The 229407-nt window shown below is 57.6% G+C and carries 214 protein-coding genes and 1 tRNA gene (2 of these 215 only partly in view); 111 read left to right on the top strand and 104 right to left on the bottom strand.

What is annotated here, in order from left to right:
* The 3 genes in view from G411_RS0109550 to G411_RS0109560 are tightly spaced (at most 44 nt apart) and all read left to right on the top strand, a layout consistent with a single transcriptional unit that may run on beyond the window.
* On the top strand, nt 1–1287 hold the 3' portion of the coding sequence (locus G411_RS0109550) for a sigma-54 interaction domain-containing protein (protein WP_022958975.1). Its footprint begins 30 nt before the window's first position; only the last 1287 of its 1317 coding nucleotides appear in the window; the start codon falls outside the window, past its left edge; it ends in the stop codon at nt 1285–1287.
* A gap of 44 nt (nt 1288–1331) precedes the next feature.
* Nucleotides 1332–1760 (top strand): hypothetical protein, encoded by a 429-nt coding sequence (locus tag G411_RS0109555; protein ID WP_022958976.1) that lies wholly within the window; start codon nt 1332–1334, stop codon nt 1758–1760.
* Complete coding sequence (locus G411_RS0109560; protein ID WP_157581199.1) at nt 1757–2098, top strand: hypothetical protein; 342 nt, start codon at nt 1757–1759, stop codon at nt 2096–2098. Before G411_RS0109555 ends, G411_RS0109560 begins: the two co-directional genes overlap by 4 nt.
* Before the next feature lie 8 nt (nt 2099–2106).
* Here the strand turns inward: G411_RS0109560 and G411_RS0109565 are convergent, their stop codons facing one another.
* The 3 genes from G411_RS0109565 to G411_RS0109575 all read right to left on the bottom strand — a co-directional run bounded on the left by G411_RS0109565 (nt 2107) and on the right by G411_RS0109575 (nt 5636).
* Nucleotides 2107–3396 carry a dicarboxylate/amino acid:cation symporter gene (locus G411_RS0109565; RefSeq protein ID WP_022958978.1) on the bottom strand — a complete coding sequence of 430 codons (1290 nt, stop codon included), beginning with the start codon at nt 3394–3396 and terminating at the stop codon, nt 2107–2109.
* Between the two features lie 108 nt (nt 3397–3504).
* A complete protein-coding gene (locus G411_RS0109570) occupies nt 3505–4134 on the bottom strand; it encodes a class I SAM-dependent methyltransferase (RefSeq protein ID WP_022958979.1) in 630 nt (209 codons plus the stop codon).
* 125 nt (nt 4135–4259) lie between these two features.
* The gene (locus tag G411_RS0109575) at nt 4260–5636 is read right to left on the bottom strand and encodes an FAD-dependent oxidoreductase (RefSeq protein ID WP_022958980.1); all 1377 of its coding nucleotides are present in this window, start codon (nt 5634–5636) and stop codon (nt 4260–4262) included.
* A 125-nt stretch (nt 5637–5761) separates the two neighbouring features.
* On the opposite strand from G411_RS0109575, the gene G411_RS19985 reads away from it, so the two are divergent.
* The 3 genes from G411_RS19985 to G411_RS0109590 are packed head-to-tail and all read left to right on the top strand — an operon-like array spanning nt 5762 to nt 8490.
* Nucleotides 5762–6403, top strand: coding sequence for a chorismate--pyruvate lyase family protein (locus tag G411_RS19985; RefSeq protein ID WP_084495400.1), 642 nt, complete (start codon nt 5762–5764; stop codon nt 6401–6403).
* A gap of 39 nt (nt 6404–6442) precedes the next feature.
* Nucleotides 6443–7336: a 4-hydroxybenzoate octaprenyltransferase gene (gene ubiA / locus G411_RS0109585; protein WP_022958982.1), complete on the top strand. Its 894-nt coding sequence runs from the start codon at nt 6443–6445 to the stop codon at nt 7334–7336.
* The gene (locus tag G411_RS0109590; RefSeq protein ID WP_022958983.1) at nt 7333–8490 is read left to right on the top strand and encodes a GNAT family N-acetyltransferase; all 1158 of its coding nucleotides are present in this window, start codon (nt 7333–7335) and stop codon (nt 8488–8490) included. Before ubiA ends, G411_RS0109590 begins: the two co-directional genes overlap by 4 nt.
* Before the next feature lie 6 nt (nt 8491–8496).
* Here G411_RS0109590 and G411_RS0109595 read toward each other — a convergent pair whose 3' ends face one another.
* Nucleotides 8497–8880: a hypothetical protein gene (locus G411_RS0109595; protein WP_022958984.1), complete on the bottom strand. Its 384-nt coding sequence runs from the start codon at nt 8878–8880 to the stop codon at nt 8497–8499.
* Between the two features lie 34 nt (nt 8881–8914).
* On the bottom strand, nt 8915–10237 hold the full coding sequence (trhP, locus tag G411_RS0109600) for a prephenate-dependent tRNA uridine(34) hydroxylase TrhP (RefSeq protein WP_022958985.1): 1323 nt from the start codon (nt 10235–10237) through the stop codon (nt 8915–8917).
* A gap of 204 nt (nt 10238–10441) precedes the next feature.
* Between trhP and G411_RS22335 the strand changes: the two genes are divergently transcribed.
* Complete coding sequence (locus G411_RS22335; protein WP_022958986.1) at nt 10442–11947, top strand: OmpA family protein; 1506 nt, start codon at nt 10442–10444, stop codon at nt 11945–11947.
* A 72-nt stretch (nt 11948–12019) separates the two neighbouring features.
* Here the strand turns inward: G411_RS22335 and G411_RS0109610 are convergent, their stop codons facing one another.
* On the bottom strand, nt 12020–12610 hold the full coding sequence (locus tag G411_RS0109610) for a DUF938 domain-containing protein (RefSeq protein ID WP_022958987.1): 591 nt from the start codon (nt 12608–12610) through the stop codon (nt 12020–12022).
* Nucleotides 12611–12707: 97 nt separating this feature from the next.
* Between G411_RS0109610 and G411_RS0109615 the strand changes: the two genes are divergently transcribed.
* Complete coding sequence (locus tag G411_RS0109615; RefSeq protein ID WP_022958988.1) at nt 12708–13166, top strand: EVE domain-containing protein; 459 nt, start codon at nt 12708–12710, stop codon at nt 13164–13166.
* Nucleotides 13167–13169: 3 nt separating this feature from the next.
* On the opposite strand, the gene yaaA is transcribed toward G411_RS0109615, so the two are convergent.
* Both yaaA and G411_RS0109625 read right to left on the bottom strand, forming a co-directional pair.
* Nucleotides 13170–13943, bottom strand: coding sequence for a peroxide stress protein YaaA (gene yaaA, locus G411_RS0109620; protein ID WP_022958989.1), 774 nt, complete (start codon nt 13941–13943; stop codon nt 13170–13172).
* 31 nt (nt 13944–13974) lie between these two features.
* Entirely contained in the window at nt 13975–14472 is a 498-nt protein-coding gene (locus G411_RS0109625) for a DUF4265 domain-containing protein (protein ID WP_022958990.1), read from the bottom strand.
* 126 nt (nt 14473–14598) lie between these two features.
* Between G411_RS0109625 and G411_RS0109630 the strand changes: the two genes are divergently transcribed.
* The 4 genes from G411_RS0109630 (at nt 14599) to G411_RS0109645 (ending at nt 17831) form a co-directional block, all read left to right on the top strand.
* Entirely contained in the window at nt 14599–15114 is a 516-nt protein-coding gene (locus tag G411_RS0109630) for a TRAP transporter small permease subunit (RefSeq protein WP_022958991.1), read from the top strand.
* Entirely contained in the window at nt 15104–16474 is a 1371-nt protein-coding gene (locus G411_RS0109635; RefSeq protein ID WP_022958992.1) for a TRAP transporter large permease, read from the top strand. Before G411_RS0109630 ends, G411_RS0109635 begins: the two co-directional genes overlap by 11 nt.
* Nucleotides 16475–16552: 78 nt before the next feature.
* Nucleotides 16553–16942: an acyl-CoA thioesterase gene (locus tag G411_RS0109640; RefSeq protein WP_028968315.1), complete on the top strand. Its 390-nt coding sequence runs from the start codon at nt 16553–16555 to the stop codon at nt 16940–16942.
* Nucleotides 16943–16979: 37 nt separating this feature from the next.
* Nucleotides 16980–17831, top strand: a complete 852-nt coding sequence (locus G411_RS0109645) for an SDR family oxidoreductase (protein WP_022958994.1) — start codon at nt 16980–16982, stop codon at nt 17829–17831.
* A gap of 7 nt (nt 17832–17838) precedes the next feature.
* Here the strand turns inward: G411_RS0109645 and G411_RS0109650 are convergent, their stop codons facing one another.
* Genes G411_RS0109650 through G411_RS19995 form a run of 3 tightly spaced genes read right to left on the bottom strand, consistent with a single transcriptional unit; the run spans nt 17839 to nt 20561 of the window.
* Nucleotides 17839–19038, bottom strand: a complete 1200-nt coding sequence (locus G411_RS0109650; RefSeq protein ID WP_022958995.1) for a CaiB/BaiF CoA transferase family protein — start codon at nt 19036–19038, stop codon at nt 17839–17841.
* A gap of 33 nt (nt 19039–19071) precedes the next feature.
* A complete protein-coding gene (locus G411_RS0109655; RefSeq protein WP_022958996.1) occupies nt 19072–19833 on the bottom strand; it encodes an SDR family oxidoreductase in 762 nt (253 codons plus the stop codon).
* Nucleotides 19830–20561, bottom strand: a complete 732-nt coding sequence (locus G411_RS19995) for a glutathione S-transferase N-terminal domain-containing protein (protein ID WP_022958997.1) — start codon at nt 20559–20561, stop codon at nt 19830–19832. The genes G411_RS0109655 and G411_RS19995 overlap by 4 nt, the downstream gene beginning before the upstream one ends.
* 260 nt (nt 20562–20821) lie before the next feature.
* On the opposite strand from G411_RS19995, the gene G411_RS20000 reads away from it, so the two are divergent.
* Both G411_RS20000 and G411_RS0109670 read left to right on the top strand, forming a co-directional pair.
* Complete coding sequence (locus G411_RS20000; protein ID WP_169530659.1) at nt 20822–23155, top strand: TonB-dependent receptor; 2334 nt, start codon at nt 20822–20824, stop codon at nt 23153–23155.
* Between the two features lie 82 nt (nt 23156–23237).
* Complete coding sequence (locus tag G411_RS0109670; protein ID WP_022958999.1) at nt 23238–24377, top strand: zinc-binding dehydrogenase; 1140 nt, start codon at nt 23238–23240, stop codon at nt 24375–24377.
* 52 nt (nt 24378–24429) lie between these two features.
* Here G411_RS0109670 and G411_RS0109675 read toward each other — a convergent pair whose 3' ends face one another.
* The gene (locus G411_RS0109675; RefSeq protein WP_022959000.1) at nt 24430–25602 is read right to left on the bottom strand and encodes an alpha/beta fold hydrolase; all 1173 of its coding nucleotides are present in this window, start codon (nt 25600–25602) and stop codon (nt 24430–24432) included.
* A gap of 134 nt (nt 25603–25736) precedes the next feature.
* Here G411_RS0109675 and G411_RS0109680 point away from each other — a divergent pair, with 134 nt between their 5' ends.
* Together G411_RS0109680 and G411_RS0109685 are read left to right on the top strand one after the other, a co-directional pair.
* Entirely contained in the window at nt 25737–26195 is a 459-nt protein-coding gene (locus tag G411_RS0109680; RefSeq protein ID WP_022959001.1) for a MarR family winged helix-turn-helix transcriptional regulator, read from the top strand.
* Nucleotides 26196–26240: 45 nt separating this feature from the next.
* On the top strand, nt 26241–26816 hold the full coding sequence (locus G411_RS0109685) for a flavodoxin family protein (protein WP_022959002.1): 576 nt from the start codon (nt 26241–26243) through the stop codon (nt 26814–26816).
* A gap of 20 nt (nt 26817–26836) precedes the next feature.
* Here the strand turns inward: G411_RS0109685 and G411_RS20005 are convergent, their stop codons facing one another.
* Complete coding sequence (locus G411_RS20005) at nt 26837–27406, bottom strand: VOC family protein (RefSeq protein ID WP_037508463.1); 570 nt, start codon at nt 27404–27406, stop codon at nt 26837–26839.
* 133 nt (nt 27407–27539) lie between these two features.
* Here G411_RS20005 and G411_RS0109695 point away from each other — a divergent pair, with 133 nt between their 5' ends.
* From G411_RS0109695 to G411_RS0109715, 5 genes are read left to right on the top strand one after another with little or no spacing between them, the layout of a single operon-like run.
* Nucleotides 27540–28739 (top strand): acyl-CoA dehydrogenase family protein, encoded by a 1200-nt coding sequence (locus G411_RS0109695; protein ID WP_022959003.1) that lies wholly within the window; start codon nt 27540–27542, stop codon nt 28737–28739.
* A complete protein-coding gene (locus G411_RS0109700; RefSeq protein WP_022959004.1) occupies nt 28736–29716 on the top strand; it encodes a phosphotransferase family protein in 981 nt (326 codons plus the stop codon). The genes G411_RS0109695 and G411_RS0109700 overlap by 4 nt, the downstream gene beginning before the upstream one ends.
* Complete coding sequence (locus tag G411_RS21440; protein ID WP_022959005.1) at nt 29713–30105, top strand: DUF6285 domain-containing protein; 393 nt, start codon at nt 29713–29715, stop codon at nt 30103–30105. Before G411_RS0109700 ends, G411_RS21440 begins: the two co-directional genes overlap by 4 nt.
* A gap of 21 nt (nt 30106–30126) precedes the next feature.
* On the top strand, nt 30127–31689 hold the full coding sequence (locus tag G411_RS20015; RefSeq protein ID WP_022959006.1) for a long-chain-fatty-acid--CoA ligase: 1563 nt from the start codon (nt 30127–30129) through the stop codon (nt 31687–31689).
* 14 nt (nt 31690–31703) lie between these two features.
* The gene (locus G411_RS0109715) at nt 31704–33071 is read left to right on the top strand and encodes a cytochrome P450 (RefSeq protein WP_022959007.1); all 1368 of its coding nucleotides are present in this window, start codon (nt 31704–31706) and stop codon (nt 33069–33071) included.
* 18 nt (nt 33072–33089) lie between these two features.
* Here G411_RS0109715 and G411_RS0109720 read toward each other — a convergent pair whose 3' ends face one another.
* Entirely contained in the window at nt 33090–33650 is a 561-nt protein-coding gene (locus G411_RS0109720; RefSeq protein WP_022959008.1) for a TetR/AcrR family transcriptional regulator, read from the bottom strand.
* Nucleotides 33651–33760: 110 nt separating this feature from the next.
* On the opposite strand from G411_RS0109720, the gene G411_RS0109725 reads away from it, so the two are divergent.
* Genes G411_RS0109725 through G411_RS0109735 form a run of 3 tightly spaced genes read left to right on the top strand, consistent with a single transcriptional unit; the run spans nt 33761 to nt 36888 of the window.
* Entirely contained in the window at nt 33761–34297 is a 537-nt protein-coding gene (locus tag G411_RS0109725; protein WP_022959009.1) for a hypothetical protein, read from the top strand.
* A gap of 20 nt (nt 34298–34317) precedes the next feature.
* Entirely contained in the window at nt 34318–34563 is a 246-nt protein-coding gene (locus tag G411_RS0109730; protein ID WP_022959010.1) for a hypothetical protein, read from the top strand.
* A gap of 42 nt (nt 34564–34605) precedes the next feature.
* Nucleotides 34606–36888 carry a TonB-dependent receptor gene (locus tag G411_RS0109735; protein WP_022959011.1) on the top strand — a complete coding sequence of 761 codons (2283 nt, stop codon included), beginning with the start codon at nt 34606–34608 and terminating at the stop codon, nt 36886–36888.
* Nucleotides 36889–36892: 4 nt separating this feature from the next.
* Here G411_RS0109735 and G411_RS0109740 read toward each other — a convergent pair whose 3' ends face one another.
* The 3 genes from G411_RS0109740 to G411_RS0109750 form a co-directional block, all read right to left on the bottom strand.
* Complete coding sequence (locus G411_RS0109740; RefSeq protein WP_084495480.1) at nt 36893–37966, bottom strand: TRAP transporter substrate-binding protein; 1074 nt, start codon at nt 37964–37966, stop codon at nt 36893–36895.
* A gap of 111 nt (nt 37967–38077) precedes the next feature.
* Nucleotides 38078–40243 (bottom strand): DNA helicase II, encoded by a 2166-nt coding sequence (gene uvrD / locus G411_RS0109745; protein WP_022959013.1) that lies wholly within the window; start codon nt 40241–40243, stop codon nt 38078–38080.
* Nucleotides 40244–40295: 52 nt separating this feature from the next.
* Nucleotides 40296–42467: a molybdopterin-containing oxidoreductase family protein gene (locus tag G411_RS0109750; protein WP_022959014.1), complete on the bottom strand. Its 2172-nt coding sequence runs from the start codon at nt 42465–42467 to the stop codon at nt 40296–40298.
* A gap of 193 nt (nt 42468–42660) precedes the next feature.
* Here G411_RS0109750 and G411_RS0109755 point away from each other — a divergent pair, with 193 nt between their 5' ends.
* On the top strand, nt 42661–43515 hold the full coding sequence (locus G411_RS0109755; protein WP_022959015.1) for an SIS domain-containing protein: 855 nt from the start codon (nt 42661–42663) through the stop codon (nt 43513–43515).
* 44 nt (nt 43516–43559) lie between these two features.
* On the opposite strand, the gene rsgA is transcribed toward G411_RS0109755, so the two are convergent.
* The 4 genes from rsgA to G411_RS0109775 all read right to left on the bottom strand — a co-directional run bounded on the left by rsgA (nt 43560) and on the right by G411_RS0109775 (nt 49649).
* On the bottom strand, nt 43560–44615 hold the full coding sequence (gene rsgA / locus G411_RS0109760) for a ribosome small subunit-dependent GTPase A (protein ID WP_022959016.1): 1056 nt from the start codon (nt 44613–44615) through the stop codon (nt 43560–43562).
* Between the two features lie 113 nt (nt 44616–44728).
* Nucleotides 44729–45817: a PepSY-associated TM helix domain-containing protein gene (locus tag G411_RS0109765; RefSeq protein WP_037508466.1), complete on the bottom strand. Its 1089-nt coding sequence runs from the start codon at nt 45815–45817 to the stop codon at nt 44729–44731.
* 21 nt (nt 45818–45838) lie between these two features.
* Nucleotides 45839–47890, bottom strand: a complete 2052-nt coding sequence (locus G411_RS0109770) for a TonB-dependent receptor (protein WP_425423263.1) — start codon at nt 47888–47890, stop codon at nt 45839–45841.
* A gap of 148 nt (nt 47891–48038) precedes the next feature.
* The gene (locus G411_RS0109775) at nt 48039–49649 is read right to left on the bottom strand and encodes an ABC-F family ATP-binding cassette domain-containing protein (RefSeq protein ID WP_022959019.1); all 1611 of its coding nucleotides are present in this window, start codon (nt 49647–49649) and stop codon (nt 48039–48041) included.
* A gap of 250 nt (nt 49650–49899) precedes the next feature.
* On the opposite strand from G411_RS0109775, the gene G411_RS0109780 reads away from it, so the two are divergent.
* From G411_RS0109780 to G411_RS0109800, 5 genes are all read left to right on the top strand, one after another.
* Nucleotides 49900–50364, top strand: a complete 465-nt coding sequence (locus G411_RS0109780) for a TlpA family protein disulfide reductase (RefSeq protein ID WP_022959020.1) — start codon at nt 49900–49902, stop codon at nt 50362–50364.
* Between the two features lie 33 nt (nt 50365–50397).
* Nucleotides 50398–50613, top strand: coding sequence for a DUF4266 domain-containing protein (locus G411_RS0109785; RefSeq protein ID WP_022959021.1), 216 nt, complete (start codon nt 50398–50400; stop codon nt 50611–50613).
* Between the two features lie 19 nt (nt 50614–50632).
* On the top strand, nt 50633–51940 hold the full coding sequence (locus tag G411_RS0109790; protein WP_022959022.1) for a DUF3570 domain-containing protein: 1308 nt from the start codon (nt 50633–50635) through the stop codon (nt 51938–51940).
* Between the two features lie 119 nt (nt 51941–52059).
* Nucleotides 52060–53862 (top strand): protein-disulfide reductase DsbD family protein, encoded by a 1803-nt coding sequence (locus G411_RS0109795; protein ID WP_037508469.1) that lies wholly within the window; start codon nt 52060–52062, stop codon nt 53860–53862.
* Between the two features lie 41 nt (nt 53863–53903).
* Nucleotides 53904–54788: an FAD:protein FMN transferase gene (locus tag G411_RS0109800; RefSeq protein ID WP_037508471.1), complete on the top strand. Its 885-nt coding sequence runs from the start codon at nt 53904–53906 to the stop codon at nt 54786–54788.
* Between the two features lie 8 nt (nt 54789–54796).
* On the opposite strand, the gene G411_RS0109805 is transcribed toward G411_RS0109800, so the two are convergent.
* From G411_RS0109805 to G411_RS0109820, 4 genes are read right to left on the bottom strand one after another with little or no spacing between them, the layout of a single operon-like run.
* Nucleotides 54797–55093, bottom strand: coding sequence for a DUF3240 family protein (locus tag G411_RS0109805; RefSeq protein WP_022959025.1), 297 nt, complete (start codon nt 55091–55093; stop codon nt 54797–54799).
* Nucleotides 55094–55104: 11 nt separating this feature from the next.
* The gene (locus G411_RS0109810; protein WP_022959026.1) at nt 55105–58206 is read right to left on the bottom strand and encodes an efflux RND transporter permease subunit; all 3102 of its coding nucleotides are present in this window, start codon (nt 58204–58206) and stop codon (nt 55105–55107) included.
* Nucleotides 58206–59315 carry an efflux RND transporter periplasmic adaptor subunit gene (locus G411_RS0109815; RefSeq protein WP_022959027.1) on the bottom strand — a complete coding sequence of 370 codons (1110 nt, stop codon included), beginning with the start codon at nt 59313–59315 and terminating at the stop codon, nt 58206–58208. Before G411_RS0109815 ends, G411_RS0109810 begins: the two co-directional genes overlap by 1 nt.
* Nucleotides 59312–60595 carry a TolC family protein gene (locus G411_RS0109820; protein WP_022959028.1) on the bottom strand — a complete coding sequence of 428 codons (1284 nt, stop codon included), beginning with the start codon at nt 60593–60595 and terminating at the stop codon, nt 59312–59314. The genes G411_RS0109815 and G411_RS0109820 overlap by 4 nt, the downstream gene beginning before the upstream one ends.
* Nucleotides 60596–60730: 135 nt before the next feature.
* On the opposite strand from G411_RS0109820, the gene G411_RS0109825 reads away from it, so the two are divergent.
* Both G411_RS0109825 and G411_RS0109830 read left to right on the top strand, forming a co-directional pair.
* Nucleotides 60731–61453 carry a response regulator transcription factor gene (locus G411_RS0109825; RefSeq protein ID WP_425423262.1) on the top strand — a complete coding sequence of 241 codons (723 nt, stop codon included), beginning with the start codon at nt 60731–60733 and terminating at the stop codon, nt 61451–61453.
* Nucleotides 61450–62706 (top strand): sensor histidine kinase, encoded by a 1257-nt coding sequence (locus G411_RS0109830; RefSeq protein WP_022959030.1) that lies wholly within the window; start codon nt 61450–61452, stop codon nt 62704–62706. Before G411_RS0109825 ends, G411_RS0109830 begins: the two co-directional genes overlap by 4 nt.
* A 28-nt stretch (nt 62707–62734) precedes the next feature.
* Here G411_RS0109830 and G411_RS0109835 read toward each other — a convergent pair whose 3' ends face one another.
* The 7 genes from G411_RS0109835 to G411_RS0109865 all read right to left on the bottom strand — a co-directional run bounded on the left by G411_RS0109835 (nt 62735) and on the right by G411_RS0109865 (nt 68273).
* Nucleotides 62735–63169 carry a hypothetical protein gene (locus tag G411_RS0109835; protein ID WP_157581202.1) on the bottom strand — a complete coding sequence of 145 codons (435 nt, stop codon included), beginning with the start codon at nt 63167–63169 and terminating at the stop codon, nt 62735–62737.
* Nucleotides 63170–63291: 122 nt separating this feature from the next.
* A complete protein-coding gene (locus G411_RS0109840) occupies nt 63292–64158 on the bottom strand; it encodes an AraC family transcriptional regulator (RefSeq protein ID WP_022959032.1) in 867 nt (288 codons plus the stop codon).
* A 90-nt stretch (nt 64159–64248) separates the two neighbouring features.
* Nucleotides 64249–64533: a hypothetical protein gene (locus tag G411_RS0109845; RefSeq protein WP_022959033.1), complete on the bottom strand. Its 285-nt coding sequence runs from the start codon at nt 64531–64533 to the stop codon at nt 64249–64251.
* 70 nt (nt 64534–64603) lie between these two features.
* Nucleotides 64604–65311, bottom strand: a complete 708-nt coding sequence (locus tag G411_RS0109850; protein WP_022959034.1) for a response regulator transcription factor — start codon at nt 65309–65311, stop codon at nt 64604–64606.
* Nucleotides 65304–66875, bottom strand: a complete 1572-nt coding sequence (locus G411_RS0109855) for a sensor histidine kinase (RefSeq protein ID WP_022959035.1) — start codon at nt 66873–66875, stop codon at nt 65304–65306. Before G411_RS0109855 ends, G411_RS0109850 begins: the two co-directional genes overlap by 8 nt.
* 80 nt (nt 66876–66955) lie before the next feature.
* Nucleotides 66956–67678: a hypothetical protein gene (locus G411_RS0109860; protein ID WP_022959036.1), complete on the bottom strand. Its 723-nt coding sequence runs from the start codon at nt 67676–67678 to the stop codon at nt 66956–66958.
* 73 nt (nt 67679–67751) lie between these two features.
* On the bottom strand, nt 67752–68273 hold the full coding sequence (locus G411_RS0109865) for a hypothetical protein (RefSeq protein ID WP_022959037.1): 522 nt from the start codon (nt 68271–68273) through the stop codon (nt 67752–67754).
* 198 nt (nt 68274–68471) lie between these two features.
* On the opposite strand from G411_RS0109865, the gene G411_RS21445 reads away from it, so the two are divergent.
* The 10 genes from G411_RS21445 to G411_RS0109915 are packed head-to-tail and all read left to right on the top strand — an operon-like array spanning nt 68472 to nt 76620.
* Complete coding sequence (locus G411_RS21445) at nt 68472–69158, top strand: thermostable hemolysin (protein ID WP_022959038.1); 687 nt, start codon at nt 68472–68474, stop codon at nt 69156–69158.
* On the top strand, nt 69155–70699 hold the full coding sequence (locus G411_RS20025; protein WP_022959039.1) for an AMP-binding protein: 1545 nt from the start codon (nt 69155–69157) through the stop codon (nt 70697–70699). The genes G411_RS21445 and G411_RS20025 overlap by 4 nt, the downstream gene beginning before the upstream one ends.
* A complete protein-coding gene (locus G411_RS0109880; RefSeq protein WP_022959040.1) occupies nt 70686–71357 on the top strand; it encodes an iron-containing redox enzyme family protein in 672 nt (223 codons plus the stop codon). Before G411_RS20025 ends, G411_RS0109880 begins: the two co-directional genes overlap by 14 nt.
* A 13-nt stretch (nt 71358–71370) precedes the next feature.
* Complete coding sequence (locus tag G411_RS0109885; protein WP_022959041.1) at nt 71371–72174, top strand: SDR family oxidoreductase; 804 nt, start codon at nt 71371–71373, stop codon at nt 72172–72174.
* Nucleotides 72174–72791, top strand: a complete 618-nt coding sequence (locus G411_RS0109890; protein ID WP_022959042.1) for a tetratricopeptide repeat protein — start codon at nt 72174–72176, stop codon at nt 72789–72791. Before G411_RS0109885 ends, G411_RS0109890 begins: the two co-directional genes overlap by 1 nt.
* Nucleotides 72792–72823: 32 nt before the next feature.
* Nucleotides 72824–73486: a response regulator gene (locus G411_RS0109895; RefSeq protein ID WP_022959043.1), complete on the top strand. Its 663-nt coding sequence runs from the start codon at nt 72824–72826 to the stop codon at nt 73484–73486.
* Nucleotides 73483–74820, top strand: coding sequence for an ATP-binding protein (locus G411_RS20030; protein WP_022959044.1), 1338 nt, complete (start codon nt 73483–73485; stop codon nt 74818–74820). The genes G411_RS0109895 and G411_RS20030 overlap by 4 nt, the downstream gene beginning before the upstream one ends.
* Nucleotides 74801–75127, top strand: coding sequence for a cupredoxin domain-containing protein (locus G411_RS0109905; protein WP_022959045.1), 327 nt, complete (start codon nt 74801–74803; stop codon nt 75125–75127). Before G411_RS20030 ends, G411_RS0109905 begins: the two co-directional genes overlap by 20 nt.
* A gap of 18 nt (nt 75128–75145) precedes the next feature.
* A complete protein-coding gene (locus G411_RS0109910) occupies nt 75146–75919 on the top strand; it encodes an FTR1 family protein (RefSeq protein ID WP_022959046.1) in 774 nt (257 codons plus the stop codon).
* A complete protein-coding gene (locus G411_RS0109915) occupies nt 75916–76620 on the top strand; it encodes a hypothetical protein (RefSeq protein WP_022959047.1) in 705 nt (234 codons plus the stop codon). The genes G411_RS0109910 and G411_RS0109915 overlap by 4 nt, the downstream gene beginning before the upstream one ends.
* Before the next feature lie 16 nt (nt 76621–76636).
* On the opposite strand, the gene recG is transcribed toward G411_RS0109915, so the two are convergent.
* The 3 genes from recG to G411_RS20035 form a co-directional block, all read right to left on the bottom strand.
* The gene (recG, locus tag G411_RS0109920) at nt 76637–78712 is read right to left on the bottom strand and encodes an ATP-dependent DNA helicase RecG (RefSeq protein ID WP_022959048.1); all 2076 of its coding nucleotides are present in this window, start codon (nt 78710–78712) and stop codon (nt 76637–76639) included.
* The gene (locus G411_RS0109925) at nt 78712–79641 is read right to left on the bottom strand and encodes a hydrogen peroxide-inducible genes activator (RefSeq protein ID WP_022959049.1); all 930 of its coding nucleotides are present in this window, start codon (nt 79639–79641) and stop codon (nt 78712–78714) included. Before G411_RS0109925 ends, recG begins: the two co-directional genes overlap by 1 nt.
* A gap of 78 nt (nt 79642–79719) precedes the next feature.
* Nucleotides 79720–80709: an NAD(P)H-quinone oxidoreductase gene (locus G411_RS20035; protein ID WP_022959050.1), complete on the bottom strand. Its 990-nt coding sequence runs from the start codon at nt 80707–80709 to the stop codon at nt 79720–79722.
* 93 nt (nt 80710–80802) lie between these two features.
* On the opposite strand from G411_RS20035, the gene G411_RS0109935 reads away from it, so the two are divergent.
* Nucleotides 80803–81672, top strand: a complete 870-nt coding sequence (locus G411_RS0109935; RefSeq protein WP_022959051.1) for an SDR family oxidoreductase — start codon at nt 80803–80805, stop codon at nt 81670–81672.
* Here the strand turns inward: G411_RS0109935 and G411_RS0109940 are convergent.
* The 4 genes from G411_RS0109940 to gmk all read right to left on the bottom strand — a co-directional run bounded on the left by G411_RS0109940 (nt 81667) and on the right by gmk (nt 85249).
* Nucleotides 81667–82047, bottom strand: coding sequence for a RidA family protein (locus G411_RS0109940; RefSeq protein ID WP_022959052.1), 381 nt, complete (start codon nt 82045–82047; stop codon nt 81667–81669). The genes G411_RS0109935 and G411_RS0109940 overlap by 6 nt on opposite strands.
* A gap of 37 nt (nt 82048–82084) precedes the next feature.
* Nucleotides 82085–84271 carry a bifunctional GTP diphosphokinase/guanosine-3',5'-bis pyrophosphate 3'-pyrophosphohydrolase gene (gene spoT / locus G411_RS0109945; RefSeq protein WP_022959053.1) on the bottom strand — a complete coding sequence of 729 codons (2187 nt, stop codon included), beginning with the start codon at nt 84269–84271 and terminating at the stop codon, nt 82085–82087.
* A 23-nt stretch (nt 84272–84294) separates the two neighbouring features.
* Nucleotides 84295–84558: a DNA-directed RNA polymerase subunit omega gene (rpoZ, locus tag G411_RS0109950; RefSeq protein ID WP_022959054.1), complete on the bottom strand. Its 264-nt coding sequence runs from the start codon at nt 84556–84558 to the stop codon at nt 84295–84297.
* A gap of 79 nt (nt 84559–84637) precedes the next feature.
* Nucleotides 84638–85249, bottom strand: coding sequence for a guanylate kinase (gene gmk, locus G411_RS0109955; RefSeq protein WP_022959055.1), 612 nt, complete (start codon nt 85247–85249; stop codon nt 84638–84640).
* Between the two features lie 169 nt (nt 85250–85418).
* Here gmk and G411_RS0109960 point away from each other — a divergent pair, with 169 nt between their 5' ends.
* On the top strand, nt 85419–87461 hold the full coding sequence (locus G411_RS0109960; protein ID WP_022959056.1) for a BCCT family transporter: 2043 nt from the start codon (nt 85419–85421) through the stop codon (nt 87459–87461).
* 3 nt (nt 87462–87464) lie between these two features.
* Here the strand turns inward: G411_RS0109960 and G411_RS0109965 are convergent, their stop codons facing one another.
* The 4 genes from G411_RS0109965 to G411_RS0109980 all read right to left on the bottom strand — a co-directional run bounded on the left by G411_RS0109965 (nt 87465) and on the right by G411_RS0109980 (nt 90551).
* Nucleotides 87465–88376, bottom strand: a complete 912-nt coding sequence (locus G411_RS0109965; protein ID WP_022959057.1) for a DMT family transporter — start codon at nt 88374–88376, stop codon at nt 87465–87467.
* A 153-nt stretch (nt 88377–88529) separates the two neighbouring features.
* Nucleotides 88530–88949: an MAPEG family protein gene (locus G411_RS0109970; protein WP_022959058.1), complete on the bottom strand. Its 420-nt coding sequence runs from the start codon at nt 88947–88949 to the stop codon at nt 88530–88532.
* Nucleotides 88950–88995: 46 nt separating this feature from the next.
* A complete protein-coding gene (locus G411_RS0109975) occupies nt 88996–89565 on the bottom strand; it encodes a TetR/AcrR family transcriptional regulator (RefSeq protein ID WP_022959059.1) in 570 nt (189 codons plus the stop codon).
* A gap of 92 nt (nt 89566–89657) precedes the next feature.
* Nucleotides 89658–90551, bottom strand: coding sequence for a YicC/YloC family endoribonuclease (locus G411_RS0109980; protein WP_022959060.1), 894 nt, complete (start codon nt 90549–90551; stop codon nt 89658–89660).
* Nucleotides 90552–90632: 81 nt separating this feature from the next.
* Here G411_RS0109980 and rph point away from each other — a divergent pair, with 81 nt between their 5' ends.
* Nucleotides 90633–91364: a ribonuclease PH gene (gene rph / locus G411_RS0109985; protein ID WP_028968323.1), complete on the top strand. Its 732-nt coding sequence runs from the start codon at nt 90633–90635 to the stop codon at nt 91362–91364.
* Nucleotides 91365–91383: 19 nt separating this feature from the next.
* On the opposite strand, the gene G411_RS0109990 is transcribed toward rph, so the two are convergent.
* Nucleotides 91384–92166 carry an exodeoxyribonuclease III gene (locus G411_RS0109990; RefSeq protein ID WP_022959062.1) on the bottom strand — a complete coding sequence of 261 codons (783 nt, stop codon included), beginning with the start codon at nt 92164–92166 and terminating at the stop codon, nt 91384–91386.
* 360 nt (nt 92167–92526) lie between these two features.
* Here G411_RS0109990 and pyrE point away from each other — a divergent pair, with 360 nt between their 5' ends.
* Both pyrE and G411_RS0110000 read left to right on the top strand, forming a co-directional pair.
* A complete protein-coding gene (gene pyrE / locus G411_RS0109995) occupies nt 92527–93180 on the top strand; it encodes an orotate phosphoribosyltransferase (protein WP_022959063.1) in 654 nt (217 codons plus the stop codon).
* Nucleotides 93181–93219: 39 nt separating this feature from the next.
* Complete coding sequence (locus G411_RS0110000) at nt 93220–93882, top strand: hypothetical protein (protein WP_157581205.1); 663 nt, start codon at nt 93220–93222, stop codon at nt 93880–93882.
* Nucleotides 93883–93886: 4 nt separating this feature from the next.
* On the opposite strand, the gene slmA is transcribed toward G411_RS0110000, so the two are convergent.
* From slmA to coaBC, 4 genes are all read right to left on the bottom strand, one after another.
* The gene (gene slmA, locus G411_RS0110005; RefSeq protein WP_022959065.1) at nt 93887–94471 is read right to left on the bottom strand and encodes a nucleoid occlusion factor SlmA; all 585 of its coding nucleotides are present in this window, start codon (nt 94469–94471) and stop codon (nt 93887–93889) included.
* A gap of 9 nt (nt 94472–94480) precedes the next feature.
* Complete coding sequence (argB, locus tag G411_RS0110010) at nt 94481–95398, bottom strand: acetylglutamate kinase (RefSeq protein ID WP_022959066.1); 918 nt, start codon at nt 95396–95398, stop codon at nt 94481–94483.
* A gap of 41 nt (nt 95399–95439) precedes the next feature.
* Complete coding sequence (locus G411_RS20040) at nt 95440–97923, bottom strand: phosphomannomutase/phosphoglucomutase (protein WP_022959067.1); 2484 nt, start codon at nt 97921–97923, stop codon at nt 95440–95442.
* An 81-nt stretch (nt 97924–98004) separates the two neighbouring features.
* Nucleotides 98005–99210, bottom strand: coding sequence for a bifunctional phosphopantothenoylcysteine decarboxylase/phosphopantothenate--cysteine ligase CoaBC (gene coaBC / locus G411_RS0110020; protein WP_022959068.1), 1206 nt, complete (start codon nt 99208–99210; stop codon nt 98005–98007).
* A 102-nt stretch (nt 99211–99312) separates the two neighbouring features.
* Between coaBC and radC the strand changes: the two genes are divergently transcribed.
* Nucleotides 99313–99987 carry a RadC family protein gene (radC, locus tag G411_RS0110025; protein WP_022959069.1) on the top strand — a complete coding sequence of 225 codons (675 nt, stop codon included), beginning with the start codon at nt 99313–99315 and terminating at the stop codon, nt 99985–99987.
* A gap of 32 nt (nt 99988–100019) precedes the next feature.
* On the opposite strand, the gene G411_RS0110030 is transcribed toward radC, so the two are convergent.
* Nucleotides 100020–101135: an NADH:flavin oxidoreductase gene (locus G411_RS0110030; protein ID WP_022959070.1), complete on the bottom strand. Its 1116-nt coding sequence runs from the start codon at nt 101133–101135 to the stop codon at nt 100020–100022.
* Nucleotides 101136–101431: 296 nt separating this feature from the next.
* Between G411_RS0110030 and rpmB the strand changes: the two genes are divergently transcribed.
* The 6 genes from rpmB to G411_RS0110060 all read left to right on the top strand — a co-directional run bounded on the left by rpmB (nt 101432) and on the right by G411_RS0110060 (nt 109370).
* Nucleotides 101432–101668: a 50S ribosomal protein L28 gene (gene rpmB, locus G411_RS0110035; RefSeq protein ID WP_022959071.1), complete on the top strand. Its 237-nt coding sequence runs from the start codon at nt 101432–101434 to the stop codon at nt 101666–101668.
* Nucleotides 101669–101679: 11 nt separating this feature from the next.
* A complete protein-coding gene (gene rpmG / locus G411_RS0110040) occupies nt 101680–101850 on the top strand; it encodes a 50S ribosomal protein L33 (RefSeq protein WP_022959072.1) in 171 nt (56 codons plus the stop codon).
* 136 nt (nt 101851–101986) lie between these two features.
* The gene (locus G411_RS0110045; protein ID WP_022959073.1) at nt 101987–104632 is read left to right on the top strand and encodes a PD-(D/E)XK nuclease family protein; all 2646 of its coding nucleotides are present in this window, start codon (nt 101987–101989) and stop codon (nt 104630–104632) included.
* Entirely contained in the window at nt 104629–107952 is a 3324-nt protein-coding gene (locus G411_RS0110050) for a UvrD-helicase domain-containing protein (protein ID WP_022959074.1), read from the top strand. The genes G411_RS0110045 and G411_RS0110050 overlap by 4 nt, the downstream gene beginning before the upstream one ends.
* Nucleotides 107945–108559: a hypothetical protein gene (locus G411_RS0110055; protein WP_022959075.1), complete on the top strand. Its 615-nt coding sequence runs from the start codon at nt 107945–107947 to the stop codon at nt 108557–108559. Before G411_RS0110050 ends, G411_RS0110055 begins: the two co-directional genes overlap by 8 nt.
* A gap of 85 nt (nt 108560–108644) precedes the next feature.
* Nucleotides 108645–109370, top strand: coding sequence for a YebC/PmpR family DNA-binding transcriptional regulator (locus G411_RS0110060; RefSeq protein WP_022959076.1), 726 nt, complete (start codon nt 108645–108647; stop codon nt 109368–109370).
* On the opposite strand, the gene G411_RS0110065 is transcribed toward G411_RS0110060, so the two are convergent.
* Nucleotides 109371–109793, bottom strand: a complete 423-nt coding sequence (locus tag G411_RS0110065) for an Rrf2 family transcriptional regulator (RefSeq protein ID WP_022959077.1) — start codon at nt 109791–109793, stop codon at nt 109371–109373.
* 91 nt (nt 109794–109884) lie between these two features.
* On the opposite strand from G411_RS0110065, the gene G411_RS0110070 reads away from it, so the two are divergent.
* A complete protein-coding gene (locus G411_RS0110070) occupies nt 109885–110241 on the top strand; it encodes a group I truncated hemoglobin (RefSeq protein WP_022959078.1) in 357 nt (118 codons plus the stop codon).
* A 2-nt stretch (nt 110242–110243) separates the two neighbouring features.
* On the opposite strand, the gene G411_RS0110075 is transcribed toward G411_RS0110070, so the two are convergent.
* Nucleotides 110244–110987 (bottom strand): pteridine reductase, encoded by a 744-nt coding sequence (locus tag G411_RS0110075; protein ID WP_022959079.1) that lies wholly within the window; start codon nt 110985–110987, stop codon nt 110244–110246.
* A 139-nt stretch (nt 110988–111126) separates the two neighbouring features.
* Here G411_RS0110075 and ybaK point away from each other — a divergent pair, with 139 nt between their 5' ends.
* On the top strand, nt 111127–111597 hold the full coding sequence (ybaK, locus tag G411_RS0110080) for a Cys-tRNA(Pro) deacylase (protein WP_022959080.1): 471 nt from the start codon (nt 111127–111129) through the stop codon (nt 111595–111597).
* Between the two features lie 7 nt (nt 111598–111604).
* Here ybaK and argE read toward each other — a convergent pair whose 3' ends face one another.
* From argE to G411_RS0110105, 3 genes are all read right to left on the bottom strand, one after another.
* A complete protein-coding gene (gene argE, locus G411_RS20045; protein ID WP_022959081.1) occupies nt 111605–112759 on the bottom strand; it encodes an acetylornithine deacetylase in 1155 nt (384 codons plus the stop codon).
* A 112-nt stretch (nt 112760–112871) separates the two neighbouring features.
* Nucleotides 112872–114137 carry an inorganic phosphate transporter gene (locus G411_RS0110100; RefSeq protein WP_022959082.1) on the bottom strand — a complete coding sequence of 422 codons (1266 nt, stop codon included), beginning with the start codon at nt 114135–114137 and terminating at the stop codon, nt 112872–112874.
* Nucleotides 114138–114170: 33 nt separating this feature from the next.
* Nucleotides 114171–114848: a TIGR00153 family protein gene (locus tag G411_RS0110105; protein WP_022959083.1), complete on the bottom strand. Its 678-nt coding sequence runs from the start codon at nt 114846–114848 to the stop codon at nt 114171–114173.
* A gap of 158 nt (nt 114849–115006) precedes the next feature.
* Here G411_RS0110105 and tfpB point away from each other — a divergent pair, with 158 nt between their 5' ends.
* The 3 genes from tfpB to G411_RS0110120 are packed head-to-tail and all read left to right on the top strand — an operon-like array spanning nt 115007 to nt 120682.
* A complete protein-coding gene (gene tfpB, locus G411_RS0110110; protein WP_022959084.1) occupies nt 115007–116794 on the top strand; it encodes a type IV pilus assembly ATPase TfpB in 1788 nt (595 codons plus the stop codon).
* Between the two features lie 23 nt (nt 116795–116817).
* Nucleotides 116818–119730 carry a bifunctional [glutamate--ammonia ligase]-adenylyl-L-tyrosine phosphorylase/[glutamate--ammonia-ligase] adenylyltransferase gene (gene glnE, locus G411_RS0110115; protein ID WP_022959085.1) on the top strand — a complete coding sequence of 971 codons (2913 nt, stop codon included), beginning with the start codon at nt 116818–116820 and terminating at the stop codon, nt 119728–119730.
* Between the two features lie 25 nt (nt 119731–119755).
* Complete coding sequence (locus tag G411_RS0110120) at nt 119756–120682, top strand: branched-chain amino acid transaminase (RefSeq protein WP_022959086.1); 927 nt, start codon at nt 119756–119758, stop codon at nt 120680–120682.
* Nucleotides 120683–120812: 130 nt separating this feature from the next.
* Here G411_RS0110120 and G411_RS0110125 read toward each other — a convergent pair whose 3' ends face one another.
* Entirely contained in the window at nt 120813–121259 is a 447-nt protein-coding gene (locus tag G411_RS0110125) for a hypothetical protein (RefSeq protein ID WP_157581208.1), read from the bottom strand.
* A gap of 208 nt (nt 121260–121467) precedes the next feature.
* On the opposite strand from G411_RS0110125, the gene G411_RS0110130 reads away from it, so the two are divergent.
* From G411_RS0110130 to ggt, 6 genes are all read left to right on the top strand, one after another.
* Nucleotides 121468–122787, top strand: coding sequence for a glycosyltransferase family 4 protein (locus G411_RS0110130; protein WP_022959088.1), 1320 nt, complete (start codon nt 121468–121470; stop codon nt 122785–122787).
* Nucleotides 122774–123487: a class I SAM-dependent methyltransferase gene (locus G411_RS0110135; RefSeq protein ID WP_022959089.1), complete on the top strand. Its 714-nt coding sequence runs from the start codon at nt 122774–122776 to the stop codon at nt 123485–123487. The genes G411_RS0110130 and G411_RS0110135 overlap by 14 nt, the downstream gene beginning before the upstream one ends.
* Nucleotides 123484–124575, top strand: coding sequence for a prenyltransferase/squalene oxidase repeat-containing protein (locus G411_RS0110140; protein WP_022959090.1), 1092 nt, complete (start codon nt 123484–123486; stop codon nt 124573–124575). Before G411_RS0110135 ends, G411_RS0110140 begins: the two co-directional genes overlap by 4 nt.
* A gap of 116 nt (nt 124576–124691) precedes the next feature.
* On the top strand, nt 124692–125174 hold the full coding sequence (coaD, locus tag G411_RS0110145; protein ID WP_022959091.1) for a pantetheine-phosphate adenylyltransferase: 483 nt from the start codon (nt 124692–124694) through the stop codon (nt 125172–125174).
* Between the two features lie 5 nt (nt 125175–125179).
* Nucleotides 125180–125431 carry a YfhL family 4Fe-4S dicluster ferredoxin gene (locus G411_RS0110150; protein ID WP_022959092.1) on the top strand — a complete coding sequence of 84 codons (252 nt, stop codon included), beginning with the start codon at nt 125180–125182 and terminating at the stop codon, nt 125429–125431.
* A 188-nt stretch (nt 125432–125619) separates the two neighbouring features.
* Complete coding sequence (gene ggt, locus G411_RS0110155; protein ID WP_022959093.1) at nt 125620–127353, top strand: gamma-glutamyltransferase; 1734 nt, start codon at nt 125620–125622, stop codon at nt 127351–127353.
* Between the two features lie 162 nt (nt 127354–127515).
* Here the strand turns inward: ggt and mutM are convergent, their stop codons facing one another.
* The 4 genes from mutM to G411_RS20050 form a co-directional block, all read right to left on the bottom strand.
* Nucleotides 127516–128331 (bottom strand): bifunctional DNA-formamidopyrimidine glycosylase/DNA-(apurinic or apyrimidinic site) lyase, encoded by an 816-nt coding sequence (mutM, locus tag G411_RS0110160; protein WP_022959094.1) that lies wholly within the window; start codon nt 128329–128331, stop codon nt 127516–127518.
* A gap of 115 nt (nt 128332–128446) precedes the next feature.
* Nucleotides 128447–130705, bottom strand: coding sequence for a polysaccharide biosynthesis tyrosine autokinase (locus G411_RS0110165; RefSeq protein ID WP_022959095.1), 2259 nt, complete (start codon nt 130703–130705; stop codon nt 128447–128449).
* A 71-nt stretch (nt 130706–130776) separates the two neighbouring features.
* The gene (locus G411_RS0110170; protein ID WP_037508473.1) at nt 130777–131913 is read right to left on the bottom strand and encodes a polysaccharide export protein; all 1137 of its coding nucleotides are present in this window, start codon (nt 131911–131913) and stop codon (nt 130777–130779) included.
* Nucleotides 131914–131970: 57 nt separating this feature from the next.
* Nucleotides 131971–133461, bottom strand: a complete 1491-nt coding sequence (locus tag G411_RS20050) for a capsule assembly Wzi family protein (RefSeq protein WP_022959097.1) — start codon at nt 133459–133461, stop codon at nt 131971–131973.
* 893 nt (nt 133462–134354) lie between these two features.
* Here G411_RS20050 and G411_RS0110180 point away from each other — a divergent pair.
* The 15 genes from G411_RS0110180 to galE all read left to right on the top strand — a co-directional run bounded on the left by G411_RS0110180 (nt 134355) and on the right by galE (nt 152348).
* Nucleotides 134355–135806 carry an undecaprenyl-phosphate glucose phosphotransferase gene (locus G411_RS0110180; RefSeq protein ID WP_051151269.1) on the top strand — a complete coding sequence of 484 codons (1452 nt, stop codon included), beginning with the start codon at nt 134355–134357 and terminating at the stop codon, nt 135804–135806.
* A 155-nt stretch (nt 135807–135961) separates the two neighbouring features.
* A complete protein-coding gene (locus G411_RS0110185; RefSeq protein WP_022959099.1) occupies nt 135962–137107 on the top strand; it encodes a glycosyltransferase family 4 protein in 1146 nt (381 codons plus the stop codon).
* Nucleotides 137097–138371, top strand: a complete 1275-nt coding sequence (locus G411_RS0110190; RefSeq protein WP_084495406.1) for a polysaccharide pyruvyl transferase family protein — start codon at nt 137097–137099, stop codon at nt 138369–138371. The genes G411_RS0110185 and G411_RS0110190 overlap by 11 nt, the downstream gene beginning before the upstream one ends.
* A 7-nt stretch (nt 138372–138378) precedes the next feature.
* Nucleotides 138379–139479 (top strand): glycosyltransferase, encoded by a 1101-nt coding sequence (locus G411_RS0110195; RefSeq protein ID WP_022959101.1) that lies wholly within the window; start codon nt 138379–138381, stop codon nt 139477–139479.
* On the top strand, nt 139480–140514 hold the full coding sequence (locus G411_RS0110200; RefSeq protein WP_022959102.1) for a glycosyltransferase family 4 protein: 1035 nt from the start codon (nt 139480–139482) through the stop codon (nt 140512–140514).
* A 2-nt stretch (nt 140515–140516) separates the two neighbouring features.
* Complete coding sequence (locus G411_RS0110205; protein WP_022959103.1) at nt 140517–141338, top strand: sulfotransferase family protein; 822 nt, start codon at nt 140517–140519, stop codon at nt 141336–141338.
* Nucleotides 141339–141403: 65 nt separating this feature from the next.
* Nucleotides 141404–142102, top strand: coding sequence for a WecB/TagA/CpsF family glycosyltransferase (locus G411_RS20055; RefSeq protein ID WP_084495410.1), 699 nt, complete (start codon nt 141404–141406; stop codon nt 142100–142102).
* On the top strand, nt 142102–142671 hold the full coding sequence (locus tag G411_RS0110215; protein ID WP_157581211.1) for a sulfotransferase family protein: 570 nt from the start codon (nt 142102–142104) through the stop codon (nt 142669–142671). The genes G411_RS20055 and G411_RS0110215 overlap by 1 nt, the downstream gene beginning before the upstream one ends.
* 72 nt (nt 142672–142743) lie before the next feature.
* Entirely contained in the window at nt 142744–143559 is an 816-nt protein-coding gene (locus tag G411_RS0110220; RefSeq protein ID WP_022959106.1) for a hypothetical protein, read from the top strand.
* A 6-nt stretch (nt 143560–143565) separates the two neighbouring features.
* The gene (locus tag G411_RS0110225; protein ID WP_022959107.1) at nt 143566–144642 is read left to right on the top strand and encodes a hypothetical protein; all 1077 of its coding nucleotides are present in this window, start codon (nt 143566–143568) and stop codon (nt 144640–144642) included.
* A 49-nt stretch (nt 144643–144691) separates the two neighbouring features.
* Entirely contained in the window at nt 144692–145861 is a 1170-nt protein-coding gene (locus G411_RS0110230) for a hypothetical protein (protein ID WP_022959108.1), read from the top strand.
* A complete protein-coding gene (locus G411_RS20060) occupies nt 145821–147854 on the top strand; it encodes an acyltransferase family protein (protein ID WP_022959109.1) in 2034 nt (677 codons plus the stop codon). The genes G411_RS0110230 and G411_RS20060 overlap by 41 nt, the downstream gene beginning before the upstream one ends.
* Nucleotides 147855–147885: 31 nt before the next feature.
* Nucleotides 147886–149232 carry a UDP-glucose dehydrogenase family protein gene (locus G411_RS0110240; RefSeq protein WP_022959110.1) on the top strand — a complete coding sequence of 449 codons (1347 nt, stop codon included), beginning with the start codon at nt 147886–147888 and terminating at the stop codon, nt 149230–149232.
* A gap of 342 nt (nt 149233–149574) precedes the next feature.
* Nucleotides 149575–150996: a mannose-1-phosphate guanylyltransferase/mannose-6-phosphate isomerase gene (locus G411_RS0110245; protein ID WP_022959111.1), complete on the top strand. Its 1422-nt coding sequence runs from the start codon at nt 149575–149577 to the stop codon at nt 150994–150996.
* A 317-nt stretch (nt 150997–151313) separates the two neighbouring features.
* Entirely contained in the window at nt 151314–152348 is a 1035-nt protein-coding gene (gene galE / locus G411_RS0110250) for a UDP-glucose 4-epimerase GalE (RefSeq protein WP_022959112.1), read from the top strand.
* 354 nt (nt 152349–152702) lie between these two features.
* On the opposite strand, the gene G411_RS0110255 is transcribed toward galE, so the two are convergent.
* The 3 genes from G411_RS0110255 to G411_RS0110265 all read right to left on the bottom strand — a co-directional run bounded on the left by G411_RS0110255 (nt 152703) and on the right by G411_RS0110265 (nt 156247).
* Complete coding sequence (locus tag G411_RS0110255) at nt 152703–153770, bottom strand: NAD(P)H-dependent amine dehydrogenase family protein (RefSeq protein WP_022959113.1); 1068 nt, start codon at nt 153768–153770, stop codon at nt 152703–152705.
* A 411-nt stretch (nt 153771–154181) separates the two neighbouring features.
* Nucleotides 154182–154520 carry a HopJ type III effector protein gene (locus tag G411_RS0110260; protein WP_022959114.1) on the bottom strand — a complete coding sequence of 113 codons (339 nt, stop codon included), beginning with the start codon at nt 154518–154520 and terminating at the stop codon, nt 154182–154184.
* A gap of 80 nt (nt 154521–154600) precedes the next feature.
* Nucleotides 154601–156247, bottom strand: coding sequence for a TIGR03545 family protein (locus tag G411_RS0110265; protein ID WP_022959115.1), 1647 nt, complete (start codon nt 156245–156247; stop codon nt 154601–154603).
* 388 nt (nt 156248–156635) lie between these two features.
* Between G411_RS0110265 and G411_RS22340 the strand changes: the two genes are divergently transcribed.
* Nucleotides 156636–159683 carry a hypothetical protein gene (locus G411_RS22340; protein WP_022959116.1) on the top strand — a complete coding sequence of 1016 codons (3048 nt, stop codon included), beginning with the start codon at nt 156636–156638 and terminating at the stop codon, nt 159681–159683.
* 140 nt (nt 159684–159823) lie between these two features.
* Here the strand turns inward: G411_RS22340 and rdgB are convergent, their stop codons facing one another.
* From rdgB to G411_RS0110310, 8 genes are all read right to left on the bottom strand, one after another.
* On the bottom strand, nt 159824–160417 hold the full coding sequence (gene rdgB / locus G411_RS0110275) for an RdgB/HAM1 family non-canonical purine NTP pyrophosphatase (protein WP_022959117.1): 594 nt from the start codon (nt 160415–160417) through the stop codon (nt 159824–159826).
* Nucleotide 160418: 1 nt separating this feature from the next.
* Nucleotides 160419–160892 carry a DUF4426 domain-containing protein gene (locus G411_RS0110280; RefSeq protein WP_022959118.1) on the bottom strand — a complete coding sequence of 158 codons (474 nt, stop codon included), beginning with the start codon at nt 160890–160892 and terminating at the stop codon, nt 160419–160421.
* A 26-nt stretch (nt 160893–160918) separates the two neighbouring features.
* Nucleotides 160919–161509 carry a methionine biosynthesis protein MetW gene (metW, locus tag G411_RS0110285; RefSeq protein ID WP_022959119.1) on the bottom strand — a complete coding sequence of 197 codons (591 nt, stop codon included), beginning with the start codon at nt 161507–161509 and terminating at the stop codon, nt 160919–160921.
* The gene (metX, locus tag G411_RS0110290) at nt 161509–162663 is read right to left on the bottom strand and encodes a homoserine O-succinyltransferase MetX (RefSeq protein ID WP_022959120.1); all 1155 of its coding nucleotides are present in this window, start codon (nt 162661–162663) and stop codon (nt 161509–161511) included. The genes metW and metX overlap by 1 nt, the downstream gene beginning before the upstream one ends.
* 9 nt (nt 162664–162672) lie before the next feature.
* On the bottom strand, nt 162673–162981 hold the full coding sequence (locus G411_RS0110295) for a DUF167 domain-containing protein (RefSeq protein WP_022959121.1): 309 nt from the start codon (nt 162979–162981) through the stop codon (nt 162673–162675).
* 6 nt (nt 162982–162987) lie between these two features.
* A complete protein-coding gene (locus G411_RS0110300; protein ID WP_022959122.1) occupies nt 162988–163575 on the bottom strand; it encodes a YggT family protein in 588 nt (195 codons plus the stop codon).
* A gap of 7 nt (nt 163576–163582) precedes the next feature.
* Nucleotides 163583–164410: a pyrroline-5-carboxylate reductase gene (gene proC / locus G411_RS0110305; RefSeq protein WP_022959123.1), complete on the bottom strand. Its 828-nt coding sequence runs from the start codon at nt 164408–164410 to the stop codon at nt 163583–163585.
* A gap of 112 nt (nt 164411–164522) precedes the next feature.
* A complete protein-coding gene (locus G411_RS0110310) occupies nt 164523–165233 on the bottom strand; it encodes a YggS family pyridoxal phosphate-dependent enzyme (protein WP_022959124.1) in 711 nt (236 codons plus the stop codon).
* A gap of 99 nt (nt 165234–165332) precedes the next feature.
* Between G411_RS0110310 and G411_RS0110315 the strand changes: the two genes are divergently transcribed.
* Complete coding sequence (locus G411_RS0110315) at nt 165333–166367, top strand: type IV pilus twitching motility protein PilT (RefSeq protein ID WP_022959125.1); 1035 nt, start codon at nt 165333–165335, stop codon at nt 166365–166367.
* Between the two features lie 26 nt (nt 166368–166393).
* Nucleotides 166394–167554: a PilT/PilU family type 4a pilus ATPase gene (locus G411_RS20070; RefSeq protein WP_022959126.1), complete on the top strand. Its 1161-nt coding sequence runs from the start codon at nt 166394–166396 to the stop codon at nt 167552–167554.
* 2 nt (nt 167555–167556) lie between these two features.
* Here the strand turns inward: G411_RS20070 and ruvX are convergent, their stop codons facing one another.
* The 4 genes from ruvX to gshB form a co-directional block, all read right to left on the bottom strand.
* Complete coding sequence (gene ruvX / locus G411_RS0110325; protein ID WP_022959127.1) at nt 167557–167976, bottom strand: Holliday junction resolvase RuvX; 420 nt, start codon at nt 167974–167976, stop codon at nt 167557–167559.
* Nucleotides 167977–168025: 49 nt separating this feature from the next.
* Nucleotides 168026–168595 (bottom strand): YqgE/AlgH family protein, encoded by a 570-nt coding sequence (locus G411_RS0110330; protein WP_022959128.1) that lies wholly within the window; start codon nt 168593–168595, stop codon nt 168026–168028.
* A gap of 81 nt (nt 168596–168676) precedes the next feature.
* Nucleotides 168677–169558, bottom strand: a complete 882-nt coding sequence (locus G411_RS0110335) for an energy transducer TonB (RefSeq protein WP_022959129.1) — start codon at nt 169556–169558, stop codon at nt 168677–168679.
* A complete protein-coding gene (gshB, locus tag G411_RS0110340) occupies nt 169555–170520 on the bottom strand; it encodes a glutathione synthase (protein WP_028968335.1) in 966 nt (321 codons plus the stop codon). Before gshB ends, G411_RS0110335 begins: the two co-directional genes overlap by 4 nt.
* Before the next feature lie 324 nt (nt 170521–170844).
* Between gshB and pilG the strand changes: the two genes are divergently transcribed.
* From pilG to G411_RS21455, 6 genes are all read left to right on the top strand, one after another.
* Entirely contained in the window at nt 170845–171234 is a 390-nt protein-coding gene (pilG, locus tag G411_RS0110345; RefSeq protein WP_022959131.1) for a twitching motility response regulator PilG, read from the top strand.
* An 88-nt stretch (nt 171235–171322) separates the two neighbouring features.
* Nucleotides 171323–171685 (top strand): twitching motility response regulator PilH, encoded by a 363-nt coding sequence (pilH, locus tag G411_RS0110350; RefSeq protein ID WP_022959132.1) that lies wholly within the window; start codon nt 171323–171325, stop codon nt 171683–171685.
* A 16-nt stretch (nt 171686–171701) separates the two neighbouring features.
* Nucleotides 171702–172241, top strand: a complete 540-nt coding sequence (locus tag G411_RS0110355) for a chemotaxis protein CheW (RefSeq protein WP_022959133.1) — start codon at nt 171702–171704, stop codon at nt 172239–172241.
* 50 nt (nt 172242–172291) lie between these two features.
* Entirely contained in the window at nt 172292–174313 is a 2022-nt protein-coding gene (locus G411_RS0110360) for a methyl-accepting chemotaxis protein (RefSeq protein ID WP_022959134.1), read from the top strand.
* Nucleotides 174314–174379: 66 nt separating this feature from the next.
* Nucleotides 174380–179647, top strand: coding sequence for a hybrid sensor histidine kinase/response regulator (locus tag G411_RS20075; RefSeq protein WP_022959135.1), 5268 nt, complete (start codon nt 174380–174382; stop codon nt 179645–179647).
* Entirely contained in the window at nt 179644–180135 is a 492-nt protein-coding gene (locus G411_RS21455) for a chemotaxis protein CheW (RefSeq protein WP_022959136.1), read from the top strand. Before G411_RS20075 ends, G411_RS21455 begins: the two co-directional genes overlap by 4 nt.
* Here G411_RS21455 and G411_RS0110375 read toward each other — a convergent pair.
* On the bottom strand, nt 180132–180860 hold the full coding sequence (locus G411_RS0110375; protein ID WP_022959137.1) for a 16S rRNA (uracil(1498)-N(3))-methyltransferase: 729 nt from the start codon (nt 180858–180860) through the stop codon (nt 180132–180134). The two genes, G411_RS21455 and G411_RS0110375, sit on opposite strands and share 4 nt — an antisense overlap.
* Nucleotides 180861–180877: 17 nt before the next feature.
* The gene (gene argA / locus G411_RS0110380; protein WP_028968336.1) at nt 180878–182188 is read right to left on the bottom strand and encodes an amino-acid N-acetyltransferase; all 1311 of its coding nucleotides are present in this window, start codon (nt 182186–182188) and stop codon (nt 180878–180880) included.
* Nucleotides 182189–182277: 89 nt separating this feature from the next.
* Between argA and G411_RS0110385 the strand changes: the two genes are divergently transcribed.
* Both G411_RS0110385 and G411_RS0110390 read left to right on the top strand, forming a co-directional pair.
* Complete coding sequence (locus G411_RS0110385; protein WP_157581214.1) at nt 182278–183153, top strand: hypothetical protein; 876 nt, start codon at nt 182278–182280, stop codon at nt 183151–183153.
* Nucleotides 183154–183211: 58 nt separating this feature from the next.
* Complete coding sequence (locus tag G411_RS0110390; protein WP_022959140.1) at nt 183212–183868, top strand: 2OG-Fe(II) oxygenase; 657 nt, start codon at nt 183212–183214, stop codon at nt 183866–183868.
* On the opposite strand, the gene G411_RS0110395 is transcribed toward G411_RS0110390, so the two are convergent.
* Nucleotides 183865–184491: a class I SAM-dependent methyltransferase gene (locus tag G411_RS0110395; RefSeq protein WP_022959141.1), complete on the bottom strand. Its 627-nt coding sequence runs from the start codon at nt 184489–184491 to the stop codon at nt 183865–183867. The genes G411_RS0110390 and G411_RS0110395 overlap by 4 nt on opposite strands.
* Before the next feature lie 152 nt (nt 184492–184643).
* On the opposite strand from G411_RS0110395, the gene G411_RS0110400 reads away from it, so the two are divergent.
* Nucleotides 184644–185300 (top strand): glutathione S-transferase family protein, encoded by a 657-nt coding sequence (locus G411_RS0110400; protein ID WP_022959142.1) that lies wholly within the window; start codon nt 184644–184646, stop codon nt 185298–185300.
* A gap of 17 nt (nt 185301–185317) precedes the next feature.
* On the opposite strand, the gene G411_RS0110405 is transcribed toward G411_RS0110400, so the two are convergent.
* Entirely contained in the window at nt 185318–187216 is a 1899-nt protein-coding gene (locus G411_RS0110405) for an ATP-binding cassette domain-containing protein (protein WP_022959143.1), read from the bottom strand.
* 27 nt (nt 187217–187243) lie between these two features.
* Here G411_RS0110405 and G411_RS20085 point away from each other — a divergent pair, with 27 nt between their 5' ends.
* Entirely contained in the window at nt 187244–187729 is a 486-nt protein-coding gene (locus G411_RS20085) for a TIGR02444 family protein (RefSeq protein ID WP_022959144.1), read from the top strand.
* Nucleotides 187730–187736: 7 nt separating this feature from the next.
* On the opposite strand, the gene G411_RS0110415 is transcribed toward G411_RS20085, so the two are convergent.
* A complete protein-coding gene (locus G411_RS0110415) occupies nt 187737–188570 on the bottom strand; it encodes a hypothetical protein (RefSeq protein WP_022959145.1) in 834 nt (277 codons plus the stop codon).
* A 157-nt stretch (nt 188571–188727) separates the two neighbouring features.
* Between G411_RS0110415 and bamJ the strand changes: the two genes are divergently transcribed.
* Nucleotides 188728–189441 (top strand): BamJ family beta-barrel-assembly machinery protein, encoded by a 714-nt coding sequence (gene bamJ / locus G411_RS0110420; RefSeq protein WP_028968338.1) that lies wholly within the window; start codon nt 188728–188730, stop codon nt 189439–189441.
* Nucleotides 189442–189720: 279 nt separating this feature from the next.
* Here bamJ and G411_RS0110425 read toward each other — a convergent pair whose 3' ends face one another.
* The 7 genes from G411_RS0110425 to G411_RS0110455 form a co-directional block, all read right to left on the bottom strand.
* The gene (locus G411_RS0110425) at nt 189721–190644 is read right to left on the bottom strand and encodes a TIGR01777 family oxidoreductase (RefSeq protein WP_022959147.1); all 924 of its coding nucleotides are present in this window, start codon (nt 190642–190644) and stop codon (nt 189721–189723) included.
* 11 nt (nt 190645–190655) lie between these two features.
* Nucleotides 190656–192104 (bottom strand): SDR family NAD(P)-dependent oxidoreductase, encoded by a 1449-nt coding sequence (locus G411_RS0110430; protein ID WP_022959148.1) that lies wholly within the window; start codon nt 192102–192104, stop codon nt 190656–190658.
* Between the two features lie 444 nt (nt 192105–192548).
* Complete coding sequence (locus G411_RS0110435) at nt 192549–193238, bottom strand: DUF6498-containing protein (RefSeq protein WP_157581217.1); 690 nt, start codon at nt 193236–193238, stop codon at nt 192549–192551.
* Nucleotides 193235–193921, bottom strand: a complete 687-nt coding sequence (locus tag G411_RS0110440) for a hypothetical protein (protein WP_157581220.1) — start codon at nt 193919–193921, stop codon at nt 193235–193237. Before G411_RS0110440 ends, G411_RS0110435 begins: the two co-directional genes overlap by 4 nt.
* Nucleotides 193918–194415: a hypothetical protein gene (locus G411_RS0110445; RefSeq protein ID WP_028968339.1), complete on the bottom strand. Its 498-nt coding sequence runs from the start codon at nt 194413–194415 to the stop codon at nt 193918–193920. Before G411_RS0110445 ends, G411_RS0110440 begins: the two co-directional genes overlap by 4 nt.
* Before the next feature lie 31 nt (nt 194416–194446).
* Nucleotides 194447–195901, bottom strand: coding sequence for a hypothetical protein (locus G411_RS0110450; RefSeq protein ID WP_022959152.1), 1455 nt, complete (start codon nt 195899–195901; stop codon nt 194447–194449).
* 310 nt (nt 195902–196211) lie between these two features.
* Nucleotides 196212–196288 (bottom strand) — tRNA-Arg (locus G411_RS0110455).
* Nucleotides 196289–196502: 214 nt separating this feature from the next.
* Here G411_RS0110455 and G411_RS0110460 point away from each other — a divergent pair.
* Nucleotides 196503–196934 carry a c-type cytochrome gene (locus G411_RS0110460; RefSeq protein WP_335986309.1) on the top strand — a complete coding sequence of 144 codons (432 nt, stop codon included), beginning with the start codon at nt 196503–196505 and terminating at the stop codon, nt 196932–196934.
* A 154-nt stretch (nt 196935–197088) separates the two neighbouring features.
* Entirely contained in the window at nt 197089–198003 is a 915-nt protein-coding gene (locus tag G411_RS20090) for a S1 family peptidase (RefSeq protein ID WP_084495413.1), read from the top strand.
* 23 nt (nt 198004–198026) lie between these two features.
* Here G411_RS20090 and rep read toward each other — a convergent pair whose 3' ends face one another.
* From rep to G411_RS0110500, 7 genes are all read right to left on the bottom strand, one after another.
* Nucleotides 198027–200033, bottom strand: a complete 2007-nt coding sequence (gene rep / locus G411_RS0110470) for a DNA helicase Rep (protein WP_022959155.1) — start codon at nt 200031–200033, stop codon at nt 198027–198029.
* 139 nt (nt 200034–200172) lie between these two features.
* On the bottom strand, nt 200173–200844 hold the full coding sequence (locus G411_RS0110475) for a hypothetical protein (protein WP_022959156.1): 672 nt from the start codon (nt 200842–200844) through the stop codon (nt 200173–200175).
* A gap of 70 nt (nt 200845–200914) precedes the next feature.
* The gene (locus G411_RS22425) at nt 200915–202684 is read right to left on the bottom strand and encodes a thrombospondin type 3 repeat-containing protein (RefSeq protein WP_084495415.1); all 1770 of its coding nucleotides are present in this window, start codon (nt 202682–202684) and stop codon (nt 200915–200917) included.
* Nucleotides 202685–202813: 129 nt separating this feature from the next.
* Entirely contained in the window at nt 202814–203635 is an 822-nt protein-coding gene (locus tag G411_RS20095; RefSeq protein ID WP_022959158.1) for an alpha/beta fold hydrolase, read from the bottom strand.
* Entirely contained in the window at nt 203635–204456 is an 822-nt protein-coding gene (locus tag G411_RS20100; RefSeq protein WP_022959159.1) for an SDR family NAD(P)-dependent oxidoreductase, read from the bottom strand. The genes G411_RS20095 and G411_RS20100 overlap by 1 nt, the downstream gene beginning before the upstream one ends.
* A gap of 32 nt (nt 204457–204488) precedes the next feature.
* Complete coding sequence (locus G411_RS0110495; protein ID WP_022959160.1) at nt 204489–205475, bottom strand: NAD-dependent epimerase/dehydratase family protein; 987 nt, start codon at nt 205473–205475, stop codon at nt 204489–204491.
* Complete coding sequence (locus tag G411_RS0110500; RefSeq protein ID WP_022959161.1) at nt 205472–205990, bottom strand: 2,4'-dihydroxyacetophenone dioxygenase family protein; 519 nt, start codon at nt 205988–205990, stop codon at nt 205472–205474. The genes G411_RS0110495 and G411_RS0110500 overlap by 4 nt, the downstream gene beginning before the upstream one ends.
* Nucleotides 205991–206103: 113 nt before the next feature.
* Here G411_RS0110500 and G411_RS0110505 point away from each other — a divergent pair, with 113 nt between their 5' ends.
* A complete protein-coding gene (locus tag G411_RS0110505) occupies nt 206104–207108 on the top strand; it encodes an AraC family transcriptional regulator (RefSeq protein ID WP_022959162.1) in 1005 nt (334 codons plus the stop codon).
* Here G411_RS0110505 and G411_RS0110510 read toward each other — a convergent pair.
* Both G411_RS0110510 and G411_RS22430 read right to left on the bottom strand, forming a co-directional pair.
* Nucleotides 207105–208589, bottom strand: coding sequence for a YifB family Mg chelatase-like AAA ATPase (locus G411_RS0110510; RefSeq protein WP_022959163.1), 1485 nt, complete (start codon nt 208587–208589; stop codon nt 207105–207107). The two genes, G411_RS0110505 and G411_RS0110510, sit on opposite strands and share 4 nt — an antisense overlap.
* Nucleotides 208590–208640: 51 nt before the next feature.
* Nucleotides 208641–209261, bottom strand: coding sequence for an accessory factor UbiK family protein (locus tag G411_RS22430; protein WP_245542377.1), 621 nt, complete (start codon nt 209259–209261; stop codon nt 208641–208643).
* A 70-nt stretch (nt 209262–209331) separates the two neighbouring features.
* Here G411_RS22430 and G411_RS0110520 point away from each other — a divergent pair, with 70 nt between their 5' ends.
* The 5 genes from G411_RS0110520 to G411_RS0110540 all read left to right on the top strand — a co-directional run bounded on the left by G411_RS0110520 (nt 209332) and on the right by G411_RS0110540 (nt 212648).
* The gene (locus G411_RS0110520; protein WP_022959165.1) at nt 209332–210045 is read left to right on the top strand and encodes a TorF family putative porin; all 714 of its coding nucleotides are present in this window, start codon (nt 209332–209334) and stop codon (nt 210043–210045) included.
* A 57-nt stretch (nt 210046–210102) separates the two neighbouring features.
* A complete protein-coding gene (gene glnK, locus G411_RS0110525) occupies nt 210103–210441 on the top strand; it encodes a P-II family nitrogen regulator (protein WP_022959166.1) in 339 nt (112 codons plus the stop codon).
* Between the two features lie 75 nt (nt 210442–210516).
* Nucleotides 210517–211764 carry an ammonium transporter gene (locus tag G411_RS0110530; protein ID WP_022959167.1) on the top strand — a complete coding sequence of 416 codons (1248 nt, stop codon included), beginning with the start codon at nt 210517–210519 and terminating at the stop codon, nt 211762–211764.
* A gap of 142 nt (nt 211765–211906) precedes the next feature.
* Nucleotides 211907–212245, top strand: coding sequence for a P-II family nitrogen regulator (gene glnK, locus G411_RS0110535; protein WP_022959168.1), 339 nt, complete (start codon nt 211907–211909; stop codon nt 212243–212245).
* A 202-nt stretch (nt 212246–212447) separates the two neighbouring features.
* On the top strand, nt 212448–212648 hold the full coding sequence (locus G411_RS0110540) for a hypothetical protein (RefSeq protein WP_022959169.1): 201 nt from the start codon (nt 212448–212450) through the stop codon (nt 212646–212648).
* On the opposite strand, the gene G411_RS20105 is transcribed toward G411_RS0110540, so the two are convergent.
* Entirely contained in the window at nt 212649–213356 is a 708-nt protein-coding gene (locus G411_RS20105) for an HAD-IA family hydrolase (protein ID WP_022959170.1), read from the bottom strand.
* 2 nt (nt 213357–213358) lie between these two features.
* The gene (gene xerC, locus G411_RS0110550) at nt 213359–214255 is read right to left on the bottom strand and encodes a tyrosine recombinase XerC (protein WP_022959171.1); all 897 of its coding nucleotides are present in this window, start codon (nt 214253–214255) and stop codon (nt 213359–213361) included.
* Nucleotides 214256–214415: 160 nt separating this feature from the next.
* On the opposite strand from xerC, the gene G411_RS20110 reads away from it, so the two are divergent.
* Nucleotides 214416–215624 (top strand): alpha/beta hydrolase family protein, encoded by a 1209-nt coding sequence (locus tag G411_RS20110; protein ID WP_157581226.1) that lies wholly within the window; start codon nt 214416–214418, stop codon nt 215622–215624.
* 1 nt (nt 215625) lies between these two features.
* Here G411_RS20110 and G411_RS0110560 read toward each other — a convergent pair whose 3' ends face one another.
* From G411_RS0110560 to G411_RS0110575, 4 genes are all read right to left on the bottom strand, one after another.
* Entirely contained in the window at nt 215626–216735 is a 1110-nt protein-coding gene (locus tag G411_RS0110560; protein ID WP_022959173.1) for a succinylglutamate desuccinylase/aspartoacylase family protein, read from the bottom strand.
* Between the two features lie 54 nt (nt 216736–216789).
* Nucleotides 216790–217695, bottom strand: coding sequence for a 30S ribosomal protein S6--L-glutamate ligase (gene rimK / locus G411_RS0110565; RefSeq protein ID WP_022959174.1), 906 nt, complete (start codon nt 217693–217695; stop codon nt 216790–216792).
* Between the two features lie 44 nt (nt 217696–217739).
* Nucleotides 217740–218186, bottom strand: a complete 447-nt coding sequence (locus tag G411_RS0110570) for an ATP-dependent zinc protease family protein (RefSeq protein WP_211218303.1) — start codon at nt 218184–218186, stop codon at nt 217740–217742.
* 142 nt (nt 218187–218328) lie between these two features.
* Nucleotides 218329–219777 carry a coniferyl aldehyde dehydrogenase gene (locus tag G411_RS0110575; RefSeq protein WP_022959176.1) on the bottom strand — a complete coding sequence of 483 codons (1449 nt, stop codon included), beginning with the start codon at nt 219775–219777 and terminating at the stop codon, nt 218329–218331.
* A gap of 136 nt (nt 219778–219913) precedes the next feature.
* On the opposite strand from G411_RS0110575, the gene G411_RS0110580 reads away from it, so the two are divergent.
* A complete protein-coding gene (locus tag G411_RS0110580) occupies nt 219914–220609 on the top strand; it encodes an SIMPL domain-containing protein (RefSeq protein ID WP_022959177.1) in 696 nt (231 codons plus the stop codon).
* Between the two features lie 179 nt (nt 220610–220788).
* Here G411_RS0110580 and G411_RS21460 read toward each other — a convergent pair whose 3' ends face one another.
* The gene (locus G411_RS21460; protein ID WP_022959178.1) at nt 220789–221568 is read right to left on the bottom strand and encodes a DUF2889 domain-containing protein; all 780 of its coding nucleotides are present in this window, start codon (nt 221566–221568) and stop codon (nt 220789–220791) included.
* Between the two features lie 121 nt (nt 221569–221689).
* Here G411_RS21460 and G411_RS0110590 point away from each other — a divergent pair, with 121 nt between their 5' ends.
* The 4 genes from G411_RS0110590 to G411_RS0110605 all read left to right on the top strand — a co-directional run bounded on the left by G411_RS0110590 (nt 221690) and on the right by G411_RS0110605 (nt 225515).
* Complete coding sequence (locus tag G411_RS0110590; protein ID WP_022959179.1) at nt 221690–222076, top strand: DUF4345 family protein; 387 nt, start codon at nt 221690–221692, stop codon at nt 222074–222076.
* A gap of 1 nt (nt 222077) precedes the next feature.
* Nucleotides 222078–222830: a DUF4126 family protein gene (locus G411_RS0110595; protein WP_022959180.1), complete on the top strand. Its 753-nt coding sequence runs from the start codon at nt 222078–222080 to the stop codon at nt 222828–222830.
* 118 nt (nt 222831–222948) lie between these two features.
* Nucleotides 222949–223836, top strand: a complete 888-nt coding sequence (locus tag G411_RS21465) for an OmpA family protein (RefSeq protein WP_169530663.1) — start codon at nt 222949–222951, stop codon at nt 223834–223836.
* A 44-nt stretch (nt 223837–223880) separates the two neighbouring features.
* Nucleotides 223881–225515, top strand: a complete 1635-nt coding sequence (locus G411_RS0110605; protein ID WP_022959182.1) for a ShlB/FhaC/HecB family protein — start codon at nt 223881–223883, stop codon at nt 225513–225515.
* A 3-nt stretch (nt 225516–225518) separates the two neighbouring features.
* Here the strand turns inward: G411_RS0110605 and G411_RS20125 are convergent, their stop codons facing one another.
* Nucleotides 225519–226010 carry a MarR family winged helix-turn-helix transcriptional regulator gene (locus G411_RS20125; RefSeq protein WP_022959183.1) on the bottom strand — a complete coding sequence of 164 codons (492 nt, stop codon included), beginning with the start codon at nt 226008–226010 and terminating at the stop codon, nt 225519–225521.
* Between the two features lie 97 nt (nt 226011–226107).
* On the opposite strand from G411_RS20125, the gene G411_RS20130 reads away from it, so the two are divergent.
* Nucleotides 226108–227319 (top strand): multidrug effflux MFS transporter, encoded by a 1212-nt coding sequence (locus G411_RS20130; protein ID WP_022959184.1) that lies wholly within the window; start codon nt 226108–226110, stop codon nt 227317–227319.
* A 3-nt stretch (nt 227320–227322) separates the two neighbouring features.
* On the opposite strand, the gene G411_RS0110620 is transcribed toward G411_RS20130, so the two are convergent.
* Nucleotides 227323–228201 (bottom strand): LysR family transcriptional regulator, encoded by an 879-nt coding sequence (locus tag G411_RS0110620; protein WP_028968343.1) that lies wholly within the window; start codon nt 228199–228201, stop codon nt 227323–227325.
* Between the two features lie 134 nt (nt 228202–228335).
* Between G411_RS0110620 and G411_RS0110625 the strand changes: the two genes are divergently transcribed.
* Both G411_RS0110625 and G411_RS20135 read left to right on the top strand, forming a co-directional pair.
* Nucleotides 228336–229109, top strand: a complete 774-nt coding sequence (locus G411_RS0110625; protein WP_022959186.1) for a ferredoxin--NADP reductase — start codon at nt 228336–228338, stop codon at nt 229107–229109.
* A 138-nt stretch (nt 229110–229247) separates the two neighbouring features.
* Nucleotides 229248–229407 carry the 5' end (the start) of an alpha/beta hydrolase family protein gene (locus G411_RS20135; protein WP_022959187.1) on the top strand. 989 nt of this gene lie beyond the right edge of the window, so the window shows 160 of its 1149 coding nt (coding positions 1–160); the start codon lies at nt 229248–229250; its stop codon lies beyond the right edge, outside the window.

Raw genomic sequence — 229407 nt, forward strand, 5'->3', positions numbered from 1 at the left:
GATTTCAGCTCTCTGCTCGACAGCCTGGATTATCCCGCCATACTGCTGTCGCCGGAGTACCGGATACTCGCCAGCAACAAGCGCTATGTCGACAGCTTCGGTGACGTTCCCCAGGGCGACTACTGCTACCGCGTGTCACACGGCTACGACCGTCCCTGCGATCAGGCCGGTGAGAGTTGCCCTCTGCAGGCCTGCACCCGCAGTGGTCAACGCGAGCGCGTACTGCATATCCACAACACCCCACGTGGCCGCGAGCATATCGACGTGGAAATGCTGCCGCTGACAGATCGTCACGGCAAACTGCGCTACTTCATTGAGGTCCTCAAGCCGGTCAAAAGCGCCAGCGCCGAAATCAGCAGCAGCCAGATGGTCGGGCGAAGTGCCGCCTTTAACACCATGCTGGAGCTGATCAACCTGGTCGCGCCCCACGAAACCTCGGTACTGTTGCTGGGCGAGTCCGGTGCCGGTAAGGAGCTGGCGGCGCAGGCCATTCACGGCACCAGCCGTCGCGCCGACAGCGCCATGGTGACGGTGGAATGCGCCGGGCTGACCGAGACGCTGTTTGAAAGCGAGTTATTCGGTCACGTCAAAGGCGCTTTTACCGGCGCGGTCAGCAACAAGCCGGGCCTGCTGGAATCGGCGCGAGGCGGCACCCTGTTTCTGGACGAAATCGGCGATGTGCCACTGGGCATGCAGGTAAAGCTGCTGCGCCTGCTGGAAACCGGCAGCTACCGGGCCGTGGGCAGCACCCAGCCCAAGCTTGCCGACTTCCGGCTGGTCTCTGCCACCAACAAAGACCTGCCGGGGATGATTGCGCGGGGCGAATTCCGTGAAGATCTCTACTACCGGATCAATGCCTTCCCCATCCATCTTCCGCCGCTTAGAGAGCGTCGGGAAGACATTGCCCTGCTGTCGCGCTCCATCCTCAAAAAACTCAGCCCCAATGGCGGCTACCGGCTGACCGACTCCGCCGTTAAACGACTCCAGCAGCGCGAATTTCCCGGCAACATCCGCGAGCTGCGTAATCTGCTCGAACGCGCCACCATCTTTGCGCATTCCAGCATCATCGATGTGCCGGTACTGGAACGCTGCTTCAGCCAGGAAGTCGACACGGCGACCCATCGCTCGATGCCGTCTGAGGGACGTGACGGCCCCTGGCTGGATCTGAAAAATCAGGAACGCTACTACCTGAAAAAACTGCTGGAACACTGCAAGGGTGACAAGGACCGTGCCGCCGAAATTGCCGGGATCAGTTTGCGATCGCTGTATCGGCGGCTGGAAGGGTAGACGACTTTTAGCACGGAGCAGGCTAGTTGCCACAAGGAGGGTTCATGGCGAAACGAATGACGAAGGCAGAGATGCAGGGATGGGCGATTTTCATATGTCTTGCTATTCCCGTTTATATCTTATTAAACGTGGTAGAGAGAGTAGGCTGGTTCCCACTGATTGTTATTGTTGGCGCAGCGATTAGTGCGATTATCTGGCTACAGATAGTTAATAGAAAGCGTCGCAGGGAAGCGTTAATGCTGAAGTACCATGATGAGAAAATCGTTAATGCTTTAATGGACAAGTCATTCTGGCAAGGACAAACAGCAGAGCAGTTAATGGACTCCCTGGGTAAACCGCAAGATATTGACCAGAAAGTCCTCAAGACAAAGAAAAAAGAGATTTGGAAGTACAATCATCGTGGCAGTAATCGATATGGACTTCGTATAACACTGGATAACGACATCGTTGTCGGATGGGATCAAAAAAAATGACTAGGTTTTTAAGGCGCGGCATTTTATCGATGCTGTGCTTCTGTTCACCGTTAGTCCTCGCTGAAGACTATTCCTACCACGCTATCAGTAAGCGCTATCCCGCTGCGCGGCTGGATGCGGTAACGGTGCGCGATGCAAAAATGCAGGGAGAGTGTCTGGTGGGCTTGAAGCAGCTCAATTTCAAGCGTCGGGATACCTTTGATCCGGTCGCTGAGTGGACAAGTTATCGCTCGTTGTCGCTGCTGGAACAATTTCCACCGTGTCAGGTACTGGTGATGATGGAAGTGGCTCGCGGCTTGATTATCAAGCTTGAGCCACTTCCCACTGCAGTAAAATAACGTTTGGCCTAAGCTTTCCTGCCGGGACTGTCGATGGCGATCAGAGTTTGTTCTCCCTCGCTGCGAGCAATGACGACTGCGGCGCAGGAATCGCTGAAGACGTTCACGGCAGTGCGCATCATATCCAGTATCCGGTCTGTTACCAGCAGCAGGCCGATGCCTTCCAGTGGCAGGCCAATGGCGCCGAGAATCACCGAGATGGCGACGAGACTGGCAGCGGGAATGCCGGCGACGCCAATGGATGTGAGCAGAGCGATCATGACCACGGTGAACTGCTGGGCAAAGCTCAGTTCCAGTCCGTAGACCTGTGCGATAAACATGGCGGCGACGCATTCATAAAGCGCGGTACCGTCCATATTCACCGTTGCACCCAGAGGCAATACAAAACCGCTGGTGCGTTTGGATACGCCGGATTTGTCCTGCACACATTCCATGGTGAGTGGCAGGGTGGCGGAGCTGGAGGCTGTGGAGAAGGCGGTCAGCATGGCGGGTGCCATGGCCTGAAAATGCTTTTTCGGCTGGACGCGGCCGAGGTAGCGCAGTATCAGCGGCATGGCCACGAAGGCATGCAGCAACAGCGCGAGACTGGCCGCGAAGAAAAATTTGAGCATGGGGGTAAAGGCATCAAAGCCGGTGGTGGCCACCGTTTTGGCGACCAGGCCGAAGACGCCGATGGGCGCAAATTTCATCACCCACATGGTCATCGCGGTCATGATATCCATCAGGCCCTGCCAGAAATTGATTTGTACTTCGGCGTGGGCGGATTCGCTGCGCGCGAGGAAGAAGCCGTAAAGCAGGCTGAAGAAGATCAGGCCCAGCATTTGGCCTTCGGCGGCCGCGGCAATCACATTGGTGGGAATCATCCGCTCAAACACCTGCACCACATCGGCGGCACTGCGTCCTTCGACTTTGGCAAGCGTATCGCTGAGTGCGGGATCATCGCTGCTGAGGCTGGCGGCCAGCGCCTGCGTATCACCCGTGCCGGGAGCGATGATATTGACGACCGTAAGGCCGATCAGAATCGCGATGAGGCTCGATGAGGCGTAGAACAGCAGCGTTTTCCCGCCGAGGCGTTCAAGGTTGTGACCGCCGATACCGGCCATGCCGCTGATGATTGAGGCACTGACCAGTGGGACGATCAGCATTTTCAGTGCATTGAGGAACAGGGTGCCGAAGAAGGCGTAAACGGCGACAAGTTTGACGCCGCCAACCGCGGCGGTGTCTCCGCTGAGCAGACCCGCCAGTACGGCGAGGGTGATAGCGATGGCAATTTGCCAGTGCAGGGCCAGTTTTCGCATGAGCGGTATCCGTATTGCTGGGCTTGTGCGTGGGCGCGCATGGTGTCGCGCCGGGGCTGACTTTGCACTCTACCTTGCGACCGGCCGTCGAGCCAGCGCAAGAGGGGATCAGGCCGCTGCTTTGCGGGCCCTGCCACTGAATACGTAGCCGGCAATGCGCGGGGCACCGGATATATAGCGCTGTGTGATTTCGGTGATGTCGAAGCCGCCCTCGGTCAGCAGTTCGTTGATGGGCCGATTGAGGTGGCAGCCGCCAGCGAGGCATTTCCACATTGGCGTGATGCGGTTCTGCCAGCGTGCCACTCCGGCATCGGGCGACAGGCCGTGTTCACAGAACAGCAGCTCACCATCGTCTTTCAGTACCCGGTGCATTTGCGCCAGTGCGGCACGCCAGTCGGGGATGGTGCACAGCGTGAAGGTGAGCAGCACGGTATCCACACTGTTGTCGGGGAGGGGAATCTGCTCGCCGGGTAAGTCCAGCCAGCGCACTTCCACGGGGCTGTTCTTGAGGTGTTTTTTCTCGGCTTTGCGGCGCATGCCCTCTGAGGGCTCCAGCCCCCAGACCCAGTCGACCTTGTCGGCTTCGTAGAGTGACAGATTGATGCCACTGCCCATGCCGACTTCCAGTACCTGACCCCGGCACTGGGGGACCACCTCGGCACGCAATTGCATTACCTCGGGCATGGAGCAGGCGCGGTCGATCACGCTGGGCAGCAGGTATTTTTCGTAGAGCGACATGGCGGTGTGCTTATCTGTTATTGGTTTTCTGCATTGCAGCGAAGCGCACAGGTAAATGCAATGGGCAAAACGGACAGGCACAAAAAACCCCGCCGCAGCGGGGTTAGTGTCAGTGCCGTTCAGGCTCAGGGCATGATGGCCGGCAGTTGTTTCTGCAGGGCCATTTTCTGTTTGGCACCTTCGCCGGTCAGGGCGAAGCCCAGCAGATCGCCGGTCGCGGGATCGACGAATTTGGCGACCACGTTATTGCCGTCTTCTTCGATTTGCCACTCGCCTTTGGCATCGCGCGGCGGCGGTGCCACACATACGGGGCAGGCCGGTGTTTTAATGGTGACAGGCATTGCCGGGTAGCTGACTTCAGTCGGCTCGCCGCTCAGGGTTTTGGCCAGTGCGCGGGCCTGCGCCATCAGTGGCGCTACGTAGACCAGCACGTGACCGGAGACTTCGGCGCAGTCCCCCATGGCGTAGACATTGGGCGCATTGGTTTCCATCAGGCGGTTGGTGACCACACCGCGGTTCACCTCAATTCCTGCTGACTTGGCCAGTTCCACCTGCGGGCGAACACCTACCGCAGACAGCACCAGATCGCAGTCAATGGTGTTGCCGTTGTTCAGGGTCACGGTCACGCCGTCGGCCGCCTTGTTCACTTCGGTGACCAGCGGGCCAAAGTGGAAGGTGGCGCCTTTTTCTTCCAGTGCACGTTGCACGGCTTTGCCCGCGGGCTCTGGCAGCAGCGTAGGCAGGCAGTAGCCCAGCGGATCAACGGTTTCCACCTGCAGACCGCCATTGATCAGGTCATTGGTGAACTCACAGCCGATCAGGCCACCACCGATAATGCAGACTTTCTTAACATCGTTGTTGGCGACAGCTTTGCGGAAGTCGTCGTAGTCCAGCAGGTCGTTGACGGAGTAAACGTGGTCCAGAGCGTCGCCGGCAATCGGCGGACGAATGACTTCGGCGCCCAGTGCCAGTACCAGCTTCTTGTAGTGAACCTGAGTGGCGGTGTCGCCGCCGGTGGTCAAGGTCTGGGCTGCGGTATCGATGCCGGTGACCTTGGTCATGGTCCACACGCTGGCGTTCAGGTCTTCACCCATGCCACCTGCATCTTTCTGTGCGAGGGCATCGGCATCCTGATTCTTGGTGAAGCCGGTAGACAGCATCGGCTTGGAGTAGGAGCGGCCATCGTCAGAGGTGATCATTACGATCGGGGTGTCTTTGTCGAACTTGCGCAGCTCGCGAACCAGACCGTAGCCCGCCAGGCCGGTACCAATCACGACGATGGGAGCCTCGCTGCCTGCGCTCGCGGGTTCCTCATGATGGGGGAGATTGCTGGGCTCAGACTGTTCGATCATTTCAAAATCTTCCTTGCCCACACCGCAGTCGGGGCAGAGCCAGTCTTCGGGGACGTCTTCCCAGCGAGTACCCGGTTTAATACCGGATTCCGGATCGCCGGTTTCCTCGTCGTACACCCATCCACAAACAATACATTCCCACTTACTCATACACGTTCCTGCTCGAATTATTTCTACGTTTTATTACGCGGCTGCCACGGTGTGTAACTGTTGACTCGTTATGGCTGCTGGCTTGCAAGTCGTCGTCGATTCACGCATTCTGCCGCACTCAGCGAATGGACTGCCAACAGCCGGTGCTCTTTCTCCCGGCGTTCCGGCAGCCACTATTCAGTGATCAAACCACTGGAAACCCAACATTGTACGCCCTTCAATTAAACCGATGCTACCGCGAAGCGCCCCGCTGGCTGCCAGCTAATCAATTTGTGGGAGGTAATCGACCTCTCACTGCGGCTTCGTGGCTGTTGGACACCGGTTCCCTGACTGCGCATCTCCGGCGCGAAAGCCGGGGTGAATTTCACGTGCGGATTCTGCGGCAATACTGGGGTGTGCCGCAATTGTCAGAGCGTCGCCTGCTGGGCCTGGGCGATCGCGATTGGGCGATGATTCGCGAAGTGCTGCTGTGCTGTCACCAGCAGCCCTGGGTTTACGCCCGCAGTATTCTGCCGCTGAGCAGCATGACCGGCCATCTGCGTCGTTTGCGCGGGCTGGACAGTCGCCCGCTGGGCCATCTGCTGTTTGCCGACCGCAGCATGCGCCGCGAGCCCTTCGAACTCTGCCGGGTTCGAGCCTCTGCCCTGCCACTAGCTGAACTGAGTGAGGATTCCACCGAACTGTGGGGCCGCCGCTCCTGCTTTGTCCATGGCGATCGCCGTATTCTGGTGGGCGAGATCTTCCTGCCCGCCTTCCAGCCCTGGTGATCCCCTCGGTATACTGCCCGGCAGCAACGAGGAGATAGGATGAACGCGACGCTACAGCATATTCGTCAGCAGCTGCCCCATTATTTTGCGCTGATGCGCATCGACCGACCGATCGGCACCTATCTGGTTCTGTGGCCGACCCTGTGGGCGCTGTGGCTGGCGGCCGAGGGGCTGCCGCCGCTGCACCTGCTGTTTATCTTCGTGGCGGGCACCTATCTGATGCGCGCCGCCGGCTGTGTGATCAATGACTTTGCTGACCGCAAGATCGACGCCCATGTGAAGCGCACGGCCAACCGTCCCTTCGCGACGGGCAGCGTGACGGAGAAAGAGGCACTGCTGTTATTTGCGACACTGTGCCTGCTGGCCTTTGTGCTGGTGCTGTTTACCAACACCCTCACGATTCTGTTGTCGTTTGCCGCGGTGGCACTGGCGGCCTGTTACCCGTTTATGAAGCGCTATACCCATTTGCCACAGGTGGTGCTGGGGGCCGCGTTTTCCTGGGGGATGCCAATGGCGTTTGCAGCGGTGCGCAATGAGGTGCCGCTGGAAATCTGGCTGATATACATCGCTGGGCTGATGTGGACGGTGGCCTACGATACCTTTTATGCGATGGTTGACCGCGACGACGATCTGAAGATCGGCGTGAAATCCACCGCCATTTTATTCGGTGACGACGACCGGGCCATTACCGGCATGCTGCAGGCCTCGGCGATCGTGATTCTGGCGATTGCCGGGCCGAAATTCGAGATGAGCTTTATCTACTATGCCGGGCTGATGGTGGCGTCGGGCTTGTTTATCTACCAGCAGAAGCTGATTCGCCATCGCGAGCGTGAGGCCTGCTTCAAGGCCTTTTTGAATAACAACTATGTGGGCATGGCGATATTTATCGGCATTGCACTGCATTACGTCTTCGCTGAGTTAGGTATTGGATGAGCGTGGCGCCCGTGCTTGAGCTGAGTTTTATTGCCAGTATCCGCGAGGTGGAGGCGGCCGACTGGGATGCACTGGCGGGCAGCGATTATCCCTTTCTCCGCCACAGTTTTCTGCAGGCACTGGAAGACAGCGGTGCTGCCTGTGCCGAGTCCGGCTGGCAGCCCCAGCACTTGCTGCTGCATGAGGCCGGGCAGCTCTGCGGCTTGATGCCGCTGTATATCAAATCTCACAGCTACGGCGAGTACGTGTTTGACTGGTCATGGGCCAACGCTTACGAGCGCTACGGTCACGATTACTACCCCAAATTGCTGACTGCTATTCCCTTCACCCCGGCCACCGGGCCGCGCTTGGTTCTGCGTGACGATCTTGATCGCGACAAAGTAATGCTTGCGGTGGTGTCGCAACTGCAGGCGCGGGCGCAGCAGCTCAATGCCTCCTCGCTACATATCCTCTTCCCCGACCTCGACGAAACGTCGGCCTGGCAGCAGGCGGGGCTGATGCGCCGAAGCGGGCCGCAATACCACTGGTTTAATCGCGATTATCAGTGCTTTGAGGATTTTCTGGCCGACTTCAGCTCGCGCAAACGCAAAAACCTGCGCAAGGAGCGGCGGGTGGTGGCCGAGCAGGGCCTGCGTCTTGAGCGCTTGCGCGGCGATGCCGTGAGCGAGGCACAATGGCGCTTCTTCTTCCACTGCTATCAACTCACCTACGCCAAGCGCAGCGGCCACGGTGGCTATTTGTCGGAAGCTTTTTTTCAGGCGATCGCCCACGCCATGCCGGAGCAGCTACTGCTGGTGCTGGCGTATCATGAGGATAAGCCGGTGGCGGCGGCGCTGAACTTTGAGGGCCGCGACACCCTGTACGGGCGCTACTGGGGCTGCGTGCGGGAATGCGATTTTCTGCACTTTGAAGCCTGCTACTACCAGGGTATCGAACACTGCATTGAGCGAGGCTTGTCGCGTTTTGATCCCGGTGCTCAGGGCGAGCACAAAATTCAGCGGGGTTTTACGCCGATCCGCACCTACTCTAACCACTGGCTAGCCGACCCCGCTTTCGCCGATGCCGTGCAGCGTTTCCTCGTTGAGGAAGACGCGCACATCGATGCTTATTTACAGGAAGCCGCCGAGCTGTTGCCGTTCAAGCAGAACGATTAGCGCGGCTCATTGCTGGGCTTTTTTCAGGCCGCGCTCCACCACTAGCAGACAACCGATGGGCAGCACATAGCTGGTGAGGATCTGGGTGAGCATCAGGATTTCGGTGCTGCTCCACTGGGCGTCACTGCCGTACCAAAAAATGGCGAGCGGCAGCAGCACAAAGGCCAGTGTGGGCAGAATGCGCCAGAGGTTGTAGGCAAAGCTGCCCGCGTCCTCGCGATCGGCGCGGCGGTAGCAGTAAAAGGTCAGGCCGACACCGACCAGCCCCAGTGCGATGGCATAGCCATTGCCGACCAGGCTGGCCAGAAGTTGCAGGGCGGCGGCGAAGATCAGACTCAGCAAACTGACATTGATCAGGCCGCGCATCAGGCGCAATTTGCGTCGCTCCATACAGCAATCTCCAAGTCAATCATTGGGCTACAGCCTAGCAGCCTGTGCTGTGAATATCCTTTACCAGCAGCCCAAAACGCAAGGCTTGCTCATCCAGCGCTTCACCCATGGGCAGTCGCACCCGATGGCCGGATCCCGGCGCCACCTCGATGGCCTTGCCGTTTTTATCCAGCAGGCTGCCCAACTGGAAGCGGCGATTGCCCGAGGGGCTCATCAGCAGGAGCTCGTCGCCCAAGGCGAAGCGATTCTTCACGTCCAGCACCAGATCATCACCGGCAACATCGACCACTTCCGCCACAAACTGCTGGCGCTGTGCGGGATTGCTGCCCTGCTCGTAGCTCTGGTATTCCTTGGGTGGATGACGGCGGTAAAACCCCTCGGTGTAACCGCGGTTGGCCAGGGTTTCCAGCTCGTCCATCAGGCCCATGTCGAAGGGCTTGCCGGCAACCGCGTCGTCGATCGCGCGACGGTAGACCTGTGCGGTGCGCGCCACGTAGTAATGCGATTTGGTGCGCCCTTCGATTTTCAGTGAGTGAATGCCCATTTCCTGCAGGCGCTGTACATGTTGTACGGCGCGCAGGTCTTTTGAGTTCATGATGTAGGTGCCGTGCTCGTCTTCATAGGCGGGCATGTACTCGCCCGGTCGCTGCGCCTGTTGCAGCAGCACGGGGCCCGGCTCGGCGGCGGGTTCCGGTTCGAAGCTCTGCACGGCGATCAGGTCGCCGGTATCATCCTCTTTGGCCTCGTGGGCCTGGTACTCCCAGCGGCAGGCATTGGTGCAGGCGCCCTGGTTGGGGTCGCGGTGATTCATGTAGCCCGACAGCAGGCAGCGGCCGGAATAAGCTATACACAGTGCGCCGTGAACGAAGACTTCCAGTTCCATCTCCGGGACCCGCTGGCGGATTTCTTCAATCTCGTCCAGTGACAGTTCCCGAGACAGGATGACCCGGCGTATGCCGTTCTGATACCAGAACTTTACCGTCGCCCAGTTGACCGCGTTGGCCTGCACAGAAAGATGAATTGGCAGATCGGGCCAGCGCTCGCGCACCAGCATCATCAGGCCGGGATCGGCCATAATCAGGGCGTCGGGGCCGAGTTCAACAACGGGCTCAAGGTCGCGAATGTAGCTGCGCACCTTGTTATTGTGCGGCGACACATTCGAGGCCAGATAAAACTGTTTGCCCAGTGCATGGGCTTCGTTGATGCCCGTGGCCAGGATTTCCAGGTCTTTGAACTCGTTGTTGCGCACCCGCAGGCTGTAGCGGGGCTGGCCTGCGTAGACCGCGTCGGCGCCATAGGCAAAGGCGTAACGCATATTGCGCAGGCTGCCAGCGGGGGAAAGCAATTCGCTTGGCATGGTGGGTAGCCCTCCGATAAAACAGGGCGCTATGGTAACGCAGTGCCCCTGCCTGCGGCCTGAATTTTGTGGTGCTGGCACAAAAGTTGTTGGATATTTACTAAGCTAGTGACTCTTATCGCTAAAATTGCGCCGTAATATCGGTTAGTATCGAGTGCATTCAGATATTGTCTGGAATAAATAACTCAGAACTGGGGGATTGCTATGAGCAAGCAATGGATGAAGTCTGCTCTGGCGGCGGGCGTGCTGGTCGCGTCTACTGTTGGTGCAGCGAATGCTGAAGAAGAAAGTGGCTTCTACATTGGCGGCCACACTAAATATACCGACGTTTTTGACGCTGACGGTACCCTGAGAACCGATGCACCAACACCAAGTGCTTTCGAGCAATTTCTGATTGATCTGGGTCTGATGGCTCAGCCGGTCGGCACGTCCACCGAACTCGATACCGAGTACGATCGCGACTTCGGCTACGGCGCCAGCTTCGGTTACAAGTTCTCTAACCCGCTGCGTCTTGAGCTGGAATACCACGTTGGCGAAAACGACATCAAAGGCAGCAACTCCTCGCTGGAAGTTGAGTCGCTGATGGGTAACCTGTGGTATGACTTCCGTGCCGGTGAGCGCCTGCGCCCCTACGTGGGTGGCGGTCTGGGTATGGCGACCATGGATCTGGACGGCGTTGAAGATGACGTGATGATCGGCCAGCTGGGTGCGGGTGTGAACTACAACCTGACGCCGCGTCTGGTACTGGATGCCGGTTACCGTTACGCCGTATCAGAAGACCCCACTTTTGATGCGGGCAGTTCCACCCTGGAAACCGAATACGAGTCACAGAGCCTGTTGCTGGGTCTGCGCTACAACTTCTTCGACGCGAAATACGGCGTTCAGGATGCAGATGGCGACGGTGTTGCCGATGAAGCGGATCAGTGCCCCGGCACACCCCGCGGTGTACAGGTGGACAGCGTAGGTTGCCCGCTGGACGGTGACAAAGACGGCGTTGCTGATTACCTCGACAAGTGCCCCAACACCCCTGCTGGCGAAGAAGTTGACGCACAGGGCTGTTCACTGGATGGCGATGGCGACGGCGTAGTTGATGCCGACGACATGTGTCCTGACACACCGGCTGGCACCGAGGTCATGTCTAACGGCTGTGGCGGTGAGCAATCTGTCGTACTGCGCGGCGTTAACTTCGAGCTGAATAGCGCACAACTGACCGTGAATGCGGAAACCATTCTCGACGGTGTTGCGGCGACGCTGAGCAGCTCACCGGGCTTCAATGTTGAGCTGCAAGGCCACACTGACAGCATGGGTAGCGACAGCTACAACATGAACCTGTCGCAGAACCGCGCCAAGTCAGTGAAAAACTACCTGGTTAATCAGGGCGTTGAAAGTGGTCGCCTGACCGCACGTGGCTACGGTGAAGAGCAGCCTATCGCCAGCAACGACACCGCTGAAGGCCGTGCGGAAAATCGCCGCGTTGAGCTGAAAGTGCTGGGCGAGCAGGACGTGATGGTGGATGAGGTTTACATGCCCGCCACTGAAGAGCCGATGGAAGAAGAGTCTTCTGTAGTCGATGCGCAGGTTGAAGACTATGAGCCTGCTGCTGACCTTGAAGAAGAGGAAAGCGTAGAAGAGAGCTACGAGTACGATTACGATCCCGCTGCTGAGATCGAGGAAGAAGAGTACGAGTACGACTACGAATACGAGCCCTGATCGGCATCGTTCAGTAGGAAAGTAGCTAAAACCGCGGCCCAGTGCCGCGGTTTTTTTTGCCTGCTGATTGCGTCAGCGCTGCCAGATTAACAGGCGGTTGTTGGCGGGCAGTGCGTGGTCGTGTTGCAGTGTGAAACCTGCCGCCGAGGCCAGGGCATCGACGGCTTCGATATCGCGGATGCCGCTGAGCGGGTCGCGCTGTTTCAGAAAGGCGTCGAACTCGGCGTTACTCGGCGAGGTAAAGGCGCCGTTGTAATTGAACGGACCATAGATACACAGCCACTCCAGCGAGGGCTGCTCATCGCGGAGGCGTGCAAAGAAACGCTCCACCGATGTCCAGCTCATAATATGCAGCGTGTTGGCTGAGTACAGCGCTTTGAACTGACCCTCGGGCCAGGGCAGGGCGTTGACCTCAAAGGGCAGAGGCGCGGGCAGATTGTCCAGTGAAGCCTCGTCAATCCATAGCCGCGCGCCGGGCAGATATTCCGGCTGGTCGCAACTCTGCCAGCGCAGCCAGGGCATGTGCTCGGCAAAAAATACGGCGTGTTGACCGGTGCCGCAGCCGACTTCCAGTACGCTGTCCACCTGCTTCATCACGGGTAGCAGTCCGTCCAGAATGGGACGCTTGTTGTTTTCACAGGCTTGGGAAAACGGTTTTTCCATGGGGTATCCTCGTTTATGCCATGAGGCTTTTCGTAGACGCTGCTCGCGGCGGCCCGATACACTTTTGCGGGCACAGTGTCGGTAAGGGGAGAACAGGATGCAATACTGGTTGATGAAGTCTGAGCCGGATACCTTCGGTATTGACGATCTGGCAGCGCGACCCAAGGCCACGGAGCACTGGGACGGTGTGCGCAATTATCAGGCGCGCAATATGATGCGTGACCAGATGAAGGTGGGCGATCAGGTGCTGTTCTATCATTCCGCCTGCAAAACGCCGGGAGTGGCGGGGATTGCCGAGGTGGTGCGTGAGGGCTATCCGGATTTCACTGCTCGTGATCCCGAATCGAAGTACTACGATCCCAAGGCCAGCGAGGACAACCCCCGCTGGTATATGGTGGACGTGCGTTTTGTGCGCAAGCTCGAGCGGCTGATCCCGCTCAGCGAATTGAAAGCCAATCCGCAGTTGGAGGATATGCCGCTGCTGAAGCGCGGCAACCGCCTGTCGATCATGCCGGTCGACCCGCAGCACTGGCAGCAGATCCTGGCGATGGAATAAGCCTCAGGCGGGCTCGTCGCGCAGGAAGACCCACTCGCTGTCGCTGGACTCTTCAGGGCTGAAGTAATAACCGTCCACGTCGAAGGTTTTGAGCTGTTCGGCGTCGGTAATACGGTTTTTGATGATGTAAGCGCTCATCAGTCCCCGCGCTTTTTTGGCGTAAAAACTGATGATTTTGTATTTGCCGTTTTTAAAGTCTTTGAATACCGGGGTGACCATCTCGGCATTCAGCGCCTTTGGCTTCACGGCGCCAAAGTACTCGTTGGAGGCCAGGTTCACCACCAGCGGCCCGGCTTCTTTAAGCTGGGCATTGATCGCCTCGGTAATGTCATTGCCCCAGAATTCGTAGAGGTTTTTGCCGCGGGCATTGGCAAACTTGGTACCCATTTCCAAGCGGTAGGGCTGAATCAGGTCGAGGGGGCGCAACAGGCCATACAGACCGGACAGAATACGCAGATGCTGCTGGGCAAAGGCCAGGTCATCGTCGCTCATGCTGTCGGCGTCGAGGCCGGTATACACATCACCGCGAAAGGCCAGTACCGCCTGCTTGGCGTTGTCGGGAGCGAAGGGCGTCTGCCAGTCGGCAAAGCGCTGGTAATTCAGCGTGCCGAGTTTGTCGCTGATTTTCATCAGCGCCGAAATATCCTGCGGGGCAAGTGCGCGCAGTTCTTTGATGAGCACCTTGGATTCGTCCAGAAAATCCGGCTGGCTGTACTGCGCGGTGTGCGCGGGGGTGTCGAAATCCAGCGTTTTCGCCGGTGAAATCAGCATCAGCATTGCATCGTGTCCTGTGTAATCGTCGCGCGGTTCAGGCGTTGACCATGTCCTGCCACCAGTTCAGTGGTTCACCCTGATCGTCGTAAACATTGCCGTATAGCCACTTGGCTTCGCCGCGAGCAATCAGTTTGTCGAACAGTTTTTCCACGGTCAGAAACCCTACGCCGAAATACAGGCTGTAGACCAGTGCGCGCTCATTGCTGACATCCAGGCTGCCGCCTAGCTTTTCCACTTCGGCGGTGAGCTGTTCTTCCAGTGCGCTGTTGGCTTCGCGCAGAAAGACGCGCAGACAGAGGTTGCCGCTGCGCTCCACTACTTGAAAGCGCCCTCTTGCATCCGGGTTCAGGGCAATGCGGTCCAGTGCGGCCACGCCGCGCACAAACAGCGGCGACTTCAGCAGACGGTACTCGCCTTCTTTGTCACAGGGCGTCGCCAGGCACTGCTCGAAGACGGGCTGTTGATTGGCCGGGTGAATGCCGGCGAACAGTTCGAGTCGGGTTTCTTTGTCGGCGAAGGTCGCGTCAGTCATACGAGGGGGAATCCGGCCATAAAAGCGCCTAATGATACCGTGTTTAGCGGTGTGACGCATGGCGACGGCCCGCTTGCTGCGACTATAATGGAGCGCTTTGACGTCGACCCGAGCACGCCAACAATAATGAAAGTGACACTACAACTGATCGACGCCTTTACCGAGGCACTGGGCCGCGCACTGGCCTGGTGTGTGCCATTGATGGTGCTGATTACCGCTGCCGTTGTGGTAATGCGTTATGGCTTCGGCCAGGGCCTGACCGCCTTGCAGGAATCGGTAAGCTACTTCCACGGTACGGTATTTATGCTCGGCGCGGCCTACGCACTGAAACACGGTGCCCATGTGCGCGTGGATATCTTTTATCAGCGATTTTCGTCCCGCCAGCGGGCCTGGGTCGACAGCTTGGGAACACTGCTGTTTCTGCTCCCGCTCTGTGGGTTGATTCTGATCACCAGCTGGGAATTCAGCGCCAAGGCTTGGGAGATTCGCGAAAGCTCGGTGGAGCCGGGCGGCATCCCGGCGGTGTTTCTACTGAAGAGCCTGATTCCACTGATGGCCATAAACCTGGCTTTACAAGGCGTCGCCGAACTGCTGCGCAATGCGCTGGTGCTGATCAACGGGGAGGCCGATCATGCCCGTTGAGCTGTTGCCACTGCTGATGTTCGTGGTGATTTGTCTGGTGTTGATGCTGGGCTATCCGGTGGCTTTCAGTCTGGCCGGGGTGGCGATGATTTTCGCCGGTATCGGTATCAGCATCGGCCACTTTGATCCGAGTTTTCTTGCCGCCTTACCCAATCGCCTGTTTGGCACCATTAACAATATTACTCTGCTGGCGGTGCCGCTGTTTGTGATGATGGGCGTGCTGTTGGAGAAAAGCCGTCTCGCTGAAGAATTGCTGGACAGCATGGCGTCGCTGTTTGGACGCCTGCGCGGGGGCCTGGGAATTTCCGTGGTGGTGGTGGGCATGTTGCTGGCGGCCAGCACCGGCATTGTCGGGGCCACGGTGGTCACCATGGGCCTGCTGTCGCTGCCGTCCATGCTGAAGCGCGGCTACGATCCGGCGCTGGCGACCGGCACGATCTGCGCAACGGGCACCCTCGGCCAGATCATCCCGCCGTCGATTGCCCTGGTGCTGTTGGGCGATACGCTGTCCAGCGCTTACCAGCAGGCGCAGTTGGAGATGGGAGTGTTCAGCCCCAAAACGCTGTCGGTTGGCGACCTGTTTATCGGCGCGCTGGTTCCGGGGCTGTTGCTGGTGGGTTTGTATATGGCCTATGTCTTGGGCGTCGCGCTGTTGCAGCCGCACCGTGCGCCCCCGGCGGACGATCTGAAGGCACCCTCGCTGGGCCATTTACTGCACGGCCTGCTGCCGCCGGTGATGCTGATCGCCGCAGTGCTGGGTTCAATTTTACTCGGGGCCGCGACGCCCACCGAGGCGGCCGGTGTCGGGGCGCTGGGCGCGGCGCTGCTGGCGTTTCTGCGCGGCCGTCTTAGCCTGAGTCTGCTCGGTGACGTGTCCCGTGAGACGATGAAAGTCACCTGCATGGTGTTCATGATTCTGATCGGTGCGGCGGTATTCTCATTGGTTTTCAGGGGGTTTGGCGGTGACGAGCTGATCCACGAAGCCTTCCACGGTATGCCCGGTGGCGTGGTGGCGGCGACAGCCGTGGTCATGCTGGTGATCTTCCTGCTCGGTTTTATTCTCGACTTTATCGAAATCACCTTTGTGGTGGTGCCGATCGTCGGGCCGATTCTGTTGATGATGGGTGTCGACCCCATCTGGCTGGGTATTATGATTGCCATCAATCTGCAGACCTCATTTCTGACGCCGCCGTTTGGTTTTTCTCTGTTCTATTTGCGGGGGGTTGCCCCGGCGTCGGTGGCGACCAGCGATATCTATCGCGGGGTTGCCCCCTTTGTTGTCATGCAGCTGTTTGTGCTGGCCTTGCTGGCGATGTGGCCCGAGTTGGCGACGTGGTTGCCAGCCTGGATACGCAGCTGAGAAATTAGATTGACATTACTAGGGCGCATCCGTTAACTGGGCCCTCAATAATGACCATTAATGCAGGAAGAAGCTTTTATGCGTGACATTGATGACGTGCCGGCCCCCAATGGCGACCTGGCGCTGCAAGTCATAGCGATGCCCGCCGATACCAATGCTGACGGTGATATCTACGGCGGCTGGCTGATGTCGCAGATGGATCTGGCTGGTGGGATTACCGCTGGTCGCCGCGCCGGTGGCCGTATTGCCACGGTGGCCGTTGCCGGAATGGCGTTTCTGACGCCGGTCAATGTTGGCGCGGTTGTCAGTTGTTATACCGAAATTCTGGAAGTCGGCCGCAGCTCCATTCGCGTAAACGTTGAGGTGTGGACCACAGAATACGACGACGAAGAGCCGGTAAAAGTTACCGAAGGCGAATTCGTGTTTGTTGCCATTGATGATAACGGGCGGACTCGCGCAGTTGATTAAGCGTTAGCCCCGACCCGTTGTAAACGGGAGAATAATAATGATGCAGGGCAAAGTGTGTTTGATTACCGGCGCGACCAACGGCATTGGTCGCGCTACGGCGAAAGCGTTGGTAGAACAGGGCGCCGAACTGTTTATCGTCTGTCGCAACCGCGACAAAGGCGAGGCGCTGCTGGCCGAGCTGCGAGCCCTTCGCGCCGATGCGGCACTGACGCTGTTAATTGCTGATCTGGGAAAGATGGCGGATATTCGCCGTGCGGCCCAGGAGTTTCTGGATACCGGGAAACCGCTGCACTTGCTGCTGAACAATGCCGGTGTGGTCAACACCGAGCGCAAGCTCAGCGCCGACGGCATTGAAGAAACCTTTGCGGTCAATCACCTGGCCTACTTCCTGATGACTGAACTGCTGCGCCAGCGGCTGATTGACAGCGCGCCGTCACGCATTGTCTCGGTGGCGTCCGAGGCCCACGCCTTCGCCAAGGGGGTGCAGTTCGACGACCCGGAGTTCGCCAACCACCCCTATAAAACCTTCAAGGTCTACGGGCACTCCAAGCTCTGCAATATTCTGTGGACCCGCGAGCTGGCCAAACAACTGGCGGGTACCGGGGTCACCGTAAACTGTGTGCATCCCGGCGCGGTGAGCACCGGCCTCGGTCAGCAGGATGGCGGGTTGATGGCCAGAACGGTGTCGCTGATTCTCAAGCCCTTCTTTCGCTCTCCTGACAAAGGTGCCAGTACCTCGATCTATGTGGCGACGTCGCCCGGTCTGGAAGGCGTGACCGGCGAGTATTTTGCCGACTGCAAGCCCAAGCGCATCAAGCCCTGGGGTAAGGATGACGCCGCCGCTGAAAAGCTCTGGCAGCTCAGCGAAGACTATGTGCGCCGTGCCTGACGGCTAACTACACAATCACGCCCGCCGTTCGCAGGCGGGCCACTTCCTGTTCATCCAACCTCAGAACCTCCGTCAGCACGGCATCACTGTCCTGTCCCAGCACGGGGGCGGGGTGGTAGTGCTCGGGGCGGCTGCGCGACAGTTTAATGGGGCAGCCCGGCCCTTCGACGCTGTCGCCGGAGGGGTGTTGCAGTGGCACCACCATTTGTCGATGGCGAAGTTGGCGATCGTTTAATGCATCGGAGAAACGGTTCACCGGCGCCGAGGGAATACGGTATTTCTCCAACTCGGCCAGCCAGTGGGCGCGGGTATTGCTCTTGAAGATATTGGCGAGCGTTGCGTCGATAAAGGCCTTGTCGGCCAGACGCCCCGGTTGGGTATCGTATTCCGGTTTGTCGAGGGCGGGGCAGTTGAGCATCGCTTTGAGGTTCTGCCAGAAGCCGTCGGTCAGCACGCACAGCACGATGTGGCCGTCGCTGACGGGATAGCTGTTGTAGGGCACATGTACAAAGTGGCTGTTACCGATGGGCTCGGGGTCTTCGCCCGACATGCTGTACATGGTCGCCATGTAGTTGAGCAGCGACACCTGTGCATCGAGCATGGAAATATCCACATGCTGGCCGACCCCGGAGCGCTGTCGTTCGATCACCGCAGACAGAATCCCCATGACCGCGAACATGCCGCCGCCCAGGTCGCCGATGGGAATCCCGGCGCGCATCGGCTGGCTGGCATCGGTGCCGGTAATCGACATGCCGCCGCCGTAGGCCTGGGCCACCTGATCGAAGGCAGGGCGATTGGCGCCGGGGCCATCTTCGCCAAAGCCGGTGACGGAACAGGTAATAATGCGGGGGTTGATCTCGCTCAGGTGGGGGTAATCGATCTTCAGCTTGGCGGGCACCCCGGCAGCAAAATTGTTCACCACAATATCGGCCTCTTTCACCAGCGAATAGAACAGCGCCAGACCGTCCTCGCTTTTCAGGTCGATGGCGACGCTCTTCTTGTTGCGGTTGAGGGTAATGAAATACGCCCCCATGCCGTGTAGCGAGTGCTTGGGGTCGGTGGCCAGCAGCTTGCGGGTGCCCTCACCTTGAAGGGGCTCAATCTTGATCGTCTCGGCGCCCAGGTCGGCCAGCGTCATCGTGCAGAACGGGCCGGAGAGCATGTGGGTCAGGTCGAGGACGCGAAGTCCTGTCAGCGCGCCAGTCATGGCTGTCTTCCTCTATCAAATACGGTTGCGGTGCTAGCGGCTGGCCAGTATGCCGCCATCCAGTGCCAGAGTGCGTCCTGTCATATAGTCCGAAGCCGTCGAGGCCAAATAAATCGCCGTACCGGCAATATCTTCGAGCCTGCCCATGCGCCCGGCGGGAATCTCCGCCACCATCGCCTGTTCATCCAGCGGCGCGGTCATGGCGCTGGGAAAATAGCCGGGAGCAATGGCGTTCACTTTGATGTGGTCGGCCTGCAAGTCTGCGGCGAGCTGGCGGGTTAACGCGATGACAGCCGCTTTACTGGCGGAGTACGAGTAGGTGTTCAGCGGCGAGTGCATCAGTGCGTAGACGGAGGAAATATTGATGATGCTGGCGTAGGCCTCGGGCCGGGCAGCGCGACGCAGTAACGGCAGCAACTGCTGGCTGAGAAAGAACAGGGATTTGAGATTCAGGTTCATCACCTTGTCCCAGCCAGACTCCGGGAACTGATCCAGTGGCGCTCCCCAGCTCGCTCCGGCATTGTTGATCAGCACGTCCAGTGTGTCGGTGTGCTGGGTCACGGCGTCGACCAGCGCCTGTACGCCTGCGGTGGTAGACATGTCCGCAATCAGGCTGCGACAGTCGCCCAGTTTCGCGAGCCGTGCGCGGCACTCCTCCAGCTCGCGGGCCTTGCGGGCGCTGATAAATACCGTCGCGCCGCTGCGCACAAAGCCTTCCGCCAGCATCGCACCGATGCCCCGCGAACCGCCGGTGATCAATACGGTTTTGCCGGCCACAGAAAACAGTGATTTCATGACTGCGCCTCCCGACGGTCGCGATACTGTTCCTCTCCGAAGGAATAGGACCAGGTGGTTTCGTCGAGCTCCATAAAGAAATTCGGCGGCAGTTCGTAGACCCAGCCATTGATCACATCCTTGCCGCGCTCAAAGGCGGGGCGTGCAGCAAGCTGCGCAAACCAGCGGGCGAGATGAGGAAAGCGCGGGGCCAGTTCAATGCCGATCAGCGGCAGTGCGCGCAACCAGGGCCACAGGGCAATGTCCGCAATGGAAAATGCCCCGGCGATGTATTCCTGCTCGGCCAGTTGTGTATCCAGTACCCGGCATTGGCGCAGGGTTTCCTGCAGATAGCGCTGTTGCGCATAGTCCTGTTTTACCCTTGCGTAGCGCACGTAGTGATGGGCCTGTCCCTGCAATGGACCGACGGCCGACATCTGGAACATCAGCCACTGCAATTGTGCATAGCGTTCGGGGCCGCTGGCGGCCAGCAGTCGGCCGGTTTTTTCGGCGAGGTAAATCAGGATGGCGCCGGTTTCAAAGACGGTGATTGGCTCATTACCGCTCGCGGGCTGCGGATCACGCAGTACTGGCAGTTTATTGTTGGGGTTGAGCGCCAGCAGTTCAGGACTGAATTGCTCCCCCTTGCTGATATCGTATTCGATAATACGATAGGGCAGCGCCAGTTCTTCCAGCGCAATCGAAATTTTGTGACCGTTGGGGGTTGGCACAGTATGCAGTTCCAGCACCTTGGCATCCTCTTGTTATTTGTCAACAATATTGACAGTAATGGCGTTAGACTGTCCAGCATCCGTGCCACGAATTTATTTTTGCGGGCAGTTGACCCGCTTTGATAAAGCCGTTAATAATGTAAATAAAGTTGACATAATATCCGGTCCGTCACGGCCTTGCCGACGGGCTGCCACATAATAAAAACAGATGGATGCTTATGTTCAAAAGTGGTGGGTTTGGGTGGCGCGCCGCAGCGCCGCTGACAGCAGTTTTGTCCGTGGGATTGGCATCGTCGCCGCTGAATGCGGCGGACGCCGCGATGCCGCGCATGATTGAAGAGGTGCTGGTCAGTGCCCAGAAAGTTAAGCAGTCCTCGCAGGATGTGCCGATCTCGCTGACGGCGGTCAGCGGTGAATTCATGAAGTCGGTAGGTGCCGTCAAGTTGCAGGATCTGGCGCCTTATATTCCCAATGTGCGCTTTTCTTCCGACACCGATCCGGCGCTCACCCAGATTAATATTCGTGGCTTTGGCTCCAACCCCCTAAACGCGGCCTTTGAAAGTTCAGTCGGCTTTGTGCAGGACGAGGTGTTCTACAATCGCCCTTCCTATTTCAGTGAGGCCATGTTTGATATCGCCCGCGTCGAGGTGCTGCGCGGCCCGCAGGGCACGCTGTTCGGCAAGAATACCGTGGCTGGGGTGTTCAATGTGAGTACCGTTGACCCCGGCCGCGAGCTGGACGGCAAGCTCTCCTATCAGCGCTTTGATACCGATGAGCAGCAGTTAGAGGCGGCGGCGACGGTGCCGATGGGGGAGCGCTTGAGTATGCGTCTGGCGCTGATGGAGCGCGATCGCGACGGTGAGTTGTATAACCAGTTCCTCAACCGTCAAGACGACGAGCACCGTCAGAGTGCCCAGCGTATCAAACTGTTTTTCGACCCCTCTGATCGCCTGCATCTGGCGCTGACCGCATTTCGCTCAGATACCGAGGCGAATTACTGGGGCTTGCAGATTCATCAGCTCGACGAAGATACGCGCACTTTCTTGAGCAATTATGATCCTGAAGTCGAAGATGACCCCTATAACTTTCGTAGTTCGTATAATACCCCTGGCTATGTGAACAAGGATTCGGATGGCGTATCGCTGTTGGCGGAGTGGTCGCTGGGTGAACTGGCCGGGCTGCGCGACACCGTGGTGACCGGTATTGCCGCTACCAGCACGCTGCTGATCGACAGCCTGACCGATCTCGATGCCTCCCCGGCTGACCTCGCCAATCTCGGCGTGGGCTCTGACTACAAACAGGATTCGCTGGAGCTGCGCTTTACGGCGTCTGCCGACAGCCTTTTTGGTTTGGGCGACGACGTCAATCTGGTGGCCGGGCTGTATTACCTCGACTCGCGGTTTGATCAGACCACTCAAATTCGCGCCGGGCGGGATCTGCTTTCCTACCTCACGACCGATGATGCACTGCAGCTAATCAGCGGCAATACTTCAGTGGGCTCCGGCGGTTTATTGGGTGGGTTGAATCTGGCGGGGCTGGGCCTGCTCTCCGGGCTGGGGTCGGCGATTATCGGTGACGACCGCTATATCCTGGACTATGGCCTGGATACCACTGCCTATGCGGCTTTTGCGCAATTCAGTTGGTCGCTCGGCGAGCATTGGGTCATTACCCCGGGCCTGCGTTACAGCCGCGAGCGCAAAACGGCGCTGGCCACCGGCGAGGCAAGCTGCCGCACCGCCGCACTGGGTCTCTGTATTATGGCGACGGCGCTCAGTGCTGAAGACTACCAGGCCGACGATCTGAATCGCCGCGAGAGCGATCTGTCGCCGAAACTGTCGGTGCAGTATTACCTCAATGAACAGAGCAATCTGTTTGCCAGTATTGCCCGTGGCTACAAGAGCGGTGGCTTCAACGCCTCCTCCTTCGGCGGTGAAGACCTCAACTTTGAGCCCGAGGAAGCGCGCACGGTGGAAGCGGGTTTCAAAGGCACCTTCTTTAGCAGCAGTCTGCAAGTAAATGCGACGGTGTACCGGACGGAATTCGAAAACCTGCAGGTGCTGGCCTTTAACGGCGCGTTCTTCGATGTGAAAAACGCCGCCACCGCGATTTCCGACGGCGTGGAAATGGACTTCACCTGGCTGACGCCGCTCCCCATCCTGCGGATTAATGGTTCGCTGGGCCTGCTTGATGCCCGCTATGACAGCTATCCGGCTGCGCCAGCACCGATCAACAATGGCGTGGATGCCCAGCAGGATCTCAGCGGCCGCCGTATATCCTTTGCTCCCAAGCAGACCGCCAGCCTGACACCGACCCTGGAGTTTCCACTGTTTGGCCTGGCGGTCAGTGCGGCGGTCGATGTGCTCTATCAGGGCGATCAGTACACCGACGGCGACCTCGATCCCGTGAGCTTTTCGCCGGGCTATACCACCTATTCCGCGCGTTTGAGCCTGGCCTCGCCGGATATGCGCTGGGCTCTGACGCTCGGTGGCAGCAACCTCAGCGATGAGGAAGTGCTTGGGCAGGTGCTGGACACGGTGTTCTTCCCCGGCACCTACAACAGCCGTCAAAAGTCGGGTCGCAAGCTGTTTGCCGCCTTGAATCTGCAGTGGTGAGCGAGCGAGCTTTTCCGCAAAGGTGAGCGTGGGGGGCGGAAAGTGCTAGGCTAGCTGTCCAATAATCAGAAGGGCATTTGCCATGCACGACACGCTTCCCGATACCGGCCTGCAACTGCGCTCGCTGGTCACCGACGACGGCTACCTCAAGCTGATACTGAAATCCTCGCCGATCCCCGAGCCGGGCGACGACGAGGTGGTGGTGCGCATTGAAGCGACCCCTATCAACCCCTCGGATCAGGCCACACTGATTGCCCCCGCCGATGTCAGCACCGGCAAAACCACGGGCAGTGGTGCCGATACCGTGTACACCGCGAAGCTGCGTCCTGGTCTGGAGAACCGCGTCAAACCGCGAATCGGCAAGCCGCTGGCGGCCGGGAATGAAGGGGCGGGCACCGTGGTCAAGGCCGGTGCGAGCGCCGCCGCGCAGGCGCTGTTGGGCAAAACCGTGGCGGTGATGGATGGCGCGCTTTACTGTCAGTACCGCAAAGTGAATGTGATGCAGTGCCTGCCGCTGAATGATGGCACCTCGGCCCGCGACGGCGCGTCCTGCTTTGTGAATCCCCTGACGGCACTGGGTATGGTTGAGACGATGCGCCGTGAAGGTTTCAAGGCGCTGATCCACACGGCGGCGGCGTCCAATCTCGGGCAGATGCTCAATCGTGTCTGCCAGAAAGACGGCATTGAACTGATTAATATTGTGCGCAAGCCCGAGCAGGTCGAGCTGCTGAAATCCCAGGGCGCTAAATACATCTGCAACTCCAGCGACGACAGCTTTATGAGCGATCTGACCCGGGCGATTGAGGAGACGGGTGCCTATCTGGCGTTTGACGCCACCGGCGGCGGTGAGCTGGGTAGCCGTATTCTCACCTGTATGGAAAAGGCGGCGCTGAAAGATGTCGAGCTGCCGGGCCCCTACGGCTCCAATACCTTCAAGCAGCTCTACATCTACGGCAGCCTGGATTTGTCGCCGACGATTATCCACCGCAACTTCGGCTTCAGTTGGGGCATTAATGCCTGGCTGCTGACGCCGTTCATTGCCAAGGTCGGACCGGAGCGCGCCGGCGAATTGCGCCAGCGCGTGGCCGATGAGCTGCACAGCACCTTTGCCAGCCACTACAGCGATGAAGTGTCGCTGCTGGATGTATTGCAGGCCGACGTGGTCGCCGAGTACAGCCAGCAGGCCACCGGCAAGAAATACCTGATTAATCCCAGCCTGTAAGCGGCTTCGCGTGCCGGGCCTGGCAGCCCGGCACGTCCTTCCTTACAACAGCTCAGTCCGCAAAACCTTTTCGTGTGAGCCAGTCATCGCAGACCGCCACCGCGGCGGCGAGCTTGTCGGGCTGACCGAAGTAGTAGTGTGTCGCGCCTTCAATATCGTGACGCTCCTTATTGTCGTGCGCAATGGCGTCGAACAGGCGCTGGGTGTGGCTGGGTGTGCAGGCGTCGTCGGCAGTGTTGCCGACCACCAGTGTCGGCACCGAGATCGACGCCGCGCAGCGCACGCCGTCGGCATTGGAGTCGTCATAGCTCCATTGCGACAGCCAACTGCGCAGGGTGCAGAACCGTGCCAGTCCGACCGGGCCATTGTTCACCACCTGCGGATCGCCTAAATAGCACCAATTGGCTTTTCGCTCATTGGGGTCGACGGCCGGGTCAAGCCAGCGCGGGTCGGCCATGGTGCCGTGCACCACAAAACCAAATTCATCGTGTTCGCGCCCCGCCGACTTCAAGGCGGTCAGCTTGTCCTTTACCCAGCCGGTAATGCGCCGGTTTCGGGCGATCTGGGCGGCGCGATAGCGTGCCAGAAAGTCATCACTGTAGGGCGCCTGATTGGGGTTGGCGGGATTGTAGAGATCCAGTTCCGGGTCTTTCTGGTCGGGGTCACTCTCATCCTGAATCGAGGCATCCATCCACTCGGTGAGCGTGTGGGCGCGGCTGACGTGCGCGGCGAGAATCATCAAGCCATCGGCGGGGATGAAATCTTGTATGGTCAGGTCTACCGGGTCACCGGCCGGTGTCTGCCGGATGCTGGGCTGTTCCGCCTGACTCTGATAGAACAGCGACAGCGAACCGCCGCCGCTCCAGGCTGCCAGAATGACCTTGTCGTAGCCCAGTTCGGTTTTGGCGTGGCGGATGCAGTTGCCCATGTCGATGGCAACCTTCTCCATAATCAGCGCACTGTCATTGCCGGAGTAACGGCTCTGGCAGTAAATCACCGGGAATCCGGCCTTCGCCAGCGCCACCACCATGGGTAGATACTCGCCGCCACCCACCGGGTGCATAAATAAAATCACCGTGTTACAGCGCGGATTGGCGGGCTTCAGGTGATGAGATTTCAGCGCGCCAAAATCCAGCGGCCCGCCGTAGGTTTCTTTGAACGGACTTTTGTCCTGATAAAAGATCAGGTAGGGAATTCGCTCGTAGCTTTTACCGGACGCACTCATTATCGTTTTCCTTGTGTGGTCTTTGTCGGATCTCTATATTGTCAATTTTATTTACAATAAATCAAGATAAAGCTGCCCCGTTTTCGCCCGCATTGGCCTACAATGGGCCATCGTTTTAGGGAGTAAGGCAAACCATGAAAAAACTGGTGGATAAGGAGCAGGACTACCTGATTGGCACCCTGGCCTACGCGCTGTATTGGGTGGACGAAAGCCTGCAGGCCAGTCTTGAAGCAGCGGGCTGGGCGCGCATGAACCGCAGCCGTTCGATGATCATGCTTAATGTCACGGCGGGTATTAACCGCCCGGCGGACATTGCCCGCAATCTCGGTGTCAGCCGTCAGGCCATCCACCAGATTTTGCAGGGCATGCGCGATGAGGAAATTCTGGAGCTGGTGGCTGATCCGCGCGACAAACGCGCCAAGATCGTGCAGTTCAGCCCCGCCGCCGATGCCATTCGCCGGGATGCGGAGCGCATTCTGATTGGTATTGAACAGCAGCTTGAAGCGCGTATTGGCAAGACCGCTTACAAGGGGTTAAAGCAGGCACTGAACCGCAACTGGGGGCCGGTGGCCATTGTTGCGCCGGAGCGCTGAGACCGGTATTGACCATAGCAGAGCGATAATAATAAGGAGTCCATCATGTCGACCATTGCCGTGTTATTCCACAGTGGCTACGGCCATACCGAACGCCTGGCGCAGGTGCTGTTTGAGGCCATTGCGGCTGAACCGGGTGTCAGCGCCAGTTGTATTACCATCAATCAAGATGGTGAGATCAGTGACGCTGACTGGAGCCTGCTGGACGGTGCCGATGCCATCGTTTTTGGCTCGCCCACCTATATGGGCGGTGTCTCCTGGCAGTTCAAGCGTGTGGCCGATGCCTCCAGCGGGCGCTGGATGGCGCAGCAATGGAAAGATAAACTCGCCGCCGGATTTACCAACTCGGCCTCCATCAATGGCGATAAGTCGGCCACGCTGAGCTACTTGCATACTTTCGCGATGCAGCACGGCATGCTCTGGGTCGGCACCGGATTGCCCGCTGCCAACACCAAGGCGGCGCAGCGCAATGATGTGAATTATCTCGGGGCGTTTTCCGGACTGATGGCCCAATCACCCGCCGATGCCAGTGTTGAAGAGGGGCCGCTGCCCGGCGATCTGGAGACCGCCAGACTCTTTGCGCGACGCATTGTTGCGCAGTGTCAGCGTCTGGCGGATTAAGCGTAAACGCGGCGGCTTGCTCAGCCGCGGCCGCGTTTATCGAGGCGCTCGGCGCCGAACACGGATTCTTTCTGTGGACGGGTTTTCGCTGTCCAGGCCGCCAGTGCCTCGCGAGCGTGTGCGGCTTCTTCCACCATAATCGCCTCGCCGTTTTCCGCCCGGCAAGTGATCTCGACCTGAATCCCGTTGGGGTCGTACATATACACCGAGTGTACAAAGCCGTGGTCGACCGGCCCCAGGCAGGTTTTACCCGCGGCGTTGAGTTTGTCCTGCCAGGCTTTCAGCGTTTCCAGTGATTCGGTTTCCAGCGCAATGTGCATATCGAAGCTGTCTTTGCGGCCAAAATGTTCGGGTTTGGAAATGCCTGGCTCGTCGAAAAAAGCCAGATAATTGCCGTCAGCCAGCTCAAAAAAGATGTGAAGAAAGTGCCGGTTGCGGCCGAGATTTTCACCAAAGTCGATATCTTCCTCAAAGGCGGCGGCCAGCTTCAGGCCGAGTAAATCCTCGTAAAACCAGCGCGTCTGCTCCGCATCGACACAGCGGTAGGCGGCATGATGGACATTGCCCAGGGGCGTAAGCGGGGTGCTCATGATATTGGCGTCTCTCTTATTATGGGCCGCGTAGCGGCGCGGTTCCGTATGCAAGCAAGTCAATATGCTTGACAATAATGCAGCACGTTGATTGACTTGGCAAGAGTCGATCACTGAGGCGGAGAATAATAAAATGACGCCAGTCTGGACCGACATCCGCCAACAGTTGCGGGTGTTTTTAGAGCAGGAAATCTATCCCCGTGAGCCGCTGATGCAGTCGGCGGATCACGACCGTGCCGAGGCGGTGCTGGCTGAGCTGGCGCAAAAAGCCAAGGCGCAGGGCCTGTGGGCCTTCGGGCATCCGCGCGAGCTGGGTGGCATGGGTATGCCGTTTATGGAGTACGTCTACCTGAATGAGGTGATTGGGCGCTCCGAGTTTGCGCAGCGTATTTTTGGCACCTACACGCTGCAGGACTCGATGATGCTCGACCTCTATGCCTCGACGGCGCAGCGCGAAAAATACCTGATGCCGCTGGCCGCAGGTGAGATCAACCCCAGCTTTGCGATGACCGAGCCGGGAGTCTCCAGCTCCGATCCCACGCAAATCGAAACCACCGCGGTGCTCGATGGTGACCACTGGGTGATTAACGGCCGCAAGTGGTTCACCACCGGCGCCAATATTGCCGCCTACACCACGGTGATGTGTCGCACCGAGCCCGACGCCCCGGCGCACAGCGCCTTCAGTATGATTCTGGTGCCGATGGGCACACCGGGCTATCGCCTGCTGCGGGAGACCCCGGTGTTGGGAATTAACGGCGGCCACTTCGAGGCGGAATACGACAATGTGCGGGTGCCCGCCGACCACCTGCTGGGCGGTCGTGGCGAGGGCTTTCTCATCGCCCAGAAGCGTCTCGGGCCGGGGCGCATTTTCCATTGCATGCGCTGGTTGGGACAGGCCCAGCGGGCCTTTGATCTGATGTGCGAGCGCCTGCAGCAGCGTCGCGCCTTTGGCTCTCCGCTGGCCGACAAACAATTGTTGCAACAACACGTCTTCGACAGCTTTCAGGAAATCCAGGCCTGTCGCCAGCTCACCTTGCACGCGGCGAGCTGCATCGACAGTGGCGACGATGCGCGGGTGGAGATTGCTGCCATCAAAGTGGCGGGCGCGCGCATGCTGCACAACGTCATCGACCGCGCGATTCAGGTTCACGGCGCCGAGGGCCTGACTGACGACACGCCGCTGAGCCGCATGTATCGGCACGCCCGCGAGGCGCGCATTTACGATGGCCCCGATGAAGTGCATATCCAGTCGCTGGCCAAACGCGTGCTCAAACGCTATGCCCGCGGCGAGGGCTGGGACTTTGGCGAGCGCGATGCGGAGCTGATGTCGTGAATGCCGTCAGCGAGATGCTCGGCGAGGTATTGGCCGACGAAGGCGGCTATCACTGCAGGGTTCAATCTATTCGCCCGCTGACCGGTGGTGCGGCGGCGCAGATCTTCGCGGTGGATGCACTGTTGGATGGCGAACCCGCTCCGCTGATTCTGCGCTGTGGTGACGAGACCAGCCAGTTCGGTAACGCCCTGCAAAAGCGCCAGGAAGCCGAGGTGATTCGCGCGGCCTTTGCGGCCGGCTTGCCGGTGCCGGAGGTCTTGGCGATCACGCCGGAGTGCGGCGACGTTGGAGCGGGTTTTGTGATGCGCCGCCTCGGCGGTGAGTCGCTGCCCAAGCGCATCCTCACGCTGCCCGAACTGGCCACTGCCCGTGAGCGGCTGGCCCGCCAGTGCGGCGAGGTCCTCGCGCGGCTCCACGCAATGCCCATTGCGGGTTTGCCCTTGCCACGCTTTTCGGTAGCCGAAGACCTCGCCCGCTACCGGCAGCGCTACCGTGAATTTGACGAGCCGATCCCGATTTTCGAGCTGGCTTTTGCCTGGCTGGCGGCCAACCCGCCCCGATCTCGTCCTCCGGCGCCGGTACATGGGGATTTCCGCAACGGCAATATTCTGGTCGACGAGCAGGGACTCAGCGGCGTGCTGGACTGGGAACTGGCGCATATCGGCAACCCGGTGGAAGACCTTGGCTGGCTGTGTGTGAACTCCTGGCGTTTTGCGCAGGTGGACCAGCCGGTCGGCGGCTTTGGCAGCAAAGCCGATTTGCTGACGGCCTACAACACTGGGCAAGCAACGCCGGTCACCGACGATGAACTGGCCTATTGGGAAATCTTCGGGGTGCTGAAGTGGGGTGTGCTGTGCCTGTACCAGTGCGCCGTTCACCTGAGCGGCCAGCAGGTGTCGGTGGAGCGCGCGGCGATTGGGCGCCGGATTTCCGAGTGTGAAGTGGATCTTATCCGATTGATTGAGGAGCGCACATGAGCAGCGACTACCCCAGTGGCGAGCAGCTTTGCGCCGCCATCGACGGTTTTCTGCGAGACCGCGTACTGCCTGCTATCGACGATCCCAGTCTGAAATATGGTCTGCGGGTTTGCCTGCACAGTTTGGGTATTGTGCAGCGCCAACTGGCGCAGGGCGAGGCGGTGACGGCGCGCGAGCGTGACGGCCTGCAACGGCTGCTGGGAAATACTGAAGAACAAGCGCTGCGCACACTGCGACGCTCACTTTGTGCGTTGATCGCTCGCGGCGAGGTCGATATTGGCGACCGGCGCCTGTTATGGGCATTGCAGGACATTGCCGCGGCAAAACTGGCGGTCGACAATCCCAAGTATCGCCCCGTGCCGGTCTCGGGGAACAACAATAATGCATAAGAAATTCCAAGGAGTGTCACCGTGAGCAGCTTATTCAGCAGTTTCAACGACTATCTGCCCTTCCACGCCGCACGGCGGGGCGATAAGCCGATGATGAAAGATGATCGCAAGGATCTGAGCTTTGGCGAGGTGCATGCGCATGTTGAACGCATCGCGGCGGCGCTGCAGCGCGATGGTCTGAAGAAGGGCGACCGCATTGCCATTCTGGCGAAGAACTCGGTCGACAATCTGAGTGTGTTTATGGGCTGTGCCCGTGCCGGGGTGATTCCGGTGGGGGTCAACTACCGTCTGGCCCCAGGCGAAGTGGCTTACATTGCTGCTGACGCGGGTGTGAAAAAGCTGTTTCTCGACGCCGAGTTTGCCCCGCTATGTGAAGGCTGCGGCGAGTTGCCGCGCGTCATGCTGGATGGCGATGGTGACGGCCCATCGCTGGCGCAGTGGTGCGAGGGCGCCGGGCAGGCCAGCGCGGTGACGATCGCTGGTGACGATATTCTGTTTCATATGTATACCAGCGGCACCACGGGACATCCCAAGGGGGTGCTGATCAGCCACGGCAATGTCCTGCTCAACAGCTACCAGTCGCCGATGAGTACCGGCATCTGGCCCTGTGAAGAGGACCGCTCACTGGTGATCGCCCCTACCTTCCATGCGGTGGGTCTGGTCGGCGCCATGCTGGGGGTAATCTACGGTTCGTCGATGGTGATTCATCGCGACTACGACCCGGTGGGTATGATCGAGACCCTGGCGAACGAGCGCATCACCACGGTGGCCGTGATTCCGGTGATGCTGCAATTCTCGCTGGCGATGGTGCCGGATATGAGTGGCTACGATTTCTCGGCGCTGAAAACCATCAACTACGGCGGCTCGCCGATCTCCGAATCGCTGCTGCGCCAGTGTATTGAGGTGTTCGATTGCGACTTCGTGCAGGGCTATGGTCAGACTGAAGCGACCATGGCGTTGACCTTCCTGACCGCGGGCGATCACCGCCGCGCGCTGGCGGGGCAGCCGGGCCTGCTGCGTTCCTGCGGTCGCGCGGTGTTTGGCACCGAGCTGAAAATCGTCAATACCGAGGGGCAGGAATGTGCGCCCGGCGAAGTGGGCGAAGTGCTGGCGCGCGGGCCACAGCTCATGCAGGGCTACTGGCAGCGTCCCGAGGCGACCGCAGAAACCATTGTCGATGGTTGGTTACACACCGGCGATGCGGGCATCTTCGACGACGATGGTTATCTGTATATTCAGGACCGGGTCAAAGACATGATTATTTCCGGCGGTGAGAACATCTATCCGGCGGAGATCGAGAACCTGCTGATGAGCCATCCCGATATTGCCGATGTGGCGGTGATTGGTCGCGCCGATGAGCGCTGGGGCGAAGTGCCCATGGCGGTGGTGGTTAAGGGTGGGGAAAGCCTGCCGTCAGTCGATGAGCTGGTGACGTTCTGCCACGGCCGCATTGCCAACTTCAAAATTCCCAAACACATTCACGAAGTGCCCGCGCTGCCTCGTAACCCCTCGGGCAAAATCCTCAAAAAAGATCTGCGCGCGCAGCTCGCCAATGTGGATCACAGTGAGACAGCACAGGCCTGAACGGGAGCGCTAGCATGCAAAAGTCTGCGGTCGATAAGGATTATCTGACGATGCCCCGTCGCCCCAGTGGCGACCTGAAGCATATTCCCGGCGACGACGGTGCCTTGCCGGTTCTCGGCGATACGGTACGTTTTCTGACCGACTACCTCGGCATGTCGATGGAGAAGTACCAGCGTTACGGGCGGATTTTCCGCAACCGCGCCATGTTGCAGCACACCGTCGCACTGGTCGGTCCTGAGGCCAATGAGCTGGTGCTGAAAGACAGCGAGCGCTTGTTTTCCAGCAAGAAGGCCTGGGACCCCTTCCTCGACCGGCTGTTTCCCAACGGCTTGATGCTGATGGACTTTGCCGACCACAAGGTAAACCGCCGTATTCTGCAGGGCGCCTTCAAAAAAGACGTGCTGGCCAGTTACGTGGATACCATGAACGGCATGATCGGGCAGCGCCTGTCGCAGCAAACCGTCGAGGAAACCCTGAGTTTTCAGGCGCTGGCCAAATCCATGTTGCTGGATGTGGCGGCTCAGGTGTTTATGGGGGTGGCGATCGGTGATGAGGCCCAGCGCCTGAATCGCGCCTTCGTACATGCCATGGAGGCTTCGCTGGCGGTGGTGAAATTGCCGATTCCGGGCACTACCTGGAAGAAGGGCTTGGATGGTCGCCGGGTGCTCGAACAGTTTGTGGAAAAACACATCGCCAGCAAGCGCCAGTCGCCGGGGCCGGATTTCTTCTCCCAGTTTTGTCAGGCCCGGGATGAAGACGGCAATATGCTCAGCGATGAGGCGGTGCGCGACCACGTGATCTTCCTGCTGTTTGCCGCCCACGACACCACCACCAGTACCCTGTGCTCAATGATTTACCTGCTGGCGAAGCACCCCGAGTGGCAGGATCGACTCTGGAACGAGATGCAGGCGCTGGATACCGATGCGCCAGACTTCGATCAGCTGGCGGAACTGCCGCTGTCACAGTACGCCATGCAGGAAACCCTGCGGATGTACCCGCCTGTGCCGGTTATCCCTCGGCGTACGGTGCGTGAAACCGAGATCTTTGGCTATCGTATTCCCGCCAATACCTCGGTGGGGGTATCGCCGCTGATGACCCACTATTTAGACGAGTGGTGGACCGAACCCCGCAAGTTCGATCCAGAGCGTTTCGCGCCGGAACGCGCCGAGCACAAGCGGCATTTTTATCAGTGGCTGCCCTTTGGCGGGGGAAGTCACAAATGCATCGGTCTGAACTTTGCCGAAATTCAGGTGAAGATTGTGCTGTTCCATCTGCTCAAGCACTTCCGCATTGAGGTAGCGCCGGATTACGTCATGCCTTACAACCCGGTGCCGATCTCTTTTCCCACCGACGGTTTGCCGGTGCGCTTTCGCCGTCGTTAGACGGGGCTGCGTTCGGGGTCAGTCTGCCTCAATGAGATGCCGGCTGACCCAGAGCACTTCTTCCTCAATACCGCCCGCACGGGGTAAGTGGCCAATCTGGGTTTCTGCCACGCCGATGGCGATCAGCAGTCTGGCGCGGCGGCGGGCTTCAGTCTCGCTGTGCCCCAGTGCCTTGAATTGTTCGCAGAGAAAATCCATCAGCAGGCGGTCGGCGCGAGCGACCGCCTCCGCTACCGCGGGCTCCTGTCGCGCCCAGTCACGCATCACCGCATCCATGCGCATAAAGTTGCCGCTCAGCCAGAACTGAATTGTCGACTGAAAGGTGTCGCGGGGGTTGTGGTTGCTGGCCTGCTCGATGCGCTGGTGAATACTCTCGTGAAACACCCCTGACCAGGCGTCGACCAGAGCGCTGATCAGCGCCTGCCGGTTTTTGAAATGCCAGTAAAAGCTGCCTTTGGATACCTGCAGTGCCTCACAGAGGGCATCGATGGTGAGGGCTTTGACTGAGCCGGTTTCCGCTAGCAGCTCCAGCGCGGCATTAATGAAGTCCTCGCGACTTCGTCGGCCTGTGTCCGCCATAAAGTGCCATCCAATTTAGTCAAATATATTGACAATAATAAAACCGTACCATACGGTATGGTATAGAAATACTGCCGTACCAAAATAATCAATAACAATGAGTCAGGGCAATGTTTTTTCAGCAATTGGGCGCACAACTCGCCCCGTATTATCTGCACATCAAATTTCTGCACCTGAGCTTTGCCGTGCTCTGGCTGGGCAGTACTGCGGTGGCTTACCTCAATTATCTGGTGCCGGTGATGCGCGCCTGGCAGCGTGATCCGCGCAATCCCGAGCGCATTGCTCAGCGCAATCTGGCGATGGAGCGCTTCGATCACGGTGTGCTGATTGAACACGCGGCCTTCCCGCTGCTGCTGTTAAGCGGACTGGCGCTGCTCAGTGTCGGCGCCTGGGGGCCACAGCATTACTGGTTGGCGTTGAAGTTGTGCATTGTGGTGCTGGTGTTCTTGCCCATTGAGATTGTCGATTACTGGCTGTCGCATTTTGGCGGTAACAAACGGCAGATCCGTCTCAGTGGCCGAGCTGATGCGGCCCGGCGCTATGAGCAGGTCCTGCACCAGCACTGGTGGTTTTTGATTGTGACCACGCCGCTGATTTCCGTGACCGGCCTGCTGGTGCTGTACCTCGCAGTCGTCAAACCCCTGTAAATCGTGGAGAGAAGTTGAGAATGGATGCGCTCGCTCATGTTAAGCCCTTTCAGGTTGATACCCCCCGGCTGCTCAAGATTGCTGCCGCCATGGGGCTGTATCTGCTGATTGTCATCTGGCCCTGCTTTATCTGGCTGCGGCACTGGCTGGCAGACGATGCCTCGCCGGGATCGCCGTCAGCGCTGGGCGCCGTGCTGCTCGTCGCGCTGTTGCTCGCGGCATATGCCTTTGTCGTGATGAAGCGGCTCTGTCTGCCGCGACAGTAAACGGACTCCGACTCCACCCATTCGACATCAGGTGAAACAATAATGAAAAAAGCCATCACCGCCCTTGTCATTGCGCTGGCTGTTCCCGCTCAGGCGCAGACCGTCAGCCAGGCAAACAGCCCGCGACCGGCGTATCTGGAAGAGGTGATTGTCACCGCCCAGAAACGATCGGAATCGATTCAGGATGTGCCGATCGCGGTGTCAGTCCTTAGTGCCGAGCGCATGAAGAACTCCGCAGTCACGTCCTTTGAGGACATCTCGCTGGCAAGCCCCAACACCGAGATCAATATGACGCCGGGCTATGTGCAGGTGGGCATGCGCGGTCTGAACTCGCCGATTAACGACGGCATGGAGCAGGCGGTGGGCGTGTATGTGGACGGCATCTACTACGGGAAAACGGCGTTCCTGCAAGACGCGTTTCTGGATATCAGCCGGGTGGAAATGCTCAAGGGGCCGCAGGGGACCCTGTTTGGCAAGAACACCGTGGCGGGGGCGATCAGCATCAGCACCGCCAATCCGGAGAACGAGTGGGCGGCCAGCGCGATGATCGGTTGGGGGCAGTTCAATGGTGAGCATTACGAGTTGATGCTCAACGCGCCCTTAATCGAAGACCGGCTCGCGCTGCGTATCGCCGCCACGCGGCAGCGACAGGACGGCTATGTGCGCAATACGCTGCGGGGCAGCAGCGAAAAACGGGTCGATAAAGAAGGCCTGCGTGCCAAGCTGCTGTTCACGCCAACAGATCGGTTGTCGGCGGTGCTCACCTATTATCAAGGCGAATCCCGCGATTCGGGTCAGGGCTGGGAGCCCTTCTTACTGACGGGCGCTGCGGAATTTCTCCACGGCCGCTTTGATCCCACGCTGGAGACCGATTTTGATTATCGCAGCCATGCCGATGCGCCCAATCAAAGTCGCAGTGATACCGAGGTCGTCAATCTGGAGGTGAATTGGGATGTGGGTGAGCACACACTGACCCTGATTGGCAGCGATGCCCGCGCCGATGAATGGCTGTATCTGGATGCCGATACCGCATCGGCGCCGATTGCCGACTGGGGGCGTCGCACCGACTACAACCAGCAAATGCTGGAGCTGCGCTTGAGCAGCCCGCCGGGTCGACTGGAGTATCTGCTTGGCGCCTTTGCCTACCGCTCGGAGAATAATCTGCGTGGTGAACTGCGGATGTTGCCCGAGGGGCCGCTGGACGATCTGGTGGTGCCGTTGCTGGGTATCGATCTGCTCGACACGCTGCTCAACGACTTGCTGGGCCCCGTCACTAATCCGATTGAAGATCTGCTCTACGGGGTGCTCAGCGATGCATTGTTCCAGCGCTTTGATCAGCGCACCGAATCGCTGGCGCTGTTCTCTCAGTTCACTTGGAAAGTGACCGACCGCCTCAGCCTGATTGCCGGTTTGCGCGCGTCTGAGGAAGAGAAGCAGGTCTTGCTGGATCAGAATTACGAGGAAACAGGTCTGCTGCTGACGGCCGCCTTCGGCGTTACCGAATACACGCTGGACGATAGCCGCAAGGAGTCGACGCTGGTGCCGAAGCTGTCGGTGAAATATGAGCTGGGCGACGACTTGCTCTACGCGAGCTATGCCGAGAGCTTCAAAGCCGGTGGCTATAATCCGCTGGCGCGCACCGCAGAGGAGTCGGGGTTTGAAGAGGAGAGCGCCAAAGCGCTTGAGCTGGGTTACAAGCTCACCGGCTGGGATGGCATGCTCACCCTGAACGCGGCGCTGTACCGCACCGAGTTCAGTGATATGCAGATTCAGGCCTTTATCGGTAACGGCTTTATTGTGAGTAATGCTGCCGAGGCGACGACGCAAGGGGCTGAGTTTGATCTGAGCTTTCGTCCGGCGGAGGGCACCTCGCTCTATGCCAGTTGGGGTTACAGCGATGCGCGCTTCGACACCTTCAAAGATGGTCCGTGCACCGCGGCCAATGGCGGCGACTTCTGCGATTTGAGTGGCTCGCGCCTGCCCCGCGCTCCCAAGTACAGTGCGACCCTGGGGGGCAATACCGCGATCCCGCTATGGCGGGATTCAGTGGCGCTGATGCTCGGCGCCGATGTGAACTGGCGGGACGATATTCTGTTTGATCTGGATGCCGATCCACTGGACAGTCAGGACGGCTACTTTATGGTGAACCTGCACGCCGGGCTGGTTGATCCCGACGGCCGCTGGCAGCTGATGGCCCATGTAAAAAATCTGGAAAACAAAACCATCCGCCACTTCGCCGCCGATATGCCCATTTTCAGTGGTTCCCACATGGGCTTTCTGTTGCCGCCGAGAACGGTATCGGCCGAGCTGCGTTTGAACCTGTAGCGGGCTACAAATCGCGGCCGTTGATATAGGCCTGCTCGGAAATGTGGTGGTAGTTCTTGGCGTTTTCCATGAATTGCTTCCAGCTGGCATACACGCGGCCGGTAAGCTCATCGGTTTGCGACAGCTCTTCCAGATAGGCATCCGAGGTGCTGTGCAACGCCCGCATGACGTCGTCCGGCAACTGGCGAAGCTGCACGCCGTGTTTGTCGACGAGTTCGTTCAGCGCGTGATTGTTGCGCGCCGTGTATTCGTCGAGCATATCGGCATTGGCGTAGCGTGCGGCCACTTCCACAATGGCCTGCAAGTCATCGGGCAAGGCCTCGTAGGCTGATTTGTTGATGATCAGCTCCAGCGTGGAGCCGGGCTCATGCCAACCGGGGTAGTAGTAATAGCGCGCCACCTCATGAAAGCCAAAGGCCAGATCGTTGAAGGGGGCCACCCACTCGGTGGCGTCGATCACGCCGGTCTGCAGTGAGGTGTACAGCTCGCCGCCGGGCAGGGTGACCGAGGTGCCACCCAGACGGTTCAGTACTTCGCCGCCGGAGCCGGGGATGCGCATTTTCAGGCCTTTCAAATCGGCAACACTGTTGATCTCTTTGTTAAACCAGCCGGCCATTTGCACGCCGGTGTTGCCACCGGCAAAGGGCACGAGATTGAAGGGCGCGTAGGCTTCCCGCCACAGTTCAATGCCGCCACCGTGGTATAGCCAGCCGTTCATTTCCTGCGCGGTCATACCAAACGGCGCGGTCGTGAAAAAGATGGAGGAGGGCAGCTTGCCTTTCCAGTAATAGGCCGCGCCGTGCCCGGCTTGCACGCTGCCCGCCGACACCGCATCGAATACGCCCAGCGCGGGCACCAGCTCCCCGGCGCCGTATACACTGATTTGCAGGCGACCTTTGCTCATGCGATTCACCACCTGGGCAAATTTTTCCGGGGCGGTGCCCAGGCCCGGAAAGTTCTTCGGCCAGGTGGTCACCAGTTTCCAGTGATAGACGCGTTCCTGGCCGCTGGCGGTAGCGCGTTGATCGTTCTGGGGCAGGTAATGGCGGCCGCGCTCGCCCACGTAGAGCCAGCTCATGGTCACCAGTGCGGCGACCAGCGCGAGAATAATCAGCGGTGTGTAGGAGCGCGATGATGCGGTCACGGGATTTCCCTTTTTATTGTTGTGCCCCGGCCTGTGCGGCGGGGCTTAAAGTAATTGCAGATTCGCGTATTGCAGCACCAGCCACTTGCTGCCTTCGTCCTCAAAATTGACCTGAACGCGAGCGCTGGGACCCTGGCCTTCAAAACTGAGTACGGTCCCGGCACCAAAGATGCTGTGCAGCACCCGCTGGCCCAGAGCGATGCCGCAATCGGCGGCGGCCTGAGCGGCAATATGGCTGCTGGCAAAGCTGCTGGGCCGGGTCACGGTGTTGTTCAGGCGCACTTCGTTAATCAGCTCATTGGGAATTTCGCGAATAAAGCGCGACAGGCTGTTGAAGTTCTCCTGACCGTGCAGGCGGCGAGATTCGGCGTAGCTTAAAAACAGCTGCTGCTCGGCGCGGGTAATGCCCACATAGGCCAGCCGTCGCTCTTCCTCCAACCGCTCCGGGTCGTCCATCGACATTTTGTGGGGGAACAGGTTTTCCTCCACGCCGACCATAAATACGATCGGAAACTCCAGCCCCTTGGCGGAGTGCAGTGTCATCAACTGAATGCTGTCTTCGTGCTCGTCGGCCTGCTGCTCACCGGCGTCCAGTGCGGCGCGGTCGAGGAATTCCCGCAGCGGATCGGCGTCGGGATCTTCCGGCACAAAACTGCGCGCGGCGCTGACCAGTTCCTGCAGGTTTTCCACCCGCGCCTGGCCTTTCTCGCCTTTTTCCTTTTGATGAAACTCGATCAGCCCGGAGTGCTCCACCACGTAGTCGACGGCGCTATCCAGTTCCATGTCGCGGGTCTGCTCGGCGAGGTCTTCCACCAGTGACAGGAAGCCACGCAGGGCATTGCCCGCACGGGCGGTAAGCGCGCCGTTTTCAATCATTGCCAACGCCGATTTCCACAGTGACTGCTGGTGGTCGCGAGCATACTCGCGCAGCATTTCCACCGTGCGGTTGCCAATACCGCGAGTCGGGGTGTTGATGACCCGCTCCACGGCGGTGTCGTCGTCGCGCAGGGCAATCAGGCGCAGATAGGCCAGCGCGTTTTTAATCTCCAGTCGATCGTAGAAACGTTGGCCGCCGTAAATGCGGTAAGGCAGCCCGGTGCGAATCAGCGCTTCTTCCAATACCCGCGACTGGGCGTTACTGCGGTACAGAATGCCGATATCGGCGCGGCGATAATCCTGGCGCAGCAACTCGTCGATGCGGTCGGTGACAAAGCGCGCCTCGTCCTGTTCGTTAAAGGCGGCGAACAGGGTGATCAAATCGCCGTCGTCGCCGCTGGTCCACAGCTCTTTGCCGAGCCGCTGGCTGTTGTTCTGAATCACCGCATTGGCGGCGCTGAGAATGGTGCCGGTGGAGCGGTAGTTCTGCTCAAGACGAATAATGCGGGTGTCGGGAATGTCTTTGGAGAACTGTTGGATATTCTCGATGCGTGCGCCGCGCCAGCCGTAAATGGACTGATCGTCGTCGCCCACGGCGGTAATCCCCATGCCCTTGCTTACCAGCAGGCGCAGCCAGGCATATTGCACGGCGTTGGTATCCTGAAACTCGTCCACCAGCACATGCTTGAAGCGCTGCTGGTAGTGGTCCAGTACGGCGGGGTTATCGCGCCACAGCTCCAAAGCCCGCAGCAACAGTTCGGCAAAATCGATGACGCCCTGCTGTTGGCAGATCTCTTCATAGCGGCGGTATACCCGCAGCATGGTCTTCTGATACAGGTCGCCGCCGTAGTCGTCGATGTGGGCGCTGCGGCGGCCTTCGTCTTTGTGGCCGTTAATAAAATAGGCTGACTGGCGCGGCGGCCAGCGGGAGTCGTCCAGCTCCAGCTCGCGGTGAATGCGCTTGAGCATGCGTAGCTGGTCATCGCTGTCGAGAATCTGGAAATTGTCCGGCAGCTTGGCTTCGCGGGCGTGAGCCTTCAACAGCCGGTGCGCCAGCCCGTGAAAAGTGCCCACCCACATGCCGCCGCGCAACTGGGTGCCCAGCAGTTCTTCGATACGGCCGCGCATTTCCCGCGCCGCCTTGTTGGTAAAGGTCACCGCCATAATGCTGTAGGGCGACAGGCCTTCCACCTGAATTTTCCAGGCGATGCGGTGCACCAGCACGCGGGTTTTGCCACTGCCTGCGCCCGCCAGTACCAGTGTGCCGGGGCTGTCGGAGGTGACGGCGTCGCGCTGTGCGTCGTTGAGTGAGTCGAGAATATGAGAGACGTCCATGGGCGGCTATTCTATCGGGAATGGCCGACGCTGGCACCTGACTCTCGCGCTGCTATGGACTGACGGCGACAGGCTCAATCGACACCGGCGTGCCGTTCAGGCGGGGCACGCGGGAAAGCGGGTCGACGTCGGCATTGGAGACCAGCAGATTGCGATTCACGCCGCCGTGGTGGCGACTGCTGCCACGGCCGGGATTAAAGGTGCGATAGCCCCAGCCATGCTCCATGACCGCGACCCCGCTGCGCACCTCATCCGACAGTTTGAGCTGAGCTTCGATACTGCCGCTGGCTGAGCGCAGCGTTACTTTCTGGCCGTCGAACAGGTGAAGTGTCTCGCCCTGCTGGCGATTAATCTCTACGGTGCTGCCGGTCATTTCCCGCGAATGCATGCCGTCCATGCTGGTTTCGATGGACCAGGAATTCATCATCTTCATTCGGCGGCGGGAAATGAGCTGAAAAGGCTGCGACGGATCGCGCGCGGTAGATTCAGTGAGGCGTTGCTGCAACACGTCCACAAACGCGGCGGGTGCCAGATCGACGCGGCGATTCTGCTCCCGCAATTTGCCAAATAGTCGGCCGAATTCCGGACGCTGTGCCGGATCGCCAATGCCGTGGGGCGCTTCGACAATATCGCGCCAGCGAAGCTGTGGGTTATCGCGTATCAGCATTCTCGCCATCAGCATTGGATTGAGTGTCAGTTGGGGCTTGCCACTCCATGCCGCCAGCCGTTTACTGGCGGCGATCAGCGGATTCAGCCAACGCTTGCCCGGTATCAGTGGCTTGTTCATCGCCAGTGTCAGGTCGCGCAGAAACTCCCATTCGTAGCGCATGCCGGTGGGGGGCGATACGGCCGCGCGGCTGAGCTGTGCCCGCGGACTGGGGCTGAGCGCCTGAATCAAGGGATTGATCTCTGTGCGTTCCAGAAAATGGTCGCCGGGAATCAGCCAGTCGGCATGGCGGTGGCTCTCGCGCTGGAACTGATCGATTACCACCAGGCAGTCCAGTTGCGCCAGCGCCGCATCGAGTTTATTGCCGTCGGGACCGGAGACCACCGGGTTGCCGCTATTAATAATCAGGGCGCGAATCTGCCCGGGCCCCGGTGTGGTGATCTCATCGGGCAGTTCCGCCAGACTGTGAGCGCCGGCCACATTTTTGTTGCCGCGCACACGGCTGATGGCGTCGGAGTGGGGGAACAGGGTGTCGCCCACATCCAGCAAATCGAGAACACCGCTGACGTAATACAGCCCGCCCTCGGTTTCGACGCGACCGGTGATGTAGTTCAGCACTTGCACCAGCCACAGGGCCAGCACGCCATTGCGTCCCTGACTCACCCCGGTACGGGCGATGGCCATGGCGCTGGGCGCGTGGGCAAAGTCGCGGGCCAGCGTTTCGATCTCGCTCAGCGGCACATCACAGCAGGCGCTGAGCTGATTCAGGTCTGCCGTCGCCGCAATGGCCCGCACAGTGTCCAGCCCTTCGAGCAGGTCGGCATGCTGGGGATTGCGCCAGCCGTTCTCCAGAATCAGTTTGATCATGGCCAGCACCAGTGCCCAGTCGCTCTCCGGCAACGGGGCAATATGCCGACTCGCCTTCGCCGCGCATTCAGTGCGGCGCGGGTCTACGACCACCAGCTCGGCGCCGGCGGCTTTGCGGGCCAGTACTCGCTTCCAGCCGTCTGGTGAATAGCCGATCCAGCACATGGTACTGATCTGTGGATTGGTGCCGATTAACAGAAAATAGTCGCAGTGATCGATGTCTGCCTGAAGGCTCACCCAGGCATTGCCGTACATCGCGTCGGACACAACATGCAAGGCATTCTGGTCGACCGAGCCCACCCAGAAACGGCTTTCGGTGCCAATGGCGTCCAGCAGCATCGTGTGAAACAGCGCGCTGCCAAAGTTGAAGCCGTTCGGATTGCCGGTGTAGCTGCCAATGGCATTGGGACCGTGCTCGTCGATCAGACGGTTAAAGCGGGTGGCGATATCGGCAATCGCCTCGTCGTAGCTGGCGGCAACATAGCGGTCGCCGACCCGTTTCATGGGTGTGGTAATGCGGTCGGGGTGGCGGAGTGACAGGTGCGATTTGGCGCCCTTGATACAGTAGTCCCGCCAGCTATAGGGGTTGTCTTTATCCGGCTCGACTTTCAGCACGCGGTTGTTGTCGGTGGTGACCGTCAGCCCGCAGCCCTGCTCGCAAATGCCGCAGACCGTATGGCAGGTTTTCATCGTCAGTTCCCGTTGTTGTTATTACTGTTGTTATTAAGTAAGGGCAGATGAGATGACCATACTAGGTAGGCTTGCAAAAGATGTCAAAAAGAAACTATTTCTTAAAGGAAATAAAAAGAGCCTGTGACCCGCAGCCACCCCAGCGCGTTTGCATAGGGTACAATCGGCCCATATTCGCCAGCCTGAGTGTGCCGTGAGACCCCGAAACATCATCCGCGCCATTGAAACCAACCGCGAAGCCATGCGCCGCAGCGAGCGCAAGGTGGCGGACTACATCCTCGCTAATCGTCGCGAGGTGATTCATATGCGCATCGTCGATCTGGCGCAGGAAGCCCATGTCAGCGAGCCGACGGTGGTGCGTTTCTGCCGGGCGGTGGGCTGCGACGGCTTTCAGAACTTCAAAGTGGCGCTGGCCCAGCACGTGGCCCACAGCGGCGAGTATGCGGCGGTGGACTACCGCGACGACGACAGCGCCCGCCAGTACACCTTCAAAGTGTTCGACGCCACCATGGAAGCGCTGAAGCGCGTGCGCGACAGCATCGAGGTCGACGCCATCGAGAAAGCGGTGGAATTGCTGGGCAATGCCCGGCGGGTGGAGTTCTACGGTTTTGGCGCCTCGGCGGCGGTGGCCCACGACGCCCAGCACAACTTCTTCCGCCTGCAAATCAGCGCCAGCGTTTATGCCGATCCGCATGTGCAGGCGATGTCGGCCATGTCGCTGCACGCCGACGACGTGGTGGTGGCGATTTCCCAATCCGGGCGCACCCGCTCACTGCTGGACGTGATCAAGCTCGCCCAGAACAGCGGCGCCCCGGTGATCGCGCTGGCTCCCAGTGGCAGCCCCATCGCCGAGATCAGCGATCTGCCGATTTACATCGACGTCGACAACGACAAAGGCGCCTACACGCCGTTGCCCTCGCGGTTGGCGCATATGACCGTGCTGGATATTCTGGCGGTAGGCATCTCGGCCAGCAAAGCCGGGCTGCGGGAACATCTGGACAGTATTGAGCAGGGCCTGCAGTCGCTTCGACTGGAGGGGCCGGAATAAGAACGTCCCGCCTGATTTTTGGCGTTAGTTCTCGTGTGGCTGCCTTAATGCTCGCCTTTCATCTGCTTGATTTTCTTACCCTGCTTGACGACTTTGGCGAAGCCCCGGTCCTGCGCTCGCTTCTCGGCCAGACTGGCGTTTGCGACCGCGTTTTCGCGTAACAGTTTTTTATAGTTCAGCAAGCGGCGGCCATCGAGCCGGTTATCCTCCACCGCTTGTTGCACTGCACAACCGGGTTCCGTGTCGTGTTGGCAGTCGGAGAACTGGCATTGTCTGGCCAGTGTCTCAATATCGTCGAACACGGTGCCAAGGGAGCCTTCGATATCGGCCACTTTCAGCTCACGCATCCCCGGCACATCGATTAACAGGCCGCCGGTAGGCAGGATGTGCAGCTCGCGATGGGTGGTGGTGTGGCGCCCTTTCTTGTCCTGCTCGCGAATGCCTCCGGTTGCGGTCAGTGACTCCCCGGCAAGGCTATTCAATAGTGTCGATTTGCCAACGCCGGATGAGCCGACCAGAGCAACGGTAGTGGTCTTGCCAATCCAGGAACGAATTCCGTCGAGTGTTGCGGGATCAAGGGTGTTGGTGATTTCCACGGCAATACCCGCCTGCGTACTGCGCGCCCGGCGCACATAGCTGTCCACGTCGTCGCTCAGATCGGCCTTGGTCAGCACAATCACCGGCATTGCTCCCGCTTCGGCGCACAGGGCCAAATAGCGCTCCAGACGGGACTCCTTGAACTCCTCGTTGCAGGAGGTGACGATAAATAGAATATCGATATTGGCGGCGATCGCCTGAATCTCCTGATGACTGCCAGCCCCCAGCCGTTTAAACAAACTCTTGCGCTCAAGAACCTGTTCTATTTTTGACAGGGACGTATCCAACACCACCCAGTCGCCGACGGTGGGACGCTCAACGGCGGTGGCCTGCAGCAGGGTAGAGGACAGCTCAACGACGTGCTCCGCCGACTCGCAGAGAACCGTCATTTTGGAACGCTGTACCGCGCTGACACGGCCGAGACGCTCCTGCATCAGGTCGATATCGGCAAGCTGCTGGGTAAAGAACGGAACCAGTCCCAGATCGTGGAGAGAATGACTCACGGCGGCGATTCACTATGCAGAGAATTGGACAGAGCGTAGCAGGCTTTCTTTGTCTCATGCTATGCCTATGAGGCCATCCCGATTTTTGCTTTTGTGGCTTAACAGCGACTTGTCTATCGCGTCCGCCTGCGCTGATGCTTCCACCGTTTGTAGTAATGCAGCCCGCCGGTGAGGGCCAGCCAGGTGAGGACGATGCCGCAGAACAGGGTGAGCAGGCGGTAGATGGCGTTCATGCCGAAGCCAGAGTGCAGGGGGTAGAGCTGGTTGATAAGGCGTCGCTCGACGGCCATTTGGTCTGAGCGCTCAGTGCGGCGTAATTCGCCGTTGTGGGTATTGAGCCAGACGGTGCTGCGGCCGTTGAGGTGCCACTCGCCGTTGAGGCGAACGCGCACTTTCAGACTGGGCGCGCCTTGTTCCTCACTGAGGGTGATGTACGTGGGCCAGCTATCGGGAAGCTGTTGCTGGATGTGCAGATAGCCGTCGGCAATGGTGTTGTCGGCGGACGCGGGAGCGGGTGCATTGGCGGGGAGTACGGCGCCGGGGGGCAGCAGCGGGAAAATCAGTTTTTGCCACAGCATCAGGCTACCGGTCAGCAGAATCAGCAGCATTAACGGGCTGGTCAGCGCACCGGAGTGGCGGTGGTATTGCAGCCATTGGGAAGGGCGGATTTTTTTCGGAAATACCCAGCGCCAGCGAAAGGCTCTTCGCCCCGGCCACCACAGAATAAGCCCGCTGATACACAGGAATAAGGCCAGGATACCGCTGATGAGCAGCAGGGCTTCCCCGAACTCGCCGCTGAGCAGATCGACATGCAGCTCTCGGATAAACGCCATGAGCTCCAGAAACCACAGTCGCTCGACGTAGGGCTCCAGCGAGCCAATGCTCAGCAACTCCAGACTGTCGTCGTGGCGGACCGTCCAGTAGGGCTCGAGAGGGCTGGGGGCTTTCAGTTTCAGGGCGGGATCAATGCCGCGCTGATCGGCCAGTCTGCCCAGTTCGCTGGCGAGCTGGCTGTGGCTGTAGTGCGCTGGCAGTGCGGCGTCGGGGGTGACGACGGTGGCGATCAGCTCTTTTTGATAGACCAGCGCGGTGCCGGTGACGGCCGCCACCAGCAAGATGGCGAGCCCGGCCAGACCCGCCCACATATGCCAGCGCCATAGCCCCGGTGGCCGCGTTTTGCGCGGACGCGGTGCCGCGCCCACATTATTCACTTCAGCCAAGGATCAGAAAGTAAGCTGGTAGGCGAGGCCAAAGCTGCGACCAATGCCCTTAAAGTTACGCAGATCGTTGGGGCTACTCTGGGAGTAGTAAGTGAAGTAGTCGCGGTTGGTCAGGTTCTGTACCGACACGCTCAGCACGCCCGGTCCCACCTGAATATCGGCGCTGGCATCGACGGTGGTGTAACCGTTGAATTTATTGATGGTGACATCGCTGCTGTTTTTCACGCTGCGGTCGCGCAGGTGATTCACCTGCAAACGTGAGCTAAGGGTATCAGTCCAGCGGCGGTCCCAGCTCAGGTTGACGCGATCGGGGGAGATATTGGTACCGCCAAGATCGGAATCGACCTTGCCGTCCTGGTCGGAGTCGTAGCGACCTTCGGCTTCGGCGTAGCGCAGACCGAGGGTATCGAGCTCGGTGACGGCCCAGCCAACGCGAAACTCAATGCCGTCGACTTCGGTTTTTTCACGCTTTACGGTGTAAATGCCGTCCGCACCGCGCTGCAGGCGCTGGCCGAAATCCGAGTCGGAAATGTAGTAGCTGAGCTGCGCATTCACCGTGCCGTTGTCATACTCCAGCCCGAACTCGCTGTTCTCGGTGAGGATGGGGGTGAGGTTGAGAAACTTCTCCACTTCCTGATCGTCTTCATTGATACCGCGCAGTACCCGGCCCACATCCGGCATGGAGAAGGCTTCCGAGTAGTTGGCAAAGGCGCGCCACGTTTCGGTGAACTGGTAGGTGCCGCCGACGTTGTACAAGGTTTCGGAAAAGTCAGGTTCACCGCCCTTCACAAAGCGGCTGCCGTAGCTGGCGAGAGTGGTGAAATCGTCCACTTCCAGCTTGGACTCTTCATGGCGTACCCCGGCGGTCAGGGTCACGTGTTCAATGCCGGTAAATTCCGCTTGCACATAAGGGGCGTAGTTGTTGTAGCGGGTTTCCGGCACCCAGGTACGGTCGGTTTGGATCAGCGCCTGCCAGGTCTCGTCTTCCAGCACGTCGATGCCGTACACCAGCGACAGCGGCAGCCCCGCAAGCTCGTCTTTCACCAGTGTCAGCTTCAGGCCGCGTTTTTCAGAATTGTTCTGCGACTGGTCAATCACATCGGGGCCGTAGGCCGGATCCTGGAACGTGGCGATGGGCGTAATCTGTGCTCCATAGGTCGCTTCAAAGTCCTGGCTGAAAAGCTGTACCCGGAAGCTGTGGCCCAGCATCTCGGCATTTTCATAGCTCAGGCCGATGGTGGTCACCCGGTTGCGTGCACCATCGCCCGGCGGCTGCTCGCGAACCGCGCCGCTGGGCACGCCGGCATCTTCGTCACCGGGTACTGAGGCCCACTTATGATCGCTCTCGATATTGAAGCGGTTCACCATCAGCTCAATGCGCTGGTCGTCCCAGTTGTAACCGGTTTTCAGGAACAGGTCATATTCCTCGGCGGCCATGGTGTCGCCCTGGGTGTTGTCCACGCCAATCACCTTGCCGTTGGCGTCGTAGGCGATTCCGTTATCGCGGTAGCCAACACTGGCCAGCACGTCGAACTGGTCAATGCGGTTGGACAGGCTGTAGTTCACCCCGCGATCCAAGCTTTCGCTGAGGCGTTCGGTCTGAAAGCCGATATCCACCCGCAGACTCTGCTCCAGGCTGTCGCTGGGGCGCTTGGTAATCAGATTAATGATGCCGCCCGCCGCGCCGAGGCCGTGGATGGCATTGGCGCCGTGCAGCACTTCCACGCGCTCTAGCATCAGCGGCGAAATAGTATGGCCGTCGCGGCCGCCACTGCGCAGGGGGTTGGACTGGGGAATGCCGTCAATCAGGTACAGGGGTTTGCGACCGCGCAGGCTTTCCCCGGCGCTGGTCATTTTCTGGCGCGACGGTGAGAAGCTGGGAATCAGGTTGCCCAGTACCGTGGACAGGTCGTTCTGAATCGACAGTTGACGCTCCAGCTCGGCCTGATCAATCAGGGTGACGGTGTTAGGAATCGTGCTCAGGGGTTTTTCTACCCGGCTGGCGGTAATCACCATCTCTTCGGTGCGTTCGGCAGCAACGGCGGCCGCCGACATCAGGGCGAGGCTGCCACAGGTCAGCAGTGCGGTCGGTAGCGTTTTATAGGGCATGGAGTGTCCTTCAGCAGCGTGAGCAGAAAAGCTGGGGATGGTAGAGCAAGTGAGAATTGTTATCAATCACTCTTTGCTCGCGCCGGGAGCCGCGTCACCAGGCCGACAGGTGGATGCCCGGTGGCTCGAAAGACAATCGTTGAGTCAGTCTCAGAGCGTTCAGAAACGTCTCGTCGTGGGAGACCACCATCAGGCTGCCGTGAAACGCGCCCAACATCGTCTCCAGTGCGGCCAGCGACGGCAAATCGAGGTGGTTACTGGGCTCGTCGAGCAATAGCAGTGCTGGTGCCAAGGCCGCATAGAGGAGACAGGCGAGGGCTGCCTTGAGCTGCTCACCGCCGCTCAGCGTGCCGCTGGGCACCGTGATCTTTTGTGTGTCGAGGTCGAGCTGGGCCAGTTGCATGCGCAGCTCGCTTTCCGGTGCGACGGGATTGGCCGCCCGAATCTGTGCCAGCACACTTTGGTGTGGGTCCAGTGTTGTCAGGCGCTGGTCAAGATAGGCCAGCTCGCCAGTGAGATGGCAGTGCCCGCCGCGCGGTGACAGTTGCCCGGCAATGACCTTGAGCAGGGTTGACTTGCCACTGCCATTGGCGCCGACTACGCCGACGCGCTGCTGTCCGCTGAGATTGAGGGTGATCGGCGTGGTGCAGGCACCAAAGGGCAGGCTCAGGTTTTCCAGATTCAGCACGCGGCGTGGCGGTGTCGCTGATGAGACGGGCAGGTGCACCGTAATGTCGGCGTCGCGGTCAAGCTGCTGCTGGGCGGCAAGTACGTTTTCCCTTAATGCGGCCTGACGCGCGGCCTGTTGGCGCTGCGCTTTCCCAGAGGAGTTTTCGCTGCGCTGCTGCCGGGCATCCAGCAAAATCTTGGGTTGACCGCCTTCCTGCCGCGCCTGTTTGCCCCGCGCCTGCCGGTGGGCTTGTCGGTCGCGCTGTTCACGTATGGTCTTTTCTTCGCGCTTGCGTGCCAGCTTGGCGTGGTCGAGCTGCTGTTGCGCGGCCTGTCGTTCACTGGCTTTGCAGGCGGCGTAAAACGCATAGTTGCCGCCGTAGCTTTGCAGGCCGGAAGGCGACAGTTCGACAATACGACTGAGGCTATTGAGTAAGTCGCGGTCGTGGCTGATGACAATCAGCCCTCGCGACCACTGCTGCAGCTGCTCAATCAGCGCCTGTCGGCTGGGGCGGTCCAGGTGATTGCTGGGTTCATCGAGAATCAGGAAATCCGCCGCCGATAACATGGCACCGGCCAGCGCCACTCGCATGGCCTCGCCACCGCTGAGTGCATCGGCCGGGCTGTTGGGGCCTAGCTCGGGCAGTCCGGCGTTTGCCAATGCCGTTTGCAGGCGCTGGCGAATATCCCACTGCTCGCCCAGCGCGTCGAAATCCTCCGTGGCGGCGCTGCCCTGTTCAATGCGCTCAAGCGCGGACAAAACCGGCTGAACACCAGCGAGGTCGGCGACGGTGCTCCCCGCGATCGGCGCCAGTTGCTGAGGCAGGTAGCGCACCGGCCCGGATGCCTGGCGGTGTCCCGAAGTGGGAGCCAGTTGCCCGGCCAGAATGCGAGCCAGCAGAGATTTACCCACGCCGTTACGGCCCACCAGCCCGGTGGGCTGCAGATCAAATTGCGTGTTCAGTTGGGAAAACAGGGCGCGGCCATCGGGCAGCGTATAGGACACATTGTCCAGTGTCAGGAAGCGCTTCGTCATTGTGATTACCATTAATGCCAGACACAGTTCCCCCGTCAGGAGGAGCAAGAGCAGGCCGTCGTTACGACGGAGGCATTAATTGTTCACTGGACGAAACCCTCGGTAAGGCGTGAATACGCTGACTATAAGAAACTTCCCACGGTGAGTAAACCGGCGGCGGGAGCGATCTGGCGCAACATCCGGTTTCTTAATTTTTTCTTAAGTCTGCGCCTCTACAGTCTGCAACATCGACAATAAGGCTGAGATCGCTATGACCATTCGCCACGGACTTTGTTCTTTTTTTCTGGCCCCGCTGCTGATGCTAACGGCCAGCATCAGCCATGCCGCAAACTTTCAGTCAGGCAGCTTCGACCTGGCTAATTACCGCGGCAAAGTGGTGTACCTGGATTTCTGGGCCTCGTGGTGTGATCCCTGCCGGGCGTCCTTTCCCTTTATGAACCGGCTGGTCAGTGAATACGGCGACGACCTGGCCGTGGTCACCATCAATCTGGATGAAGACGCCGACAGTGCCAGGGAATTCATCGAGGAATTTCAGCCGACCTTTCCGGTGTTTCACGATCCCGACGGGATTTTTGCCAAGCAGTACAAGGTGGCGGGCATGCCCAACTCCTATCTGTTCGACCGCCGCGGTCAACTGCTGCTGAAGCACATCGGTTTTACCAAAAGCACCCCTGACGAGCTGGATGGCAAGATCAAAAATGCCATTCGGCAGTAGCGACTTCACACCTCACCGTTAAGCGAGAACACCATGAAAAAGCTAGTGTTTATCTTACTCGCCGGACTCTCCCTCAGCGCCTGCAGCAACATGGGCGTAGAGCCTTGGGAGCGGCAAAACCTGGCCAAGCCGGAAATGGCACTGGACAGCTCACCGCTGCGTTCGTCATTGGACGATCACATTTACTTCAGTAAAGAAGCCTCCAGTGGTGGCCGCAGCTTCGGCGGCGGTGGCTGCGGCTGTAATTGATAGGGAGCCAGGAAACGCGATGAAAACCCACAGTAAGAAATCGATTCGCCTGTCGCTGGCGGCTGCCAGTTGCGCGCTGGTTGGCGCCAATGTTGCCGTTGCCGAGAACGCCCACGATGTGGGTGATTGGGATGTGAGTGCCGCGCTGCTGTTTTACAACGAGGCTGACCGGGTGACGGCGGCCGAGCCGGTTATCAAGGCGGTCAAACAACTGGATACCGACGAAACCCTGTCGCTGAAACTGACACTGGACACCCTGACCGGCGCCTCGGGCAGTGGTGCGGTGCCCACGGATCGCCCGCAAACCTACACGACGCCGTCGGGAAATAGCAGCTATACCGTCAACGCTGGCGATATTCCACTGGATGAGTCCTTCAAAGATACCCGTGTTGCGCTCAACGCAGCCTGGGAGCGTCCAATCTCGAAAGACCTCACCATGGTGCTGGGTGGCAATCTGTCGTCGGAATACGATTACCAGTCGCTGTCGGCCAATACCTCCTTTGCCTGGGATACCAACGGCGGCAATACCACCTGGATGGCCGGTGCCTCGGCAGGTGTGGACAGCATCGACCCGGTGGGCGGCAAGCCGATAGCCTTTGGTGTGATGCAGGAAGCCGATGCGACGCAGCCCCGCGACGGCAGCAACGACACCAAGTCGCTGTTCGACGTGATTGTGGGCGTTACCCAGGTCATCGACCAGAACAGCCTGTTCCAGCTCAACTACTCGCTGAGTCAGTCCAGCGGTTACCTGACCGACCCCTACAAGATTATCAGCGTGGTTGACCCGGTTACCGGTCGCCCGCTGTTTACCAATGTCAACGAGCCCAATCTGCCCACGGTGGTGTATGAGAACCGCCCGGACAGCCGCTTGAAACACAGTATTTTCGGTCAGTACAAACGCTATATCGGCGGCGATGTGTTGGATGCCTCCTACCGCCTGATGGTGGATGACTGGGGCATTACCTCGCATACCATCGACCTGCGCTATCGCTGGAAAATGGGCGACACCCTGTACATTGAACCCCACGTGCGGGTCTACCAGCAGAGCGCGGCGGATTTCTATACCCCGTTCTTTGTGGACGGCACGCAACCCGTGGCAGGCAACGACAAGGTGGAAGCCTCAGCGGACTACCGGCTGGGTGAATTCAACGGCTATACCTTTGGTGCCGAACTGGGACAGGACACGGCTGACAATAGCTGGAGTGTCGCGCTGGAGTACTACCTGCAAACCGGCAATGAGCCCGACGGCACGTTTGGCGAGCTGACTCGGCAGGAACTGTACCCCGACGTCGATGCGGTCATGCTCCGTGTGGTGTACGACTTCTAAGCGGTTTTACTCCCTCGCCGCCAGTGTGGTGCCTTAAGGCAGCGCTGGCGGCTCTTCGGGCGCCCTTCCTGTGAAGTTGCGCCTTTTTTATTCCCTGTGGGTCTGGACGGGTGACTGATATGAAAAATTGGATTCTCTCGCTTGCGATGTTGGCGGGCTTGCTGCTGTCGAGCCTGCTATCGTCCACGCCGACCTACGCGCTGAATACCGCCGTGGAGTCCAATGACGGGCAGTTTCTTCCGGTGGAGACCGCCTACCGGATGACGCCGCGTATCGATGGCGATGAGCTGCTGATGCAGTGGGACATAGCCGACGGCTATTACCTTTACGGCCACCGCTTCAAGGCGTCGCTCGTGGCGGGTGGGCAGCCCCACAAGCTGGCACTGAAGCTGCCTCAGGGTAAGCACAAACAGGATGAATATTTTGGCGATGTGGAGGTGTACTACCACCAGGTCATTGCCCGTCTCCCGCTGCCCGATGGGGGGCCTTTTACACTGAAGCTCAGTTCTCAGGGCTGCGCCGATGCCGGTTTGTGCTATCCGCCCAATCACCGGCTTTACCGCGTTGACTCCGCCAGTGACTCGGTGATGAGGGTCGATGCGCCCGACGCAGTGGTTACTGATTCTGCCCCGGCGCCTGCCGAAAGTGGCGGGGCCAGTGCGCCTGTCGAGGTGTTTTCTCTGCAACAGTTATTGGCGATGGCGGCACTGGCCTTTGCCGGCGGCCTGATCCTGAACCTGATGCCCTGTGTGTTTCCGGTGCTGGCGCTCAAAGCGATCAGCCTGCTGGAAAGCAGCGACAGCACGGCGGGCGAGCGTCGAATGCATGGCCTGGTGTACACCGCCGGTGTGGTGTGTAGCTTTATGCTGGTGGCCGGTGTGTTGGTCGTGCTGCGCGCCTCCGGGCAGGAGCTGGGTTGGGGCTATCAGTTGCAGTCACCGTGGTTTGTGGCAGCACTGGTCTACCTGTTCTTTTTGATGGGCTTGAGCTTTTCCGGCGTTATTGAACTGGGCGCGGAGCTGGCGGGTGTCGGCCAAGGGCTGGTGGAAAAAGGCGGCTTAAGCGGGTCGTTTTTCACTGGCGTACTGGCGGTGGTGGTGGCCAGTCCCTGTACGGCGCCGTTTATGGGCGCCTCGCTGGGTTTTGCCCTGACTCAGCCGATGGCCATTGCGCTAACGGTGTTTCTGGCGCTGGCACTGGGGATGGCGACACCCTTTCTGCTGCTGTCGATTGTGCCCGGACTGGGGCGTCTGCTGCCGCGCCCCGGCAATTGGATGGTGACCCTCAAAGAGGTGATGGCCTTTCCGATGTATCTGACCGGCATCTGGCTGCTGTGGGTGCTGGGCCGTCAGGCGGGTATCAATGCCGCGATGCTGGTGTTGATCGGCTGCCTGCTGATTGCCGTGGCCGTGTATTTCTGGAAAAGGCCGGTTCGCTGGCAGCGTGGTCTGGCGCTTGTCGCCAGTCTGGGCGCAGTGTTTGTACTGACCACGACGTCGCCACTGAGTGAGCCCGTGCCAGTACACAGCGCCGCTCGCGATGACGGCAGTGCCTTTCCCCTGACTGCCGATGGTGATGCCCTGCGCTACAGCCCGGATCGCCTCGCGTCTCTACGCAGTGATGGTGGCCCGGTGTTTCTGAATGTGACGGCCGACTGGTGTATTACCTGCAAGGCCAATGAGAAAGTGGCGTTGGGCACCGATACCATCAAGAATGCCATGGCCGCACAGCACATTCGTTATATGAAGGCCGACTGGACCAACCGCGACGCGGAGGTCAGTCGTCTACTGGCTCGCTACAAGCGCTCCGGGGTACCGCTGTATGTGTTTTTCCCTGGTGATGGCAAAGCAGAAGTGGTGCTGCCACAGTTGCTCAGCAAGGAAAAAGTCCTGACGGCTTTTCAAGCCAGCCAGGGTAGCTGATACTTTCCCGACAATTCACCGGTCATGGCATTGCACTGAGTATGGAAAGGGAACTTGTCCTCACGAAAACCGATACCGGCATGGCCGGGCAGTTTCAGGCCATGGCCAGCCCCTGTGAGGTGCTGATCGACAGTGAGGACGAGGCACTGGCCCGGCGTATTGCCGATACGGTAGCCGCCGAGGCCTGGCGTATTGAAGCCACCTTCTCCCGCTATCGCGATGACAATATTGTGTACCGCATTAACAATGCCAATGGCGAGCCGGTGGAGGTTGATGCTGAAACTGCCCAGTTGTTGGACTTTGCCGAGCAGGCTTACCAGCTCAGCGACGGTGCGTTTGACCTGAGTTCCGGTGTGCTGCGCCGGGCGTGGAAATTCGACGGTAGTGACCGTCTGCCCAGCCAGTCACAAATCGACGAGCTGCTGAGCATCGTCGGCTGGGACAAGCTGCGCTGGCAGTCGCCGGTACTGTGTCTGCAACCGGGGATGGAGATCGACTTTGGTGGGATTGGTAAGGAATACGCGGTAGACCGTGCCGCCTCGCTGGTGAGAGCCTTTACCGATACGCCGATTCTGATCAACTTTGGCGGCGATCTGTTTGCCACCGCGCCGCCTGCCGGTCAGCCCCACTGGCTGGTGGGGGTGGAGAATATCGGCGGCCTGCAATCGGCGATGATCCAGTTACAGCGCGGCGGGCTGGCCACCAGTGGCGATGCCCGCCGCTTTCTGCTGAACAATGCCAAGCGCTACCCCCACGTACTCAATCCCCGCACCGGCTGGCCGGTGATGGACGCCCCGCGTTCGGTCACTGTGGCCGCGGGCAGTTGCGTGGAAGCCGGTCTGCTGGCCACGCTGGCCATGCTCAGCGGTCGCGAGGCGGAAAGCTTTCTTGCCGCCCAAGACGTGCTGCACTGGATTCAACGCTGAGTGACCGTCTACAGGCGGCCGCTGCCACTCACATCCTGATACCAGTAAAAGATATCGCTGCCGACGTTGTCGCGCAGGCCGTCGAGCACGGTGCTGACTTGCCCGGCGTTCAGAATCAGTTCGAACTGCACCCGTTTTTGGCGCCCGGTCACCTGCTCGGCTATCGAAAGCTGACGGTTTTCGCCGTGCCCGCGCACCGGGTAGGAGGTAAAGCCGGTGACACTCTCCAGGCTCAGCAGGTAGTCCACCAGTTCATCTTCCAGACTGGGCGGAACGGTCAGTATTAAACGCTGTTGTGTCGACATAAAGTGAACTCCTAGGCGCTTCTGGCGTTGTCGGGAAGGGCCTGGTGAAAGCGGCGATAAATAATCGGCAGCAGGAACAGGGTCAGCAGGGTGGAGCTGATCAGCCCGCCGATGACCACAATCGCCAGCGGCTTCTGTATTTCTGAACCGGGGCCGCTGGCCAATAACAGCGGCACCAGTCCCAGCGCGCAGGTCGTCGCGGTCATCATCACCGGGCGCAGTCGGCGCACTGCGCCCTCGGTGACCACGGTCTGTATATCCAGCCCCTTGGCGCGCAACTGATTAAAGTAGGACATCATCACCACGCCGTTCATCACCGCGATACCCAGCAGCGCAATAAAGCCCACCGAGGCGGGTACCGACAGAAACTCGCCGGTCAGCCACAGCGCCACCACCCCGCCGGTCAGCGCAAAGGGAATGTTGGAGAGGATAATGATGGTCTGCTTCAGCGAGCCAAAGGTAATGAACAGCAGCAGGGCGATCAGGCCCAGTGCCACCGGGACCACCAGCCCCAGCCGAGCAGCGGCGCGCTGCTGGTTTTCAAACTGCCCGCCCCAGGCCAGTGAATAGCCCTCGGGCAGGTCGAGCTGTGCTGCGATAACGGCTTTGGCTTCCTCGACAAAGCCAACCAGATCGCGGCCGTCGACGTTGCTGCGTATTACGGCAAAGCGTCGCCCCGATTCCCGCGACACGCCCACCGGGCCGTCGATGCGCTCAATGCTGGCCAGCGTTGACAGGGGAATGACCCGACCATCGTCCAGCGTAATCAGACGGTTTTGTAACTGAGCCACGCCATCGCCAGAGGGTTTGTCATAGCGCAATACCAGCGGCACGCGGGCGCTATGCTCAATGATATTGCCCAGCGGCAGACCTTCGATTTCAGCGCGCAGTCGGTGTTGCAGGGTGTCGGCATTCACGCCCAGCTCGCCGGCGCGCAGCCGGTCTACATTTACCTGCAGATATTGGGCGCCCTCGTTCAGGGTGGCGGTGGTATCCACCGCGCCGTCGATGCCGCTAACGGTATGGCTGATGCGCTGCGCCAGCGTATTCAGGGTGCTCAGATCCGGGCCGAATACCTTGATGGCGATATCGCCGCGGGAGCCGGTGAGCATTTCCGAAACGCGCATATCAATCGGTTGAGTAAAGCCGTAGTTGAGACCGGGAAACAGGTCGAGCACAGCACGCATTTTTTCCTGCAGCGCGGCTTTGTCGGCCACCTGCCACTGATCGCGGGGCTTGAGTTGCAGAAAGACGTCAGTTTCGTTCAGGCCCATCGGGTCCATGCCGATTTCATCCGAGCCACTGCGTGACACGATGCGGGCAATCTCCTCGACATTGTCGAGCAGGGCTTTTTCGACGTTCTGTACCATACGGATACTGCTGCCCAGGTTGACAGAGGGAATTGATTCAAGCTGTACGATCAGATCGCCTTCATCCATGGTTGGCAGAAAGGTTTTACCCACAAAGGGGAACAACACGGCCATCAGTACCAGCAGGCCAGCGGCAAAGGCCACCACAACCATCGGCGCCTTCAGGGCCTTGTTCAGCAGCGGCTGATAAATGCTGATCAGCTTGCGGCTCAGCCAGGGTTCCTCGTCGTGGCCGCTCTTGAGCAGCAGCGAGGCGATAACTGGAACAATGGTCAGCGACATAAGCAGTGCGCCCAGCAGCGCAAATACAATGGTTAGCGCCACCGGCACGAACAGCTTGCCCTCCAGGCCTTCCAGCGTCATTAGTGGCAGGAAAACAATAATGATAATGATCACCCCGGAGGTGACCGGCACGGCTACGTCCTTCACGGCGCGAAACAGCACATGCAGTCGCGGCAGTCGACGTCCGGCGGTGTTGTCGGCAGACTGATGGCGGGCCATCAGCGAGACTATGTTTTCCACCACCACGATGGCCGAGTCCACCAGCATGCCAATGGCAATCACCAGCCCGCCGAGGCTCATCAGGTTGGCGCTCATGCCGAGTTGATCCATCATGAAAAAGGTGAACAGTGCCGACAGCGGCAGAATACTCGCCACGGTGAGCGCGGCCCGCACATTGCCCAAAAACAGGCCGAGCACGACCAATACCAGCAACACGGCCTCCAGCAGTGATTCACCCACGGTGCCCACCGCCAGCTCGATAAGTTGGCTGCGATCATAGAACACCTTCAACTCTGTGCCTTCGGGTAGGGAGGACTGCAGTTCGGCGAGTTTATCTTTCACTCCCTGCACCACATGACGGGCGTTAGCGCCGCGCAGGCCGATCACCAGACCCTGCACCGCTTCGCCCTGGCCATCCACGGTGACCGAGCCGTAGCGCTCGAGGGCGCCGAGACGAATATCTGCCAGTTGCCGCAGGGCAAAGGTCTCGCCCTCGGCATTACTGACACGCAGATCGGCGATGTCTTCCAGCGAACCGAGTGCGCTTGCTACCCTGACGAGAATGGCTTCCTCGCCCTGATCCAGACGGCCGGCACCGTCGTTGCGGTTGTTGCGCTCCAGTGCATCGATAAGCTGTTGCGTGCTGACTTTCAGTGTGGCCATGTCGCCGCGTCGCGGCGCCACTTCGTAGGTTTTAACGAAGCCGCCCAGTGCGTTGACATCGGCGACACCGTCCACGGTGCGCAGGGCGGGGCGGATGGTCCAGTCCAGCAGGTAACGTCGCTCGGTCAGAGACAACTTGTCGTTGTCCACGGTGAACATAAACATATCGCCGAGGGGCGTGCTCATCGGCGCGAGGCCGCCGCTGATGCCGACGGGTAGTTGGTCCCAGAGGTTGTTGATGCGCTCGGCCACCTGCTGCCGGGCCCAGTAAATATCGGTCCCCTCTTCAAAATCCAGCGTGATGGCTGACAGCGCGTATTTGGAAATAGAGCGCAGCATCGACTGCCGGGAGATGCCCAGCAGTTCCACCTCGATGGGTTGGGTAATCAGACTCTCGACTTCCTCTGGCGTCATCCCTGGTGATTTGATGATGATTTTCACCTGGGTGGGGGAAATGTCCGGGAAGGCGTCGATGGCGATTTGAGTTACCGCGCGGCCACCCAGCCCGATCAGCAGCAGTGTCAGCAGTCCGATCAGCAGGCGCTGGCTCAGGGAGAATTGGATCAGTCGCGACAGCATTATTCACCGCCTCCCAGTCCGAGCAGCATACCCTTTAATTGTGCGGTGCCCTGCACCGCCACTTCCTCGCCCGCCTGCAGGCCGTGGCTGGCCAGATAGTCACTGCCCAGTGGCTGTAATTCCAGCGCCCGCACTTCAAAGCCGTTATCGCGTCGCACATATACCGAGGCGTCGGTGCCGCTGTGGGTGACCGCGCTGGCGGGCACGCGCACGCCGGGGGTGGTGCTGGACAGTACCAGGCTGACCCGCTGACCTGGCAGCAAGGCCACCGGCTGTCGGAAGCGGGCCAGTATTTCCACCCGCTGGGTGCCGGGGCTGAGTTCACGGTTTTTGCTTACCAGCACCAGCGTGGCGTCCTTGTCGCGCAGTGTTTCGGCAAGGCGAAGTTCCTGTCCCAGTGCCAGTCCTTCCGCCAGCGCCGCGCTCACGGTGGCGCGCAGCCAGAGGCTGCTTTCGGCGGTAATCGACGCCAGCGTTTGATGGGCGGCGATGGCATCGCCAACTCGAAGATACTCACGGTTCAGTTGACCGGATTGCGGCGCCCTGAGTGGATAGTCGCCCGGTGCGAGCTTGCCGTCGCGGAGCTGTTGCAATGCCTTGCGGTCAAAGCCTGCCTGTTGCAGCCGCCCTTGCCAGGCGCTGCGATTGAACATGGCTTGCTGCGCGGCGCGCTCGGTTTGCGTCAACCGCTGACGGGAAATAATGCCATCGGCAAACAGTGCACGGTCTTTCTCCAACAGCGCCTGCTGGTTGGCTTGTGCGAATACGGCGGCCAGCCATTGCTCCTGAATTGCTGCGAGGTCCGGGCTGTTGATGGTGGCGATCAGCTCGCCTGCTGCCACCGGGGTGCCGCCGGGGCGGTGCCAGGCTTGCAGCACGCCCGCATGGCGAATCGTCAATTGCGAGGCAGTTTCGGGAGAGGGAATCACCACGGCAGGAACGCGAATGCCCGCGCGGCTGTCGGCAGCGCTGACGGGCTGGCTGATAATACCCAGCCGCAGCTGATCGGCATTGTTTAGCGCCAGTGTGTCGGCCAGTGCCAGACCAGGTAGGAGTGTGACGGCCAGTGTGGCCACCATGCGCTGAGAATAGGTAAAAAAAGGCGTCATAGGGATTCTCCAACCGTCTGTCTGAGAGAGGAAATCAAGCTGTGCTGGCGAAGCTGCAGGAGCTGCCACTGCAATTGGCTTTGGCGGTAGTGCTGAAGGGCCAGAATGGTGGGCCGAATGTTGGACTCACCCGCCGCGAAGGCCTTATCGGCCATCTTCCAATGGCGTTGGGCGAGATCGCGCGCCTGCGCTGCGTAGGCCAGAGATTCCTCCAGCACATCCAGCTCGTGCTCCACTTCGTGAAGTTGCTGTTGCAACTGCAGGCGCGCCTGCTTGAGGCGGACATCGGCATCGGTCATCGCCACCGCGGCAGATGCGCTGGCGGCGTTAGTGTGTGCGCTGCCGCCAAAGGGAATTGAGATGCTCAGCCCCAGGCTTTCCGTTTCCGGGTCGAGATTGCTGCCGCGCTCGCGGCGAACCCCCAGCGATACGGTGCTGTTACCCGCTGCCTCATGGCGTTTTTGTTGCCACAGCTCAGTTTGTTGCTGACGCTTTGCCAACAGTAGGCGGAGTTGCGGATGCTGCGCGTCGATACGCGGCTGGCCGGGGCGTACTTCGATGAATTGTGCCGGGCGCTGCTGTAGGCCGGTCAGCGTCATGTACTGCCGCTCGGCGTCCACCAGTTCTGCTTCTCGCTCCAACAGTTGCTGGCGACTTTCCAGCAGTAGTGCCTCGCTCTGCATGACATCGGCGCGGGCAATTTCGCCTGCTTTGAAACGTTTCTCGCTGATGGTCAGCAGCCGTTGGGCATCGGTTACGGCAGCTACGGCGTGTTTGCGCTTCGCGGCACTGCTGTTGAGCTGATGCAGTGCGCGGCGTAGTCGACCGCTAACTGACAGTCGCTGATAGTCTCGCCAGGCGCTGGCACCCGTATCAAAACTTTCGGCCAGCGCTTTGGCGTTGCGGCGTTCGCCCCAGCGCCACAGGTCTACCTCAACCCCAAGCTCCATTTCCCGTAGGCCGGTATTGTCACCTGCCTGGTCGTCCCAGTAGTAGAGGTTCAGGCGGGGGCGGTTAGCGATGAATCGCTGGCTCATCTGCTGTTGGGCCTCGGCCTGCTGCCGGTACGCGCCGCCCAGGACCTGCTCCGGGGCGTTCGCCACGGCCGCCTGAAAGACTTGATTAACGGCCAGTGTTTCGCTGACGACCAGATGCGGATGCTCGCTGTGGGGGTGGGCGGCAGTATCCGGTTCGGCGATCTCCGCCAGAGTGGCTGAGCTGACGGTCAGGCTGCTGCTCAGTGCCAGAAAGAGTCCGGTGAGGGAGAGTAGGGATTTCACGTTGATATCCGCTGTGAGTAAATGTTAGTGCGGAGGGTAAAGAGGGGCTTGTCAAAAATATGTCGACAAACTGGCGGCGGGCACGACCGCGGCTTTTGACATCCTTTTGGCGTTTGCCGTGCTAGATTGAAAAAAATGACGGAAGCCGGACTGGGCCATGCCCCGCCTCAATCGCCAATGAACTTATTAATTGTTGAAGACAACCGCGACATTGCGGCAAACATTGCCGACTATCTGGAGCCCAAAGGGCACCGCCTCGACTTCGCCTACGACGGTGTGCAGGGGCTGGCGCTGGCGCGCTCGGCCGAGTTTGATGCCATTGTGCTGGACCTGACATTGCCGAGGCTGGATGGCATTGAACTGTGCAGGCAGCTTCGCGCCGAGCGGCGCACGACACCGGTTATTATGCTCACCGCTCGCGACCAACTGGATGACAAGCTACTGGGCTTTGGCGTGGGGGCCGACGACTATCTGGTCAAACCCTTTTCTGTCAAAGAACTGGAGGCGCGACTATTGGCGCTGCTGAACCGGCTGCATCCTGCGGAGCAGGCAACCGCGCTACAAGTCGCAGACCTCAGCTTTAATCATCAAACACTGGAAGTTAGTCGCGCGGGGGTGCCGATTGAGCTCAACCCGATTCAGCGCAAGCTGCTGCACTATCTGATGCAAGAGAGCCCGAGGGTGGTGAAGCGTGCGCAGCTTGAACAACGGGTGTGGGGCGATCATCCGCCTGACAAGGATATTCTTCGTACCCATATTTACAGTCTGCGCAATGCCATCGACAAACCTTTTGAGCAGCGGCTGCTACATACCGTGCACGGCGTAGGTTACCGTCTGGCCGAGAAGGAAGCGGAATGAATTCGCAAAAAAACCAGACTTTGCGGCGTCGGCTGATTATCAGTACTGCGGTGATCGTTACTGTTGCCAGCACTCTGTTTGCGGGTGGCCTGCTGCTGATTAAACAGCAGTTGGAAAAGGCCACGTTTGGCAACATCGTGCGCAAGCACATTGAGATTTTGGTGAACGACCCCGAGAACGCCGGGGTATTGAATAACCCGCTGCTCAATGAATGGCACTACTACCGCGGCGATGATATTCGTCAGCTGCCGGACGACATACAAACGTTGCCACTGGGCGCTTACCACAGCGTGGTGATCAATGGTCGCCACTACCATTTGCAGGTGGCTATGGCGGGCGAAGAGAGAATCTTCCTACTGTACGACATCTCGGAATGGGAGCGCCAGGAGCATGCCTTGCTGATGTTTCTGCTGATTGGTGTGGTGATGGTGCTGGTTATGGCGCTGCTGATTGCCAGTCAGGCTGCGACAACGATTCTGGAGCCGGTACGGCGGCTCACTGTCCGTCTCAGCCAGCTTTCACCCAAGCAGCGGGGCCTGAGAATTCAGGCTGAATTCAACGACAGCGATATCGGCCAGATCGCCGCCGCTTTCGATACGTATTTGGAGCGCATCGACCAGTTCGTGGAGCGCGAGCGTTCCTTCACCGCGGCAGCCAGCCACGAACTGCGCACACCGCTGTCAGTGATGATGGGTGCCGTCGATATTATCGAGGCGGACTATCCCAATCCGGCGACCCAACGCGCCGTGCTGCGCATCCGTCGCGCCTGCGGCGATATGCTTGCTTTTATCGAAGCGGCACTGTTTTTGTCCCGGGAGGAAGATCGTTCCATCAATCAAACGGCCTCCAGCGATGTTGCGGCGATTGTTCGGCAACTCGTCGACGACTTGCACGGAGACCTTGATGCTGCCGGTATCCAGCTCGATACCCGGTTCGACAGTGCGCTAACGCTGCCAGTGCCGGAGAGCCTGGTGAAAATCACCCTCACTAACTTGCTGCGCAACGCCATCGAGCACAGCGCTGGTGGCCATATCACTGTTCATCTGCACGGCAACCGCCTGTTGCTCTGTGATACCGGCAAAGGGATTGAGCCGGACGTGCTGCCTTATATTTTCGACCGCAGCTATACCACCAAAGCGGAGGGCACCGGCCTCGGGCTGAATATGGTTAAACGGATTTGCGAGCGCTACGGCTGGCAGATTGACATTGACAGCCAGCCGGGAGAGGGAACAGCGGTTACGCTGATATTTTGAGGCCCGGCGTCCTGAACTTGCGCTACGGTTATGCCGCAATGCTGTCTATAAAGGGTTCGAGATTACCGTGAACCATGTCGATGCCGCTGGAAGAAATAGGGCCCCTTCGGTAACCGGTGGGAAGCCATCCCCATAGCAGGCGGTGCAACGCAAATTCATGACCTATTCGCTGACGCCTCATCAACACTTTGTAGGTGAGCGCGCCATGGTGAATCTGGTAGCCATGCTCGATGGTGGCAATACTGACATCGCCCAGCGGCAGGCACAGACAAAAGTTATCGCCACCATAGGGTGAATAGATGCCGAAATATTCTTTCCCGGTGAGTGAGAAAAACTCGATCTGGTAATTTCCCGCTGCCACATAGCGGACATTTTTCTTTTCTTTGGCGTGTATCAAAAGGTGGCTTTTTATAAACATGGCTATCCTTGCGTGCAATGCTAATAGATAGCTATTAAAGGCCATTCAGGGTCTCAACAGAAGCGCATAGCTCGGTTGTTAGCTTGCAGAACAGAGAAAGCAACGAACGCGCGGCCTCTGGTGCTGTCGTCAGTCTCTGCCCCTAAGAGCAGAGACTGAGACTGACATCACCGAATCGGCAAATGGATGTCGGTAATCAGTTCGCTTTCTTTCACGTCGGTTACCAGATTCACATAGTGGAAGAAGCAGGGGTAGTCCCGCAGTTCCTCGCCGCTTTGTGGCAACCAGTCCCGGTAGAGGGCGTAGATGCTGTCGTCGAGTGTGCGGTGGCTGCCGTAATGGCGGACCACCGCGCAGCGTCCGCCCGGAATACGACCTGCTTTCACGCCAAAGGGGTTGTCGGGCACGTCGCCGTCGAGGCTGCCACCCACGTCCCAGCGAAACTGCTCCGGTGGTGTGGTGTTGGGATCGCTGTAGGGAATGCCGAAGGTGCGGCTGGTGGCGACGGGAGAGAGTCCACTTGCCTTGCGCCACGCAATAAAGCGCTCGGCGGTTTCCATTACGCGCTCGGGTGATCCCCGGTGTTCGGCAAGGGCGACCGGGGTGTCGGGAAAATCAATAATCGTGACCTGCATGGTGAGTACTCCGTGTGGGCTGGCGTAGGGGAGTCGGCGCCGCCAGGCATCCCATTCGGGCTGGGCCTGAAACTGTGACGGCGATTGGCCGAACTCGCGTTTAAAGGCACGGGAGAATGCTTCCAGGCTGTCGAAACCCGCATCGAAAGCGATGTCGGTAAAACGTCGCTGGGGCTTGAAGGCCACGTCGTAGGCAGCACGCCGCAGCCGGGCGAGCTGCACAAACTTGCTCAGGCTTTGCCCGGTGATCGCCGTAAACTGCCGGTGGAAGTGGTATTTGGACAGCGCCGCAACCTCGCTCAACTGCTCCAGCGACAGCTCGGTATCCAGATGCTGCTGGATATGATCACAGACTCTCTGGATGCGTTGCTCGGCGCGGCTGACAGATGGCGGGTTCACGACAGTTCTCCTCAATGCGTGGGGCAGTGTGCCAGCCCGGGGGAGTTGCGGCTTGATTGAGTTTGCTGAATTCAGAGCGCGGGGGGCGCGCTATGTAACAATAGCCGTAAGCCACAGCGAACAGTGGATGGCGATCAGAGCGAGCAATGCCCAGCTTGCGGCGATATACGTTCGGTAGATGGGCGTAATGACCTTCAGCGATCGACGTGACAGGCCATAGCCGGGGGAGCGCGATTTTATGCTTTGGTAGATGGCGCTCATTGCTGAATTGGTGTCGGTCAACTGGGTATAGCCGCTGTACGACACGCAGATTAACGCCAGTGTTTTTCCGCTGACGATCCACATGGCAAGCACTATCACAGTAAGTGTGATCACGAGGGACCTCTTTTGGTGGAGGACGGGACGGGGCTCGCGTTTACGCGTCGCCGAGGTGCACGGGGAGGGTCTAGCAACCTTTGCCCAGTCGATATCCTACCCCCCTGACGGTTTCGATAAAACTTTCGTTGTGACAGTCGAGCTGTTGAGCCTCACCTGTGTCGGAGAGTTTTTTTCGCACACGGCGAATATACACATCGACAATATTGGTGAGCGGGTCAGCCAGGCTGCCCCAGACTTTATTCAATATGCGTTCCCGAGAAAGTACCGTATTGGCGTTGGAGAGAAAGCATTTCAGCAGTTGGTATTCCAAATGGGTAAATTCAATTTCCTGTGCATCCAGCCACACCCGGTGACTTTCGGTGTTGAGCAGCAGTCTGCCGTGCCGCAGCTCAGGGGAATGGCTGGTGTTGCTGCCGCCGCGTCGGAGCAAGGCCATAATACGAGCGAGTAACTCATCGAAATCAAAGGGTTTGCCGAGGTAGTCATCGGCACCTGCCTGCAACCCTGTCACTTTCTGGTCGATATCCTGTAGCGCGGTCAGCATTAGAATGAGCGCGTCGGGCTGCTGTTTTTTAATCAACGGCAAGTAGTCGAGGGTGTCGATGTCCTGTACCAGTCGATCCAGCAAAATAAGCTGGTAAGGCTGTTTGCCTATCTCGGTAAAAAACCGCGCCGAGCTATCGATCCAGTCGCAGTCGTAGCCCTCGGCAGCCAGTCCGCGCAGCAGGAAACTGGCCAGTTTGGCTTCGTCTTCGACCAACAAGATATTAGCCACGGTGCTCTCCTGTGATCGGCAGTACGATGGTAAAACAGGTGCCTTCACCGGGCGATGAACTGGCGTTAATTGAACCATGATGGGCGTCGATTATCGCCTTGGCGATAGCGAGTCCCAGACCTGAGCCCTGTCCTGAACGGGCATCTGCCGCACGGAAGTAGCGGTCGAAAATAAACGGCAGGGCATCGGCGTCAATGCCTCTACCGTTATCGCTGAGGCGTATCAATACCGCATCGCCCTGTCGTTCCGCGCGCACATTCACCTGCAGGGTTTCGCCGCCATAATTAACGGCATTGTCGAGGAGAATCATCAGCACCTGGGCAATCCGATCCGGGTCGCAGCTGATCAGTGGCAGGCTCTGGGCGATCTCACTGCTCAGACTCAGCGTGTCGGCGCTGTTCAAGGACTGGATTTTTTCCAAGGTCGATTCGATGACTTCGCGAATATCCAGTGTTCGCGGCACAATCCGCAGGGCGCCGGATTCGGCGCGGGCGATCATCAGCAGATCGTCGACCAGCCGCGTGAGATTGAGCACCTGCTCAAGCACGGTTTGCAGGGTGCTTTGGTAGTCCTCTTCAGAAATCGATGTCTGGCGTAGAGTGACCTGGGCCTCGCCGCGAATAATCGACAGCGGCGTGCGCAGCTCGTGGCTGATGTCGGCCAAAAACTCCCGGCGTGCCTTGTCGTTGTTTTGCAGCATCCGATTGGCGTGGGTCAGCTCAGCGGTCCGTTGACTGACTTGATACTCCAATTCACGTGTGGAGTGCTGGGCCTTGTCGCGCTGAACGGCAAGTTCATCCGCCATGCTGTTAAAAGCGGCGGCAATGGCGTCGAATTCGGCATCAAAACCTCGGGAAATACGGTGGTTTAAATTGCCTTGGGCGATGGCTTCCGCACCATCGCGGATCGAGTCCAGCGGCTGGTACAACACGCTGAGCAGCCAGTGCGCGCCAAGAAACACCAGCGGCACAGTAAAAATCGCCAGCAAAATGGCATACCAGAGAATGGACTGGCTGAGGGTTTCGATGCGCGCATTCAGCGAGGCGACGACCTTGCTCTGGCGGTTTACCGCTGTGTTGATGGCCTCGCGAAAGCGGTTGTCGATAGTGACTTCCAGCAGCCGCTGGATCTTTTCCCGCTGCTGTAGCTGGCTGCGGTTCTGCTCGGCAATCACCAGTCGGAATTCGCTGATGATTTCATCGAGCAGGGCGGCGAGGGCGCCGGTATCCTCCACGCTGCCCTGGGTCGCTTCCTCGCCCAGCGCCTGCCGTTGCCGCTCCTCCAACTCGATGATCTTGGCAATGCTCTGCTGGATAATCGCGCTTTTATTGCGCACCTCGGCCTGGTTGGCATCTTTGCCAAAGATCAATTCGTCGGTGAGCTGTTTAAACAGCCGGTAGGAGGTGCCCGATACCAGAATATGCTCGTTCAACAGTGCCTGGGCGATATTGTTTTGGGTGAGATTGGTGCGGGTGATCTGCGTGGTTGCCACCACCAGCGCCGATGTCAGCATAACGATGACGGAGATGAGTCCGGCGAAAGCGATGACTTTACGTTTATACATGGCAGCGGCCGTCGTCCTTGCAGGGCGTGTGAGATTTCTACGTTGCGATTAAGAAAAAGGTTCTGTGCGACCACCACGGCTCACAACGCAAGGTTGAGCCAGAGGGTGACGGTATCTTCCGGCGTCGCCGTATTCAGGCCGCGCAAATACCCGGGCTTATAGCCGATCTTCTGCCATTGGCCGCTCAGCGACGGCCCCGCCTGTTGTTGCTGGTCGTCCGGAATGCCCAGCTCGTTCAGTGGACCGTGGCTGTTGTAGCTCTCCAGTGCAATGCGGTGACGGCCGTGGTAGCGGTAGGCGAGCTGATAGCGACTGCTGATCTGAATACCCGGCAGGCGTTGATCGCCGACTTGGCGAAGGGTGAACAGCAGCGCGGTGGCCTGCCAGCGATCGCTCAGTGTCCACTGATTTGTCCAATGCAGGCCGATATCTTCCGGGCGATTATCGTCGCGAATCACCAGATCGCCGCGGAGGGCGCTATGCCAAATGCCGTTGTGCTCTCGGGCGTCAACAAACTGGTGCTGAAGCTCGAGGCGCAGTTGGTCGAAATCCTGCCCGGATGGTTGGTCGCGGTATTGGACCACGGCGCGACCGCGATACTTAGCGTTAAAGGCATGTTGATAGTGAAGCCGGTGGGCGAAACGATCGTTTTCGGTGACCCTGGCGTAGCGATATTGCAGGCTGCGATCGTCGGCGTTAATCACCGGGCCAAATATGCCGCCGGTGTTGCCCGCCTGGGCGTTGGTGCCGGCGAAACCCAGTAGCAGCGCCATAACCGCCAGGCCTCTGCGGTTGCTTGGCATAAGGAATATCCTTGGCAAAGTGGGGGATACATCATCGAAAGAGCAGGGCGGCCCAGTAGGCCGCCCTGTGAGTTCAGGAACCGAAGGGCAGGGAGGAGTGGTGCAGGACAATCTTGAGGTCGCCCTGTTCATCCATGCGATAGCCGAAGGTGTATTCGACCTTCACTTCCTTCTCGTCCAGTGTGGTGAAGAAGTAGTTGCCCATCGCCACCGCGAAATCATCGTGGATCATGATGTCGTGGTTATCGAAGCGCACCTGTTTCCAGGGGTTGATCGCAAAACCGTCATCCTCATCCACCACACCGGTAACGAAGTAGGAGTGGGCTTCTTCGAAGGTCTCCCGGAACTGATCATTCTTCGCTTTTGTGGGCTTGAACAGCACCTCACCGTTGTTGTAATTGTAAAGGCTGTCCAGCAGCTTCTGTGCTTCGCTGCGGTAATCGCCACCGCCCAGCTTGGCCTCGCCAATGCGCACAATGCCTTCCGCCCATTTGCTCTGCGCCTCAAGAATTTTGTCCTCGGTCAGCACGCCTGCGCTTGCGCTGAAAGAAGTGAGGGCCAAAACAGCGGCGGTCATCGGTACTAACGCTTTCATGTGATCTCTCCTGTGTAGGTGACAGGATCAGTATCCACGGCAGGGGTGAATAGGCATTGACGGGCAGATTAATAGCAGATTAATTCCCGGCCCGGCTGCCTGAGAGGTCGCCAGCGGGACGATTTTTCAGGTTTAAGTTTGTTTTAAGTTTTCCGCCCTAGGCTGGTCTCATCGTCAAACCCCTTGGAGGGATTGCAGATGAACACTGCCCTGAACCACGCTCAGTTGTCAGCGCCGCGCCAGCCGGTGGTTTCACCCTTGCCGAGCGACACGCAACTGCGGTTTGTCCCCGACCACAGTGCGACCCGCTCCGGCTACGAAGCCTTTATTGCTGCTGTTTTCCAGCGCCGCTACGGCGCTGTGCTCAGCCACTTTCTGCCGTCTTTCCTGGCAGTAGAGCGAGCGGGACAGTTGCGCGCGGCGTTGGGCGTGGCCCGAGCCGATGAGCAGGGCTCGCTGTTTCTTGAACAGTATTTAGTGGCGCCTGCGGAAGTGCTGCTGGGCAAGGCCGTGGGGCGTCCGGTTGCCCGTGACAGTCTGATTGAAGTGGGCAATCTGGCCTCTTGCGGTGGCGGCGCCAGCCAACTGCTGTTTCTGATGCTCACGGCGTATATCAATCGCATCGGAGCCGAGTGGGCCATTTTTACCGCCACACCCGAAGTGCGCAAGCTGCTCAGCCGCCTCGGCTTGCTGCAGTATGTGCTTGGCGAGGCGCGGGGCGAACGCCTCGGCGATGCGCTTGCCGACTGGGGCAGCTATTACGACAGTCGCCCACAGGTGGTGGCGGTCAACGCGCTGGATGCGCAGTGCCGTCTGCTGCGCGAGCCGCGCTTTTCGGCGGCCATGTTGAGCTGCGCCACCACCGATTGGGAGGTGGCGCAATGAACGCGCTGTGGCAGGCCCTTCGCGATATCGCGACGACCGAGCCGGAGCGCGTGGCGCTGAGCGGCGATGGCGAACAACTCAGCTATGGGCAATTGCTGTCGGCCAGTCAGGCACTGGCCAGCACACTGCGACGTCGCGGTATTAAACGTCTCGCGCTGATGGCTGATAACGGCCCGGACTGGCTGATTTGCGATCTGGCCGCACTCTGGGCAGAGGTCGCCCTGATTCCTCTGCCCGCCTATTTCTCCGACCAGCAACTCCGTCACGCCTTGCGAGATAGCGGGGCGGAGTTGCTGTTTTTTGATGCTACGGCGGCGCCGCGCATCATGTCGCTGAATACCTGTGCCGATACGCTGCACTGTGGCAGCTTGCAGGCGGTGACCATCGTTCAGGAGGCTGGCCGCGAGTCACCTCCCTCCACCGCGCTGCCGGGGGGCTGCGCCAAAATTACCTATACCTCTGGATCGACCGGGCAGGCCAAGGGCGTATGTCTGTCGGCGGCTGCGCAACTGCGCACCGCGCAGGCGATCAATGCTGCGCTGGCGGAACTGCCGCTGCGGCGCCATCTGGCGATATTGCCGCTGGCCACCTTACTGGAAAATGTCGCAGGGGTTTATGCGGCGCTGTTGCGTGGCGGCGAGGTGGTACTGCCCAGCCTGGCCACACTGGGCTGGGCGGGCAGTGGTGGTATGGACGTTGCGCGGCTGATGCGGTGTTTCCAGCGTCGTCGCCCCGACACCGCGGTGCTGCTGCCGCAATTGTTGAAGGCGCTCTGCGAACTGCCCGACAGCCCGCCGGATAGTCTGCGCTTTGTGGCTGTCGGTGGCTCGCGCACCGCGCCGGCGCTGCTGCTCAACGGTCGCGAAAAAGGCTGGCCGGTATACGAGGGCTACGGCCTGTCGGAGTGTGGCTCGGTACTCACAGTGAACGTGCCCGGCGCCGATAAACCCGGTTCGGCGGGCCGGCCGTTACACCACTGCCAGCTGTCGCTTGAAGGTAGTGAAGTGATGGCCGAGGGCAATGCCTTTCTCGGCTATCTGGGCGATAAAGCCAATACCCGGTACCGGGTGGCGACCGGTGATCTGGGTCACTTCGATGAAGAGGGCTTTCTGTGGCTCAGTGGCCGCCGCAAAAACCTGCTGATAAACAGCTATGGCCGCAACATCTCCCCCGAATGGCCCGAAAGCGAGCTGCTGCGTCACTCTGCCATCGTGCAATGTGTGGTGGTGGGCGATGCGCGCCCTTACTGCGCGGCGTTGCTGACGGTTTTGCCGGGCAGCGATGACGCCGAGGTCAGCGCCCATATTGCGCGTTGCAATGCCGAGCTGCCCGACTACGCGCGCATCCGCCAGTGGCGGCGACTGCCGACACCGCTCAGTGCGGCCGACGGCCTGCTGACCGCCAACGGCCGTCCGCGCCGCGAGGCGATTGCCCGCCATTACGCCGCCCTGATTGAAGACTGCTATGCCGACGCTCGTACCGATACGGTCGCCGGAAATATTGACCGCGATAACGAGGACCTGATGTATGGAATTTTATGATCGTCTGCAAGCGGCCACGGCTGACGAGCGCGCTGGCCTTTACAGTATCGACTTCATCCGCCGCGGTGTGGAAGAGGGGCTGAGCCGTGAGGACTACCTCGCCTTTCTCGGCCAGGCCTATCACCACGTCAAACATACCGTGCCGCTGCTGATGGCCTGCGGCAGCCGCCTGAGCGACGACGAAGAATGGCTGCGGGTGGCGGTGGCGGAGTACATCGAGGAAGAGACTGGCCATCAGGAGTGGATTCTGAACGATATCGCCGCCGCCGGGGGCGACAAGGAGGCGGTGCGCCACAGCCGCCCGGCGCGCAGCACAGAATTGATGGTGGCCTACGCCTACGACACCATCCACCGGGTCAATCCGCTGGGCTTTTTCGGCATGGTGCAGGTGCTGGAGGGCACGAGCATCGCGGTGGCTGACAAGGCGGCCGAGGCCATTCAGCAGCGTCTGGGTTTGCCCAACAAGGCTTTCAGCTATCTCAAATCCCACGGCGCGCTGGACATTGAACATGTGGACTTCTTCAAGGGGCTGATGAACCGCATTGAGCGGCCGGACGATCAGCAGCAGATCATCCACAGCGCCCGCTGCTTCTACCAGCTTTACGGCGATATTTTCCGCGAGCTGGGTCGGCGCGCTGCGGTGACTCAGGCCGCGTGATCGAGGAGGGCCTATGACGACACTGAGTATTGCGGTCACCGGTGCCAACGGTGGTATTGGTCGCGCGATCTGTCAGGCATTGGCTGAAGACGGCCACCGCCTGCATCTGATTGGCCGACAGTCCGAGGCTCTGGAGGCTCTGCGAACCAGTCTGAAAAATACGGCGCAGCATCATTGCTGGCAGGCAGATCTCAGTGATGTTAGATCGATTGATGCCCTGGCCGATGCCATGCTGGGCACGGGCGTGGCGCTGGACGTGCTGATTAACAACGCCGGTTGCTCACAGTTTGCCACGTTGGATGACAGCGAGCCCGACGCGCTGGCAATGATGTTGAAGGTCAATACCTTGGCGCCGATGCTGCTCAGTCGCCGATTACTTCCCACGCTGCTGCGCAGCGAGCACGCCACGCTGATCAATGTCGGCTCCAGTTTTGGCAGCATCGGCTATCCCGGTTTCAGTGGCTACTGCGCCAGCAAATTTGCCCTGCGAGGCTTTACCGAGGCGTTGCAGCGGGAGCTGGCTGATCGCGAGATCGCCATTCATTATCTTGCCCCCCGCGCGGTGGCGACCGATATCAACAGTGAGGCCGTGGTGGCGATGAATGCCGAGCTGGGGAATGCCGTGGACAAGCCCGCAGTCGTGGCCGACGCGTTGCAGGCACTGTTGCATCAGCGCCGCAGCCAGAACCGCTATCTTGGCTGGCCGGAGCGTTTGTTTGTGCGACTGAATGCCCTGCTGCCAACGCTGGTGGCGGGCAGCCTGCGCAAGCAGTTGCCGCGCATTCTTTACTACGCCCGACGTGGAGGAGATAGCTGATGAACCGACTTACCTGGCTGTTTGCCCTCAGTTTGCTGTTCAGCAGCACGGTGTGGGCAGCGAATTGGCAGAGTGCTCAGCAGCATTGGGCGGAGATCCAGTACCGCCTGCCGCCGGACCAGCAGTCTGTGGCGATGCAGGCGGTGATCGACGAACTCGACGCCGAGTTGTCCACACAGCCAAAGCAGGTAGAAGCGCTGATCTGGCGCGGCATTGCCGGGGCGACGCTGGCCGGTTACCAAGGCGGGCTGGGAGCGCTGTCGTTGCTGCGCGATGCCCGCCGCGATCTCGAGGCGGCGATAGCGATAGATGAGCGCGCGCTCAATGGCGCGGCACATACCAGTCTGGGCTCGCTTTACTATCAGGTGCCGGGCTGGCCGATCAGTTTTGGCAGCAACAGCAAGGCAGAAGCCGAACTGAAAAAGGGGCTGGCGATTGCGCCTCAGGACATCGATGCCAACTATTTCTATGCGGATTACCTGCGCGACCGCGGCGACAAGGCACAGGCGCGGGTCTATTATGAACGAGCGCTGGCGGCCCCCGCGCGTCCTGGCCGGTCGCTGGCCGACGAGGGTCGGCGCGAGCAGATTCGCCAGGCCTTGAGCGCAATGGACTGAAATGGAATCTATCGGAAAAAGGTGAGCAATTTTTGCGTGTACTGCTGGTAGAAGATGACCGCTCGCTGGCCAGCGGTATCAAGACGGCCTTAACTCGGGCGGCCCATGCGGTGGACCATGTGGACAATGGCGCCGAGGCATTGCGTTTTGCCCGCGACACGCCTATCGACATGGTGGTACTGGATCTGGGCCTGCCGGATATGGATGGCCTGTCGGTGCTGCGCGAGTTGCGTGCGGCAGGCAGTACGGTGCCGGTACTGATTCTCACCGCCCGCGATGCCCTCAACGACAAACTCGCCGGGCTGGATAGCGGCGCCGACGACTACCTGACCAAGCCCTTTGCGGTAGAGGAATTGCTGGCGCGCATCCGCGTGCTGGGGCGTCGTGGCAATGAGCTTCAGGACAACCAGCTGAGTCTCGGTCCGGTACAGATCAACCTGGCCCGCCACGAAGTCAGCCTGCACGGCGAGCCGATCAAACTGTCGCGGCGGGAGTTTGCGCTGCTGCGGGCGCTGGCCGACCGCCCCGGTCAGGTGTTCAGTCGCGAACAACTGGAAGAGAAGCTCTACAGTTGGGACGACGATGTCAGCAGCAATACCATCGATGTGTATATCCACAATCTGCGCAAAAAGCTGGGCACGGGACTGATTAAAAATATTCGCGGTGTGGGCTATGTGCTGGAGCCGGGAGCGTGAGATCACTGCGACGCTTCCTGCTGATCAGCCTGCTGGCGGTGTTGATGCTCAGCAATTTTGTGGCAGCGCTGCACGGCTATCGGGCGAGCATGGCCAAGGCCGAGCAACTGCTGGACGACAAGCTGTTCGACATGGCCGGGCATTTTCTGGCGATGCCGCTGCCCGATGGCGCGTCGCCACCGGTAGACGAGCAGCTCCAGGCTTTTCAGATTATCGATGACCAGGGGCAACTGCGCTGGCGCTCGGTGCAGATGCCGGCAACCGCGCTGCAATTGCCAGATGGCTTTTCCGAAGACAACGTGGGCGGCTACCGCTGGCGCATGTTGCAGCGGCGCGGCGGCGAGCCGCAGCGCACGGTGATTGTGGCCGAGCGGCTGGACCTGCGCTACCAGCTTGCTGAAAACGTGATTATGGAATCGGTGGTGCCGGTGTTGCTGGTGGTGCCGATCGTCGGTTTGCTGGTGTGGCTGATTGTCGGCCGCGGGCTGAGCAGCCTGACCCGGCTGGCAACGCTGCTGCGCGGCAAGCGCAGCGATGATTTCAGCCCCGTGCGCGTGGCGCGCGCGCCGGAGGAGTTGCAGCCGGTGCTGGATTCCATTAACCAGCTGCTGCAGCGCCTCGACGCCGCCTTCGAGCGGGAGCGGCGTTTTTCGGCCGATGCCGCCCACGAGCTGCGCACGCCGATCAGTGCGATTCAGATTCACCTACACAATTTACGCGCCGAGCTGAGCGCGCCCAGTGAGTCGCTGGAGTGCCTGAGCATGGATGTGGCACGCCTCGCCCATTTGGTTGAGCAACTGCTGTTGTTGCATCGCAGCGACCCCGAACACTATCCCCGCCAGTGGGAGACGATTGATCTGGCCGCATTGGCCCGAGAGGTGAGCAGCGCCTGCTTTACCGATATCGACGCCCGTCAGCAGCAGCTTAGCCTGCAGGGTGAGGCAAGCATTCAGGGCGACCGCTTTGCGCTGGGTATTCTGGTGGAGAACCTGCTGCGCAACGCCAATAAATACAGCCCGCCGGGGGCGCATATCGACGTGTTGATTCGCGACACCGACGACGGCGCCTGCCTGTGCGTGGAAGACTCGGGGCCGGGTATTCCGGAGGCGCAACTGGCGCGGGTACGCGAGCGCTTTTACCGGGTGGGCGGCGACCGCCATCAGTCCGGTCAGTCTGGTTGCGGCCTGGGTTTGTCGATTGTGGAGCATATCGCCCAGTTGCACGGCGCCGCGCTGCGGCTGGAAAACCGCGCGGAAGGCGGCTTGCGGGTGTGCGTGCAGTTTGCCGCAGAGACTAATGGAAGGAGAGAGGCCGATGCGCCGGGCAGTCATTAACGGGGCGCTGTTGCTGATCTTGTCGTCGGCTTGCCTGGCAGACAAGCCGGTGATCGAGCTGGTGATTCGTGATCATCTGTTTTATCCCTCGCAGCTCAAAGTGCCCGCTAACGTGAAATTCAAGCTGCGAGTCGACAATCAGGACCCCACGCCGGAAGAGTTCGAGAGTTATGAGTTGAACCGGGAGAAAGTCATTCTTGGTAAACGCCAAGCCATTATTTTCATCGGTCCGCTGGCGCCGGGGAGCTATCCCTTTTTTGGCGAGTTCAACCCCAAAACGGCCCAGGGCACGATGATTGCCGAGTAGCGCTAAAGGGAAGCGGTCATGTTATTAACCAGTGTTGTGATTGTATTGCGTGAAGTGCTGGAGGCCGCGCTGCTGATCAGCGTGCTCGCCGCGCTCAGGCAAATGCAGGGCGGGCGTGGGCGCGGTCTGTTGTGGGGGTTGATCGCCGGGCTGATGGCGTCGCTGCTTGTTGCGCGCAGCATGGGCGCTATCTCGGAGATGGCCGATGGCGTTGGGCAGGAGTTGTTTCTGGCCGGTTTGCATGGCGTGGTGTATGTCACTCTGCTAGTGATCGGCGCGCTAAGTATGCGTGAATCGGCGTCCGGTTCAGCGCTGATGGGGGGCTTGATGGCGCTGGTCGTGGCGGTGGCCCTTAGCCGCGAGGGCGGGGAAATCTACCTGTATATCTCCGCCTTCCAGCAGCAGGATGAGCTGCGTGGCAGCTTGTATAGTGGCTCGCTGGTCGGCCTGGGTATGGGGCTCAGTGTCGGGGTGCTGTTGTATTACGGCTTGTGTTCGCTGCCGCCGCGATGGGCTTATCGCGCCATGCGGGTCTTGCTGACGGTGGTGGCCGGGGCGATGGCCCTGCAGGCCGCGGGCTTGCTGATACAGGCTGACTGGCTGCCCGACGGCACGGTATGGGACAGCTCGGGCTGGCTGCCCGAAGACGGCGTTGCCGGGCAGTTGCTCTACGCGCTGCTGGGCTACGAGGCCACGCCGGCGCCCGCCCAGCTGACGATCTACGGCGCCGGTCTGGCACTGATGGCGGCGGTGCTGTACTGGCAGTGGCGCCGACAGGAGCGCGCGCGATGAAAACTATCGGGATAGCGGCGCTGACCGCGGCCATCAGCGTGCCTCTGTGGGCGGACGGCCTGCCGGTGGACCGCCTGTATTCACCCTATGTGCACCCGCTGGAGAAGGAGCTGGAATACCGCTATCTCCAGGCTGACGGCGGTCTTCAGGCGCCCGAGGGTCTGCATGTGCAAAAGCTGGGCTTTGGCGCGGCGATCAGCGAGCGAGTGGCACTGGAAGCTTATGTGATAGCCGCCGATACCCAGTTCAGCGACCGTATTGAAGCCGTTGAGCTGGAGGCGCGCTGGCAGCTTACCGAGCAGGGAGAGTACGACAGTGACTGGGGCCTGCAGCTTGAGTACGAGCAGGATCGCGAGGGTGATGAGCGGGAATTGGCGGTCTCCTTGCTGGCGCAGAAAGACTGGGCATCCTGGCAGGGCATTGCCAATGCCTCGTTGATTCACGAAAAACAAAAGGGCCTGGGCAGTGAATTGGAGACGCGTCTGGCGCTGCAGGCGCGCTACCGCTATCGGGCGGCGCTGGAACCGGGGCTGGAGTTGTTTCTCGGCGAGGATTACCGGGGCATTGGGCCCGCACTTTACGGCACGGTGAAGCTATCGGCGGGGCGCTCGCTGCGCTGGGAGCTGGCGGTCATTGCCGGGCTGGATCGCGACAGCGCCGATCACGCGGCGCGCCTGCTGTTGGAATACGAGTTCTTTTAAGCGCTTTGCTCGCCCACTACACGCTGGCGTACAGGCTGCGGTCGGCCAGCCAGCGGTCGATGAGCGGTTGGACGTGCTCGGGGTGATCGCGCAGCAGTATCTGCGCCTGTTCACGCACGCTGTCCAGCAGGTGATCGTCGCGCTGCAGGTCGGCAATCCTAAAACTCATCAGGCCGGTTTGGCGGGTGCCTAACACCTCGCCGGGGCCGCGCAGTTGCAGGTCCTGTTCGGCGATCACAAAACCGTCATTGCTGTCGCGCAGGGCCGACAGCCGCTGGCGGCCATTGCGTGATAGCGGGCTTTGATAGAGCAGTACGCAGTGACTCTGCTGTTTGCCGCGACCCACCCGGCCGCGCAACTGGTGAAGCTGGGCCAGGCCCAGGCGCTCGGCGTTTTCGATAATCATCAGCGTGGCATTGGGCACATCCACGCCGACTTCGATAACGGTGGTGGCCACCAGCAGGTTCAGCGTGCCCGCTTTAAATTCGGCCATCACCGCCGCTTTTTCCGCCGGTTTCATCCGGCCGTGGACCAGCCCGACGCTCAGCTCGGGCAGGGCGTCGCGCAATAGCTCCCAACTTACCTCTGCGGCCTGGGCCTGGAGTTTGTCGGACTCTTCAATCAGCGTGCATACCCAGTAAGCCTGCTGGCCGCTCAGGCACACGGCGCGCAGTCGCTCAATAATCTGCTCGCGCCGGTCGTTGGCCAGTACCACGGTATTCACCGGGCTGCGCCCCGGTGGCAGTTCGTCGATCACCGAGGTATCGAGGTCGGCGTAGGCGGTCATTGCCAGTGTGCGCGGAATCGGCGTGGCGGTCATGATGAGCTGATGGGGCTGGCCCACCTGTGCCTCGCCTTTTTGTTTCAGCGCCAGACGCTGATGCACACCAAAGCGGTGTTGCTCGTCGATAATCACCAGTCCCAGTCGGGCGAACACCACCTCGTCCTGAAACAGCGCGTGGGTGCCCACCACCACGTGGGCACTGTGCTCGGCAACGCGTTGCTGGGCGGCGGCGCGGGCTTTGCCTTTCTGCTTTCCACTGAGCCAGGCGACCTCCAGGCCCAGTGGGGCCAGCCAGCCTGCAAAGCTCTGAAAGTGTTGTTCGGCGAGAATTTCGGTGGGCGCCATAATGGCGACCTGATAGCCACTGGCTACGGCGCGCAGCGCGGCCATTGCCGCCACCGCGGTTTTGCCGCTGCCAACATCCCCCTGTACCAGCCGCAGCATGGGGCTGGCGCGCAGCAGGTCGGCGCGAATTTCGGCGACGACACGTTGTTGCGCCCCGGTCAGGGTAAAGCCGAGCTGCTGCAGAAAGCCCTGCTCCAGCGCGTCGGGACCGTCCAGCATCGGGGCTGCCAGACGCTGGGCCTGCTTGCGCAGTTGTTGCAGGGCAAGGTTGTGGGCCAGCAGTTCTTCGAAGGCCAGTCGTTGCTGGGCGGGGTGCAGTCCTTGCTGAAGTTGAGTCAGCGAGGCGTCGACCGGCGGATGATGCAGATAGCGCAGGGCCTCGGCCAGTGTCCAGCGGCCGGGCAGCGCCGCGGGCGGCAACCATTCGGCGATAGGGTGACGGTCGAGATAGCTGAGCGCTTGCTCGCAGAGGCTGCGCCAGCGAGTTTGGGCAAAGCCCTCGGTGCTGGGGTAAATCGGCGTCAGGCGGTCTTCCACCGGCAGCGGTGACGTGCTGTCCAGCACCCGGTATTCCGGGTGGTAGAACTCCAGCCCGCTGGCGCCGCGCCGGGCTTCGCCAAAACAGCGCAGGCGAGCGCCTTTGCTGAGCTGCTGTTTTTGCGCAGCGTTAAAATGGAAGAAGCGCAGGGTGGTGGTGCCGGTGCCGTCGCGCAGCCGGCAGACCAGACTGCGGCGGCGACCAAAGACGATATCGGCGGCCAGAATCTCCCCTTCAATGACGACGTCGGCGCCGGGTTGCAGGCCACCGATGGGACAAATGCGGGTGCGGTCCTGATAGCGCAGTGGCAAGTGAAACAGCAGGTCCTGAACATTGCGCAGGCCCAGCCCCTGAAGTTTTTCCCGCAGGCGTGGGCCAACGCCCTTCAGGGCGCCGATGTCAACCTGGTGCAGGGCTTCGGTCATCAGGCGGCGGTGGCGGGCAGTTGTGCGCTGATCTGCTTCACCGCGCGGCTGATCACATCAATGGCCTGATGCCGGGGAAAGCTGGCTCGCCAGGCCAGCGCGATCTGCCGGGTCGGCGGTGTGCCTGCGAAGGGCCGGGTGCAGAGCAGGCCGCCGCCGTAGGTGCCTATCTGCGCTGCGGAGAGCGGCAGGATGCTGATCCCCAGTTTGGAGGCAACCATATGCTTCAGGGTCTCCAGCGAGCTGCCCTCAACCACGGACTGAAGTAAGCGGTCACTCTTGGCCATGTGCTGGCGCAATCCCGGGCAGGCATCCAGTACCTGATCGCGGAAGCAGTGCCCTTCGCCCAGTAGCAGCACATTTTGCTGGGTCAGGTCGTTGTGGTCGATGGCGGGCTTGGCGGCCAGCGGGTGATCACTGGGCAGCAGCACCACAAAGGGCTCTTCATAGAGTGGCTGAGTGACGACTTCCGGCTCGTTAAACGGCAGAGCAATGATGATGGCGTCGAGCTTGCCGCTGCGCAGGCGCTCGCGCAGCACGGCGGTCATATTCTCTTCGATATACAGTGACATCTGCGGCGCCAGCTCGCGGATCTGCGGAATGGTGCGGGGGTAGAGGTAGGGGCCCACGGTGTGGATGGCGCCCAGCGATAGCGGGCTGCCCAACGGGTCGCGACCCAGTTCGGCCAGCTCGCGGATGTGCTCAGCTTGCTCAAGCACGTGACGGGCCTGGGCAATGATGCGTTCGCCGATGGGCGTGGTGGTGACCTGCCCGCGATTGCGCTCGAACAGGCAGACTTCCAGTTCGTCCTCCAGCTTTTTAATGGCCACGCTGAGCGTGGGCTGGCTGACATGGCACTGCTCGGCGGCTTTGCCAAAATGCCCGGTTTCTTGCAGGGCGATGATGTAGCGTAATTCGGTGAGCGTCACAAAAAGGCCTTTTGCGATAGTCTTTAACTATTATGCGGGCCAGTGTACAACGCCCCCAGGCTGCTGCCTACTTGATTGTCAGTCGGCGTTCAGATCGAGCACGATCTTGCCGATGTGGGCGCCGCTCTCCATACGCTGATGGGCTTCGGCCACGGCTGCAAAGGGGTATACGCTGTCGATCACCGGCTTGAGTTCGCCGCGTCCCAGCAAGGGCCAGACGCGTTCGCGCAGGGCATTGGCTATGGCCGCTTTTTGCTCGCTGCTCTGGGCGCGAAGGGTGGAGGCGCTGAGCACAAGACGCTTCATCAGCAGCGGCAGGAAATTCACTTCGCTGCGGAAGCCGCCCTGAAAGGCAATATTGGCGATGCGGCCTTCGATGGCGGCCACCTCAAAATTGCGCTGCACATAGTCGCCGCCGACCATGTCGAGAATCACGTCGATGCCCTGTCCCTCGGTGTCTTTTTTCAGCACCTCGACAAAGTCTTCTTCGTTATAGTTGATCGCGCGACTGGCCCCCAGTGATTCGCAGGCGGCGCACTTGTCGGCATTGCCCGCCGTGGCGTAGACGGTGGCGCCCATCGCGCCGGCCAGGGTGATGGCGGTGGTGCCAATACCGCTGCTGCCGCCGTGAACCAGAAAGCGTTCGCCGGGGCGCAGAGCGCCGCGTTCGAAGACGTTGTACCAGACGGTGAAATAGGTTTCGGGCAGGGCGGCGGCTTCGACATCGCTCAGGGCGCCGGGAATGGGCAGACACTGACTGGCGGGGACCAGGACGCGGTCACTGTAGCCACCGCCGTTGCACAGGGCGCAGACCCGGTCGCCGGGCTTCCAGCCACTGACCCCGTCGCCGGTGGCAATCACGGTACCGGCGACTTCCAACCCCAGGATTGGACTGGCGCCAGCCGGTGGCGGATACAGTCCGTAGCGCTGCATCAGGTCCGGGCGGTTGATGCCCGCGGCACTCACGGCAATCAACACTTCACCGGGGCCGGGCTGACCGGGATTGTGGTGTTCGATATGCAGGCCGTGGTTGTCGTCGACGGCAATATAGCGGGCGGGTGCTGTCATGGTCTGTCCTCTGCGTTATGCTGCTGGGCCGATATCGGGGCAGGCCCTAGTATGCCTGAGCCCCGTCGAGGCTTGAACCGAGGTGGGAACAGTATGAGCAGCGCTGAGCAGAAACGGCTTTTGATTGTCGGTTGCGGAGATATTGGCAGTGGTGTCGCCGAGCATTTTCTGCAACGCGGCTGGCAGGTACAGGGTCTGCGCCGCCAGACGGACAAGCTGCCCGAGGGCGTTAGCGGTATCGCCGCAGACCTGAGTGATCCAGAGAGCCTGGCTGCGCTGCCGCCGCTGAGCGCCGACTATGTGCTGATGACACTGACGCCCGCGTCTTATACCGAGGATGGCTATCAGCGCATTTTTGAGCGCGCCATGTCGGCGTTGCTGGCGGCAATTTCTCCCGCGCCGAAGCGGCTGTTGTTTGTTTCCAGCAGCGGCGTCTACGGCCAGCGTGAACACGAATGGGTAGATGAAGACAGCCCCACCGAACCGCCGCGTTTTGCGGGTAAAAGCCTGCTGCGCGGCGAGCAGCTGGCGCTGGGCAGCGGCACGCCCTGCTCAGTGGTGCGCTTCACCGGGATTTACGGCCCCGGACGTTTTCAGATGCTGAAGAAGGTGCATAACGGGGAATGTGCGCCGACAGAGCCGCTGCACTACAGCAACCGGATTCATCGGGACGACTGCGTAGGTTTTCTCTGCCACTTGCTTGAGCGGGCCGATGCCGGTGAGGCCTTGGAGGCCTGCTATCTGGCCAGCGATGACGAACCGGTAGCCATTCAGGACGTGCAGCGCTGGCTGGCCGATCAGCTCGATGTTCCCTATGAACAGGGCGGCGCGCCGATCGCCCGCACGGGCAGTAAGCGATGTGCCAACCGCCGACTGCGCGAGAGTGGTTACGAACTGCGTTACCCCAACTACCAAAAGGGCTTCGCAACGGTGCTGGAGGGATTCAGGCCCGACGACTTATAACGCCAGAATGACTTCGATTTCCACCATGGCGCCGCGGGGCAGGGCGGCAACCTGCACGCAGGCGCGGGCGGGGTAGGGTTCGTCGAAGACTGAGGCCATCACCTCGTTCACGGCGGCAAAATCGCCGAGGTCGGTCAGAGAGATATTCACTTTCACTGCGTCGTTGAGGCTGCCGCCAGCGGCCTCAGCAACGGCGCTGAGATTCTTAAATACCTGCTGTGCCTGCTCGGTCACACCGCCCTCGATCATTTCCATGGTCTCGGGAAGCAGGGGAATCTGTCCGGACAGAAACACCATGTTGCCGGTTTTCACCGCCTGCGAGTAGGGGCCGATGGCTGCCGGTGCGTTGGGGGTGCTGATGATTTCTTTGCTCACAGTGATGGTCCTTGTTGCAGTGTGTTGACGGCGCGGATCAATGGCGCTCGCGGGTCACTTTCAAAACGGCGGGAATATTGCGAATGCGTCGCATGATGCTGGCCAGGTGTACCCGAGAGCGAACACCTATGACCAGATGAATGGTGCTGATTTTCGGGTTTTCGTCTTCGACGCTGATCTTTTCAATACTGCCTTCAGCGCCGTTTACCCGAGTCGCTAACACGGCGATAATGCCGCGCTGCTTGCTCAATTCAACTTTCAGCTCCACCGAGAAGTCGCGATCGATATCGTCGGCCCAGCTCAGTGGTACGACGCGCTCTGGAGTGCTGCGCAGCTCGATGCTATTGTGGCAGTTCTCGCAATGGACCACCACGCCCTTCTCCGAGCTGACAATCCCCACAATGTGGTCGCCGGGAATCGGGTAGCAACAGCGAGCAAAGTTAACCAGGAAGCCTTCGGTGCCATGAATGACCATGGTCTGTCGCTGGCTGGCAGCGGGCAGGCTGCTGTCTTCCTCTTCACTGCGGTCGTCCCGCAGGTTAAGCAGTTGGCGAGCGGTTAGGTAGGCCACGCGATTACCGAGGCCGATCTGTTCAAAAATATTTTCCGCCGACTTGGCGTGGGTGGCATCGACGAGTTGTGTCAGGTGCGCATCCTCGAAGTTATCGAGTGCCTCGTCCATGCTCGCCAGGGCACGCTCCAGCATGCGTTTGCCCAGTGACACGGCTTCGGCACGGCGCTGGTGTTTGAGGAAGTGGCGAATACCGCTGCGGGCTTTCGCGGTGACCACGAAGTTAAGCCAGGCGGGATTCGGTTGGGCGCCCGGGGTGGTAATGACCTCTACGGTCTGACCGCTTTGCAAGGGCTCAGACAGCGGCGCCAGGCGGCGGTTGATGCGACAGGCAACACAGCTATTGCCCACGTCGCTGTGCACGGCATAGGCAAAGTCGACAGCCGTCGCCCCGGCGGGCAGTTCCATGATGTCGCCACGCGGGGTGAAGACATACACCTCGTCGGGGAACAGGTCGATTTTGACGTTTTCAATGAACTCCAGCGAGTCGCCTGCGCGCTCCTGCATTTCCAGCAGGCCCTGCACCCACTGACGGGCGCGGGCGTGGCTGGAGTTACCTTTCGGCTCTTGTTCACTGGACTTATACAACCAGTGTGCGGCGATACCATTGTTGGCCATCTCTTCCATATCGCGGGTGCGAATCTGAATTTCGATGGGCACGCCTTGCATGCCGAACAGCACGGTGTGCAGAGACTGGTAGCCGTTGGCCTTGGGAATGGCGATGTAATCTTTGAACTGGCCGGGCACCGGTTTGTAGAGTCCGTGGACGCAGCCCAGTACGCGGTAGCAGGTGTCGACCGAGTCCACCACGATGCGGAAGGCATAGAGATCCATGATCTCTTTCAGTGATTTTCGCTTGTTGCGCATCTTGCTGTAGATGCTGAACAGGTGCTTTTCGCGGCCAATTACTTCGGCCTTGTGGCCTTCTTCAAGCAAGCAGTTTTCCAGACTTTCGCGAATCTGGTCGATGGTTTTCTTGCGGTCGCCAAAGCGAGTCCGAATCGCCTTGCTGATGCGCTGAGCGCGCATCGGATGCATGGCCTGAAAGCCCAGGTCTTCAAACTCCACGCGGATATTGTGCATCCCCAGACGCTGGGCAATCGGCGCATAAATTTCCAGGGTTTCGCGGGCGATGCGGCGACGCTTGGGCGGCGGCATCACCCCCAGGGTGCGCATATTGTGCAGACGGTCGGCGAGTTTGACGAGGATGACGCGAATGTCGCGGGCCATTGCCAGCGCCATTTTCTGGAAGTTTTCCGCCTGTTGCTCGGCTTTGGACTGAAACTCGATTCGGGTCAGCTTGGAGACCCCGTCCACCAGTTCGGCGACCGAATCGCCAAACTGCTCAGTCAGATCCTGCTTGCTGATAGCGGTGTCTTCGATGACATCGTGCAGCATCGCCGCCATCAGACTCTGGGCGTCGAGGTGCATCTCCGACAGGATGCCGGCAACCGCCAGCGGATGGGTAACGTAGGGCTCACCGCTGCGGCGGTTCTGCCCTTCGTGCGCCTGTTCAGCGTAGTAATAGGCGCGCCGCACCTGATTGATTTGCGATGCGGGGAGGTAACTGCTCAGGTTGTCGGCGAGGGCGTCGATGGACTGCGCCGGTTCCGGTCTGCTGTGCTGCGGATTGAAGAAGCTGTATTGGTGCATCGACGCCCCTGGCTCATGGGAAATTACAGCGCTTGCTGATCCAGTTCGACGCCCAGGTCCAGCTCAGGTTCTTCTGCGGCAGCGTCGGCAGCCATAATTTCTTCGCGGGTGATTTTGCCGTCGGCAATCTCGCGCAGTGCCAGTACAGTCGGCTTGTCGCCTTCCTCGGGAACGAGGGGGTCTTTGCCGCCAGTGGCGATGGCGCGGGCACGTTTGCTCGATACCATTACCAGTTCAAAACGGTTATCTACTGCCGACAGGCAGTCTTCTACAGTAATACGGGCCATGATTGCATCCTGATTTGCTGAGTCTCAGTGGCCGTGAACGCCACCGACAGTTATCCACAGTCTATCAAAAAGCGTGAGGCTATGTCAGCAGTGATGCGAGCAGCTCGCGATGGCGTTTTTCCTGCTTGGGCATTTGCAGCCGGTGGCTGACCAGAATGGCCCTCAGCTCCTCCAGTGCTACGTCGAAATCGTCGTTGATGATCATGTAATCCCCCTCGACATAGTGCGACATCTCTTCCACGGCGGCGGCCATGCGGCGTTGAATCACAGCGTCGTCGTCCTGACCGCGGCCGGTCAGTCGCTGCTGCAGTGCTTCTTTGGAGGGGGGGAGGATGAAGATGGCGGTGGTTGCAGGAATCAGTTTGCGCACCTGTTGCGCGCCCTGCCAGTCGATCTCCAGAATCACATCGTGACCCGTGGCCAGCGTATCTTCCACCCAGCGTTGGGACGTGCCGTAAAAGTTATCGAACACTTCGGCGTACTCGAGAAACGCTGATTTCTCGAGCATGGCTTCGAACTCCGGCTTCGATACAAAGTGGTAGTTCACGCCATCTTCCTCGCCGGGCCGCATCGGGCGTGTGGTGTGGGAGATGGATACCTGTAGTTGATCACAGGACTCAGTAAGTGCCTTTACCAGACTGGTTTTCCCGGCGCCAGACGGGGCCGAGATCACAAATAAGGTACCGCTCATCACGTCTCTCTACAGGGAATGTGGGGAAAACAACCGGGCTGGGAATGATAGCGCTGCTGGGCGGAGATAGCACGCCCTCCGCCGCCCAAATCGGCGCAACGATTTTTAATAGACGCTCCAATCTGTTAAGACTGAATAAGTAAATACACCCAAAAACAAGGAAAACGCTATGGAAAAGCCGTCCCACCGCCAGTCGACGGTGCTGGTTCCGGTCTTTGTCCCCGCCGTTGTGGTCATTGTCCTTCTGGTGCTGGGCACCGTCAGTAACCCGCAATTGGCGGGCGAAGTCTTTTCCTCAAGTCTGTCGTATGTCACCCGCAGTTTTGGCTGGTTTTACATGCTGTCTGTGGCGCTGTTTCTGCTGTTTATCGTTGGCGTTGCGCTCAGCCCCTGGGGGCGGATCAAGCTCGGCCCCGATCACGCCGAGCCGCAATACAGCTTCCCGGCCTGGTTCGCCATGTTGTTCTCGGCGGGCTATGGCATCGCACTGCTGTTTTTCGGGGTGGCCGAACCGGTATTGCACTACTCATCGCCGCCGCAGGGCGCGGCATTGACGGTCGATTCTGCGCGACAGGCGATGCAGATTGCTTTCTTCCACTGGGGGTTTCACATCTGGGCGATCTACGGATTGGTGGGGCTGGTGCTGGCCTATTTTGCGTTTCGCCACGGCCTGCCGCTGTCGATCCGCTCGGCGCTTTATCCGCTGATCGGCGATCGCATCTATGGACCGATTGGTCACGCGGTGGATGTGTTTGCGATTCTTGGCACCATGTTCGGTATTGCCACCACGCTGGGCTTATCCGTGGCCCAGATTAATGCCGGCCTGCACTATTTATGGCCGGAGATTCCGATAGGGAGCACGGTGCAGGTCATCGCGATCGTCATTATCTCTTGTCTGGCGATTCTTTCGGTGGTGGCCGGGATGGATAAGGGCGTCAAGCGCCTGTCCATCTTGAATATGACGCTGGCGATTGCGCTGATGATTTTCGTGTTCCTGGTCGGGCCTTCGATCCATATTCTGGAGAGCTTCCTGCAAAATACCGGCAGCTACCTCAACCATATTGTCGAGCGAACCTTTAATCTTCAGGCGTATAGTCGCAGTGACTGGATTGGTAACTGGACGCTGTTTATCTTCGGTTGGACGATTGCCTGGGCGCCTTTTGTGGGCTTGTTTATCGCCAAAATCAGCCGGGGTCGAACCATTCGTCAGTTCGTGTTGGGCGTGCTGTTTGTGCCCTCGATGTTTACCTTTCTGTGGTTTTCAATCTTCGGTGATACCGCCCTGCACTTGATCATGAACGAAGGCTACGAAGCGCTGATTCATCAGGTGCAGGCCGACCATACCATTGCCTTGTTCCAGCTTTACGAGCACCTGCCTTTTTCCTCGATTGTTTCGCTGATTACCGTCTTTTTGATCATCACTTTTTTTGTCACCTCATCGGATTCGGGCTCACTGGTTATCGATTCGCTGGCATCGGGCGGCTCGATCCACACGCCGGTCTGGCAGCGCGTATTCTGGGCCTCGGCTGAGGGGATTGTGGCGTCGACACTGTTGCTGGCCGGTGGTCTCAGCGCGCTACAGACCATGAGTATTATCAGTGCTTTGCCTTTCGCGCTGATTATGATTGCATCGGCCGTAGGGCTTTGGCGGGCATTGATTATTGAAAGCCATCGTCACGACAGTCTGCGCGTCGGGGTGCAGAGTCGCTTTACCGGGGTTGCCGGGCCGGAGCTCTGGCGGCAGCGTTTGAAGACGCTGATTAGCTTTCCTCGCCGGGAAGACGTCGAGACCTTCATCAATACCACGGTGCGGGACGCAATGAGCTGGGTAGAAGGCGAGTTGCGCCGTGAAAACTGGCGAACCAGTGTGACAGACGACCCGGCTATGCCGCGGATCTGCCTTGAGGTTCAGCGGCAGGGCGACGTGAATTTCATCTATGAAATTCGTCTGGTAGAGCACGAGCTGCCGGGGTATGCCTATCCGGAGATGCGTCGAGAGGAAAGCGATGATCTGCACTACTGCCGCGCTGAGGTGTTCTTGCGGCGCGGTGGCCAGTCCTACGACATTTACGGTTTCAACAAGCACGAGATCGCGACGGACATTCTCGATCACTTTGAGAAATATCTGCACTTTGTGCATGTGTCGCCGGGACATCTGCCCTGGGAGATGGACGAGCACGATGACATGCTGGCGCCGCCAGAGCAGGACTAGCGATCAGCTTGCCGCGTGACGGCGCTTCAGCGCTCCCTTGATGGACTGCTGCAGTGCCGGCCAGCGGTTGACCAGCATGGCGGTAAAAATCAGTCCGCAACCGGCCAGTTGCAGTCCACTCATGCGTTCACCCAGCCACAGGGTTGCCAATACGGCAGCCCAGACCGGCTCAAGAATCATAATAATGGCGCTGTGACTGGGCAGGGTTTTGCCCATCGCGTGGGTTTGCCATACAAAACGCAGACAGGTGGCGATAAACAGGCTGGCGGCAAACCAGCCCCAGATCGCCGCGGGTTGCTGGAAGGCGGGTGGCTCAAAGAATACGGCACACAGACCGGTGATGATGCCCGTCCAAAACAGCTGAATGGCGGTCAGCGGCATGGCCGAGATATGCGTCGCGGCGCGGCTGTTCAGCACAAACATCAGGCTCATGATTAACGCCGACGTGAGGAAGCACAGCTCCGGAATACCGATGTGGAACTCACCATCCAGCGACAGACAGGCCAGTCCGGCCATGGCAAAGGGCAGGGCAAAATACACATAGGGGCCGGGGCGCTCGCCAAACAGGCGGCTGATCAGTGGCACAAGCAGTAAACCCAAACTGGTAAGAAAGGCGCCAATGCCCACATGCGAGGTCAGCTTCAGGCCGAGTACCCAGAAAATCATTGAAATACCAAACAGGCCGCCCACCTGGCTGGCGGCGCGCCACTGTTTTGCGGTCAGTTTTTTCAGGCTGGGATAGCTCAGGGCGCCGAGGATCAACGACGCGCCGCCGAAACGCAGTGCCATAAACGTGAGTGGCGGGAGTCCGGCGACCGCTTCACGCGAAAAAATCCAGCCAGTGGACGCAACAATCGTTACCAGCAGCAGGAGTAAGTCGGCTTGAAAAGCGGAGGAGTTTTGGCGAGCGTTCACGTGTTGCCTACTACGACTGGATGAACAGGGCGACGACCGCGCTGAGAATTAACGGCATGCATCGCGCCAGTATACTCCCCCTCAGCCCTTCCGGCAGCTACTCTCGATTTACGATACGGCTCCCTGGTCGTGCGAAATAGTGGAGTGAGGGTGCTATAGCGACACCAGCAAGCTGCCCACCATCGCGAACATTGCCAGAATCTGGGTAAAAAAGGCGAGAAAACGCAGGGTCGCGATGCGCTCGCTCTGTGGCAGGGCAATGTGCACCGTACTCTGTACTACGCGGGCTCCCAGAACCGTTAGCGCCAGCGTGTCGAGCGTGGCGGATGCGACACCGGCGCTTTCCACGGCAAAGACAATGCAGGCGAACACTGGCAGGTTTTCAATGCAGTTCATGTGTGCACGCATTGCCCGGCCATACCAGGCTGAGCCATCGTCGGGGTTCGCGGTCCATTGGCTGATGCTGGCGCGTCCGGTGAAAATGCGGCTCCAGCGGTAAACACCTACAGTCGAAAACAGAATGACCAGTGTCCACAGGGCGAAGCCGAGGGCCGAGGCAACGGGAATACTCATCGTGGCGTCCTTTTCAGGCAGGATTAGAAGCTTGGTGTTAGAGCGGTTAGCGGTTTGCGGAGATGCCCAGCAGCCGGTTTACGATCTCGCTGTCGAGGGCATAAGCCGTTCCGGTTCCACGCGCAACCAGCGCCACACCGTCAATCAGTGCCATCAGATGTTCCGCCTCCACGCCGATGCGCTGGGCGTCCAGCGTGCATTCGCCGCGAGCTATTGCGCTGGCAATGGCAGTTTGTAACCACTGAAGTTGAATATCGAAAAAGCGCCGGGTCAGTGTTTGCAAGCGCTCCGGCAGCACGGTGACCTCGGCGGCGAGGGCGGCGCACAGTGGCAGCGTGCGGTCTGCGGATTTCTCGCTGAGCAGTGTGCTGAAGGCCATAATCTGCGTTGCCAGCGTCGGCTGTTCCGTTTGAATCTGTTGCAGGCGGGACGTCAGTTCCGCCAGGTGAGACTCCACGATTGTGATGCCGAGGGCTTCCTTGGTGGGGAAATGGTGATGAATGCTTGCCTTGCGAATACCCACCGCACTGGCGAGATCGGCATAGCTGAATGCCGCATAGCCGCGCTCCCTGAGCAGAAATTCAGCCTGACTCAGTAATTGCTCCCGGGTGTTCATCTCGCGTGTGCTCTCATTCGCTTGTTTTTGGAGAGACTACCATCTGGTAGGTAGGTGAGGCAAGCCGACGCTGAACTCGCGTGCTAGAAGATTTATTCGATGTTCTGGATCTGCTCGCGCATCTGTTCGATCAGCACTTTCAGCTCAACGGCGGCTTGGGTGCTTTCGGCAACGACGGCTTTGGAGGACAGGGTGTTGGCTTCGCGGTTGAGTTCCTGCATGAGGAAGTCGAGGCGTCGGCCGACTGCGCCGCCTTTCTGGAGGACGCGGCGCACTTCTTTTACGTGGGTGTCGAGGCGGTCCAGCTCTTCGTCGACATCGGCCTTTTGAGCGATCAGTGCCATTTCCTGCTCTAGGCGTTCCGCGTCGAGTTCAGCCTGCAGTTCGGCCAGGCGGCTGCGCAGTTTGTCGCGCTGACCGCTGACGATCTCTGGCATGCGGGCACGCAGGTCGGTGACAATCTCGCTGATACTGCTGAGGCGCTGTTCAATGAGCAGCGCGAGTTCGTCGCCTTCGCGCTGGCGGTTGGCGCGCTGGTCGTCGAGGGCGTCGACAAAGGCGGCCAGCAGGTCTTTGGTAATGGTGTCGCCATCCAGTTCGCCGCTTTGCATGACGCCAGGCCAGCGCATGATGTCCAGCACATCAATCGGTGCGGCGTGAGCGATATCGGTGCGCAGCTGGTGGGCGGTGTCCAGCAGTTGCTGAGCAAGGGTCTTATTGAGCTGCAGTTGTTGGTTCTGATCCTGCAGGCTCAATCGCAATGAGCATTCGACCTTGCCACGTTGCAGGGCGTTGCGCAGGCGGTCGCGCAATTCGGGTTCCAGTTGCCGCCAGCCTTCAGGTAGCTTGAATGACAACTCCAGGTAGCGATGATTGACCGAACGCAGCTCCCAGATAGCGGTGCCCCAGGGGTGTTCGCTGCGGCGGTGGGCGAAGGCGGTCATGCTGGAAATGGTCACGGTAACCTCAGTGCTCAATAGCGTCATGTTGAACAGCCATTGTATCGGTAAACGGCCTTCGCTTCAGGCCCTCCCTAGCCGGTATACTTTGCGGCTGAGACATAGGAGATGATTATGACTGTTGTTCGACCCAGCGGTCGCGCCGGTAACGAAAAGCGCGAAACCCGTATTACCCGCCATTACACCTGTCACGCTGAGGGTTCGGTACTGGTGGAAACCGGCGCCACCAAAGTGCTGTGTACCGCCTCGGTTGAGGCCAGTGTGCCGCCGTTTCTGCGCGGCAAGGGCCAAGGTTGGGTGACGGCGGAATACGGAATGCTGCCGCGTTCTACCGGGTCTCGTATGGCGCGAGAAGCGGCGAGAGGCAAGCAGTCCGGGCGGACGCAGGAAATTCAGCGACTGATTGGCCGCTCGCTGCGCGCGGCTGTCGATCTGACCTTGCTCGGCGAACACACCATTACGCTGGACTGCGATGTCATTCAGGCTGATGGCGGCACGCGTACCGCGTCGATCACCGGCGCTTGTGTGGCCATGGTCGATGCCATCCGTTCACTGCAGCGCAGCGGCGCGATTGACGGTGATCCGCTGAAGCAGATGGTGGCTGCTGTATCGGTCGGCGTCTATCAGGGGCAGCCCGTGCTGGATCTGGATTATCTGGAAGACTCCAGTGCCGAGACGGATATGAACGTGGTGATGGACGAAAGTGGCGGCATGATTGAAGTGCAGGGCACTGCAGAAGGAGCGACGTTCAGTCGCTCAGAAATGAATGCGATGATGGATTTGGCTGAGCAAGGTATTGCTGAGCTGATCTCTGCACAGCGGGCAGCGCTGGTCGAGTAAGTCGGCGGAGGGCGCCTTTTTAGAAGGCGCTCTCCGGCAGTTCGTAGTCGTAATCCATAATCAGCGGGGCGTGCTTGCCGAACTGCTGAACCTTGTAGATGGCGCCATGCTCAACGCGGCTTTGCAGGCGTTCTGATACCACCTGGTAGTCAACCCGCCAGCCGTTTTTACCCGGCTCACCGTCGGGCCAGTAGCTGAACTCATCGGCATCGCTGTTGACCAGCCGGAAGGCGTCGGCGTAGTGCTCGTCGTGGAACAGGCGTTCCATCCACTGCTGCTCTTCGGTCAGGCTGCCGGAAACGCCGTGATTGCCTTTCACATCCTGAATATCGATGCTTTTGTGGGCGATGCCCCAGTTGCCGCAAATGATGAAATCGCGGCGCTTGTTGCGCACTTTGTGCAGGTGGTTGTAGTACTGCTCAAAAAACTGGTTCTTGCGAATTTGCGCCTCGGCATCGCCGTCCGGTACGGAGGGTGACAACAGGCTGCCGATGCTGATGTTGTCAAAGTCGGCTTGAATGTAGAGCCCTTCCATATCGAAATCGAGAAAGCCCAGCCCGGTCATAATCGCTTTGGGGAGCTGACGGCAGTAGATGGCAACGCCGTTGCTCTTGCCATCGGCGGCATCGAAGAAGTAGGGGTTGTATTCACGGGGAAAGAACACGTCGTCGCGGAGCTTGTACTCGGCAATGCCCAGGTTCTGCAGGCAGATGATGTCGGCATCCTGCTTCACGACCCAGTCAAAAAAGCCTTTCTCGGCGGCATCAGTGATGCTGTCAGCGCAAAAGCTGATGATTCTCATGCGGTTCTCGTACGTCTGGTGTGGGCAAAGTCGCCCAGGCTATGTGTATTGAAACTGTCCGCCAATTACGGTCTTGGCAGAGGGAGGTTGTACTTTGCCGCTGGCAGGGCGGGTAGTTATCTTGCCCGTATCCGGTCGGCAATTCCCACTGTAAACAGCATGTTAGACTACAATGAAACCCATTGGACAACAATCTGCAAGCGGTGAATGTCCGTAAAAACACCGCCAAAATCCGCTTTTTCGTTTCATATTCCCACATATTGCTCTGCATAAAGCGGGCCAGTGGCTGTGACGACGAAGTTCCGGGGCGTACAATACCGCCAATATGCCAACGTTTTTGTCAGTGAGTCATCGCCTTTCATGAGCATCAAACCGTATCAGCAGCAGTTTATTTCACAGGCCATCGACAGCAACGCGCTGTGTTTTGGCGAGTTTACGCTTAAATCTGGCCGCATCAGCCCCTATTTTTTCAACGCGGGGCGGTTCAGCAGCGGGGCATCACTGGCGGCGCTGGCGGCCTGTTACGCCGATGCGATCGTGGATTCGGGTGTCGAATTCGATCTGCTGTTCGGGCCGGCCTACAAAGGCATTCCACTTGCTGCGGCAACGGCCTGTGCGCTGGCGCAGCGCCACCAGCGCGACGTCCCCTTCGCTTACAACCGCAAAGAAGCCAAGGATCACGGCGAGGGTGGCACCATCGTGGGTGCGGAGCTGAAGGGCCGAGTACTGATTATTGATGATGTGATCACGGCCGGTACCGCCATTCGCGAGGCCATCACCATGATTGAAGCGGCTGACGCAGACGTCGCGGCGGTAGCGATTGGCCTAGATCGCCAGGAGCGTGGACGAGGCGAGCTCTCGGCCATACAGGAGCTGGAACAGGAGCGCCAACTGCAGGTCATAAGCATTGTCGGTCTGGCGGATATCATCGAGTATCTGCGCAGTGCCGCCAACGACCCGGCGCTGCTGAGCAGGGTCAGTGATTACCGGACCCAATACGGCGTTACACTGTAAGTTAAAAGGTAAGTAGGGCAGCAACGAGGGTAGGCAGATTTGTTAAAGCGAGTCGCAGTATTGTTGGGCATTTCCCTGTCTGTTGGCGCTGTTTCAGCGCAGGCGGCGGAAAAACTGTTCTACCGCTATGTGGATTCCAGCAATAAAGTGGTGATTCTCGATCGTCTTCCACCCGATGTGGTGCCGCGCGGCTACGATGTGATTCGTGCCGACGGCAGTGTGGTGAAAAGCGTTGCCCCGCAGCTGACAGAAGAAGAGCGTGAAGCCCTTCGCCGAGAAAAGGCGGTGGCCCGCGCCCGGGCAGAGGCTGAGGAAAAGTTGCGGGCCTGGGACGAATCCCTGCTGCTGCGCTACAGCAATATCGATGATATTGAGCACGCCAAGCAGCGCGCGCTGACCGACATTCGGGTGCGCATCTCCATATTGAAAAGTAATCTTTCCACCGTGAAACAGCAGGTGCTGAACAATCAGGCCGAAGCCGCAGAGCTGGAACGCCGTGGTCAGGCGGTGCCTGCGGCGCTGAGTAAAACGCTGGCGGATTTACGTCACGAAGTCAGTACTACCGAGCAGCAGATCGGGCGGCGGCTGGTGGAGCTGGATGACGTCGATGCCGCCTATGAGCGGGATAAAGAGCGCTTCTCTCAGCTGGAAACGGTGCTGCGTCGCCGCAGCTATTCCCGGCAGTCAGAGCCGCGCGATTGATGTCCTAGCGGAACAGCATGTCCTGTAACAGGGCCCACTGTTCTTCCCAGTCCTGCGTTGGCGCGCGCTTGAAATCACTGCGCACAAATTGCCCGATACGCCCTTCGGCAAATGCCATGAGCAGATTCGCAGTGGCATTCGCGGTGGCGCGGGTACGTTTGCCTTCACGCAGTTCAGCCTCGCGAAGAATTTGTCGCAACTGCATTTCCAGACGGTCGTAAAATTGTTGCACGCGGCCGCGTAGACGCTCGTGTTCTCCCGCCAGGGCATCGCCATTGAAAATGCGGGTAATGCCGGGGTTGCGCTCGGTGAAGGCCAGCAGCAGGTGTAGCAGCTTGGCGATGGCGTCGTCGGCTTGGTCGCTGTGCTCGACAATTTGGGCTACACGGCTGAATACCGCGTCTTCCACAAATTCAATCAGGCCCTCAAACATCTTCGCTTTGCTGGGGAAATGGCGGTACAGCGCGGCTTCCGAGACACCTACTTCTGCCGCCAGTTTGGCCGTGGTGATCCGGCTGCCGGGCTGTGTTTCCAGCATGGTAGCCAGCGCCTGCAGAATATCGTCGCGGCGCGAGGGACGCTTGTTCATGAAAAATCCTTATGCGTCTTCGGCTTGCAGGCTCTGGTTGGTAATCAGGGTGCCGACACCGGTATCGGTGAAGATTTCCAGCAGTACGGCGTGGGGCACGCGGCCATCGATAATATGGGCACTGTTCACGCCCGCTTTTACTGCGTCCAGGGCGCAGCCGATCTTGGGCAGCATACCGCCGTAGATGGTGCCGTCTTCGATCAGCGCATCTACCTGCTCGGTGCTCAGTCCCGTCAGGACTTTGCCTTCCTTGTTTTTCAGCCCTTCGATGTTGGTTAGCAGCATCAGTTTTTCGGCTTTCAGGACTTCGGCCACTTTGCCGGCCACGAGATCGGCATTGATGTTATATGACGCGCCATCCGGGCCGACGCCAATCGGTGCAATCACCGGGATGAAATCGCTGTTGATCAGCATTTCGAGCACATCAGTGCTGATGCTGGCGACTTCGCCAACATGGCCGATATCAATAATTTCCGGGGCCGACATCTCTGGCGTCTTGTGGCGAACCTTGAGTTTGCGCGCGCGAATGAGCTGGCCGTCTTTGCCGGTCAGGCCCACGGCCTTGCCACCGTTATGATTCAGCAGCGAGACGATTTCCTTATTCACGCTGCCGCCCAACACCATTTCCACCACGTCCATGGTGTCGCTGTCGGTAACGCGCATGCCCTCTACAAAATGGGACTCAATCTGCAATCGCTTGAGCAGGTCGCCGATTTGAGGGCCGCCGCCATGCACCACAATCGGATTCATGCCGACCAGCTTCATCAACACGATATCGCGGGCGAAATGCTCTTTCAGTTCGTCGTCGATCATCGCATTGCCACCAAACTTCACCACAATCGTTTTATTGGTGAAGCGTTGGATGTAAGGCAGGGCTTCGGTCAGAACGCGGGCGATATCGCCCGCAGCGTCGCGGCTTAGTGACATAGCTGGTCTCATGCTCTGGGTTCGCAGGTGAAAAGGCGGTATTAAAGACTATCTGCCAAGTTGGGATCAATCTTCGCCAGCGTTTGTGCGAAGCTTTCACGAATTCCGTCCAGGGCGGCTTCGCTCTCGGCTTCAAAGCGCAGGGTGATCGCCGGGCCGGTGTTGGAGGCCCGGAGCAGGCCCCAGCCGTTGCGGAATTCATAGCGCAGACCGTCGATATCGATCAGCTTGGCATCGCGAAAATCGTTCTGCTGGGCAAAGGCATTCACCACATCAAATTTCCGCTCGTCATCCACGGGCAGCAGAATCTCCGGGCTGCTGAACAGCTTGGGATAGCTGACCAGCTCTTCGTCCAGTGTGGTGCCGGCCAGTGTCAGGGCTTCCAGCAGGCGGGCGGCGGCATACAGGCCGTCGTCGAAACCGTACCAGCGTTCTTTGAAGAAGATATGGCCGCTGAACTCGCCTGCGAGCAGTGCGTCACTGCTGGCGATCTTGCGTTTCATATGCGAGTGGCCACATTTCCACATCACCGGGCGGCCGCCACGGTCCAACACCAGCTGGCCGAGCAGGCGGCTGCATTTTACGTCGAACAGCACTTCGCAGCCGGGATTGCGGCTCACCATGTCGTCGGCCAGTACCATCAGTAACTGGTCGGCGCGGGGGCGGCGTCCGGATGCGCTGACCACCGCCACGCGGTCACCGTCGCCGTCAAAGGCAATACCGATATCGGCGCCTTGCTCGGCCACCGCAGCGGCGAGCGCGTCGAGGTTTTCGGGAATCGTAGGGTCGGGGTTGCGGTTGGGGAAGCGGCCGTCCACTTCACAGAACAGTGGCGTGACCTCGCAGCCCAGCTCCTCAAACAGCGGAACGGCGATATTTGAGGTAGCGCCGTTGCCGGCATCGATAACCACTTTCAGCGTCTGCGCAATAACCACGTCGCCGCAGATGCGGTCGATATAGCGCTGTTCAATACTGTCGCTGCTGAGTTGTCCTTCGCCCTGCTCGTAGCGTTGCTCGGCAACGCGGTCGGCCAGGGCCTGAATCTCTTCACTGCTCAGGCTTTCAAAGCCCAGCAACATTTTCATGCCGTTGTATTCGGCGGGATTGTGACTGCCGGTAATCATCACCGCGTTGCCGATATTCAGGTCGTGGCAGGCGAAGTGCAGCATGGGCGTGGCGATCAGCCCAAGATCGACAACATCAACGCCGCAGCTCAGCAAGCCCTCGATCAGCGCCTCGCGAATACGCGGGCTGCTCTCCCGGCCATCGCGCCCCAGCAAGATTTTCTGCTGGCCACGGGCGAGGGCTTCGCTGCCCAGGGCACGGCCAATGTGGCGGCAGTAATCGCTGTCCAGGTCGCGATCGGCAATCCCGCGAATGTCATAGGCGCGGAAGCAGCTTCGGCGATTGGGTGGCGGGGCATCGGCGGCGGGTTCTTTGGCGCTCGATTGCGGCGCTGGCTTGTCGGGTTTGGAGGCGGTTTTCTTGGGCGTCAGGGGTTTGGCCTCAGGCAGCGGTGGCCGCAGGTCGGCGGTGGGATCAAAGCGCCCGCCGTGCTGGCTTTGCAGCGGCTTCTTCTCAACGGTTTTGTCCTTGCCCATCAAGCTGTCGATATCGGGAATATCCGGTGAGGCGGTACTCTCTCTGCTCAGGGCTTTGCGCAGGGGCGCGGCGCTGGCGCGCAGGAAAAAGATGCTGTGGCTGGCAGTAATCAGTGCCAGGCACAGCAGACAAACCAGCCAGATCAGGGTGCTGTCGATGGTCAGCGCATTGACCGTTACCTGCTGTGGAAAGACTTCCAGTGACCAGCCGGGGATGGTGAGGGCGCGACTGACCATGTATTGCTTGTACTGCTGGCCATTGGCGGCAATGACCACGCTTTCGCTGCCCTTGTAGCGTTGCACCAGTTGGTTACTGACGGAGTTCCCCGCGATATTGCGCAGAATCCGGGCGAAGAATTCGGCGTCGAAGCTGACGATGATCGCCCCTTGGTCACCGGCGACTTGCAAGAGCGAAATCAGCCAGCGCTTGTCGTGCTGGTAGGCCTCGATAATGAGCTGCTGACTGTCGATGGCCTTGCGCAACATGTCGATTTCAATATGGTTGCGCAGGCGCTTGGTTTCAGTGCTTTCGTCGGCGATACCCTGAGGGCCGATACGGATCAGCTTGCTGTCGGTGGCTGCGGGAAAGCTGCGACGCAGATCCAGCGCTTCTTTGCTCAGCGCTGCAGCATCGCGCTGGTCAAATGCGGCGATAATGTCGGGTTTGCTGGACTGGGCAGTGACTCGCTCGCCGATGCCGGCAAGCAGGTCGTCGAGCACCCGTTTCTCTTTGTCGGCGATGTCGCTGGTGACCGCGGCGACGCGCTGGCTGGTGCTGCGCGGCAACTCGATGTTCTGAATCCAGTAAAATGCCGCCATGATCAGTGCCACACAGGCCAGTCCGGAAAGCAGAATGTCCCGCCGGGCAGGCGTCAGTGAGGCTTTTGTGGCGGTGTTCTTCGGTGAGCGGCGCGACGTAAGCATGATGGTGTTATCGGTAATCCCTGCCAGTTGGGCGTTGCATTATCATGGAAGGCCTTGAGGCGGCTGTCCAGAACGCGGCTCTCAGTCTGCCGGTTCTCTGTGCTGCTGGGCAATCAAGGCGATCAGTTGCCGGGCGAGCTGGCGCTTGCTCATCTGCTCGATGTGCTGCTCGGTATCGGCGCCGATCACGGTCACGCGGTTGTCGTCGGTATTGAAGCCGATGCGGCTGTCCGACACATCGTTGGCCACGATCAGATCCAGCTTTTTGCGTTGCAGCTTGTCCCGCGCATAGCTCACCACATCCTGTGTTTCTGCGGCAAAGCCCACCGTAAAGGGGCGTTTGGGATGGCTGGCAACGGCGCTGACGATGTCGGGGTTGCGTACCAGCTCAATGCGCATGGCGTCGTTGTGCTTCTTGATCTTCTGTTCTTCCACGTTCGCGGGCCGGTAGTCAGCCACCGCGGCGCAGGCGATGAAAATGTCACAGTTACCCATTTTTTCCAGGCTGGCGTCGTACATCTGCTGCGCGCTGATGACGTCGATACGGGTGACGCGCTCCGGGCAGGGAAGCTGTGTTGGGCCACTGATCAGCGTGACTTGCGCCCCTGCATCGGCGGCCGCTTCGGCCAGGGCATAGCCCATTTTTCCCGAGCTGTGGTTGCTGATGTAACGCACCGGATCAATCGCTTCGCGCGTTGGCCCGGCGGTGATACACAATTTTACGCCGTCCAGCGCACGGCTTTGAAACAGCCCCGCCGCCAGTTCGGCCAGTTGCTCGGCTTCCAGCATCCGCCCCGGCCCGACATCGCCACAGGCTTGCTCGCCGGCCGCTGGTCCAAACAGCGCAATGCCGCGCTCGCGCAGAATCTCGACATTGGCCTGCGTGGCCGGGTCGCGCCACATACCCTGATTCATGGCCGGTGCCAGGGCAACGGGCGCCGGGGTGGCAAGACACAAGGTGGTCAGCAGGTCGTCGCCTCGACCGTTGGCTAGTCTCGCCATCAGATCGGCGCTGGCAGGGGCCACGAGAATCAGGTCGGCCCAGCGCGCCAGTTCGATATGCCCCATGCCCGCTTCAGCCTCCGGATCGAGCAGTGTGGTATGCACCGGATTGCCCGACAGTGCTTGCAGGGTCAGCGGAGTGATGAACTCCATGGCAGCGGCGGTCATGACGACGCGCACGTCGGCGCCGTGGTCTTTCAGGCGGCGCACCAGCTCGGCACTTTTATAGGCGGCGATCCCGCCGCTGATGCCGAGGAGAATATGTCGGTTACTGAGCTGCTTCATGCCGGGGCTCGATATTGCAAATCAAGCAGCTATTATGAACGTTCAGGGCGGTGGGGACTACCGCCGCCTGCGATCTGCGTTTGCCACGCCAAGGAGGGTGATGTGGCGATTAATCACTGGCCGGAGGCCGAGCGCCCCCGTGAGAAACTGCTGGCGCGCGGCGCCGAAGCCCTTTCCGACGCCGAACTGTTGGCGATATTTCTCCGTACCGGCGTGCGCGGCAAGTCGGCGGTGGACCTCGCCAGAGAGCTGTTGGCCGAGCACGGTGGATTGACGGCTCTGATGGCGGCGTCCCAGTCTCAGTTCTGTGCCTCTAAGGGACTGGGCGATGCGAAATATGTGCAGCTGCAGGCGGTGATCGAAATGTCCCGCCGCTATCTGGGTGAGGCCCTGCGGCGCGATGCGGTGTTTGCCAGTGCCTCGGCCACCAAGCAGTTCCTTTGTGCCCAGCTGCGCGGCGAACATCGCGAAGTATTTGCCGCCCTCTACCTCGATAATCAGCACCGGCTGATTGCCTACGAACCTCTGTTTTACGGCACGATTGACGGGGCGGCCGTTTACCCGCGAGAGATTGCCCGACGTGCGCTGGAGCTGCACGCGGCTGCGCTGATCGTGGCGCATAATCATCCCAGCGGGGTGGCCGAACCCAGCGATGCCGATGTGCGAATTACGGCACGTATCCGCGAGGCCTTGTCGCTGTTGGACATGCGCCTGTTGGATCATTGCGTGGTGGCCGGACCGGAGGTGGTGTCGTTGGCGGAGCGCGGTTTGCTGTAAGCCGCCCCGCCATTTGCGGAAATGAAGAAGGCTTAGCTCAGGCTCATCATACTGCGCACGTCAAAGGGCTCGAACTCGTCGTCGCGCCCCTGCTCCAGCTTGGCGACCCAGTTGGGGTCTTGCAGCAGGGCGCGGCCCACGGCAATCAGGTCGAACTCGCCATCGGCCACCCGCTTGGCAAGGTTTTCAAGACTTTGTTCCGCCGCCAGCTCTGACGATTTGCCCTGTGCCAGTGATTCTATGAAGTCGCTGGCCAGGCCGACAGAGCCGACGCTGATGCTGGGCTTGCCGGTGAGCTTTTTCGCCCAGCCAGCAAAATTCAGCGAAGATCCCTCGAACTCCGGCTCCCAGAAGCGGCGCTGAGAGCAGTGGAAGATATCGGCACCTGCGTCGCTCAGGGCGCCCAGCCAACACTGCATCTCTTCCGGTGTTTCCGCCAGCCGCGCCGTGTACTCCTGCTGCTTCCATTGGGAGAGGCGAATAATCAGCGTGAAGTCCTCACCCACAGCGGCCCGGGCGGCCTTGAGGATTTCGACCGCAAAACGGCTGCGTTCGACCAGTGTCTTGCCGCCAAAGCGGTCGCTGCGTTCATTGGTGGCGGGCCAGAAAAACTCGTCGATCAGATAGCCATGGGCACCGTGAAATTCGGCGGCATCGCAGCCAATGGCTTTGGCATTGCGGGCGGCGTCGGCATAGGCGGCAATCGTATCGGCAATGTCGCTGTCACTCATCACCTTACCCCGAGGCTTGCCCGGCATGGCCAGTCCCGATGGACTTTCCAGTTGTTCATCCGGAATCACATCGCTGTCACCGGTCGTGTGCATTGACCCCACGTGCCAAAGCTGCGGGGCAAAGGCGCCCCCGGCAGCGTGAACGGCGTCGACGGCGCGTTTCCAGGCAGCCAGTTCCGCCTCGCCATGAAAGCGTGGCACCTTGTTGTCGTGCAGCGCGCCCGGACGATTGATGCCGGTGCCCTCGGAAATAATCAGGCCGACGCCGCCCTCGGCGCGGCGCTGGTAATAAGCGCACATGGCGTCAGACAGAATGCCGCCGGGGGAGTGGGAGCGCGTCATCGGGGCCATGGCAATGCGGTTGCGCACGATCAGTGATTTACAGGAAAACGCGTGGAACAGAGCTTCACGTGACATGCTGGAAAGTCTCCTTGGGCGGCGATGTGCTGTGATTTATATCGCGCGCGATAAAAATAGCAAGGCTACCAGAAGGGCTGCCGGATCGGAATGATGGAATTTTCGCCAGTTTCGTTGATTAGGGGGCGGGCTTCTGGTATAAAGTCGCGCTCTATTTGGGTCCGACCTCGGCCGAGTGTCGTGCAAGCCTGCTGCCGGCGCCGATTTTCGGTGCTGAGACCCAGAATTTTTAGGCGAAGTTTGCAGAATTCATCGGGCTTTTTTGCGTAAAAAGCCTCAAGAGGCGAAGGAAAACCATGTCCAGAGTATGTCAAGTTACTGGCAAGCGTCCGGTAACCGGAAACAATGTATCTCACGCAAAAAACCGCACCCGTCGTCGTTTTTTGCCGAACCTGCACAGCCACCGTTTCTGGGTTGAGGCAGAAAAACGTTTCGTAACCCTGCGCGTGTCTGCAAAGGGTATGCGTATCATCGACAAAAAGGGCATTGATGCTGTTCTGGCTGATCTGCGTGCCCGCGGCGAGAAATACTAAGGAGAACCGTCATGGCGAAGAAAGGCGCTAGCGATAAAATCCGTCTGGTCTCCAGCGCGGGTACTGGTCACTTCTACACGACCACTAAAAACAAGCGTAACACCCCCGACAAGTTCGAATTCAAGAAATACGATCCGGTGGTTCGCAAGCACGTGATCTACAAAGAAGCCAAAATCAAGTAAGGCTGCTTTGCCCGATTGCGAAAAGCCGCGCTCGTCGCGGCTTTTTTTATGGCCGCGATTTCTGTTCCGGCCCGGTTTGGGAATTCATGGCAGAATAGCGGCTTTGCGAGACTGGCTGACAACACAGGGAGGCTGAATGCGTCACCTTCGCCTAGAGGCACTGCTGGCTTTGCCCGGCCACAGTGTGGTGCTGATGCCCAGCGATGCCAGCGCGCGCCAACTGCGGGACCGGATCGCCACCCAGCGCGGTGAGCACGATCAGGCCTTTCTGGAAACCATCACCGTAATGCCTCTCGGGCAATGGTTGGCCGAACTCTGGGATGCCAGTCTGCCCAGTCAGCAGGTGCTGCGTCCGATACAATTGCTGGCTATCGCACGGCGGATTATTGAAGGCAGCGAACTGTTTCCCGGTGATTGCCTCAACAGCCTCGCTATCGTCCGTCAGTTTGTCGATGCTTTTCAGCTTCACGCCGCTTACCAGCTCGGCAGTGACCGTGATGACTATTTGTTTTCCCCCGAATATTTGGCGTTCTTCCACTGGCGTGAGGCCATGCAACAGGCCCTTGATGAGCTGCATGCGCTGAGCAGTGAGCAACTACCGGCGGCGCTTTCCCAAGCGCTGAATCGAGGTGAACTGCAACTGCCGGATCAATTGATTCTGTCGCCTGCGCTCAGCCTGCCGCCGGCTGCCCGGCAGTTTGTCGATCAGTGCGTGGTCGAAGGTGTGCAGTCCTACAGGCTTGATGATGAGCGCCCGATTGCCTCACCGCAGCTATGGGCTGCGACCCATGGCGATGACGAATGCGAAGCTATCGCCAACTGGTTGGCGGCTCAGCTTGCCCGTGAACCTCAAGCCAGCCTGGCGGTTCTGCTGCCGGATATGAACGCCTACCGGCCCCCCCTGGAGCGCGCCCTGCGCCGCCAGCTCTATCCGCAGTCACTCTACGTGGGCGCTGACGCGCTTGAAGAACCCTGGGTTTTTGAGGGCAGCGAAAGTCTTTATGCCTACCCGCTGATCCGCGCCGCCTGGGATGTCATTTCTCTGCGGCACACGGCGCTGCCGCTGGAACAGTTGAGCCGGGTGTTGCGCAGTCGCTTTGTTGCTGACTGGCCCGCCTTGCGTCAGCCCCGCGCGGAGTTTGACCGCTTCTGCCGGGACCGTTTGGCAGCGCAGTGCAAGCTCGGGGAAATGCTGTCGTTGGCGCCATACTTCTCCGATGACGCGGGCGTGGGCGTGTTGCAGGCGCTGCAGGAGCAGCTTCAGGCGCTGCCGCCGCGGCAATTACCCTCGGCCTGGGTACGGCGCTTTGATCAGATGCTGTTGGCCGCAGGCTGGCCCAATGCGGATAGCGATGACCCGGTGGTAGCGGATTGCCGACGCGGCTTCAGTCAGGCGATGGACGTATTCCGCGCATTGGATCGCCAGCTTGGCGAGATTCCACAGGATGAAGCCCTGCGCTGGCTGCATCACATCCTTACCACCAAGCGCTTTGCGGTCAGCCGTCGCCAACCGCCGCCGGTGCGCATCATGAACTATGACGACGCACTTGCCCTGCAATTTGACGGCATGTGGATCGCCGGTTTGGACGACGCTGCCTTGCCGCGTCGCGCCGAGCCGTCGGCATTTCTGCCCCAGCAACTCCAGCGAAATGCCGGGGTAGAAGGTTGTGAAGCCGGTTTGTGTTTGCAGCGCGACCGCCGCCTGCTGCAAGGCCTGCTGCGCAGCGCACCGCAGTTGCAGTGCAGCTATGCCGCCGAAGACCTCAGCGGTACCCCGAGATTGCCGTGCAGCCTGCTGCCCGAGTTGCCGCAGGCGGACGGTATTTCTCCTGCGGCGGTTTGCCAGCTGGCGGGAGACCTGTCGCTGCCAGAGGACGATAATGTGCGCCCGGTAGCCGCGGCGCAGCGCAGTCAGTTGCGTGGTGGCAGCGGTCTGTTCAAGGAATATGCCCAAAGTCCCTTCCTCGCCTTTTTGAAATACCGCTTGCGACTGAAGGAGTTTCCCCGGCCCGCAGAAGGGCTGGATCACCGCCTGCAGGGTATTCTCGTTCACGACAGTCTGGAAAAGGTCTGGCAGCGGCTGGGTAACAAGGCGGCGCTGGATGCACTGGATTTTCCGCGTATTGAGGCGCTGGTGGGGCAGTGTGTCGACGAGGCGCTGCAACATTCAGAGATCAATCCCCAACGTTTTGGCGAATCCCTGCTGCGCCTGGAAAAAACGCGGGTCGTTGCGCTGATCAGCCACTGGCTGGAGTACAAGGAAAAAGCGAGGCTGCAGGATTTTGAAATTGAGGCGCTGGAAACAGCGATGGATGCCCAGCTGATGGGGATTCCACTCAAGCTTCGGATTGACCGCATTGATCGGATTGGCGACAAGCGACTGGTCATTGATTACAAAACCGGCAGCATCGACGGCAAGGCGCTGAACAGTGATTCGTTAACTGAGCCGCAGTTGCCCATTTACGCGCTGACCGCCAACGATAAAGCGCCGGTCGATGGCGTGATGCTGGCGCAGTTGCGCAGTCCCGACGACCTTAAGGTGCACCTGCGCAGCAACTGGGCCAACAGCGTGATTGCCAAGCGCGCCCATGACAATGATGTCGACAGCCCCGAGAAATGGCAGGCTGAACTGGGGGCTTGGGAGCGGGCGCTACAGGGCATGGCCGAGGGCATTCTGGCGGGCAATATTGCCCACGACTACAACACCCAGCTCGATCGCAGCTTCAGCGCTTACCTGCTGCCGCTGCTGCGTGATGCCGCTACCGCGGAGGATGAGGCATGAGCGCATTACTCAGCCCTCCCGATCAGCTCCAGCGTGAACAGGCGGTGGAGCCGACGCGCTCGGTATTACTGAGCGCCCCGGCAGGTTCGGGGAAGACCGGCGTGCTGCTGCTGCGCTATCTGCGTTGCCTGCTGTGTGTTGAGCGCCCTGAGCATGTGGTGGCGATTACGTTTACCAACAAAGCGGCGGGTGAAATCAAAGAGCGGGTGATGGGCGCCCTGCAATCGGCGGAATCCATGCCGATCAACAGCGTGTTTGATCGCGATATCCGCGAGGCGGTGCTGGCCGTGCGTGAGCATCAGGCGCGGCTCAACTGGAATCTGCTGGAAAACAGTGCGCGATTGCGCATCGCCACCTTCGACAGCTTTTGTGGAAGTCTGGTGCGGCGGCTGCCGCTGTTGTCGGGGCTGGGCGCGGCGGCACCGGTCAGCGATAGCGAAGCCCTGTATCGGGAGGCGATTCTGGAGCTGTTTCGCCAGCTCGATGAGCCCAGTTGCCCACCCCCGCTGCGCGAGGCACTGGAAAGCTTGCTGCGCTACGGCAGCAACCGCATCGAAACTTTACAGCCGCTGTTGTCGGCGCTGCTCGCCAAGCGCGACCAGTGGCAGGAAGATATTCTCGGTGCCGATCTGGACGTGATGGATGCGGCACTGACGGCGCTGGTCAGCGAGGCCTTCCACGTACACTGGTCGCGTTTGCAGGCCTTTGGTGTTGAGGAATTATTTGCCGCGTACCGCGACTCTTCCGGCGTCTGCGACGACCACGGCTGGGCGGCGGAACTGCCTGTGCCTGAGCAGGTGACGGTCGAGGATTTACCCCTGTTGTCGGCGATAGGCCGAAGTATCTGTAACAACAACGGTCAGCTCTATAAGCCGGGCTCCGTGCAACACGCCAAGTTCAAGAAAGGCCAGCCGGGCACGGAGCAGGCCAAAGACTGGCTGAAGCGCGCGCAGGACGATGACCCCGATGCCATCGCCGCTGACTGGCAGGCGCTCGCCGTGCTGCCGCCGCCGGTATTGCCTGAGGGTTCCCGCGAGCTGGTCGGCCACTTCTGTATCGCGCTGCGCTATCTGCTGGCGCATTTGCGGCTGGTGTTTGAACAGCGCGGCGGTGTCGACTTTGGCGAAATTGCTCTGCGCGCTATTCATGCTCTGCGCGCCGAGAGCGGCGGTGAAGTCAGTGAGGCGATGCTGCTGGAAGATCGCATTGAGCACATTCTCGTGGATGAGATGCAGGATACCTCGGTTAGCCAGATCGAGCTGCTCAAGGCCTTGTGTCAGGATTGGACGCCGGATGATCACCGCTCGGTGTTTTTCTGCGGGGACTTGCAGCAATCCATTTACGCCTTCCGGGGCAGCCTCGTGAGCCTGTTCGATGAGCTGAGGCAGTCAGCGGGGTTTGCGGGCAAGGCCCTGAGCCTGTTGCAGTTACGTGCCAACTTCCGCTCCTCGCCCACTCTGGTCAACTGGGTCAACGATTGTTTCCGGGGCCTGTTTGCCGAGCGTGACAGTGCCTATGTGGAGGCCCTGCCCCAGCGGCAGAACATCGGTCGGGTGCAGGTCCATCCCATTGCCATGGCGAAAGGGGTCGATGCCGCGGGCAGCGCCGCCCAGCGCGAGGCGGAGGCGGTGGTTGCCATTATCCAGCGCGCACAGCAGGAAAATCCCGCCGCGAGTATCGCCATTCTGGTGCGCAGCCGCCGTCATCTGCGACAGATTACCCCGGCGCTCAAGGCCGCCAATATTGCGTTTTCCGGGCAGGATATCGACAGTCTCACCGAGCTGCCGGCAGTGATGGATGTGTTGTCGATGTTGCGGGCGCTCTGGCACGAGGCCGATGACGTGGCCTGGTCCGGCCTGCTGCGGGCGCCCTTTGTGGGACTGAGTTGGGACGATCTGCTCAGCCTGCGTGAAACCGGATTACCGCTGCGCGAAGCGCTGTTCAAGGTGGAGTTGCACCGTTCTCTGAGCGAGGAGGGGCGACAGGCCTGTGACCACCTGGTTGAGGCGCTGAACTGGCTTGATGCCCGCCCTGAAAGTCGGGATCTGCGCTGGGCGCTGCGCAGTCTCTGGCACCGGCTGGGTGGTCCGGCCTGTATCGAAGCCCATCAGCAGGCGGATATTGACCGGGTGCTGTCCGTGCTGGATGAGCACGCGCCGTCGGGTGTGCTGGAAGATATCGCGGCGCTGGAAGCGGCACTGTCGAGGCTCTACGCCGCGCCCCCAAGCAGTACGGTTGAATTGATGACGATCCACAAATCCAAGGGGCTGGAATTCGATGTGGTGATTCTGCCGGGGTTGGGCAATCGCGGTCGCAACGACGATCGCCCGCTGCTGGCCTGGCAGCGGCTGCAACAGCATATGCTGTTCGGCCCCAAGCCCCAGCGCAGTGGTGGCGATGAACAGCGTCTGTACGACTATCTTTGCGGCGTGCAAAAGCAGGCGCTGAGCGAAGAGTTGGATCGCCTGCTCTATGTGGCCCTGACTCGCGCCAAAGGTGAGCTGCATCTGTTTGCTGTGGCGAAAATGAATAGCAAAGACGACCTCAAGCCGGACGCGGGAAGTTTTCTTGAGCGATTGTGGCCGGTCGTGGCGCCGGACTTTGAAGCGGCAGAGTTGCTTGATGAGAGCGATGCAGAAGCGCCGATGCGGGTGCCGCTGGCGCCGCGTCTGCGCGGGTTTTCGGCAACGCTGAATCCGCTATGGCAGCCTCTGCTGACTGAGGAGTCGGCCCTCCAAAGGGTACAGCGACAGTCGGAAAACGCAGTGCTGGAGGACAATATTGAAGAGCGGGCAGTGGGGATTGTCTACCATGAATTGATGGAACGCCTCGGCCGCCAACAGGGCAGCAAACGCCTGATTGAAGACCGCGCCCGGCTGGAAGGGGCGCTGCGTCAGCGCCTGCGACACCACTGTCATCCGGAGCCCGGACTGGAGGCCAGCCTGGCGAGGGTGCTGAGGCTGCTGGACAACACTCTGGACTGTGAGCAAGGGCAGTGGATCTTGCGCAGCTACGACTGGCAGGCCAGTGAACAGACTATTCGCCGACGTATGGGCGGACAGTGGCAGACCCTGATCCTCGACCGGGCCTTTGTCGATCCGGCAGAGGGGCAGCCGCGCTGCTGGATTGTGGATTACAAAACGGCCGAAGCCAAAGGAGCGCTGGAGGACTTTTTCGCTCAGCAGGTCGAGCGCTATGCAAATAAAATGCAGATTTACCGGGAGGCTTTGCGGGCAACTGGGTTAGAATATCCGATTTCTGCGGCGCTGTATTTTCCCGCTCATCAGCGCCTGTTATGTCTGGATGATATTAATGGTTAAGCGTCTACTTCGCGGCGCCAGCGCTGCGATGGCCCTCCTGGTGTTGGCCCCTCTTACCGCCTGCGTGGGCGTGGGTGACCACGCCGACAAACGCTTGCAGGCGCGGCCTATGCCGGTCAGCACGCTCGCTGATCATGCCCCGGTACTGAGTGAGCCGAGTGTGGAAATCGACACCGGTCTGTCAAAGGCCCAGGCCCGCCGGGCACTGTTGGGTAAATGGTACGGCATCAATGAAACTGGCAGCGGTGTGCGCAAGGAATGGCTGGTAGAGCGCGCGGCCGATGGTACCTATCGCACGGATTTCCGCAGCACCTCGCCCGATGGCAAAATCAGCAGCCAGTCCGAGGTGGGTTTTTGGGGGCTGTCTGGCGACGTGTACTTCCGTATTTTCCGCGGCTGGGTCATGGTGGACGGCATGAAGCCCGCCGACCCGACCGACCCCGGTCACTACGATGCCTACCGTATTGAGCTGCTCAATAGCGCGCATATGCGCTATCGCCATCTCGACCACGACCGGGTGTATACCATGAAGAAAATGCCCGACAGTTTCCGCTTGCCGGTGGTGCTGGAAAGCCGGGAAGAAGCCCCGCTGAAGTTCGAATTCTGAGTGGGGACGCGGCCTTGGCGAGGCCCGCTGTGACAGGCTAAAATCGCCACCCTTTAATTTCTTGTATGAACGGCGGAGCCAGGTAATGGGCAGAGCGTATCAGAACCGTAAAGATTCCATGGCCAAAACGGCCGCGGCAAAAACCAAGGTCTACAGCAAATACGGTCGCGAGATCTACGTGGTCGCCAAATCCGGCGGCGCTGACCCCGATGGTAACCTGGCCCTGCGCAGTCTGATGGATCGCGCCAAGAAAGATCAGGTGCCCAGCCATGTCATTAAAAACGCACTCGACAAAGCCCAGGGCGGTGCCGGTGAGGACTTCTCTCCTGCGCGCTACGAGGGCTTTGGCCCCGGCAACTGCATGGTGATTGTGGACTGCCTGACCGACAACCCCAACCGTACTTTTGGCGATGTGCGTCTGGCCTTCACTAAGACCAAGTGCAAAATCGGTACCCCCGGCAGTGTCAGTCACATGTTTGACCACTCCGCCATTTTCGTCTTTGACGGCGATGATGAAGAGGCAGTACTGGAAGCCTTGATGGAAGCCGATGTCGATGTCAGCGATATCGAGTGTGAAGACGGAAAAATTACGGTGTTTGCGCCCAATACCGATTTCTTCAAGGCCAAGCAGGCTCTGCAGGAAGCCTTTGAGGGCATCGATTTCGATGTCGAAGAAATTCAGTTCATTCCCCAGAACACCGCGCCAATCAGCGCTGATGACCTGCCGATGTTCGAGAAATTCATGGACATGCTCAACGAGCTGGACGACGTACAGAACGTCTATCACAGCGCTGAGTTGCCGGAAGACTGATCAGCCCCCGATGCGCAGTACCTGCAGCTCGCCGCCAGCTATGTCGGCGAGACTGTAGGGTGCCAGACTCTCCAGATAGGCGCGCACCGCGCCGTCCAGCAGCCCCTTCAGGCGGCAGCCATTAAGAATGCGGCAGGGCTGTTCCGCGCAGTTGATCGGTCGCAGCGTGGTTTCAAATTCCTTCACAATCTCAAGCAGGGAAATGTCACTTGCCGGTTTGGCGAGGCGTATGCCGCCCCCTTTCCCGCGCAGGGCTTCCACGTCACCGCGGCGCACCAGACGCATCACCACCTTTGATACGTGGTTGGGGGATACCTCGAAAAAATCGCAGATCTGCTGAATACTGACCCGCTCGCCCGCCGGTTGCTCGGCCAGAAAGATCAGTGTGCGGAAGGCATAGTCCGTCTGTTTACTCAGCTTCATCTTTTACCTATTTACATCGGTTTTCATCGAAGACATTATAAGCACACATAAACATGCAAAATAAATGCATCTATTAGAGAGAGGAAAAGTGATGACAACACTGTACGAGCGTTTGGGTGGTGAAGCGGCGGTTGATAAGGCGGTCGATATCTTTTATGACAAAGTGCTGGCTGACGAGCGCATCCGCGACTATTTCGAGAATATCGACATGGTCGCGCAGGCCAGAAAGCAGAAAGCGTTTCTGACGATGGTATTCGGTGGTCCCAATGACTACAGCGGCCAGGATATGCGCAATGCCCACGCCCATCTGGCATTGGGAGACGAGCACTTCGATGCGGTAGTGGAAGACCTGGCGGCAACGCTGAAGGAGCTGGGCGCTGCCGACTCGGACATTGCCGAGGTGGCGGGTATTGCTGAGAGTGTACGGGGTGATGTGCTCAATCGCTGAGCTTACAGCATCAGACTGCGGCCGCCGTCCACGGCAATGATCTGCCCGGTCACGTAGCTGTCTTCTCGCAGCAGGAAACGGACGGTGGCGGCGATTTCCGCCGCGCCGCCCCAGCGCTGCAAGGGCACGCGCTCGCGAACATTCTTCGCTTCCTCTTCACCAAAGGCATCGCTCGCCACGGGTGGCAGAATCGCCCCCGGTGCAATCCCGTTCACCCTCACCTCGGGTGCCATTTCAACGGCCAGTGAGCGGGTCATCATTGCCAGTGCTGCTTTGGCCATGCTGTACACCGGGTGCTGTGGCAGTGGCCGTTCCCCGTAGATATCGACCAGATTCACAATTGCGCCACGCTGCTCTGCCAGTGCTGGATAGAGGGCCTGACTCAGAAAGAACGCGCCTTTGACATTGCTGTTCATCAGGCTGTCCCAGTCGGCGTCAGTCACGGTGCCCAGTGGAGTGGGATAGAAGCCGGAGGCATTGTTGATCAGTGCGTCGATACGTCCCCAGGTGTCGAGTGCTGCGGCGGCCAGCGTTTCGGCGGCGCCGCGTTCCTCGAGGTCGGCATACAATACCGCTGCAGAGTTTGCCCGCCGGGCATTGAGCTCATCGCACAGAGACTGCGCGGCGTCGTTATGACGTCGGCAATGCACAATCACCTGATACGACTGGGCATGCAGCTGCCGACTGATCTCGGCGCCAATGCGCTGACTGCCGCCGGTGACCAGAGCAACGGGAAGCTGAGACATGGGAACTCCAGAAAGATGGTAAGCGGGGATTATCGCAGGGGAGGCGCGCTGGCAAAAGCCGTGAGCGCGATACGGCCTCACTGTTCTCCGCGAACTTGATAAAATGCCTGCCCAGGCATCACTGAAGACGGAACTGAGTATGACCCCCGCTGTAGACATGGCCAAACGCGCCAAGATCGCCTTTACGCTTCACGACTATGATCACGACCCGGGCAGTAGTGCCTATGGCATGGAGGCGGTAGAGAAACTGGGGCTGAATCCCGATGAGGTCTTCAAAACGCTGGTGGCGGAATTGCAGGGCGGCGAGCTGGTGGTGGCTGTCGTGCCGGTCTCGTCGATGCTTAACCTCAAGGCACTGGCCAAAGCCGCGGGGGCGAAGAAAGCGGCGATGGCGGATGCACCAGCGGTTTCGCGCAGCAGCGGCTATGTGCTGGGCGGTGTCAGCCCGCTGGGCCAGAAGCGGGCGCTCCGCACATTTATTGACAGCAGTGCAGAGCGCCTGTCTGTCATGTATGTCAGTGCTGGACGACGGGGCTTGGAAATTGCTCTCTCGCCGCAGGATTTGCAGGGCCTGACCCGTGCCGGGTTTGCGCCGCTTGCACAGGAGTAGTCAGCGGCTATTTTGCATCAAGGCAGAGGCGCTGGATCAGTTTGCGCAGCAGTTCCACGCCCGGCTCTATCTGGTCCAGGGCCATAAACTCATCCGGTTGGTGGGCCTGATCAATCGATCCGGGACCCATCACCAGTGTTTGCATCCCCAGCTTTTGGAAGAAGGGCGCCTCGGTAGCGAAGTTAACGGTGCGCGAGCGTTTGCCGCTAAGCTGTTCGGAGACCTTCACCAGCTCAGAATCTTCAGCTTGCTCGTACGCCTCAACACCGCCAATCAGTGAGCGCAGGCCGATATTGATGCGGCGGCGTTCGGCGATGGGCTGCAGGCGTTGCTCTATTTGTTGGCGCACTGCATCGGTTTCCATGCCCGGCACGGCGCGAATGTCGAAGTGCAATTCACACTGGCCGCAGATGCGGTTTGGGTTATCACCCCCGTGGATGCAACCGAGGTTGAGCGTGGGGCTGGGAATGTCGAAGCCGGGGTGGTGATAGCGGGCTTGCAGCTCGCCGCGCAGCCCCATCAGTTCGCCGATCACCTCATGCATCGCTTCCAGTGCACTGTTGCCCAGTGCCGGGTTTGAGCTGTGGCCGCTGCGCCCGGTAATGGTAATGGCTTCCATAATGATGCCCTTGTGGGCTCGCACCGGTTGCAGGCCGGTGGGTTCGCCGACAATGGCGTAGCGGGCACCGAGCACGTCAGCCTGCACCAGCGCCCTCGCTCCGTCCATGCTGCTCTCTTCGTCGGCGGTGGCAAGAATAATCAGCGGAGCGTTGAACGGCTGGTCGAGCAAGTTGCTGACGGCCTCAATGACCAGCGCGAAAAAACCTTTCATGTCGGCAGTCCCCAGACCGTAAAAACGCTGGTCTCGCTCAGTCAGAGCAAAGGGGTCGGACTGCCAGCGGCTGTCGTCAAAGGGCACGGTATCGGTGTGTCCGGCCAAGACCAGCCCGCCATCACCGCGTCCGTAGGTCGCGATTAAATTGGCTTTGTCGGGGTTGGCCAGCGGGGTGATGCGCACGCTGAAGCCCAGTGCTTCCAGCCAGTTGCCGAGCTGCTCAACCACTCGTCGGTTACCCATGTCCCAGCGTGGGCTGGTGGCGCTGACAGAGGGAATGGCGATGAGCTCACGCATCATCTCAACAAGTTTGGGGTGCTGCTTCATGCTCGCCGCTCACAACAGGAGGAGGCCCTATTGTAGGCGTGAACGTGGGGAGAAAACAGACGGGAAGTAGGGGTAGAGCAAATGGGCGCCGCTCGGCGACGCCCATCTATAATCAGCCCAGTGTGGCTTTGAAAATGTAGAAGAAGACAATAGCCAGCCCCGCGCCTGCAGGCAGCGTAACGATCCACGACATGAAAATATTGCGGATAACGCTGAGGTTCAGTGCCGCAATGCCTCGCGCCAGACCTACACCCAGTACCGCACCGACCAGCGTGTGGGTGGTGGAGATCGGCAGACCGGTGGCCGAGGCGACGACGACGGTTGATGCCGCGCCCAGTTCGGCAGCAAAACCACGGCTGGGGGTCAGCTCGGTGATTTTGGTGCCGACGGTGGCGATGACTTTAAAGCCGTAAGTGGCCAGACCGAAGACGATACCGCCCGCGCCCAGCAGCAGTACCCACCAGGGGAGCGCGGCTTTGGCGGCGATCTCGCCACCAGATTGCACCACGGCGACGACCGCAGCTACCGGGCCGATGGCATTGGCAACATCGTTGGAGCCGTGGGCAAAGGCCATGGCGCAGGCAGTGAAGACCATCAATACCGCAAATACGCGCTCAACACTGGCAAAACGGGACTGACCGGTCGGGTCGGGAACATCCTTGATACGATTGAGGAAGAATTGGCCGATCGCCGTGATCACGATACCTGCCAGCAACGCATAGAACAGGCTTTGTCCAAAGCTCAGTCCCAGGCCGACATGCTTCAGTCCCTTGACCATGGTGACCATGGAAATCATGAAACCGACGAGGAATAAATAGAACGGGATGTAGCGCTTGGCGGCTTCAAAGGGTTTTTCTGCACGGAGGATTAAACTCTGTGCGCTGATAAACAGACCAAAGGAAATCGTGCCCGCCAGTACCGGCGAGACCACCCAACTGGCGACGATCTGTCCGACTTTAGGCCAAGCTACAGCGTCCATATCGATGCCTACGGCGGCAAAGCCGACCAGGGCGCCCACGATGGAGTGCGTCGTGGAGACCGGCCAGCCCATCAGGCTGGCAACGAACAGCCAGGTGCCCGCGGCCAGCAGGGCTGACAACATCCCGTAGACCAGCAGGTCGGGGTGGTCCGACAGGTAGTCGGGGTTGATGATGCCTTTGCGAATGGTGTCGGTAACTTCGCCGCCCGCCAGATAGGCGCCACAGAATTCGAAGAGCATGGCGATGAGAATCGCCTGTTTGATGGTCAGTGCCTTGGCACCTACCGATGTCCCCATGGCGTTGGCGACGTCGTTGGCGCCGACCCCCCATGCCATGAAGAAACCGAAAAGACAGGCAAGTAACAGCAGGAGCTGCCCGTGTTCAGCAATAATCGACATGTGTAATCCTTAAATTATGCGGGTTATCCCTGCTTAGCGGGCAATGATGACTTGCAGGCGTGAACCTACTTTTTGCGATTTATCTGACAATTCGCCGATCAGTTCGATGACTTTGTACAGAAACATCACGTCTACCGGCGGCAGATCGCGCTCAATGGTAAACAGCTCCGCGCGGATGGTGACCTGCAGCTGGTCAGCTTCATATTCCAGCGTGTCCAGCTCCTCAATCATCTTTTCAACGACTTTCACTTCGTGGCCGCGGAAGCCGGTTTCCAGCAGTTCGTCCAGTTCCTCAATGGCCTTTTTTGCTTGTGAGGACGTGGAGATCGCCAAGTCGACATAGGTGCGCATGTTGTCGACCAGTGAATCAGGGATTTCCATTTTTCGGCCCAGCATCAAACCGGCGATATCTTTGGCACAGTTGGCGATGCGGTCCTGCATGCTGAGCAGGTCGAGAAGGTCGGAGCGCGGAACGGGGAGGAAGAGGTTGCTGGGCAGGTTGAGGCGGATATGCTTTTTCAGTTGATCGGCTTCGTTTTCCAGCTTGACGATTTCCTGCTGGGCTGTCGCCGCTGCCTCCCAGTCTTTGGCGATGACGGCGCTGATAAAGGGTTTGAGTGCTGCCGCACAGAGTTCCGCTTTTTGGATATGATCCTGAATCGGCTCGAAGGGAGACTTGCCAAACAGGTTATTCAGCTTGTTGAGGGGCACGTCAGGGCTCCTTGCATGCGCTTGAGTTTAAAATGCGGCGATTATACGGACGCATCGCCGCCCTCACCAGTTTTGTGCGGTATGGCATGTCGCGCTGGTATAGCGGCACCGGGGCTTGTCATAATGATGCGGTATAAATATGACAATTCGGAGTCAGCATGCCCAGCCAGCTCAGCCGCCACGGTCCCTTGGATGTCGCCAATGTACTCCGGCAGTTAGTCGACGACGGCCTTCTGGCGCCGGAGCTTGCCCGGCGCACCGCCGTCAACCCGCCTCGCAAGGGTGACCGCCCGCAGCACCCCCTCAACTTCCTCGCCAGTCAGCAACTGGCCAATGCCCGGCGACCGGGGGCAACCCTGAGTATAGACACCCTGCTGGGGTGGTTGAGTGCTTACTGCGATTTGCAGACGGCGCGCATCGATCCATTGAAAGTAGATGTGCCGTCGGTCACAGAAGTCATGTCCTTCGCCTTTGCCCAGCGTCACCGCATTCTGGCGCTGTCGGCGAGTCGGGAGGAGGTGGTGATTGCCTGCGCCGAGCCCTTTGTCGATGGCTGGGTGGAAGACCTGCAGCAGGTGCTCAACCGGCCAATTCGCCGCGTGATTGCCGATGCCGAGGCGATTGATCGCTACACCATCGAATTTTACAGCCTGGCGAAATCGGTGCGGGGCGCCAGTGGTGATACCCGCAGTGGGGCGGGAACAAACCTGGAGCAGCTGCTGGAAATCAGCAAGCTCAAAGATCTGGATGCCAACGACAGCCACATCGTCAATATCGTCGATTGGCTGCTGCAATACGCCTACGATCAGCGGGCCAGCGATATTCACATTGAGCCCCGCCGCAAACAGGGCAATGTGCGCTTTCGCATCGACGGCGTGCTGTGCACGGTTTACCAGCTGCCGCCGCCGGTGCTTACGGCGGTGGTCAGTCGGCTGAAAATTCTGGGGCGCATGGATGTGGCAGAAAAGCGGCGCCCGCAGGACGGCCGGCTGAAAACCAAGAATCCCAGCGGGCAGGAAATTGAGTTGCGTCTGTCCACCCTGCCTACCGCCTTTGGCGAAAAGCTGGTGATGCGGATTTTCGATCCCGAGGTTCTGCTGCGAAGCTTCGATGAGCTGGGCCTGCGCGGAGAAGACCTGCAACGCTGGCAGTCGATGATTCGGGCGCCCCACGGGATCGTGCTGGTCACAGGCCCCACTGGTTCGGGGAAAACCACCACGCTGTATTCCAGCTTGCGCCAGATCGCCAGTCCTGAAGTGAATGTCTGCACCATCGAAGATCCCATTGAGATGGTGGAAGACGCCTTCAACCAGATGCAGGTGCAGCACAACATTAATCTGGACTTTGCCAGCGGCGTGCGCGCGCTGCTGCGACAGGATCCGGACATCATCATGATCGGCGAAATTCGCGATCTGGAAACCGCTGAAATGGCGATTCAGGCCGCGCTGACGGGCCATCTGGTGATTTCCACGCTTCACACCAACGATGCCCCGTCGGCGGTTACCCGTCTTTTGGAGCTGGGGGTGCCCGCGTATTTGATCCGTGCCACGGTGCTAGGCGTGATGGCCCAGCGGCTGGTGCGTACCCTGTGCCCGCACTGCAAAACCCCCCAGTCCAGCGATGAGCTGGATCCCAGTGGCACCGAGTGGGCGGCGCTGACCGCGCCATGGAAACTGTCACCGCCAGCGCAGTATTATCACGCTCCCGGTTGTCTTGAGTGCCGCAACACTGGCTTTTACGGGCGTCAGGGCATCTACGAAATCCTCACCGTTGAGGGGGATTTGCAGGCGGCGATACAGGATGACGTCGCACTGGATGAAATGCGTCTGCTGGCCATGAAAAAAGGCATGCGCACCCTGCGTCTCAGCGGCGCGCGGAAAGTCGCGGCGGGCGAGACCACCATTGCGGAAATTCTGCGCGTTGCGCCGCCGGTGCATAGCCAATAATGCCAATCGAATTCAGGAATCCCATGAGCGCAAGCGAACTGAATATTCAACACGAGGAACTGCCCCCGCTGCTGGCTGAGGGGCTGGATCTGCGCTGGCAGACACTGCTGGAGCGCTGTGACGAGGAGCAGGCGCTGTGGTACCGCGACTTCGCCCAGTCATCGGCGCGCGCACATCTGCTCACCGTGCTGGCGGGCAGCCCGATTTTTCTCGATTACTGTCAGCGTTATCCCAGCCTGTTACCCGCCTTGCAGCAGAACGGTGAACTCGATGCAGAACTGAGCGCCGGACAATTCCGCGCCGCCTTGGCCGCCGACTGTGCTGCCTGTGAAAATCGCGATCAGCTGGCCGCCTGTCTGCGCCGCTTCCGTCATCGTCACTGGTTGCGTATTGTCTGGCGCGACCTCAGTCGACTCGCCTCCATGCAACAGACGGTGGCAGAACTGTCGGCGCTGGCCGACGCCTGTGTTCAGGAGGCGCTGGCGTTTCTGCATCGCGAACTCTGCGAGGAGTGGGGGGAGCCCCATTCCCACGATGGTGTGCCGCAGCAGTTGCTGGTTATTGCCATGGGCAAGCTGGGGGCTGGCGAGCTGAACCTGTCGTCAGATATTGATCTGGTGTTCAGCTATCCCGAAGCGGGCGAGACCGTGGGTGGTCCGCGCAGCGTCGACAATCAGCAGTTTTTTATCCGGCTGGGTCAGCGCTTGATTAAGGCCTTGGATGCCCGCACCGCGGACGGTTTTGTATTTCGGGTGGACATGCGTCTGCGGCCTTACGGTCAGAGTGGGCCGCTGGTCGTCAGCTTTGATGCGCTGGAAGAGTACTACCAGGATCAGGGGCGCGACTGGGAGCGCTACGCGCTGATCAAGGCGCGCTGCATCGCCGGTGATCTGGCCTCGGGCGAGGTGCTGATGAAAACCCTGCGACCCTTTGTCTACCGTCGCTACCTCGACTTTTCCGCCATCGATTCATTGCGCGATATGAAAGCGATGATTCAGCGGGAAGTGGCGCGTCGCAATCTGAACGACAACATCAAACTGGGTGCGGGCGGCATTCGCGAAATCGAATTCATCGCCCAGTGCTTTCAGTTGATTCGCGGCGGCCAGGAAGACGCGCTGCAACAGCGGCCGCTTCAGGTCATTCTCAATGAGCTGCGCGACATGGAATTGCTGCCGGCGCCGGTGGTGCAGGAGCTGCAAGAGGCCTATGTGTTTCTGCGCAACACCGAGCACGCCATTCAGGCCTGGCGAGACGAACAGACGCAGCAACTGCCTGACTCCGCATTTCCGCAGGCGGGATTGGCGCACAGTATGGGCTTTGACAGTTGGGCCGATTTTCACTCGGTGCTGAAGCAGCATCGCGAGCGGGTCAGCGAGCACTTTGCCAATGTGATTGCCGCCCCCGAGGACGAGGCGAATACCGATCACTCGGCGCTGGCGCACTGGGAGACTCTGCTGGATCAGCCCGAGCAGGACGCGTTGAGGGAAGAGTTGCAGAACGCCGGGTTCAGTGATGCCGAGGAGTTGGCCAGGCGCCTGGTTGCCCTGCTGGAAAGCAGCGCGGTTAAACGCATGGAGGGCACCGCGAGAGAACGGCTGGATGACTTCCTGCCGCGTCTGCTCGAGCAGGCACAGGACGCCGAAGACGGCGGGCGCGCGGTTATCCGCTTGATCCCGCTGATTGAGTCAGTGCTGCGGCGCACGGCTTATCTTGTGCTTTTGATGGAGAATCCCGCAGCCCTGCAGCGCCTTGTGACCCTCTGTGATGCCAGTCCCTGGGTGTCGCGGCAGCTAGCTTCGCACCCGGCGTTGCTGGACGAGCTGTTGGACGGCCACAACTTGTTCAATGTGCCGGATAAGGAGGGGCTGCGCAGTGAATTGCGTCAGCGCCTGTTGCGCATTGCACAGGATGATCTGGAAAGCCAGATGGATGCACTGCGCTACTTCCGTCTGGCCCATGTATTGAAGGTTGCCGCCTCGGAAATTGGCGGTACCTTGCCGCTGATGAAAGTCAGTGACTACCTCACCTATATTGCCGAAGTCGTATTGGAGGCGGTGCTGGATATCGCCTGGCAGAATATGGTGGAAAAACACGGCAGTCCGGCAGTGGATGATCCGCGCCACCACTTTGTCATTCTGGGTTATGGCAAGATGGGGGGCATTGAACTGGGCTATGGGTCCGACCTCGATCTGGTCTTTCTGCACGACGTGCCCGGCGGGGCGGTCACCGACGGTGAGCGGCCCTTGGACGGCAATATTTTCTTTACTCGCCTCGGCCAGCGCATCATCCATATCCTGACGGCGCTGACTCGTCTCGGGTCATTGTACGAAGTGGATATGCGTCTGCGACCATCCGGTAATTCCGGTCTATTGGTCAGCAGCTTCACCGCGTTTGCCGAGTACCAGAATGCCCAAGCCTGGACTTGGGAGCACCAGGCACTGGTCAGGGCGAGAGTTGTGGCGGGTGATGCCGTGCTGGCTGCCAATTTCGACGCGCTGCGGGCCGAGGTGTTGGGGCGTGAGCGTGACCCCGATGCGCTGCGCGAAGATGTACTGAACATGCGCGATAAAATGCGTAAACATCTGCTGCCTGGCGGTGGTGAAAAAAACCGCGAATTTGATGTCAAACAGGGGCTGGGAGGTATCGTTGATATCGAATTTATGGTGCAATATGCCGTCTTAGCTTGGTCGCATCAGCACCCGCCACTGCACACCTATACCGACAATATTCGGATCCTGGAATCCCTTCAACAAGAAGGCCTGATTTCCGAGGCTGATGCCAGAGCCTTGATCGAGGCTTATATCGCTTTTCGCAGCCAGTCGCACCGGGCCAGTCTGCAGGAGCAGAAGGGACAACTCAGTGGTGAGGTCCTCGTAGAGGAGCGCGCGGCTGTGCGCCGGATCTGGACGCAGATCTTCGGTGAGCAAAGCGCATAACAGCAATTTTCAGGAGTAGATGACAATGTCCATGGCCGACCGCGATGGTCTAATCTGGTTTGACGGCGAAATGGTTCCCTGGCGCGATGCTCGCGTCCACGTTCTTACCCACACACTGCACTATGGCATGGGCGTCTTTGAAGGCGTGCGTGCTTACAAAACCGCTGATCGCGGCACCTGTATTTTCCGCCTGAACGAGCACACTGATCGCTTGTTCCGTTCTGCCCATATCATGAATATGGCGATGCCCTTCGACAAAGATGTGATCAACGAAGCCCAGCGTCAGGTCGTACGGGACAATAATCTCGACGAAGCCTACCTGCGCCCGATGGTCTTCCTCGGCTCCGAGGGCATGGGGCTGCGCGCCGACAATCTGCGCACTCACGTGATTGTGGCCGCCTGGGATTGGCCGAGTTACATGAGCCCGGAAGCCCGAGATAAAGGCATCAAGGTGCGTTGCAGCTCGTATACCCGCCACCACGTCAATATCTCCATGTGTAAGGCCAAGGCTAACGGCCACTACATCAACTCGATGCTGGCACTGCGTGAAGCCCTGGACAGTGGCTGCGAAGAAGCCCTGCTGCTGGACAACGAAGGCTACGTGGCTGAAGGCAGTGGCGAGAACATCTTTATCGTTCGCGATGGCAAGCTGTTCACCCCCGAGCTGACCAGTTGTCTCGATGGCATCACCCGCAATACCATTTTCGCCTTCTGTCAGGAGCTGGGACTGGAGCTGCACGAGAAGCGTATTACCCGTGATGAAGTCTATGTCGCGGACGAGGCCTTCTTCACTGGCACCGCCGCAGAGGTTCTGCCGATCCGCGAACTGGATGGCCGCAAAATCGGCAGTGGCGTGCGTGGTCCCATCACCACCGAACTGCAAAGCCGCTACTTCGATCAGGTAAAAGGTCGCCGGGAGCAATTCCCAGAGTGGCTGACGCCCGTCGCCTAAGATACCAGCGGGGCAATTGAGCCCCGTGTTCCTGTCACCCCGGCCCCCGAGTCGGGGTCCAATTCCCCGATACTTCAAGCAGGTATGACGCGTTCTTCAGTGTGCGGTGGCTCTGGATGCTGGCTCCGGCTTACTTGCTCGCTTCCTGTCTCGGTTCATAGCGGCACTCTCCGCGGATCATTAACTCGCCCAGCAGCGCATACTCGTCCAATGTCATGTAGCCATTGGGGCAGTAGTCGTTCAGTCGAGGATCGTCGTTCAGCAATCGATGCGCCTGTTTGAGCAGAGCCCGATCATCCTGCTTACGTGGCTGGGGAGCGCTGTTGCCATCAGGGGTGCGGTGAATAGCGCGGGCAGGGGGCAGCGCAACACGCAATGTGTATTCAAACAGTCGCAGACCACCGCCCCGTTCCAGCGGCGTAAAGGCTCCCTGAGCGGGAGGTTTGCGGTCGGGCCCGCCACTGCAGGCCGCCAGCAGAGCGAGCCAAGCCACAACGACAAAGCGTAAAGAGTAGCGAGAAAAGTTGCGCATTACCGGAATATCCACCCAAGATGTCTGCATTTTGCAGTGTAACATGACAAAGTCTTAATCCCCCCAAGGGGGGCGGTTCGGTGGATTTATCCACAAGCGATGGTTAGAATCCCATCACTTAATGTGGCAATACATGTCCCGCAAATCGGCGGTGGCGCCATGGCCCACGTCTTCACTGGCCGGGGTGCCGGGGGTGCTGCGGAATCGGCGCCGGGCAAGCCAGATACAATCCTAACAAACAGCGATAACGGCTATGTCATCAGATCCGACAGTACTGGCCCGGGATGCCGCGGCAACCGGTACCGCCCAAGTTATTCCTATCGATGAAGCACGGCCTCATCGCCGCTTGCACATCTGCCTTTTGGGGTACCGCAGTGCGCCCTTTGGCGGTGGTCAGGGCATTTATCTGAAGTATCTCAGCAAGGCGCTGGTGGAGGCGGGGCATCAGGTCGATGTCATTTCAGGCCAGCCCTATCCGCACCTCGACCCGCGGGTCAAGCTGATAAAAATGCCGGGTATGAATCTATTCGAGACCGGACTGGGCTCAATTCGCCCCCATCACCTGCGGTCGATGACCAATGTGATTGAATGGACCAGCAAACTGACCGGGGGGTTTGCGGAGCCCTATTGTTTCGGCCGCCGTGTGGTGAAATACCTCAAGCGCCACGGTCGTCACTACGACATCATTCATGACAACCAAAGCCTGAGCTTTGGCATGTTGACGCTGCAGAAGCTCGGCTTTCCGCTGATTACCACGATCCATCATCCCATCACCAGTGATCTCGATATTGCCCTTAAAGCGGCCAAGAACTGGCGTGAGCGCGTACTGATTCGCCGTTGGCACAGTTTTATAGCGATGCAGCGCCAAGTAGCCCCGCAGCTTCACCATGTGGTGACCGTGTCTGAACGCAGCCGGGAAGATATCGCCGCTGCGTTCGGGATGCAGCCTGCTGCGATTCAGTTGGTGCACTGCGGTATTGATACCGATGAGTTTCGTCCGCTGGGCAATGTGCCCAAGGTTGCCCAACGCCTGATGGCCACAGTGTCTGCTGATCAACCCCTGAAGGGTATGCGTTATTTACTGGAAGCGATGGCGGAAATCTTGCCGCGCTACCCGGATCTGCAATTGCTGATGGTGGGCAATATCCGCGAGGGCAGTGAGGTCGATCAGCTTATTTCGCGGCTCAAGCTGCGCGAACACATTGTGACCGTGTCAGGTATCAGTACCGAGCAGCTGGTACATTTTTACAACGAAGCGGAAGTGGCGGTGGTGCCCTCGGTGTATGAAGGCTTCGGCCTGCCCGCAGGCGAGGCCATGGCTTGTGGCACCGCGCTGGTGTCGACCGATGGTGGCGCATTGCCCGAGGTTACCGGCGACGCAGCGCTTCAGGTGCCGGTGCGCGACAGTGCATCGATGGCAAAAGCGATTGATACCTTGCTGGCCGATGCCGATTTGCGCCGTCGCTACGAGCTGGCGGGACGCCAGCGCATGGAAGATATTTTCTGCTGGCAGCGTGCTGCCGGTCAGATGCTGGATTATTACGAGCAGGTATTACGCAGTGAAAACGGTTGATTTCAAACATTTCCAACTCAAGCCGGGCGATCGCCTGCTCGATCTCGGCTGTGGCGAAGGTCGCCATGTTATCGCTGCCTATGTGGAGGGAGAGATTACCTCTGTCGGTGTCGACCTCTGCCTGAAGGATTTGCAGACGGCCAAAGAGCGTGCTGCCGATTTCGTGGACGGGGATGACAGCCACCGAGCCTTCGGTCTGGCCAATGCCAACGCCCTGCAACTGCCCTTTGCGGATAACAGTTTCGACAAGATCATTTGTTCTGAAGTACTGGAGCACATTCCCGATTATCAAGCGGTACTGGTGGAAATCGAGCGAATTCTCAAGCCTGGTGGCCTGTTCTGCGCCAGTGTCCCCCGTGCCTGGCCGGAGAAAATCTGCTGGGCACTCAGCGATGCCTACCACGAGGTCGAAGGAGGTCACCTGCGCATCTTCAAGGCCTCTGAACTGAGAAAACAGATTCAGGGGCTTGGTTTTCGCTTTTATCGTCGTCATTGGGCACATGCTTTGCATTCCCCCTACTGGTGGTTGAAATGCGCCTTCTGGGGGCAGGACAACAATCCGCTGGTGAAGAGTTATCACAAGCTGCTGGTCTGGGATCTGCTCGACCGGCCGCTGCTGACCCGCACCATCGAGCGGGGGCTCAACCCGGTAATGGGTAAATCCGTAGTGATGTACTTTCAGAAAGGGCAGGCGGCATGAGTGGACTGTTTCTCAGCAAGGGACTGTATCCCGAAGACTTTTTTCGGCCTACCGTCGAATTTCTGCTGAGAGAACAGCAGGCTGACGGCAGTATTCCCTGGTTTGATGGTGGTCATGCCGATCCCTGGGATCATGTTGAGTCCGCCATGGGGCTCAGTATTGGCGGCGAGTATCCCGCCGCAGAGCGCGCCTACTACTGGTTGCGCGACAGCCAGTTGCCCGATGGGAGCTGGTGGGCAGCGTATCGCGCGGGCGAAGTCGATAACCGCGAGCGTCGCGAGACTAACTTCGTGGCGTATATCGCCACCGGTGTTTGGCACCACTACCTGATCAGTGGCAATCGCGCTTTCCTGAAAAGCATGTGGCCCTGTGTGCAGCGCGCCATGGAGTTTGTCGTAGGCCAACAGAGCGCTCACGGCGAGATTAACTGGGCAGTGGATGCCGATGGCAAACCGATGGTGGATGCCTTGGTCACCGGCTGTGCCTCTATCTATAAAAGCCTCGAGTGCGCCTGGAATATTTCGGTCACACTGGGCGAGCCGCGAAAAGACTGGTGCAAGGCGCGTCACAAGCTGGGTGAGGCGATGCGCCACAAGCCCGAGCGCTTCGATCGTACATGGGAGAGCAAAGCCCGCTACTCCATGGATTGGTTTTATCCCGTGCTTACCGGGGTTATTCCCACCGCCAAAGCCAGTGCTCATCTACAAAAACGCTGGGGCGAGTTTGTGGAAGCCGGCATGGGTTGCCGCTGCGTGTCTGACGAGCCCTGGGTGACAGTGGCGGAATCCTGCGAGTTGACCATGGCACTGCTGGCCGCTGGCGATCACGCCCGCGCCGTAACGGTGTATAGCTGGTTACATCAGTGGCGGGAAAGCAATGGCGAGTATTGGACCGGCTATCAATTTGTTGAAGACCTGCTGTGGCCTGACGAGCGTCCCACCTGGACGGCTGCGGCGATTTTGCTTGCTGCCGATGCCTTGACTGAATACACCCCGGCTCATCATCTGTTTAAGGAAGTGCGACTGCTGCCCGACCCCTGGGAAGCGGAAAGCCGTGAGACGGAAGCCAGCGAGCGCTACCGCGGCTGAGGGGTTCCGAAAGCGGATCTGGACTCGGGGCAGATGGGAGGCAGGGCATCCCCTGTCGGTTGTTCGCTGCCAGTGAATTCGATACCATCAGCCGCCCAGTGAAGGAACGGTGACCCATGAAGCGCATTGTCTACCCCGGTACATTTGACCCTATTACCCGCGGCCATATTGATCTGGTAGAGCGTGCCAGCAAGCTCTTCGATACGGTGGTACTGGCGGTAGCCCACAGCGAGAAAAAGCAGCCACTGTTCGATCTTCAGCAGCGTATGGATCTGTGTGCAGAAGCTCTGGCTCACCTCCCCAATATCGAAGTGTGCAGCTTTACCGGCCTGACTGTGGAGCTGGCTCAGGAGCAAAACTGCCACAGTATTCTGCGCGGCGTGCGCACCGTTGCCGACTACGAATATGAGCTGCAGCTTGCCAATATGAACCGCGCGCTGGCACCGGGACTGGAAACCATCTTCCTTACCCCGGGTGAATCGCTTTCCTATGTGTCGTCGTCGTTGTTGCGTGAAATCGCCGCGATGGGCGGTGACGTGTCGCGCTTTGTGCCCGATAACGTCATGCTTGCGCTTAATACGCGCTTTGGTGGCAAGTAAACTCAATGGCCCTGTTAATCACCGACGAGTGCATTAACTGCGATGTTTGTGAGCCTGAGTGCCCAAACGACGCCATCTACATGGGCGAAGTCATTTACGAGATCGACCCCGACCGCTGCACCGAGTGTGTGGGGCATTTCGACGAACCCCAATGTCAGCAAGTCTGCCCGGTAGACTGCATTCCCCTCGATCCCAAGCACATGGAAACCGAAGAGCAACTGCTGGAAAAGTACCAGCAGTTAATTGCCAAAGGCTGAAGCCATCTATCGGAGTTTCCAAGCGTTGTGGCGGCTCAGAATCAATTCGGTCTGAGCCTGCGCGAAGACGTGAGAGCAGCGCTGTGGGTCCGAAAAACAATGAATAAGCTTCTTTCTCCTCGGTCACTTTGCCTACTACCGCGGGGCATGGCAGTCTGTGCTCCTGATTCTTCCTGCGGAGCCGACTCATGCGCCAACGCCTGTTTTTCGCACTGTTATTGATTAGCTCGTCTTTTGCTTGGGCCAGCGACCCCGTTATCGTGCCTGAAGCGGCCAGCGGTTTTTCTGAAATAAAGTCGGCGACGTTTCCCAATGCTATGGCCGTGACGGCAAACCCCTATGCCAGCGACGCGGCGGTAAACATTATGAAGCAGGGGGGCTCGGCCGTGGACGCCGCCATCGCAGCACAGTTGGTGCTGGGTTTAGTTGAACCGCAGTCCTCCGGGATTGGTGGCGGCGCCTTTATGTTGCATTGGGACAAGGCTCGTGGCGAGCTACAGTCGTGGGATGGACGGGAAACAGCGCCTGCTGCTGCCACGGAAGCGTATTTTCTGACTCCTGACGGCAAGCCGATGAACTTCTTCGATGCCGTTATCGGGGGGAAGTCTGTTGGTGTACCCGGCGTTGTTGCAATGCTGGAGGCTGCACACAAGGCGCATGGGGCGCTGCCCTGGAACAAGCTTTTTGATCCGGCTATCCGGCTTGCAGAGCAAGGCTTTATTATCTCTGAGCGGTTGCACATCCTGCTGGAGCGTATGCCCAAGGTGGCCGTCAATCCACAGATCAGCGATTACTTCTTTGTAAAGACAGAGGACGGCTGGACGCCTAAACCTCAGGGCAGTCTTCTGAAAAATCGGGCATATGCGAAGACGCTGCGTCGCCTGGCGGAGTTTGGGGCGAGGGATTTCTATCGCGGTGAATTGGCGAAGGATATCGTCAATGCGGTTCAGCAAGATCCAAACCGCAAAGGCATGATGACAATGGAGGATATGGCTGCCTACAGCCCTGTTAAACGGGCTGCGGTGTGCGCAGGTTTCAGGGAGTATGACATTTGTGGCGCGCCGCCACCTTCGTCGGGCGGCACGACGGTATTGGCGATACTCGGTATGTTGGAGGCCTACGAAGAACAGAATGGAAGACGGGCGGACTGGCAACACGGGTTTATTGAGGCGTCCAAGCTGGCGTTCGCCGACAGAAATGCTTACGTTGGTGACCCGGCGTTTGTAAGTGTGCCGGTGGCGGGGATGGTTGACCGGCGCTATCTCAACAAGCGCGCGGCACAAATCACTAATTCGACCGTTATCTCCAATGCTAAACCCGGGCTGCCTCCCGAGGCCGAGCCGCGAATCTCGGCGGCGTCACCGGAGCTGCCGTCTACCAGCCACTTCAGTATTGTCGATCCTCAAGGCAATGTGGTCAGCATGACAACGAGTATCGAAACTGCGTTTGGCTCGCGAGTCATGGCGGGTGGATTCCTGTTGAACAATCAGCTTACGGACTTTTCCTTTGCGCCACGCGATAGCAGCGGCAAGCGTATAGCTAATCGCGTGGAAGCGGGCAAGCGGCCGCGTTCGTCTATGGCGCCCACGCTGGTGATGGAAAAAGGGCAGGCCAAGCTCGCCATCGGCAGCCCTGGCGGGGCCAGGATTATTGATTACGTCGCCGCCAGTCTTTACCGCATTCTTGCACTGAATGAGCCGGTGGCGCAGGCCATCGCAGAGGGGCACATCATTGCCATGGGACATGGGGTTGAAATGGAGCAGGGGCGGGCCGATACCGCCACCGTGATGAGAATGGAAGGCAGAGGCCACAACATTGTGCTGCGAGATCAGACCAGCGGCCTCCACGTTATCCAAATTACTGATCAGGGTTTGACTGGTGGCGCTGACCCCCGGCGCGAGGGTGTTGTGCGCGGCTTTTAGTCGGGCGGGGTCGTTGGTCCTGAGCCAGTGATCGTCACTTGGTCTCCGAGTCGGGGGTCAGTACCGCTGTCCCTGAGTTTGTCGATGGGCTGCGTCAGAGCTCTGTGGTCTTGGATCCGGGGATCAAGCAAGCCCGACATGGCAGCGAGGAAGTCCCCGCGATCAACGCTGGCAGCGGCCGCAAAACACCGTGCTTCTCTGGGCCTGCCTAATCTCACGTAACGTCGACTGACATTTTAAACACGGCTCGCCGGCACGACCATATACCTGCAACTCCTGTTTGAAGTAGCCCGGTTTGCCATCTCCGCCCACAAAATCTTTCAGAGTGGTTCCGCCTTCGGCAATGGCCTTCTGGAGCACCTGTTTTACACAGGTTACCAGTCTCTCGTAGCGCACTGGACTAATTTTTCCCGCCATGCGATCAGGTCGAATTCCCGCCATAAACAGCGCTTCATTCGCATAGATATTGCCGACACCAACGACGATCCTGCCGTCCATCAGCAGGCTCTTGACCGGCATACTGCGCCCTTTTGCTCGGGCGACCAAATAATCCGCGTTGAAGTCGGATGAGAGCGGCTCGGGACCAAGGTGGCTGAGTAGCGAATGAGATGTGGTGTCGCCTTCCAGAAAAAGAACTGCACCAAAACGGCGCGGATCGGTATAGCGAAGCACCTGGCCACTATCCAGGAGAAAGTCGACATGATCGTGCTTACCCACAGGAGTATTACATGGAACAAAATACAATCGGCCGGACATGCCCAAATGCACGAGCAAATGCCCTTCATCCAGCTCTGCTAGCACATACTTTGCCCGGCGAGTAATGGATTTGACCTGCTGCCCCTTGAGCAGCGTGGGAAGGTCCGCAGGGACAGGCCAGCGCAGACTTGGCTGGCGAACCGTAACCTGTGTAAAGCGCTTGCCTTCCAGGTGTGGGCGTATGCCACGGCAAACCGTTTCGACCTCGGGTAACTCTGGCACGTGAACCTCAGGTTTAAAAAGAGGAATTCTACACTGCTCAGCTTACTAGCGAGTAGGGGGATTGTGGTTGTGGAGTGGTGCCCCGGCTCGAAGGCCGGGGCGGGAAGGCAGAGGCTTACTTGCTACCGTCCGATTTATACTCGTAGTGGTAGTAGCCATAGCCGTAACCGTAGCCATAGCCGTAACCGGATGCCCGGCGCTCGATCGCGTTCAGCACGACACCTTTCACTGGAATACCGTTTTGCTCAAAGCGCTGTTTGGTCACTTCCAGTTCTTTAACCGGGTTCAGGCCGAAGCGAGCCACCAACATTGTCACGCCACACTGACGGCCCACAATCGCGGCATCGGTCACCGCCATAATGGGTGGTGTGTCGACGATAACCAGGTCGAATTGGTCTTTCACTTCTTCCAGCAATTCCGTCAGCCCTTTGCTCATCAGCAATTCCGACGGGTTTGGTGGAATGGTTCCTCGAGACATAAACGAAAGCTCGCCAACCCGAGTCGGTCGGATAGCATCCGCAACACTCACACGCTTGGCAAGCACATCGCTGACGCCGCCCTCGGGCTCTTCGCCGAACATTTTATGCAAGTAGCCTTTGCGAAGGTCCATGTCTATCAGGAGCACTTTCTGTCCGGCTTGGGCCACTACCGCAGCAAGATTCCCCGAGATAAACGACTTACCCACGTTGGGGCTGGGGCCTGAAATCATCATGATATTGTTGTCAGCTTCCAGCATGGCAAAGTGCAAGCTGGTGCGCAGATTGCGCAGGCTTTCGATCGCAATATCGGTGGGGTTTTTCTGAGCCAGCAAATCGTGGGGGTGCTGATTTTTTTGCTTTTTCCTGATAGATGCACGCCGGCGCCCTACACCATCCAATTTCCGCTGCTCATCTGAGAGTGGCACGCTAGTGTAAACTGGCAAGCCAATGGCTTCTATATCATCAGGGTTGGTTACTCCTCGGTTTAACGCCGCTCGGACTAAGACTAGTGCGACTGATAGAAATCCTCCGAGAAGCGTCGCGATAACGGCTATTAACGCTTTTTTAGGCTTAACAGGTTCCTCAACGTTTACGGCAGCCTCATCCACGATGCGAACATTGCCTACAGTGCCTGCTCGAAGGATGTCAAGCTCCTGAATACTGTTCAGCATCTGTGTATATATCTGTGTGCCAACCTCCAAGTCCCTCTTTAATCCCAGTAATTCTTGCTGTGTTTCCGGGAGATTCTTGGTCCGCTCATTCAATTCTTCTTTCCGCTTCGACAGCTCGGTCATTTGCTCTCGCCAAGCGAGATATGTCGGGTGATCGTTAGTGTACTTTCTATCTAGCTCCGCTTGTTTTAGCTGTAGTTCCGCTATTTTTGTTTCCAGGCCAACAACCTGCTCAAGAAGCGCATTGGCTTCTGATGTAATATTTACCGAACCAACTTTAACCTGATATTCATTGAATTTTCGTTCGGCATTTTCTAAATCTTTTTTTATGCCAGGCAGTTGTTCACGTAAAAACTCTAAGCTTTTCGAGGCTTCAGCAGACTGACGCTCAACATTTTGGCGGAGATAGTTTTGAGCAATAACATTTAGTACGTTTTCTGCATGACTCGGAGTGTCATCCTCCAATGAAAGGGCGATAATTCCGGAATCTTTGCCTCGCTCTGAAGCGTCGAGATCTCTCTGGAGTTTGATAATGGCGCTTAGTCTGCTCTTCCGGGCTATATTAAAGGTAGCTCCTGAGTGCGCTATAAGTTTGCTGACAAATAAGTTGTAGCCCTTGGAGGACGCCTGTTCACCCACTTTTCCGTACAAGATCAGCTCATTATTTGGGTTATATAATGAAAACCCTTTTTCCCCGTCGCTTACTAAAGTATGTGCTTTACCAAACTCGGAGCGGGGTGGGGTGAATTCGCTGACAGATATCCTTTCTCCGCCCCAAGAGTAGCTGTTTAGGCCAAATAGCGGGGGGGCGAGCTCACCTTCTGTGCCCTTAAACTTCCGTGCAATGGCTTTACCAAACACCGGGAGGTAGTTCGGCTCGACTGAAATATCGAGGTGCAGTTTATCTACGGCGCCCCCAAGAACTTTTCGGCTTTTTATCAGTTCTATTTCAGTTCCAGATGCCGACTCCCCTCCAAGCATCTCACCTATTTCACTTATACCAGGCAGGCTGGAGCTCTTTTTTTCCACTTGGACCATTGCATCGGCCCGGTAGATCGGTGTTGATAGCATGGCATAGCTAACACCCAGACAAGCAAACAAAAAAGTAATGCTTACAATCAGTACCTTTGCATCCCATAGCGAACCAAATAGTGCAAGTAAGTCGATTTCGCCTTCAATTTGCGTACTTTTTTGTTGAGAGGTGTTGATGTTTTGGTTGCTCATAATAACTTCCAAGGAATGCAAATTGGAGCACGAGTTCTGTGCTCCCTATAACTTTGTCTAAATAAAAAAGTTTAATTGTTGTTTTGTATGTCACCGATCCGATCTGTTGCAACAATACTTGGTAGCAGCTGGCTAAGGAAGCGGTTCCAGCGTGTAATCGGCGCCGGAGAGACATATACAATATCCCTAGGTGTCAGAGCGAACTTGTCGGCTAACATAAAGCCGACCGCTGAAGCAGCATTTAAATGGTAGATAGTGGCTGTATAAATAGGGTTGTTATTCTCGTCACGACTTATGCCGGTATTGCGTAAAACGTAGATTCCGCGCCCATCGGCCTTGGATTCATTAATTCCATTCGCGCTTGCCAGAGCTTCTGCCAAAGTGGTCCCCGTTCGAGACATTGGTAGACCTTGGGGGCGATTAACCTCGCCTAATACAAAAATTTTATCAGCATCATTGCGCGGGACATGGATTTGATCCCCATGTTGTAGAAGTATGTTTTCACTCCAGGCACCTTGCTCGTAAAGTGAGCGTAAGGATATGTTTCGGGTATGCCCATTTCTAGTTAGCCTTACGTCACCCCAGGCTGCATCTTCATCGAGCCCCCCGCGTTGATCTATCGCATCGACGAGGGTTAGAGGCACATTGGTTACAGGAGCAATGCCTGGCTGCTTTACGGCACCGCTTACATATACTCGTTGGCTTTTAAATGACGCAACTCGCACGTCTACTTGAGGTCGTTTTATCACTGAAGAAAGCCTTTCAGTAACTAAATCCTTTACCTCAGATGTAGTAAGACCTAAAACATATAATGTGCCGGCATATGGATAGAATACAGAGCCGTCAGCTTTAACTTCATTCCCGCTCTCTTCTGCGCCCCTGAATGAGCCAGAAGGGATGGTCAATTCTGGATGCTCCCAGACAGTAATGGTTAGAATATCGCCTAAACCTATTTTATAGTGATAACTGGATATGGCGGCTTCTAGCTCGGCATTGCTCAATGGTTGTTTCTGAGCTTGCTGATTGAGGTGCGCCAGTACCGTAGCATTTATCGGAATATACTGAATATCAGTCTCTGCTGGGGTGTACTCTTCGGGAGTGTCATCAAACCACACGGAGTTCATGCGGTTCATATTGCTGCCTGGCACGACAGTACAGCCTGCTGTGGCGGCCACCAGTACACAGGCTGCCAGCTTCCTTACATCCATAGTTCACCCATTAGTTTAGTTGTTGCAACGACGAGCTGTCCGCTAATCCCTGTACGCTTACCAGCGGTAACTGGCTTCGATGAAGGCAGTTTCTATGCCATGGTCGTAATTATAAAGTTGAAGTCCGTCATCAATATTTAAGTAGCCCACTTTGGCGCGAAGCGTGCCAAAGCGTTGCTCGTAACTCAATTCGAGGCTGTTTCCTTCTCCGGCACTCCGCCCGGCGGGGGCGCGGCCACTGCCATCAATGTTCAGTGCCACATCCGAATACCGCAGTGAAATCATGCCCTGATTCGGCACTATCCAATCAATGCCCAAGGTATCCAGCTCGCTGTCGTTGTCGATGCTGGCACCCAACGCGCGCCCTTTGTAGCGATAGCCGCTTTTATAAATAGCATGCTCGTATACGTAATTAGGACGCTCATCTCCAATCAGGGCGCCTGCGGTTGTTTGAGTACGCTCCAGAAACCAGTGGATGCGGTGCTTTTGGACAGCAAGCAGACCATTCAGGCCGACGACATGGGTCAGGCGAGACGGCTGTGCGCCACTCTCGTCTTCACCAATGTGCTGAATGTACACGCCCTGATTACCCCAGGGAGTGGCCCATAGCATTTTGACATCGAAGCCTGCCAACTGGTTACCCGGCTCGTTTTCCTGAGTGAGGCCACCGTCGCCCCGGTTATCATTACCGAGCATTAAGTCCTTAAAATTCGAAAAAGATTCCGGACGACCCTCTCCGCCCCACTGAGCGGTACGGCTTGCAGCAATTTCCAGCCACTGTGTCGGTTTCACAGCAACACGCATTCCCAGTAGCTTGGTTTCCGGCACGGCGCGGTCGCCTTCCATTTGTCCGGCGAAGGCTTGTAGCTGCCATGGGCCTAGCCAGTTCAGCCAGGCACTCTCAAATTCATGGGCACGGTTGCGTTGCAAGGCGATGCCGGGAACAGGGCGAGCATTATTAGACAGCAACAGGCTGCTTTGCCAGCCTGCGCCCCACCAGCGATCGATTGCTCCAACACTCACGCCCCAATTACCAAACGCTTTTGCCAGATAGCTGCCATCCAGTCGGCGATGCTCTCTTGGGGCGTCGGGAAAGTCATAACTAATGCGGAGCTGCCCGGCCCAGCCCGAGCTGACAAACTCGCTGGACACCGCCGCATATTCCGGCGCGTTGTTGTGATTGCCAAACCCGGTAAGAAAGCGGCGTTCCTGCTTACTGCTTGCCATTTCTACTTTCGCCGAGAGCGGCTGGCGCTCTTCCTCGAAACGGGCCAGAAGCGCGTCGACAGCCTGGCGTTCCGAGTCGCTCAACTGTTGTGCCTGGGCGCGGCGCAAATCGGGAAGGATCGCCCCCCACATTAATGGCCACTGGGTTGTTGGGGTCGTGAGCACACCGCTGGCCGAAAGCAGTTCAATATGGTGGCGAAGTACCAACTCATCCGGGCCGATCCAGGGCTTGGCAAATGCCTGCTGGTGCAGCAGTGCTGCCGCCAGTAGTGATGTGCCGAAGCGAAACCAGCGGATAAGCCGCCCTTGGCCGTGTCTCATTGCTCAGGTGTCCATTTTTGTGATGCGCGGCGCGCTGTCGGGTTGATAGTGGTGCGGCTGTAGATGATACGCGCCCACAAATTGGCAGGACAAGGATCATGCCAAGTAACTGTGACAATGTCACGACATTGGGTGCGTTGTCCGTCACACCCAGGCCTTCCTTGTTCTATGCAGTCTCGGTCCTTTGGTCAGAATTAGATATCCCGATGTCAGGCTCTGGCGCACCTTCAAACGTGAATAAAGCAAATAGGTGTCACCATCACCGCGCTCTCCCTGTTACCCTGCCCTCCGAGCCGAGATCCGATATTGCTACTCAAACCGGGACGCTAAGCAAAGATATTCCCGGGTCGTTTGCGTGGGGCAATGCTATAAAAAGTGGCGCGCCCTGCAAAAAACCAATGGGAAGAATCTTGTTCTTAGCGCTGTCATCTTCTTTGTTTAAGTAGACGCCCTAAAAACTCGCCTATACTTTAACGCCGTCGTAGTAATTGCCATGTAGGCTCCGCGCCTTAGAGTAGAGAGCATGTGAGTTATCTGATTGAAGAACGACCCGGAGCGGCCTCGTCGTGCACTTGGCTGGCGCAAAATGTGCATTGCTTCACAGGTGGCGCACGTTGTTGGCGCAAAAACTGCACTTGACTGGTTGTGCTGTGTCGCACTTGCGCGGCTCAACTTGTCACAATGTCACTCGATAGCAATGCTGGCTTGGTTTCCGCACCGTTGTGGAGCAAAATAGCGGCCCTCGAGTTTGCCTGCTCTGGCTTAGGTCGAAGCAGGTCACCGTGTATGGGGGGTGTGGACGAGCCCCCCTCAGGAGGATACTGCGGGTCTTTGGGCCGCCTGCCTTATAACGATGCAAAGACTTGTTTAACCGCATTAGCGAGGGAATAGCTGTGAATACCAAATCTGCTCACTCATCGGCAGTGCCGCAGGGGGGCTTTATACGCCAACATCATTCCATGCTGGTGGCACTTCATCAGCTCACAGACGTTATGCTCACATGGGGCCTACTTGCCCTGTTTGTGGGCATAGGCGGGCAGCAATGGAGTGTTAGCTACCAAATGGCGGCATTTCTCAGCTCAATCCTCTATCACATCCTTGCCAATAAAAATGGGCTGTATCTGTCTTGGCGGGGGCAGTCGCTATTTACCGAGGTGAGAACGGTAACCAGCACTTGGATGCTGGTTATAGGATCCCTGCTGACGGTAGTTTTTCTTTTTGATCTTGAAAATGACTACGGTGGTGGCGTAATGATTGCTTGGGCGCTAGCTGTGCCACTAACCATCAGTTTGTACCGGGTTAGCGCTAGAATGGTGTTGCGTGAATTTCGCCGGGCGGGAGTAAATACTCGCCGAGTGGCGATTGTAGGTGCCAAAGAACCGGGTATTACCTTGGCTAAAAACATCATAAGCAGCGCATGGATGGGGATGGATATTAGTGGCTTTTACGACAACCGTGTGAGTGTGGGTAGCCATCCATTAACTGGTGAAGGCAAAGAAGCAAGCAAGTTGCAGGTTGTTGGTGACATCGAGTTACTTAAAAAAGAAGCAAGGTCGGGGGCATTTGACGACATCTACATAGCACTTCCTATGCGAGAAGAGGACACTATAAAAGAACTGGTTGAAGCGTTGTCCAACAGTTCGTGTTGTGTGCATATCGTACCTGATGTCTTCACTTTCAAGATGCTAAATGCTCGGAGTCGTGAAATTGGCGGCCTGCCAGTTGTAAGTGTTTACGATACGCCCTTTGATTCTTTTGATTCTGCCGTAAAGCGCATTGAGGATGTGGTGCTTAGCTCAATTATATTATGCTTGATAGCAGTGCCGATGCTAATCATTGCTGCAGCAGTAAAATTCACCTCTGCAGGTCCTATTATCTTTAAGCAGCGCCGCTATGGGATTAACGGTGAGCAAATAGAGGTCTGGAAGTTCCGTAGTATGACTACATGTGATAATGGTGATGTTGTCAAGCAGGCTACTAAGAATGACGCTCGGATTACAAAAGTTGGTTCATTTATTCGTAGAACATCGTTAGACGAACTTCCACAATTTATTAATGTCCTGCAAGGCTCCATGAGTATTGTTGGGCCCCGACCCCATGCAGTCGCACATAACGAGCTATACCGTGACAAGATAAATGGCTATATGCAGCGACACCTAGTTAAACCTGGCATTACCGGATGGGCCCAGATCAATGGCTGGCGCGGTGAAACAGACACCCTTGAGAAAATGGAAAAAAGAGTAGAGTTCGACTTGGAGTATATTAAAAACTGGTCTGTTATTATGGATATAAAGATTATTGTGTTAACTGCTTTTAGAGGTTTTAGAGGTTCCTCGGCATACTAACCAATATCCAGTTCGCTAAGTAACTGACGTTCTCAAAGAACCTGTCCCACCTTGTAAAAAGTGATGTAAATACTGATCACTCCGTTTTTAATCGTAAATCAAATTAAATAAAGTCTGCTGGCTGTAAGCAGTCAGCTGTAAACTATAGGCGAGTAATGAAAAAAAAATTGCTATTTATCGCGTGGGACTTTGACTTTTCAAAGTCTGCGGCTTTGGTGGGCGGGATGGTCAAAAACCCCTATTACCTTTACAAGGGTATAGGTGACAAATTTGATAAGTCATTTCTAACGACAAGTAAAAATAAAGATTTTTTTCGAGGGAAGGAAAAAGAGAGGGTAAACACAAATTATCTTGCAGCTCTTCCAAAATACTTTTTACGCTGCCTGATAATATCCATGAAGGTTAGAAAAGAAAAAGATCTTGATATTATTCATGTGCACACGCCTGCTCTTGCCCCAATCTTTTTTAAGAAAAAGCACACACCCATGGTAATAACGGCCCATGGAACCCATTGGCCGGAGTTTAAAGCCAATCATAAAATTAAAGGCTTTAAAAGCCTTGTTATATATATAAATGCCTACCTGCAGTTTTCGCTTGAAAAAAAGATATACAAAATGGCTGATAAAGTTATATCGGTAAGCGACTTCCAAGTTAAAGAGTTAGTGGAAGACTATGGTGTTCCAGAGTCAAAAATTGCGGTCATACAAAATGGCATTGACTTCGATACTTATCGAAAGCCTGACCCGGCTAGCGAACGGAATACTGACGTACTTTTTGTCGGAAGGCCGGTGCCTAAAAAAGGAATAGACATTCTTCTTAACGCCATAGACATAGTAAACGCACAGATAGGGAGCCCTCTTAAAAGTGATTGGGTGTTCGGGCAAGGCTGGGTGAGCGAGCCCAACGTCACAAAAAACTACGAAACAAAAATAAAAGCGTTGGGCGGGGAGATTCACAACCATGTTCCAGAGGAAGATCTGCCTTCCTTTTATGCAAATTCAAAAATTATTGTCGTTCCAAGTTTGGGTTACGAGTCTTTGCCCACTGTGTTGATGGAAGGATTAGCCTCAGGTGTTGTGCCTCTTGCGTCTAAAAGCTTCGGGAATGTGGAGCTGCTTCCTGATGAGCTGCTGTTTAAAGAGGGAAATGTTGAGGAGTTAGCTAATAAAATAGGTGACGTTGTTAGAAATCAGGAAAATTATAAAAAAATGGCGGATCAAGTGAATTTGGAAAAGTATAGCTTGAAGTATTGCGTTGAAGCGCATGAAGAGCTGTATTTGAGGGTGTGTAATGAAAAATAAGGCTTTAATTGTCGACTATTGGTCTGATTACAATCGTGGCGACGCTATGATGCAAGTGGCCATCTTGCAGTTAGTTGATCAGTGGCCGTCGGTCGTTGCTTTAGACTCGGGTATTAATGAGTACAAAGAATTCTCTAAGCAGCTAGATGAAAGTAAAGCTATTGGGCCAATAGAATTTACCCCTTCTCCAAAATTAAGCTTATATTTTAGGAAGTCAGGAAAGTTATCAAATTTAGCAAACAAACTGATTATGGTTGCCAATGTCCTAGTTTTTCACTTTATTATGCTGATGTGGAAGCTAAGAATAAAATTTCTGATTCCAAATGGCGCGAGAAAGCTGTTAGGCGAAATAAGTGCTTCTGAAGTCATTATATGGAATGGTAGAAATTTCAGAGGAAATAAAAAACTTTTTGAGTTTTTTGAGTTTTTTGATCTGTGCACTTGTGCTATTGCCTCAATCTATATGAAGAAAAAGGTATACGCCTTGGGTGTATCTGTATGGGAGCCTAAAAGCGTAGCTGGATCATGGTTGTTGAGAAAGATCTTCTCTAGGTGCGAGCGTGTGTATGCACGGGAGGATGTGTCACTACAGCTTCTTGAAAAAAATATAATGTCTGGAAGTAAAGAAAAGCTAAAATATCTGCCAGACTTGTCGTTCTTTTATATGAAAAAAAATATAGCGGAAGAATCAGATCTGCGTGACAGCTCTATTTTTACGATAGGAGTGGTTCCGAAAGATCCGGTGAAGCGAAATGGAATCTCGCTAGATAATTATTCAAAATTTGTATCGAACCTAGCTGCTGAAGTTGCAGGAAGTATAGGTAATGGTCGCAAGGTGAGATTTAAGTTCATCAATCAAGCTGTTTTAGAAAATGAGCCTAATGATGAGGCGATTGAGCTGATCGGGAAAAAATTGTCTAGTTTGGGTGAGGTCATTGGGCCGAAAAGCAACCCCTCCTTGGAAGACCTCTCTATTGCATACCGTGAATGTGATTTTGTGATTTCCTCCAGAATGCACGGTTGCATACTTTCTTCCTACTTGGGGAGGCCTTTCATAGGGATACCCTATGATAGGGGAGCTAAATGGGGGATTCTGGAAAGGTTGGGTGATTGCGTACTCTTGCCGATGGAGGAGATAGAGAAAAAGCAACATCCGACCTCTCAACTGATAGAAAAGAGCCTTAGATACGCGCCCCGGGCAGAGATGGATCGTGAGGCAGACGAGATAGTTTCTATCGTTAACGGCATAACTGGAAAGGATTAATGTCAGGATGGTGAAGAAAGTAATATTTGTGTTGCCATCCCTAGGGAAAGGAGGCGCACAAAGGGCGACGATTAGTTTGGCTAATTACCTGGCGGAAAAAGATGGCTATGAAATTCTAGTGGCGGCACTTAAAAATGATGACCTTGAATTTAGCATTCAGGAAAATATCAAACTGCTGAAATTGTCGTGCCCGTCATTCAAGTCTTCAATAAAAAAGCTTTCAAAGGTTTTTCGTGATGAGAAGCCAGATATTGTTTATTCCGCGCTTTGGCATGTAAATCTCTTAGTTATCATATCAAAATACCTAAACATATTGGCCGGATGTAGAGGCTTTAGGCATATAGCTTCTATTCATAATAACCCAACAAGGATAATACAAACTGAAAACAAATATCTGGCTGTGGCTTATTACTACTTTTTTTCCCGCCTCAGCAATAAGGTGGTCGCGGTATCTCGTGGCATAGAACGACATCTTCTGGAAAAATGTAAAATATCTTCGTCAAAAATATTGATGGCGTATAATCCCGCAATAACAAATGATCATAAGACCAAGCTAGAAGAGACCTTGAGTATCCCCTTTGCCAATGAGAACAAGGGTAGGTACTTGTTGTGGGTTGGTAGACTGGATTATCAAAAAGATCCTATAAAATTTTTAGAAGTTTCCCTCTTGTCAGGTATGCCATCGATCATTGTTGGCGATGGACCTATGAGAGCCGACGTGGAAAGTTTCATAGCGGAAAATAAACTTTCTGAAACGGTACTTTTCCTTCCGTTCCAAGAAAATGTAATGCCTCTGATGAAAAGTGCTTATCTTCTAGTAATGACGTCCAGGTTCGAGGGGTTCGGACTTGTTCTCGCTGAGGCGTTATATGCTGGGACGCCCGTTGTATCCTTAGATTGTGAATATGGTCCAAGTGAAATCATTGAAGATGGAAAAAATGGAATACTACTTAGAGATCAATCTCCCGCCCAAGAGATAAACAGGAGTATTGTTGAGCTGTCGGGAAACACTGAGCTTTATAATGAAATGAAGAAAAATTCGCGCTCCAGTGTAGAGTGCTTTGTTGACAACTATGTTTTTGAAAAATATAAAGAGTTATTTTGTTAAATGGCTAATGTCCTGATTGTTATACCGGACCATGAATATGGTGGCGAAGAGAATCGTTCGCATAGAATATATAGGGGTATTAAAGAAAAGGGGCATTCAGTTACCTTTGTTTCAAGTGACACCCAGTATGAATTTGATGGCGGCGATTTTTCTCGGTTGCCAGGGCTGGACAATTGGTTACTTCTGCCAATTAATATAATAAAACTTATTTTCCTTGTTAGAAAGAGGCGGTTTGATGTCGTCCTTCTTTTTAAAAGGAAAAGTGGTTTTATAGGCTGGGTGCTTGAAAAATTCTGCGGCCAGACAAAATTTGTTTTCAATGTAGCCAATGCATGGCAAGGGAAGAAATTCCTGTGGGATTATCTCCCTGCTCACATATGCACCTTGTCCATGCGATTGGTGCCTGAGAGAGTAATCAAGAAAAAGCTAGTCACGGAAATAAAAATCGGTGTTCCGCTGCTCGCAATAGAGGATGAGGTCGGCGAGCCCCTAGCTTGCTCCGAGCAAATTAGATTAATCTCCGCAGGCAAACTTAATTACCAGAAAAACCACTTTAAAATGATAGATGTGGCTAAAGAACTAATTGATCGCGGACACAAGGTACTAGTGGATATCGCGGGAGATGGCCCTAACAGAGATCAATTATCGAATATGGCCGAAAAGCTAGGGGTTTCATTACAGCTGAGAGGCCAAGTGTCGAACATGCACGAATTCTATTGCCTCGGAGGTGTATACCTTCAAGTATCGAATTTTGAAGGTATGCCTAATGCCCTACTAGAAGCTGGACAGTACAGGATACCTATAGTTGCAAATGCTGTAGGAGCAACTGAGGATATCGTTCGCGATGATACCGGGTGGATCGTGAAATCAGGTGATGTGCGTGATTACGCAAATGCTGTTGAGTCTGTTATTAACGCATCGAATGATACGAAAAATAAAACCTCCAGAATGAAGGCGTTAGTAGCTGCTGAACATGATGTGGCTGCAATGTGCTCAGGATACTCTCAATATATAAGCAATATCTCTGGAGATTAAAAGTGTCATTCGTAAAAACAGTACATATATGCGTAGGCGCACAGAGGTCCGCTACAACATGGATATATCGGACGCTTGCTGAACTTCCAGAGGAAAGAATTCCTAAAGAAAAAGAAATAGATTTCTTCCGACGGCTGGGGAAATATGAGCTAGGAATTGAGTGGTATAAAACGGTATTTGACGATGCGACGATATGTTTGGATATAACTCCAGAGTACGCGGTAGATGATGAATCTCTGGAGCTCATATACGAAAATTTGGGCGACAAAGCAAAAATACTATTTGTCATAAGGGAGCCTGTCGGTCGATTGGTTAGTGCTTATCATAAACACATCAGGAATGGAGATCTTCAGTGTGACTTCGATTTCTTTGTTAAATACAACATAGATAATTGCGTCACGCGCTCTCTGTATTTTCCCACTATAAAAAGAATCGAGAAATACTATAAACCCACTGTGTTGGTCTATGAGGATTTAAAAAATAGTCCAGCGTTATGGTTGAGGGGCGTGAATGATTTTTTTGGCGTAAAAATAAGCGAAAAAAAATCAAAAAGTAAATTTAACCCATCTACGGGAATAGGTGGTTTTAGAGGGATTCTGAATAGAATATACAGACTATTTCCGGAATGGGTGGGCCTTAGAAAGATTAAAGAATCGATAGAGAAGACAGAGTTTGGAAACAGGTTGTTATACGGCGAATCAAAAAGAGAAGAAGATTTAGATAGTATAGTTCGGAGTAATCCTGAGATTATGCGGATGTTTGAAAAAGATCGCTTAGAACTGTCTGAATACCTCGGAAGAGACCTTTCAAAAGACTGGGTTTGATGTGGAGGTGGTTGCGAGAGTTAAGGTCTCGTGAAAATTAAAAATGTTATCTTTAAAGTGATGAAATGTCAGTTATAACTGAAAGAGCAAAAAAGACTTCCGTAGTGGAATCTGGCGATATAATGAGATTATGTGCGGGAAGGAGAAATGGGTTTATCAACCCATATTCATATTACGTAAGCAAAGCGCTTTCTCCGGAAGTTGTGCCCGATAACGTATTCCCAGACGGAATTGCATTGGTGATTTTGCTTAGATTCCTCGGGATCAAGGCTAACCGCTGGTCATTCGATATGACCTCAATGGCGCCGGTAGTCTTTGAGTACGCGAGGGCAAATGAGCAGCGTGTTGGTTTTATAGGTGGTAGTGAAGTTGAGCTTAATCAGTTTTCCAGTAAGGTGGTCCAAGAATACCCGGGCACTATAGTATCAATGGCTGAATGTGGATTTGGGAAGACAGTCGATGACTATTTGGAAGCATTAAAGGCATCTAAGCCAGATATTGTCATTATAGGGATGGGGGCTCCACTTCAAGACGAGGTGATGGCTGAACTATACAAATATTACCCTGCAACCTATTTTACCTGCGGCGGATTTATTACGCAGTCATCAAAGGGCTTGAATTACTATCCGCTTTGGGTTGATAAACTTAATATAAGGTTTTTGTATAGGGCGTTCAAAGAGTCGCATTATAGAAAGCGGCTGTTACTCTATCCTTATGCATGCATGTTATTTTTTAAAGATTCACTGTTGGGTGGTAGATCTTAATGAAAGCATTCCGAGATTTTCATTGCATAAATGTTGTTTCAGGTCTTCCAAGATCTGGTACATCGCTAATGATGAATATATTGTCTGCTCTAGATCAGGATGTGTTTTATGACGACGAGAGGAAGTCGGATGCCTCTAATCCCGGCGGCTACTTCGAAAGCCAGTTAGTTAAGGGTATCCCTCATGGCGAAATATCTTTTTTGAATGAAGTGGAGTCATGGGTAAAGATAACGGCAAACTATATACCTTATATTTGCGACAATTTTAGTATAAAGATGATTTATATGGATCGGAGCCTAGAGGAAGTGGCTCGGTCTCAGTCAAAAATGATAGATGAAGGTATTTCCGATTTGGAAAGGCAAGTCGAACTATTGGCTGAAGCTCGAGAAAGAGCGTTCTATTTCATGAGGTCAAGATTAAATATAGACTATCACGTGGTTAACTATGGCGAGTTAGTAAGCTCCCCAGATGACTGCGTTGGAGCCTTGAGTCGGTTTTTGGGTGGGGCGGGGGATTGTTCTCGGGCCGTGGCGGTTGTTGACGAGAAACTATATCGGAATAAGGGGTAAAGAATGTTTTCCAGGCTGATTTTTAAGTTACTTCGTCTATACGGAAAGATTATATCTCCACCTAGCTATGCTATGGAAGAAAAATGGCATAATCTTTTTATTCTTGATTCCTGTCGGGCGGACATATTCAAAGAGATATATCCCGAGTTTCCATTGTTGAGGGAAAGTGTTTATCAGGATAAGGAAAGTAGTTCATCCTCTAGCCCTGAGTTTGTGGAGAAGAATTTCTGTGGAAAGTATTTTGGAGATTGCATTCTAATAAGCGCCAACCCTTATCCTGCCACAATGTCGCCGGACGCATTTTATTATCGATTTGACGCCTGGTCTCACTTATTTGACAAGCACGTAAATAATGTTAGGCCAGAGGATATTCATGAAGTATTCATGGCATATAGGAATAGATTTCCTGAGAAGAGAATTATCGTCTGGTTCATGCAGCCGCATATCCCGTTCATTACAGCCCCTCACTTATTTGAGGATTATAATTTTGAGTCTAGAACTAAAGAGATAGCAAATGAGGGTACTGCTTCTTCTTCCTATAGAAATATATGGGAAAAAGTTTTGGATGGGGAGGTTGAGTCGAATGAGGTTTGGGAGGGTTACAAAGGTGACCTCAGATTGGTGCTTGATATCATCGCTAAAAATCATTCTCCGGGCCTGGGGCAGACAGTAATCACTGCGGACCACGGGGAAATTTGTAAACGCTTTTTGGGCGTCAAGCTGTTTGGGCATCCATCAAGGATAAGAGATAGAGAGCTTATCACTGTCCCTTGGTTGGTTCTGAAAGGTGACCTTCCTGATACAGTGAGTGAAAAGAACTGTGACCATTCAGCTGCCGATATGTCAGAGTTAAATGAAACGCTGAAGAAGTTCGGGTATTGGGATTAAAGTAAAATGATGAGGCTTTTGAGGGCTTCAAAGGCGTCAGTACTTGCTCAAGTGCTGGCGTTTTTTTGTTTGCTTCTTCTTGAAGGGGTTGTGGATGACGCCGTCCTGAAAAACCTATTTATTCTTCTGGGGCTTCAGCGTTTTTCGAATCTCGCGTGTGGCTTGCGACTTGAGCTCGTTTCAAAGATAAACGTTTGGCTTATGTTGTCGGCGACAGCGATCATGTCTTTTGGCTTTGTGCAGTTTCTCTACTTGGTAGAAAAGTATAGTACATGGAGTTTGCTTGAGAAGAGTTCATCTTCATATTTTGAAATAGTCGTTTTCTTTTTTGCCAGTACAGTGTGGAACTTTGTTAACTTTAGGGCGGCATGCCTTGAGTGGAGGGAGGCTTTACTGATTCGGGTTTTTAGGCCGACTTTGTTTCTGTGCTTAATACTAGCAATTTACTTTGAAGCCATTCCTAAAAACTACCTAATATGGTGTGTTTCGATAAGCTTTATTCTTCCAGCGTTTGGCTTTCTCTCAAAGGTATTGAGGTCCGATAAAATTGGACTAATATCATGGGAGAGAAAGTATTTTGTTTTGAACTTTTTGTTCTCAATTTTTTATCTTTTTCTGGATATTTATGTTGTGGTTTCTATCGTGGATAGCAAAAACTACGTAGAAGCTTTCGTTTTTTATAGAGTGCTGACGGTTATTACTACTTCGCTTGCATCAAATCATCGAGCCATACATATTTTTACTGAAGGACACGGCATTTCAGGCACGCTGGTCTCTAGATGTGTAGGTTTGCTGATGGCTCTTGCGGCTATTATTGTTTTAAATATAGATATTTCTGACTCTGAGTTTTTAATATTCTTGCTAATTTTGTTGTTTTTAACGACATCTAGGCTTTATTTTTCGATTGTTTCGTCGGAAATGATGAAGCTTCAGAATTATACATTTGTTATTTCGGCTATTATCTTGGCTCTTGCGGTCAACATTGCTTTGCTTCTCGGTTATGTCGGCTGGCAGTCAGTGCTGGCTGTTCCTACAGTTTTGGCTCTAATCGCTATACTCTTGAGTCGATCAGAGAGAGCTTGAGTAGGGTAGAAAATTTTGGTTACTGTTTGAGTTTTTTGGAACTGGTGCTATGGCGGCATTAAGATTAAGAAGTCCCGAGTTTTTTATTTTTTTCTCCATATGGATGATATTTCAGTTCAATGGGCTTATAGATGGCGCGCTCATCGGTCGGAGCGGTGTTCCATCATGGCTTATTATGCTTGTCTTTCTAGTGGCTATTCTTTTTTTTGACGGCAGAAGGACTTTGGCTTTTGATAAGTATAGCTTTCTTTTTTTTGTTTTATTTGTTTCGTGTCTGCCGTCTTTTCTAGAATTTTATAATTTTTACTCCCTTTCTGTGTTTTCTATAGTAATTTGTATATTTATTTCATCCTCGATGAGGAAGGGATGGGTTTTGTCTTCTGGGGAGAAGCAAGTTGTTTTTAATGTTTCCATTATCGTTGCGTTGTTGTCTATCTTGATGTTCTTGTATTTTGTTTTCATTGATAGACCGGTATTTGGTCAAGACTTAATTCGCCCGGGTTACGGATATGCGATAGATAGGGGTGTTCTTCTCCGTCTTGTTGGGTTTGCGGATGATCCAAATTTTTATGTTCTAGCTATGATTTTTCCACTGTTGCTGATGTTTTCTGAAAAGAAAATTAAGTACAGAAAAGTGGGTGGCATTATAATACTGGCCTCTCTTTTGCTGACTTTTTCAAGAAGTGGCCTTATTGCAGTGGTGGTGGGGATTTTGGCATTCTACATAAAAAAAATTAGCTTTAGGATGTTAGCTTGGGCTGCTGTATCTGTCGTTTTATCTCTACTTATTTCGGCGCTATATGGTTTTGTGGTTTCTGAGTTAAAAACAAATGAAGATGTTGTCGTTGAGCGTTCATTCTCCTCGGGCTTCGATAGTAGAAATAATCTTTTAAGTTTGGCGTTGATGAAGGAGGATTTTTCTGCCTTTGGGAATGGCATAGGGAGAGCTAAAGATATAATAGGAATACATTCGCACAATAGCTATTTCGATTATATTTTTGACTCTGGGTATGTGCCTTTTTCTATTTTGGCGATAATACTCTTGTTTTTTTTTACTGATCTTTATCGGCGGCCAAGTATTTTTTCGGCTTATGCAGCGTCGATAGTGGTTGGCGCTGCAGCGTTATCGATACCGTTTCAGCCAATGTTGATATTGATGATTATGTGTAGCCATCGTTATGGCACAGCTAGTTCGCAAGGGGGCGGGAATGGAGTATAGAAGGGAAGTGGATGGGCTACGTGCAGTTGCGGTCTTGCCCGTCATTCTTTTTCACGCGGGGTCATCTTTCTTCAAAGGTGGGTTTGTTGGTGTCGATGTTTTCTTTGTTATAAGTGGATACCTCATATCTACAATAATATTTTCTGAGGTTGAGCGAGGTCGATTTAGTATTATAAACTTCTATGAACGGCGCGCGAGGAGGATACTGCCCGCTCTTTTTTTGGTTATTTTTGCGTCTATTCCATTTGCTTGGCTTTGGATGCTCCCTTCATATTTTAATGACTTCTCTAAAAGTCTAATATTTGTTCCTTTGTTTTCGTCTAATATACTTTTCTGGACTGAGTCGGGGTATTTTGGAGGCATAAATGAGCTTAAGCCTCTTCTGCACACTTGGAGTTTGGCTGTAGAGGAGCAGTATTACGTTTTTTTCCCTATATTTGCCATGATTTTTTGGCGGAATAAGAAAAATGTTTTTTTTGTGCTTCTTATTGCTGCTACTGTTGCCAGTTTTTTGGCTGCAGAATGGGCTTCGTCGCATAAGCCAAGCGCAGCTTTTTTCCTGCTTCCTGCCCGGGTTTGGGAGCTGTTTGTTGGAGTATTTTCTGCGCTTGCTTTGAAGAATGGATTAGATAGTAAAGTTTCTTCTAGATGCGGAAATTATTTATCGTGGCTTGGCTTGATGTTTGTGGTCGCGTCAATATTTTTATATGACCAATATACCCCGTTTCCTGGTGTGTATGCACTCCTGCCAACGGTTGGTACCGGTTTGATAATCGTTTTTTCAAGTAAGGATAATTCGTTAGGGCGATTCCTAGGTGGCCGAATTTTTGTATGGGTCGGGTTGGTTAGCTACAGTGCATACCTTTGGCATCAGCCAATTTTTGCGTTTGCACGGCATAGGAGTGTTGGTGAGCCGTCGGAATCTCTCATGTATTTTTTATCTGTGCTATCTATCGCCTTGGCATATCTCAGTTGGAAATATGTAGAAGCCCCTTTTAGAGATAAAAGTAGATTTTCTAGGGGAAAAATTTTCCTACTGAGTGGGTGTGGCTCCTTATTGATTTGCGCTGCGGGCGTTTTTGGGTACCTTAACAAAGGTTTCGATGGGCGGTTTTCTTCAGATCAAATATCTGCTCTTTCTGTCAAGGATGAGTCTTCTTGGAAGGACTTCGATGTTTGTGCTGTGTCAGGTGTCGGTGTGACTGAAATATTGGCGAAGGATTGTTTAGAAAGTTACAACGGCCCCTTCGTGTATCTGATAGGTGATTCTCATGCTGCTTCAATCTCAAAAGCTCTTCGGGAGGCTCTCAGCGAGAAGGGTGTCAGGCTGGTTTCATGGACGGAGAACGGCTGTTTTCCGATTCCCGGTACATCTAGGCTTCCTGTTATAGAAAATGGGTTGCACGAACGATACAGGGCTGAGGTTTTTAATTTTATTGCTAATCATCCGGCTCCAGTTATTATATCGGCCCGTTGGCGGTTATATTTGGAGGGGCATCGATTTGATAATCAGGAAGGTGGTGTAGAGTCAGGGAAGAACTCTAAACACTATGTTGTTTCAGACCTAAGTAGTGATATTTATTCTTATGTCGAGAGTGAGTTGATCGGTCTTTCTCGTACAGTTCCCCTGGTTATAGTCAGTCAGATACCAGAGGCTGGCTGGAGCGTTCCTGAAAGTATTTCTAAAAGAAAAATATACGGGGAGCCTCCATCGTTGTCGACGAGCAGACTAGTTTTTGAAGAAGCTAATAATCGGGTAAATTTGCTGATGAATAGGTTGTCTAGTGTCGCGACTGTGGTTTATCCCGATGAGTTGCTGTGTAATAGGGTGTCTAATAGATGTATGAATAACGACGAAGACTTGGTTCCCCTGTATCGTGACGATAATCATCCTTCATATCTTTTGTCGAAATGGATTTCAAATTTTATAGTAGAGAAAAACACGGGGTTAATTAGCCTTAAGAAAGCCGGAGACGAAGGGGTTTCTATGTAGGCGCAATCGTCTATGTTGGATGGGTGTTTCTATGAAAGTAACAGTTTTTGGGATTGGTTATGTTGGTTTAGTGCAGGCCGCTGTGCTGGCCGGTGTTGGTCACAATGTCGTATGTGTTGATGTCAACGCCGAACGGGTTAAGAATCTTAAAAAGGGGTTGATCCCAATATATGAGCCCGGCTTGGAACCATTGGTTAAAGCCAATGTCGAGGCTGGCCGTTTACATTTCACCACCGATGCAGAGCAAGGTGTGAAGCATGGTGTCGTTCAGTTTATCGCTGTGGGGACACCGCCAGATGAAGATGGTTCGGCTGATTTGCAGTATGTGTTGGCGGTCGCCAAAACTATTGCCACATACATGGAATCTCATCGGATTATTGTCGACAAATCTACGGTGCCCGTCGGTACGGCGGATAAGGTCAAGGCGGCCGTTGAAGCGGTGCTGAGTGAACGGGGCGTCGATGTGCCGTTTGATGTGGTATCCAATCCTGAGTTTTTGAAGGAGGGTGCAGCGGTTGCCGATTGTCAGCGCCCTGATCGGATTGTTATCGGTACGGATAACCCGAAGGTTGAAGAAAAGATGCGCGAGCTGTATGCGCCTTTCAACCGGAATCATGAAAAGTTGATAGTGATGGATGTGCGCTCGGCTGAGCTGACTAAGTACGCAGCTAACTGTATGTTGGCGACCAAGATCAGTTTTATGAATGAGATCGCTAATCTGGCTGAGCGCCTGGGTGCCGATGTTGAGAAAGTGCGTCAGGGTATTGGTTCTGATCCACGTATTGGTTACCACTTTATTTATCCTGGCTGTGGCTATGGCGGATCATGTTTCCCGAAGGATGTTCAGGCGTTGGTGCGGACGGCTGAAAAGGTTGGCTATGTGCCGGAGTTATTGCGTTCTGTCGAGTCAGTAAACCGTAGGCAAAAGAATAAGCTGTTTGATGGACTCTCTGCGTATTTCGATGGTGATCTTGGCGGTAAGAAAATCGCACTCTGGGGCTTATCGTTTAAACCCAATACTGACGATATGCGAGATGCCCCGAGTCGGGTGTTGATGGAAGCCTTATGGGCGGCAGGGGCTAGTGTTCAAGCCTACGATCCCGAGGCGATGAATGAGACCCAGCGTATTTATGGCAGTCGCCCTGATCTGACGTTGATGGGGACTAAAGAAGCCGCATTAAGTGGTGCGGATGCCTTGGTTGTGTGTACAGAATGGAACGTGTTTAAGGCGCCGGATTTTGAAGAGATTAAGGCCGCACTGTCGCATCCGGTAATTGTAGATGGTCGGAATCAGTATGACCCGGAATTGGTTGAGGGTTATGGTTTGGCGTATTACGGCATCGGTCGTGGGCGGAGTGTTCGGATTGTTGAGGGTTAGGTTGAAGCTGCCTTTGGTTTAGAGCGGAAGGTGGCTTTGAGTACGGTGGTGCTGGATGCCGGATCGGGTCCGGCATGACGGTGATCTGGGTGTGATGGAACATTGCGTATCGTTTGTTCCTTCATGCGGTCATACCTGACTTGAGCCGGGGTCCAGGGTCTCGGCCCCCGGGGTTGTAAGCTTGGCAGAGAGCTTAGATTGGACTCGTTAGTGCCCGCAGGGCAATAGTGAGAAGTAGGGCTTGAGTTTTTGCGCCATGTCGCGGCGGCTTATCTACTAGCGTAGTAGTATTTAATAGCGAGTTTGTTGTTTTATCCAAATTCAGGATGAGAGGGTTTTTTCATGTACGCAGTCGTGATGGCCGGCGGTAGTGGAAGCCGTTTGTGGCCAGCTAGTCGAGGGCGTTTTCCAAAACAGTTTCTGGCCATTACTGGTGAAAAAACGATGCTGCAGGAAACGCTGGCGCGGCTGCATGGTGTTGCGACCGATGGCAGCACGGTTATCTGCAACGAGGAGCATCGCTTTATTGTTGCTCAGCAGGCGCATGAGGCCGGAGAGAAGTTGTCGTCGATAATTCTTGAACCAGTGGGAAGAAACACTGCCCCGGCTATCGCCCTGGCGGCATTTGATCTTCTTGAACAAAGCGAGTCATCTTCGCCGTTGATGCTGGTGATGGCTGCGGATCACCTCATTCAGGATGTTAAGGCGTTTCAGGAGGCGGTGGCGAAGGCCTCTGTTGAAGCGGAAGCCGGGAATCTTGTGACATTTGGTATTGTGCCGGAGAGCGCACATACCGGGTATGGCTATATTCGCCGTGGCGCATCACAAGGGGTGGCTTATAAAGTTGAAGAGTTTGTAGAAAAGCCGGACGCGGATACAGCACAGTCCTATTTGGATAATGGCGGCTACTACTGGAATAGCGGTATGTTCATGTTTGCGGCAGATGCCTATCTGGCCGAGCTGGAAGCCCATCGGCCTGATATTTACGCGGCGTGTAAGCAGGCCTATGCCGAGCGAAGTCGGGATGTGGATTTTCTGCGTGTGGGCACGGAGGCATTTTCCGAGTGCCCGGACGACTCCGTTGACTACGCGGTAATGGAAAAAACCAGTAAAGCTGTTGTGGTGCCGTTATCTGCTGGCTGGAGTGATGTTGGGGCTTGGTCGTCACTGTGGGAAGTGGCCGATGGCAATGATGATGGCAATGTCGTGTCTGGCGATGTGCTGACCCATAATACCCGCAACAGTTATATCCGCGCTGAACATCGTCTGGTGGCAACTGTGGGGCTGAGCGATGTGGTCGTTGTTGAAAGCAACGATGCGGTTCTCGTTGCAGACAAGCATCAGGTTCAGGATGTGAAGAAGATCGTTGAGCAGTTGAAGCTCGAAGGACGGAACGAGGTGCTGCATCACCGCCATGTTCATCGGCCCTGGGGCGTTTACGATTCCATTGATAATGGCGAGCGCTATCAAGTTAAGCGTATTACCGTGAATCCTGGCGCGAAGTTATCGGTGCAAATGCATCATCACCGCGCTGAGCATTGGATTGTCGTGTCAGGTACGGCAAAAGTGACCAATGGCGATAAGGAAATTATGCTCACGGAAAACCAGTCGACATACATTCCTGTTGGTGTGGTGCATGCCTTGGAAAACCCCGGGGTGATTCCGCTGGAGCTGATTGAGGTTCAGTCGGGCTCGTACCTGGGTGAGGACGACATTGTGCGCTTTGAAGACCGTTACGGCAGGGCGCCTGCTGAAGCAAAGTGAGTATTTGCTGCTGACGCAAGGCCCAGGAATACCTGGGCTTTTTTATGTAGGTTCTTTGAAGAGAATTGGTCACCCTCGCGTCGAGTTTAGCTGGGTATGGTGAGTGATTAGACCTGCGGTGGTGTTGGATGCTGGATTGGGTCCGGCATGACGGGGTTGAGGATTTTTGAGGCGTTCCGTCTTACGGCTTGCTGTGGCTAATTCAGTCACCCCCTAGCCAGGAACTGAACTACAGGGCCACGGAATTTTGATTCGGCGTTACGAGTCATATCGAGTCAGACAACAAAATTGGATGCACATATAGCTGTGTGCGAGTAATGAACGAGGAAGACATGGCAACGATTCTGGTTACTGGCGGTGCAGGCTATATCGGCAGCCACACGGTGGTTGAACTGCAGCAGCAGGGGCACGCGGTTGTTGTTCTGGACAACTTGGTAAACAGCAATATAAAAGTGCTTGAGCGGATAGAGCAGATCACGGGTATTGCCCCGGAGTTTGTTCACGCGGATATCCGTGATGCCGAAGCGCTTGATCGGGTATTTGGGAGTTACGCGATTGATGCAGTGATTCATTTCGCCGGTTTGAAAGCGGTGGGAGAGAGCGTCGAGCAACCACTGAAGTATTACGAGAATAACGTGAATGGCACGTTGGTGCTGTGCGAAGCCATGGCCAGAGCGGAGGTATTTCGTTTGGTCTTCAGCTCTTCGGCAACCGTGTATGGCCCTGATGCGCCGGTGCCCTACGAGGAAACGATGCCTCTCGGGCAGCCCTCAAGCCCCTATGGCGCCTCCAAGGCGATGGTTGAGCGGGTGTTGGCGGATATCTGCGTGGCAGATGACCGCTGGGCCATTGCCGCGCTGCGCTATTTTAATCCGATCGGTGCCCATGAGTCGGGCTTGATTGGCGAGGATCCGCTGGGTATTCCCAACAATCTGATGCCCTTTATCAGTCGTGTTGCGGTGGGCAAGCTGGAGCAGTTGGCGATTTTTGGTGACGATTATGAAACGCCTGATGGCACCTGCATTCGCGATTATTTGCATGTGGTGGATTTGGCCGATGGCCACTGTCGTGCCCTGCAGGTACTGGATCAGCCGGGCTTACACGCGATTAATCTTGGCACAGGTAATGGCGTTTCTGTTCTGGAGATGGTGACGGCGTTTGTCGAAGTCACTGGCCAGAATGTGCCGTATCAGTATGCGCCGCGTAGAAGCGGTGATCTTCCCGCGTTTTGGGCAAATGCCGATAAGGCGGCGACGCTTCTTGGTTGGCGTGCGGCAAGCAGCCTGGAAAAAATGATGGAAGATACCTGGCGTTGGCAAAGCCAGAATCCAGATGGTTATCGCGATCAGTAATTAAGGCCTTCAGCGTAATTTCTACTGGGTCGAATAGAAAAAGAAAAGAACGGCAGGAAGGCGGCCGCCTTCCTTTGTGGCGACGTCGCACAATCCTTTGCTGACTCTCGTCCTTGAGACAGCCTTCCATGCCAACGGCTCATCCTGAGCCTATGAGAAATATAGTCCCTATTTCCCACCCTGCAAAGGAATGTAGACAATTTTTTCTATTTAATTATCTGCTGACCGGGTTGCCATTCCGTCTCACTGGCAGGCTTAAGGTCTGAGCGGTTTGCGCTCTGTGTGTATGCCACGGCATTCAGTGGTGCTGGCTCCCGGGCCAAGCCCGGGATGGCGTTGTGGCTCGAGAGAGGACTACTCGGTGGGTCGGTATAGCCCTTTACCATTAATCTTTGGCAGGTCGTAGGCGGCAACCATTCCCGGTGCGTGTGCGACGACGCCGGGGATGGCGTTGACGATCGCGGTAGCGGTTTGAATCACGCCGCCCACCGCGTGATCGCCATTGCTGTCTTCCATATCCATACTGACCGTCATCTTGGGTTCGCCTTCGATGATGACGCGGTAGCCCTTTCCTGTTGGCCAGTGCGGAGCAATATCGTCTGTAATACGCGTGATGTGTTCAAGGACGATAGCGTCGCGGCCGTCGACGACGGCCCTGACTTCGAAACGCATGGCGCCGGTCGTGCCTTTTTTGAAGACGCCCATCGCATTTTCGGTATCGGCCTCCAACGGCAGGCGCTCGTGGACTTCGTAAACGCGTTCAACCTCCAGGCCTAGCGCGGCTGCAACCGACCGCACAGAGCCGCCCCAACCCATAGAGAGCATGCCGGGTGCAAACAGTACGCAATCGTGATCGACGGGATAGCCGAAGCCCATGACTTCGCGGATGGTATTTTCCTGTTCATAGGTGGCGTAGTTGATGATTTCCTGCATGCGAATGTGGGACCAGTGTTCGCTGAGCCCGGTAAATACCAGCGGCATGGTGTCGTTCGCGAAACCGGGATCGATACCATTGTTGAAGCAAGTGGCGTTTCCTTGGGTGCAGGCGGCCTTTATGGGCTCCGCGATGAAGGCCACATCCGGATTGTCGGGATACTGCAGCATAAACAGCGAGGAGGCGACGACGTTAATCCCGCGGCGCAGGCAGCGTGCTTGATCTTCCGCCGCTTCCATCATGCGGGTTTCGGAGTGAGCGGTGTAGACCACGCAATCGGGCTGTAGATCGAGCACCGCGTCGATGTCGTGACTGGCGCTGATACCGCATGCCTGGTCTAGGCCCGCGAGTTGAGCGGCGTCTTGCCCGGACTTGGCTTCACTGCTGACGATATGGCCAACCAGCTCCAGCTCAGGGTGATTGAGTACCGCGCGAATGGCGTATTTACCGACATTGCCGGTTCCCCAGGTAACGACTTTATATGACATGACTTTTCCCAGCGGTTGTTTTGGTTTTATTACGTTCGAACCGATGGAAAAGAGCTTAACAGTGCGAATACTAATTCTCTAAGTGGCTTTAGTATGACATAGAAGACCGTGGCGACGTTTCTGGTGTCGTTGGATGGTCTGTCGGTGTTGTGGCCTGGCTGGGCGCGGAGGAGGATTCCGAACTGGGTGGTTCTGGATCCCGGGTCAAGCCCGGGATGACGGTGTAGGGAACGGGGTGGCGGCCATCTTATATTGCTGTTTTGGCCTAGGTTTGGCATGTGGACGATTGGGACTACGGGCCCCACTCGCTCAGTGTCACTCCGCCCCCGAGCCGGGGACAGGGCTTCTGAGTTTGGGCCCGGTTCGTTGGCAACGGCTGCCATTTCGCAAGCCGCCCCCATTGCTATCTTATTATCGGGCGGTTAACGCCTTGCCTTCGAAGTCGATACCTTCCCAGCCGTGTTGAATAAAGTTGCGGATATTAGCGTGATCACTGCCTTCGGGGTTTTGCAGAACGTCTTTACGGTAGTAGTCGCCGAACGCATTCAGGGTCTGCTGCGGGCTCAGGCCTTTCAGTTTGCCAAAGGCGAAAATCTTGCACGAGCCATTATTCGTTCCGGCATCGTTGTGCGTGTCGCCATTGCGAAAGGCGGTGGGCTGAAAGTCGTAGTGAGTATCAATATGGCTGATGACATCGGCAAAGTCAGCGGTGCCGTCGGCCAGTTGTTGCAGCAGGGCCTGCTCGCTCATGGGCATGATCTCTTCGGTGGTAAAAGGGTGGGGATTATAGAGAAAAGCGGCGGGCCTCACAGGCCCGCCGTTACCGCGGTTTACATCAGTTCTTTCATAATCGCCCGCAGCGCCGCTTCGCGATCGCCCAGCAGACTCTGGTAGTCGGCAAGCAGCTCGCGTTTTTCCTGCAGACGATTGAGGTCGTCGCCATATTTTGACTGAATTTTAGTTTTGACGTCGGCCTCAACCTCTTTTAGCTGGCCCTTCAGCTCCTCACCGAGGACATCGCCAATAATACTGTCGAGGTTCGACTTCAATTTGACGATGGGGTCACTGACACTCCCGCCGACGTTCAGGTTCATTACCAGCTTGCTGACGCTCTCCAGAGCTTTGGCGAGCCGCTGGGCGGTATCATTCTCGCTGCTGGCATTCGCGACCAGCAATTTGGCCTGATTGACCAAGCCTTTGACGGAGCCACTGAGGTCACTGCCGTCAACGGCAAAGTTGGCGTTGATATCCGCCAGCCCTTTTTCAAGTTGCAGAGGCAATTGCGGGCTCTGTGACAGCGAGATTCCGGACAGTGCCAACTGCTTTAGTGCCATATTGAATGCACTTTTGAGCGCGTCACCGCGTTGGTCGAAGATGCCGTCTATCTGCAATTGCGAGGCATTATTGACGCCACCTTTCAGCAGCATGGTGATGGGCTTGTTCCAATAATCCTGTTTGTCGGTGACGTCGCGGATTTCTCCGGAGTACGCCAGCTTTTCTTCACCGACCATTTGATAGCCGTCAATCAGGATTTCGCGGATAAGAATGTTCACCGGCAATTCACTGCTGGCTTCCGGTTGCGTGGGTTCGGGCTCTTTGCTTGCCAGGTCGCCTACGGTTTCACGGTAGAGCGTCAGGCCGCGCTGAACCATCGCGGTGGCTTCATCGCCAACCAGAAAACGCAGCATGCCTTCGGTACCCTGGTCGATACCGTACTTACTCATAATGCGCTGGCTCTGGGCCGAGGGCAGTTTGGCGGCGCGCTGGGTAAGTGATTTAGCCATGTCGATATCGGCGCCGAGCTCTTTGTTAAGCCCTTTGAATTGCTTCAGCTCGTCTTTGATATCGTCGCGGAGCTGTTTGGCACCGGCCAGGCGTTCAAGGGTGTTTTTCTTCTTCAGCGCTTCCCAGCGTTGTTTGAATTCATTGAAGGTTTCTTCCTTGGGCAGGGTTTTCGACTTTTCCTGCCATTTGCTTTCCAGCGACTTAAAGCCGTTTTCGATGTCATTGACCTCGGCCTGAATAATCGCCTGCTCTTCGCTCATAATGGCGTTGGCATCGGGCAGGGTGATACTCGGCATGCCACTGCCTTCCTGCTCCGGTTTGGGTGGAGGCATACTGCCGTCCAGCGTGCCCGGTGTGCTGCGCTCGGTGTAGAGCTGGAGTCCCGAGAGCAGCACTTGATCTGCAATTACCTGCTGTTTGAGCAGGGCCTTCGTATCCACATCGGCAGAAATGCGCTCGCTTTCCAACAGGTTGCGCATCGGTTCCTGCGGATTGGCAACCGTCAGGCCATTCAGTGCGACATGGGTGGGATAAAGTTTGATGTCGACGCTATCCACCGTTACTCGAGCGCCGACGGCCTTGCTGCCCTCGCTTTCTATGGCCCATTTGGCGATGGGTTCCATGGCAAATAGCACCGTGGCAATCACGAGCACGACCAGCAGTAGCAGGACGCGCGGTATCCATTTCAGCATGCGCTCGATTCTCCTTGTTGAGGTGATGGGTGGCCAGAGCCGGGGCTCCCGTACGCCAATGTTGGCGATATAAGCCGGCGCTGGCAACACGACATGCTCTGTTTGACTCACAAACCGGGAATTTACTCACTTTTCATTACTTGTCTTTGATGGGCGCGCTGCGCGCTGCGCGGTGGCTGGTTCTGGCTTGGGCGGTTCTGCATCCCGGATCACGTCCGGGATGCCGGTGATAGCGCTAGATGGCGTTCGGTTATCCCCGCGATTACCCCTGTACACGGGGTGGTGGGCAGCGCTGACTCCACGAATACTGTTGGCGGAATACTAAAGATGTTTCGCGCCGCCCGTATTGCAGCGACGGAATGCGATGATTGTTGAGTCGGAGAACACTATGCGATTTCTAGCTTGGAAGCACCTGCCCGTGCTGGCCTTAGCCGTCACGGTGGCAGCTTGTAACGATGACCATAAATACCCCCAAGGCGGCAAATCGGAGTCGGTAGCGGTATCACCGTCTCTCGGTTTGGTCTCCAGTGCCCTGGTGAATGTCTACGAAGCCGATGGCCTAACGCTGATCGGCACCGGAACGACGGCGGCTGACGGGAGTGTGGTCGTGGACTACGGTCGTTACCGTGGGCCGGTAGTCATCGAAGTAGTCGGTGGCAGTGATGCCAGCTATTACGACGAGTCTGCCAAGGCAACACTCGCCTTTCCGGCGGGGCAGAGTATGCGCGCGATGGCGATTGCACCCAATACCGCATTGGCGGTCACGCCGCTGACTCATCTGGCGTATGAGATTGCCTTGGCGCGCGGTATTTCCCCGCTGACCAGTGATGACGTGAACGCGATTAATGAAGAGGTCCGCGCCGCGATTGCGCCGGGCTTGACCAGTATTCTCAGCGTGCCGAGCCTGGTGTCCGGAGCGACGGCGGTCAACAGCCTGGAAGACACCGAAGCAGGGCGCTATGCCTTATTACTGGCGGCCCTTGCCGAGCTGTCATCCGGCGATGGCTTGCCTGCGGTGAACACCATGAATGCCTTGGTTGCCGACGGCAAAGACAGCGCACTGGACGGTATGGCTGATGGCAGCTCTGTGACCGTTCCCTATACCGACTTCGTGGCAGATTTGACGGCGGCGATCAGCGCTCAGGCGGCGCTGCTGGCAAACTCGGCCTTGCAGGCAAACACTGCGGCGCTCACCCCGGATTCCAGCACGATTGGTGAGGAAGAGACTGGCGGTGAGACGGGTGGAGAAACTGGTGGCGAAACCGGCGGCGAGACGGGCGGAGAAACCGGTGGTGAAACTGGCGGCGAGACCGGTGGTGAGACCGGTGGAGAAACCGGTGGTGAGACTGGCGGCGAGACCGGTGGTGAGACTGGCGGAGAAACCGGTGGGGAGACGGGCGGAGAAACCGGTGGCGAGACTGGCGGCGAAACCGGTGGTGAGACTGGCGGCGAGACCGGTGGTGAGACTGGCGGAGAAACCGGTGGCCAAACCGATCCGGAAGTCGATAATCAAGGCAAAGGCCGCTTCACTGGCGATGGTTTCACTGGCGATATCGACGGTGTGACTTATACCTTCACCGATGTTGTCGACATCCTAACCAGCAACAACGGCAATGGGCTGGTTTATCTCGAGGGGCTGGATAGTGAGCGGCGCGAGAAGTGGCGAGTGCACGTGCCGGCAACAATAGGCACCTATTCCTGCGACGATAACGGCCACGACACGGTACTGCAGTACATCAATGCTGACGATTTCGATCAGGCAGGGCTGGCTTCAGGCAACGGCGACTGCGTGATTAAAGTGGTGCAGGCCGGTCCGGTCTACGAGGGTTACTTCTCCGGGAATTTCTCGGGCGAGGAGCCTCGCCGGGTAGTGAGCAATGGCTACTTCAAGGCGACGCTCGAAAATACCGGCGGCGGTGAAACCGGGGGCGAGACCGGCGGCGGTGGTGTCGCTGGCGATCTCGATAACCCGGTTTACGATCCCCTGAATGGCAAGAATGGCGCCTATTTGAAGTTTGCAGACAGCGATTACCGCTATCTGCTGGACTTTGGCAGTGTGTACACCACACTGAATGGAATCCGACAGCTTCAGTTTAAAGTGGATACCCGCAAAGAGGTGGATACCACTGCCTATGACGGACTGTTGCCTGCCTTTATGCTGTTCTATATCCCCCATGTGCTTGGTGAGCAGGTGTGCAACGACGAGCTGCAAATCGTGCTGTCGATGAACGCTACGTCGGGGGCGCCGGATAACCGAGGCGAATACAGTGCAAGCAGCTGTACGGTACGTGTGGATTATGTCAGCGAACTGGGGGGCATGCAGGGCGTTATCCTGTCGGCCAGCCTGGAGAAAGGCGACTACGAAATCCAGCTCGAAAATGTGCCATTTAAGGTTTATGACCATGTTGGTACGGCCGGGGCACTGGAGGGCGAGTTGCCGCTGGAATACTTCGGCAGTATCGAATTGGCCGACAACCCCAGTTTCGAACTCGGCTCAGATCAGCACTTCCTGTTGGATAACCCTGTTGGTCTCGGCGGTACCAGCCCTGATGACGGCACGCCGCCGTTTACCGGCAATGCCTCCGATATCATCAGCCTGCATGCAGGCACCCAGCCCAATGGCGGCTTTGCCGGAGACACCACCTACAACTGCGGCACCGAATACCGGAGTCGCTCCGGGGCTATGCAGATGTGGGTGAAAGTGGGTACTTACCTGCTTGAGCAGCGTTACAGCTCTGATGACAGCGGTGGCGAGTGTGAAATCGTTACCGTGTCGCGCGGTGGCAAGTTCTACGACGCCAGCTATACCGCGACCTTGTTTGCTCAGGAAAACTTGCTGGAAGGCGACGACCGCCGTTTGGAAATCAGCGGAAAATTCCGTAACTATGCTGTCGTGCTGACGCGTCCCGATGATGACAGCGGTGACGAAGGCGAACTGGCGCCCAACGAAGTCGGCATGACCCTGCGCGTTGAAGACGGTAGTGGCCACTGGCAGACGGGCGACCGCTTCAAGTTCCTCTACGACGCCTTCGATCAGCTGTATGGCTATGAGACCGCTTACAACCAGTACGGTCATCGCACTCTGGATCGCCGCAAAGAGCTCAAGTTGGACGTGATCAATATGCCGCGTGAAGTGGGTGTGTACAACTGCGCTGATGTGAACAGTGCCGACAATCGCGCGGTGCAGGTAAATCTGCAAGCGATTGGCGCGCTGTATCAGACTACGCAGTACGACCGCGACGCCAAGGCTGAGCTCACGCTGGATGGCGCTGCCTGTCAGGTAGAAATTCTCAGCGATGACAATGGCTATGTGACTGGCACCTACACGGCCACAGCACTGATTATCGACGGTGAGCAAATCATGCCCGGCGGTGACAATGTGGTGCGTATCTCAGGCAGCTTCCGTCGCAAAATGGAGCCTCAGCCCGAATCGTAAAGCCGCTTAGGGACAGAGCCCGATGGAACGTCGTTCCATCGGGCTCTTTTTGTTTCTGATGCTTTGTGTTTGCTTGTAGCAGAACGGTGTCGTGGTTAGCGGTGATGGCAATGTGTGGAGAGAGAGGCTGGGGAAGCTGTCTATCGCATTTCTTCTTTAAACCGCTCAACAAATGCGGCGACGGCCTGGCCGCGATGGCTGAGTCGGTTCTTTTCTTCCGGAGGGAGTTCCGCTGCGGTTTTATCCAGCGCCGCGACGTAAAAGTGAGGATCGTAGCCGAAGCCGTTGCCGCCTCTGGCGGTATCGATAATTTCGCCGGGCCAGCGGCCTTCACAGATGAGGGGGGCGGGGTCGGTGGCGTGGCGCACAAACACCAGTGCGCAGTGAAAATGGGCGCGGCGGTTGTTCTCGCCTGCCAGTTTCTCAACGAGTTTGGCGTTGTTGTCGGTGTCGCTGGCGCCATCGCCTGCGTAGCGGGCGGAGTAGATGCCGGGGGCGCCATTGAGCGCGTTCACGCAGAGGCCGGAGTCGTCCGCCAGCGCGGGAAGGCCGGTCTGGGCGGCGGCATTGCGGGCTTTGAGCAGCGCATTTTCAACAAAGCTCAGGCCGGTCTCCTCGGCTTCGTCTACCTTCAGGTCTTTCTGGCTGAGTAGCTCGAAGCGCTCGCCCAGCAATTGGCTGAATTCGGCGAGCTTGCCCCGATTGCCGGTGGCCACCACAATTTTGCTGCTCACATCAGTCTCCGTCGCGGTAAAGCTGTTTGTTGAACTGGATGTCGTAGGGCTGTGGGCGCTCGTCCGTTTTTACGCTCAAGCGAAAGTCCCTGCGTTCGCGCTTACTGTCGATTTCCAACTCGGCGATGTAGTAAATCGCGTCCTGTTCAATCACTTCGCGAAATTCCAGCGGGGTGCGGTGAATCAGGTCGGAGCTGCTGCCGCTGACCTCGGCGCGCAAGGCGCGACTGCGCTGCTCCTCCTGTTTGCTGACGGCAACATTCATTAAAAACTTGTTGTCGCCGCGCACGATCCCGTAACTGCGAGCCACCTGTGGGCTGAGAAAGCTGGTGTTCAGCACAGTAAAGTGCACAGTGACATCGCCAAACTGTTTGCTGGTCGGCGCGGCCTCGGGGGGCGTGTCTTCTTGCGCGATCGCGGGCAGCGCCGCGATCAGGCTGATCAACAGAATGTTAAGCCGCTTAAAAACGCGCATGCTTGTCTCCTCGCCTGACAGGGTATTTATTTGCTGATGTGGTAAACGGCGGTGACACCCAGCAGATTCGGGAAGCGCTGAGCCAGCGCGCCCTGGGTATTGTCGCCGCTGACGACGCTGCTGTTGAGTATACGGATATGGCGCTCGGCGCAGAGCACCTCAAAATCCCTGACTGTGCAGAAGTGGATGTTGGGAGTGTCGTACCAGGCGTATGGCAGAAACTTGCTGACCGGCATACGACCGCGTCCGCTCAGGTGCCAGCGGCTGCGCCAGTGCCCGAAGTTGGGGAAGGTGACGATGCATTCGCGGCCCACCCGAAGCATCTCATCGATCACCAGATGCGGATAGCGCAGGGTTTGCAGGGCCAGGGTCATGACCACCACATCGAAGCTGTCGTCGCGGAAATTGCCCAGACCGGTGTTGAGGTCGTGTTCAATCACGTTCACGCCTTTGTTCAGCGCCTCGGTGATGTTATCGGGGTCGATTTCCAAGCCCAGACCGGACACTTGTTTTTCATCGCCGAGGGTTTTCAGCAGCGTCCCGTCGCCACAGCCGAGGTCGAGAACGCGGGCGCCGGGTTTAATCCAGGGTTGGATCAGGGTCAGGTCAAAACGCATCACAGGCCCTCCGCCACACGCTTCATATACGCGTTGAATACCGATACGTAGCGCGGAATAGGAATAAGGAAGGCATCGTGGCCGTGGTTCGCCTCGATCTCCGCGTAGCTCACCGATTTGCCGGCCGCGACCAGCGCGTCGACAATTTCCCGCGACCGGCTGGGAGCAAAGCGCCAGTCCGAGGTGAACGACACCACCATAAATGCGCACTTGGCGTGACTGAAGGCGGCGACCGGGTCGTCGTCGTACTCGCGCGCCAGATCGTAGTAATCCAGCGCTTTGGTCATCAGCAGATAGGTATTGGCGTCAAAGGTTTCGGCAAATCGCGAGCCCTGATGGCGCAAATAGCTTTCCACCTGAAACTCCACCGGCCCTTCGGCGCCGACACGGAGATCGCCGGCTTTCAGATCGCGGCCGAATTTCTCTTTCATGCCATCGTCCGACAGATAGGTCACGTGGCCGATCATGCGCGCCAGCGACAGCCCCTGTCGCGGCAGGGTGTTGTGCTCCAGATAGCGGCCGCCGTGAAACTCGGGGTCTGACATGATCGCGTTGCGCGCGATCTCATTAAAGGCAATGTTCTGCGCGGACAGCTTCATGGCCGAGGCAATCACGACGCAATGGCGCGTGGCGTCCGGGTATTCCAATGCCCAGCGCATGGCCTGCATGCCACCCAGACTGCCGCCGATAATGGCGGCCCATTGTTCGATGCCGAAGTGCTGCATCATCAAACGCTGGCTTTCTACCCAATCGCGACAACGCAGATAGGGGAAGTCTGGTCCCCAAGGCTTACCGGTTTCGGGGTTGATGCTGACGGGGCCGGTGGAGCCGTGGCAGCCGCCAATATTGTTGATGCTGAGCACGAAAAACACATTGGTGTCGATGGGTTTGCCGGGGCCGATGCAGGAATCCCACCAGCCGGGTTTGCGCTCGTCCTCGCTGTGATAGCCCGCCGCATGATGGTGGCCGCTCAGTGCGTGGCAGATCAGAATGGCATTGCTGCGCGCGGCGTTCAGTTCACCGTAGGTCTCGTAAACCACATCGTGTTCCGGCAGGCTGCGGCCGCAGGACAGTACCAGCGGCTGATCGAAATGCAGCGTTTGCGGCTGGACAATGCCTACGCTGTCTGGCTCCTGAGATGGGTGCTGTGTCACCTGATCGCCTTATCCCTTGTCGCTGTGTGCAGCAGAAATGGAAAGTTCTGCCGGTAGTATTCCGGGTGTTTGAATTCTAAGGGTTTTTTGCCGACTTTGCGCCCCCGAACTGAGTTCGATATCGGCTTTCTTTACCTTGAAGCGCTTGGCGAGAAAGGTGCAGAGTGCGGCGTTGGCCTTGCCGTCAACGGCGGCGGCGCGCAGCCGGATTTTCAGTCGCTCGCCGTGCAGGCCGGCAAACTCATCCCGGCTGGCGCCGGGTTGAATATGGCAGAACAACAGCAGCGTATTGTCCTGCCAGCGGTAAAACGCCGTCATGGCAATTTACAGACCGATCACCAGTGCGGGGTGCAGGCCTACGGATGCGCCCATATGCCGCAACAGGACTTCGATCACGTTAATCAGCAAGAAGACAAAAATCGGGGAGAGGTCCAGACCTCCCAGCGGAGGGACCAGCTTGCGAAAGGGCGCCATGACGGGTTCGGTAACTTGATACAGGAGCTGCGCGCCGGGGTTGTAGCTGCCCTGTGCGACCCAGCTCAAAATGATGCTGCCGATGATGGCAAAGAAGTAAAAGTTGACCACCGCTCCCACAAGGCCGATGGCTGACCACAGCAGAATCTGCGCCGGATTGGGAATCGCCCCGAACAGCAGTCGACACAGCACGACAATGCCCAGTGCCTGAATGGCGAAGGCGATCAGCAGTGAGGCGCTGTCGATACGGCCCAGTGGTGGCAGTACCCGGCGCAGTGGCAAGACCAGCGGGTTGCTGATTTTAACAATGGTCTGGCAGATGGGATTGTAAAAATCAGCGCGCACCAGTTGCAGTATCAGGCGCAGCAGAAACACGATCAGGGCAAGCCCGACAGCGGTATTGACCAGCAGATAGGAGATATCGTTTGCGGCAGACATCGGTGTTTTATTCCCCTTCGAGTTCGCGGCCCAGTTCGTCGGCGCGGTCCGCGGCACCCTGCAGTGCCTGTTGCACCAGCGCGCGGAAACCGCCGTCTTCAAAAATAGTAATGGCGCGCTCCGTGGTGCCTTTCGGCGAGGTCACCCGGCGGCGCAGTTCGGCCACGTCCACGTCGCTTTCCAGTGCCATTCTGGCTGCGCCCAGCGCGGTTTGCTGGCTGAGCTGCTTGGCAACGTCGGGGCTGAGCCCCAGTGCTTCACCGCTTGCCTGCATGGCTTCCATCATCAAAAAGAAATAGGCCGGACCGCTGCCAGAGACCGCGGTGACGGCGTCCAGTTCACTTTCTTGTTCCACCCACAGCGCCAGGCCCACGGCGTCGAGAATCTGCTGTGCCTGTTGGCGCTGGATCTCGCTGACCGCGGTGTTCGCGAACAGGCCGGTAGCGCCACAGCGCAACAGCGCAGGGGTGTTGGGCATACAGCGCACAATGGCAAGATTGCCGCCCAACCACTGGTTAAGGCTGTCGCTGGTCACACCCGCCGCAATACTGATAATCAGCGGCTTGCTGGCCTGCACAGTATCGGCAATACCCGCGCAGACGACTTTCATCAATTGGGGTTTGACCGCCATGACGAGCACATCGCAGCCCGGAATAATGTCGAGGTTATCCTGGCTGGTGGTAATCGGGCCGAGCGAAGCCAGGCGGTCGAGGCTCTCCTGGCTCGGGTCGCCGGCGCGCAGTTGCCGGGCATCGACGCCGCTGGTCAACAGGCCGCCGATAATGCTGGCCGCCATGTTACCGCCGCCGATAAATCCAATGGTTGCTGTGCTCACCGAAATCCTCCGGGTGATGGCTATACTGCCGTGAATACAGATGGGGCGGCAGCGTGGTTGGCGAGTATATCAGGCCGGGAAAGGCCGCCGAAAGTCGCGCCCAAATGCGTGTTTACTCCGCTTTGGCCGGACGCGGCCCAAATAGCGCGGTACCGATGCGGATCAAGGTGCTGCCTTCGGCAATGGCGGCATCCATATCGCCTGACATGCCCATCGACAGGGTGTCGAGTGTTTGATCGGGCAATGCCTGTTGCAGTGTATCGCGCAGAGCACGCAGCGCGGCAAAGGCGGCTCGCTGCTCGGCAGGGTCATCGCTGACGGCGGGAATGGCCATCAGTCCGCGCAGTTGTAGCGCGGGCAAGGCGGTAATCTGTTTGGCCAGTGTCAGGGCGTCCTCGGGAAGCACGCCGGACTTGCTGTCCTCGCGACTGATATTCACCTGCAGGCAGATTTTCAGTGGCGGCTTTCCCTCGGGGCGCTGCTCGCTGAGGCGCCGGGCGATTTTTTCGCGATCGATACTGTGTACCCAGTCGAAGTGACTGGCAATTTCGCGGGTCTTGTTGGATTGAATCGGACCGATAAAGTGCCAGCAGGCGTTTCGGCCTTGCAGGGCGGCCTGTTTGTCGACGGCTTCCTGCAGGTAGTTTTCGCCGATTTGCGTCAGTCCGGCATCCAGCGCCACCGCGACTTCCTCGGCACTTCGGGTTTTGCTTACCGCCAGCAGGGTAATTTCCGCTGGATCGCGCCCCGCGTCACTGGCAGATTGGACGATGCGTTGGCGAAGGGCTGCTATATTGGCGGTAATGGTCTGCGGCGAGCTCATGGCCGATTTATGCTCCAGATCGCTTTGCTTGTGGTACGTAACTGCGATAATGCCGGTGTCTGTTCCGGCCCTGCACTGTGCTGTGTTGTAAGGAGAACCATGGATATTACCGAATTGCTGGCCTTCAGTGCCAAGCAAAACGCCTCTGACCTGCATTTGTCTGCCGGCCTGCCGCCGATGATCTGGGTCGATGGTGATGTGCGCCGAATCAATGTTCCCGCCATGGACCACCGGGAAGTTCATCGCTTGATATACGAGATCATGAACGACCGTCAGCGCCGGGATTACGAGGAGTTTCTGGAAACGGATTTCTCCTTCGAGGTGCCGGGCGTGGCCCGCTTCCGGGTCAATGCCTTTAACCAGAACCGCGGCGCCGGTGCGGTGTTCCGGACCATTCCCTCGCGCGTGCTGACCCTCGAAGACCTGGGCATGGGCAAGGTGTTTACCGATGTCTCCATGCTGCCCAGAGGTCTGGTGCTGGTCACCGGTCCGACGGGGTCCGGTAAGTCCACCACGCTGGCGGCGATGATCGACTACATCAACGACAATAAATTCGACCATATCCTCACGATCGAAGATCCCATCGAATTTGTGCACGAATCCAAAAAATGTCTCGTAAACCAGCGCGAAGTGCACCGCGATACCCACGGCTTTAATGAAGCGCTGCGCTCGGCGCTGCGGGAAGACCCCGATATTATTCTGGTGGGCGAGCTGCGGGATTTGGAAACCATCCGTCTGGCATTAACCGCCGCGGAAACCGGGCATCTGGTGTTTGGTACCTTGCACACCACCTCGGCCGCCAAGACCATCGACCGGGTGGTGGACGTGTTCCCCGGTGAGGAAAAATCCATGGTGCGCTCCATGTTGTCGGAGTCGCTGCAGGCGGTCATTTCCCAGACCCTGTTGAAAAAGCCCGAAGGCGGCCGGGTGGCTGCCCACGAAATTATGATTGGCACCCCGGCGATCCGAAACCTGATTCGCGAAGACAAAGTCGCACAGATGTATTCGGCGATTCAGTCGGGCGCCAATGTCGGCATGCAGACCATGGATCAGTGTCTGAAAGACCTGCTGGCCAAGCGCCAGATTACCCGCGATGCCGCCCGCCTGAAGGCGCGGTTCCCGGAGAACTTTTAACGGCCTGAACGCCGGGGAGATCGTTTTTGGAAATTGAAAAACTGCTGCGTCTGATGCAGGAAAAAGGCGCGTCGGATCTGTTTATTTCGGCGGGGGTCCCGCCGTCAGTGAAGTTGAACGGCCAGTTGATTCCGGTGAGCAGTAATGCGCTGAGCCCCGAACAGGCGCGGGAAACTGTGATGGGCGTGATGAACGAGCAGCAGCGCCGCGAGTTTGTGCGCGATCACGAGTGCAACTTCGCGATCAGCGCAAGAGGGGTCGGTCGCTTCCGGGTCAGCGCTTTTTATCAGCGCAATCTGGTCGGCATGGTGCTGCGCCGTATCGAAACGCAGATTCCCACTACGGATGACCTCGGTCTGCCGGATATCATCAAAGATCTGTCGATGACCAAGCGCGGGCTGATTATTTTTGTCGGGGCGACGGGAACGGGTAAGTCAACCTCGCTGGCGTCGATGATCGGGCACCGCAACGAGAACAGTCGCGGCCACATTATCACCGTGGAAGATCCCATCGAATTTGTGCACCAGCACAAAGGGTGCATCATTACTCAGCGGGAAGTGGGCATTGATACCGAGTCTTTCGAAGTGGCGTTGAAGAACATGCTGCGGCAGGCGCCGGATGTGATCATGATCGGCGAGGTGCGTACCCGCGAAACCATGGAACATGCCATTACCTTCGCTGAAACGGGGCACCTCTGTCTGTGTACGCTTCACGCCAACAATGCCAACCAGGCGCTGGATCGCATTCTGCACTTCTTCCCGCCGGAGCGGCATACTCAATTGTGGATGGATCTGTCGCTCAACCTCAAAGCCATGGTGGCGCAGCAGTTGATTCCGACCCGCGACGGGCAGGGGCGTCGCGCCTGTGTGGAAATTCTGCTGAATACGCCGCTGGCGGCTGATCTGATTCGCAAAGGTGACGTGGCGGCGCTGAAAGACTTGATGCGTCAGTCCAACGAGCAGGGAATGCAGACCTTCGATCAGGCGCTCTACGAACTCTACAGTACCGGCGAGATTACCTATCAGGACGCCATTGCCCACGCCGACTCGGCCAACGATTTGCGCCTGCTGATCAAGCTGGGTGCCGACAACAATGTGGGGCAGATGAAAGAGGCCGCAGGGCGACTGAGCATGGAAGACATCGATCAGAAACCGCGCGGTGGCGGTGGTGGCACGCGAGGGCGCTGAACTCAGCCGTTTTCTCGCAGCCAGCTCTCGAGGATCAGGACGGCACTGAGGCTGTCGACGCCGCGCTCTTTGAAGTCGCCGCCGCCCTGTTCCAGCAGTTCGCCTTTGGCTTCAAAGCTGGACAGGCGCTCGTCGGCAAAGCTGACGGCCACACCGAAGCGACCGTGAATGCGGTTGCCGAATTTGCGGGCACGGGCACACATTTCTGACTCACTGCCGTCCATATTCAATGGCAGGCCGATCAGCACCTGCTGCGGCTGCCATTCGTTCAGCAGCGCTTCTATTTCTTCCCAGCGGGGCGTGCCGTCTTTGGCGCGCAGTGCAGACAGGGGGCTGGCGCTACCCGTCAGGCTCTGCCCCACCGCGCAGCCTATCCATTTCAGGCCGTAGTCAAAGGCGAGCAAGTAATGAGCGGCGGGCATGGCAGTGAATCTCGTGGTTTGGGCGTGCGCAGTGTAGCAGAGCGGCGACTCAGGCGTGTCCGCTGTCTGAGCCAAGCTGGGCGAAGTTGATACCCAGTATTGCCAGGGCGGCGTCGATCCGCTCTTCGGCGGGAATCTCAAACAGAATTTTGGGGTCGGCGGGCAGGCTCAGCCAGGCGTTGTCGGCGAGCTCTTCCTCCAGTTGCCCCGGCCCCCATCCCGCATACCCGAGAGCGATCAAGTGTTCTTTGGGGCCGCGTTGTTCGGCGATGGCTTCGAGAATATCCAGGGAGGTCGTCACCGCCATATCGTTGTTGACCAGCAGGCTCGCTTCCCAGCTTTGTGTATCTCGGCGATGCAGTACAAAGCCGCGGTCGGTGTGAACCGGCCCGCCCGCATAAATGGCTTCTTCGGGAATGGCTGCCCGATTGTCGAGTTCCAGCTGCTCAAGTATCTCGCTAACGTCCATGTCCAGCGGATGGTTGACGATCAGTCCCATCGCGCCTTGTTCATCGTGCTCACACAGATAGCAGAGGCTGTGCGCAAAAATTCCTTCACTGAGACTGGGCAGGGAGACCAGGAAGTGGTGTTTCAGTGAGGGAAATGCGCGTTCTGGCATGGGCAGACGAGTCCAAAAAGTGAAGTGGTCTTGAATCAGTATGGGGGAGTTGGCGCCAAACTCAAGGGGCGGCGGCCCGAACTAGCGGCCACTGGCGCGCAGGGCATCGCGCTCAAAGCGCCAGGTGCGCACGATGCCAAGGCGATTCTTGCCATCCAGCACGTCGTCTGGAATCGCCTCGTAGGGTGCAGCAAGGCGCACAATACGATTGGCGGCCCGGTCCAGTTCCGGGTGGCCGGAGCTGCGCATAATGCGCACTTCGTCGATGCGGCCATCGGGATGAAGCATCAGTAGCAGACGCAACTCGCCCACCAGACCAAGCCGCCGCGCTTCGGCGGGATAGTGGAGGTTGCCGACCTGCTCTACGTGGGCTTCCCAGCGGTCGAGATAAAGTGCATCCGGCGAGCCGCGGGTGGCCACCGAGGTGATGAATTTGGGGCGAGGCATACTGGCATAAGCCTGATTGAGCGTATCGAGCTGGGCTTCCAGTGCCGCGATGTTGTTACTCAGGGCATCCACGTCGTCGCTGCCGTTGAGGCGCTGTTCGGGGCGGGATTCTGCGCTGTTATTGAACGCAAGCTGCTGGCTGCTGTCGCTCTGGGTGCTCAGTACGGGACGTGCATTGCTGGCCTGGCTGGCTCGAGCCTGTTTGAGGACCTGCTCAGTGGGCGCCGTATTGTCATGAAAAGCGCTTTCTACCCGGCTGCTCAGCTCCGCTTTCTCCTCCAGCGTGCCGCTGCCCTGTTGGTCGTACTGCGCAATGTAATCGGCGTTATCCGGCGCATTTTTGCTCTGGTATTGCGCGAGGGTCACTTCAAGGCTGGGCAGTTTAACGTCGATGTCGCCCACGCTGAAGGTGATGCCGAGGATCACCGCCGCATGCAATGCCGCCGCAAAGCAGATGATGAAACCGAAGCGCTCAGGGTTGGGTGCATCGGCGTTGGGCGGCAATACAGCACTCATTGGCGGTAGGGCATCTCGGGTAACTTGCGGGCGATGGCATCCATCAGCGAGCCGGCAATATCGGTGCCAAACTGGGTGTCGATTTCACGGATGCAAGTCGGACTGGTGACGTTGATTTCCGTCAGCGAGTCCCCGATGACATCCAGGCCGACAAACATCAGGCCCTTTTCCCTGGCGACCGGACCGACCTGCTCGGCAATCCAGCGGTCCCGGTCGGTGAGTGGCTGCGCGCGCCCCGTCCCTCCGGCGGCCAGGTTGCCCCGGCTTTCGCCCACGGCAGGTACCCGTGCCAGACAGTAATCTACCGGTTCACCATCGATCAGCAGAATGCGTTTGTCGCCATCGACAATTTCCGGCAGGTATTTCTGCGCCATGATCGTGGTCTGGCCGTGGTTGGTCAGGGTTTCGATAATTACCGAGACATTGGCGTCGTCGGGGCGAAGTCGGAAAATGGAGCTGCCGCCCATGCCGTCCAGCGGTTTCATCACGACGTCTTGATGTTCGCGGTGGAAGGCGCGCAGGCGCACCGGGTCCCGGCTGACAATCAGCGTAGGAATGCACTGGGGAAACTGCAGTGCAAACAGCTTTTCGTTGCAGTCGCGCAGGGACTGTGGCCGGTTGACCACCCAGGCGCCCTGACGCTGTGCCTGATCGAGAATATGGGTGGCGTAGAGAAACTCATTGTCGAACGGCGGGTCTTTGCGCATCAGCACGACATCGAGCTCCCCCATGTCGATATCGCGCTCTTCGCCCAGTTCGTAGAAGTTTTCCGGGTCGCGGAAGGCGGTCACCTGACGAACGCGAGCGCGGGCTTTACCGGCATCCAGATAAAGGTCGGGCAGGGTCATATAATCGATATGCCAGCCCCGGTCTCCGGCCGCCCACAGCATGGCGAGGGTGGAGTCCTTTTTGTAGTTGATCTGCTCGATGGGGTCCATGACCACGCCTAGCCGAATTGTCATTGCATCACCTGTGACAAATTTGTGAGACAGCTCCCAAACCCCCTACGAAGCGCAGGACGACCTACAGTCGCCTTGCGATGATAGCGCGGTTCCGGAGTCGGGCGGTGGCGACACCACTGCGCCGCTAAAATACCGTATTCTCAATGTCGCGGGCAATTTTCCGCGAGTGGGGGTACAGTGACTCACTGGCAGCTGCCTTGATAAACGTCTACACCCTAAGGGCGTGGCGGCCGCTGCCTTTACGTGGTACAAAAAATGCCCCCGAGGGAATCGGCGCCAGATCGATTCCGCCGGGAATCCCGTCAGCATAGGGTTAGAGAGTGTATGGACGTCAATTTTTCAGACCTAAAGGTCATGATCATCGATGACAGTAAGACGATTCGGCGCACAACAGAAACGCTGTTGGCCAAAGCCGGGTGCACGGTAGTCACCGCCATCGATGGTTTCGATGCCCTGGCCAAGATCGCCGACAGTAAGCCGGACATCATTTTTGTCGATATTATGATGCCGCGTCTGGACGGTTATCAGACCTGTGCACTGATCAAAAACAACAGTGAATTCAAAGACACACCGGTGATCATGCTGTCCAGTAAGGACGGCTTGTTCGATAAAGCGAAAGGCCGTATCGTTGGCTCCGACCAGTATCTGACCAAGCCCTTCAGCAAGAACGAACTGCTGGAAGCGATTCAGACACACGTCGCGGTAGAAGAATAACGATAACGCCAAAGGGAAGGCTGGAAAGCCAGAGATAATCCCGGCGCGCGCAAGTGCATAACTGGGAGTGCAACGCGAGAGGGACGCAATGCCACGAGTACTGATCGTCGATGATTCACCCACGGAGATCGTTAAACTCCGTCAGATCTTAAGCAAGCACGGCTACGATGTGCTGACCGCCGACAGTGGCGAGCAGGGCATGGAAATGGTGCGTGCCGAGCACCCGGATGTGGTGTTGATGGATATTGTGATGCCGGGCCTGAACGGTTTTCAGGCGACCCGCCAACTCAGTCGCGATCCCGCCACCAGCGCGGTGCCGGTCATTATCGTGACTACCAAGGATCAGGAAACGGACCGCCTGTGGGGACAACGTCAAGGCGCCAAGGGTTACCTGACCAAGCCGGTAGACGGTAAGCTGCTGATCAAAACCATCGAATCTGTTCTTAACTGAGGCGGCAAGCGCATTCATGTCGGCAGCCGATCCCGCATTTCAGTATCTGGTTGATCTCGCCAGACGCAGCCGCCGCGATGCCGGTGAGCTGTCCGTGTCAAAAGAAAGCAGCGAATCCCTGTGGAGCGGTATAGGTTTTGCTGTAGGAAATCAGTACTGCGTTGTGCCGATGGGTGAAATCGCGGAAGTGATGAGCGAGCCGCCCACCACGCGCTTGCCGGGCGTAAAAAGCTGGATCAAGGGCGTCGCTAACGTGCGGGGTCGCTTACTGCCGTTGATGGACCTGTCGGCCTTTCTCGACAACAGTGTTACCGGTGCCCGTCATCAGCGACGGGTGATGGTGTTAGAGCGCGGCGATATCTACATTGGTCTGGTGGTGGATGACGTTTTCGGTATGCAGCATTTTCAAACGGATGCCTATTCTGAAACCGCCGACGTGCCGGACGCCTTGCAGCGTTTTGTCGGCGGCAGCTATCGGCAGGGCAGCCGACAGTGGGCACTGTTTCGTCCACATAAACTGATGGAAGTCAGAGATTTTTACGATGTCGCGATATAACGCGGCACAGAACTACTACAACAAACGGGTCTTACCTGGAGTCGGGGCAAATGAAAGCAAAACCGGGAGATGGAGCAACGCTCAATACCGGACGCAGAGTCAGTGTGCTGGTACTGCTGATGCTGGTGGGGTTTATCGGGGCGGGCTTTAACACCTACGTTATTCTTCGCGATGCCAACTACGATCAGCGCTATCTGGAGCTGACCGGTGAAATGCGTCTGTATGCGCAGCAGCTGGCCAACTCTGCCCGTGAGGCGGCGCTGGGGGATGCGGCGTCTTTCGACACGCTGGCGCGTGCTCAGCGTAATTTTTCGGCGGTTCGCAGTGAGCTGGCGGAAGGCAGCAAAGATCTGCCGTCGCCTGCGGCCATGCTGGGCAATGATGTCGCGGAGCTGAATCGCCTGTGGGCGCAGGTCGACAGCGCGGCGGAAACCATTGTGGGTAACCGCGAGCGGATTTTGTTTCTCTACGATGTTGCCGCCAATCTCAACCAGTTGATTCCCCAATTACAGGAAGCCTACGAGCGTGTCGTGGGCATCATGCTTAAAGGCGGTGCTGCGGCGAATCAGGTAGCGATTGCCCAGCGCCAGTCACTGTTGCTGGAGCGTATCGCCCGCAACGTGGATCGCATGCTCGAAGGGACTGAAGCGGCGACTGCCGCGGCGGAGCAGTTTACGGTGGATGCCAATGAGTTTGGCACTGTGCTGCGCGCCATGCTGGCGGGCAACCGCGCTATCGGTGTGGATGCGGTGAAGGAATCCAGCGCTCGGGAGTTATTGCAGCGTATTGGTCAGGACTTTCAGATGATCAGCGGCTCGGTGGATGAGATTTTCCAGGTGTCCCCGGAATTGCTGAAATCCGCGGGTTCGGCGACAACCATCGCCGTCAATGTGCCGGAAATCATGCAGGTGACCAGTAACCTCTCCAGCCGTATCGGTCGCCTCGACGAAGAACGCCCGTTGTCGGTGGTGTCGGCAATTGGCTTTGTGGGTCTGGTAGTGATTGCACTGGGTCTGTTGGGCATGAGTTCGATTCGCAGCACTCAGCGGCGCTTGAGCGCGACTGCGGAGACGAACGAGCGCAACCAGACGGCCATTCTGCGATTGCTCGATGAACTGGCCGACCTCGCTGACGGTGATCTCACCACCTCGGCAACCGTTACCGAAGATTTTACTGGCGCCATTGCGGACTCGATCAACTACACCATCGACCAGTTGCGCGTGCTTGTTTCGCAGATCAATGAAACCGCTCAGGACGTTTCCTTGGCAGCGCAGAGCTCTCAGGCCACCGCCCTGAATCTGGCGGAAGCCTCCGAAAGTCAGGCGCGCGAAATTGCCGGTGCGTCGGCGGCGATTACCGATATGGCGGCCAGTATCGATGAAGTATCCAGCAACGCCCGCGAGTCAGCGGCCGTAGCGCAGCGCTCGGTAGCGATCGCGAACACCGGCGCCGAGGTGGTACAGAACACCATCAAGGGTATGGATAATATCCGCGAGCAGATTCAGGAAACGTCCAAACGTATCAAGCGGCTGGGTGAATCGACGCAGGAAATCGGCGATATCGTGTCGCTCATCAACGACATTGCCGACCAGACAAATATTCTGGCGTTGAACGCGGCGATTCAGGCGTCGATGGCCGGTGATGCCGGTCGCGGCTTTGCGGTGGTGGCGGACGAGGTACAGCGTCTTGCGGAACGCTCATCGGGCGCCACCAAGCAGATTGAAGCGCTGGTAAAAACCATCCAATCCGACACCAATGAAGCGGTTATTTCGATGGAGCAGACGACCTCCGAGGTAGTGCGCGGTGCGCGTCTGGCTCAGGATGCAGGGGCGGCGCTGACCGAGATCGAAACCGTATCGCAGGAGCTGGCGGAGTTGATCGAGACGATCTCCAACGCGGCGGCCCACCAGTCGCGTTCGGCCGGTCAGATTTCCGCAACGATGAAAATTATTCAGGAAATCACTTCGCAGACCTCTGCGGGCAGTACCGAAACGGCGAAGTCCATCGGTGACCTGGCCAATATGACTGATGACCTGCGCAGCTCGGTAGCGGGCTTCACGTTACCCAATTAATTCGCCTGCGGGCGAGCCGGGCCAGACCGGAATTCTGGCCCGCCTATAGAATCCGGGTTCATGGCTATGAGCGATCGCCGAGATTACATCGCACTGGAATGGTTGAGCGACGAGGTCGTGGCGACTGTTCTCAACTGTGCAAGCACTATTCAATCGCGCCCGGATGCCGGGACCGATCCCGAAACGCTTGAGGTGCTGGCAGGACAGCTGCACCAGGCTCGGGGCAGTCTGCAGATGATCGAGTTCAGCGGTGCTGCCATGCTGCTGGAGGAGATGGAAAATACGGTTCGCCGAGCCGCCGATCGCAGTTTATTGGAGCCCGAGAAGCAGGCTCTCACGCAGGCGGTCCAGCAGGCGGCGGAAGCCTTGCCGGGTTACTTTGCCGCGCTGCGTCGCGCCCGCCATGAACTCCCTGTACCGCTGATTTTGATTCTCAACGGCTTGCGCGCCGCGCAAGGTGACACACTGCTGTCCTCCGGATTGCTGTTTACAGCACGCCTGCCCTCGTCCGCAGTCGACGCCTCGGTATCCCGCGGTGACGCACAAGAACTGCTGACCAAGCTGCGGCAGATGTACCAGATCGCCTACAAGGCCTATGCGCGCGGCGAGTCTCCGGAAAAAAATCTCGGTTATCTGCAAAAGGTTTGCAGCCGCGCCGCGCGTCTGATTGCCGATCCCGCAGAACAATTGCTGTGGCAGGCCGCGGCGGCGGTATTAGAGGCTCATCTAGAGCAACAATTGCCGCTGTCGGAGCTGCTGTTGCGACAGTTCCTCAAGGGCTTGGAGCGCGATATCACGCTGCTTTGTGGTGACGGGCAGGTACCGCGAAGCCGTCTTCTCGACGACATGGTGTTCTATGCGGCGTGCAGCGATAAATCCCCCGCGCTCTGGCAGCAACAGGGTTATGACGCGGCACTCCGCGATGTGATGTCGCAGAAGCTGTTCAGTCAGGGCGTGCGTGAACGACTGATTATGGCGCTGCGCGACTTGTCTGCCGAGTTGGATGGCGAGCAGCGCATTCCCGGGCAGGGAGAGCGGCTGGCGGAGCTCGGTGACTGCATGGCCATTCTCGGCCTGACGCCCCACCTCTACACCCTGCGTGCAGCGAGCGTTGCTGCTGAACAGCACAGTGCCAGTCAGCGCCTCGGACTGAGCAGAACGCTGGCTCGCATCGCCGATCAGTTGTCGGGTGAGGATGCTCAGCCGACGCTGCAGCTGCCGCTCAGCGACGAGCGACGCTCGGTGATTACCGAGGTGCGTGAGGTACTCGCCGAGGTGCAGGAAGCGTTGATGAGCTATGTGGCTGAGCAGTGGCGAACCGACCACCTCCAGCCACTGCCTGACAAACTCGCGGCAACCGTCGAGACGCTGCGCAGCGCCGGTCTGGATGAGCCCGCCGCGCTGCTGGTGCAGGCGACAAGCTATATTTCCGAACGTCTGCTGACCGGCGAAGTGACGCCCGACTGGGCGCAACTGGATGCCCTCGCCGATGCGGTGACTTCGGTGGATTATTACCTGGAGCGAAGTGCTGAAGGGGGCCGCAGTGAGGACCTCAGCCTGCTGCAGGTCGCCGCCGACTGTGTTGCTCGGCTCGGCTACCCATTACAAGGTGCCTCGGCCGAGAACATTGTTCAGTTGCCGTCCCGCGATACGGCGGAGCCGCCTGTAGACAGTGCGCCCGTTGATGATATTCCGTTTGCGCCGACACCGGCTATCGACAGCCCGGTTATCGACAGCCTGGACCCAGACGTACTGGATATCTTCCTGGAAGAGGCCAGGGAAGTGCAGCAGCACCTGGATGAGGTCCTGCCGCGCCTGGCCGATGAACTGCACGCCGATGCCTTGCTGGCGGAGGTGCGCCGGGCTTATCACACCCTTAAAGGCAGCGGGCGTATGGCGGGGGCCGTGCAGTTCGGTGAGTTCGCCTGGGCCATCGAGAACATGCTCAATAAAGTGGTGGAAGGGCACTTCACCATGGATGCTGCGCGGCTGGCGGTGGTAGAAGCGGCGAATGCCGAATTACCGGCATTGATCGACGCGCTGTCTCAATCCCAGCCTGTCGCGGATGATGCCTTGCTCGGTATCGTTGCGCAGGCCGAGGCACTCAGCCGTGAGCAGACGCCAACTACCGCGCCACTGGTCTCTCCGGAACAGAACGAGCTGACAGCGGTATTTATTGGTGAGGCAGAGGTACACCTCAAACAGGTCGAGCAGTTCCTTGACGGCGTGTACAGCTATCCCGTTGCCCTGAGTGACGAGCTGCAGCGGGCGCTGCATACGCTCAAGGGCTCATCGAAAATGGCAGAGGTGTGGCCGGTTGCCAAGCTGATCACGCCGCTCGAGGGCTTGGTTAAAGAAGCGCGGTCGATGCGGGTGCTGGCGGATGAGTCGCTGGTAACGCTGATCCGTGATGTGCTCGCGGCGACGCGAAAAATGGTACTGCGGCTGCGCCATCAGTCGCCCTCGTCGCTGGATGTGCCAGAAGAGCTTCAGTCACGGGTTGAGCAGGCCATGAACGACATGCTCGCTCGCGCGGAAAGCAGCAATACTGTTCAGCCGGGGGAGTTGGCGCCAGGGGTTCTGACGCAGTTCCTGATGACCTATGGCGATCACCTGCAACATCTCGCGGATCGCTTGCATGATAGCGGCGGCGTGAATGCGGCGCTGTTTGCCGATTTTGCCCCGACAATGGGGCAATTTGCCCAGCGCGCGGAAGACATTGGCAGTGAGAGTACTGCTGAAATGGCGCAGGCGCTGCAGGTCCTGTTCAGCCACGTCAGCGATCCTGTCAGCCCTGACTACCTTGCGCTGGTCGAGCGGGCTACCGATCAGTTGATGGAGGATCTCAACCAGATCGCCGCTGAACAAAGTGCTGGAGAAAACACCGACTTACTTGAGGCCTTGCGCGACTTTGAAAGCAGCTTGCGCAGTGACAACAGTGATCCAGCGCCCATAGCGGAAGAGCCGGTAGAAGGCGAGTTGCAACTATCCGAGCCCGCAGCCGCAGAGCCTGAGCCGGTGATGGATGTCGAGGTGCCGGACGCGCTTCCGCAGCTTGAGGAAGATGACGTTGATCCGGAGATTTTGGCGATCTTTCTCGAAGAGGCGAGAGACCTGTTGGATGGTCTCGACACCGCCTTGCAGAACTGGAACGAGGATGTTGGTAATACCGTTTACCTCGACGATATTCTGCGCTTCCTCCACACCTTCAAGGGTGGTGCGCGACTGACAGGGCTGAGCCAGCTTGGTGACCTCAGTCACGAGATGGAGACTGACATTTCCGAGGCGCTGGCCGCACGTGAGCCGGATTTACCGGCTTTGTTGAAGCGCGTGCAGCGGGCGCAGGACACACTCGTGTCGACAATGGATGCCCTGGGTGGCGACGAGCTGCCCATGGAGACTGCCGCAGATACCGACACCCTGCCGGCGCCGTTTGCCGATTACAGCCAGCCCGCAGCAACGCAACAGGACGTGGCACGCCCGCTGGGGCCGCGTGCGCCGCAGGAAATGATCAAGGTCCCCTCCGAACTGTTGGAGCGCTTGATCAACCTCGCCGGGGAAACCTCGATCGCCCGCGGTCGCCTGGGTGAACAGGTCAACGATGTTCACTTCTCGCTGGATGAGATGGAAATGACTGTCGAGCGCCTGCAGGAGCAGGTGCGGCGGCTGGATATGGAAACGGAAGCACAAATCATCCACCGTCAGGAGCAGATGGAAAGCGAGGGTGCCGAAGGCTTTGATCCGCTGGAGTTCGACCGCTACTCGCAGCTTCAGCAACTGTCGCGGGCACTGCTGGAATCGGCGTCTGATCTGGTCGATCTGCGCAACACCGTACTGGATAAAAGCCGCGACATGGAAACCCTGCTGATTCAGCAGTCGCGGGTCAACACTGAGCTTCAGGAAGGCCTGATGCGCTCGCAGATGGTGCACTTTGCGCGGATGGTGCCGCGCCTGCGTCGCGGTGTTCGCCAGCTCTGTGGTGAGCTGGGCAAGGATGTGGACTTCAAGGTCTACAACGCCGAAGGCGAGATGGACCGCCGGGTGCTGGAGCGCATTATTCCGGCACTGGAACACATGCTCCGCAACGCGATTGACCACGGTATCGAGGCCGGTGATCAGCGTTTGGCGGCGGGCAAAACGGCCCAAGGCGAAGTGAGTATGCGCTTCAGCCGCCAAGGCGGGGATGTCGTCATTACCATTAGCGATGATGGTGCCGGTATTGATTTGGAGGCGGTGCGGAACAAGGCTGAACGCCTGGGTCTGGTCGACGCCGATACCTCGCTCAGTGAGCGCCAACTGCTCGATTTCATCTTCCATGCCGGTTTCAGTACCGCCGACAACATTACGCAAATTTCGGGTCGCGGCGTGGGCATGGATGTGGTCCACAGCGAAATCAAACAGCTCGGTGGCTCGATTGAAGTCAGCACCGAGCGCGGTGTTGGCAGCCGCTTCGAAATTCGTCTGCCGTTTACCGTATCCGTTAACCGCGCGCTGATGGTCAGCGTGGGCGGCGAAGTCTACGCCGTGCCACTGAACAATATCGAAGGGATTGTGCGGGTCAGTCCCTATGAACTCGAGGTGTACTACGAGGATGGCGGCCCGGACTTCGAATACGCCGGTCGCCAGTACAATCTGCGTTATATGGGGCAGTTGCTGGGAGTGCAATCGCCGCATCTCGACGGCCAGCTTGAGCCGCGTCCGGTACTGCTGATCCGCAACGCCGAGCCGCCGACGGCGGTTCAAGTCGACTCGTTGATGGGCTCGCAGGAAGTGGTGGTGAAAACCCTGGGACCCCAGTTTGCAGCGGTGCCGGGCTTGTCGGGGGCGACGGTGCTGGGCGATGGCAGCGTGGTGGTGATTCTCGACATGCTGGCCAGCATCCGCGCTGAGGCTGCGCGGCGAATGCTGAATATCGCCGATCCGATGGCGCTGGCGCCCGCCGATCATCTCGTCAAGCATGTGATGGTGGTCGATGATTCGGTAACCGTTCGCAAGGTGACGTCGCGTCTGCTGGAGCGGCAGCAAATGAAAGTGACCCTGGCGAGGGACGGCATGGAGGCGTTGAGTCAGTTACAGGAAATGGAACCTCTGCCTGACGTGATGCTGCTGGATATCGAAATGCCGAGGATGGATGGCTTTGAGGTGGCTGGACATATGCAGAGCAATCCACGCCTGCAGAATATCCCCATTATCATGATCAGCTCGCGGACCGGGCAGAAGCACCGGCAGCGCGCGGCGGGTCTGGGGGTAGATTGTTTCCTCGGCAAGCCCTACCAGGAAATACAACTGCTGAAAGCCATTGACGATGTGCTTTCCAAGGTGGAAATAGAATGACCCAGGCTCTGCCCGATACCTCGCTGGCCAATCTGATTATGCCGATCAGCGGCGGAGCGCTGCTGTTGCCCAACAGTTGCGTGGCCGAGGTGGCCAGTGCGCGTCAGCTCAGTTCTGCGATGGCCTCTGATTGCCTGTTGGGGATGTTGCGCTGGCGGCAGCAGGAAATTCCTCTGCTGTGTTTTGAAGGGCTGCGCGATGGCGAGATGCCTGCGGCTCCCCCGCTCCGCCACGTGGCCGTTATGACGGGCTTAAGGAATCCGGAGCGCCTGCCGCACTATGCGATTCTGCTGGCGTCGGTGCCGCACTTACTCAGCTTGAATACACAGGACGTGCATACTGTGGATCGCCACGAGGCGCTGGAAGCGGTCTATGCCGAAGTAGAGGTTCATGGGCAGCGTCTGCTGATTCCCGATGTGGATGTGGTAGAACAGCGTATTCTCAACGAGCTGTGGCCGCCGGAACGCGAAACCGAGTCGCAGGACTAGCTCATATCGCCCCAGCGCGACTGCAAAATACTGATGGCTGCTAACGGTGCGGTTTCGGTGCGCAGAATCCTCGGCCCCAGTCTCAGTGGGGCAAAACCCTTGTCCAGGCTCGCCGTCACTTCCTGTTCACTGAGGCCGCCTTCGGGGCCCACCAGCAGCGCGATGCTGCCCGGAGCAGAGCTATTGTGGGCGTCGGCATGATGGGGGCTTAACACCAGTTTGCAGTCGGCCTTGCAGTCGCTAAGCCACTGGTCGAGGGGCTGTGGTGCGAGGAGATCGACAAGCTGGCTGCGCCCCGACTGTTCGCAGGCACTGATCATCACCTGCTGCCAGTGCTGCCATTTCTTGTCTTCACGCTGCGCATCCAGCTTTACATCCACCCGCTCGCTATACAGGGGGACGATGCGCGCCACTCCCAGTTCCGTCGCCTTCTGAACGACCCAATCGAAGCGATCGCCCTTGGAGAGTCCGACCCCAAGTTCGATGCGCAGTGGTGACTCCCGGTCCAGCGTGGGCTCAGCCTCGAGAATTTCGCAGCGCAGCTCCCGGCGTCCGGCCGCGGTTACGGTCGCACGATAGTCGCAGCCATCGCCGTTAAACAGGCGCAGCTCGCGGCCCACCTTCATCCGCAGTACCTGACCGAGGTAGTGGGCCGCACGTTCTTCCAGTTGCAGTTCGTTGCCGCTACTCAAGGCTTGGCTGGTATAAATGCGGGGGATACGCATACGGATTCCTGAAATAACTACGCCAGCGTTTTGATAAAGGCTTTGGAGTTGCGCTGAAAATTGTAGAGCTTCTGTTTGGCGGCAGGCAGCTCGGTAAACGGTGCCTGCACATAGCCTTGCTCCTGAAACCAGTGCGCGGTCTGGGTCGTCAGTACAAACACCCGTTCCAGTCCGTGACTGCGTGCATCCCGTTCAAGCTGACGCAACAGTCGCTCGGCGCGGTCCGCACCCCGGTAGTCCGGGTGCGTCGCTACGCAGGCAATTTCGCCGATTTTATCGTCGCCGTAGGGGTAGAGCGCCGCGCAGGCGATGACCATGCCGTCGCGGACAATGATTTTGAAGTGACCGATTTCGTTTTCCAGCAGCTCTCGGGAGCGCTTGAGCAGCACGCCCTTGGTTTCCAATGGCTCGATAATGCCGAGAATGCCGCCGATGTCGTCGATGGTGGCGGTATGGAGTTGCTCGTAGTGCTCCTGGGTAACCAGCGTTCCCGCTCCGTCGCGGGTAAAAAGCTCGCGCAGCAGGGCACCATCGTCGCGGTAGGAGACAATATGGCAGCGATCGATGCCGAGATCCCCGGCATCGACGGTGGCCTGCACAATGCTGTCGAGGCTCAGTTCCGGCTGCCGGGCCAGTTCGGCATCCACATCGCGGTACTCGCACTGGCGAATAAGCTCTCCCGACGGGTCTAATAGTCCGGCTTCGTCTGTCAGCAGAATCAGCTTGTCGGCCTTGATGGCAACGGCGGTATGTACCGCCACGTCTTCGGCGCTGAGATTAAATATTTCGCCGGTGGGGGAGTAACCCAGCGGTGACAGCAGCACAATATGCTGTTGATCCAGTTGCTGGCGCAGTGCGGTGGCGTCGACCTTGCGGACCACACCAGTGTGTTTGAAGTCGATGCCGTCGAGCACGCCCATCGGTCTGGCAGTGACGTAGTTGCCGGAACTGACGCGAATGGCGGCCCCGTGCATGGGTGAGTTGGCCACACCCATCGACAGCAAGGCTTCGATGTGCGCGCGCAGTGAGCCTGCCGCGTCGGTCACACAGCGCAATTCCTGTTCGTCGGTAATGCGCAGGTCATTGTGAAACTGGCTTTGCAGGCCGGCGCTGGCGACGCGCTCTTCGATTTGCGGTCGGGCACCGTGAACCAGTACCAAACGCACACCAAGGCTGTTCAGCAGGGCAATATCGTGGACAATATTGGCAAAATTGCTGTCCGCTACCGCTTCGCCACTGAGCAGCATGACAAAGGTTTTGCCGCGATGGGCATTGATGTAGGGCGCAGAATTTCTAAACCACTTAACGTAATCGGTTTGCTCTGACATGGCGCGGGCCGCTCGCTGCATTAACGGGAGTATTTTGTTTGTATGCTCAGTAGCTTACAAGGCATTTTTATGAAATGCATGGGCTGTGGATGACTGGCGGGACGGCGGCAGACATCTCCCCCGCGCTCGCCGCCTGGGGCGAGGCGCTGCGGGACGACATTGACGCGCACTTTGCCGAGGCCCATCAGCGTGTGGAGTCGGTGTACCGCCAGCATTTTCGCTCGCTGCCGACGGTGCTCCAGCGACACTGGCAGTATCGGCGCGATGTACCTGCAGATCTGGCGGCGCTACCGCGCAGTGTATGGCGGCTTGTTAACCGTCGCGGAAAAAGTGAGCGCCCACTCACGGGGAAGGAGCAGGCGATAGCGCAGTTAATCGCTGTGGAGGTACTGGACCTCGATGGTCTGCAGGCCCGGTTGTTCCAGCGTCTCGAAAGCCACCCGGATTACCGCCCCGAGACGGTGGATGCCTTGCGGGCCGAGCTGGCAGGTGATCCCGAGCAGGCCGCGCAGCGACTGCGGGAGGCGGTGGCGCGATGGGGGCTCAGTCAGGACAGCAGCCGCGATCTGCTGCTGTTTTTGGTGCTGGGATTGGCGGGGCGAGGACTGAGCGACAAAGTGCTGTTTGGCAGTGCCTCGCTGATCGGGATGTCGGCTGCCAGCTCGCTATACCTGTCTCAGCAGGGGTGGTTGGCGGCCTGGTGGGCGAGCTGGTTTGGTGTGCCGGGCTGGGTGACGCTGGGCGGCGCAGCCGCGGGGGTGGTCGGCGTGATGGCGCTGACGCCGGTGCTGGCGCCGTTTATTGAGTGTGGCTTTAACCGGCTGTGGCGTCGCCAGCGCCTGCATCGCTTGCTGGACGAAGTTCACCAGCAATTGCGTCCGCCATTGCGGGAGCACCTCTGGCAGTACGGCAGTTATCTGCAGTTCCTGCCTGACCTTTTGCAACTGCTGCGACAGTTGCGCTAAAACCACGTGCCCACACTGCATAAGGCAGCTACACTGCGCCAAACTGTGGAGAGCTGCCGTGACCGCCGAATCAATCATTACCGCGCCTGATCGCGAGCTGCTGTTTGATCAGATTGCCGATGAGCTGGAGTTACGCGGTTACGCGGTACTGCCTGTTGCACTCCCCGCAGAACTTGCCGAGCAATTACTGCTGCGCGTGATTGAGCTGGGCGATGGGGCCTTTAAGCCCGCCGGGGTGGGGCGTCAGTCTGACTATCAACAAAACCGCTTCGTGCGCAGCGATGAAATTCGCTGGTTTACCGCCGAAGACGCCGCGGAAGCGGCGTATCTGGAGTGGATGAATGCGCTGCGCGAGGGAATGAATCGCCGCCTGTTTCTGGGCTTGTTTGACTACGAGTGCCACTTTGCCCGCTATGCGCCGGGCAGCTTTTACCGCAAGCATGTGGATGCCTTTCGGGGCCGCAGCAATCGCGTTCTGTCGACGGTGTTCTACCTGAATCCGGGATGGACGGCGGCCGATGGGGGCCAGCTATTGATCTATGGCGACCGCGATGAGCTGATGGACAGTGTGATTCCGCTGATGGGAACGCTGGTGGTGTTTCTCAGTGAGAAAGTGCCTCATGAGGTGAGTGCGGCCAAGCGACTTCGCCACAGCATTGCTGGCTGGTTCAGGGTGAATGCCAGCCTCGGCCCGCACATCGACCCACCCGCTTAAATCCGGCGTAACACGCCCAGGCTGTTCACCCGCTCAAGCGGTTCAAATAACCCGGAGGCCAGCGCCAGCCGGTAAATGGCGATAGGCGCCTGCCCGCCTTCTTCGGGGGCCGTAAACAGGTCGTGAATGGCGAGAATGCCGCCGCGCTGAATGTGCATGGCCCAGCAGCGATAATCACTGAGGGCGGCCTCCAAGCTGTGACCGCCATCGATAAACACCATGGCCAGAGGCGTTTGCCAGTGCTTGGCGCAGACTTCCGACGGGGCGACCAGCGGGACAACCCATTCCTCAAAACCGGCGCGGCGTATATTGCGGCGAAATTCCGCAAGCGTGTCGAAGCGCGCCTCTTCGGCGTTGTACAGCTCCGGGTCGTGAAACATCTCGCCAAGCTGATGCTCTTCTGAACCGATATGGTGATCCACGGCGTATACCACAGCGGTAGCTGGCGCGGTGTCGCGACAGGCCTGAGCCAGATACAACGTGGATTTGCCGCAGTAGCTGCCCACCTCCAGCAGTGCGCCGTTGGCCGCTTGCTCGCAGCCATATCGGTACAGGGCGTCTGCCTCGTCGTCGGCGAGAAAGCCTTTTACTAGAGAAACATCAATGGGCAGAGAAACGGCCATGGGGGTCACCGGGAGTTGAAAGAGGCAAAACCTTAGCCAAACTGCGACGGCGGAGCAACTTACCATCCTGTCAGCTTTCCCGCAGCCGCGGCTTGCGCCATACTCGTCGCGGTCTTTTGCGTTCTGTTTACGATAAAAATTTGGGGAATATCATGCTTAAACTGTACGGTTTTGCGGTCAGCAATTACTTCAATATGGTCAAGCACAGCTTGCTGCACAAGGGCGTGGACTTCGACGAAGTCACTGTCTATCCGAATGCGGGAGCGGACTATCTGAGCAAGAGCCCCATGGGTAAGGTGCCCTGTATCGAGACGGAAAACGGCTGCTTGGCAGAAACCAGTGTGATTCTCGACTACCTGGAAGCCCGGTACCCGCAGCAGCCCCTGTATCCAGCCGACCCCTGGCAGCGCGCCAAATGTCTCGAGCTCATGAAAGTGGCTGAGTTGTATCTGGAACTGCCCGCGCGGCGCTTACTGCCAGTGGTGCTGGCTGGCGCTCCGGCTGACGAAAAAACCGTGGCAGAAGTCAAAGAGCTGATGGATAAAGGGATTGCCGCGGTCACGGCGTTGGCCCAGTTCAAGCCCTATGTTCTCGGCGACTCCCTGACCTTGGCGGATATTGTCTTGCGATACGCGATGGTCGTGGCTGATCTGGTGGGCGGCGCGGTCTTTCAGCGTGATATCGCGGCTGAAGTTGCGGGTATGGCAGAGTGGAAAGCGATGATGGCTTCGTCGCCAATCAGTCAGCAATTGGATGCCGATACCAACGACGCTATGGCGGCCTTTCTGGCAATGCTAAAAGGCAAATAAGCGTTGCGGGACGGCGCTCAGGCGCCGTCCATCTCAGCCTCGAGTACTTCCATTTCTTCCTGTAGTCCCAGCCAGCGTTCCTCAACGTCGTCGTTTTCACTGCGCAGTGAAGCCTGTTCGGCGAGCAGGGTTTTCAGTTTGTCCTTGTTCGCATCGCTGTACAGTTCGCTGTCGGCGAGGGTCTCTTCCAGCTTGGCGAGCTGGTCCTGCAACTGCTGCATGCGCTTGTCGAGTTTCTGAATCTCTTTGCGCAGCGGGGCAAGCTGGGCGCGCTTCGCTGCGGCGTCCTGACGGGCTTTCTTTTTGTCGACCGGGGCCTCGGCGGCGACACTGCCCTGCGGGCGCGCTCCGGCATCTTTGTTGCGCGCCAGCAGCCACAGGCGATAATCGTCCAGACTGCCGTCAAAGGCGTCGACGCGTCCATGATCCACTAATAGCAGTTCGTCTACGGTGTTGCGAAGCAGGTGACGGTCGTGAGACACCACGATCACCGCGCCCTCAAATTCCTGCAGGGCGGTCGTCAGGGCGTGGCACATTTCCAGGTCGAGATGGTTGGTGGGTTCGTCGAGCAGCAACATATTGGGTCGCTGCCAGACGATAATTGCCAGCGCCAGCCGAGCTTTCTCACCCCCTGAAAAGTGTCGGCAATGCCCCTCGGCGCGTTCGCCTCGGAAGTTGAAGCCGCCCAGGAAATTGCGAATATCCTGCTCCCGGGCCTCGGGGCGCAGGCGCTGCAATTGCAGGATCGGGCTGGCGTCCAGATCGAGAGATTCGAGCTGATGCTGATGGAAGTAACCCATCCGCAGGTGTTCTCCCCCCTGCCGCTGGCCGGAGAGCAGTGGCTGGGTGCCCGCGAGGGATTTCATCAGCGTGGATTTGCCCGCGCCGTTGGCACCGAGCAGGCCGATACGATTGCCGGGGTGAATACTCAGGTTCACGCCGCTGAGCAGGGGCTGGCTGTAACCGAGATCCGCCTGCGAGAGATTGAGCAGGGGGTCGGAGACCTGACCGGGTTCGTAGAAGCGAAACTTAAAAGGCGAATCGACGTGCGCGGGGGCGATTTCTTCCATCCGCTCAAGGGCTTTCAGTCGACTCTGAGCCTGTTTGGCTTTACTGGCTTTGGCGCGGAAACGACGCACAAAGTCTTCCATATGAGCGCGCTCGGCCTGCTGTTTCTCAAAGGCTTGCTGCTGCTGGGCCAGCCGTTCGGCGCGCTGGCGCTCAAAGGCGCTGTAATTGCCCCGGTAACGGTGCAACTGGTGATTTTCAAGATGCACCACCACATCACAGCAGGCATCGATGAAATCCCGGTCGTGGGAGATCAGCATCAGTGTGCCTTCATAGCGGCGCAGCCATTGCTCCAGCCACAGGCTGGCATCGAGGTCGAGGTGGTTTGTGGGTTCGTCGAGCAGTAACAGGTCTGAGGGACACATCAGCGCCTGCGCGAGATTCAGGCGAATACGCCAGCCGCCGGAAAAGGCATTGACCGGGCGTTCGATCTCGCCCAGTCCGAATCCCAGTCCTTGCAGCAATCGCTCGGCATCGCTGCGAATCTGGTAGGCGTGAATGACCTCCAGTTCCGACAGCAGCTCGGCCAGGTGGTGGTCGTCTTCGCAGCCGGCGATTTCCGCCTCAATGCGGCGGTATTCGTGGTGGCCGTCGATCACGTATTCAATCGCCGGGCGTTCGCTGGCGTCTACTTCCTGGCGCATCTGGGCGATCTGCCAGTTGGCAGGCAGCCGCAGTTCCCCGCTGTCGTAGGCGAGTTCGCCGGAGAGCAGTTTAAACAGGCTGGATTTGCCGCTGCCATTGGCGCCGACCAGGGCCAGGTTCTCGCCGGGGTTTACCCGCAGCGAGGCCGACTCTAGCAGCGCTTTGCCGCCGCGTTGTAAGCTGAGATCTGTCATTTCAATCATGGGGCGCGATTATAGCGTGGAGAATTCATGGCGTCGGTAGATTTCGCAGCTCAGCCATCGGTTTTATGGGACTTTGTCTGTCGCAGCTATGCTCGACCGGGGGTGGCCGAGGCTTGTCTGCACGTTCAGGACGAGCACGGCCTGGATGTCTTGTTGCTGCTGTCAGCGGCCTGGCTGGCGACGCAGGGCCAGCGGCTGACACCTGAGCGCCTTACCGAGCTGAAGAGCTGTTGCCAGCCAAGGCGCGAGCAGTTGATTGAACCCCTGCGTAGGATGCGCCGGGCGCAGCGCCCGGAAAATGATCATTCTGCGGAGCAGCAGGTACTTTATGAGGCGCTGAAGGCGGCGGAGCTGGCGGCGGAGCGACGCCAAGTATTGGCGCTGGAGACACTTATGCAGCGCTGGCCCGTCGATGGTCACAACGGCGTATTGTTGCTGGAGAATCTGCGGATGACGGCATCGGAGGGAGCACTGCCGACACTGAAACAGTTGTCGGCGCTGCTCGCAGAGTAAGCGCTGTTCAGAAATCGTCGAACAGGCTTGCCAGGCGATCTTCGACCTTGTCGGGATGGCTGGGGATATCACTCATCGGCTTGGGACGCTTTGAGCGCCTGGCTTCTTCCCGCGGCTTACTGGCCTTTTTGGCCGGCGCCGTAGCAGGTTTAGCCGTTGCCGGAGCGACGGCAGTTTTCTGTTCGTCCGCCTTCGCCTTTACAGCTGCTTTCTTGGCGCTGGCCTGGGTGGCAGTTTTCGCTTTCTGGCCATCGGTTTTATTGCCTGCCGGTGTTTTGCTCGTCGCCGGGCTTTGTTTGGAGGGGGCTGGCTCGGCGGCGGGTTTGGCGGCTGGCTGGGGTTTACGGCTGGTGCCGGAAGGCGATTTGCGAGGGGTAGGGGCTTTTGCGGGTGTTTCTGCTGGGGGCTTTTTAAAGGCTTTATCTGCGTCGCTCATGGCTTTGGCGACAGCTTTTTCCTTTCTGAGCTGAAGCTTCAGGTTCAAGGCTTCACTCTGCCGTTGTGCGAGATCGGCCTGTGCGGTCTCCAGCGCGGCCCCGGCTTTTTCCAGGCTCTCCTCTGCCCGCTTTATCAGGCTGGGTTTGGCGCCCTGTTTTTCCTGTAATCGCTGTTTGGCTTCGGTGACGGTCTGGCGGGCTTTGTCCACCCTCGATTTTTGAATTTCTACTGCCTTTTCAACGGCTTGAAGTTGGCTTTCCAGCGCATTGAGCTGTTTTGTACGAAGGGATTCCAGTTCCGACTGCAGTCGTTGCAGCTCGTCGATGGCTTGCTCTTTTGCTTTTTTCTTATTGAACACCATAGCCCAGGCTCGCAGGATGATTAAAAATCCGTCAATTTCCATTATACAAACTTGTCGCCGGGAAGCTATTGGCGTGATGCAGGTGATTTCACATCCGCGTCACTGTGTATGGGTGAACGCTTGTGGCAGACTATGGTCTGATTGACTGTTGCCAGGATGAGGGCGGCAGCAAAACATTCCCCAAAATTAAGGTAGTTGCATGAAGAAAACAGTTATTAGTGCAGTGGTAATGAGTGGCTTGCTGGTTGCCTGTGGCGGAAAATCTGCAGAGCCTTCGCTCGATTCGGAGATCGCCAAAGTCAGCTATGGCATCGGCGCCAATATCGGTTCGCGCTTCGGTGAAGACCTGCCACTGGACGTTGACGCTTTCAGCGCCGGTGTGCGTGATGCGCTGAGTGGCGGTGAGCTGAAAATGAGCGACGAAGAGATTATGTCGACCTTGCAGGCCTATCAGCAAAAGCAGATGGCTGAACGCCAGGAAGAAGCTCAAGCCGTTGCCGATACCAACAAAGAAGCCGCTGACGCGTTCTTCGCAGAGAATGCCGGTAAAGAAGGCGTGGTGACTACTGAAAGCGGCTTGCAGTACACCGTTGTGGAAGAAGGTGACGGCGCCAGCCCCACGGCTGAAGACGTTGTAGAAGTGCACTACGAAGGTACATTGCTGGATGGCAGTGTCTTCGACAGCTCGTATCAGCGCGGCGAAACGGTCAGCTTCCCGGTCAACGGGGTGATTCCCGGCTGGACTGAGGCGCTGCAGTTGATGAAGGTCGGTGCCAAGTGGAAACTGTATATTCCCTCTGAGCTGGCTTACGGTGCCGGTGGTGCAGGTCAGATGATTGGGCCTAACGCAGCACTGGTATTCGATGTTGAGCTGATCGGCATTGAGGGCGACGATAAGGCGGAGGAGAAGTAAGCTTCCGTTTCTTCGCTGACATAAAAAAGCCCCAACCATTGGTCGGGGCTTTTTTTTCGCCTGAACATTCTTGAGCGTGAGTTTGGAACGTCAAGACGGCTTGTGTCAGCGTTCCGTTCAGCGGCGTTTCTGGCACAAGCGGTATTCAAGTGGTGCGATACGTCCTTGTATGCACCGGTGTCATCCCTGACACCTTCATCATAACTTTCTAAACAGTTCTCTCTAGTCGTGATCAGAGCGCATCACTGTGAGACATTGTCCATCCTGTCGCGCCGATTGCTAGGGACGTTCCACGCAGTCGTGGAGGATGGCCTCCATGCTACTGAACTGAAATGGGTAGCCTGACGATGCCAGTGCGGCTGGCACCACCCGCTGGGAGCTGAAGAACAGCTCCTGCATTTCGCCGAATAGCAGGGCGGCAACGGCTTGAGGCATTTGTAAAAAAATCGGTCGATGCAGGGCGCGGGCGAGCTGCTGGCTGAATTCCTGATTTCTGACCGGCTCTGGGCTGACAAGGTTGTATACACCGCGACATTCCTCGCGATCGATAAAAAAACACAGTGCTTCGACCACGTCCCGCCGGTGAATATAGGCTTGCCACTGCTGTCCACTGCCAAAGCGGGTACCGAGTCCCAGTGCGAAAGCGGGCCGCATCTTGGCGAGTGCTCCCTGTTTTCTGTCTCGGTCCAGTACCACACCAAGGCGGGCGATGACGGTTCGACAAGGCAAATTATCGACGCAGGCTTCCCAGTGTCGGCAAAGTTCGGCGGAGAAGCCATTGCCAGCCGCACTGTTTTCGTCCAGTAGCGACTCGCCGCGGTCACCATAAACGCCGATGGCTGAGGCGCTGATAAAGCAACTTAGTGTCGGCCAGTCCCGACGCGCGGCTGAGACCAGCTGCCGTGTCGTTTGAACACGGCTGTCCAGCAGGCGCTGCTTCTGTGCGAGGGACCATCGGCGCTGGGCGATGTTCTCTCCGGCAAGGTTCACGACAGCATGGGGGCGCAAGCTGGCCAGTTCGCTGTAATCGTGGGGCTGCAGGTCTGGGTACACCTCACCGGGGAAGCATTTTTCCAGTTTCGTCTTGTCTCGCCCCAGTGCGTAGACGCCATAGCCTTTCTGCAACAGGGCGTGGCATAGCGCCTGTCCAACAAAGCCGCTGGCGCCGGAAATTGCGATCCACTTCTTTTCAGTCGCCGTCATTGCGGGTTTCCTCACAGATAGGCTTGCAGGGTGTTATCCAGGTAATTTAGCAGACGCTGTCTTTGACGAGCGCTGGCGGCGGTGCCGGGGAGGACGTTGGCGGTATGTGCACGTCGGTCAAACCACAGTGCGTTGCTGGGGGGGAGCGAGGCGCAGGACGCCAGCCATACGATGGTATCTGCGCCCATTCGGCTGTCACGCAGCATGGCGGCTAGCCGCCGGTTAAAGGAGGGCAGCGATTTTGCTACGCCCGGGGTCGCTGCCCAGCCGGGATGCATGGCATACACGGGTGTGACGCCGCCAGCGTTCAGCTCCTGGCCGTAGGTGAACAGGGCGCGTTTCGCATGGGCGTAGGCACGACTGCCATCATAGGGTGACTGACGGTATTCCATATCGTGTTCGCGCAAGCCGACGAGATACATGCCGCCGGAGACAACATTGATCACGCGTGAATGTTCATTCATGGCGCTTGCCAATTTTCGGCATAACAATGTTGGACTGAGCAGATTGACCGCCAGTGCCCGTTCATGGCCTTCGGGTGTTTCCTCTCGCTCTGAAAACAGTGCGCCAGCATTGTTAATCAGCACATCTATGTGCGAATGCTCCGCGAGAATGGCGTCGGCCGCACGACGGGATTCAGCGAGCGATGACAGATCTGCTTCGTAGCAGAACACGGTGTTGGCATCGGCGCCGCTGGTGTCCAGAATGTGCTGACGACACTGCGCCATGCGCTCCCGGTTGCGTCCAATCAAAATCAGTGTGGCACCCAGTCGGGCCAGTTCACAGGCGGCACTCAGCCCCAGCCCGGCGGTCGGGCCGGTCAGTACCACTCGCTTGCCGTCCATGCGCTGACTGAGGGATTTGTCCGGCATCTGTTGATAGCCCCTGCGCCCGAAGTTCGGCAGCGCGGGGACAATAAGACGATCCTTGAGCGTCGCAAACAGCGACGGTGTCGCGTCCGGATGGGCTTTGGGAGACAGCGCATCTGAAATGCCTTTCGCCACTTTCTTGCCGAGACGGTTCAGGGCGGGCTTGAAGGCTGGTAACAGCGTATCGGGAATGCCGTGCAGTGTGAGTTCTGCCCGATAGCTGATTTCGGTCAGTTCGGGGCTGAGAGCGTCGAAGCATATTTCATCATAAGCGGATAGCGCCCCTGGCTTGCTGGATTCTCCGTTCCCGCAGAGAGGCAGTGAGTAGCCACTAAGTACCAGGCGTTTGTTCGGTTCAGCCTCGAGCTGCTCGTAGCGCATCTGCAACTTGCGCTTGGGAATGTGAAAGACGAGCTGGTATTCGGTGCCTGAGTGTTCTGCTGCGCGAGCGCGCACTGGACCGGGTGTCAGTTTTTCTGCGCTGAATACGCCCGGGTCCCACTGGGGAATCGTGGAGAAGTCGCGAAGATAGTTAAAACAATCCACCACGGGTCGATTGACCCGGATGCGTTCGAACAGGGTGTGCTTCATGCTGCGGCCCGGTGTGCGTTGAATTGACTTGGGTTTTACGCAGACCGTGGCGCGGGCAGATCAGCGCCTGCTCAATGTTATGAAGTGGCTCAGCGTATATCGGGTATGTACAGCGCCAATACCAGCATGAAGCCTACTAACAGTGTCAAATGGTAGTTCAGAGTGTGCTTTATCATGGTACATATCCTTCGCAGTTGGACGCGGTTCCGTCCGCGGGCAGATCAGTTTTTCAGTAATTGCAGCAGGGGTGTACCCGCAATTTTGGGATTAATTCGCGAAGAAAAATCGCCCTGCACCAGGGCTGTGCGGCGCACCAAAATGACCTTAGAAAACCGGTCTTTTTAATAGCGTTTGGGCATAAACAGACCGGAAAACGGCTTTCGTAAAACTGGCGTGACGACCTGATACAGGCGGCGGCTTTCGCGCCGTATTTCCTGAGATGACCTAGTTTCGGGCGGCACGTCCGGCTTTGATTTCTGCAATCGTCGCGCGGATCACACTCATTGCTGGCATGAAATAGAACACCATAAACACCGCTGTAGCCGGACCTGTTATGTCGAGTAGCTGTGCGCCGGCCAGCAGGAAAATGGTGAGATGAATCGTCACGACGGACGCATACGCAGAGCTGGTGGCGCCGGGAATGGATAAGGCGTATCGGCCGCGGACGATATCCACAAACAGCGGAAGTTTGGCGGCCAGCAATAAGGCGAGGAAGTCGGGATAGTTCTGCAGGCAAATCCACAGATTGTCGACGCCAACCAGCAAGCTTCCGGGGCCGGCGCTGCGGTCGGCCTGCAGCGGGAAAAACAGCTCAAGAAATATTGCGTGGACAAGGTGAAAGCCAAGAAAGTGAAGGCTGAAGAACGCCAGCAGGAATAGGCTGCCGGGCACGCCCAGTCCCTCGATGTCACCATTTGATGTGCGCCCTGCGTAAAGGCCGGCGGCAATGACCGTGAGAATATGCAGATAGCCCGCGATCAGGCTGGTGCTCCAGAATGCCCAGATAACATCGCTCGCTCCCCAGCTGTTGATCGACAGCCAGAAAATAGACGCGATAAATAAGGTCAGGCGCCAGAGGATATTTCTCATCACCATGGCGCTCGGTAATGGGTGGCTTAGCGGCGGCAGTGTCATACGCTATCAGGCGCTCTTTCCCAGATTTCGATACGCAGTGTGCGGGCGATGAGTGATGCATCGTGCCTCAGCTGTTTTTCATTTCCATGGTCAAGCAATCGTATGCGCGAGCCATCTTTCAGCACGAGGTTGAGCTGATATGAGCACCACCCCGCGTGGCTCGTGGCAACGGTTTTGCGAGCGGTTGACGAGCGGGATATCCAGCGGGAGAGAATTTGGATTCCCGCGATGTCTGACAGTGCACCGCAGGATGAGCCCGAGCGGCGTAAGTCCTTGGGAGGGCGGTTACCGAAATAGAAGCGTCGCGTGTGCAAATCAAACGTGAACGCATCTCGCGCGAAAAGTGAGCGCAGCCCGGTGATGAAGAAAACGGCAACGAACAGCAGGCCAAGCGCCACACCTGGCCAGCGACTTCCTTCCGTCCCCAGCAACATTGAGAAAACGACAATCGCCAGCGGTGCAAACAAGACAGACAGCGCAATAAGTATCAGGCCAATGAGCCGCTTGCCCAATGCCGGGCGAACGCAGAGTCCGGTTCCTGTGCGCAGTACGCGGTAATTTGCGTAATTGGCCGATGCCGTTGAGTTGGATGTCCAGCTCAGTTTTCTCGCCGTGGACTCCTCTGTGGGTGACCATCGATGTTCAACGGAGCCGTCGGGCAAGCTGCGTCGAAGTTGGTTCATTTGCGTATAACCGTGCGATTCAATAACGTCCAGCTGGCGTCATACTCAATGGGAGCCGAATCTCTCAGATGATGGATAATGTCGAGCGTGAGGGCTTCCACATCGCTATCAGAAAAGGTCTCCAGACAGACTGTCACTGGCCGCGACGCAGTATGCAGGCTAAGCCAGGGCGTGGTATTCACGGCGGAAAACGTTACGCTCGTAATCGTTGACCAAGGGAAAAACAGCGCCTGCTTACGCTGCTCCAGCGACAAGCCCTCCGTTGATGTGCTGATGGCACCCACGCCCCCCAGCCACTGACGTAAACCAAACATTCCCCAAGCCAGAGCAAAGCCAAATGGCGCAGCAGAGAGTGAGATCCATGGCTCCACGCTAGCGACAAAGTGCAAATAAAGCGGGGCTGCGATCGCGGCGATCACACCGGATATATTGGCGTTGAGGTGTGTTGCCGATGCTGATGTCGAGGTATATCGGTGTGTTGTGCCATCCGTCATAGTTTTGCTCTGAGTATTCGGCGTCTTGTCATCAGTTCTGGAAGCAGATCTCGGTAATGTCATCTCGGCGATAGCAGCGTGGTTCTGACGCGGGTGGGTTATAGCTGGGTTTCCAGCGCAGCAGGTTTTGGAAGGCGGCGTCGGCAGCCTGCTTGCGTTTTTGTTCAGCCTCAAAGCGGCGCTGTGCGGCGGCTCGTTGTTGCTGTGCAACCCGCTGATCGCTGAAGAATTGATAGATCATACTCGCAGGGGCCTGGGCGCAAACTGACAGCCCCGTTCTGCCGGATGAGTTGGCTAGCACGTCAAAGAGGAATTGCCAGTCATAGCGGGCATCGGTTTTTTGGGAATGCTTCTTCCCGTTCAGCCACGTTGCAAACGCAGAGCAATGTTCGGCAGGCACTGCATTGTGCGGGTTATCGGGGCGCTCATAGTGGTGCATAACGGTACGAACATAGTTTGACCAGTGATCAAGATTGCTGTTTCCGCGCGGCATATTATTTCGATAGTAAATGAACGGGTCCTGAGCCGGTTCAAAGGTTTTCAGTGACTGCGCCTGCACCCAGTTGCTCAGTGCCTTGGGAATCAGCGGACAGGCTTCGTCTTTGATGCGTGCCTGTTCATAGGCTAATGCCCAGCTGAGGCCTGCATCGGGAATTCGGCTCACTTCAGGCTTGTTAATGCCATGATGAATCAGGCCATAGGCAATTTGGCAGCCATTCAGGCCTTTGATGCGCTCAGCCACCGGGCGCTTAGCCCGATATTCAGCAATTCTCGCGGCCCAGCGCTCTTCTTCCCGCTGCTTGGCCAATAACTCATCCAACTTCGCGACAATGGGGGTTGGGACGTAGGCGCCCTTAATGCAATCAGTCTTCGGGTTGAAGAACCGGGAATAGATCGCAAACTGTGAGAATGTCAGGGTATAGGCGTTTTTCTGAGCGATTTCGCAGCTTTCGGGAGTGAAGTCGTACCTCATGAAACCTGCTTCCTCCATGGATTTCTGTGCAGGATGATCGCCAAAACATCGGCCCAGGCCAACCGTTCCCTCGGCGATGGCTTCATCCGGAGGAGACTGCGAGAAATAGTCGTTGAAACGGCGGAGATCCCGGTCGGCCCAGTCACCGCGGTCTTTTTTAAGAATTTTTGCGATCTTCCGATTTTTCTCTAAGCCACAAGAGCCGCTTTCCAGGCACTTGCTTAGTGTTTCTCTCGCATATTCGCGCTCATATACGGCAGCTGCACCGCCGTAGAACCACGTGAGTATGGCATGTGATCGCGCATCATTGCCGTAGAGCTTGGGTAAGTTCAGAAAAGGAATGGGGCGCCATTCTGAGACTAGCCAGTGCTCGTAGCGAATCGGGCACTCAGGGCTCTCAACAAAGCCATTATTGATTGTTTCCGCGGTGCCGGTGAATGCCAGTGATGTATTGCTCCACAATACCGACGAAACAAGGAGTGTCAGTGTTATCCAAAGGGTTTTAAACGGCATCTTCCCAATCCTTGTCGTCTGTCATCGCTGGCTGGCAGCAAATTGCCTACAGGCAGTATGGGGTCTTAAAGGAAAAGTGTACCGGGGCTTCGGCTGAGATGGGGGGCCGTATTCAGGGGGGTAGCTTTTCGTGGCTTCAGTTGGCTGTTGGAGAAGGCAACAAAATGAGTTGCTTGAGAGAGGTCGTTTCGGTCGCCTGATACGTTACGAGCAGTTTGAAAGTCGCTGTCAGCGGCGTTCGGTATATCTAGGTGGGGTTCAGCAGTCAGGCAGTTCGTAAAAAAGCAGTTGGCGCTCGCTTTCTTAGTAATGGCCCGCCCGAGAGGATTCGAACCTCTGACCTTTGCCTCCGGAGGGCAACGCTCTATCCAGCTGAGCTACGGGCGGGTGAAAAGAGCGCGCACTATAGCAGAGGCCCCGAGCCGGCTCAATTGCCTTGAGGGCTGCCGATGTGCGATCTTTTCAGGCTGGCGTCGCGTACAGAATATACGGCCTGCGCTGGATTGGCAGGCCTGGAGTGGAGTAATCGAGGGCATCCGGCTATAATGCGCGCCAGAATTTTCAGGCTGTGCAGCCGCAATTTCCGAGAGGGTGAAAAACGGTGAAGAATCAGATGGTTAAAATGCTGGTAGTGGTTGCAGCGTTGCTGGCGGCTATGTCTGCGTGGGCGCTGACCGACAAGCAGCGCGCGGAAGTGGAAGCGCGCATCGCGCCGGAAGGCCAAGTGTGCCTGGAAGGTGACAGCAGTTGTGGTGCAGTGGTTGCCGCCGCAGGCGGTGCAGCGAAGTCCGGTGAAGAAGTTTATAAAGGAAGTTGCCAAGGCTGTCATGCGGTTGGTGCAGGCGGTGCGCCGAAGCTGGGTGATGCTGCAGACTGGGCCGCGCGCACCGAGAAAGGTTTGGACGCTGTTTACGCCAATGCGATTAACGGTTTCAGCAACATTGGTATGATGCCCGCTAAAGGGCTGTGCATGAGCTGCTCTGACGACGAAGTGATTGCCGCTGTTGATTACATGATTGAGCACAGCAAGTAACAAGGGACGACGAGGTCGTTCAGAAAGCCGCGCATTGCGCGGCTTTTTTTTGCGCTGGAGAAAATGCTCGTGCACCGTATCCGGCAGTGCTGCGTAGTAAATGAGCAGATGCTGGGATACATTGAGTGAAGAATAAGAAATAGCGGGGTGGGTAATGCGTAGCACGGTCTGGCTTGTCTTTTTGTCGACGGTCTTGCTTGGCGCCTGTGGTTCATCGTCGACGTCTGGCAATAGTGGCGATTCGGCAGGCTCTGGGCAAGTGGATGGCGAGGTGCCGGGTGAATCAGCGGGCGGCGAAACGCCAGCGGTCGCTGAGGGTTTTGGCGAACCTTTAAGCAGCCAGATTCGACCCGGGGTAGAGGTGGTTGCCGATGGCTCAAGCTGTACCAGCAATTTCCTGTATCAATTGAATGATACGACGGTGTATCTGGGTGTTGCGGCGCACTGTTTCAGTCCGGATACCAATCAGGGCGTGGACCCCTGCGAGGCGGCGAATTTGCCGCTAGGTACGCCTGTTCAAATCCAGAACGCGGCTCAGCCGGGCGAGCTGGCCTACAGTAGCTGGCAGGCTATGCAGGAAGTTGGCGAATCAGCGGGCTCTGCGGCATGCACGCATAACGATTTTGCGCTGGTTAAGCTCAGTCCCGATGACCTCGCCAATATTCACCCCGCCACGATCGCCTTCGGTGGGCCAACGGCACTGGCTAGCCAGCTGGCTTCGGAGGGCGAAGCGGTCTTTGTTTACGGCCAATCGCCTTTCCACTTTGGCGTGCGAGAGCTGGAAGCGATGAATGGCAGCGTGATCGGTATCGCTCCAGAGGGTTGGGCTTACGATGTGTTAACCGATACGCCTGCTATTTCCGGTGACAGCGGCGGCCCCGTTCTGGACAGCCAGGGGAGAGCGCTGGCGGTGACGAGTGCGCTGTCGGTATCGTTGAGTTTAACGCCGGTGCGCAACAGCGTGACGAACCTTGCGCGCGCACTGCGCTATGCCAAGGACAATGGGTTTATTCATCAGGACGTGCAGCTGATGACCTGGGCTGAGCTGGATCCGAGCGGCGGGCTTTAATCTGTGTGGATGTTTAGCGGGCGTCAGCCCAACATATCGCGCAGGCTGGCAAGGGTTTCTCCGCCGCGCTTCTGATTCACTGCGGGGTCGGCGTCGGCCCGACCCTCCCACTCCACATCATCCTGAGGCAGCTCGGCGAGAAAGCGGCTGGGTTCGCAGGTAGTAAATTCCCCAAAGCTTTTTCGCTTGGCGCAGTAAGTCATGGTGAGTGTTTGCTGGGCGCGGGTGATCCCCACATAACAGAGACGGCGCTCCTCCTCGACCATGTCGTCGTCGATACTGTTCTGGTGCGGCAGCAACCCTTCTTCCATACCGATCATGAACACATGGGGGAACTCCAGGCCTTTCGCTGCGTGCAGGGTCATGAGCTGGACCTGGTCATCACTTTCCTCTTCGTCGGCCTGACGCTCCATCAGATCGCGCAGCACCAGGCGGCTGATGGCTTCTTCAACACCGTCGTCTCGCTCCTCATTGTTGAGGCTTTGCTCGATAGAGGCGATCAGTGTGTTGACGTTGGCGAAGCGGCGTTCGGCGACGGCGATGGACGAGGAGTTCTGTACCAGCCAGTCGAAATAGTCGATGTCGCTGACCAGTTGCTTGATCGCGGCAATCGCGTCATCTCCGTAGCAGCGGCGGCGCAGGCCGTCCAGCCATTGGGTGAATTCGCGAAGACGACTGACCGCTGCCTCGGGTAGCTGTTGCTGCAGGCCCATTTCCTCGCAGGCCGAGTACAAGCTGATTTCACGCTGCGTCGCGTAGTTGCCCAGGGCTTCGAGGGTAGAGGTGCCAATCTTCCTGCGGGGTACATTCACAATGCGAAGAAAGGCATTGTCGTCGTCCTGATTAATCACCAGCCGCAGATAGGCCATGATGTCTTTGATCTCGTTACGCCCGAAAAACGAGGTGCCGCCGCTGAGTTTGTAGGGAATCTGGTGGGCCTGGAGTTTGAGTTCCAGCAGTCGCGATTGGTGATTGCCCCGGTACAACACGGCGTAGTTGCCGAAGCGGCCGCCCGTGCGAATTTTGTGGTCGAGGATTTCCACGGCAACGCGCTCGGTTTCGGCGTCTTCGTTGCGGCAGCGCAGAATCCGAATGTGCTCGCCGTAACCCAGATCGGACCACAGCGCTTTGTTCAGGTCGTGAGGGTTGTTGGCGATCACGGTGTTGGCGGCTTTGAGAATGCGCGCGGTGGAGCGGTAGTTCTGCTCCAGCTTAACCACTTTCAGGTGGGGGTAATCCTTACCGAGCAGTGACAGGTTTTCCGGTTTGGCACCACGCCAGGCGTATATGGACTGGTCGTCGTCACCCACCACGGTCAGGCCTTGGCGATTGCCAACCAGTTGTTTTACCAGCTTGTACTGGGCGCCGTTGGTGTCTTGATATTCGTCTACCAGCATGTAACGAATACGGTGCTGCCATTTGTCGAGAATATCCGGCCGCTGTTCAAACAGCAGCGCAGGCAGCAGGATCAGATCGTCGAAATCCAGTGCATTGTAGGCTTTCAGGGCTTTCTGATAGCGGATATAGGCTTGCGCGCAGAGCATGTCGGCGGGGCCTTCTGCCTCGGCGACGGCCTGTTCCGGCAGCACAAATTTGTTTTTCCAGTGGGAAATCCGCTGCTGGATGCGATCGGCCTGATCGCCGTCGCTGCCGTGTTCCTGAATCAGCAAGTCGCGGATCAGTGCCTGGGCGTCCTGTCCATCGAAAATAGAAAAGCCGGATTTGTAGCTGAGGGCGGCGTATTCCCGGCGAAGAATGTTCATGCCGAGGTTGTGAAAGGTCGAGACCGTCAAACCGTGCGCGGCTTTGCCTTTGACCAGCGCGCCGACGCGCTCTTTCATCTCCCGGGCGGCCTTGTTGGTAAAGGTCACCGCTGCAATATGGCGCGCCGGGATACCGCACTTTTCGATCAGGTACGCCATTTTGCGGGTAATCACGCTGGTCTTGCCACTGCCAGCACCTGCCAGCACCAGTAGAGGGCCGTCGATGTACAGCACCGCTTCGCGTTGTCGATCGTTGAGTTTGTTCACGCTTTGCCCAAAGGCCGGAGAAATGGCCGGCAATTGTAGCAGCGCTGTTGGCGGATCGACACTGGCTCGCGTCGCGCGCCGCTGCGTTCAGACATAAAAAAGCCCCGCGCTGGCGGGGCTTGATAGGAGAGGGTGGCGCCTACTGGCTGCGGACACCAATCACCAGCTCTACAAAGGCTTCTTCGCCGTTAGAGCCGTCATTGAAGGTGGTTGATCCCACGTCGGAGGTTGCCGTTACCAGCAGCGAGCCGTCAGCGCTCACCAGAAACTCCAGCGTAAAGAATTCACCACCGCCTTCATCAAAGGTCGCGGAAACGGTATTGCCTGTCTGAGTGAACGTAAAGGTGCTGTTATCGCTGGCGTCGTCGGTGAAGTTTTCAAGCTTGTTGGTGGGCACATTCACCTCATAGGATTCGTCGTTACCCGCGTCGATGGTCAGCGTGCCGTTAGATCCGGTGCTATCGAAGGTCAGCGTGGCACTGAGAGTACCGTTGCTGATATTGGCAAAGTCATTCGGCCCAGCGCTGCTGTAACTCTCCGTATCACCCACGGCAACCATGCTGTTGATACTGCGTAGCTGGTAGCTGTTCCCGGCAACGCTGTTGTCGGGTGCGCTGTCTTCCAGTGCGGCAATCCGGCTGGCGTTGTCGTTAATTGCGCTTACCAGTGCCTGGATAGTGCTGTTAACGTCGGCGGCGACCGCTGGTGAGCCTGCGGTAAATGTGGTGATGTTTTCGTTATTCACGGGGCCTGCAATAAGTAGTGAGCTGGACAGCGTGAGAGCGGTTGCGATAGCGAGTACGTTTTTCATGATGTCCTCCTGAGAACATATCTGTATTCGGTGTTGATTCGTGTCTCTAATTCTTCGTGGCTAACTGGCACTACTGCCAGTTAGCTTCATCCCAGTTAAAGTTGTCCCAAACAGCGCCGTCCGGGCTGTCACAGACATCACCGATACCGTCATCGTCGTCATCGGCCTGGTCTGCGTTGGCGTTATTCGGGCAGTTGTCTGCGTTATCGCCGACGCCGTCGCTGTCAGCATCGCTGGATTCATTCGGGTCATTCGGGAAGGCATCACTGTTATCCCCGACACCATCGTTATCGGAGTCGAGGGTCTCCGACGGATCATTTGGAAACGCGTCACTATTGTCTCCGATGCCGTCACTATCTGAGTCCGCACTTTCACTGGGGTCGAACGGAAAGGCGTCCTGACCGTCGTTGACACCGTCGCCGTCGTCATCAGGGTCGGCATTATTGCCCACACCATTTCCATCGGTGTCGGTGTCTTCGCCGGGATCTAGTGGGAAGGCATCATTAACATCGTCTACGCCGTCGCCGTCGTCATCGTTATCACAGGCGTTGCCGAGGCTGTCGTCGTCGCTGTTCAGTTGGTCGGCGTTGGCCGTATTCGGACAGTTGTCGCCATTGTCGCCCACACCGTCGTCGTCGCTGTCGACAGTTTCATCCGGGTTGCGGGGAAAGGCATCTTCGTTGTCGTTAACACCGTCGTTGTCATCGTCGTTATCGCAGGCATTGCCTTGGCCGTCGTTATCAAAGTCGGCCTGGTTGGCATTGGCGGTGTTGGGGCAATTGTCATCGTTATCGGCGATGCCATCTTCGTCGATGTCCGGCGTGGTTTGTGCGGGGCTTGGATCTGCGCTCGCACTGCCGTTTGCCAGGGCGTCGCTATTGGTGTCGATGCCAGTGGCTGCTTGCTCACTGACGAGTATTGACTCGACATCGCTAACCAGCGTGTCCGTACCCGGAATGGTGAGACTTGATGGGTCGACATTCACCTGGCTGGCAACGTCGCCAACATCGGCAAATTCGGCAATCGGGTCGCCGTTTGCCAGACCGTCGACCTCGCCATCTGACAGGTCAGAGGCCAGCGCGGTGAGCAGTGAGTCGGTCGTCGCCGTGGTTGAGGCATTACTGCTTTGCGCGGCGTCTTGCATGTTTACCAAGATGGCGCTGACGGCTTCGATCGCTTGTCGGTAGGCGGCAACCTCGGCCAGCGACGCGGTTGTTGTCGTCGCGCTGGTGACCAGCGGCGGTGTCGTGTTGAGGTTCGTACCTGCCGCCAGGCCAAAGCCCAAACTGCTGGAGACTTTCGCCGAGGCGATGGTAAATGCCGCAATCAGTTCGGCTTCGCTGATGCTGCCATCGTTATTGCCGGAAAAGCCACCGCTACTGCTGTCGGCTTTCGCAACGGCCAGGTCATAGGCCAGTGTCGTCAGCGGCGAGGGGTAAATGGGGGCGTCCGCCGCATCGCGATTACTCAAAAGCGTGCGGAAGACCGTGACGGCCGGTGCGGCATTGCTGGCCAGGTCAACCGTGTCGTCATCGGCCGTGATTTCAACAATCAGCGCACCGCTATGGGACGCGGGAATATTGATGCCGGTAATGGCTGCCTGAGCGTTCGTGCTGCCGGTCGAGAGCACGTCGCCTTTTGCCTGTGCCGCGCTACCGTCGACACTGAATATCTGGACCACGGCATTGGCCATGGGTCCTTTGACTGGAGACCCTGACAGGTCACTACTTGATCGGGATGAGCTGCCGCCACCCCCTCCACCGCCGCAGGCGGCAAGCGCTGCAGACAGCATTAGGCTCAGCGCAGCCGAACGGCCTGCGCTTCTTCGTGTCGAGTGCATCGATGATCTCCTCTCTACTCTTGTCACGCTGAGGGCGTGATGACTGCTGTTTTTATAGTTTTAGTAAAAGTAGCAGTGGATAACGGCGTGCGCAAAAAAGGATCAGAAAAAAGTGAGTTGGTGCTGGCCCTATCGAAAGTGATCGATGAGGAGCGAGTTAATGTGATCGGGTTTTTCAAGGCTCATCCAGTGCCCGCCTTCAAGGCGCTGGTACTGCCAGCTTCCGTCGACCCAGCGCCGCGAGTTGAGCATCTGGTCTTCCGTCAGAAAGGGGTCTGCCGTGCTCCATAGGGCTAGCGTGTTGGCGCTAACCCTCGGCAATGGGGTCAGCAGCATGGTGGCCATATTCGCACGGTAGATGCGCACCGCTGCCTGAAGGCGCCCTGGCTCAGCGAAGCGTGTCATCACCTCGTCCATGTCCGGGTGTGAGCCGAAAATGCGGCGCAGCGAGAATCGCCCCCGCCCGGCCAACAGTCGGTCTGCAACGCCGCCGAGTTGGAAGAACAGGGTGTACCAGCCTGCGCGTTTTTGGCCCCACCCCGCTCTAGCATAGGCAGTGGGGTGCCCGACGGACATCACTGCGAGTTGCTGGCATTGGTCTGGTGCGGTACCTGCCAACACCCAGGCGATAACAGCGCCCCAGTCGTGACCGACGACATGGCTGCGGCGAATACCGAGTTCTGTCATCAGTGCCAAATGGTCGGCGATGATGTGGTCGACGTGATAGTCGGCCTTCTTCGGAGCCATATCGGATTGGCCGCAGCCGACAGTGTCGGGGGCGATGCAGCGAAATCCGGCCTGATGCAGGGCCTGAATTTGCGGCATCCACATCGTCGCCTGATCCGGAAAGCCGTGCAACAGCAGTACGGCGGGGCGATCAAGGTCGTCCGGTGCAGAGTCCAGGTAAGAGAGTCGGAGGTGGCGGTGTGTGAAAAAGTGGCGTTCGGGCATCACGGCCTCGTCTCCTGAGCCGAGAGGCGTTGCAGCAGATGGCGAATAATGCGTTGCATGAAAAAGTGAAAGAGTGCGGGGCAGTGCCGGGCAAAGCCTGCGGTAAGGCGGCTGCGAATACCGGGGATAATCATCCAGCGTCCGGCGTCCAGTCCCCGGATGATACTGTCGATGGCCTGTGGCGCCTCCATTGAGCCCGCAATGTCCTTGAGCTGAAGTGATACCGGGTCGCCGTCTTGGCGTTCAGCCACCACCATTGGGGTTCTGACCTCGGGCGGGCAGATGCAGGAGATGCCAATGCCCAGCGGCTCGTACTCGTAGCGCAGGGTGGTAGCCAGCCCGACAACTCCAAATTTTGAGGCGCCGTAGGCCGCATAGGCGTAGTTGCTGACCAGTCCGGCCATCGACGCGATGAGCCCTAGCCGGCTGCCAGCCTGCATGTGAGGCAAGACGGCTTTGGCAAAATACATGCTGCCGTTGAGGTTGATGTCCACTACCCGCGCAAAGTCCTCGGGCGTCATATCCGTGAAGCGGCGATTAAGGATGATGCCCGCGCAGTTAATTGCCAGCGCAACGGGACCGAAGGCCGACGCCCCGTTGCTAACTGCCTGCTTGAGTGCTTGCGTATCGCGGATGTCCAGCGGGTAGGCCTGCCATTGATCCTCCGTGCTGGCAGCGTCAGCAAGTTGCTGCCGAGCGTTGTCGTCGAAGCTTAGGTCGATCAGTGACAGGCGATGCCCACGCCGTAACAGACGTATTGCCAGTCCAAGTCCCAATCCGCTTCCGGCGCCTGAGACAACGCTGTGACTGTGTGTGGTCATGGTGATTTGTCCCCAATAGTAGATATCTCAGCCTAGAGTTGGCCGCTATCGCGCAGCCATTGTTCCGACCGGCGCATTCCCTCGGCGAGGGATATTTTGGGGCGATAGCCCAGTTGATCACGTGCCTTGCTGCCATCGAAACCGCCGCCGCGATTGAACATCCGTATGGTGTCCCGGCAGGTTTCATCGTGTTTCCCTCTAAGGTGATTCAGCGCTTGAACCAGCCTTGCCAGAGGTAGAGCCACGCTGCTGGGCAAGCTGGGCGGGTTCCCTTTGCGGCCCGCCCAGCGCCAATGGTGGCCGAAAAACCTGCGACAACTGACGGCCTCTTCTCCCCAGAGAATATAGATCTGCCCGCTGGCGATCTCACTGTGTGCCGCGAGCAAGGTGCCGTCGACCAGATCGTCGATATAGACCGGCGTAAAAACCCCATTGCCGCCATCGGGAAGCAGCAGACGGCCCGCTCGCGCCATCTTCAGCGGTTCCTGCAACCAGGCGCGGGAACCGGGGCCGTAGACGTCGCCCGGTCGGATAATGCAGCAATCGAGGCGGCCCTGTGCGTGGGCGGCGAGTACAAGGTGTTCGCTGGCACCCTTGGCAACGCCATAACGGCAGTGCTTGCCAATCACGACAGGCCAGGTCTCGTCAGCGCCGTCGGGGTAGTTGCAGCCCATGGAGAGAATTGATGAGAAGTGCACAAAACGCCGACACCCTGCCCGCTGCGCAACATCGAGGGCATGACTCACACCCTGCACGGAGATACGACGGTATTCCTCCCAATCTGCAGCCAGAGAGACGACGGCGGCGGTGTGGATGAACAGCTCACAGTCTTTGACGTGAGGCGCCCACTGCTCTGGCTGGCAAAGGTCGGCGCCGACAATCGATTGGGAGGGGTCGGCAAGCAGATCCATACCGCGAACTTCACAGCCAAGTGCGCGGTATCGCTGCATCAAATGCTGGCCGATAAACCCACGGGCTCCGGTAATAAATACCCGCTTGGGTAAGTGGCCGAGACTCATCTGGTGCGGTGGCTGTAATCGGCCGCTGCGGGACGAATATAGCGTGCCGGCTCCATACCGCGTTCTTCTACCAGTGCATCAAACATGTTCATGATGTCGCTGGCATCCATGATCCCGAGGTAATTGCCGTCATTATCGAAATTGACATTGGCACCGTAGACCACCATCACCGCCACGGCGGGCTCCGTGGCATCAGCGGGCACCATAAATTGATGAATTGAGCCGCCGGGTTCGTAGAGGTAGCTGCCTGCGGTTTGTGGCTGATCGGGGTATTCCGCGTAATGCCAGCTTCCAGAGAGTGTAAACAGGTGTACCGTGCCGGTGTGATAATGCTTGGGAAGCACAACACCGGGATGAAAGACGGCGCGCAATACCCAAACGCCCTGGTGGGGGTCGAGAAACAGCGGCTGCGCATCCACGCCTGGAACGCCAGGCAAGGCATCTTTGTACATGGGCAGCTCATGGCTGTTGAGGGTGAGGAGCTCGCTGTGGTCTACGGCGGGGCTGGGGATCATTGTTCTCTCCAAGAGTGTTTGTTGTTATTACTTGCCACGGTAGTCCCTCTTTGCTACTGATACTTGATATATTGCGAATAATTATTTGATAAATTACGAGCTGAGGGGGCGGGGTGCAGTATTTTGTGCGCAGTGGCAGCTTGCTGGGCTTTGGGGAGTGGGTTCGTGAAAACGGCGAAAACCCCAATGCGTTAATGGCAGAGATTGGCCTCAGCCCGGCAGCGTTGTACGACAGCGACCTGTACATCCCCTATCCCGCGTTGGCGCGCCTGCTGACGCTGGCCGCCCGGCGTTGTCGGCGAGCGGATTTTGGCGTTCAGCTCGGAATGCGCCAGGGGCTTGAAGCGGTGGGTGCGCTGGGTTCGGTTATGTGCTTGCAGCCCAGCCTTGGTGATGCCCTGCGGCTGATGCAGCGCAATCTGGAGTTTCACGCACGAGGGGTCTCGACGGTCGTCAGCCAGGGGGAGCGCTGGCTCGAACTCACCATGGACTTTGCCTTTGCCGCCGAGGAAGACTGCGAGCAATTGGCCGGATTGAGTTTGGCCTTGTTATGCCGTTGTCTTCAACAACTGCAGACGCAAACCAAAGCGCCGCTGTCTCTGGAGTTGAAGCAGGGGGCGGCTGAGCCGGAGGTCTACCGATACCTGTTTGGCTGCGAGCCGCGTCTCGAGGGGCGCCGCAATGCCTTGATCTATTCTGTCGACTTACTGGCGCAACCGGTTGCGGTGGCCGCCGACCTGCGGGCGCGATTAAGCCACCAGTGGCAGAATCACCGGCAGCAGCCGGATGCCGGGCTGCTGCAACAGTTGGAACGGGCGATTACTGCGTTGCTGCCAACGGGGGAGTGCAATCTGACGATGGTCGCGAGAATCGTTGGTTTGCATCCGCGCGTGTTGCAGCAGCGTTTAGCGGAGCAGGGCAGCAGTTTCAGTGCTCTGCTGGAAAGCCGCCGTCTGCGCCTGGCCAGGGAGCACTTGGCGCACAGTGACATTGATCTGACGACACTGGCCCTGAACCTCGGTTATGCCGAGTTGGCCGTATTCAGTCGTGCATTTAAGCGCTGGCAGGGTGTCTCGCCCCGAGCGTGGCGGCGTCAACAGCACGCTGATCGCGCTTAAAGGTCTCCCCGGTAGGCCACCGCTTCCTGAAGATGGGTAGCGTCAATCCTGGCGTCGCCGCTCAGATCGGCGATGCTGCGTGCGACTTTCAGCAGGCGGTGGTGGGCGCGGGCACTGAGTTTAAGTCGCTCTTCCGCCTGCCGCATAAATTGTTTTCCAGGCTGATCCAGTGTGCAGTGCCGCGCCACATCCGCAGCGGAGAGTTGCGCGTTGACGGTGTGTTGCCTTGCTGCCTGTCGTTGCCGGGCAGCGCAAACACGCGCCCGCACTGTGGCACTGGATTCTCCCGGCGGTGCGTCTTGTAGCTCGCCGATTGGCATACGATGAATGCGCAGACGCAGGTCAATCCTGTCCAGCAGCGGGCCGGAAATCCGGCCCCGATAACGCTGAATCTGGTCCGGTGTGCAGCGACAGGCCTGCTGGGGATCGCCATCGTAGCCACAGGGGCAGGGGTTCATTGCCGTAATGAGCTGAAATCGAGCCGGGAAACGCAGCTGCTGACTGGCTCGGGAGATCATCACTTCGCCGGATTCCATCGGTTCGCGCAGGACTTCCAATACTTTTCGCGGGTACTCCGGGAGTTCGTCGAGAAACAAAATGCCGCGATCCGCCAGGCTGATTTCGCCGGGGCGCGGATTGCTGCCACCACCCACCAAGGCGACCGCTGAAGCCGTGTGATGAGGTGCGCGAAACGGGCGCTGCAGGCTAAGCGGCTTGCCGACGATCGATTGCATGATCGCGATATCCCGCTGCTCATGTTCAGTGAGTGGCGGCAGAATGCCTCGAAGCCGGTTGGCGAGCAGTGTTTTTCCCGTACCGGGAGGGCCGCTGAACAGCAGGCTGTGTCCCCCTGCTGCGGCAATTTCCAGCGCGCGCCTTGCCAGCAGTTGCCCTCTTACATCACTCAAGTCCGGGTAGGATGCCTCTCCCGGCGTCCCGATGGCGGGTGTTTCTGCGTCGGGCAAAGGTAGCTGTCCACTCAGGAAGGCCACAACCGCCAACAAGTCTGGCGCTTCTTTTAATGTGTCCGCGGCGATCAGTGCATCGAGACCGCTGTTGGCCGTGGGCAAAACCAGTTGGTGTCCCGCGTCGGCACAGGCCAAGGCGGCGGGCAGGGCAGCGTGAACCTGACGCAAATCGCCGCTCAGCCCCAGTTCCCCAATGAACTCGAACCCGTCGGTTTGAGCCTGCTTCAGCTGGCCGGTGGCGAGCAGAATACCGATGGCGATCGGCAGGTCAAAGCGACCACCCTCCTTGGGTAAGTCGGCCGGGGCGAGGTTGACGGTAATGCGACTGACGGGAAACTCAAAGCGGGAATTAATCAGTGCAGATCGCACCCGGTCCTTGGCTTCGCGCACGGTCGCCTCGGGGAGCCCGACGATATTAAAAGCGGGCAGTCCGGCGGAAAGGTGAACTTCTATCGTGATGAGCGGTGCATCAATGCCGAGTCGTGCCCGGCTGAGAACGGTGGCAAGTGGCATGGCAGCATCCCTGCGTATGACGATTCTGCATCCTGCGGAATCGTTAGCGGATTATTGGCCGGTCTGTTCGGCGTCGATCTGTGCGGTAAGTTCTGCAAGTTGTTTTTCGAGCGCTTCCACTCGAGCGCGGGTCCGCTGAAGAACCGCCACTTGGGCATCGAATTCATCGCGGGAAACCACATTCATCTTGCTGAAGCCACTCTGCAACAGTACCTGGAGCTTGGCTTCCATATCCTGCTGTATGTCCGGACCTTGGCTGATCAGGCGGCTGGCCTGTTCGGCCAGTTGAGAAATGAAGTCGGGTTTTGCCATCTGAGATTCCTCACTGCGATGCCGGAAGTTTAGCGTATTTAGCGGTTCGATAGCAGGCGGCTGTGGCGTTAACGCTACGCAACTGTCCTGCGACGGGCGGGCCTGGGAGATGTGATGAATAACGAATTTCTTATGTGGGGCCAAAATGGGGCGTGCTTTTGCCTTGGGGTAGAGATTGCAGACGTAGGCAAGTGCAAGGTGGTTGTTTTTTGCACTATTTGTGTGCGTTTTGTGGCCTCCTTTCATTTGGCATGGGTTTTTTTGGTGCGCAAAGCGCCTTTTTAGCCAAGAAATCTCCAAAAAATGCCCTTTTTTAGCAGTGATTTTTTCTGGCACACCCTGTGCATAGTGGTAGTGCATGTGAAGTTCAGGGCGCTCCCCTAAACCGCATATCTAAAGAAGACTGAAGACAATATTTGGAGACTAGAACATGAACGCTTGGAAAAAAATGCTTGGTGTTGCTGTGGTAACCACTGCTCCGATGGCTGCCTCGGCGGGAGAAATCAGCGGTAATGTTGCCTGGACAACCGACTACTCCTTCCGCGGTGTATCACAAACCAACGAGAAAATGGCCGTACAAGGCGGCTTTGATTATGGCTTTGAAAGCGGTGCCTATGTAGGCGTTTGGGCATCGAACGTTAACTTCTCTGACGGCAAAAGCTCTGTAGAACAGAACAGCACTGAAACTGACTACTATGTTGGCTATGCCTTCAATGCTTCAGAGTCAGTAAGTGTGGATCTGTCTGTATGGCAGTTCACCTATCCCGGTGCTGAGTCCGCGTCTAACTACCAAGAGTATGTTGCGTCGGTGTCAGTCGCAGACTTCACTTTCGGCCTGGTTTACTCACCTGATTACTTCGGCGAGGGCATTATTGACGGAGGTAATGGTTCTGCGACGGTAATTAGCGTTGACTACAGTTTGGCGCTGCAAGAGAACATGAGCATGGATTTCCATGTTGGCCAAACCACGACTGAAGAAGACGGCATCGTAGACGGCGATGACAGCTACGTGGATTACCTGATCGGCCTGAACTACGATGTTGCGGGTGTCACACTGTCTCTGGCCTACGTTGGCACAGACATCGGCAGTGGTAGCGACAACGACGAAGATCGCGCCATCTTCACCATCTCAAAAAGCCTGTAAACACACCTTGCGGGCGCCTGCCGCCCGCACTTAACCGGTTTTCAGCAGGAGATAACCATGAAATTAATCACAGCGATTATTAAACCCTTCAAACTTGACGATGTGCGGGAATCGCTTTCCGACATCGGTGTGCACGGCATCACTGTCACGGAAGTTAAGGGCTTTGGTCGCCAGAAAGGGCACACCGAGCTGTATCGTGGCGCGGAATATGTTGTCGACTTTCTGCCCAAAGTAAAAATTGAAGTTGCCGTTGCTGACGGCGCCGTGGATTCAACCATTGAGGCCATCAGCAAATCCGCTAACACCGGCAAAATCGGTGACGGCAAGATCTTTGTTTCTGCACTGGAACAAGTGATCCGTATCCGTACCGGCGAGACCGGCGAAGAAGCGATTTAAGTTTTTAAGGTAGAGCTGATGGCGCTGCCGACAACAAATTAATACAGATTTCTCTTTCCCTTTGGAGGGCACGTGATGGAAGACATCATACAAGTCAAATACGCCCTGGACACATTCTATTTTCTTGTCTGTGGCGCGTTGGTAATGTGGATGGCGGCTGGTTTCGCCATGCTGGAGTCGGGCCTCGTCCGCTCTAAAAACACGACTGAAATTCTCACCAAGAACATCTCTCTGTTCGCCATCGCATGTACCATGTACCTGCTGTGCGGCTACACCATCATGTACGGTGGTTCCGAGAGCGGTATCCTGCCTGACAGCTGGTTCGGTAACAGCATCTCTGATGCCTCTGTCGAAGAAGTGCTGGCGTCTGACGGCGAGATTTACTACTCCGGTTCTTCTGACTTCTTCTTCCAGGTTGTCTTCGTGGCGACTGCCATGTCGATCGTCTCTGGCGCCGTCGCTGAGCGTATGAAGCTGTGGGCTTTCCTGGCCTTCGCGATTGTGATGACTGGCGTCATCTACCCGCTGCAAGGCTCTTGGAGCTGGGGCGGTGGCTTCCTGTCTGAAGCGGGCTTCTCTGACTTCGCAGGTTCGGGCATTGTTCACATGTGTGGCGCTGCTGCAGCACTGGCCGGTGTGGTCTTCCTGGGCGCTCGTAAAGGCAAATACGGCCCGAATGGTCAAACCAACGCGATCCCCGGTGCAAACCTGCCGCTGGCAACACTGGGTACCTTCATCCTGTGGATGGGTTGGTTCGGCTTCAACGGCGGTTCTGAGCTGATGGTGTCCAACATCGACGAAGCTAACGCAACTGCGCAGGTGTTCGTGAACACCAATGCGGCGGCAAGTGGTGGTCTGATTGCTGCTCTGCTGGTTGCCCGGGTTCTGTTCGGTAAAGCTGACTTGACCATGGCTCTGAACGGCGCACTGGCTGGCCTGGTTGCCATCACCGCTGATCCGCTGTCTCCCGGACCGCTTGTCGCGACTCTGATCGGTGCTGTTGGTGGTGTACTGGTTGTGTTCTCCATCCTGGCGCTGGACAAAGTCAAAATCGACGACCCCGTCGGTGCGATCTCTGTGCACGGTGTGGTAGGTCTCTGGGGTGTGATGGCTGTGCCGCTGACTAACAGCGACGCCAGCTTCGGTGCCCAGATCTACGGTGCGGTTGTCATCTTCGCCTGGACCTTCATCGCAAGCTCAGTCGTGTGGCTGATCATCAAAGCGATCATGGGTCTGCGTGTGACCGAAGAGGAAGAATACGAGGGTGTCGACCTGTCCGAGTGTGGCATGGAAGCGTACCCCGAGTTTACCAAAAACGCGTAACCACTCAGGTCTTGCAGAGGGCGCTCAATGAGCGCCCTTTTTTTTGCGTGGCGTTTGCGAACGATGAACGGCTCGGCTTGCCTTGGCTGCGGGGCTGGGCTAAGTTAGCCGCCATTGAGTCAAATTTGGAGTATGTTTCGCCATGAAATTGGTCAGTGCAATCATTAAACCGTTCAAGCTCGACGATGTTCGTGCGGCGCTTTCCGAAATCGGGGTTCAGGGCGTGACCGTGACCGAGGTAAAGGGCTTTGGCCGCCAGAAAGGGCACACCGAGCTGTATCGTGGGGCTGAGTATGTTGTGGACTTTCTGCCCAAAGTTAAGCTGGAAATTGCGATCGGTGATGAGCAGGTTGATAAAGTGATCGATTCGATCACCAAGGCTGCCAACACCGGCAAAATTGGCGACGGCAAAATTTTTGTTAGCCCGCTGGAGCAAGTGATCCGGATTCGCACGGGCGAGACGGGCGAAGAAGCGATTTAATTCCCGGCTAACGGGACTTTCGAGATGGCGCTGCGGCGCCATTTTTTATGCCTGCTGTGGCGGGGTATTTTCAATATATTTCTATTTTTCTTCGGATGTTTTTCTCATAACAAAAAAGCCTAACGACCCGCTTGTCAGACGATATTTCTCCGCAGTATAAATGCCGCAAACGGTGATTTCTTCACGCTCGGAGGGTAGTGAGATGGGATCGAAAGTCCGTGAAGTCGAAAGCAAAAAGCACCATGTGAACAGCGCTGTTCCAGCGATGACCAACCATGACCGTATGCGTGAGCAACTCGCTCGCGATGTGGAGAGTTTTCTCTCCCAGGGCGGCCATATCACTCACCTTGAGCCCCATGTGCGTAGCGGCTATCTCAACGACGGTGATCAGGACGGCTTCTGATCAGCGGAGCTGCTGCAGTTCATCGAGCAGCGCGGGTAGCTGGCGCCAATCGTCAAAGTAGCCCTCGGCGCCTTCATGTCGGGGGCGGTCCACACCGGGCATCAAGGCTTGCACTGCTCTTAACCCTGCGTTGAGCGCGCCGTGAACATCGTCCTTTGGGTGATCGCCGATGTGCAGCACATGGCCTGGCGTATATCCTGCTGCGTCGCAGGCCGCCTCAAAAGCCGCCGCGTGGGGTTTGCTGACCCCGATATCCTCGGCCTTCAGGCTGGCTTTGAAAAAGCGGCTGCAAGGCAGGCAGCTCAGGTCGGCATTGCCATTCGTTAAACTCACCAGCACGTATCGTTGGCTAAGCACTTCCAGAACGGCTTCCACATCGTCGAATAGCGAAACTCGCTGGCGCGCGTCGAGGAAGTCGGCGAATACCGCGTTGGCGATGGCTTCGCTCTGTTCCCCATAGTCGCAGCTCTGCAGCGCCTGGATCAGGCTGATACGGCGCCAGTCACTGATGTGGTGCCGCAGGTCGGGTCGGTGCTGCAGCAAGGCGATACGCTGCTGACGGAGGTCGTCCGGTGTATAGCGGGCTACCAACCGGGGCGCCCGCCTCTCCAGCTCACGGTAGAAAACGGCTTCGGCGTGCTCCAAGACCGGTCGGCTTGGCCAGAAGGTATCGTCGAGGTCGAAGCTGATGGCGTGGATGCGGCCCATGCTTAATCCTTTTTTCTCCGTCGTCCAGCGCGGGGGTGGGCTTGGTCATACACCCGCGACAGATGTTGAAAATCGAGATGGGTGTACACCTGCGTCGTCGACAGATTGGCGTGCCCGAGTAATTCCTGTACGCCGCGCAGGTCGCTGCTGGATTCCAGCAAGTGACTGGCAAAGGAGTGCCTCAGCATGTGCGGGTGAAGATTTTCGGGGATACCCTGTTGTCGGGCCCGATATTTCAAGCGCTGCTGGATAGCGCGATGCCCCAGCCGCCGCCCTTGCAGGCTGGTGAACAGTGCCTCGTTGTCACTGTGTGGCCGAATGCGCAGCCAGGCATTCAGCGCGCGTACGGCCATTCGTCCCACCGGCAGGTGGCGACTTTTCCTGCCTTTGCCCGTGACCAGGACAAGGCCTTCGCGTAGGTCTAGATCACCCAAATCCAGCGAAGCCAGTTCAGCGAGACGCAGTCCGGAGGAATAAAACAGCTCCAGTATGGCGCGATCGCGAAGGTCGATGGGCTCGTCACCGGGAAAAGCGAGTAGCTGGTTGACCCGGTCCGCATCCAGCGTTTTGGGTAAGGGGCGACCACGTTTGGGCGCCGCGATACCTTCGGCAGGGTTACGTTTGGCGCCGTGGTAACGCATTTGATGCTTGTAAAAGCTTCGCAGTGAAGACAGTAGCCGCTGGATACTGGCTGGCGAGGCCTTGTGACTGCGCTGTGCGGCAACAAGCTGGCGGATGTGTCCGCTGTCGAGCTGCGCGCTGTCTGTAAAATGGTGTTGAGCGCAAAAGCTTTCCAGCGTCACGAGATCGCGTCGGTAGGCCTCCAGCGTGTGTGGAGACAAGCGGCGAACATTGGCCTGGTAGCGGAGAAACTCTTGAACCTGTTCCTGCAATGGCATGGTGCGATCTTGTCTGAAAGATGCGCACAGCTTAGGGCTGTGCGGGAAGAACGGCAAGCTGGCGTCGAACTATGCGATGCATTCCGGCTTCCAATCCGGCGTTATTGTGGTACAAACAGAAACGATGGCTGTGAAGACAATAAACACAACAGAGAAGCCTATGAACGCTCCACGTATGCCGCAGATTCACGAATCGCCTCCCTGGTGGCGGACCCTGCCGGAAGACTTCTACTGTCAATCGGATGGCACAGAGCTGGATGGCGAGTCGCCCATTCAGGTATACAGCACTGCCGCTGCGGATCGGGCACTGCGCAGTGTGTTGGGCTGCGCGATCAGCGCGTCGCTGCTGCCTAAACTGGCGCTGCAGCCTCGGCTGTTGTCGGATGAGCGGCAGGCCATGGATTTTTATGCCGCACTGGCAGAACAGCGGGATGCGGATCGGGTTTTCCCTGTGCCGCCCGCGGTCAATGTCTGTGCGCAGTCGCCATCGCGCTGGCAGCGTTGGCGAGAGCCGGCTCCTACCTCGCTGCTCAGCTTCGACAGTCCATTCGAGCCGTTAAATCCGGAGATGACCGATCGCTACTTGGCGAATCGGCGGAACCGGCGTGCTGAGGTGCAGCTCTGGAGTCATCCGGAAGGGCCGCGCCCCACATTAATTTTTGTGCACGGTGTGGTTGCCAGCGATTATCGTTTTAACAGTCGCTTTTTCTCGCTGCCTTGGTTCTATGAGCGCGGCTACGATATTGCCCTGTTCACCATTCCCTTCCACGGAAGTCGGGCAGAGCGACGTTCGCTGTTCAGTGGTCAGGGGCTGTTTAGCGGTGGTTTCTCGCAGCTCGCTGAGGGAATGTTGCAGTCGATCTGTGACTTGCGCGTGCTGTTTGATTATCTGGTTGCGCGGGGCGCACCGCATGTGGGGATTTCCGGCCTCAGCTTGGGGGGGTATCTCAGCGCTCTGATGGCTGTTGTCGAACCGCGTCTCGCGTTCTGTATTCCTAACTCGCCACTGGTGGCGCCCGTCGACACTATTCGCAGTTGGCAGCCGACCAGGAGCTTTATGGAATTGATCCAGCAGCGCTCAGGCCTGTCTGCTCAGGATCTGCGGCGGGGCATGGCGGTTCACAGCCCGCTGAGCTACCAGCCGGTACTCAACCCGGAGCGAGTGATGATTATCGGCGGTGCGGGGGATCGCTTCACACCGCCGCGATTTGTCCGGCTGCTGCATGCCCACTGGCCCGATAGCTACCTGCACTGGTTTCCGGGCAACCACTTACTGCATTTTGGTCGCCAGCAATACTTGCAGCTGATGCTGTCATTTATGGACAGCCACTGCCAGGGCGCGACATTGCAGGAGCGCGGCCTGGCGTAAATCAGCTGGCAATCGGCGGATCTTCTCCCGGCGCAGGCGGGTACGACTCTGGTTCAAACTCTTCCAGGAATTCACTGTAGTGTTGCAGTGCTTCTTCGATGTCGGCTTTGTACTTGGCAATGTGGAACAGCGCGTCGCCCTCGTAAATTAACGGCAAATAACTCCGGCCAATCACAATGCCGGCCTCATGGGCACAGATTTCCACATCGCCACCGCTGTCGCTGATGGGGTCGGAAATCACGCCGATCACTTCACCGGCTTTGACGAAGGCGCCCAGCGGGACCAGCGCGCGGAGTACCCCGCTGACCGTCGCGCGAACCCAGTAGGACTGGTTGGTGACCATCGGTGTGCGGCGCGGTTTTTTACTGCGTGAGGCGGGCAACATACCGATGTGACGCATCACATTAATAATCCCCGAGACCCCGGCGCGAATGGCTACTTCATCGAAGCGCAGCGCTTCGCCAGCCTCGTAGAGCAGCACGGGAATATCCTGCTCACTGGCTACTGCGCGCAGCGAGCCATCGCGGGTTTTGGCGTGCAGCATGACCGGTGCCGCAAAGGCTTCGGCCATACCGCGGGTTGTTTCGTCCTGAAGGTCGGCGCGAATCTGAGGCAGATTGCCGCGATGGCGAGCGCCGGTGTGCAGGTCGATACCGTAGTCGCATTGAGCAACCACCTCATTGTAAAAACTGTGCGCAACGCGGCCGGCCAGAGAGCTTTTCGGCGAGCCGGGAAAGGAACGGTTGAGGTCGCGCCCATCCGGCAGGTAGCGGTTATTGTTCAGAAAACCGTGAACGTTGACGATGGGAATGGCGACCAGCGTGCCGCGCAGAGACCGCAGCGCACGGTGTTGCAATAGCCGCCTGACGATTTCTACCCCGTTGATTTCATCGCCGTGAATGGCCGCACTGACAAACAGCGTGGGGCCTTCACGTTTACTGCGTACCGCCTTGATGGTGATGGACAGTTCGGTATGGGTATAGAGCTTGGCGACAGGCAGTTCGATCTGCTGTCGTGTGCCGGGCAGGATCTCTGTCCCGGCAATCATCAGTTTTTTGGCTTTGGTGGCCTGTCGGCGGCGTGTGGACTTAGTGCCTCGCGGTTCGGTCACTCATTAGCTCCCCTGGGACGTGACCGATTGATTCTACACTGCTTTTGTCTCAGATCAGCCCTTGCCGCGGGTTTTGTTTTTATAGGGCGCGGCATTTTCTTCAATAAATTTAATGATCTCGCCCGCGACGTTTTTGCGGCTGGCATTTTCGATGCCTTCGAGCCCCGGCGAGGAGTTGACCTCCATTACCAGCGGACCGCGGGAGGAGCGCAGAATATCGACCCCCGCCACATTCAGCCCCATGATTTGGGCGGCTTTGACGGCGGTGGCCCGCTCTGCCGGAGTCAGTTTGGTCAGCTCGGCGGTGCCGCCACGGTGCAGGTTAGAGCGAAACTCGCCATTGGAGGCCGTGCGTTGCATGGCGGCAACGACGCGGCGGCCAATCACCAGACAGCGTACATCGGAGCCCCCCGCTTCCTTGATGAACTCTTGAACCAGAAAGTCCGCCTTCAATTCCCGGAAGGCATCGATAACACTCTCTGCGGCTTTGGCGGTTTCTGCGAGCACCACACCACGGCCCTGGGTGCCGGCCAGCAGTTTAACGACGACCGGTGCGCCGCCCACCAATTTGATCAGCTCCTTGGTGTTGTGAACATCGTGAGCAAAACTGGTAACCGGCATGCCGATATTCTTGCGAGATAACAGTTGCAGTGCCCGCAGCTTGTCGCGGGACCGGCCGAGAGCGACCGACTCGGTCAGGCTGTAAGTGCCCATCATTTCAAACTGGCGGATAACGGCCAGGCCATAGGTCGTGATGGACGCGCCAATGCGGGGGATGACGGCGTCGAAGCCTTCCAGCTTTTCGCCCTTATACCAGATGGCCGGCTCGTTGGAGCTGAGTTCCATATAGCATTTCAATGTGTCGAGCACGCGCACTTCATGCCCGCGTTCCTTGCAGGCTTCCACCAGACGGCTGGTGGAGTAAAGACGGCTGTTGCGCGACAGTATGGCGATTTTCATGCTGACTCTCTCTCGGCGCATTGCGCCTGTTTGCTGCTGAATGATTATTGGGCCTGGCTGACGCAGTAGGACCGGCTGGGATCCACAACATAGCGTCCGGACATTGCTGTGCGACCGATTAACATGCGAAACAACATGTCAGAACGGTCGGCCAGCGTCACCTCTGCGACAATGTGTTCGTCGCCGAGTTGCAATGCCGTTTCAATCACATAGCGCATACTGCGATGGCCGCCGGAATCGGTGACCTGCCGGTAGTCTTTAACTTTTGCCCGGCAGCAGATTGTCTCGTCGTTGTCGTGCTGATGGGGATGGATTTTGAAGTTCACCCAGAGCTGACCGTCGATGTCTTCGGTTTGAATGTCGAAGGCGTGCAGCGAAGAGCTGCGGGCGCCGGTATCCACTTTGGCCTTGAGTCGCGCTATGCCTAATTCTGGCAGACATACCCACTCGCGCCAGCCCAGCACGGTTTGTGTAGATGGTGATGTTGTCAAAATCTGTTCCTGTCACGGCTGAATGCTAAACCTCTGTGCCAATGACAGTAGCACAGGGGCGGCGATTATGCGTGAACGGGGGAAACGGGAGAAGTGAAATTTTAAAGAAGGGCAGCCGCCTGGGGGCGGCTGCCTGAGGGGCTTACTTACGGATCATGGTGTTGAGGGTTTTCTCGGCTTTTTCCCCATAGGGAGGCAGCATGCCACCCAGTTTCTGGAAGTTGACGCCGCTCTGTTTGTACACCGCCTTGGCGTGGCTGAAGGTAAGGAAGCCATCTTTGCCGTGATAGTAGCCCATGCCGCTGGGGCCGATGCCGCCAAAGGGCAGGTCTTCACAGCTCACGTGGAAAATGACGTCGTTGATGGTCACCGCGCCGCTGGTGCTGCGATCGAGAATGCGGCGTTGTTCCGCCTCGTTCTTGCCAAAATAGTACAGAGCCAGCGGCCGTGGACGGGCATTGATATAGTCCAGACAGTCGTCGACACTGCGGTAGCTCTTCACGCAGACAATCGGACCAAACAGCTCCTCCTGCATTACCTTCAGCTCATCACTGGGGTTCACGACCAGTGTCAGCGGCAATTTGTGGGTGCCGCTTTGCTGGCTGAAATCTTCATTGGCGGGGTTGAACTCGCGGATATCCGCCCCCTGCTCACGGGCATCGGCCAGATAGCTTTGCAGGCGCTGATAGTGGCGGGCGTTAACCACGGAGCTGTAATCGGGGTTGTTCAGCAGTGAGCTGAACAAGGTGCCGAGATAATTCATGGTGCCGCTGACAAATTCCTCCAGCTTGGCCTCTGGCACCAAAATGTAATCGGGCGACAGACAAACCTGGCCGACGTTGAGGATTTTGCCGTTGACAATACGCTCAATGGCCTCGTTCATCGGGTAACTGTCGCTGATAATCACCGGCGACTTGCCGCCCAGCTCCAGCGTCACCGGCGTGAGGTTGTCGGCAGCGGCGCGCATAATGTGGCGGGCAATGGATGTCGCGCCGGTAAAAATAATGTGGTCGAAGGGGGCCGCCGAGAAGCTGGCGCCCACGTCCGGACCGCCGTTGATGGCAACCAGTTCTTCGGGCTTGAAATACTTGGCAATTAACTGCTCCATCAGCTCGCCGGTTTGAGGGGTGACTTCCGAGCACTTGATCATGGCGCGGTTACCGGCAGCAAAAATACCGGCGAGCGGGGCGAAAATAGTGTTAACGGGGAAGTTCCAGGTGCCGATAATGCCGATCACGCCCTTGGGCTGGAACTCCACGCGGGCCTTGGCTCCCAGCAGGTTCATCGGAAACGGTGCTTTACGTTTTTCCGTCTTCATCCACTTTTTCAGGTGCTTTTTGCTGTATTTCAGGCACTCAATAGTGGCGTAGATGTCAGACATCAGTGACTGGTGGCTGCTGCGGTGACCGAAGTCAGCGCTGAGCGCATCAACAATGGCATCGCGGTTGTCGAAAACAAGATCAATGGCGCGCTGCAGTCGGTCGATACGCGTTTCTGCGCTGACCGCGCCTTCGGCAAGGTAGGCATTGCGTTGTGCGTTGAGGAGGCGCTGAATCATATCAGCGGCATTATTATCAACCTGGCTGTTCATAGTGTTTCTCCCGCTTAAACTTGTTGGTTGTCAGTCTGTATTGTTATTGACGGGACGCTGCCCGTCTTGGTTGTCTCCCCACCCATGGTTATGGGTAAGGAGGCTCAGGAACATCGCTCACAAGGACTATATGCCCATGAATGCTATTTCCAGAATTTTGCTTTGCCTGTCGTTAACCACGCCGCTGCTCGCCTGTGCTGGCGAGACGCCCGAGAAGCCCCATGTTTCGGTGCAGGGATATGCCGAAGTTGAGGCGTTGCCTGACAGTGCTGAGCTGACTTTGCAGATTGTCGCTACCCGCGATTCTGCGGCAGACGCCAAGGCCGACGTCGACCGCCGTGTTGCCAAGGTACTGGCGGCGGCACGGGGTCAAAATATTACGGATGACGCGATTCGCGCCTCGCAGATTCGTGTTGCACCCGATTACCAGTGGGAAGACGGCACGCGTCAGCTCAAGGGGCAGCGCGTTGAGCGCGAGGTGGTGATTGAATTGGCTGACCTGGAGCGCTACGGCGCGTTGGTGGATGCGCTGGTGGAGGCGGGTATCGACGAGCTGGGGAATGTTCGTTTCCTGGTATCCCAGCGCGAGGCGTTGGCCGCGCAGGCTCTCAAGGCGGCGGTGGCCGATGGTCGCGAGCGGGCGGCGCTGCTGGCCGGGGAACTGGGCAGCAAGCTCGATAAAATCTACAGCATCAATGCCAATGCGACGCCGATTCAGCCTCGCGCCGATCGCGCGGTCATGATGATGGAGGCCAAGGCGGCCGATGCGCCAATGCTGCTGGGGAAAGAGACCATCTCTGCACGGGTGTCGCTGGTGTTCACTCTGGATTGAGTGGGCATAAAAAAAGCACCCAGATTCTGGGTGCCAAGCGGGGGTGCTACTATGGAGACGGTTGCGTCGAGGGGCGGGGTGCGCCGCTCTCTTCAAACATGGTTCCATCATAGTGCGACCCCTCATGTCACAATATTCGTAAATGTGCCTAGCGCCGTAATCACTGACCGAGACCCCGCTCAGAGTTTGTCGCGAAAGCGAAGTAACTGCTCCGGTGCACGATTGAAATCGAACACGGTATCGGGCAGTCGAACGGCTTTCTCGATTTGTGGTGAGGTGTAGGTATAGCAGGCGCCATACATATAGTCGCGGGCGTCATTGGCCGCTTCGCCGGCAATGGCGTTGAGATTGTAGCGGCGGGCGCTGGCGACAAAATAGCCTTTTTGCAGCGCAAAGGCGGCGCGTTTGGCGTCGCCACTGAAGGTCGTGCCGGCCCATTTAGTGAAGCCTTTGAACAGCACGTTTCCCGCCAGCGCTTCCGGGGCCTGAATCACCCAGTCGCGACACAGCCAGCGGTGTACCAGCTCACCATCTACACAGATTTCCGCGGCATTGGGGGCATCCCCCTGTTCATCGTCGATACGGATTTCATAGTTTCGCTCTCCCGGCCCCCTCGCCGCTTGGGCGATCGCCAGCAGTGCCAGGTCGTAGAGATGTGTGCAGTTAGCGGTCGGATTGCTGTTGGCGATCAGCAGATCGCTGTCATCACTGATGGGCAGACCGCGTAATGCCTGTAATGGCTCGACTGCACCGGGGCAGGTGCTGAAGGGGATGCGCAGCGTTTCGGCGTGAATCGCCGTAAGCTGCTGGCCATCGTGCTGCAGTGTGAGACGAAAGGCGTGGTGATGGTCTTCCAACTCTGCCAACACCTCTGACTCACTGGCCCGCAAGCGAATATGGCGACGGAAACAGCCCTCGCCGTACTCCGGGTTCAGTGGGTAATCGTTAAATGTCGACATGCTGCTCCTCCACACTAGACTGTCAGATACTAATCGCTTCCGGTGGAAAGCGATTGACCGTTTCGGTCTTTTTGGTTGACGCTTGGGGTCAGCGAAGAATGCACAAATAAGAGGAAATGGAATGTTGCGAGGATATCTGGGCTTTCTGGCGCTCGTTTGGGCGGGAATTGGTCTGGTGTTATTGGTGATGCCGGAGGCCCTGGAGGGCTATGCCGGCGTGCGAGCGGAGAGTGGTGTGGCCAAGGCCGAGTTGCGTGCCATGTATGGCGGTCTGAGTCTGGCGGTTGCCATGGCGACGTCGATGGCGTTGATCCGGGCCTGCTGGCAATTTCCGGTACTGTTTATGCACGCGGTGTTGTGTGTCGGTTTGGCCGGAGGTCGCCTTGCGGGCCTGTTTCTGGATGATGCCGGATCCCCGTATACCTATGGTGCGCTGAGCTTTGAAGTGGGCTCGGCGCTGATTTCTATCCTCTTGCTGCGCAAGGTTCAGCCCGCTCAGGAGACTTGAGATGGACGAATATCAACAGTTGGTCAGCGTCATTTCCCTGACTATGGGCGTGGCCTGGGCCAGTGGTATCAACCTCTATGCAGCAATTCTCGTGTTGGGGCTCGGTGGTGCCAGCGGCGGCATTGCTCTGCCTGAGAGTTTGGATATCGTACAGAGCCCCCCGGTGATTATGGCGGCGGGATTGATGTTCGCTGTTGAGTTCTTTGCCGATAAGATTCCCGGTGTGGATACTGGCTGGGATGCCCTGCATACGTTTATTCGCATTCCCGCCGGCGCCTTGTTGGCCGCAAACAGCGTGGGTGATGTCAGCCCGGCACTGCAACTGGCGGCGGGTATTGTCGGGGGATCGGTCAGCTCGGTTACCCACGCCGCCAAGGCCAGCACGCGGGTGATGATCAATACCTCACCCGAGCCGGTTACGAACTGGGCGGCGTCCATCAGTGAGGATCTCGCCGTATTCGGCGGCCTGTGGCTGGCGTTAAATCACCCCATGCTGTTTTTGGCGCTGTTTGTACTGTTTCTGTTGCTGCTTATTTGGCTGCTGCCGAAGCTGTGGCGTGGCATCGCCCGGCTGTTGCGCAAGATCGGGCAATGGCTGGGGCTGACTGATGTGATGCGCGAGGAAATCAATCCGGGACCGGAGGAAGCCGCGGCATTCACCGAGGAGCTGCAGCAAGTGGAGCGTATGCATCGAGAGGGCAGTCTGACCGACGAGGAATTTGCCCAGGCTAAGCGACGGTTGTTGAACAGTTGACGGATGGTGTGACATTAATCACATAATGTGACGATCACCTCGTTGCTGCGCAGTAATCGGCGGGCGGCGCTGTAAAAATAGCGGCTACCTCTGCCGCAGACCAAGGATGACTCGTTACATGCAACGCCTTCGCCCACATTGCCAGGCCGTACTGTTGCTTGCGGCCGCGAGCCTGATGCCGGTCAACCTTGCCCGGGCAGGCTTGCTGCTGGATTTGACTGAACGTCTGGGGCTGATGCCGGTGGTGGAAGGCCTCAGCGATACCACGGGTCTGGCTCTCGACGATATCGTGCTCGGCTTGGATGCCGCCCTGTCGGTTCCGGGTGCGGATATGGCAGCGATGCCCTTGGCGCCTGCCGATATGGGAATGAGTTCCGCGCAGATGGCAGACCTTGCCGCCATGGATGAGCCGGCCACATTGTCTGCCGGGGAGTTAGCGGCGCTTTCTGCGGCGGTGGACAGCCCGCTGGCCAATGCCGGTGATCAACCTGCCTTGCACACCCCGCAGCCGCTCAGCCCCACTCTGGAGCTGGCCTATGCGCAAACGGCCGGTCAGCGCTGTGTCGACAGCGATGCCGATGGAATCTGTGATCGTGATGATCAGTGTCGCAGCACGCCACCGGGGCAGCGGGTCATGGCCAATGGCTGCCACCTTGATGCAGCCGCGCCCTTGCGACTGGACGGTGTCCACTTTGCCAATAACCGCTGGACGTTGGACAGCGCCGCTCATCGAGAGCTTCAGCAGGTCATCGCCATTTTGAGGGATACCGGTCCAGGCGCTGTTGAAATTGCCGGGCATACCGACGCCCGTGGCAGTGCGCAATACAATCTGGCGCTGTCGGAAAAGCGCGCCGAGGCTGTGCGTCGTTATCTGATCGAGGCGGGCATTCCCGCCCAGCGTCTGCGCGCTCGCGGCTACGGCGAGTCACAGCCCCTGCGCAGCGGTAATGATGCGAGCAGTTATGCGGCTAACCGCCGTGTTGAACTGCGCCTGCAGCCCCGCTAATCCCACACCAATGTTCAATGAGTCCCCGCATAAGGAGCACGCACATGGCGATTGACCTGCCTCCGGTCATGCCCCCACAACTGGCTACACAGGAACAGATTCAGCAGGCCGAGCGCTTTGAGGGTGCCGTGGTTGAGCGACGGATTAATGGTGTGTTGCTGCGGGTGATGAACGCGCCGTATCTCTCTGCAGAGCAGCTGCAAGCGCTGTTGGCCGAGGCCGATAGCCCCTCCGCCGCCATTACGGCACTGGGTCGTCGTTACTACAGTATGGGGCAGTTGCTGGTATCGCTGCAGTACTACCGTATTGGTGACACGGTTACGGTGATGGTCGACCAGAGCCGGGTGCAGGGCTTGCGCGGTAATCCCAGAGTGACGCATTTCTTTGGCGGTTTGGTCGGCGATGCCGATCTTCAGCTCCATGAGTTTGACCGGGCCCGTGTCCCGGCTAATATCTACTCTCAGCGGGCGGGGCTGGACTACCAGATCAGCTACGAGCATCACCCCGATCAGGCGGTGATTCTGGATTTTATCGAGCAGCCGGCGGCCGAGCCGGATGCCGGCGATCTGGGTGTTGAAGTGAACAATCAGGGTAGCCGTTTTCTGGGTCGCTATTTCGCCCAGCTTGACGGTGCGCGGCGTTTTTCCACGGGGACGGAATTGCGCGGCGCCTACCGCACCGTGGTGAGCGACTGGGGCGAGGCCCGGGATGGCGATGATTACCACCAGTTCTCGCTGGGTGTCGATCAGCCGCTGCGCTATGGGGTCTATGGCATCGAGGCGTCACATATTCAGTACAAGCGCCGCTTTGAGGTGGAAAACGTAGCGGGGGGTGGTTTCTGTTTGCCACCGTTGATCCCCTGTACCCCTGTCACACAAACACAGGTGCTGCCACTCGAAGCCGAGATCAGCGAAGTGACTTTGCAGGGTGAGCAGCTCCTGTACAGTAATCCACTGCGACGACTGAACCTTTTCGAGCGTTTAAGTTATGTGGACTCTGAAATCTCGCCAGAACAAGGCGGCGACGCTTTGCTGGATGAGAAGTACGCTGCGCTTGAAGTCGGGGCGCGTTACACCATGCGCGAGACACTGTTCGGGAAACCGGCGGTTGCACGCATTGAACTGGCGGCGAAGGCGGGGCTGTCTGATGATGACGGAAGCTTTGGCAGGGAACAGGGCAACGACGTCGCAATTGGCCGCCGCAGCGCAGAGTTTTTGATCGCCAAGCCCGCAGCGGCTCTGAACCTGTCGGTGGCAGAACGCAGTGAGTTGCGGCTGTCATTTCAGGGACAGTGGGTTGACGATGTACAGCTCCCTCAGCAACAACAGTGGGTATTAGGCGGTAGCCAGAGTCTGTCGGCATGGCTGCCGGGCACCTTGATTGGTGATGATGGCTACTTGAGTAGTGTGGCCTTGCAGCGCCGCTATGAGTGGGGGCGTTGGCGGCTAGTCAGCTCGATTTTTGTGGAATACGGCAGTGCCCGCTTCAGTGACAACAACAACGAACTGGGCGACTGGCAGTCGCTGGCCGATGCGGGCGTTGGCTTAACACTGGATACCGATTTTGGGCTGCAGAGCCGACTGCTGGTGGCGACGTCAATTCATGAGGATGTCAGCGATGAAGCGCGCCTCAGTCAGCAGGAAGCTGACTTCTTCTGGACCCTGCGCTGGCAGCTTTAAGCGTCAGTGCCGGTCTTCCAACAACTCCAATAATTGGTCCAGTTGTCCTCGCTGCTCCTCGTTGAGGGGGGCCAGCCAGGTGGCTTGCAGATCGCACAACTTCGTCATCGCGGCTTCGGCAAGCCGGGCTCCTTCCGGACGCAGCTGAACCAGTTGGCTACGGCCATCTTCCGGGTTCTCCGGGCGTTCAATTAAGCCCGCCGCTTCCAGGCGTTTCAGTAATTTGGTCAGGCCACCCGAACTGATGAGCAGGGCTTTGCACAGCGCAGTGGGCGTCACGCGGTGAGGGTAGGGCTGGCGCTTGAGTGCGGCGAGCACGTTGAACTCGCCATGCTGAAGCGACAGTGAACTCAGCAGCTCGCCGCTGAGGCGCCGGTAGTCATCCGCAACCCGGAGTAGTCGCAGTACCGCTGGGTGATTATTGCGGTAGGCAGCGGGCCAGTTGTGGCGCTGATGTTCTCTAAGTTCGCGGATACTTATGCGGCGATCGTCCATTGCAGAGGTAACTTTGTCAGCGGGGAGGTGAGCTATATTATCTTGCTGGAAAGATAAATCCTAGCTACCATGCTGCTCCTTAGCTGTTGGAGCTTCCATGAACACGCGCCCCGTTTCTCTGTCATTCATTTTTTTGCTGGCTGCAGTATTCGCCATGTCGCCGTTGGCTATCGATCTGTATTTGCCGACGATTCCCAGCATTGCGGAGGATTTCGGTGCGCCGGTGCAGCAGCTCGCGATTACCGTCAGCCTGTATATTCTCGGCTTGAGTGTGGGGCAATTTTTCGGCGGGCCACTCAGTGATTACTGGGGGCGCCGTCAGGTGCTGTTTCTCGGTTTGGCCGTTTTTGCTGCTGCCAGCCTGGTTTTGGCCTGGGCGAATACCCTGGAAGTTTTCTGGGGCGCAAGAGTGTTGCAAGCCATTGGTGGTGGATTTGCCGCGGTTGTGGTGCCGGCGATGATCCGTGACAACACGGAAGGCCAGGCGACGGCGAAGCTGTTTTCCCTGATCGCGCTGATTACAATTTTTGCGCCGGGGATTGCGCCGGCATTGGGAACGCTGATTTTCAGCCTATCGGGCTGGCGGGCGGTGTTTGTGGTGTTGACGGTGTACGCCCTGGTTGTGCTGGCGGCAACCTGGCGTTTTTTGCACAGTCCGGCGAGACCACACGTGGCCGTGGGCGCGGCGCCACAAAGTCTCCTGCAGCGGTATCGCCATGTGCTGGGGCACGGCATGGCCATGCGTTATTTGCTGGCGCAGGGCTTGAGTTTCGCTGTGATGATGAGTTTTCTGGTGAACTCGTCACTGGTTTACATTGAACACTATGGGCAGAGTGAATCGATGTTCTCACTGCTGTTTGCCGCCAATATCATCACGCTGGGAGTGGGCAATCGCATCAATGCCTACCTGTTGAATACGGTCTCGCCAGCGAGAATTCTGTTTGGGGCGCTGCTGTTGCAGAGTGGTGCCTGCGTGGCGCTGCTTATTGCCACGCCCTTTGATCCGCCGCTCTGGCTAGTGGTTATGCTGGTGATGCTGAGTATTGGAGCGCTGGGTGGCGCGATGGGGAATTCTCAGGCTTGCTGCCTTCACTTCTTTCCCCACCACAGTGGCATCGCTTCGGCACTGCTGGGCAGTGCGCAATACCTGATTGGTGCGGTGCTAAGCGGTATTTCCACGCGTTTTGTCAGCGAATTGATCTGGCCAATGAGTATTGCCATGGTGGCTTGCGCCCTGTTGGCGTTGCTGTCATTGCCAAGGCCCAGCCGCTTCGAACAGATCCTGGAAAAGGAGCATTCGGCGGCCTAGGACTTAGCTTGTTTTGCAGAGTTCAAGCCAGCGGATAATGCCCTCGCTGAGGTATTTCTGGCGGTGAAGAATAAAGTAAAAATTGCGCCGCAGATCTCTTCCGGGGGTTTTAAGCGCCACAAGGCGGCCGCTGGCGATAGCGCCTTCCAGTGATACCTGAGACAGGCAGCCGATGCCCAGGCCGTTTTCCACTGCCCGCTTGATGGCTTCGGTATGCTGAAGCTCGAGACGAATATCCATACTGGGAAGCAATTCATACATCGCACGATCAAAGGCTTGTCGCGTGCCCGAACCGGGTTCCCGAAGAATCCACTGAGCGCCGCGCAAGTCGTCGTCAGTCAGCAGGGTTTTCGTTGCCAGTGGGTGACGCGGGCTGCAAAACACCTGCAGTTCATCCTCTCGCCACTTGCTGACCTCAAGGTCGGGATGTTGCAGTTCGCCCTCCACCAGCCCCATATCCAGTTTGAAATTCAACACTTGCTGACTGATGGTCTCGGTGTTCGCCACATTGAGTTTCACGCTGGCACTGGGATAGCGCTGGATAAATTCGGCCATCAGGTCCACGGCCAGGTAGTTACCAATGGTCAGCGTTGCACCGATATTCAGTTCGCCGATCCGGTCGTGCTGGCGCAGCGCGCGTTCCAGTGCTTCTGCCTGATCAAGCAGTGCTTCTGCCTGTGGGCGAAGGGCCCGCCCCAGTTCATTGATTTGCAGTCGCTTACCGATGCGATCGAACAATTGGATAGAGAACTGGGTTTCCAGGTCTTTCAGAGCGCTCGACGCTGCCGACTGTGACATGGCGAGCTGTTCAGCGGCGCGGGTGATATTTTCGGTATGAGCTGCTGCGAGAAACACCTGGAGCTGTCGTAGGGTGTAGTGCATATCTGTATCACCGATAATTAAAATCAATATAAGTTGTTTTGCCGATATAATAGTTCCGCCGTACAGTGACTGCAACGACAAACACCTGCCTTGGTGAAAGTGCAGGGTGCAGAGACTGAAGAAAGGAGCGAGAGATGAGCAATATCATTGCCGAGCGAGTGATCAGCGTTCACCACTGGAACGACACGCTGTTTAGCTTCAAAACCAGCCGCGACCCCTCGTTTCGCTTTAAAAACGGCCATTTCACCATGATTGGCTTGCCGCAGGATGGCCGCCCGCTGATGCGTGCCTACAGCATTGTGAGCGCCAACTACGAGGACGAGCTGGAGTTTTTCAGTATCAAAGTGCCGAACGGGCCACTGACCTCGCGTTTGCAGAAGATTGCCGTCGGTGACGAGGTGCTGATCAGCCGCAAGCCAACCGGAACCCTAATTGCCGATAACCTGTTGCCGGGCCGGAATCTCTATCTGCTGGCAACCGGGACCGGGCTGGCGCCGTTTATGAGCATTATCAAAGACCCGGATATTTACGAACAGTTTGACCGGATTATTTTGACTCATGGTGTGCGCTACGAGAGTGAGCTGGCGTATCAGTCCTTCATTCGCGACCATCTGCCTCAGCACGAATACTTTGGCGAGGTAGTCCGTGACAAGTTGATTTACTACCCCACCGTCACCCGTGAGAAATACGAGAATCAGGGGCGTCTGACTGATCTGATTCGCAGTGGCAAGTTGATGGCGGATATCGGTCTGCCCGCACTCAATCCCGAGCATGACCGTTTCATGCTCTGCGGCAGTCCGGCCATGTTGAAAGATAGCTGCACCCTGCTGGATAGCTTGGGCTTTCGCGAAACCCGCGCGGGTGAGTACGGGCACTACGTGATTGAGCGGGCGTTTGTTGAGCACTGATTGCCGGGTATCGAAGCATCTATGGCCTGATTTCGACGGAATCGGGCCATTTTTTTTAGGATGTCACGCGCTGCTGGTGGAGTCAGGCTGCGGCTCTTGCTAAGTTACGGCTTTCTATTCGCCTAAGACCGTCGTCGTATGCTTAAGAAAATCCTGATTGCGCTTGTTATTCTGATCGTTGCTGCAGCGATCGTGCTCCGTTACACGGAGCGACCGGAGCCATTGCCGGCCGAGTCGGTCACAGCACAATGGCTGATGCCCGGCAGTTATGACGTCAGCTATTTTGATGTCACGCTTA

The sequence above is a fragment of the Spongiibacter tropicus DSM 19543 genome (assembly GCF_000420325.1).
GTDB classification, from domain to species: Bacteria; Pseudomonadota; Gammaproteobacteria; order Pseudomonadales; family Spongiibacteraceae; genus Spongiibacter; species Spongiibacter tropicus.

Excerpts from the sequence above, each read along its gene's own strand:
- G411_RS0109555 (WP_022958976.1), top strand. The coding sequence starts at position 1,332 with ATGGCGAAACGAATGACGAAGGCAGAGATGCAGGGATGGGCGATTTTC.
- G411_RS0109560 (WP_157581199.1), top strand. The coding sequence starts at position 1,757 with ATGACTAGGTTTTTAAGGCGCGGCATTTTATCGATGCTGTGCTTCTGT.
- G411_RS0109565 (WP_022958978.1), bottom strand. The coding sequence starts at position 3,396 with ATGCGAAAACTGGCCCTGCACTGGCAAATTGCCATCGCTATCACCCTC.
- G411_RS0109570 (WP_022958979.1), bottom strand. The coding sequence starts at position 4,134 with ATGTCGCTCTACGAAAAATACCTGCTGCCCAGCGTGATCGACCGCGCC.
- G411_RS0109575 (WP_022958980.1), bottom strand. The coding sequence starts at position 5,636 with ATGAGTAAGTGGGAATGTATTGTTTGTGGATGGGTGTACGACGAGGAA.
- G411_RS19985 (WP_084495400.1), top strand. The coding sequence starts at position 5,762 with ATGGACTGCCAACAGCCGGTGCTCTTTCTCCCGGCGTTCCGGCAGCCA.
- ubiA (WP_022958982.1), top strand. The coding sequence starts at position 6,443 with ATGAACGCGACGCTACAGCATATTCGTCAGCAGCTGCCCCATTATTTT.
- G411_RS0109590 (WP_022958983.1), top strand. The coding sequence starts at position 7,333 with ATGAGCGTGGCGCCCGTGCTTGAGCTGAGTTTTATTGCCAGTATCCGC.
- G411_RS0109595 (WP_022958984.1), bottom strand. The coding sequence starts at position 8,880 with ATGGAGCGACGCAAATTGCGCCTGATGCGCGGCCTGATCAATGTCAGT.
- trhP (WP_022958985.1), bottom strand. The coding sequence starts at position 10,237 with ATGCCAAGCGAATTGCTTTCCCCCGCTGGCAGCCTGCGCAATATGCGT.
- G411_RS22335 (WP_022958986.1), top strand. The coding sequence starts at position 10,442 with ATGAGCAAGCAATGGATGAAGTCTGCTCTGGCGGCGGGCGTGCTGGTC.
- G411_RS0109610 (WP_022958987.1), bottom strand. The coding sequence starts at position 12,610 with ATGGAAAAACCGTTTTCCCAAGCCTGTGAAAACAACAAGCGTCCCATT.
- G411_RS0109615 (WP_022958988.1), top strand. The coding sequence starts at position 12,708 with ATGCAATACTGGTTGATGAAGTCTGAGCCGGATACCTTCGGTATTGAC.
- yaaA (WP_022958989.1), bottom strand. The coding sequence starts at position 13,943 with ATGCTGATGCTGATTTCACCGGCGAAAACGCTGGATTTCGACACCCCC.
- G411_RS0109625 (WP_022958990.1), bottom strand. The coding sequence starts at position 14,472 with ATGACTGACGCGACCTTCGCCGACAAAGAAACCCGACTCGAACTGTTC.
- G411_RS0109630 (WP_022958991.1), top strand. The coding sequence starts at position 14,599 with ATGAAAGTGACACTACAACTGATCGACGCCTTTACCGAGGCACTGGGC.
- G411_RS0109635 (WP_022958992.1), top strand. The coding sequence starts at position 15,104 with ATGCCCGTTGAGCTGTTGCCACTGCTGATGTTCGTGGTGATTTGTCTG.
- G411_RS0109640 (WP_028968315.1), top strand. The coding sequence starts at position 16,553 with ATGCGTGACATTGATGACGTGCCGGCCCCCAATGGCGACCTGGCGCTG.
- G411_RS0109645 (WP_022958994.1), top strand. The coding sequence starts at position 16,980 with ATGATGCAGGGCAAAGTGTGTTTGATTACCGGCGCGACCAACGGCATT.
- G411_RS0109650 (WP_022958995.1), bottom strand. The coding sequence starts at position 19,038 with ATGACTGGCGCGCTGACAGGACTTCGCGTCCTCGACCTGACCCACATG.
- G411_RS0109655 (WP_022958996.1), bottom strand. The coding sequence starts at position 19,833 with ATGAAATCACTGTTTTCTGTGGCCGGCAAAACCGTATTGATCACCGGC.
- G411_RS0109670 (WP_022958999.1), top strand. The coding sequence starts at position 23,238 with ATGCACGACACGCTTCCCGATACCGGCCTGCAACTGCGCTCGCTGGTC.
- G411_RS0109675 (WP_022959000.1), bottom strand. The coding sequence starts at position 25,602 with ATGAGTGCGTCCGGTAAAAGCTACGAGCGAATTCCCTACCTGATCTTT.
- G411_RS0109680 (WP_022959001.1), top strand. The coding sequence starts at position 25,737 with ATGAAAAAACTGGTGGATAAGGAGCAGGACTACCTGATTGGCACCCTG.
- G411_RS0109685 (WP_022959002.1), top strand. The coding sequence starts at position 26,241 with ATGTCGACCATTGCCGTGTTATTCCACAGTGGCTACGGCCATACCGAA.
- G411_RS20005 (WP_037508463.1), bottom strand. The coding sequence starts at position 27,406 with ATGAGCACCCCGCTTACGCCCCTGGGCAATGTCCATCATGCCGCCTAC.
- G411_RS0109695 (WP_022959003.1), top strand. The coding sequence starts at position 27,540 with ATGACGCCAGTCTGGACCGACATCCGCCAACAGTTGCGGGTGTTTTTA.
- G411_RS21440 (WP_022959005.1), top strand. The coding sequence starts at position 29,713 with ATGAGCAGCGACTACCCCAGTGGCGAGCAGCTTTGCGCCGCCATCGAC.
- G411_RS0109715 (WP_022959007.1), top strand. The coding sequence starts at position 31,704 with ATGCAAAAGTCTGCGGTCGATAAGGATTATCTGACGATGCCCCGTCGC.
- G411_RS0109720 (WP_022959008.1), bottom strand. The coding sequence starts at position 33,650 with ATGGCGGACACAGGCCGACGAAGTCGCGAGGACTTCATTAATGCCGCG.
- G411_RS0109725 (WP_022959009.1), top strand. The coding sequence starts at position 33,761 with ATGTTTTTTCAGCAATTGGGCGCACAACTCGCCCCGTATTATCTGCAC.
- G411_RS0109730 (WP_022959010.1), top strand. The coding sequence starts at position 34,318 with ATGGATGCGCTCGCTCATGTTAAGCCCTTTCAGGTTGATACCCCCCGG.
- G411_RS0109735 (WP_022959011.1), top strand. The coding sequence starts at position 34,606 with ATGAAAAAAGCCATCACCGCCCTTGTCATTGCGCTGGCTGTTCCCGCT.
- G411_RS0109740 (WP_084495480.1), bottom strand. The coding sequence starts at position 37,966 with ATGAGCTGGCTCTACGTGGGCGAGCGCGGCCGCCATTACCTGCCCCAG.
- uvrD (WP_022959013.1), bottom strand. The coding sequence starts at position 40,243 with ATGGACGTCTCTCATATTCTCGACTCACTCAACGACGCACAGCGCGAC.
- G411_RS0109750 (WP_022959014.1), bottom strand. The coding sequence starts at position 42,467 with ATGAAAACCTGCCATACGGTCTGCGGCATTTGCGAGCAGGGCTGCGGG.
- G411_RS0109770 (WP_425423263.1), bottom strand. The coding sequence starts at position 47,890 with ATGTCGGCGGCCGCCGTTGCTGCCGAACGCACCGAAGAGATGGTGATT.
- G411_RS0109775 (WP_022959019.1), bottom strand. The coding sequence starts at position 49,649 with ATGACGAAGCGCTTCCTGACACTGGACAATGTGTCCTATACGCTGCCC.
- G411_RS0109780 (WP_022959020.1), top strand. The coding sequence starts at position 49,900 with ATGACCATTCGCCACGGACTTTGTTCTTTTTTTCTGGCCCCGCTGCTG.
- G411_RS0109785 (WP_022959021.1), top strand. The coding sequence starts at position 50,398 with ATGAAAAAGCTAGTGTTTATCTTACTCGCCGGACTCTCCCTCAGCGCC.
- G411_RS0109790 (WP_022959022.1), top strand. The coding sequence starts at position 50,633 with ATGAAAACCCACAGTAAGAAATCGATTCGCCTGTCGCTGGCGGCTGCC.
- G411_RS0109795 (WP_037508469.1), top strand. The coding sequence starts at position 52,060 with ATGAAAAATTGGATTCTCTCGCTTGCGATGTTGGCGGGCTTGCTGCTG.
- G411_RS0109800 (WP_037508471.1), top strand. The coding sequence starts at position 53,904 with ATGGAAAGGGAACTTGTCCTCACGAAAACCGATACCGGCATGGCCGGG.
- G411_RS0109805 (WP_022959025.1), bottom strand. The coding sequence starts at position 55,093 with ATGTCGACACAACAGCGTTTAATACTGACCGTTCCGCCCAGTCTGGAA.
- G411_RS0109810 (WP_022959026.1), bottom strand. The coding sequence starts at position 58,206 with ATGCTGTCGCGACTGATCCAATTCTCCCTGAGCCAGCGCCTGCTGATC.
- G411_RS0109815 (WP_022959027.1), bottom strand. The coding sequence starts at position 59,315 with ATGACGCCTTTTTTTACCTATTCTCAGCGCATGGTGGCCACACTGGCC.
- G411_RS0109825 (WP_425423262.1), top strand. The coding sequence starts at position 60,731 with ATGACGGAAGCCGGACTGGGCCATGCCCCGCCTCAATCGCCAATGAAC.
- G411_RS0109830 (WP_022959030.1), top strand. The coding sequence starts at position 61,450 with ATGAATTCGCAAAAAAACCAGACTTTGCGGCGTCGGCTGATTATCAGT.
- G411_RS0109835 (WP_157581202.1), bottom strand. The coding sequence starts at position 63,169 with ATGGCCTTTAATAGCTATCTATTAGCATTGCACGCAAGGATAGCCATG.
- G411_RS0109855 (WP_022959035.1), bottom strand. The coding sequence starts at position 66,875 with ATGTATAAACGTAAAGTCATCGCTTTCGCCGGACTCATCTCCGTCATC.
- G411_RS0109860 (WP_022959036.1), bottom strand. The coding sequence starts at position 67,678 with ATGCCAAGCAACCGCAGAGGCCTGGCGGTTATGGCGCTGCTACTGGGT.
- G411_RS0109865 (WP_022959037.1), bottom strand. The coding sequence starts at position 68,273 with ATGAAAGCGTTAGTACCGATGACCGCCGCTGTTTTGGCCCTCACTTCT.
- G411_RS21445 (WP_022959038.1), top strand. The coding sequence starts at position 68,472 with ATGAACACTGCCCTGAACCACGCTCAGTTGTCAGCGCCGCGCCAGCCG.
- G411_RS20025 (WP_022959039.1), top strand. The coding sequence starts at position 69,155 with ATGAACGCGCTGTGGCAGGCCCTTCGCGATATCGCGACGACCGAGCCG.
- G411_RS0109880 (WP_022959040.1), top strand. The coding sequence starts at position 70,686 with ATGGAATTTTATGATCGTCTGCAAGCGGCCACGGCTGACGAGCGCGCT.
- G411_RS0109885 (WP_022959041.1), top strand. The coding sequence starts at position 71,371 with ATGACGACACTGAGTATTGCGGTCACCGGTGCCAACGGTGGTATTGGT.
- G411_RS0109890 (WP_022959042.1), top strand. The coding sequence starts at position 72,174 with ATGAACCGACTTACCTGGCTGTTTGCCCTCAGTTTGCTGTTCAGCAGC.
- G411_RS0109905 (WP_022959045.1), top strand. The coding sequence starts at position 74,801 with ATGCGCCGGGCAGTCATTAACGGGGCGCTGTTGCTGATCTTGTCGTCG.
- G411_RS0109910 (WP_022959046.1), top strand. The coding sequence starts at position 75,146 with ATGTTATTAACCAGTGTTGTGATTGTATTGCGTGAAGTGCTGGAGGCC.
- G411_RS0109915 (WP_022959047.1), top strand. The coding sequence starts at position 75,916 with ATGAAAACTATCGGGATAGCGGCGCTGACCGCGGCCATCAGCGTGCCT.
- recG (WP_022959048.1), bottom strand. The coding sequence starts at position 78,712 with ATGACCGAAGCCCTGCACCAGGTTGACATCGGCGCCCTGAAGGGCGTT.
- G411_RS20035 (WP_022959050.1), bottom strand. The coding sequence starts at position 80,709 with ATGACAGCACCCGCCCGCTATATTGCCGTCGACGACAACCACGGCCTG.
- G411_RS0109935 (WP_022959051.1), top strand. The coding sequence starts at position 80,803 with ATGAGCAGCGCTGAGCAGAAACGGCTTTTGATTGTCGGTTGCGGAGAT.
- spoT (WP_022959053.1), bottom strand. The coding sequence starts at position 84,271 with ATGCACCAATACAGCTTCTTCAATCCGCAGCACAGCAGACCGGAACCG.
- rpoZ (WP_022959054.1), bottom strand. The coding sequence starts at position 84,558 with ATGGCCCGTATTACTGTAGAAGACTGCCTGTCGGCAGTAGATAACCGT.
- gmk (WP_022959055.1), bottom strand. The coding sequence starts at position 85,249 with ATGAGCGGTACCTTATTTGTGATCTCGGCCCCGTCTGGCGCCGGGAAA.
- G411_RS0109960 (WP_022959056.1), top strand. The coding sequence starts at position 85,419 with ATGGAAAAGCCGTCCCACCGCCAGTCGACGGTGCTGGTTCCGGTCTTT.
- G411_RS0109970 (WP_022959058.1), bottom strand. The coding sequence starts at position 88,949 with ATGAGTATTCCCGTTGCCTCGGCCCTCGGCTTCGCCCTGTGGACACTG.
- G411_RS0109975 (WP_022959059.1), bottom strand. The coding sequence starts at position 89,565 with ATGAACACCCGGGAGCAATTACTGAGTCAGGCTGAATTTCTGCTCAGG.
- G411_RS0109980 (WP_022959060.1), bottom strand. The coding sequence starts at position 90,551 with ATGACGCTATTGAGCACTGAGGTTACCGTGACCATTTCCAGCATGACC.
- rph (WP_028968323.1), top strand. The coding sequence starts at position 90,633 with ATGATTATGACTGTTGTTCGACCCAGCGGTCGCGCCGGTAACGAAAAG.
- G411_RS0109990 (WP_022959062.1), bottom strand. The coding sequence starts at position 92,166 with ATGAGAATCATCAGCTTTTGCGCTGACAGCATCACTGATGCCGCCGAG.
- pyrE (WP_022959063.1), top strand. The coding sequence starts at position 92,527 with ATGAGCATCAAACCGTATCAGCAGCAGTTTATTTCACAGGCCATCGAC.
- slmA (WP_022959065.1), bottom strand. The coding sequence starts at position 94,471 with ATGAACAAGCGTCCCTCGCGCCGCGACGATATTCTGCAGGCGCTGGCT.
- argB (WP_022959066.1), bottom strand. The coding sequence starts at position 95,398 with ATGTCACTAAGCCGCGACGCTGCGGGCGATATCGCCCGCGTTCTGACC.
- G411_RS20040 (WP_022959067.1), bottom strand. The coding sequence starts at position 97,923 with ATGCTTACGTCGCGCCGCTCACCGAAGAACACCGCCACAAAAGCCTCA.
- coaBC (WP_022959068.1), bottom strand. The coding sequence starts at position 99,210 with ATGAAGCAGCTCAGTAACCGACATATTCTCCTCGGCATCAGCGGCGGG.
- G411_RS0110030 (WP_022959070.1), bottom strand. The coding sequence starts at position 101,135 with ATGTCACGTGAAGCTCTGTTCCACGCGTTTTCCTGTAAATCACTGATC.
- rpmB (WP_022959071.1), top strand. The coding sequence starts at position 101,432 with ATGTCCAGAGTATGTCAAGTTACTGGCAAGCGTCCGGTAACCGGAAAC.
- rpmG (WP_022959072.1), top strand. The coding sequence starts at position 101,680 with ATGGCGAAGAAAGGCGCTAGCGATAAAATCCGTCTGGTCTCCAGCGCG.
- G411_RS0110045 (WP_022959073.1), top strand. The coding sequence starts at position 101,987 with ATGCGTCACCTTCGCCTAGAGGCACTGCTGGCTTTGCCCGGCCACAGT.
- G411_RS0110050 (WP_022959074.1), top strand. The coding sequence starts at position 104,629 with ATGAGCGCATTACTCAGCCCTCCCGATCAGCTCCAGCGTGAACAGGCG.
- G411_RS0110055 (WP_022959075.1), top strand. The coding sequence starts at position 107,945 with ATGGTTAAGCGTCTACTTCGCGGCGCCAGCGCTGCGATGGCCCTCCTG.
- G411_RS0110060 (WP_022959076.1), top strand. The coding sequence starts at position 108,645 with ATGGGCAGAGCGTATCAGAACCGTAAAGATTCCATGGCCAAAACGGCC.
- G411_RS0110065 (WP_022959077.1), bottom strand. The coding sequence starts at position 109,793 with ATGAAGCTGAGTAAACAGACGGACTATGCCTTCCGCACACTGATCTTT.
- G411_RS0110070 (WP_022959078.1), top strand. The coding sequence starts at position 109,885 with ATGACAACACTGTACGAGCGTTTGGGTGGTGAAGCGGCGGTTGATAAG.
- G411_RS0110075 (WP_022959079.1), bottom strand. The coding sequence starts at position 110,987 with ATGTCTCAGCTTCCCGTTGCTCTGGTCACCGGCGGCAGTCAGCGCATT.
- ybaK (WP_022959080.1), top strand. The coding sequence starts at position 111,127 with ATGACCCCCGCTGTAGACATGGCCAAACGCGCCAAGATCGCCTTTACG.
- argE (WP_022959081.1), bottom strand. The coding sequence starts at position 112,759 with ATGAAGCAGCACCCCAAACTTGTTGAGATGATGCGTGAGCTCATCGCC.
- G411_RS0110100 (WP_022959082.1), bottom strand. The coding sequence starts at position 114,137 with ATGTCGATTATTGCTGAACACGGGCAGCTCCTGCTGTTACTTGCCTGT.
- tfpB (WP_022959084.1), top strand. The coding sequence starts at position 115,007 with ATGCCCAGCCAGCTCAGCCGCCACGGTCCCTTGGATGTCGCCAATGTA.
- glnE (WP_022959085.1), top strand. The coding sequence starts at position 116,818 with ATGAGCGCAAGCGAACTGAATATTCAACACGAGGAACTGCCCCCGCTG.
- G411_RS0110120 (WP_022959086.1), top strand. The coding sequence starts at position 119,756 with ATGTCCATGGCCGACCGCGATGGTCTAATCTGGTTTGACGGCGAAATG.
- G411_RS0110125 (WP_157581208.1), bottom strand. The coding sequence starts at position 121,259 with ATGTTACACTGCAAAATGCAGACATCTTGGGTGGATATTCCGGTAATG.
- G411_RS0110130 (WP_022959088.1), top strand. The coding sequence starts at position 121,468 with ATGTCATCAGATCCGACAGTACTGGCCCGGGATGCCGCGGCAACCGGT.
- G411_RS0110140 (WP_022959090.1), top strand. The coding sequence starts at position 123,484 with ATGAGTGGACTGTTTCTCAGCAAGGGACTGTATCCCGAAGACTTTTTT.
- coaD (WP_022959091.1), top strand. The coding sequence starts at position 124,692 with ATGAAGCGCATTGTCTACCCCGGTACATTTGACCCTATTACCCGCGGC.
- G411_RS0110150 (WP_022959092.1), top strand. The coding sequence starts at position 125,180 with ATGGCCCTGTTAATCACCGACGAGTGCATTAACTGCGATGTTTGTGAG.
- ggt (WP_022959093.1), top strand. The coding sequence starts at position 125,620 with ATGCGCCAACGCCTGTTTTTCGCACTGTTATTGATTAGCTCGTCTTTT.
- G411_RS0110165 (WP_022959095.1), bottom strand. The coding sequence starts at position 130,705 with ATGAGCAACCAAAACATCAACACCTCTCAACAAAAAAGTACGCAAATT.
- G411_RS0110170 (WP_037508473.1), bottom strand. The coding sequence starts at position 131,913 with ATGGATGTAAGGAAGCTGGCAGCCTGTGTACTGGTGGCCGCCACAGCA.
- G411_RS20050 (WP_022959097.1), bottom strand. The coding sequence starts at position 133,461 with ATGAGACACGGCCAAGGGCGGCTTATCCGCTGGTTTCGCTTCGGCACA.
- G411_RS0110185 (WP_022959099.1), top strand. The coding sequence starts at position 135,962 with ATGAAAAAAAAATTGCTATTTATCGCGTGGGACTTTGACTTTTCAAAG.
- G411_RS0110190 (WP_084495406.1), top strand. The coding sequence starts at position 137,097 with ATGAAAAATAAGGCTTTAATTGTCGACTATTGGTCTGATTACAATCGT.
- G411_RS0110195 (WP_022959101.1), top strand. The coding sequence starts at position 138,379 with ATGGTGAAGAAAGTAATATTTGTGTTGCCATCCCTAGGGAAAGGAGGC.
- G411_RS0110200 (WP_022959102.1), top strand. The coding sequence starts at position 139,480 with ATGGCTAATGTCCTGATTGTTATACCGGACCATGAATATGGTGGCGAA.
- G411_RS20055 (WP_084495410.1), top strand. The coding sequence starts at position 141,404 with ATGTCAGTTATAACTGAAAGAGCAAAAAAGACTTCCGTAGTGGAATCT.
- G411_RS0110215 (WP_157581211.1), top strand. The coding sequence starts at position 142,102 with ATGAAAGCATTCCGAGATTTTCATTGCATAAATGTTGTTTCAGGTCTT.
- G411_RS0110220 (WP_022959106.1), top strand. The coding sequence starts at position 142,744 with ATGGAAGAAAAATGGCATAATCTTTTTATTCTTGATTCCTGTCGGGCG.
- G411_RS0110225 (WP_022959107.1), top strand. The coding sequence starts at position 143,566 with ATGATGAGGCTTTTGAGGGCTTCAAAGGCGTCAGTACTTGCTCAAGTG.
- G411_RS0110230 (WP_022959108.1), top strand. The coding sequence starts at position 144,692 with ATGGCGGCATTAAGATTAAGAAGTCCCGAGTTTTTTATTTTTTTCTCC.
- G411_RS20060 (WP_022959109.1), top strand. The coding sequence starts at position 145,821 with ATGGCACAGCTAGTTCGCAAGGGGGCGGGAATGGAGTATAGAAGGGAA.
- G411_RS0110240 (WP_022959110.1), top strand. The coding sequence starts at position 147,886 with ATGAAAGTAACAGTTTTTGGGATTGGTTATGTTGGTTTAGTGCAGGCC.
- G411_RS0110245 (WP_022959111.1), top strand. The coding sequence starts at position 149,575 with ATGTACGCAGTCGTGATGGCCGGCGGTAGTGGAAGCCGTTTGTGGCCA.
- galE (WP_022959112.1), top strand. The coding sequence starts at position 151,314 with ATGAACGAGGAAGACATGGCAACGATTCTGGTTACTGGCGGTGCAGGC.
- G411_RS0110255 (WP_022959113.1), bottom strand. The coding sequence starts at position 153,770 with ATGTCATATAAAGTCGTTACCTGGGGAACCGGCAATGTCGGTAAATAC.
- G411_RS0110260 (WP_022959114.1), bottom strand. The coding sequence starts at position 154,520 with ATGAGCGAGCAGGCCCTGCTGCAACAACTGGCCGACGGCACCGCTGAC.
- G411_RS0110265 (WP_022959115.1), bottom strand. The coding sequence starts at position 156,247 with ATGCTGAAATGGATACCGCGCGTCCTGCTACTGCTGGTCGTGCTCGTG.
- G411_RS22340 (WP_022959116.1), top strand. The coding sequence starts at position 156,636 with ATGCGATTTCTAGCTTGGAAGCACCTGCCCGTGCTGGCCTTAGCCGTC.
- G411_RS0110280 (WP_022959118.1), bottom strand. The coding sequence starts at position 160,892 with ATGCGCGTTTTTAAGCGGCTTAACATTCTGTTGATCAGCCTGATCGCG.
- metW (WP_022959119.1), bottom strand. The coding sequence starts at position 161,509 with ATGCGTTTTGACCTGACCCTGATCCAACCCTGGATTAAACCCGGCGCC.
- G411_RS0110295 (WP_022959121.1), bottom strand. The coding sequence starts at position 162,981 with ATGACGGCGTTTTACCGCTGGCAGGACAATACGCTGCTGTTGTTCTGC.
- G411_RS0110300 (WP_022959122.1), bottom strand. The coding sequence starts at position 163,575 with ATGTCTGCCGCAAACGATATCTCCTATCTGCTGGTCAATACCGCTGTC.
- G411_RS0110310 (WP_022959124.1), bottom strand. The coding sequence starts at position 165,233 with ATGAGCTCGCCGCAGACCATTACCGCCAATATAGCAGCCCTTCGCCAA.
- G411_RS0110315 (WP_022959125.1), top strand. The coding sequence starts at position 165,333 with ATGGATATTACCGAATTGCTGGCCTTCAGTGCCAAGCAAAACGCCTCT.
- ruvX (WP_022959127.1), bottom strand. The coding sequence starts at position 167,976 with ATGCCCGCCGCTCATTACTTGCTCGCCTTTGACTACGGCCTGAAATGG.
- G411_RS0110330 (WP_022959128.1), bottom strand. The coding sequence starts at position 168,595 with ATGCCAGAACGCGCATTTCCCTCACTGAAACACCACTTCCTGGTCTCC.
- G411_RS0110335 (WP_022959129.1), bottom strand. The coding sequence starts at position 169,558 with ATGAGTGCTGTATTGCCGCCCAACGCCGATGCACCCAACCCTGAGCGC.
- gshB (WP_028968335.1), bottom strand. The coding sequence starts at position 170,520 with ATGACAATTCGGCTAGGCGTGGTCATGGACCCCATCGAGCAGATCAAC.
- pilG (WP_022959131.1), top strand. The coding sequence starts at position 170,845 with ATGGACGTCAATTTTTCAGACCTAAAGGTCATGATCATCGATGACAGT.
- pilH (WP_022959132.1), top strand. The coding sequence starts at position 171,323 with ATGCCACGAGTACTGATCGTCGATGATTCACCCACGGAGATCGTTAAA.
- G411_RS0110355 (WP_022959133.1), top strand. The coding sequence starts at position 171,702 with ATGTCGGCAGCCGATCCCGCATTTCAGTATCTGGTTGATCTCGCCAGA.
- G411_RS0110360 (WP_022959134.1), top strand. The coding sequence starts at position 172,292 with ATGAAAGCAAAACCGGGAGATGGAGCAACGCTCAATACCGGACGCAGA.
- G411_RS20075 (WP_022959135.1), top strand. The coding sequence starts at position 174,380 with ATGAGCGATCGCCGAGATTACATCGCACTGGAATGGTTGAGCGACGAG.
- G411_RS21455 (WP_022959136.1), top strand. The coding sequence starts at position 179,644 with ATGACCCAGGCTCTGCCCGATACCTCGCTGGCCAATCTGATTATGCCG.
- G411_RS0110375 (WP_022959137.1), bottom strand. The coding sequence starts at position 180,860 with ATGCGTATCCCCCGCATTTATACCAGCCAAGCCTTGAGTAGCGGCAAC.
- argA (WP_028968336.1), bottom strand. The coding sequence starts at position 182,188 with ATGTCAGAGCAAACCGATTACGTTAAGTGGTTTAGAAATTCTGCGCCC.
- G411_RS0110385 (WP_157581214.1), top strand. The coding sequence starts at position 182,278 with ATGACTGGCGGGACGGCGGCAGACATCTCCCCCGCGCTCGCCGCCTGG.
- G411_RS0110395 (WP_022959141.1), bottom strand. The coding sequence starts at position 184,491 with ATGGCCGTTTCTCTGCCCATTGATGTTTCTCTAGTAAAAGGCTTTCTC.
- G411_RS0110400 (WP_022959142.1), top strand. The coding sequence starts at position 184,644 with ATGCTTAAACTGTACGGTTTTGCGGTCAGCAATTACTTCAATATGGTC.
- G411_RS0110405 (WP_022959143.1), bottom strand. The coding sequence starts at position 187,216 with ATGATTGAAATGACAGATCTCAGCTTACAACGCGGCGGCAAAGCGCTG.
- G411_RS20085 (WP_022959144.1), top strand. The coding sequence starts at position 187,244 with ATGGCGTCGGTAGATTTCGCAGCTCAGCCATCGGTTTTATGGGACTTT.
- G411_RS0110415 (WP_022959145.1), bottom strand. The coding sequence starts at position 188,570 with ATGGAAATTGACGGATTTTTAATCATCCTGCGAGCCTGGGCTATGGTG.
- bamJ (WP_028968338.1), top strand. The coding sequence starts at position 188,728 with ATGAAGAAAACAGTTATTAGTGCAGTGGTAATGAGTGGCTTGCTGGTT.
- G411_RS0110425 (WP_022959147.1), bottom strand. The coding sequence starts at position 190,644 with ATGACGGCGACTGAAAAGAAGTGGATCGCAATTTCCGGCGCCAGCGGC.
- G411_RS0110430 (WP_022959148.1), bottom strand. The coding sequence starts at position 192,104 with ATGAAGCACACCCTGTTCGAACGCATCCGGGTCAATCGACCCGTGGTG.
- G411_RS0110435 (WP_157581217.1), bottom strand. The coding sequence starts at position 193,238 with ATGACACTGCCGCCGCTAAGCCACCCATTACCGAGCGCCATGGTGATG.
- G411_RS0110440 (WP_157581220.1), bottom strand. The coding sequence starts at position 193,921 with ATGAACCAACTTCGACGCAGCTTGCCCGACGGCTCCGTTGAACATCGA.
- G411_RS0110445 (WP_028968339.1), bottom strand. The coding sequence starts at position 194,415 with ATGACGGATGGCACAACACACCGATATACCTCGACATCAGCATCGGCA.
- G411_RS0110450 (WP_022959152.1), bottom strand. The coding sequence starts at position 195,901 with ATGCCGTTTAAAACCCTTTGGATAACACTGACACTCCTTGTTTCGTCG.
- G411_RS20090 (WP_084495413.1), top strand. The coding sequence starts at position 197,089 with ATGCGTAGCACGGTCTGGCTTGTCTTTTTGTCGACGGTCTTGCTTGGC.
- G411_RS0110475 (WP_022959156.1), bottom strand. The coding sequence starts at position 200,844 with ATGAAAAACGTACTCGCTATCGCAACCGCTCTCACGCTGTCCAGCTCA.
- G411_RS22425 (WP_084495415.1), bottom strand. The coding sequence starts at position 202,684 with ATGCACTCGACACGAAGAAGCGCAGGCCGTTCGGCTGCGCTGAGCCTA.
- G411_RS20095 (WP_022959158.1), bottom strand. The coding sequence starts at position 203,635 with ATGCCCGAACGCCACTTTTTCACACACCGCCACCTCCGACTCTCTTAC.
- G411_RS20100 (WP_022959159.1), bottom strand. The coding sequence starts at position 204,456 with ATGACCACACACAGTCACAGCGTTGTCTCAGGCGCCGGAAGCGGATTG.
- G411_RS0110495 (WP_022959160.1), bottom strand. The coding sequence starts at position 205,475 with ATGAGTCTCGGCCACTTACCCAAGCGGGTATTTATTACCGGAGCCCGT.
- G411_RS0110500 (WP_022959161.1), bottom strand. The coding sequence starts at position 205,990 with ATGATCCCCAGCCCCGCCGTAGACCACAGCGAGCTCCTCACCCTCAAC.
- G411_RS0110510 (WP_022959163.1), bottom strand. The coding sequence starts at position 208,589 with ATGCCACTTGCCACCGTTCTCAGCCGGGCACGACTCGGCATTGATGCA.
- G411_RS22430 (WP_245542377.1), bottom strand. The coding sequence starts at position 209,261 with ATGCACTACCACTATGCACAGGGTGTGCCAGAAAAAATCACTGCTAAA.
- G411_RS0110520 (WP_022959165.1), top strand. The coding sequence starts at position 209,332 with ATGAACGCTTGGAAAAAAATGCTTGGTGTTGCTGTGGTAACCACTGCT.
- glnK (WP_022959166.1), top strand. The coding sequence starts at position 210,103 with ATGAAATTAATCACAGCGATTATTAAACCCTTCAAACTTGACGATGTG.
- G411_RS0110530 (WP_022959167.1), top strand. The coding sequence starts at position 210,517 with ATGGAAGACATCATACAAGTCAAATACGCCCTGGACACATTCTATTTT.
- glnK (WP_022959168.1), top strand. The coding sequence starts at position 211,907 with ATGAAATTGGTCAGTGCAATCATTAAACCGTTCAAGCTCGACGATGTT.
- G411_RS0110540 (WP_022959169.1), top strand. The coding sequence starts at position 212,448 with ATGGGATCGAAAGTCCGTGAAGTCGAAAGCAAAAAGCACCATGTGAAC.
- G411_RS20105 (WP_022959170.1), bottom strand. The coding sequence starts at position 213,356 with ATGGGCCGCATCCACGCCATCAGCTTCGACCTCGACGATACCTTCTGG.
- xerC (WP_022959171.1), bottom strand. The coding sequence starts at position 214,255 with ATGCCATTGCAGGAACAGGTTCAAGAGTTTCTCCGCTACCAGGCCAAT.
- G411_RS20110 (WP_157581226.1), top strand. The coding sequence starts at position 214,416 with ATGAACGCTCCACGTATGCCGCAGATTCACGAATCGCCTCCCTGGTGG.
- rimK (WP_022959174.1), bottom strand. The coding sequence starts at position 217,695 with ATGAAAATCGCCATACTGTCGCGCAACAGCCGTCTTTACTCCACCAGC.
- G411_RS0110575 (WP_022959176.1), bottom strand. The coding sequence starts at position 219,777 with ATGAACAGCCAGGTTGATAATAATGCCGCTGATATGATTCAGCGCCTC.
- G411_RS0110580 (WP_022959177.1), top strand. The coding sequence starts at position 219,914 with ATGAATGCTATTTCCAGAATTTTGCTTTGCCTGTCGTTAACCACGCCG.
- G411_RS21460 (WP_022959178.1), bottom strand. The coding sequence starts at position 221,568 with ATGTCGACATTTAACGATTACCCACTGAACCCGGAGTACGGCGAGGGC.
- G411_RS0110590 (WP_022959179.1), top strand. The coding sequence starts at position 221,690 with ATGTTGCGAGGATATCTGGGCTTTCTGGCGCTCGTTTGGGCGGGAATT.
- G411_RS0110595 (WP_022959180.1), top strand. The coding sequence starts at position 222,078 with ATGGACGAATATCAACAGTTGGTCAGCGTCATTTCCCTGACTATGGGC.
- G411_RS21465 (WP_169530663.1), top strand. The coding sequence starts at position 222,949 with ATGCAACGCCTTCGCCCACATTGCCAGGCCGTACTGTTGCTTGCGGCC.
- G411_RS0110605 (WP_022959182.1), top strand. The coding sequence starts at position 223,881 with ATGGCGATTGACCTGCCTCCGGTCATGCCCCCACAACTGGCTACACAG.
- G411_RS20125 (WP_022959183.1), bottom strand. The coding sequence starts at position 226,010 with ATGGACGATCGCCGCATAAGTATCCGCGAACTTAGAGAACATCAGCGC.
- G411_RS20130 (WP_022959184.1), top strand. The coding sequence starts at position 226,108 with ATGAACACGCGCCCCGTTTCTCTGTCATTCATTTTTTTGCTGGCTGCA.
- G411_RS0110620 (WP_028968343.1), bottom strand. The coding sequence starts at position 228,201 with ATGCACTACACCCTACGACAGCTCCAGGTGTTTCTCGCAGCAGCTCAT.
- G411_RS0110625 (WP_022959186.1), top strand. The coding sequence starts at position 228,336 with ATGAGCAATATCATTGCCGAGCGAGTGATCAGCGTTCACCACTGGAAC.